A 226,616-nucleotide genomic window follows, 5' to 3' on the forward strand; every position below is an offset into this window, starting at 1 on the left:
ACCCACCGCGCCACCCGTCTCCGGTTTCGTGGAGTCCGCCTTCAATCCGCTCGTGCACCAGGCCGTCGAGCGATGCCTGACCGCCCGCCCCGGCGACGGCTCCCGGACCGCGATGGTCCTGGCCAGCACGATGGGCGACGCCACCACCCTCGACGTCGGCAGCCGTCTGCTCGTGGCCGGGCAGGTGCACAATCCGCTGCTGTTCATGCAGAGCACCGCCAACGCGATCCTCGGACTGCTCAGCCGTGACTTCGCCATCACCGGGCCACTCCTCTGCCTGTCCACCGTGGCAGACCTGGCCGGGGAGCTGCTGGCCACCGCCGAAATCCTGTTGGAGGACGAGGAGTTGGAGCGCGTCGTACTCGTCGGCGTCGAGCTGACCGCCACCGAGCGCACCGCGGCCGCGTACCGCGCGCTGGGCCACGAACCGCCCGGCGAAGACCGCGCCGTGGCGATCGTGCTCGACCGCGGCGACCCGCTCCCCCGTCCCCCGCACGGCAACCTCCGCGGCCTGGTCGAGCTGGCCGCCCGAATCCAAGGAACCGACCGCCCATGATCACCAAGGAAGAACGCGCGCGGATCAGCCAGGACACCGCCCTGGGTGCCGGAAACGTGATCCACCGGCTGAAGGCGTACGGCAGACCGCTCGACGAGCAGGCGCTGTGGACCGACACCACCTGGCAGGCCCCGGACGGCACCCACCCCGAGGTGCTGACCTTCGGCGAGCTGCACGACGTCGTCGCCACGTACGCGAGCTGGTACCACGCGCACGGCGTGCGGCCCCGCGACCCGGTGGCGATCCAGACGTACTCCAGCACCGAGTTCGCCATCAACTTCCTCGCGCTCACCTCCCTCGGCGCGATCCCCTCCTTCGTCAACGGCAACCTCCGCCCCGAGATCGCCCGCGAGTACATACGTCGCCAGGGCGCGGTAGGAGCCCTCACCGACGAGGCCCACCACCCCGTCCTGGCGCCCCACCAGGCCGAACTGGGCCTCACCTTCTGCGCCACCGCGGCCGACATCCACACCTCGACCCATAGGCAAGGGCAACTCCCCGCGACGTACCCGTACGCCCACCACCCCACCGACCCGATCATCATTTCCCACTCCTCCGGCACCACTGGCATGCCCAAGGCCGTCCCGCACACGCACGAGACCCTGCTGTACGCGCAACTGCACCGGCTGAAGCTGTCGGTCGGCTCCGCGATGGGCAGACTGCTGGTCGCGATGCCCGGCTCGCACAACGCCTCCATCTCGGTCATGCTGTTCGGCTTCCTGCTGCGCTCGCCCGTCCTGCTGCTGTCCAGCCAGCGCGGGACCGACGTCCTGGACGCGATGGAATCGTTCCGCCCGACCACCGTGTTCGCTTTCGCCGGAACGTACGGGGAGATGGCGGCCCAGGACCTCGCCGCACGCGATCTGTCCAGCGTCGAAGCCTGGTACAACACCGGCGACGCGGCACACGAGACACACATCAGGGCGCTCATCGCGCAGGGCAGCCACGACACCGTCGGCCAGGACCTCAAGCGCTGCCGCGTCCCCGGCTCCGTCTTCACCGACGGACTCGGCTCCTCCGAGACCGGCTACTCGCTCTTCCACAACGGCCACAAGCCCGGCCGCTCGTCGTTCTCCCGCTGCGTCGGCAAACCGATGAGCTTCGCCGAGGCCGCGGTGCTCTCCGAGGACGGCACACCGCTGCCACCCGGCGCAGTGGGCCGCCTCGGCGTACGCTCCCCCACCCTCACCCCCGGCTACTGGAACGACTCGCTGACCTTCCACCGGCTGCGGCTCGGCGGCTACTGGCTCACCGGCGACCTCTCCTACCGGGACGAGGACGGCAACTTCTACCACCTCGACCGCGCCCCCGACGCCATCCGCACCACCGCGGGCCTCGTGTTCAGCACCCGCACCGAGGAGTTGCTGCTGCGCGAGCTGCCCGAACTCGACGACTGCACGGTGGTGGCCGTCGCCCCCGAGGGCGTACGCGCCGACTGGGACGGCGACGGAACCGCCGACGCGTACGTCCTGCTCCAGGTACGCGCCGACGCACCGGACCGGGACGACTGGACGGCGCGCGTGAACCAGGCCCTCACCGCCGAGGGGTTCCCGCCCCTCACCGGAGCGCTCCGGATGGACGCCAACGACGTGGTGAAGGGCGCCACCGGCAAGGTGCTCAAACGGGAGATGCGCGAACGCTTCCGGGCCCGCCTGGCGGGCGGGCGCGACCTGGACGGGACGGCGCGATGACCACCAGTCCCAGCCCCCGCCCCATGGACGTCTACCGCCAGTGGTGGCTGCACGACGCGCGCTGGTACCAGGGCGTGGCGAAGCGGTTCGGCCACGCGGCGGCCAATGAGATCAACGCCGAGGCGCTGCGCTACGTGGCCGTCCAGGTCGGCAAGCGCATCGCCCGCCGGCACGGCGGGAAACCCGCCGCCGACCTCGAAGAACTCCGCTGCCGGTACGACGCCTGCTCGGAGTGGATGTTCCCGAGCGAACTCCGCGACGGCGGCACGACGGTGCTCCCGGACGGCGAGATCGAGCTGACCATGCGGCAGAACTTCGCCGTGGCGATGGTCCGGATGGCCGGTTCGCTGGACGGCTACGACTGCCCGTGCACGGATATCCACGCGGGCTGGTCGGAGGGGCTCGGCGTCGAACTCACCCGCAACTGCGCCACGGCGTGCCTGCGGAACGGCGACCCCGCGTGCCGGTTGCTGATGCGGCCCGCCTGAACCCGCAAGGACAAGCCACGCGTGGCCCATCCCGGACAGGCGTACGACGCGGACCCCTCGCGCGTCGAGGCGGTGACGGCGCTGATCGGGCAGATCGCCGACGCCCGGACATCACCGATCCGTACGAGAGCACGGTCGCCTCGGCGCGCTGGATGCGCACCGAGTACGCCGCCTGACGCTCAGCCGCCCGAAGCGAACCGCACGAACCGCACCCAAGTGTTGGGCTAAACGGCGAAGTGGGGACGAGCCGTGTACTTGGAGTCCCGCACGTGAACGGCCTCCTCGGCCACGGCCACCTTCACGCAGTCATCACCCCGGGTGCCGCATCGAATCATCTCGATGCGTTGTATTGTCCTCGTCAAGGATGAACACGTGTGTGCAGTAATTGACTTGATTTATCCCAGGGGGCGGTGCGCGATCTCGTTCGAGGAAGAGTGGGCTCAACACAAGTCCGCGGCAGCCGCGCGGACACAGATGCAAGTGAACAGCTTCGACAGCGGAGGCGCCCCCTCGACGGGCGGTGACCATGTGGCCTCCTCCGCCTCCACCAAGAAGAAGGCCGCCACGTACCTGGAGCAGGACTTGCTTCCCGACGCGGTCAAGGCGGGTCAGCACGCGGGTGGCGCCACGCAGTCCGTCACCGGGCTGGCCCCGGCCGGCCGAGTGGACACCGTCGTGTGGGGCGGCCCGGGCGAGCTGGACAAGTGGGAGATCAAGGCCGGCCTCAACGCGGCGATGAGGCACTGGGGCCAGCAGGTGAACAACCTGCTGGCGCGCCTCAACGGGGAGATGGAGTCGCTGCGTGCCGCGAAGAATTTGTACATCGACAACGATCAGCTCCAAGGCTCGCAGTTCAACGACCTCATTCGGCGAGGGGAACCGGGCAGCGGTGTCACCAGGGACACACCGTCCGTGATCGCGGCTCCCAAGCCGTCGCCCGATCCCTCCACCGACCCCAACGGCCCGCTGCTGCCCAACCCCTCGCCCACCTCGGAGTGATCCATGGCCCTGACCTATCAGGACGTGATGAACACGGACTTGTCCACACTCCAGAGCGCCTCCGAGGAGTGGCGGGCGATGGGGGACAAGTTCAAGACGCTCAAGACGAACTACGACACTCACGTGCGCGGCGCCCTCGGGAACGGGCGCTGGGTCGGCCTGGGCTACAACGCCGCAGCCAAGAGTGGCGGTATCACGGCGCACGAGCTGTGGGGTGCCATGAAGGAGGCACACGCCGTCGCCGAGCAGCTCTCCGAGGCCCACACCGTGCTGACCCGCCTCAAGTCCGCGCTGAAGGACCTGGTCAAGCAGGCGCGTGAAGACGGCTACAAGGTCAACCCCGTGACAGGCCAGGTCACCACCGACTACGACTCCAAGCGTTTCCAGGACATGACGCCGGAGGAACTGCGCGGGTACAAGAACGACCCAGCGGGCATCGCCGCGCGCGAGCAGCAGCGTACCGACCTCCTCATGGACCAGATCAAGGAGATCGACGAGGCCGACTTCGGCTACCGCACCGCCCTGGAGCGCGTCACCAAGGACGTCGATGGCAAGGGCGTCAACGGAGGCTTCAACTCCAACGCCTCGGGCGACCCGGAGAGGTACGAGGGCCAGCGCGCCGAGGAACTGGCGAAGAAGGTCGCCGACGGCGACGACCTCGGCGACAAGGAGAAGAGGGAGCTGCGTACGCTCCTCGACGGCAACGAGGGCGACAAGGCCTTCAGCCAGACGTTCGTCCAGGGTCTGGGCCCCGAGGGCACCGTCAAGCTCGGCCATGAGCTGCGTGGGATGGGCAAGGACGGTGACTGGCTGGAGAAGAGCGTCAGCACGACCATCGCCGCCGCCACCAACGTGCCCAAGGACATCGAGAAGCTCCCGGTGACCTCCAAGCGCTACCAGGACTGGCTCAACAGCGACGACGGCAAATTCAACAAGGAGTTCCTCGCCGGTCTCAAGAAGGTCGGCACGGAGAACTTCGCCAGCAACACCGAGCCCGTCTACGGCTATCAGGAGTTCGTGACCCTGATGAAGAAGGGCGGGACGTACGACGGCTCCTTCTTGCAGACCCTCGGCGACGACATCATGGAGACCGAGAAAGACAACAAGGACCGCGGGCTGTGGGACCAGTGGAACGGCAAGCCCGGGCAGAAGGGCGTCGAGTACGACCCGCTGGACGGCGTGCTGGGCCTGATGAGCAAGGACCCGGACGCCTCCACCACCTACCTCGACCCGAAGGGCAGCGACCGTCTCCAGTACCTGCTCAAGGACCGGGACTGGCCCGGCTACCTCCTCAACGGCGGTGGCGCGGCGCCAATCGACAACAAGGACCTCGCCGACCTGACCAACAAGATCGGTTTCGGCCAGGCGCTGGAGGCGGCGGCCACCGGTGAGGTGCCCGGGACGAAGCATCCGCTGGGGAGCCATTCGGAGGCCGAGGCGCGCGTGATGCAGTACGCCGTCACCCATCTCGGCGAGGAGATGTCCCCGAACCTCAGGCCTTCGATGGGCCACATCCTGACCGACTACACCCCGGACACGCACGAGATCCTCAGCGAGGCGAATCCCGCCTACGAGGACGAGAAGCACATCGCTTCGGGGGTCTTCAAGGATGAGCAGGGGAACGTCCGGGTCGCTCTGGACCCGCAGGCCCTCGACAAGGTGATGCGCGGCGTTGCCGACGATCCGGCGGCGTTCGGGGACATGTTCAACGCGGAGCGGCAGTACTCGGCCGACAAGCTGGTCCAGAACCCCATCAACGGGGATACCAAGGCCATCGACCAGCGGAACAACGCCATCATGGGTGTCGGCAACGTCTGGGGCCACTACGACGGCGTGATGACGGACGTCGCCCTGGACAAGAAGGATGCCGCGATCCAGTGGGCGCGTGACGTCAACCACCACGTCAACGCCGCGAACGCGGTGATCGACTTCGTGCCCCCGAAGGTCGCCACGGTCGGCGTTCCGGCCGTGGACATCGTCGGCCGCGTGGTGGACTTCGGCATGTACGACTGGACCAAGGAGGCCGTCGCGGACGCGACCAAGGTCGGGGGAGAAGAAGCGGCCAAGACGTTCAACACCGGCCACAAACAGATGAACGCCCTCGTCGTGAAGTGGGTCGAGGCCCAAGGCGGCGACCCCGGCATCGAATCCGGCAAACCCTCTCCCGAGATCGGAGTGATCCAGCACGAGGGACAGGGGACGTACAGTGACGGACGGGAGCACGCATTGGTCAACCTTGGGCGCCCCGGCGGGTGACGCACCACTCGGTGGTGGTGCGGGCCCGTCCCCTCTTGCTGGAGAAACGATCGAAAATGCGTGAGAAGAGCAGGAGCCGTACCGGCAAGAAGGTCGGTATTGCTCTGGGCGGGATCCTGGTTTGCCTCCTGCTGGTCGGCGGTGTTCTGTACGCGACCGGGACACTCCAGAGCTGGCGGGACGACCGGGAATTGACCCGTGCCTGCGAGGGGAGCCTCGCCGCCCAGCAGGTCCGCGATGCCTTGGGCAGCGACGACGTGGGGGCCCGGGACACCCCGGGGGACGGGCCGGGGGTGCTGGCCTCCTGCAGGGCGGAAGTCACCGGCAGCCGCAGCGGCCTGAGTATCCAGGTATACCGAGGCTCGCGGAGCGAGGACGCCATGGCTTTCCTCGACCGCCGCGGGCTGGCGTCGTACAGCTCGCCGGTCTCCCCGCTCGGCACCTGGCCAGGGGTGCTGCTGAACGACCCTGAGATGCCCCGTGCCTCGCTCTGGCTACGGTGCCGCGGCGGCAAGGACAAGAGTCTGCTGGTCACCGCCCGCCTGAACCGCGATTCGGACGGACCGACGCTGCCCGACGACAAGCGCCGGGACTTCGCCGCTGCCGTGACGGCGACCTCCAAAAAGGCCGCCGGCGCCTTCGGCTGCGCGGATCCGGAGGGAGGTTCCCTCACGGGCCTGGCCGACAACCCTCGCGACCGCCCGGTCCCCATCTCCAAGGCCACGGGTACCTGCGCCGCGCTGCGCCCGCACTCCCGCGCCGCCGCCCGAGCGGGCCTGGACCACGTCTGGACCACGCGGTCCGGCGGATCGGCACCGGTGGAGGACTGCGTGCTCACCACGTCGGACGATCCGCAGGTGCCCGGGTACTGGATCTCGGCCTACTACGGCCCGTACGCCGAGAGTTTCGCGACCGAGGTCGCCGCCTCGCGCGTGCAGGGGGAGCGGGGGCAGGAGAAGGACGGTTACCTCACGTGGGCGACCGCCGAGTGTCCCGGCACCGACCAGCGGGCGCTGTACGTCCTGCACGGCATCACTTCTGACAGCGGCACGACACGTCCGGGAGAGGTGCCCGTGCGGAATGACTCGGCCACCCTCCGGGCCGACCTGCTCAAGGCGTTCGCGCGGCAATCCGCCGAGCAGCACCACTGCGGCGATCTGAAGGCGCCCTGATGCCCTTCTCGTGCGGGAGCAGGACCGGGCGCGCCTGGTGGATCTTGTGATCCCAGATCCGGACCTCCTCCCGCACCTCCTTCAGGGCTTCCGCACGGAACACCAGCTTCAACACCGGCGCCAGCAGAGGCAGCCGCGCCGGTTTGCGGACGTAGTACAGCATCCGCATCTCGCTCGTGCGGTCGTCCACGGGGGTGGTGAGGGCGACGGCGGCGACCTGGAGGGGACGGCACAATGACCAACCCCCGGCCCATGGACGTGTACCGCCAGTGGTGGCTGCACGACGCGCGCTGGTACCAGGGCGTGGCGAAGCGGTTCGGCCACGCGGCGGCCAATGAGATCAACGCCGAGGCGCTGCGCTACGTGGCCGTGCAGGCGGGCAAGCGCATCGCCCGCCTGCACGGCGGAAAGCCCGCCGCCGACCTCGAAGAACTCCGCTGCCGGTACGACGCGTACTCCGAGTGGATGTTCCCGAGCGAACTCCGCGACGGCGCCACGACGGTGCTCCCGGACGGCGAGATCGAGCTGACCATGCGGCAGAACTTCGCCGTGGCCATGGTCCGGATGGCCGGTTCGCTGGACGGCTACCACTGCCCGTGCACGGACACCCACGCGGGCTGGTCGGAGAGGCTCGGCGTCGAACTCACCCGCAACCGCGCCACGGCGTGCCTGCGGAACGGCGACCCCGCGTGCCGGTTGCTGATGCGGCCCGGCTGAGCCCCTCCTTCGGGCTCAGCCGCGCGCGGCGAACCGCACGAATTGCGTCCAGCCGTCGCGGGTGACGGCCAAGTGGGGGCGGGCCGTGTCCTTGGAGTCCCGTACGTGAACGGCCTCCTCGGACACGGCCACCTCCACGCAGTCGTCGCCCTGACTGCCGCTGTAACTGGACTTGAACCAGCCGCGATCAGATGCGCTCATACGAACCGCACGAACCGCGCCCAGCTGTCGGGCGTGACGGCGAAGTGCGGGCGGCTCACGTCCTTGGAGTCACGGACATGGACGGCCACTTCGGTGACGGCCACCTCTACGCAGTCGTCATTCTGGGCGCTGCTGTAGCTGGACTTGAACCAGTCGAGTTCAGGCGTACTCATAAGGCTCCTCGCATCCGCTCCAACAGGCCCATGGAGTCCTTCGGGGAGAGGGCCTGCGAGCGCAGTCTCGCATAGCGCATCTGAATCTGGCACACCTCTTTCGGGTCCGTAATCAGGCGGCCGTTCTGCTGACCTTCGGAGTACGCAAAGCGCCGTCCCTCCCGGGTTTCCAGCACTCGCACGGGCCCGGCGAGACAAGCGTGCTGTTCGGTGTTCGCAGGCATGAGCTGAAGCGTCACGTTGCGCAGAGAGATCAGCTCAAGGATGTGGTCAAGCATTTCGCGGGTCACCTCGATTCCGCCCAAGCGGCGCATGAAGACGGCTTCCTCAACGATGAAGTCGAACGTGACGTTGGGCCTTTCGTGCAGCAATCGCTGCCGCTCGTCGCGTGCGGTGACCAGCTCATCCAGCTCACGATCCGTCAGCGGCGGGATGTCGTTCTCGTAGAGGGCCCGAACGTACCCACCCGACTGCAACAACCCCGGCACCAACCGGCACTCGTACGTGCACAGGCTCACCGCCTTACGCTCAAGCCACGCCCACCGGCGGAACCACGCCGCGAACCCGGGCTCGCCCCGCGACAGGAACCGGGCCGCCCTCCGCAACGCGCCCGTGTTCCCCAACACCTCCTCCGCGCGCTCCACGAACGCCTCCTCCGGCATCCGCCGTCCCAGCTCCACCGACGTCACGGTGTGCTTCGAAAAGCCGACCAGCTCCCCGAACTGGGCCCTGCTCAGACCCGCGTGTTCCCGCAGGGCCTGGACGACGGCCCCGAACGTTCGCAGACTGTCCGAAGGGTCGGGCTCCCGTCCCCAGTCGCCGCCTTCCGCCATACAGGCGTTGTCAATCGTCATACGCGGACACCTCCAGGTGCGTACGTGCGAGGGCCCCCGCGCTCGACTCACCCAGGGTGACGGATCGACCGATGTACCGTCCACCGGACGCGCATGTACGCTGACACAGCGTACACAGCGCGCCGCTAGCGAAGGCCCCTGACGGCCCGCCACGGTTACCCCATGAACGCAAGTACACCCCAACTCCCCACCATGACCCGCACCTTTGCCCAACGCTTGTCCTCCACGCGGCGCGGGGCCCGCCTCGCCCGGCTGCTCGCCGTGGGACAGCTCCGCGCCTGGCCGGTGTCACCCGCCGTCACCGAACGCGCCGAGCGCATCGTCGCCGAGCTGGCCGCCAACGCGGCGATCCACGGGCGCGTCCAGGGCCGGGACTTCCGGCTCGCACTAACCCTGGACGAAGCCCACGGCACACTCCGCATCGAGGTGGCCGACACCCGTGGCGAGAAACTGCCGGTGCTCGGCCCCACCCCGGACCCGGACAGCGAATCGGGACGCGGCCTGCTCCTCGTCGCCGCGCTCGCCGACCGCTGGGGCACAGCTCCGCGCCACCCCGTGGGCAAAACGGTGTGGGCCGAGCTGGACTCCCGTCAGGCGTCAGCCGGATAGAACTGCGCGTACCAGCGGCGCAGCGCCCTGATGCCCTTCTCGTGCGGGAGCAGGACCGGGCGCGCCTGGTGGATCTTGTGATCCCAGATCCGGACCTCCTCCCGCACCTCCTTCAGGGCTTCCGCACGGAACACCAGCTTCAACACCGGCGCCAGCAGAGGCAGCCGCGCCGGTTTGCGGACGTAGTACAGCATCCGCATCTCGCTCGTGCGGTCGTCCACGGGGGTGGTGAGGGCGACGGCGGTGACCGACAGAACAGGGCCGAGGACGCGCACCACCATCACGCCCGGCCCGTACATGAACACATCGAAGGTGTTGTTGATATCCCGGCCGAGAACACGCCGGTGGATCCGGCCACGGACCTCGGCGAACGGACCGTCCGGCCGCAGCTCCTGGACCGGGGGTTCGCTCTGGCCGTGAATGAAGTGGAAGTGGGACTCGTCCACGATGTTCTCGCGCATCTCCTGGATGTGGATGCGTGCGCGGCACACGTCGTCGATCGGTGCCGCGAAGCCCCCGGAGGCCGTCTCCGGGATCTCCGGCACTTCCCATGAGGGCGCGGTGGGGCCGTGGTACACGAAGACGAGCCCGCTGTGCTCGCGCACCGGGAAGCCCCCGAGGGACACCTTGGGGGTGCGGACGGCGAATGGGGCATGCGTACACGCCCCGTCCACCCCGAACCGCCACCCGTGGAACGGGCACTCCACGGTGCCCTCGACGACCTTCCCTCCGGCGCCCAGATGCGCCCCGTAGTGCGGGCAGTGCGCGTCCCGCACCGCGGCCTGCCCGTCCGCTCCGCGGAAGGCTATGAGGGCACGGCCGAAATAGTGCAGGCTGACCACCTTCCCCGGCCGCAGCTCGCCGCTGCGGAGCACGGCGTACCAGCCGTAAGGAACGGGCGGCATCGGGTACGCGTCGGCTCGCGGGTCGCGCGGTAGGTCGGCGAGCTTGTCATGGCTACGGCGTAAGAGCATGCGTCGATGCTACGAGCCGCACTTCGGGTCACTGCGCAGGATCAGCTCTCCGCCGGCTCCTGCAACAGCCAGACCTCGACCACGCCGTGTGCAACTGCGCAGGGCGTCTTCGACACGAGTTGGATGGCCTCCTCAACGGTTGCGGCTTCGATGATCTCGAACCCGGCCACCGGGAGGGCCGAAGACATGAAGGAACCGCTCTCCACGGTCACGCCGACGCCGTCGTGGTTGCGCACCTGTACCGGCGAGCCGGCGATACCCGCGACGGCCCCGGCCGCAAGCAGGCGAGCGTCATGCGCATGCGCCTCGTCCCGAATCGCCGCGTCGGTGCGGTCGTAGCCGTCTTGATCCCCGTATCCGATGGTCACGAATTTCGCCACAACAGGACCTTCCTCTGGTTCGTACGGAACGCTCACCCGTACTGACCCTCGACCGTGCCCAAACTCATCGCTGCACCGGAAGCTGGACGTCAGTCGGCGCGGGTCCCTTCGACCAGAACGCGGATGGTGTGCAGGGCGGGGTCGGCCGCGTCGGGGAGGTTCATCCCGGCCGCCACGCCCGTCCGCAGGTAGTCCAGGACCGGACGCTTCAGCACCTCGCCGGGCAGGACGGCAGGGATGCCCGGCGGATAGGGGGTGACCATCTCGGCCGCCACCCGGCCCGCCGCGCTGTCCAGGGGGGTGTCCTCGCTGGAGCCGAAGAAGGCGTCGCGCGGCAGATCGGCCTGTTCCATCCGCAGCTCGCCGGGCGCCGGCACGGCCACTTCGGGAGCGGGCCGCAGCTCTTCCGCGTGGTCGGCGAGGTCGCGGAGCGCCGCCAGCAGCGAGCCGGTCGTCGCGGCGTCGTCCGCGTGGGTCAGCTGGGTGCTGATCCGCCGGTGGTCGGCCAAGTGGACGTTGACGTCGCGGTGTTCCCGGAGCCAGTCGGCGGCCCGGTAGCCGCTCACGGCGAGTCCGGTCAGGTCGATGACGACCGGGAGCGGATCGAAGTCGGCGGCGAGGCCGAGGCCCACGTAATCGTCGCGGCCGTCCACGTGCAGCCCGTCGATGGCCTCGATCTCCGTACGGACCGTACGCGCACGCCGCAGCGCCCCGCCCATCAACTCCTCGCCGTGCAGCACCATTTGCCGTCGCCACGCGTCCATGCCCGCGTGGAGGAGGACGTTCGGGCTGGTGGTGCCGAGCAGATCGGCGCGGGAGGACAGGACGGCGGGGTCGATGAGATCGCCCTGAAGGTGGAACACCGAACCCTGCTCCAGGCCGCTGCCCATCTTGTGGATGCTGGTCACGCACACGTCGGCGCCCGCGTCCATGGCCCAGCTCGGCAGTTCGGCGCAGAACGGCAGGTATGCCTCGTCATCAGCGGGCGCCCGATCCGGTGGCACACCCCGGCGATTCCGCTCAGGTCCGCGCAGGCGCCGTACGGAGTCGGGCTGGTCACCAGAGCGCCCCTGGCCTCCGGATGGTCCGCGAAGGCCCGCTCGTAGTCTTCGGCCGACGGCGGATGGGCGATGTGGCGGGCCGCGTCCCACTGGGGCTCCACCCAGGCCGGGCGAACCCCGGAGATGATCAAGCCGGAGATCACGGACTTGTGCGCGTCGCGGCCCACCAGCAGCGTCTCGTGCGGACCGGCGACCGCGAGCATCGCGGCCTTGACCGAGAGCGAGCTGCCGCAGGTGGAGAAGAACGTGTGCTCGGCGTGCACCGCGTCCGCCATCAGTTCCTCGGCGCGCTCCAGCACCTTGCCCGACTGGAGCCGGTCGTCAAGCCCGCCGAAGGCGAGGACGTCGGCGCGGAACACCTCGTCGCCCAGGACCTTGCGGGCCTCCGGGTCGGCGCCCCGGCCCTGTTTGTGGCCGGGCGGCGTAAACGGGAGGAACCCCCGCTCGTGATACCGGGCCAGGGCCTCCAGGACGGGAGCCTCCGTGTGATCCATGCGCGACGAGTGCCCCCGCCGCCCGGCAGGAAAACGGCCACCTCGGGCGAGCGGCACCAATTCCGGGATCAGTTCCGGGATCAGTTCCGGGCCAGCGCCCGGCGCCAGTACTCGGTGACCGAATGCCGCAGCCGTTCCGTATTGACGGCCTCGTGATCGAGAAGCCGTTGCAGCCCGATGCCGCGGAGCTGCCCGACGATGGCGATCGCGGCCTCGCCGGGTACGACGTCGGGGCGGATGGTGCCGTCGGCGAGACCGGCGGCCACGTCCTCGCGCAGGTCGGCGCGGAACGCCTCGTCCCGCTCGCGGAAGATCGGGGCCAGTTCCGGCGCCGTGGCGGCCTCGGCCCAGAGCAGCAGAAACGCGCGGTTCCACACGCCCACGCGGCCGAGCGCGCCGAGGTATCCGTCGATCAGCCGCAGGAGACGGTCCAGGCCGGGCGGCAGGCCGTCGAGCCCGGGGACGAATCCGGCCTGGGTCGCGCGGGCCAGGCGTTCGAGGAGCGACTGCTTGGACCCGAAGTGGTGGGTGACGAGCCCGCGGCTGTACCCGGCTCGCTCGCTGACGCGCACCAGCGTCAGCGAGCGCACGCCCTGTTCCACGACCAGTTCGGCGGCGGCGTTGAGCAACGCGGATTCGGCCTGGTCACGGCGCTGCTGCTGGGTGCGGCGGGGAGTCGTCATGGAAAGGAATCTATCAACAAACTTGTCAGCCGACCAACAAGTACGCAAGGATCACGGCGTCGACCGACCGTCGGACCGACTGGAGGTTTCCTGATGATCGAGATTGACGAACGTGCCCTGGACACCCTGCTGACCGAGGATCCAGGCGGCGCCGTGGTGATGCTGAACCTGCTGCGGTTCCGTCCGGACGGCGGACGCGAGAGCTACCGGCGCTACGCCGAGGCCCTCGGCCCGGCGATCAACGCGCGGTACGGGGTGCGGGTGGAGTACATGGGAGACGGCGGGCGCGCGCTGGTCGCCGAGGACGGGCAGGACTGGGACATGGTGTTGTTGGTCCGCTACCCGAGCCGACAGGCGTTCGCCGACATGATCCGTGACCCCGAATACCAGGCGGCGTCCCATTTCCGCAGCGAAGCGCTGGTGGAATCGGTCCTGCAGCCGACCGTACCGCTGACCGGAGTGGCCTGATGACCATCGTTTTCGTCCACGGCAACCCCGAGACGGCGGCGGTCTGGGACCGGCTGCTCCCCGAACTGGAGCGCGCGGGTACCGCACGCGCCGATCTGGTGTGTCTGTCCCCGCCCGGGTTCGGCGCACCGCTACCGGCCGGGTTCGGCGCGACCGTCGCCGACTACCGCGACTGGCTGATCGGCGAGCTGACCCGCTTCGCCGAGCCCGTGGACCTGGTGGGACACGACTGGGGCGGCGGGCACGTCATGAACGCAGTGATGAGCCGCCCCGACCTCGTACGCAGCTGGGTCAGCGACACCGTCGGGGTCTTCGAACCCGACTACGTCTGGCACGAGCTGGCCCAGCGGTGGCAGACGCCGGGAGCCGGAGAAGCCGATGTGACCGCACGGTTCGGCGCGCCCCTCGGCGAACGGGTGGCGACGCTCGTCGAGCGGGGGATGCACGAGGCGGTGGCCGAGCAGGTTGCCGAGGGCCAGAACGAGGCGATGGGCCGGGCCGTGCTCGCGCTCTACGCCTCCGCCGCGCAACCGGTGATGGCCGAGCTGGGCCGGAACCTGGAACGCGCGTCGCAACGGCCGGGACTCGCGCTGCTCGCCACCGAGGACCACGCGGTCGGCACCGTCGAGCAGCGCCGCCGCGCCGCTCGCCGGGCCGGCGCCGGGGTCGAGGTCCTCGACGGGCTCGGCCACTGGTGGATGACACACGACCCCGCCCGTGGCGCCCGCGCCCTCACCCGCTTCTGGGACTCGCTGGACGACGAGCGGATTCTTTGACGAATCACCACGGCATTCATGGGCACCCGGCCGCGGGAACGGAAACGCGCGGATAAGGAGGCACCACCATGGCCCACGCCACCGAGACCGGCGAGACCACCGGTACCAAGGACAAGGACTACAACCTGGTCTGGTACGTCGAGGCATGCCTGAGCAACGCGCTGAAGATGGAGACGTACATCCAGGACGCGGAGCGCGAGAAGGACACCGAGGTCGCGGAGCTGTTCCGCAAGGCCCAGGCCGACAGCCGCAAGGGCGCTGAGCTGGGCAAACAGCTGCTGAAGAAGCGCATCGGCAGCTGAGCCGCCGACCGCCCCGGCCCCGCGCGGCCCGAGCCCCCGCCGGCTCGGGCCGCGCTGCGTCCGTCGTCGCTCGTCCTCACCGTCTGTCGTCGCTCGTCCTCACCGATCCTCAGCGAGGCGGCGACCCTTCATCGCCCTCTCGGACGACCGCCAGGTTTATCCACCCCACCCGTGGGCTACCCCTGTGCGAGTGCTGAGTGCAGCGCTACCGCTACCGCTACCGCTACCGCTACCGAGGAGGGCGCCGTGGCTCAGGTATCGGTGGACGTCGGCGGGCTGGCGCAGGCACTGCGCGACGAGGTGGACGGCGAGGTCCGGTTCGACGCGGGCAGCCGGGGCGCGTACGCCACCGACGGCTCCAACTACCGTCAGGTGCCCCTCGGTGTCGTCGTCCCCCGCAGCGTGGAGGACGGCGCGCGGGCGGTGGGCGTGTGCGCCCGCTTCGGCGCGCCCGTCCTGTCGCGGGGCGGGGGCACGAGCCTCGCCGGGCAGACCACGAACACCGCCGTGGTCATCGACTGGAGCAAGTACTGCCACGTCCTGGTCTCGGTCGACCCCGACGCGCGCACCTGTGTCGTGGAGCCCGGGATCGTCCTGGACGAGCTGAACCGCCAACTGGCCGACCATTCCTTGCAGTTCGGTCCCAAGCCGTCCACGCACAGCCACTGCGCACTGGGCGGCATGATCGGCAACAACTCGTGCGGCTCCTCCGCCCAGGCGTACGGCAAGACCGTGGACAACGTAGCCCGCCTGGAGATCCTGACGTACGACGGCGTCCGCATGTGGGTCGGGCCCACGACCAAGGCCGAGCGCGAGCGCATCGCGGCGGAGGGCGGCCGCCGGGCCGAGATCTACGACGGGCTGGACCGCATCGTGGGCGAATACCTCGCGGACATCCGGCACGGCTACCCGAAGATCCCGCGCCGTGTCTCCGGCTACAACCTGGACTCACTCCTGCCGGAGAACGGGTTCGACGTGGCCCGCGCCCTGGTCGGCAGCGAGGGCACCCTGGTCACGGTGCTGCGCGCCGAGATCGACCTGGTGCCCGTACCGCCGTACCAGTCGCTGCTGGTGCTCGGCTACGACGACATCTGCACCGCAGCCGACGATGTGCCCCGGCTCCTCGAACACTGCGCACCCACCGCGCTGGAGGCCCTGGACGGGCGGATGGCCCAGCTGATGCGCGAGGAACACGCGTACCTCGAATCGCTCAACTCCCTCCCCAGCGGGGCCAGTTGGCTGCTGGTGCAGTTCAGCGGGGACACCGAGAAGGACGTCGACGACCAGGCGTACGCGCTGCTGCACGCGGTGGGCCGGGACGAGAAGGACACCACCGTGGCCTTCTCCGACAACCCCCGGCGCGAGGAACGCATGCTCAGGGCCCGGGAGGCGGGCCTCGGCGTGACCGCGCGCCCGCCGGACGACCGGGAGACGTGGGAGGGCTGGGAGGACTCCGCCGTACCGCCCGAGCGCCTGGGCGACTACCTCCGCGATCTGAAGGCCCTGTTCGGGGAGTTCGGCTACGACCACCCCTCGGTGTACGGGCACTTCGGGCACGGCTGTGTGCACACCCGTATCCCGTTCGGGCTGAAGACCGCCGACGGCGTGGCCGACTTCCGCCGCTTCCTGGAACGCGCCGCCGACCTGGTGTCCTCGTACGGCGGCTCCCTCTCCGGCGAACACGGGGACGGCCAGGCCCGGGGCGAACTGCTCACCCGCATGTTCGGCGAGCGCCTGGTGACCGCGTTCGGCGAGGTCAAGGCCCTGTTCGACCCGGACAACCGGATGAACCCCGGTAAGGTCGCCGATCCGAACCCGGTCGACGGCCAGCTGCGGCTGGGGTCGGGGTGGCGGCCGTCCACCCCCGCCACCGAGTTCGGCTACCCCGACGACGAAAACTCCTTCACCCGGGCCGTCATGCGCTGCGTCGGCATCGGCAACTGCCGCGGCCACCACGGCGACGTGATGTGCCCGTCGTACCGGGTCACCCAGGAGGAGGAACACTCCACGCGCGGCCGGGCGCGGCTGCTGTTCGAAATGCTCGACGGCCACCCGGACTCCCCCATCACCGACGGCTGGCGCTCCACCGAGGTCCGTGACGCCCTCGACCTGTGCCTCGCGTGCAAGGGCTGCAAGTCGGACTGCCCGACCGGGGTCGACATGGCCACGTACAAGGCCGAATTCCTCGCCCACCACTACGCGGGCCGCCCGCGCCCCGCCGCGCACTACTCCATGGGCTGGCTCCCGCTGTGGGCCCGGCTGTCCCGTATCGCGCCACCGCTGGTCGACGCGGCGACCCAGGCGCCGGGCCTGGCCCGCCTCGGCAAGCGGCTCGCGGGCGTGGACGGCGCACGCCCGGCGCCCCTGTTCGCCCGGCAGTCCTTCCTCCAGTGGTGGCGCGCCCGCCCCGCCGGGAATCCGGACCCGGCCGACCCACACACCGTGGTGCTCTGGCCGGACACCTTCAGCACCTACTTCCACCCCTCGGTCGCCATCTCGGCCGTGCGCGTGCTGGAGGACGCCGGTTTCCGGGTCGCCGTACCGACCACACCGGTGTGCTGCGGCCTGACCTGGATCTCCACCGGTCAGCTGAAGATGGCGAAGAAGGTCCTGCGCCGTACGCTCCGGACCTTGCGCCCCTACCTGGAAGCGGGCACACCCGTCATCGGCCTCGAACCCTCCTGCACCGCCGTGTTCCGCGCCGATGCCCGCGAACTGATGCCCGCCGACCATGACATGCAACGGCTGACCGCCCAGTTCCGCACCTTCGCCGAACACCTCGTCCACCACGCCCCGGACGATTGGCAACCCCCCACCCTCACCCGGCAGGCCGTCGTCCAGACCCACTGCCACCAGCACGCCGTCATGAAGGACGACCCGGACCGCGAGCTCATGCGCCGCGCCCATCTCGTCGCCGACGTCCTCGACGAGGGCTGCTGCGGCCTCGCCGGAAACTTCGGCTTCGAACGCGGCCACCACGAGATCTCCATCGCCATCGCCGAACAAGGCGTCCTGCCCGCCGTCCGCGCGGCCGCCCCCGGCAGCCTCCTCCTCGCGGACGGCTTCAGCTGCCGCACCCAGATCGAGCAGGGGGACACCGGCCGCCGAGCCCTCCACCTGGCCGAAGCCCTCGCCCTGGCCCTGGACGGCCCCCTCCCCACCGACCACCCGGAACGCCTGGCGTCACGCCCCTCCCCGCCCTCCCCCACGGCCCGCTGGACCACCACGGCCGCCGCAACCGCTGCCACGGCCGCCCTCACCGCAACCGCCGTACGACGCCTCACCCAAGGGCGTCGCTGACGGCGACCCGCGCCTCCTCCCCCACTCCGGTGCCCCTGTTCACTACCGGAACGGATGTCTAACGTGGCCTCCCAGGCAGGACGCCGCCCGCGTCCTGCACGGACGACGAGGAGGACACGCTGATGACCAACTCCGAGAACGCATTACCCCTCGACCGGCGATTCTTCCTGGCCGGTGCCGCTTCCCAAAGCGTGGCGGCCACCCTGCCCGGGACAAGGCGTTGGGCCGCGTCTGGATGCGGGACACTTACGTCAACTGCTTCGTCGTCGACGGCCGTCCGCTGTACGTCGCCACCGGCACCACCCGAGCACCTGGGCTCGAAGGGGCAGCACCGTGGAACGACGGCATCTTCGTGTGGGTGTCCCGGTCGCTGCGGGGGCCGTGGAAGCTGGCCGACACCACCGGCGTCCGGCCCGGGGCCGAGCGGGGGAAGGTGTGGTCACCGGAGTTCGTCGGCGAGAACCGGCCCGGCCGCACGGTCGTCGCTCCGTGGCAGGAGTACTGGCACGACGACCGGTTCGGCAAGCGCGGTGATGTCTGGGCGCCGGAGGTGCACTACTTCCGCGGCAGGTGGTACATCGTCGCGTGCATGGGCGACCACTCCCGGAAGGTCGGCTCGTTCCTGCTGGTGAGCGAGGGCGGCGTCGAGGGCCCGTACCGGCTCGTCGACGGCAACCGCGACAAGCCCTTCGGCGACCTGGCCCCCGTCGGGCCGGACTTCATCGAGCCCGGTGCCTACCACCACATCGACGGCAGCCTCTACACCGAGGGCGACGACGCCTGGCTGGTGCTGCACAACAAACGAGCGCGAGTGGCGCCCCCAGGGCCGACGTGCCGACGAGGCGCATCTGCCCCGGGGGCGGACGCCTGCCCGCTACGGTTGCCGCAGCGGGCAGGGCGAGTCGTCGTTCGTCGCTGTCACAGGGCCGTGACCCAGGACGTTCCGTTGCTGGTGGCGTCGCCCCGGAGGCGGTCGCGGGCGGCGTTGTCGCCGTACAGGCCCCAGCGGAACCAGTCCAGGAAGGTGTTCTCCGTCTGGGCGTAGTACGGGTACTGCGGTGTCAGGAACGAGCCGTGGTCGGCACCGTTCTGGGTGAGGAACGCCTTCGGCGCGGGGAGTTCGCTGTACGCCTGCCGCGCCGAGTTGATGTTGCAGGTCCCGTCGTTGCTGCCGTGGATGAACAGCACCTTGGCGTGGAGGCCGGCGGGGTTGCCCATGTCCACGCAGGCGACCGGGACGGCGGCGACGATGCGGTTGTCGGGCCAGGCGGTGAGCAGGCCGTGGGTGGTCATCCCGCCCATCGAGTGGCCGGAGACGCCGACACCGGTCCTGGTGTCGATGTGTCCGGCGAACGGGCTGCCCGACGCGGTGTTCAGGGCCAGGGTCCGGGTGAGGACCTCGGAGACGTCCTTCGACCAGTTGCCGTTGTAGACGCTGCCGATGTTGGTGTTGTCGGAGAACGAGGGAGCGGGACAGATGAAGCCGGCGGCGGCCAGGTCGTGGGTCTGCGAGGAGTAGCAGTCGGAGTTGCACCCCATGCCGTGGCTCCACTCGGCGATGGGGAAGACACCGCTTGCGATGGGCGCGTCCGGGACGGGGTTGCCGCCCGGGTTGCCGGTGGCGGCCGGGTAGAAGATCTTGGTGAGGAGCCGGCGGCCGCCGCGGGACCAGTCGTACTGCCGTACCCCGATGGGGAACTTCTGGGTGGGCGCCTGTCGCGGGGAAGCCGTCCGGGGCGCCGGGGTGCCGGCGACCGCTGTGCCGCCGAGCGCGGATAAGCCCACGCCGGCCGCTGCGGCCGTGCCGAGGAAGGTGCGCCGTCGCATCGACATCGATGACTCCTGGTGGTGGATGAGGGGAGGGGATGTGGTGGCCGGGGTTCCGTCGCCCGAGCACCTTGGCGCGGCGCTACTGCGACGCCGTCGCCGCGGAGGCGGCGGTGAACCGCCACCAGTTCATGTTGAGCAGATAGCCACTGCCGCCGGTGAACCTCAGATACAGGTCCTGGGTGCCCGTCGCGCCGCTGACCGGGCAGGACACCGTCGTCCAGGTCTGCCACCCACCGGTGTTCGGCACACCGCACCGGCCCGCCAGGGTCCCGCTGGGGCCGCCCAGGCGCAGTTCGACGGCGCTGCCGCCGACCGCCGAGGCCACACGTGCCGTGAAGGACGACGCACCCGCACCGAAACCGACGCCCTTGATCTTGATGTAGTCGCCGTTGTCGATGTATCCGACGTTCAGCCCTCCGTCACCGGACGGCTCGGTCTCGACCCCGGACTCCCAGGCGATCGTTTCGGCTTCCTGACGTGTGTACGGGTTGAGCGTGCCGGCCTGAGGCGCCCCGGCGCTGGTCATGTTGATCGTGGGGATCGTGCCGTCGGACGTGTAGGAGAACCTCTCCACGGCGACCGAGCGCGTGTAGCCGCCCCCGCCCGGGAGGGCGCCGTTGTGGTAGAAGAAGTAGGAACTCCCCTTGAAGTCGATGATCCCCGGGTGGTTGGTGAAGCTGCCGCCCTGGGTGGGCATGACCGTGCCTCGGTAGGTCCACGGCCCGGTAGGGCCGGGGGCGGTCGAATAGGCGATGAACTCCGGGCAGCACTTGGCCGCGAAGACGTTGTAGTACAGGCCGCCCCGCTTGTAGACCCAGGGCCCTTCTTCGAACAGGGTGGGCCGATTGGCGTCTCCCGTGCGGGTGCCGAAGCCCGCGGTGGTGAGCGGGATCTTGGTGGGGCTGCCCGAGTAGGAGGTCATGTCCGTGTTCAGCTTGACGTACCACAGGTCCGGGTTACCCCAGTACAGGTATGCCTGGCCGTCGTCGTCGATGAAGACCGTCGGGTCGAACTGGCCGTTCTCCACCAGGGGATGGCCGAGGGCGTCACGGAACGGCCCGGTGGGGCTGTCGGCCACCGCCACGCCGATGGCCATCCGGCCGGTCGCCCGGTCCGTCATGGGCACGTACCAGTAGAACTTGCCGTTGCGGTAGACGGCCTGTCCCGCCCAGGCGTTGGAGGATGCCCAGCTGAAGGAGGACAGGTGGAGCGGGGAGCCGTGATCGGTCCAGTTGACCATGTCGTCGGAGGACCACACCCGCCATTCCTTCATGGTGTAGTTGGTGGAGTTGTCCTCGTCGTGCCCGGTGTAGAGGTACACCCGGCCATTGTGGACCAGCGGCGCGGGGTCCGCGGTGTAGATGGTCTGCACGATCGGGTTGTCCGCCCTTGCCGCGGTGGGCTGGACGACGGCGGGGACGGCGAGGGCGAGCATGAGGCCCACCACCCAGGCGAGCGCTCGCCTGAGTCTCCTGCCGGCCGAAAACGGCAACGCTGGCGAAAGCGGTCGGGCGTAGGTCATCGTCGGCTCCAAAGCACTGACGGACGCGGAGGTGACGGCCGAGAGGGTCCCCGCCGCGATCAGAACGCGGGCGACGGCCGGCCGCGAGTCGGAATGAGCTGGTCAGCGGTAGCCGGCGGCGACCACGTTGGCCTGGACGGCGCTCTCCGCCTGGTCGGACGGATAGCCCGCGACCATGGCGCCCTCGTAGAAGGTGCCGGCACTGAGGTTGGCGCCGCCGCCGGGCTTGCAGCAGTCGCCGCCGCTGCCCAGGACGATGGCGCCCTGCTTCTTCATGGGGCTGTAGCCGCCCGGCAGGGCGCCGTCCCACAGGGTGGTCAGGTTGCCGGCCTGGGCATCGCTGCCCTTGATGGCGAAGCGGGAGGTGCCGTTGTTCTTCAGGGTGGCGGTGACGAACTTGCTGGTGAAGGCCCGCTGCTTGGGGTTCCAGGACTGGCTTCCCCCCGGGTAGAGGCCCCATTCGAGGTCCGCCTGGACCCACGGGCCGCGGCCGGAGCATCCGCCGAACCAGCACGAGGTGCTGAAGTTGATGGCGTCCATGGCGCCGGCGGCATCCGCCTTCCGCGTGGTCTCGCTGTTGCCGTAGTCGAAGCAGCAGCCGCCGTTGACGTGCGTGCCGCTCGCCACCATGTACATGCCCTCGGGGGCGCTGCCGGTGGGGATACCGGTGGCGTGGCCGTCACGCCAGTAGCTGTTGCCGGGGTTGATGTACAGGGAATACGCCTTGCTGCCACCGGCCGTCAGGGGCTCGGAAGTCGCCTTCGCGGGGCTGCTCTGACTTGAGCCGGGGACCTGAGCGGACCCCTGATACCACAGGTCGTTTCCGCGTCCGGACTGGTCGTAGACGACGGTGACCACGCAGGTGGCGCCGGAACAGAACGAGTCCTGGGCGGCGGCGTTGGCGACACCGCCCGCGCCGAGGGCGCCGATGTCCCGGGTGGCGTTGTCCGACGAACGCCTGACCTGGTACAGCTTGCCGCCGTAGGCCCCGTAGAGCGCGCGAACCGTGCTGTGTGCGGCCACACAGGGGGTGCCGCCCGAGGCGTAGATGTCGCACGGCCCGGTGGCGGCCGCCGACGCCGGTACCGGCCAGGTGAACGCGGTCGCCAGTGCCGCGATCGACATCAGCGCCGAGCGTGCGGCGACACCTGCGGACGAACGCCGGCTGCGGGGCTGTGGCGCCGGCGGGGATGCTGACGAAGGCTGCATGGTTCTCCTCCTGGAGGGACGCGGCGACGATGGGCCGTTGAGCGGCCACATCGCGGGCGCTTTCAGATCATGCGCATGACAAATCACTGAACCCTGTGCACGGCTGCGGAGCCCACGAACGAGCAACACGAAATTCGATATTTCGAACATGTGTCGTACTCTCGGATAGCCAGGATCGTAGAGCGGCCCCGAGGTTTGTCAACCCTCTCGGTGACGAGAGGGATGCCGACGCCGTCGGCTGCGGTCGGCGGGCAGGTGGGCTCAGCCGAAGACCCGGCGCTGGATCTCGCGCCGGTAGTCCTCGAGCGTGTTGTCGAGATGGGTCATTGCGGCCCGAGCCGCCGCCTCCGGATCGCCGTCCCTGATGGCCCGGCAGATCGAGGCGTGCTCCTCCACGGCTTCCGCGGCATGGCCGCCGACCGTGCCGTGCAGCCCGATCGTGCTGGACTGGCGCTGCAACCGGCGCGCCTCGCGCACCGCCGCGACGAGGAACGGGTTGTGCGAGGCGGTGGCGATGCCGATGTGGAAGTCGTCGTCACCGCGGTCGAACAACGCCCGCTGCCCCGTCACGTGCCCCTCCCGGCACATCTCTGCCGCGGTCTCGATGGCACGCAACTCGACGGGGGTCGCCCGGGCGGCGGCCAACCGGCTCGCCGCGCCTTCCTGTACTCGCCGGAATTCGAAGAGCTGGTAGACGTGTTCCAGGTCGGTCGGCAGGAAGAAGCTTCCCCAGCGCGTGGAGCCCAGCAGACCCTCGTCGTCCGTCACGTAGAGGCCACGCCCCTTCTGGGCGCGCACCCGCCCGATCGCGGAGAGGATCTTCACCGCCTCCCGCACCACCGTGCGACTCGTGCCCAGACGGGAGGCCAGGTCGTTCTCCGTCGGCATCCGGTCACCCGGCTGCAACTGCAACTCGGCGATGAGCTGGAGGATCTGCTCGGCCACGAGCTCGTACCCGGGGCGGTAGGCGCCCGTCGACTCGGCATGGCGCCGCTGCGAGGGCGTCGTACGGCCGGTCGCCGGCACAGGCTGTCCGTCCAACCGCTTACCTCCTTCAACGGAAGAGGCCACACGCCCGGTGCCCGGCTGCGCCCCGTGCGGGAAGAGAATATACCTGCGCCATATGTGAAAAATGTGTCCGACTTATTCTCGGAGAGGTGCAGAGCAACTTATCCATACATAGGGCACTAAAACTCCATCACGAAGGCGTCAGCGCCGAAAAATTTGGAAAATAGGCTCACTCATTCCGTTGACTGCGCTCATACGGGCGGCTCTTATGTGTGACGTTCGCCTGACAGGCCAGGTTCTTCCGCCAGCTGACACGAACACTGAGTGGAGTCGCTCATGACAGCGAAGGTCCGCGCGGTCGGTGCCAGGAGATCGGGAAAAGGCCGCGCACCCACCGGACTTCCGGCCGCGGTGCGGGCGGTCGGCGCGCTCGTCCTGATGGCCGTGGCCGGCTGTGGCGGTGGCCCGACCGGCGCCCACGACGGCTTCCGGCCGGTGAGACAGACCGACGGCGCGTTGACGGTGTGGGTCGATTCCTCGCGCCTGGCCGCCGCCAAGCTGTACCAGAAGAAGCATCCCTCGGTGAAGATGGACATCGTCACCTACGACGGGGACGCCAACGGCTCCAACTACCTGCGCACCAAGGTGAGCCTGTTCAACCGCACCGGGCACGGCTGGCCGGACGTGGTCTTCAGCTCGCAGAACAACGAGACGTCCTGGGCCGTGCAGGCGGGCTTCACCGCGCCGCTGGACAAGGGACTCATCCCCCGCTCCTCCCTCGCGAACTGGGCGAAGGGGGCGAACGATCCGTGCACCGTCGACGACACGCTCTACTGCCTGCGCAACGACCTGGCGCAGACCGTGCTCTGGTACAACGCGGTCCTGATGAAGAAGTGGGGCTATCAGGTCCCCACGACATGGGAGCAGTACGAGGCGCTGGGCCGGAAGGTCGCCACCGAGCACCCCGGCTACCTGGTCGGCTCCGCGGGTGACGCCTTCACCCCGGAGATCTACCTGTGGGCGGGCAAGTGCGGAGCCAACCGCATCACCGGTCGACGAGCGGTCACGGTCGACGCCACCGGCCCGCGCTGCGAGCGGATGGCCTCGCTGCTGGACAGGCTGGTCAAGAACAAGACCATCTCCCTGAGCAGCGTGTTCAGCTCGGACTTCGACAAGAACGCCGCCGATAAGATCCTCATGATGCCCGGCCCGTCGTGGTACGGCGGGTCGCTGTTCCAGGGAACGTTCAAGACCCCCGCTCGTCAGATCGCCGTCGCGCCGATGCCCCAGTGGTCCGGCGATTCCCCGCCGACGGTCGGCAACGTCGGGGGAGGCACCTGGCTGCTCTCCGCACACAGCGCACACCTCAAGTCCGCTGCTGCCTTCCTCCTCTGGGCGACCACCTCGGACGACTACCAGGGCACGACCGCCCCCGGGTATCCCGCGTACGCACCCGCGGCCCGTACCTGGCTGGCCCACCAGGCGACTTCCGGCTACTACGCGGGCGACATCACACGGCCCCTCCGGACCGCGGCGAACCAGGTGTGGCCCGGCTGGGGCTACGGGCAGTTCAGCCAGGAGGCCATCTGGGCGGCCACGGTCACTCCGGGGCTGACCGCGGGCAAGAGCATCGTCTCGATGCTGCCGGCCTGGGAGAACGCGATCGTGAACTACGCACGCGCCGATGGGTACAAGGTGACCCGGTGAGCGGGCCGGCCACGGGAGCCGACCGGTCCGGCGCACCGCCGGCACGCCGAGCCCCGCGGTCCGCCCGGGCGGGCCACGGCTTCGTCGCCGCCTACCTGGTGCTGCTGGTCGCGTTCGGCGTGGTGCCGACCGGCTACGCGGTCTACTTCGCCTTCACCGATGCCGGCGGCGCTTTCGTCGGCCTGTCGAACGTCGCGACGGCCGCGCGGGACTTCCGCTTCTTCCCCGCCGTCGAGCATGTGGCACTGTATCTGGTCCTCTGGGTGGCGGCACTGGTCCTGTTCGTCGTGGGACTGGCGCTGTTGCTGCACCGGCTGGCGGCCCAGGGGGTGAGCAGGGCCCTGCGCTTCCTCTACTACGTCCCCGGCGCCCTCGCGGGCGCGGCGGGCGTCATGGTCTGGCTGTTCCTGCTCGACCCGGTGGTCAGCCCGGTCGGATTCCTGCTGCGCGCCTCCGGTTTCCAGACCTTCAGCCAGGTCATCGCGCCCTCCCACCTGCCCGTCCTGTTCACTCTCATCGCCTTCTGGACGGGCGCTGGTGGATGGATCGTCGTCATGTACGGGGCGCTCGACAACATCTCGTCGGACATCCTGGAAGCGGCGAGGATCGACGGCGCGGGCCCCTGGCAGACGGCATGGCGGATCCAGATCCCCCTGCTGCGCAAGTGGATCGTCTACATGGTGATCCTCGCCTTCGCCGGGGGCACCCAGCTGTTCGTCGAGCCCCAACTGCTCTCCCAGGCCAGCGTCGGGGTCGCCGGCCGTGACTACTCGCTCAATCAGTTGTCGTACGACTTCGCCTTCCAGAACAACAACATCAACATCGCGGCGGCCATCTCCGTGGAGCTGCTGGTGGCCGCACTGACCGTCGCGGGAGTCTTCGTCGCCCGATCGGGGTTCTTCGATGCGGACTGACACGAGGCCCGCCACTTCCCGCTCGGCCGGCGCCGTGATGACATACGTCGTACTCGCCCTGTTCCTGGTCTTCTTCGGGCTTCCCGCGCTCTGGCTTCTGCTGGCGGCAACGAAGACCGACAGCCAGCTGGTGCACGACAACCCCTTGTCCTTCGGCTCCTGGCACGCGTTGCGGGCGAACTGGAACGCGCTGACGGCGCACCAGGACGCGGCCGTTTTCGGGTGGCTGCGCAACTCGGCGCTGTACTCGTTCCTCGCCCTGCTGATCACCCTGTGCGTCGCGGTCCCCGCCGGGTACGGGCTCGCCATGACCGAGTTCCGCGGTCGTCACACGCTGCTGATCGCCACCCTCATCGTGATGCTCATGCCGAACGCCACGCTGGTGGTGCCGCTGTTCCTGGAGATCAACGCGTTTCACCTGATCGGCTCGATGTGGTCGATCGTCCTGCCGTACGCGTTCTACCCGTTCGGCGTCTATCTGACCTACATCTACTTCAGCACGGCGCTGCCCCGGGAGCTGCTGGACGCCGCGCGGCTCGACGGCTGCTCGGAGTTCGCCGTGTTCCGCCGGATCGCCCTTCCGCTGGCCGCCCCGGTGGTCGCCCTGGTCGGTTTCTTCAGCTTCGTCGCCAACTGGACGAACTACTACCTCCCGTACGTCATGCTGCCCGAGAGCCACCAGTTCCCGGTACAGGTGGGCCTGGGGACGCTGCTGAACGAGGTCCCCCAGTTCAACCCGACCGTCGGCTCGCTCGCCGTCCAGCGGCCCGAACTGGCGCTGGCCACCCTGCTGGCGATCACTCCCGTGCTGGTCGTCTTCCTCTTCTCGCAACGTTTTCTGGTGGCCGGCATGCTCGCCGGCGCCACCAAGAGCTGAACCACCGCGCCCCGCACGACGGCGCACCCCGCGCCCCGCCCCACCCCGGCCACGTTCCCGTACCGCCCCGCTCGGAATGGAGATCTGATGGGATCCGTCATCACGGCCTCGGTACCGCTGCTGGAGCCGCCGGGCTGGGCGACGGCGCAGCGCGCTCTGTTCGACCTGCTCGACCGCGCCTGGCGCCGGTTCGCCGATGATTTCACCGACTCCGACGGGCGACTGCGGTACGCCGGCGGACTCGGTTCGCGCGACGGCGCGGACGACTTCTACGAGACCTTCTTCAACTGGCCACAGCTCTATCTCCTCGGCGGGCACGAGGACCTGCTGGCCCAGTCCGAGCGGCACTGGGAGGGAGTCACCCGGCAGCTGACCGAACTGGGCATGCTCAAAGACGAGTACGAGCGAGGCTACGACTGGTTCCATCAGGGTGAGAGCCTGCTGCTGTTCTACTTCCTGTGCATGGCCGCCCCCGACCGCTGGAAACATCGGGCACGGCGCTTCGCGGACCTCTACGTCGATCCGCGGCACGGCAACTACGACCCGGAACACCGCATCATCCGCCGGCCGCACAACGGCAGCGACCCCGACCGCCGGGGGCTCTTCGACGGCGACGCCTACCCCTGGCTTCCCCAGGAGGCCCGAACGTACGGCTTCCCTCTGGAGTGGACGGTGCCGGACGGCGCCGATGCCCCGCCGCTCGACCGCGACCCGCGGCTGGGCGAGGAGATGCGGCGGCGGATCGGCTCGGGAGACACCGCGGTCAACCTTGCCGCCTCGGGACTCGTCCTCAACGCCCTGATGCTGACCGGTGATCCGCGCTATCGCGACTGGATCGCCGAGTACGTGGGCGCCTGGCGCGACCGCGCGACCGCTCACGGGGGGATCCTCCCCGACAACGTCGCCCCGGACGGCACCGTGGGCGGGCTGCTGGACGGCCGCTGGTACGGCGGGCACTACGGCTGGTCCTGGCCGCACGGGTGGTACAGCGTCGGGCACGCCGCGATGGTCGCGGCCTTGGCGGGAGCGGCCGCCACGGGCGACGACTCCTGCCTGGACCTGGTCCGCCCGACGCTCGACGAGATCATCTCCCACGGCAAGATCATGACCTTCATGGATGCGGACTCCAGCCTCCGGTCGAAGTGGACCGTTCAACTCTGCGAGGACGTGACCACGCCCACGCTCCATGTGCCGTTCCGGTACGCCGACCGAGGCTGGTTCGACTACAACCCGATGCTGATGGCGGTCCCGATCGCCCTGTGGCACCACTCCGCGTCGGCCGCGGACCGGGAACGCCTCGAACGCCTCCGGTCGGCCGGCGGATACGACTGGCGTACCGTGCGCCCCTTCCGGAACAAGGAGGAGGCCGGGCACGAGGAGCCGTGGTTCGCCTTCCTCACCGGGGACGCCCCTGACTACCCGGAGCGGATCCTGGCCGCCGCGCAGGCCCAGGTACGCCACCGGCTGGCCCGGATGGAGCGCTACCGCGGCACGGATGTGCCCGAGGCGGACATCCACCTGTGGCAGCAGTCGAACCCGGTGGTCACCGAGGCCCTGGTCCAACTGACCTGGGGCGGACCGCAGGTCATCTACAACGGCGGACTGCAACAGGCACGCGTGCGGTACTACGACGCCGTTGCCCGGCGCCCCGGTCTGCCCTCCTCGGTGGCGGCCCTGGTCTCCTGTGTCGACCCGGAGGCCACCGTGGTCGACCTGGTCAATCTCGACCCCGAGGGCGCGCGATCGGTGATCGTGCAGGCGGGGGCGTTCGCCGAACACAGCATCCACACCGTGCACCACACCAGGTGCGAGAACCCCACCTGGATCGGCGGTCTCTACGACTACGGCCACGGTCAGCCGGTCGTCACATCCGCCACGGTCCCTGTCGGCGGGCCATGGCTGGGGGTGGAGCTGCCGCGTTCCACCCGGATCCGTCTGACGCTCCGGCTCGACCTGCACAGCCGGCCGCCGTCCTATCGCACACCATTCGACGACCCGGGCACCGAGGAGACGTCATGACGGGAGGCCCACGTGGTGGGGCACCCGCAGGCGTTCCCCGGCCCGCTCACTGTCACCCCACCCTCTCACCCCCGAGGATTTCCATGTACCGCCAACCAGGAAGGGCACTGGCCGCGCTCACCGCGGCCCTCACCGCCTTCACGGCCTTCACCGGGGCCATGCCGTCCGCGGCCCACGCGGACGCCGGAGCCGCAGGTGCCGCCAAGATCGTCGTATCCCCCGGCGGCAGTGATCGCAACGCCGGCACGGCCGACCACCCCGTTGCCACCCTCGCCAAGGCGCGGCAACTCGCCCGGTCCCTGTCCGGCACGTCCGACGTGGTCGTGGAGCTGACGGGCGGCACCTACCGCCTGACGGAACCGTTACGACTCACCGCCGCCGACTCAGGGCAGGGCGGTCACACCGTGACCTGGCGGGCGCGCACCGGGCAGACGCCCGTTCTCTCCGGCGCGCTGCGGGTGACCGGCTGGCAAGTCCACGACGCGGCGGCGAACATCTACGCCGCACCGGTGCCGAAGGGAACGGATTCGCGCCAGCTCTACGTCGACGGCGCCGGCGCACCCCGCGCCTCGATCACGATCTCGCGCAACGACGTCCAGGTCACCAGGACCGGGATGACCATCGTCAACCCGAACCTGAGGTACCTCGCCTCACTGCCCCGGCAGAACCGGATCGAGGTGGAGAGCCAGAACTCCTTCACCGACCGCTACGCACCCGTCCAGAGCATCAACGGCACCACCATCACGATGCAGCAGCCGGCGTGGAACAACAACAACTGGGGTTACGACACCCTCGCCAAGCCCTTCGCCGGCGGCACCCTCATGCTCCAGAACTCCTACTCCTTCCTCAAAACGGCCGGGCAGTGGTACCTCGACCAGGACGCCGGCCGGCTCTACTACAAGGCACCGGCCGGTAAGAACCCCGCCGACAGCGACGTCGAGCTGCCGCAGCTCACCTCGCTGATGCAGATCGGCGGCACCTACGACAATCCGGCCCACGACATCACCGTCCAGAACATCCGCTTCGAGTACTCCACCTGGCTCCAGCCGGGCACCTCGATCGGCTACGCCGACCAGCAGAACGGAGCCTTCCTCGCGGCCACCCACCAGCAGCCGAACGACTTCCTCACGTCCTGCCAGTCCGGCTGCCCGCTGTTCGAGGCGGCGCGCAACAGCTGGCACCAGATCCCCGCGGCCGTACAGGTGTCGGCCGCGCGCGGCATCACCTTCACCGGCAACACCTTCACCCATCTCGGCCAGGTAGCTCTCGGCATAGGCAACGACGCCAACGCCCACGCCTCCGGTGTCGGTCTGGGCGCGTCGAACATCACCGTCCAGCGCAACACCTTCACCGACGACGCCGGCGCCGGCATCGTGGCCGGCGGTGTGCAACCCGACGCCCACCACCCGTCCAACCCCGCGATGGTCGACAAGGACATCACGATCAAGAACAATCTGGTGACCAGGGTCGCCCAGGACTACAAGGACATGTCCGGCATCCTGTCCACCTACGTCACCCGCGCGGTCATCGAGCACAACGAGGTGTCCGACCTCGCCTACGACGGCATCGACGTCGGCTGGGGCTGGGGAGCCAACGACCCCGGTGGCAGCACGGACTACAGGAACCGGGGCCTGTACAACTACCAGCCGGTCTACAGCACACCGACCACGTTGTCGGACAATTCCGTGCGCTACAACCTCATCCACGGCACCAAGAAGGTCTTCCACGACGGTGGCAGCCTGTACAACCTGTCGGCGAGTCCCCGCACCGTCATCGAGGGCAACTACATCTACGACAACCGCAACACCGTCGGCCTCTATCTGGACGAGGGCTCCCGCTACGTGACGCTGTCGCACAACGTGATCCAGGACTCCGGGGTGTGGGCCTTCACCAACGCCAGTGCCACCAACAACACCAACGACAGCACCTTCTCGGAGAACTGGTACAACAGCGGCGCGACCCAGGTGGCCACCGGCTCCCCCCACAACAACGTCCTGAGAGGAAACGTCCAGGTGAGCGGCGGGAACTGGCCGACGGCCGCACGACAGGTCATGGACCGGGCCGGCATCGAGCCCGGCCGGCGGCCCCCCGCTGACCGCTAGGCCGAGCCCGAGGACACGGCATCAGTAGCCGTAGATCATCTTGTAGGCGGCCTCGGGGAGGAACTGGCCGGCCGAGGAGCCGGATCCGACGCCGCAGTTGCCGTCGGACTCACCCGGGGTCTTGATCCACAAGAGCATCTCGGCGCCTCCGCCCAGCTGGGTGGGGGTGCCGATGCGGCGGCCCGACGGGTTGCACCACTGGCCGTTGGAGCCGTTGCCGTTGCGGCTGGTGTCCACGACGAACGGCTTGGTGTAGCCGTAGCGGGCGTTGAGTTCTCTGTTGACGGCGTTGCCGTAGGCGGTGTTCTCGGCCGTGGTGAAGTAGTTGGAGACGTTGAGGGAGAAGCCGTGGGCCTGTCGGAGGCCGGCTTCGTGGAGGCGCCGGGCCATGGTCGCCGCGTCCGCCCAGCCCGGGTTGCCGGCGTCGAGGTAGACCCAGGTGTTGGGGGCCTGACGGCTGAACTGGGCGAGGGCGCCGGTGAGCATGCCCTCGCGTTCGTCGATCTGGGCCTGGGTCATGCAACCGTAGTCCCCGAGGGAGTCCGGTTCGAGGATCACGACGGCCGGGCGGTTGGCGATCCCGCCGGCGAACTGGGCGATCCAGGTCGCGTAGGCGGACGGCGAAGCGGCCCCGCCCGCGGAGTGCCCGCCGCAGTAGTCGCGGTTGTATATGTTGTAGGCGACGAGGATGGGTAGTTTATCCCTATTATCCGCGGCGCCCACGTACGCGCCGGTGGCGGTGCCGATGGTGCCGCTCCAGGAGCCGAACCAGCGGGCCATCGGGGTATTGGCGAGGGAGACGTTGATCGCGGACGCCCGGCCGTCGCCGGGGTTGGCGGCGACCCACCTCTTCGCGCTGGAGTCGGGGTCCACGTAGAACCCGCTGGTCATGGTGGTCGGGTCGGCCGCGTGGGCGGACGGTGCGATGGCGAGCGCCAGCGGCAGAGCGAAGAACGCTGCCACCAGGGCGCGGAGTCTGTGGCGCATGACCGTACCTCGGTTTCCTGACAGGGATGCGTCGCACGCTCTCGGTCACGGGCGAGCGACGCGCTGAGGAAGTGCGGTGATACGAGGCCCCCTTGCGCCGGCGACTCCCCGGCGGGGGCGACAGGACCGGGGTGGCGGCGCAGATTGGGAGCGCTCCCATTGGGAGCGCTCCCAAGCGCTGAAAGTACTTGGGGTGTGGGAGGTATCGTGTTGCGGGCAGGTGAAACTGTCAAGGGTCGACGTACGACTCGCGGGCCGGGACATGGGAGGTCCTGTGAGCGTGGTATGCGCGAGCAGGCAGTGTGGAGCCCGCCTATGTCATTGACAGACAAGGCAATCGCATGCATCGGGGAGATGATCCAGTCCGGCGAACTGCCGCCGGGCGCCAAGCTGCCACCCGAGCAGCAACTGGCCACAGAACTCGGTCTGTCCAGGAACCTGATGCGTGAGGCGGTCAGAGCGCTTGTTGTCGCGCGGGTCCTGGATGTCAGGCGGGGAGACGGGACCTATGTGACGAGTCTGGAGCCCGCACTGCTGCTCGAGGGGCTGGGCTCGGCGGTGGCATTGCTCCACGGCGACACCCTGCTGGAACTGACCGAAGTGCGCAGGCTCTTCGAGCCGATCGCCACGAGGCTCGCCGCCACCCGGATCTCCGACGACGACCTCGTCGAGGTCAGGCACCACCTTGACGCGATGAGGGCCGTCCGCGACGATGTCGAGCTGCTCAACGAGCACGACGCCGCCTTCCACAGCGCGGTGATCGCAGCCGCCGGGAACAGGACCCTGGCTACGCTGCTGGAGGGCATCTCCAGCAGCACCGTGCGCGCCCGGGTCTGGCGGGGCATGGTCGACGACCATGCCGGTGACCGGACCATCGCCGAGCACGAGGCAATCTACGCCGCCCTGCTGCGCAGGGACTCCGCACTGGCCGAGGCCGCGGCGCTGATGCATGTGAGCACGACGGAGCAGTGGCTGCGTCAGCACCTCGACCACGACGAGACACGGAGTGGCGCCGTACGAGAATGACCGGCAGTTCGCCTGGGTGACGGTTCAGACGCCGGTGATGGTCCATTCGTTGTTGGTGCTGGAGTTCGGAGTCCACATCACCGTGGTCGAGCCGGCCGTGGTGCTGCCACTGCCGTCAAGGGCGGTACCGGTGCCCCGATTGATGATCTGGTAGCGGTTGCCGCCGAGGCTGTTGAGTGACCACTGCTGGTTGTTGCCACCGTTCCATGCCTCCTGCCGGGCAGGAGCGCCGTTGGCGGAGTCGCCCCAACTGTCGGCGGCCATGCCGTTGGTGCGGTTCATGATGCGGTAGTAGCCGTTGCCGAGGTCGATCAGCTGCCACTGCAGATTGGTACTTCCGTCGTAGTTCCACTGCTTGAGGTTGGAGCCGGATGCGACGTTGCCTCCGCTGTCGAGTACCAGTCCGCTGGTCACGTTGGCGATCTTCACCCAGGTGGTGGAGCCGCCCGGCGCGCCCAGGGCGGGGATCTCACCGGAGAAGGTGAGCTTGACCGTGTACGCGAGGGCACTGAACGGCGGGTTGGACGAGGGCATGGTGAGGTGCAGGCCCGAAGCGTCCTGGGTCGGCGCGGGCAGGTCGATGTAGGTGCCGGCCGTGTTGTTCAGCAGCTTTGCGCCCGTCAGGCTGCTGAGGTTGATCTGGTTCGAGTTCAGCGTCGTGATGGTCATGGTGCCGCCCTGCCAGCCCAGCGCGGTGGCGTAGAGGACCTTGTTGTCCCGGCTGCGGGTGAAACGGACGTCCTGCGGTTTGCCGGCCACCGGTCCGCTGAATGAGCCGCCGCCCATCTTGGTGGGGCCCTCGCCGTAACTGGCCCAGGAGCGGGTGGCATAGACCGCCTCTCCGAAGCGGCCGAGCCAGTCGCCCATGGCGAGCAGGATGGACTGCTGCCCGGAGGGAATGGTGCCGTCGGCCATCGGAGCGATGTTCAGCAGCATGCTGCCGCCCTTGCTGACCCGGTCGATCAGCGAGTGGAGCAGTGCCTGCGTCGAGTAGTAGCCGATGCCCACCGTGTAGCACCAGCTGGAGGAGGAGATGCTGTCGTCGGTCAGCCAGTAGGGGGTGAGCAGCCCTGCCGGGCCGCCGCGCTCGAAGTCGAAGACCTCACCCTTGTTGTTGAAGCCGTCCTTGTAGGTCGCGACCACGTCCTTGTCCCATGAGACCGCCTGGTTGTAGTAGTGCGCGAGGAACTGGAGCCGGTAGGACTCCTGCACCAGGTTCAGGTCGAAGTCCTGATAGACCAGGTCCGGCTGGTAGCCGTCGACGATCTCGATCAGCTTGTCGTACCAGAGCTTGTTCTCCGCGGCCGAGCCCTGCTGGCCGTAGAGGGTGCGCAGCGTCGGGTCCGACTGGTTCGGCACGTGGTCGTAGTAGCCGTTGAAGTGGTAGGCGTGGTGCAGCGCGGCCATGAACTTCAGCCCCTGCCCGCGGATGGCCTGCGCGTGCAGCCCCACGAGATCGAGCTTGGGGCCGCGCTGGACCGAGTTCCACGGGTTGGAGCGGCTGTTCCACATGGAGAAGCCGTCGTGGTGTTCGGCGACCGGGCCGGCGAACCTCGCCCCCGCCGACTTGAACAGCCGCGCCCAGGCGTCCGGGTCGAAGTTGCCGCCCTGGGAGGCGAGTTTGGGGGCGAACTGCACGCGGTTGCCGGCCTTGTCACGGGCACCGTCGATGAAGTTGTGGTACGGCCAGGCCGAGGGGTCGCCGTAGGTGTCGATGTGGTGGCGGTTCTCGGCCGAGCCGCCGATGTACATGTTGCGCGGATACCACTCGTTCCCGAACGCGGGGACGCTGAAGACGCCCCAGTGGTAGTAGATGCCGAACTTGCCGTCCTGGAACCAGGCCGGGGCCGGAGGGTGCTGGTCCACGGAGGACCAGCTCGGGGTGTAGCTTGCGGGGCCGTCGGTCGCGGCGGCCTCGGGGGCGAACCGCAGCAGGCCGAAGGCCGTGGCCGCGCCGGCCGCCGCCAGCAGCCGGCGCCGGCTGAGCGGCAGGGAAGAGGAAGACATGTGGGGGCCTCTCGGGGGAATTGACGGAGGTGACGCGGGAGTGGTTGATCGTCAGCCGGTCACCGGATCAGTCGCGCGTCCACTTCTGGTTGCTGCTGCCGTTGCAGGTCCACAGCTGCAGCAAGGTGCCGTTGGCCGTTCCCGCGCCGGTGGCGTCCAGGCACAGGCCGGACTGGACACCGGTGATCGTGCCGTCGGCATGGATCGTCCACTTCTGGTTGCTGCCGCCGTCGCAGTCCCAGATGTCCACCTTGGTGCCGGGGGTGGTGCCCTGGCCCGCGGCGTCCAGGCAGTAGCTGCCGTAGACCCGCAGATCACCGGCCGAGGTGTCCGTCCACTGCTGGTTGGCGCCGCCGTTGCAGTCCCACAGCTCCACCTGGGTGCCGGCCGTCTGCGACTGGTTCGGTACGTCCACGCACCGGCCGGAGGCGGCCCCGACGATCGCGCCGGTCGTGCCGCCGTCGTTGCCGCCGCTGCCGGGGGTGATGGACAGGTTGTCGAACTGCGCCGTCTCGCCCTGGCTGGTCCCGTAGCCGATCTGCCCGGCGGCCCAAGTGCGGTCGTTCACGGAACCCACCGTGGCGCCGTCGATGACGGCGGTGATCGCGGTGCCGGAGAAGGTGAGGGCCAGGGTGTGCCACCGGTTGGTGCCCAGCGCTCCGGTCGTGCCGCGGGCCAAGGTGGAGACGCTGCCGTTGGTGTTCGAGTTCAGGATCGACCAGGCCCCGGTGTCGCTCACCCGCAGGCGGTAGGCGTTCTGCCCTCCGGTGCGGTCGTAGTCGTGCCCGCCCGCACGGCCGAGCAGCTCGGCGTATCCGGGCTGTTCGAGCAGCACGTCCGACGAGACGGTGTAGTTGCCCCAGCTCACATCACCGAGCAGGGCGTGCGGATCGGTCAGCGCGTCCCAGGTGATCGGCTTCTGCGGGCTCATCTGGCGCACGCACTTGCCGCTGCGGCCGCCGCCGCAGCCCACCGCCTCGAAAGCGCCCTGCCAGTCCATGAGGTACTTCGCCTCGGTGCCGGTGGCATTGCCGTCGAAGGAGTCGCTGTACGGCAGCTTCATCGCGCTCTTGGCAGGACCGGTGGCGGTTCCCTTGCCCTGTCCGGTCGTGGTGGTCAGGGTGTACATGTGGCCGGGCTGTACGGTCAGGCTGAAAGCGCCGCCGGACGGGGTGACGTCCGGGGCGTGCACGAAGTAGTCGGCCGTGTTGCCGGACCTGACGTCGGTGGACCAGACGTGGACGGTTCCGGTGGACAGTCCCCCGGTGACGTTGAAGTTCAGGGTCTGGGCGCTTCCGGCGTCCATCGTCTCGATGACGGTGGAGTAGTCGGAGTTGTTGGTGGACTTGAGTGAGACGTAGCTTCCGTTGTTGCGGTTGCCCCCGATGTAGCCGCTGGACGCGTCGAGGTACCGCCACCCCGGAGCGGTGAACTGGCTGGTGTGCGCCATCACCCAGGCGTTCTTGCCGATCGAGTAGGACCCGGACCACGGCTGCGAGGCCAGGGCGAGGCCCATGGTGGGGTACGGAATGTTGGGTGTGATGGCGGCGACCACCGGCCAGTTGAGGTACGCGGTCATCCGGCCGTCGATGTATCCGCGGTTGATGCCGCGGGCCACGGCCTGCGCTCCCCCGTTGTAGTCGTCCGAGCCGTTCTCGCTCGCCCACAGCGGCTTGCCGGATGATGTGGCGGCCGACGGCACCGAGCAGTTGGACTGGGACGACCGGTAGCCGCAGGGATAGTGCGTGCCGATCGCGCTCACCGCGGAGGCGAACGCCGGGTTGGAGTTGATGTCGTTCGCCACGGCCCAGTCCGAGTCGGCCGCGACAATCTTGACGTTGCCGTAGCCGTTGGTGTTGAGCGCGCCGCGCAGCTGCTGGTACCAGGAGACGTTGTAGCCTCGCTCGTTCCACCCGCCGAGGTAGTCGATGCTCAGCCCGTGCTGCTTGGCGCAGCCCAGCCACGAGAGCACATAGTTGACCATGTCGGTGGACCAGAAGTTCCCGCCGCCGATCCAGCCGGGCGCGCCCCAGGCGAGCCCGTACAGCTTGATGTCCGGGTTACGCGCCTTGGCCTGCTCCATCAGCCACCACTCGTAGCCCCGGTTGCAGTTCACGTCGGACCGGGTGTGCTGGTGACTGGGCTCGGCCCCCGAGGTGGAGTTGGTGTCACCGCCGATCTCCGCCTTGAGGATCTGGAGGGAGGCTCCGTAGCCGGGCCGGAACAGGTAGTCGAGGATCTGGCCGCGCTGGGGCTCGGGATAGTCGATCAGGAGTCTGCTGTTGCCGCCCCCGCCGCTGATCGCGCCGACGCCGTCGAAGGTCCGGCCGCCGGACGCGCCGTTGATCGTGATGGAGGTGGCGGCCTGGGCCGGCGCGGCGGCCGTGCCCACGAGGCCGCCGGCGGCCAGGAGGAGGCCCGCGAGCACGGCCGTCGAGGCGCGCAGGCGCCGTAACAGCCGTCTGAATGCTGACACGGTGGGTTCCTTTCGCAGGTCGGAGGTATCTCGTGGTGCCGCGGTCAGCGGAGGATGAAGTCCTGGTTCGTGCCGGGCGTGTTCTTGCACGGCCACTGGTCCAGTTGCTGCCCCGCGTTGTCTCCGCCGCCGTAGACGTCCAGGCACAGACCGCTGTTCTTGTTCTGGAACGCGTAGGAGCCGTCGGACTGCCGCACCGGCAGCCAGAGGCCGTTGGCCGCGGCGCCGGGGGCCTGCTGGACGATGTCCGGTACGCCCGCCGCCGTGGAACTGTCGGCCACCGCCACGTCCAGGCCGGAGCTCTGGGCCCGCAGTTCGCCGTAGCCGCCCGAGGCGGGTACGAACCGGAACTGCTGGTTGCCCTGCCCGTTGCAGGTCCACTGGTCGATCGCGGCGCCCGCGCTGCCGGAGTTGCCGTACACATCCATGCACAGGTTGTCGCTGGCGACCACGAGTTGGTGGTAGCCGTCAGGGAAGCCGTCGCCGCCCGACGAGGCGGGTGTCAGCTGGACGGTGAACGCGTCGTGCGCGCCCTGGAACGTGAACGGCACGGTGATCGAGCCGCCCGAGGCGCTCACATTCTGGTCGTACACCGTCTGTGGCGCACTGAGCGGCGCCTGGTCCGGGATGCGGTGCACGGTGACGTGCACGCCACCTGCGTTCGTCAGCCAGGGTACGGAGGACAGCCCGTCGAACGTCACGGACGCGGCGCCGGTGTACCCGTTGGAGTCGCCGATGACCGCCACCGCTCGCTGGGCGGAGGAGTCCTGGGAGGCGGAGATCGCCGTCGAGCCGACCTGGCCGGAGGTGTCCACGAGGGTGCCGGTCATATCGGCATAGTCCCGCAGCGCCCACCAGTTGCCGGTCGGCTGCCAGCTGCCTCCGCTCTGGGTCAGGACTCCCGTCAGGTTCGGGGTGACGCAGCACACCCAGTTGCCGCGCATCGCGTTGGTGTACCCGGACTGCGCGAACCGCGCCAGGTACCACGCTGTCACCCCGGCGGTCTGCCGGTCGGCCGGCTGGTATTCGTTCGAGGACAGCGGCAGCGGACGGATGCCCGCCGCGGTCAGGGCGCCGTTCAGGGCCCGCGCGACGGTGACCGGGTCGTCGACATCGCCCTCGTTGTGGTTGGCGATCATGTCCGGCACCGTCCCGGCCGCCTTCACATGCGCGAGCCAGGCCCGCCATTGGCCCGGGTTGCGCTCCGGGGTGAACGCGAATGACGGGCCTACGATCTGCGCCCCGGGGGCGATGCGCCGGATCTCGCGGTAGGCGGTGTCCCACATCTGGAAGTACTGGGCGCTGTTCACCCCCCGGGTCCAGAAGGCGGAGATGTCCGGCTCGTTCCAGATGTCGTAGGAGAACGTGAGCCCCGAAGCCTGCAGCGCTCCCACCGTGGAGTCGATGAAGCTGACCCAGTTGGAGCAGTCGCCGTTGTCGCACGGATACCTCGTGTTCGACGGCTGGCCGCCGTTCGCGCCGTAGATGTCGCTCACCAGCACCTGGTACTGCGCGTGATAAGGCGGCCGGGTGAGGCGTTTCGCCTGCGCGGTGATCGAGTCGATGTCGGCCCGGGTGGCCGAGCCGTACTGGTAGCCGTCCTTGATCCAGCCGCCGGAGAACCAGCCGCCGCCGCGGAAGGCGTTGATCCCTAGCGGCTGGAGGAACTGGTCCGCCGGCTTGCTGCCGTCTTCGCTGATGCCGTAGAGGAACCCCTCCCCCACACCGGTCGACGGTCCCCGCGTCGATGCCAGATGCACGCTCAGCGACTTGTCCGAGGCGGCCCGGCTCGCGGTCGTCGACAGCAATGACAGCACGAACGCCAGGACGATGCCGACCGTCAGTGCCAGACGGCCGGGTCTCGCTCTCGTCCTCATCCGATCCTCCTGCGGTTCGGCGCCGTTGGGCTGCGGCGCGTGTGATGGACGGGGCCGGCTTCCGGGGGCGGCACTGTCAACAGTCGCCTGGCTCGCGCAGTGGTCACGGGCATGGTTCCCATCCACTCCTGGGCCGGGTGACCGCGTACGCCCCTTCGGGTGCGGCCCCGGTCGGCACGCCCGTCAGGTGACCGTCCCGCCAGTAGCTGTTGGGATTGAGGTACAGCGAGTACGCCTTGGCGGCCCCGGCGGTCAGCGGAGCAGCATTCTGTTCCTTGAAGCCAGTGCGGGCGCGATCCGGATGAGGTCATGGGGCGACTCTCCCTTGGGGACAGGCGCCCGAGAGCATCCACAAAGAACTCTCAGACATCCCATGTCACATAGTGATTCCATCGGTCCCTCGCACTGTCAATAGACATGTCTCTCTCAATTGGGACCTGATCCATCCCATGTTTCTTTTGCGCTGGTCAACCCGCCGTGACCTCGGTCGCCAAGCGGAACCCCAGCCGACGCACGGCTGGGGTTCTTCGAGGCGGTGAGTATCGGTCAGCAGGTGGAAGTTGCCCACGCCGTAAACCGCTCGCCTACGCGCCGGCAGACCGCACCAGATCGCGACTCACCGCGGATCAGGCAGGTCAGCGCTGCAGGGTAAGGACGCCCGGCCGCCAGGGCAGTTGATCGTAAGGGCCGTTCGCGGAGGGGGACTTGCCCTGGTAGAGGAACTGCAGGTTGCAGGGGTCGATGGTCATGGTCTGGTCGGGGTTGTTGCGGACCAGGTCACCGTGGCTGATGTCGTTGGTCCACGTGGCACCGCTGTTGGCCTTGCCCGCGAAGGGGTTCCTTTCGCTGCTGGCCTGCGGGGTCCACGAACCGCTCAGGCTGGAGGCCGTGAACGAGCGGAAGTAGCGCCCATTCGCCCCCATCGCCTCCACGATCATGAGGTACTGGTTCTGGCCCTGAACCTTGTAGACCTGCACCCCCTCGAACAAGTTGTTCGTCGAGTCGCTCATGACCGTCGTGTACGACGAGCCGAAGTTGCCCGGGAAGTTCCCGAGCGGCATGCTCGCTCGGTAGATCTTGCCGTTGTCACCGGCGAAGAACAGGTACATGTTCTGGCCGTCACCGATCAGGGTCTGGTCGATCGGGCCGGTGCCGGAGCCGGAGATGCTGCCGGTGAACAGCGGCTTCGGAGAGGACCAGCCGTTGGGGTTGGTGGGGTCGCTCGACGTGCGATAGATGAAGGGCCACGCACCCCACTGGTACGCCAGCACCCAGATGTTCTTGGGTGCGAAGTAGAACAGCGTGGGCGCCACCGTGGCCTGGCCCATCCCGGTCTGGCCGGCCGACGCCATGTCCGACCAGTTCGTGAAGGGACGGAACCCCATCGAGCCGTAAGATGACCCCGACACGTTCGACGCGTAGACCAAGTGCTTGCCGTTGTACACCACGTTGGTGAAGTCCTTCAGCGAGACCCACCCGTTCGCCGGCTGCGCCAACACACCCGTCGACGACCACCGGTACGTCGACGGGAGAGAACACGCGCTGGTGGCCGCCTGAGCCGGGTTGGCGACGGGCGTCGCCGCCAACGAGACCAGGGCCGCAACCGCGGCGGCGAGCATCACGGACAGACGTTTGCGGCTGAAACTTCCTCTACGCATGAGGACCTCCTGTTTCTTGAGCAAGCGGTTCCGGTCGGCCCCGTCAGGGCTGTCCGGACTGTCGATGTGGCGCGATTCGTAGCGGTCCGTGGGCACCCGGCACCTGATCGAGACCGGCCCGCCGGCGGCCACCGGGGCGCGACGACGGCAGGATTGATGAGGCCATGACATATCAGGGGTACTCCTTGCGGCTCGGTCATTTCGGTGGGTGTGACCCGGAGGTGCCCTGCTGTGCGGGTGGAGCAGCTCGGTCGCGTTCGTGATGTCGAACAAAGGCCGAAGTGTCGAGCACCCTGGATAGTAGGGGACCAGTGAGCCGAGTCAATACTTTTCGCAAGGTTCGCGAGCAGCGTCGAAATATCCCGCCAGGCTTGCCCATCGCCGACCGCAAAGCCCCTCTCCGCCAGGCTTTCGGCCTCACGCTCACCTACAACCCGCATCATCCGTGTGCGCAAGAACGTGTCCGAGGAGGTATCTGGACCATTACCCCACGGCTCACACCCCTCGCGACGGTGCTGGCGCTGGCGTAGCCACGGGATTGACACGTGAGGCGGGCTGGTTCTGGGGCGACCGGATCGTCGCCCACAGTGATCGCGACCGGCGCGGTGGCATCGGCGCCCGGAGGCAAGGGCTGCACCTGTCGGCGACGGGTGAATCGTGGTTCTGTCGCAGGTCTTGTGGATGATCACGGACCGTAACCGTCGGCAGACTGGGCGGCCGTGTGGAAGTTGCCCGAAATCAGCTCCGCTTGGTCCTCGGCCGGGTGGTGGTCACCGGCCGTGGGAAAGAGCACGGTTGATCTGAAGGAGCTTCTGTTCCCTGGCGTTGCCGACGTGGTGATCGCGTCGGTGGAGGCAGAGCCGGGGGTCATACGCGTTGCGGCTCGCAGCACTGCGCGTGGTGCGCGGTGTCCGGGATGTCGCGGCTGGTCCGAGCGGGTCCACGGCTCCTACCAGCGCCATCCTGCCCATCTGCCGACCGCGGGGAAGGCGGTGGTGCTGGTGTTGACGGTCCGGCGCTTCCTGTGCGGCGACCGGGAATGCCCCCAGCAGACATTCGCGGAACAAGTATCGGGGCTGACCAGGCCCTACGCCCACCGCACCGAGCGGCAACGCTCCACCTTGGCCGGGATCGCCCCGGCACTGGCCGCCCGGTTCCTCGGCTACGAGATCGTGGCCCTGGACAACGACACCAAGCACGACCAGCGCGGTCACCGCAGTATCACCGCGCGGATCCGCCGCACGTCCGGTGCGGTGGGGGGCCGTTGGAAAAGGGCCTGGTCCCAGGCACCTCGCTGGCCGGATACCCGACCGCACGCCGGGTTCGACGAGCGGTCCGGAGAAGCGGACCGGTGTCACCACCGGCACCGCGCTCCGGGGCCGACTCGACCAGCGCGTCGTCCACCGCTCGCGGCCCTGGCCGAATGGGCGCTTCAAAGTGTCGGCAGGCCGAGCGCGATGATGGTGGACGACAGTCCTTGCCAGGTGCGTACGTCCCAATCGGTGAGTTGCTGCCAGCGCTGGAGGCGGTACTTCACGGTGTTCGGATGCACGTGCAGGACGCGGGCGGTCGCGCTGAGCGAGAAGCCGTTCTCGGCGAGGCTGAGCACTGTCTCTGCCAGGTCAGGGTGTTGTTGCGCGGCCTCTCTGCGCGGCTCGAGCAGCACCGCGAAGCGTTGCGCGGTGGGCGCCAAGGTGGCGAGCAGCCAGTGGTCGGCAAAGGATTTCACCTGTCCTGGACCCGTCAGGGGCAGCGCCGCTCTCGCGTCCGCCATGCTCATCGCGGCACCGGGGAGCCCGGTCCGCGGCAGGCCGACGCCGAAGTTCGGCACGTGTCCGTATCAGTGGCCGGACAGCTGGTCACGGTCTTCGCGCTGGTCTACGCCCTGGGCGGGCCGCCGCTGATCGGCGCGTTCCGGAGGGTGCCGCCGAAGTCGCTGCTGATCGGGGCCATGCTGGTTTTCGCGTTCAGCAACGCCCTCGCGGCGTGCGCGTTCGACTATGCCGTGCTCGCCGCGGCGCGCGTGCTGGCCGCGGTGAGCGCGGCCCTGCTGGCCGGGCCGGCCGCCGCGGCGGCGGCCGCGCTGTGCCGTCCGGAGGACATGCCCAACGCGATCGCGGTCACCGCCAGCGGCAACGCGCTGGCGCTCACCCTGGGCGCGCCGATCGGCACCTTGATCGGCGGACTGCTCGGCCGGCGGGGTACGTTCCTGTTCGTCACGATCCTGGCGCTGACAACCGCGCTGATGCTGGCGGTCCTGCTGCCGACGGTGCCGGCGGCTCTCCCGCCGGCACCGTCCGGGCCGAACTGCTGCGCAGCCCGGCCGTCCGGTGGAGTCTGCTGACCACCTTCGGGGTCTTCCTCGCCGCGTACGGCACCTACACGTATCTCGCGCCCATCGTCGAGCGGGCGACCGGGATGGGAAGCCAGGGGGTCGCGGCGCTGATGATCGTCTTCGGCGCGGGCGCGTTCTCGGCCGGGCGTACGATCGGCAGGATCCTGGTCAAGGTGCCTGTGGCGCGAGTGCTGCGCGTGGCTCTCTCGCTGATGGCGCTGTTCCTCGGAATCATCGCCGTCGGCGCCGCCTGGCATCCCCGTACCGACGCGGGGATCGCCGCGTTCCCGGTGCTGTTCTGTCTGGGTGCCGCCTGGTGCTGCGGCGGGGTCGCCCAGCAGACACGGATCGCCGCCCTGGCGCCCTCGCAGCGGCCCCAGGCGCTGGGGGTGCACTTCTCCGTGCAGTTCCTGGGCGTCGCCGTCGGCGGCGCCGGCGGCGGGCTCGCCCTGTCGGTGGGGGGACCAGTGGCCGTTCCGGTTCTGTCCGCGCTGATCGCGTGCGTGTCGCTGCCGTCCGTGCGGCGGACCGTCCCGGAGACAGCCGACTCGCCGGATCGCGTGACGCCCGCGACGATCCCGCGGTGATCACCGCGCAGCAGTGAGCAGAGGTTCGGCCCGGAGAGTTACTCAGAAGCGCCTCCGCACGTGGAGGCGCTTTTGATGTCTGTATGCCGCGAATTATCAGCGCCCTGCCGACGCGAGCGGACCCGCCGAAGCCGAACTCCGCGCGAGACAAGGCCGAGATCTACCGACGGCTTGGCCTCCGGCTCACCTACGTCCCGGCCCAAGCGACCGTACGCGCCGAGGTCACGCTCGACCGAACAACGACAAATCCCCACGGTCGATGAGCAACCGTGGGGAAATGGTGCGTGTCCGAGGGGGGACTTGAACCCCCACGCCCGATAAAGGGCACTAGCACCTCAAGCTAGCGCGTCTGCCATTCCGCCACCCGGACAGAGTGTGCCCCGCGGATGCCCGCGGCGACATGGACAACGATACCAAGGTTTTGGGGTGCGTTTCACCGGCGTATGCGTGGCGCCCGCCCCGCGCCCATCCCCGCTCCGATCTGCCGTGACGCACCGCTGGGCAGGCCGCGCGCACGGGGTGTTACGGACGGTGACGTACGTCTGCGGCAGCGACTTGATCGAACGATTGACGTACGCCCCCTGGACATCGATCTGCCGATGCGGGATAACGGGTTTCATACAGGATAACGTCGACTGTATGCAATCCACACCCCTACGAAGGGACGCGATTCGCCATGCCCGACGACAGCCAGGACCTCATCTCCGGCGGGCACTTGGTCGCCAAGGCGCTCAAAGCGGAGGGGGTTGACGTCATCTACACCCTCTGCGGCGGCCACATCATCGACATCTACGACGGATGCGTCGACGAGGGCATCGACGTCATCGACGTGCGCCACGAGCAGGTGGCCGCGCATGCCGCCGATGGTCATGCCCGGATCACGGGCAGGCCCGGGTGCGCGGTGGTCACCGCCGGGCCGGGGACCACCGACGCGGTGACCGGGGTGGCCAATGCCTTCCGGGCCGAGTCGCCCATGCTGCTGATCGGCGGGCAGGGGGCACATACGCAGCACAAGATGGGGTCCCTCCAGGACCTTCCGCACGTCGACATGATGGCGCCGATCACGAAGTTCGCGGCGACCGTGCCGGACACCGCGCGGGCCGCGGACATGGTCTCGATGGCGTTCCGTGAGTGCTTCCACGGGGCGCCGGGGCCGTCGTTCCTGGAGATTCCGCGCGATGTGCTGGACGCCAAGGTGCCGGTCGAGAAGGCGCGGGTGCCGAAGGCGGGGGCGTACCGGGCGTCGACGCGGAGCGCGGGCGATCCGGAGGCGGTCGAGAAGCTGGCCGACCTGCTGGTGCACGCGGAGAAGCCGGCAATTCTGCTGGGCAGCCAGGTGTGGACGTGCCGGGCGACCGACGCGGCGACGGAGCTGGTGCGGACGCTCAACGTGCCCGCGTACATGAACGGCGCGGGGCGCGGGACGCTGCCGCCCGGGGACCCGCATCACTTCCAGCTCTCGCGCCGGTACGCGTTCTCGAATGCCGACCTCATCGTGATCGTCGGGACGCCGTTCGACTTCCGGATGGGGTACGGGAAGCGGCTGTCACCCGACGCGACGGTGGTGCAGATCGACCTGGATTACCGCACGGTCGGCAAGAATCGGGATATTGATCTCGGGATAGTGGGTGACAGTCATCAGATTCTGTCAGCCGTCACCCAGGCGGCGTCCGGCCGTATCAACGGCGGGGCGCGCAAGCGCAAGGAGTGGCTGGACGAGCTGCGCGGGGTCGAGCAGACGGCGATCGAGAAGCGGCTGCCGCAGCTGAAGTCCGACGCCTCCCCCATTCACCCGTACCGTCTGGTCAGCGAGATCAACGACTTCCTGACCGAGGACTCGATCTACATCGGCGACGGCGGCGACATCGTCACGTTCTCCGGGCAGGTCGTGCAACCCCGTACGCCCGGCCACTGGATGGACCCGGGGCCGCTGGGGACGCTCGGCGTCGGCGTGCCGTTCGTGATGGCGGCGAAGCAGGCGCGCCCCGACAAGGAGGTGGTGGCGCTCTTCGGCGACGGCGCGTTCTCGCTGACCGGCTGGGACTTCGAGACGCTGGTCCGCTTCAATCTGCCGTTCGTCGGCATCGTCGGCAACAACTCCTCGATGAACCAGATCCGTTACGGCCAGAAGGCCAAGTACGGCGACTCCCGCGAGCGGATCGGCAACACCCTCGGCGACGTTCCGTACGACCAGTTCGCGCGGATGCTGGGCGGCTACGGCGAGGAGGTACGGGACCCGGCCGGCATCGCGCCCGCGCTGCGGCGCGCCCGCGAGTCCGGCAAGCCGTCGCTCATCAACGTCTGGGTCGACCCGGACGCGTACGCCCCCGGAACGATGAACCAGACCATGTACAAGTAGAGGGGCCCGCCACCATGACCAAGGCTCTGGAGGGCGTGCGCGTCCTCGACATGACCCACGTCCAGTCCGGTCCGTCCGCCACCCAGCTGCTGGCCTGGCTCGGCGCGGACGTCATCAAGCTGGAGTCCCCGACCGGTGACATCACGCGCAAGCAGCTGCGCGACCTCCCGGACGTCGACTCGCTCTACTTCACGATGCTCAACTGCAACAAGCGCAGCATCACCCTCAACACCAAGTCCGAGCGCGGCAAGGAGATCCTGACCGAGCTGATCCGCCGCAGCGACGTCATGGTGGAGAACTTCGGTCCGGGCGCGGTGGACCGGATGGGCTTCACCTGGGAGCGCATCCAGGAGATCAACCCGCGGATCGTGTACGCGTCGATCAAGGGGTTCGGCGAGGGCCCGTACACCAAGTTCAAGGCGTACGAGGTGGTCGCGCAGGCCATGGGCGGGTCGATGTCCACGACCGGCTTCGAGGACGGGCCGCCGCTGGCGACCGGCGCCCAGATCGGCGATTCGGGCACCGGGGTGCACTGTGTGGCGGGCATCCTGGCCGCGCTCTACCAGCGCACCCGCACCGGGCGCGGCCAGCGGGTGAACGTGGCGATGCAGCACGCGGTGCTCAATCTGTGCCGGGTCAAGCTGCGCGACCAGCAGCGGCTGACGCATGGGCCGCTCGCCGAGTACCCGAACGAGAGCTTCGGCGACGAGGTGCCGCGCAGCGGCAACGCGAGCGGCGGCGGGCAGCCCGGCTGGGCGGTCAAGTGCGCGCCCGGCGGCCCCAACGACTACGTGTACGTGATCGTGCAGCCGGTGGGCTGGGAGCCGATCACGCAGCTCATCGGGCGGCCGGAGCTGGCCGAGGACCCGGAGTGGGCGACGCCGGAGGCGCGGCTGCCGAAGCTGGGGAAGATGTTCCAGCTGATTGAGGAGTGGTCCAGCACGCTGCCCAAGTGGGAGGTGCTGGAGCAGCTGAACGCCCACAACATCCCGTGCGGGCCGATCCTGTCCACCAAGGAGATCGTCGAGGACGCGTCGCTGGCCGCCAACGAGATGGTCGTCCGCGTCGACCATCCGGAGCGCGGCGAGTTCACCACGGTCGGCTCCCCGCTCAAGCTCTCCGACTCCCCCGTCCAGGTCGATCGCTCGCCGCTGCTGGGTGAGCACAACGCGGAGGTGTACGGGGAGTTGGGGATCGGCGACGAAGACGTGCGGCTGCTCAAGGCGAACGGGGTGATCTGACGGTGAGCACGCATCAAGCGGTTACGTATGACAAGGACGCCGTGCGCGCGGTGCTGGACGCCGTACGGGCCGAGGGGCGCTCCACGCTGACCGCGCCCGAGGGCAAGCGCATCACCGACGCGTACGGCATACCGACCCCGGCCGAGGGGCTGGCCGAGTGCGCCGACGACGCGGTGGCGCTCGCGGACCGGATCGGCTTCCCGGTGGTGCTGAAGATCGTCTCCCCGGACATCTCGCACAAGACGGACGCGGGCGGGGTCCGGGTGGGGCTGGGGTCGGCGGCCGAGGTGCGCGGCGCGTACACGGCGATCGTCGCGAACGCCCGCGCGTACGACCCGAGGGCACGCATCCAGGGCGTGCAGGTGCAGCAGATGGTCCCGGACGGCGGGCAGGAGGTGATCGTCGGCGCGGTCACCGATCCGACGTTCGGGAAGGTGGTCGCCTTCGGGCTCGGCGGGGTGCTGGTGGAGGTGCTGAAGGACATCACCTTCCGGCTGGCCCCGGCGAGCCGGGACGACGCCCTGTCGATGATGGACGGGATCCGGGCCGCCGAGGTGCTGCGCGGGGTGCGCGGCGGGGAGCCGGTGGACCGGGACGCGCTCGCCGATCTGATCGTGCGGGTGTCGGAGCTGGTCACGGACTTTCCCGAACTGACCGAGGTCGATCTCAACCCGGTCTTCGCGACCGGGAGCGGAGTGCTCGCCGCCGATGTACGGCTGCTGATCGGCGACGCCGCGCCACCGGCCCGCCGCCGCTACTCCCGGGAGGAGATCCTTGGCGCGATGGGGCGGCTGATGCGGCCGCGTTCGGTGGCGGTGGTGGGCGCCTCCAACGAGCCTGGCAAGATCGGCAATTCGGTGATGCGCAACCTCATCGACGGCGGCTTCCCGGGCGAGATCCACCCCGTCAATCCGAAGGCCGACGACATCCTGGGCCGCAAGGCGTACGCGTCGGTGACGGACGTGCCGGGCGAGGTGGACGTGGCGGTCTTCGCGATCCCCGCGAAGTTCGTCCCCGCCGCGCTGGAGGAGGTCGGCCGCAAGGGCATCCCGAACGCCGTGCTGATCCCGTCCGGCTTCGCCGAGACCGGCGAGCACGAGCTGCAGGAGCGGATCGTGGCCATCGCCGAGGAGCACGGCGTGCGGCTGCTGGGGCCGAACATCTACGGCTACTACTCCACCTGGCAGGACCTGTGCGCCACGTTCTGCACCCCGTACGACGTCAAGGGCCCGGTGGCGCTCACCTCGCAGTCCGGTGGCATCGGGATGGCGATCCTGGGCTTCGCACGGACGACGAAGACGGGCGTCTCGGCGATCGTCGGGCTCGGCAACAAGTCGGACGTGGACGAGGACGACCTGCTCACCTGGTTCGGCGAGGACCCCAACACCCAGTGCGTCGCGATGCACCTGGAGGACCTCAAGGACGGCCGCGCCTTCGTGGAGGCGGCGCGCGCGACCGTGCCCAGGAAACCGGTGGTGGTGCTGAAGGCGGGCCGTACGGCGGCGGGCGCGCGGGCCGCCGGGTCGCACACCGGCGCGCTGGCCGGGGACGACGCGGTGTACGACGACATCCTGCGGCAGGCCGGGGTGATCAGGGCGCCGGGGCTGAACGAGATGCTGGAGTACGCGCGGGCGCTGCCGGTGCTGCCCACGCCGCAGGGTGACAACGTCGTCGTCATCACCGGCGCCGGGGGCTCGGGGGTGCTGCTGTCGGACGCCATCGTGGACAACGGGCTGTCGCTGATGGAGATCCCGCCGGACCTGGACGCCGCCTTCCGCCGCTTCATCCCGCCGTTCGGCGCGGCGGGGAACCCGGTGGACATCACCGGCGGCGAGCCGCCGGCCACGTACGAGGCGACCATCCGGCTGGGCCTGGAGGATCCGCGCATCCACGCGCTCGTCCTCGGCTACTGGCACACCATCGTCACCCCGCCCATGGTCTTCGCCGAATTGACCGCGCGCGTCGTGGCGGAATTCCGGGAGCGCGGCATCGCGAAACCGGTGGTGGCCTCACTCGCGGGCGACACCGAAGTCGAGGAGGCGAGCCAGTACCTCTTCGAGCGCGGCGTCGTCGCCCATCCGTACACCACGGAAAAGCCGGTGGCCGTGCTGGGCGCGAAATACCGCTGGGCCCGGTCGGCGGGGCTGCTCACGTAAACCGCACCCGATGCCAAGGGGACGCACATGAGCAAGGGAGAACCACCGGAAGGAATGGTCGCCTTCCGGGAAATACAGGACAGCAAGGGGCGCGCGTACCGCGTCGGCGAGACGGACCGCGACATCCTCGGCTTCAACCGGAAGCTGATGGTGTATCTGCCGTGGATCGCCATGATGGCCATCAGCGTGTCCGAGTACGCGTACGGCTCCGCGGAGGACACGCTCTCCGAGGCCCACGGGTGGACCCAGAGCAACACCTTCTGGATCCTCAGCGTCTGGGTCTTCTTCCAGGCCGGGATCGCCTTTCCGGCGGGCTGGCTGCGGGAGAGGGGTATTCTGACCGCCCGCCGGGCGACGCTGACCGGGGCGGGGCTCTGCCTCATCGGCTTCCTCGCCTTATCGCATCTGGACGACGTCTTCGCCGCGATCTGCGGCTTCGGCGTCATCGGCGGGCTCGGCTCCGGGCTCGTCTACGCCACCTGCGTCAACATGGTGGGCAAGTGGTTCCCGGAGCGGCGCGGGGCGAAGACGGGCTTTGTGAACGGCGGCTTCGCCTATGGCTCGCTGCCCTTCATCTTCATCTTCAACTACTGGTTCGACACCGGCAATTACCATGAGGTGCTCGATTTCATCGGCGTCTATGTGCTGGCCGTCGTCGCCGTCTGCGGCTGGTTCTTCAAGGACCCGCCCAAGAACTGGTGGCCCGCGCACATCGATCCGTTCACCTTCGGCGGCAACGCCAAGAGCGCGAAGAGCCTGGCGAAGAATCCGCCCGCGGTGCGTCAGTACACCCCCAAGGAGGCCATCAGGTCGGGCATGCTGCCCCTGATGTGGCTTTCGCTGGTGCTGACCGCCGGGGTGTCCATCTTCGGCATCTCCTTCCAGGTCGACTACGCCAAGGAAGTGGGCTTCGGCCCGCTGGTCGCGGCCTCCTCGATGGGCATCATGTCGGTCATCAACGGCGTGGGCCGCGGGGTCGTGGGCTGGCTCTCGGACTTCTGGGGGCGCAAGACGACCCTGGTGTTCGTCATCGTGGTGCTGGGCCTCGCCCAGTTCGGGGTGATCTGGGCGGGCAACATCCGCAGTGAGTGGCTGTTCCTGTTCTTCGCCTTCCTCTCCGGATTCGGCGGCGGCGCCTTCTACCCGATGTTCGCGACCCTGACCCCGGACTATTTCGGCGAGAACTACAACGCCACCAACTACGGCCTGGTCTACAGCGGAAAGCTCATCAGCGGGCTGTTCGGCGGCGGGCTCGGCTCGATGGTGGTCGACGACTGGGGCTACGACGGGGCGTACGCGCTCGCCGGCGGCATCTCCATGCTGGCGGCCGCGGTCGCCCTGCTGCTGCGGCAGCCGGGCCGGCCACGGGTCCGGGACATCGCCCCGAACCCACAGCCGATCAGCCGCGAGGCGGTCTGACGAGCGCGGGAAGCACGGTCAGTCGCCGCAGCGCCCGGTGCGCAGATAGTGGGCGGAGCGGCGGGCGGTGGTGAGCGAGTTGGCCGGGTTGTCGTGCTCCACCATCCAGTCGTGGTTCCGGCGTCCCCCGGGGGTCTTGCCGACCTTGGAGAGGAACCGTACGTAGTCGATGTCACCGTCCCCGACGTCCACCATCCGGTAGCCGTCGGGGACGGTGTCGTCGCGCTCGCCGTCCTTGACGTGGAACAGCGGATAGCGGTCCGGGTCGCGCAGGACGTAGTCGAGCGGTTCGAACGGTGCCGGGGTGCCGTCGGCCCTCTTGCCGAAGCGGTGCTGGGCGACGTACGCCCAGTAGATGTCCATCTCCAGGTGGACCAGCTCCGGGTCGGTCTCGGCGAGGAGGACGTCGTAGAGGCGGACGTCCGGCCGGTCGGTGGCGAAGGAGAACTCCTCGGCGTGGTTGTGCTGGTAGAACTTCATCCCGCGTGCCTTCGCGGCCGCGCCGTAGGTGTTGAAGTCCTCGGCGCAGCGCTTCCAGCCGTCGACCGTCGTGCCGTAGCGCCAGGGGCCGGACGCGGTGCCGATGTGCGGCAGGCCGAGGGCCTGGGCCTCGTCCAGCACCTTGGTGAGGTTGGTGGCGAAGGTGTAGGCGTTCGGGTCGTCGGAGTAGTAGCCGACGTGGCTGCCGATGCCGCGCAGCCCGTTGTCCCGCAGCAGCCGCTTGAGCTGCTTGAGGGTGAGGGCGCCCGCCGGCCCCTGGGTGTATCCGGCGAACTCCACCTGGTCGTAGCCGTAGGCCGCCAGTTCCTCGAAGACGCGGGCGAAGCCGATGGACTGCACCTGGTCGCGGAGGGTGTAGAGCTGGATGCCGAGGTGGCCGCGCGGGACGATCGGGTCGCGCTTCCCGCTGGTGGTGGCCTGTGTGGTGGCGTGGGCGGTGGTCGTGCTGAGCAGGGTGGCGGCGGTGGCTCCGGCGGCGACGCCGAGGAATCCGCGGCGGCCGAGGGCGGCGGCGAGTTCCGGGTGGTGGGCGCTCTTCACGTGGGTGTCTCCTGTCGGTTGGGGCTCAGGTGTGGTCGAGACCGGCGAGGCGGAGGAGCAGCGATTTGACGTCGGTGGCGGCCACCCGGCCGGGTACGGCGTCCGGGCGGGAGCAGATGAGGACGGGCCCGTCCTCGTCCCGGTCCGGCAGCCGGCCGTGGCTGCCGCGCACCGGGGACGGATCGAGCGGGACGACGGCCATCCGGTAGCGCATCCCGAGCTTCTTGCGGGCCAGGGCGGTGGCCGCCTTGACCCGCACATACGGATCGACCGGGTCGAGGAAGAGTTCGGCCGGGTCGTAGCCGGGCTTGCGGTGGATGTCCACCAGCTGGGCGAAGTCCGGCGCGCGGGCGTCGTCCAGCCAGTAGTAGTACGTGAACCAGGCGTCCGGCTCGGCCACCGCGACCAGTTCCCCGGCACGGGGGTGGTCCAGGCCGTGCGCCTTCTTCCCCTCGTCGTCCAGGAGTTCGGCGAGGCCGGGCAGGCCGTCGAGGGCGGCCCGGGTGGCGGCCAGGTCCTCGGCGCGGCGTACGTAGACGTGCGCGAGCTGGTGGTCGGCGACGGCGAAGGCCCGGGAGGCGCCCGGGTCCAGGTACTCCATGCCGTCCTGGGTGTGCACCTCCAGCAGCCCGGCGCGGCGCAGCGCCCGGTTGATGTCCACGGGGCGGGACACCCGGGTGATGCCGTACTCGGACAGCGCCACGACCGTGCGGCCCCGGGCCCGCGCGTCGTCCAGCAGCGGGCCGAGGGCGGTGTCGAGGGCCGTCGCGGCGGCGTGCGAGCGGGGGTCGTCGGGGCCGTAGCGCTGGAGGTCGTAGTCGAGGTGCGGGAGGTAGGTGAGGGTGAGGTCGGTGGGGTGGTGGCGCAGGATGTGGCGCGTCGCGTCGATGATCCACTGGGAGGAGACCAGATCTGCCCCCGGGCCCCAGAAGTGGAACAGGGGGAAGGTGCCGTGGGCGGCGGTGAGTTCGTCGTGCAGGGCGGGCGGCCGGGTGTAGCAGTCGGGCTCCTTGCGGCCGTCGGCGTAGTAGACGGGGCGCGGGGTGACGGTGATGTCGGTGTCCGCGCCCATCGCGTACCACCAGCAGATGTTGGCGACCGTGTAGCCGGGGTGCGCGCGGCGGGCCGCGTCCCACAGCTTGTCGCCGCCGACCAGGCCGTTGTGCTGCCGCCACAGCAGGACGTCGCCCTGTTCGCGGAAGTACCAGCCGTTGCCGACGATGCCGTGCTCGGCGGGGGTCGCGCCGGTGAGGAACGTCGACTGGGCGGCGCAGGTGACGGCGGGCAGCACGGTGCCGAGCGGGGCGTACGAACCGGAGTCGGCCAGGGCGCGCAGCCGGGGCATGTGGGCGAGGAGGCGCGGGGTCAGGCCGACGACGTCGAGGACGAGGAGGGGGGCCGGTTTCCGTGGAGTGCTCACGGCAGCTCCTTGAGGCCGAGGTCGGTCAGCAGGTCGCGGGCCAGGGCGAGTTCGGCGGCGATGCCGTCGGCCAGCCGGTCGCGGTTGCGGGGCCGCAGCTCGGGCGGCAGCGCCTGCCAGGTGTACGTCTCGACCTCCAGGTGGCGGGTGAGCGGCGCCGGGCCGCCGACCAGGTGGGCGAGGGTGTCGGTGAGGACGGGGAGGGTGGAGGTGAGCGGCGGCTCGGGCGGGGCGTGCAGCGGCACGTGGAAGTGGGAGCGCCAGGGGGCGGTGGTGTCGAGCCCGCCCGGCGCGAGGGCCTGGTCGAGGTCGTCGGTGCCCCGTACGCCGTGATCGGGGGTGCGGGTACGGGTCTGGTGCAGGAAGCGCGGCTCGGCGAACGCCGCCAGGGCGGTGCGTACGGCGGGGCGGTGCGGCTCCTCGGCGTGCAGCGCGGCCGACAGCTGCGCCTTGACGACGGGGACACCGGCCGCGGTGAGGGCGGCGGTGGCGGTCTGCGGGTCCTCGAACTGCGTGGCGAGGTGGCAGGTGTCCAGGCAGAGGCCGATGCGGTGCCGAGGTGGGCCCTCGGGGAGCGCGGTCAGCGCGTCGATGGCCTGGGCGGTGGTCTCGACGGTGCAGCCCGGCTCGGGTTCCAGGCCGATGCGGATCGAGCGGCCGGTGAGGTCCTGGAGCGCGTCGAGCCGTGCGGCGAGCGTGGTGAGGTGGCCGAGCGCGGCCTGCCGCCGGGCGGGGTCGAACGGGGTGCGCCAGGCGAGCGGGAGAGTCGAGACGCTGCCCTCGGTGACGTCGTCCGGGAGCAGGGCGGCCAGCAGCCGGGCCAGGTGGCCGGTGTGCGTCAGCCGCTCGGCCTCCGTCCAGTCCGGCCGGTACACGCGGTACTTGACCTCCTCGGCGCCGAATCCCTCGTAGGGGAAGCCGTTGAGGGTGACGACCTCCAGGCCGCGGCGGTCGAGTTCGGTGCGCAGCCGGCGGAGGGCGGCCGGGTCGGCGGTCAGGGTGCGGGCGGCGTCGCGGGCCAGCCACAGGCCGATGCCGAGCCGGTCGCGGCCCAGGCGGCGGCGTACCGGCTCGCAGTGGTGGCGGAGCTGGTCCACGACGCCGTCGAGGTCTTCGGCGGGATGGACGTTGGTGCAGTAGGCCAGGTGGACGGTGGAGCCGTCGGGGTGGCGGAAGCGCATGGGTCACCGGCCTTCTGTGGTGACAGGAGCGCCGCGGAGGATGGAGTTCCCCTCGTGGGTGGCTTGGGGGCGGGTCTCCTCGACGTCGAGGTCCAGCCGCCCGCTGAGCCCGTAGAACGCCACCGGGTTGCGCCACAGCACCTGGTCGACGTCGTCGTCGGTGAAGCCCGCCGCCAGCATCGCCTCGCCGACGTGGCGCGTCTTCAGCGGATCGCTGCGGCCCCAGTCCGCGGCGGAGTTCACCAGGATGCGGTCCCGTTCGGTGGCGTACTCGCGCAGCACGCGCACCATGCGGTCCGGGTCCATCTTGGTGTCCGGGTAGATCGAGAAGCCGAGCCAGCAGCCGCTGTCGGTGGCCGCCTTTACGGTGGTCTCGTTGAGGTGGTCGAGCAGGACGCGGTCGGTGGGGAGGGCGGATTCGTGGACGACGTCGAGCGTGCGGGCCAGGCCCGCGGCCTTGTCGCGGTGCGGGGTGTGCACGAGGGCGGGCAGCCCGTGGTCGGCGGCGAGCTGGAGCTGCGCGGCGAGCGCGGTGTCCTCGGCGGGGGTCATCGCGTCATAGCCGATCTCGCCGACGGCGACCACACCGTCCTTGACGAGATAGCGCGGGAGCTCCTCCAGGACGGGGAGGCAGCGGGGGTCGTTGGCCTCCTTGGGGTTGAGGGCGAGCGTGCAGTGGTGGGCGATGCCGTGCTGTGCGGCGCGGAAGGGTTCCCAGCCGAGGAGGGCGTCGAAGTAGTCGTAGAAGCTGGCGGGCGAGGTGCGGGGCTGCCCCAGCCAGAAGGACGGCTCGACGAGGGCGCGCACGCCCGCGGCGTACATGGCCTCGTAGTCGTCCGTGGTGCGGGAGGTCATGTGGATGTGCGGGTCGAAGATGCGCATCAGGGCTCCTCGGGGGTCGCCTCGGGGGTGGTGTGGGCCAGGACGCGGGTCAGGTCCGGGGGCACGTCCCGCCCGGCGGCGGTGCGTTCGTGCGCGTAGGCGGTCAGCATGCGGGCCAGCTCGGCGTCGCCCCGGGCACGGGCCGGCCACTCGGCCACGGCGTCCAGGGGCACCCCGGTGAACAGGCACTTCAGTACGGCCTGCCGCCAGCCGTGCGCGTCGAGATGGCGCGCCGCGTACGGGCCGACGGCGGCGGCCACGAGGCGGGTGTCGTTGGTGCGCAGGGCGTCCTCGACCAGGGGGAGGGCGTCCGGGCCGAGGCCGAGGTCGGTGAGGGCGAGGAGGACGGCCCGGCGTTCGGCCGCCGTCCCGTGCGCGTAGAGCCGGGTGAGCGTGGGCGCGTCGGGGCGGGCCGCGTGGAGGAGCAGGACGCGGGTGGCGTCGGCGAGTTCGTGGCCGGAGCGGGTGCGGCGGGCCGCCGCGGCGAAGTCCGCCTCCCAGGTGGGGGTGGGGCCCTCCTTGGCCGCCTCGGCGAGGGCCCGGTCCAGCCAGGCGCGCGCTTCGCCGTCCAGTTGGTCGCGTACGGAGGCGCACAGGCCCGTGCTCAGCACCGGACACCTCCCTGGGTGGCCGTTCGCTCCGCGGCCTTGAGGTACGCCAGGGAGGAGCGGGCCAGTCCGGGCCCGGCGTGCGAGTGGCGGGGCAGCTCGACGCCGACCAGGCCCCGGTAGCCCGTCGCGTGCAGGGCCGCCAGCACCGGCGGGACGTCCACCTCGCCCTCCCCGAACGGCAGATGCTCGTGCACGCCGCGCCGCATGTCCTCGATCTGCACATGCCGTATCCACGGCGCGGCCGCCCGGACGCACTCGGCGGGCGGCTCCGGCTCCAGGCACTGGCAGTGGCCGATGTCGAGCGTCAGCCCGAGCGCGGGCGGATCGCCCAGCGTCTCGCGGAGCCGGTGGAACCCGGCGAGATCGCCCAGCAGATGCCCCGGCTCGGGCTCGACGGCCAGGGGCACGCCCGCGGATGTGGTGGCCTCCAGCACGGGCTGGAGGGCGTCGGCGAGCCGCTGCCACGCGGTGTCCTCGTCGGTGCCCGGCGGTCGCGTACCGCTGAAACAGTGCACCGCGTGCGCCCCCAGCTCCGCGGCCACCCGCACGGCGCGCAGCAGCAGATCCACGCGGGAGCCGCGGGCCTCGGGGTCTGGATCGAGGAGCGTGGGGTGGTGCTTACGGCCCGCGTCGAGCACGTACCGGGCCCCGGTCTCGACGGCGACACCGAGCCCGAGCCGGGCCACCCGCTGCCCGACGCGGCGCGTACGAGCGGCCAGATCCGGGGCGAGAGGGTCGAGGTGCATGTGGTCGAGCGTGAGCGAAACCCCGTTGTAGCCGAGGTCGGCGAGCAGGGCGAGGGCGTCGTCGAGCCGGAGGTCGGTCAGGCCGTTGGTGCCGTAGGCGAAGCGGAGGTTGCTCATGTCGGGCTGACCTTTCTGGACAGTCGCCGCGCGACGGGCGCCAACGCGAGGAGCCCCACCCCGACCCGCCCCGACCCGACCCGCGCGGCGAGCGCGGCCTGAAGCGGGATCATCGCCCGGATGCCGCCCCCGACGGCGCGCTGGAGGAGGTGGGGGGAGGGATTGAGCGCGGCGTGTGCGAGGGGCCGTGCGGCGGTCCCGAGGTAGGTGGCGGCGAGCGCGGCGGGGATGAGGGGGCGGGGGCGGGCGGCCTGCGGGCTGGGTGACGCGGCGCGGTCCGGTCTGCGCGCGGCGGGTCGCCGGGCGAGCGCGCGGGTCAAGCCTGGTCGCAAGTCGGCCGCCGCCCGGAGGCCGGCCGTGGGCCCCGGACGGGGGCCGGTCGCCGCAGCACGCCCTGGCGAGGCGGCACCCATCGCCACCGCGGCCAAGCGCCGCAGGGCCGCACGGCTGGAGGGCGAGCCGCGCCGCGGGGCGGCTGCCGTAGCCATCGCCATGGCTGTCGACCGGGCACCGGCCGTGGGACCTTCCGCTGGGCGGGTTCTTGTGGCCGTCCAGGCGATTGCCGTGGCGGTGGCCAGGGCTGCCAGGGGGGTCTTCGACGAGCCGCCCGTTGCCTCGTGGCGGGAGACCGCCGTCACGGCGAGGGTGTGCGCGCCCAGGAGGGCGGCCGGGGGGAGGGCGTGTCGGACGCGCGTGGGGGTGGTGGCCGTGGCGCCCAGGAGGAGGTCCAGGGAGCGGGCCGTGGCCATCGCGTAAGGGCCCGCCGGGGTGTTCTTCAGCCCCAGGTCGTACGCCCACACCGTGCCCGCCAGCGCCGCGGCCGTGGCGAGGGCCCGGCGGCCCGCCAGTGCCGCGCACACCAGCCCCGCCCCCGTCAGGCCCGTCGCGGCGGTCAGGGCTGCGGCGGGGGTGATGCGGCCCGACGGCAGGGGGCGGCCTGGGCGTTCGACGGCGTCGATGTCGCGGTCCGCCCAGTCGTTGAGCGCCATGCCCGCCTCGTACAGGCACAGCGACGCGCCCACGGCGAGCGCGGTCCCGCGGTTCGGGGCGGTCCGCGTGGCCGCCGCGCCCGCGAAGGCGTCGCCGGGGACGGTGAACAGGGCCGAGATGCGGAGGAGTTCCGCCCAGGCCCGGCCTTGGGGCGGCGTCATGCGCGCCCCCGGCGCAGCCGCTCCGCGAAACCGGTCAGGGCCGCGTACTGGTCGGCGAGGCCGGACGGGCCGCCGTCCGGGTCCTTGAAGTAGAAGCCGAGTTCGGTGAGCGGCCCCGAAAGACCCGCCTCGTGGGCGCGGGCCGTGAGGCGGGCCAGGTCGAGGACGAGCGGCGCGGCGAGGGCCGAGTCGCAGCCCTGCCAGATGGTCTGGAGGACCATACGGGAGCCGAGGAAGCCGTCGAAGGCGACGTGATCCCAGGCGGTCTTCCAGTCGCCGAGCGCCGGCACGTTGTCGATGTGCAGTTCGCCGTCCGGGAGTTCACCGAGGGTGTCGGAGAGGACCCGCGCCTTGCCCGCGTTCTTCACGGCCGCGGCGGCGGGGTCGGCGAGCGCGGCGCCGTCGCCGCCGCCCAGCAAGTTGGTGCCGGACCACGCCCGTACGGGCAGCGCCCGTTGGGCGAACATCGGCGCGAGCACGGACCGCAGCAGCGTCTGCCCCGTCTTGCCGTCGCGCCCGGCGTACGGCAGCCCGGCGCGGGCGGCCTCGGCGCGCAGGCGGGGGTGGTGCAGCCCGGTGGAGGGCGTGAAGTTGACGTACGGGCATCCGGCGCGGAGGGCGGCGGAGGCGTAGAGGGAGCTGGGCGGCAGCCGGTCGCCGCCGGAGGTGGGGGCGGCGGGTTCGGTGGAGGCGACGTTGACGACGACGGCCCGGGCGAGGCGGTGCGTACGGACGAAGTCGGCGAGGTCGTGGGCGAAGGCCGCGATCAGCTCTTCGTCGTCACGGGTGTCGCCGTGCTGCGGTCCCCCGGGGCGGATCGCGTCGTCGGCGGCCGCGAGTTCGGCGCGTGCGGCGTCGGGCAGCCCGTACGGCAGCACCCCGTCGGCCACCAGCGCCTCGGCGCGCTTGGGGAGCGGGGTGGTGGCGGTGTCGTGGCCACCGAAGACCAGATCGCCGAGCGCGGGCAGACCGGTGTCCGCGAACGGCGCGGTCTCGGTCACCATCCCGGTCGCGGGCTGCAGCCCCGCCGCGACGGCCGCGCACCCGGCGACGGCGGTGGTGGCGACCGATCCGCGCGCGCCGATGAGCCATATGCCGGTGCGGTGAGGGTGGAGGTGGGTGGTGTCGGGGCCGGTGGTCACTGGCTGCCTCCCGGGTGGCGGTTACGCGGATTCGCAGGTAGGCGGTGGCGGTAGGGGCCGCGGCGGCGGGGAGGAGGCGGCGTACTCCTCCCCGCCGCCCGATGCCGCCCTACGGCTCCCCTCGGGCCGTTGGGCGGCCGATCAGGGCCGGTCAGGATGGGCGATCAGGACGGGGGGGTCAGGACGGCAGGTTCTTGACGCGGATGTTGCGGAACGCGACCTTGTCGCCGTCCCCGTGGTTCTGGATGCCGACGTAGCCGTCGCGCAGGCTGCGCACCGGGTCCTGGTTGGTGAAGTCGTTGATCCGTACGCCGTTGAGCCAGACCTGGAGCCGTTCGCCCCGCACCCGGATCTCGTACGTGTTCCACTCCCCCGGCGGGTTCAGCGCCGCGTCCCGCTTCGCGAGGTCGGCGGACTGGAAGCCGTACACCGCGCCGGTGGTCTTCTCCGGGGCGTCCGTCGCGTCGATCTGGATCTCGTAGCCGCGGTCGACCGCGGACCAGGGGTCGTCGGAGGCGGGGAAGCCGACGAAGACGCCGGAGTTGTCGTCCCCGGTGTCCCCGGCCATCCGCCAGTCCAGCTTCAGCGAGTACGACCTCAGCTCGCGCGCCTCGTACCAGAGCATGCCCATGCCGCCCGTCGAGGTGAGCGTTCCGGTGGTCCGGTCGAGGGTGAAGCCGCCGGGGCCGGCCTGTTTCCAGCCCGCCACCGACGTGCCGTCGAACAGGGGTTGGTAGCCGCGCTCCGGGCGGCAGTCGGCCTGAAGAGCACCGGTGGCGTAGCGGATGCCGCCGAGCAGGTGCTGCCGGAAGGCGGGGTCGGCGTAGGACTCCTTGGTGTGGCCGAGGCCGGTGTAGAAGGCGCGGCCGCCGCGGTAGTCCTGGCACCAGGAGATGGGGTGGTCCTCCCCCATCGCGCCGCCCTTGTACGACGTTTCGTCGAGGGTGGCGAGGATGTGGGCCCGGTCGCGCGGGTTGCTGCGGTAGTCGTACCACTCGTCGGTGCGCTGCCAGGCCGCGCCCAGGTGCGCGGTGGCCGGGTGGGCGCGGTCCTCGACGGCGACGGTGGCCTGCTGGATGGCGGGGTGGGTGCGGAAGTACGCGCCGACGAGACCGCCGTAGAACGGCCAGTCGTACTCGGTGTCGGCGGCCGCGTGCACCCCGGCGTATCCGCCGCCCGCCCGGATGTAGCGCTCGAAGGCGGATTGTTGCTTGGCATCGAGGATGTCGCCGGTGGTGGAGAGGAAGACGACGGCGTCGTAGCGGGCCAGGTTGGCGCCGGTGAAGGCGGTGGCGTCCTCGGTGGCGTCGACGGCGAAGCCGTGCTGGGCGCCGAGTTCGCGGATGGCGGCGATGCCGTCGGGGATGGCGTCGTGGCGGTAGGCGGCCGTCTTGGAGAAGACAAGGACGCGGTCGCCGGGCGGCGCCGAGGAGGCGGTGGCCGCCGCCGGGGGGAGGACCGTGGCGGCGAGCAGCAGCGCGGCCACGGCGGACGTACGCAGGAGGGGGAAGCGGAACCGGAAGCGGTGCGCGGGTCTGGAGCGACGGGGGTGCGGGGGCATGGCGGGTACTCCTTCCTCCGGGTGCGGCCCGGGTCCCGGGGCGGGCGTGCCGCCCCGGGACCGGGCCGCGGCGGTCAGCCGGTGCCGATGGTGAAGTCGTCCAGGTCGTACAGCGCTCCCGCACCGCCCTTGAAGACGAGGTAGAGCGTGGTGGTATGGGTCGGGGGCTTCCGCAGCGGCGTCCTGACGTCCTGGAACGTCTCCCAGCCGCCGGTCACCGGCACGGTGGCCCGGCCCAGCAGCTGCCCGGTCGGGGAGCCGGCGCGCACCTCGAGGGTGCCGCCCGCGCCCGCGGAGGAGACGCGTGCGGTGAAGTCCTTGGCGTTGCCCAGGAGATACGGGGTGAACGCGATCCAGTCGCCGTTGTCGATGTTGCCGACCGTCTTGCCGCCGTTGGCCGGGGCATGGTTGATGACGTCGACGCCCTGGGACTTGCCGTAGTGCTCGGCCTGGCGGTGGCGGGGCTGGACGACGTTCTGATCGTGGGTGGTCAGCGACGGCTGGCCGCCCCCTCCGTTGTCGGTGTACTCGGCGTCGAAGACCCCGAAGATGTTGGCGTTGGGGTCGTGCTCGCTGTCGGCGCTGGTCTTGAGGGTTCCGGAGCAGCCGGTGGCCGAGGTGATGGGGTGGCCGTGGCTGTCGTGGCCGAGGACATGGGTGACCTTGACCTTGCCGCAGTCGATGGTCCCGTCCTCGGGGTCGGTCACCTTCACCTTGAACGGCACCTCGTCGCCGAAGGTGAACAGTTGGCCGTCGCCGGGCAGTTGCAGCGTCACCTTGGGGGCCGTGTTGCCGACCGTGAGGTGCACGCTCGCGCTGCCGCTGCGGCCGGAGGGGTCCTTGGCGGTGACGGTGGCGGTGTAGGTGCCGTTCCTGGTGTACCGGTGGGTGGGGTTGGGGGCGGTGGAGGTGTGGCCGTCGCCGAAGTCCCAGCGGTACGTGAGCGTGTCGCCGTCGGCGTCGGCGGTGCCCGCCGAGCTGAACGCGACCCTCATGGGCGCCTTGCCGGACGTACGGTCGGCGGCCGCCTCGGCGATCGGTGAGTACCCGTCGGTGGCGTTCTCGATGCGGTAGAGCGCGGAGTGCTCGTCGCCGCCGAACCAGCTGAGCCCGTAGTCCAGGACGTACAGCGCACCGTCCGGGCCGAAGGCGGAATCCATCACCTGGGTGCCGGTCCACGGGAAGTCGTTGATCTTCTCCACGGTGCCGTCGGCGCCCTGCTCGATGCGCTTGATCCACTGGCGGCCGAACTCGGTCGCGAAGAAGTCCCCGTCGTAGCTTCCCGGGAACTTGACCGGCGAGTCGAGCGAGGCGTCGTAACGGTAGACCGGGCCGCCCATCGGCGACTCGGAGCCGGTGCCGAACTCGGGCACGGAGTCGTTGTCGTACGGGATCCAGGCGGGCTGGGCGGGCGGCAGATCGGTCAGCCCGGTGTTGTACCGCGAGGTGTTCTTCGGCGCGGCGCAGTCGAAGGCCGGGCCGGAGGTGCCGGTGGCGAAGTCGTAGTCGCGGTACGGCTCGTTGTCGCCGACGCAGTACGGCCAGCCGAAGTTGCCGGGCTTGGTGACGCGCGCGAACTCCACCATGCCCGCCGGGCCGCGCTCGGGGTCGGCGGCGCCCGCGTCCGGTCCGTAGTCGCCCACGTAGATCGTGCCGGTCGGCTTGTCGATGTTCATCCGGAACGGATTGCGGAAGCCCATCGCGTAGATCTCGGGACGGGTCTTCTCCGTGCCGGGCGCGAAGAGGTTGCCGTCCGGGATGGTGTACGAACCGTCCGCGGCGACCTTGATACGGAGGATCTTGCCGCGCAGGTCGTTGGTGTTGCCCGCGGAGCGCCGGGCGTCGTAGGCGGGGTTGCGGTTCGGGCGCTCGTCGATGGGGGTGAAGCCGTCGGAGGCGAACGGGTTGGAGTCGTCACCGGTGGAGAGGTAGAGGTTGCCGGCGGCGTCGAAGTCGATGTCGCCGCCGACGTGGCAGCAGATGCCGCGGGAGGCGGGGACGTCGAGGACCTTCTTCTCGCTGCCGGTGTTCAGGGTGCCGTCGGTGTTGAGGGTGAAGCGGGAGAGGCGGTTGACGCCGTCGAACTTCGCGAAGTCGGCGGCCGTGCCCTCGTTGGGGGCGTCGCCCGCGGGGGTGTCCAGCGGTGGTGCGTAGTAGAGGTAGATGGCGCGGTTCTCCTGGAACCCGGGGTCGATGCCGACGCCCTGGAGCCCTTCCTCGTCGTGCGAGTAGACCGGGAGCTTGCCGGACACCTTGGTCTCGCCGCCCGCGTCGGTCAGGCGGAGAGTACCGTCGCGGGAGGTGTGCAGCACCGAGCGGTCGGGGAGGACGGCGAGCGACATGGGCTCACCGGTCTCGGCCGCGCCCTTGGCGAGCGTGACCTGCTGAAACCTCTCCGCTGCCTGGTCCGCTCCCGCGGGTGGGGATGCGGTGAACGCGAGCCCCGCGCCCACGAGCAGGGAGCTCGTGAGGAGCGCGAGGGAGCCGCGCAGTCCATGCCGTTTCCTGTGCACGCTGATCCTCCGGGAAAAGAGGGGGTGTACGGACGGGGGGCCGTTGACCGCCCGACCTGGCACAGGCGCGCGCCGTCGCGCCGTTCGGTGAACCGGCTCGGGGTGAGGGGCCCCATGTGACCGGTACATCTCAAGGACGGTAGCGGGGTTTGTCCGGTTCGGAAACCCCTTTGACACATGCTGGGTTGGCTTGGTCCGCGAGCAGGACAAAGCCGCTGGGGTCGGCGCGGGGCTGTTCCCCCACCCCGCGCCTTCCCGCAGCATCCGGTATGCGGCTCCGCCGCGTGGCGGGGCCCTCCCTCAGGCCGGCCGTGGCGGCTCAGTCGCCGCCGAAGGCGGCGTCGAAGGAAGCCGTCGGAGGGTCGAAGTCGTAGGACTTCAGGTGGCGCAGGGCCTCGGGGGCGCCGGTCAGGCGGTCCATGCCGGCGTCTTCCCACTCCACCGAGATCGGGCCGTCGTACGCGATGGAGCGCAGCATGCGGAAGACGTCCTCCCAGGGCACGTCGCCGTGGCCCGCGGAGACGAAGTCCCAGCCGCGGCGGGGGTCGCCCCAGGGGAGGTGGGAGCCCAGGCGGCCGTTGCGGCCGTCGAGGCGGCGGCGGGCCTCCTTGCAGTCGACGTGGTAGATCCGGTCGCGGAAGTCCCACAGGAAGCCGACCGGGTCGAGGTCCTGCCAGACGAAGTGGCTGGGGTCGAAGTTGAGGCCGAAGGCGGGGCGGTGGCCGACGGCTTCCAGGGCGCGGTGGGTCGTCCAGTAGTCGTACGCGATCTCGCTGGGATGGACCTCGTGGGCGAAGCGGACGCCCTCGTCGTCGAAGACGTCCAGGATGGGGTTCCAGCGCGTCGCGAAGTCCTCGTAGCCGCGGTCGATCATGCCGGGCGGCACCGGCGGGAACATGGCGACCAGGTGCCAGATGGACGAGCCGGTGAAGCCGATGACGGTGCGTACCCCGAAGGCGGCCGCGGCGCGGGCCGTGTCCGCCATTTCGGCGGCGGCCCGCTGCCGTACGCCTTCGGCGTCGCCGTCGCCCCAGATGCGGGCGGGGAGGATGGCCTGATGGCGTTCGTCGATGGGGTGGTCGCAGACGGCCTGGCCCATCAAGTGGTTGGAGATGGCCCAGCACTGGAGGCCGTACTTGTCGAGGAGTTCCCGGCGCCCGTCGAGATAGCCGGGCTCGCCGAGCGCGCGGGTGACGTCGAAGTGGTCGCCCCAGCAGGCGAGTTCGAGGCCGTCGTAGCCGAAGTCGCGGGCGTGGCGGCAGACCTCCTCCAGCGGCAGGTCCGCCCACTGGCCGGTGAAGAGGGTGAAGGGTCTGGGCATGCGGGACTCTCCTCAGGCGGGCACGGGTGTGTAGACGCAGTTCTTCTCGGCGCTGTCCTCGACCGCGGCCAGCACCCGCTGCACCTGGAGCCCGTCCTCGAAGGACGGTTCGGGGTCGGTTCCGGTGGCGATGGCGTGCACCATGTCGCGCGCCTGGTGGACGAAGGTGTGGTCGTAGCCGAGGGCGTGGCCCGGGGGCCACCAGGCCTCCAGGTAGGGGTGTTCGGGTTCGGTGACCAGGATGCGGCGGAAGCCGGAGTCGGCGGCGGGTGCGGTGTGGTCGTGGAACGACAGCTCGTTGAGCCGTTCGAGGTCGAAGGCGAGCGAGCCGTGATCGCCGTTCAGCTCGATGCGCAGCGAGTTCTTGCGCCCGGCGGCGAAGCGACTGGCCTCGAAGGACGCCAGGGCGCCGGAGGCGAGGCGGCCGGTGAACAGGGCCGCGTCGTCGACCGTCACCGGGCCGAGGGCGGGCGCCGCGCCCGGCCCCTCGGGGACGAGCGGGCGTTCCCGTACGAAGGTTTCGGTGAGCGCCGAGACGCCGACCAGCCGCTCCCCCGCCAGGTACTGCGCGAGGTCCACGATGTGCGCCCCGAGGTCGCCGAGCGCGCCGGAGCCCGCCAGCTCCCGGCGCAGCCGCCACACCAGGGGGAATTCCGGATCCAGGAGCCAGTCCTGGAGGTAGGTGACCCGTACGTGGCGCAGGACGCCGATCCGGCCCTCGGCCACCATGCGGCGGGCCTGCGCGGTCGCGGGCGTACGGCGGTAGTTGAAGCCCACCATCGTGCGCTGTCCGCGGGCGCGCGCCCGGCGTGCGGCGGCGGCCATGGCCTCCGCCTCGGCGACCGAGTTGGCGAGGGGCTTCTCGCACAGCACGTGCTTACCGGCCTCCAGCGCGGCGATCGCGATCTCGGCGTGGCTGTCGCCGGGGGTGCAGACGTCGACCAGCTGCACATCGTCCCGGGCGATCAGGTCGCGCCAGTCGGTCTCGGCGGCCGCCCAGCCGTGTTTGTCCGCGGCGGCGCGGACGGCGTCCGGGTCGCGGCCGCAGATGGCGGCCATGGCCGGGCGGAGGGGGAGGTCGAAGACGCGGCCCGCGGTGCGCCAGCCCTGGGAGTGGGCGGCGCCCATGAAGGCGTAGCCGACCATGCCGACGCCAACGGTGTGTGCTTCGGGGTGTTCCATGTGGCTCCTCTCAGATCGCGGCGGGAAGGCGATTGGTGGAGACGGGGCCTAGCTGAATCCCGTGGGCAGGTACTGGTCCACGTTGTCCTTGGTCACGACGGCCGAGTAGAGGGTGAGCGAGGCGGGGATCTCCAGCTCGGCAAGGCCCCCGACGCCCTTGCCCTGGCCGAGCGCGCGGGCCAGGTCGATGGCGGAGGCGGCCATCGTCGGCGGGTACAGGACGGTGGCCTTGAGGACGGTGTTGTCGGCCTTGATGGCGTCCATGGCGCGCTTGGCGCCCGCGCCGCCGACCATCAGGAAGTCGTCGCGCCCGGCCTGCTGGATGGCGCGTTCGGCGCCGACGCCCTGGTCGTCGTCGTGGTTCCACAGGGCGTCGAAGCTCGAGTGGGCCTGGAGCAGCTGGGCCATCTTCGACTGGCCGGACTCGACGGTGAATTCGGCGGCCTGGCGGCCGACCTTCTTGATGTTGGGGTAGTTCTTGAGGGCGGCGTCGAAACCGGCCGTGCGCTGGCGGGTCAGCTCCAGGTTGTCCAGCCCGGCCAGCTCCACCACCTTGGCGTTCTTCTTGCCCTTGAGCTGTTCGCCGATGTAGCGGCCGGCGTTGAGCCCCATGCCGTAGTTGTCGCCGCCGATCCAGCAGCGGTACGCCTGCGGGGAGGCGAAGACGCGGTCGAGGTTGACGACGGGGATGCCCTTTTCCATGGCCTTCAGCCCGACCTGGGTGAGCGCCTTGCCGTCGGCGGGCAGGATGACCAGGACGTCGACCTTCTTGTTGATGAGGGTTTCGATCTGCCCGATCTGCTGGGCGGTGTCGTTGGAGCCCTCCGTGCTGACCAGCTTGACGTCCTCGTACTCCTTGGCGCGCCGTTTGGCCTGCTCGTTGATGGCGTTGAGCCAGCCGTGGTCGGCCTGCGGCCCGGCGAAGCCGACGGTGACCTTCTTGCCGGGTTTGGTGTCGGCGGCGCCGGCGGGCTGCTTGCCCTCGTCGCCGCTGTCGTTGTTCTCGTTGCTGGTGCAGCCGGCCGCGAACAGCGCGCCCGCCGCGGCGGTGCCCAGGAGCAGGTGTCTGCGGCTGGTGGGGTTTCCCGGGGTGTGGTTCATGACGGTGTGTTTCATGACGTCGAACGACCCTTCTGTACCAGGACGGCGGCGACGATGATGGCGCCCTTCGCGATCTGCTGGACATCGCTCTGGAGGTTGTTCAGGGCGAAGAGGTTGGTGATGGTGGTGAAGACGAGGACGCCGAGCACGGAGCCGGTGATGGTGCCGCGGCCGCCGCTGAGCAGGGTGCCGCCGATGATGGCGGCGGCTATGGCGTCGAGTTCGTACAGGTTGCCGTTGGTGTTCTGGCCGGAGCCGGTGAGGACGACCAGCATGAACGCGGCGATGCCGCAGCACAGCCCGGACAGCAGGTACAGCAGCAGCCGCTGGCGCCGTACGTCGATGCCCGCGAGCCGGGCCGCCTCCGGGTTGCCGCCGATGGCGACGGTGCGCCGGCCGAAGGTCGTACGGCCCAGCAGCAGCCAGCCGAGGACCGTGGCCGCGGCGAAGATCATCACCAGGGGTGGGATGCCCAGTACGTAGGAGTCGCGGAGCCCGAGGTCCAGGACCGGCTTGACGTTGACGACCTGCGTCTTGCCGTCGCTGATCAGGAGCGCGAGGCCGCGCGCGGAGGCCAGCATGGCGAGGGTGGCGATGAACGGGACCAGGCCGCCGTACGCGATGAGCACACCGTTGACCAGGCCACAGCCGAGCCCCACGAGCACGGCGCACAGCAGGATGCCGCCGAACCCGTAGTCCTGGGTGGCGAGCGTGGTGGCCCAGACCGAGGCGAGCGCGACCATCGCGCCGACGGACAGGTCGATGCCGCCGCTGGTGATCACGAAGGTCACGCCGACCGTGACGACACCGATGACGGACGCCTGGGTGAGGACGAGTTGCAGGTTGCCGGTGCTCAGGAACTCGTCGGGCTTGGTGATGGCGCCCACGACGGCGAGGGCGGCGAGCACGCCGAGGAGGGAGAGGTTGCGGAGGTCGGCGAGGCGTCTGAGGCCGCCGCCTGCTTTGGCCGGTGGGCCGGGGGCGGGCCCGGCCGCCTTCGTCAGTGTGGCCCCGGCGCCGGGCACGGCGTCGGCGCCCGTGTCTGCGCCCGTGTCTGCGCCTCCGGGTGAGTTCAGCACGACGGACTCCCTTCCATCACGAGATCGAGGACGCGGTGCTCATCCAGTTCGCCCGCGGGCGCCGTATGGACGACGCGCCCCTCGCGGAGCACCAGCACCCGGTCGGCGAGGCCGAGGACTTCGGGCAGCTCGCTGGAGACCAGCAGCACCGCCATGCCGTCGTCGGCGAGGCGTCGTATCACCGCGTACAGCTCGGCGCGGGCGCCGACGTCCACCCCGCGGGTGGGCTCGTCCAGCAGCAGCACCCGGCAGCCGCGCAGCAGCCAGCGCGCGAGCACCGCCTTCTGCTGGTTGCCGCCGGACAGCGTGCGCACCGGGCGCTCCGGGTCGTCCGGGTGCAGCGACAGATCGCGCACGCTCCGGCGGGCCGCGTCCCGCTCGGCGCCGCGGTCCAGCCATCCGGCCCGGGAGAAGCGGGCGAGGGAGGAGACGGAGACGTTACGGGTGATGGACTCCAGCATCAGCAGCGCCTGCGCCTTGCGCTCCTCCGGCGCCAGCCCGAGCCCGGCGCGCACGGCGGCGGTCACGCTGCCGGGGCGCAGCGGGCGGCCGTCGACGAGGACGCGTCCCGCGGTGGGGCGGCGGGCGCCGTAGACGGTCTCCAGGATCTCGGATCGGCCGGAGCCGACGAGTCCGGCGAGCCCTACGATCTCGCCGGGCGCCAGGTCGAGGTCGACCGGCTCGAACTCCCCGGCCCTGGCCAGCCCTTCGAGCCGCAGCAGGGGTTCCTGCGCGGTGTTGCTCACCGTACGGCGTGGAAACGCGTACTCGACGTCCCGCCCCGTCATGAGCGCGACGATGTCGCGGGTGGACGTCGTACGGGCGGGCAGCCCACGGGCGGCGGCGCGGCCGTCCTTCAGCACGGTGACGCGGTCGCCGATGCGGCGGATCTCCTCCAGCCGGTGCGAGATGTAGACGACCGCCACGCCGCCGGTGGTGAGGTCGCCGACGATACGGAAGAGGTTGTCGACCTCGTCGGGGTCGAGCGCGGCGGACGGCTCGTCCATGACGATCAGCCGTACGTCGTGCGAGAGGGCGCGGGCCATGGACACGATCTGCTGTGCGGCGGCGGAGAGTTCGCCCACCAGGCGGCGCGGGTCGATCTCGGGGTGGCCGAGGCGGGCCAGCAGCTCGGCGGCGGTGGCCCGGGCGGCCCGGGACCGTACGAAGCCGGCGGTGGCGGGCTCGTGGCCGAGGAAGATGTTCTCCGCCACGGACAGGCCCTCTACGAGGTCGAGTTCCTGGTAGATGGTGGCGATGCCGAGGCGCATGGCGGCGACGGGTGACTTCAGGGCGACCGGTGCGCCCTGCCAGACGATCTCCCCGCCGTCCGGCTGGTGGGCCCCGGCCAGCACCTTGATCAGCGTGGACTTGCCCGCGCCGTTCTGCCCCAGGAGGCAATGGACTTCCCCCGCCTGAACGTCGAGGTCGACGCCGTCGAGGGCCCGTACGCCGGGGAAGGACTTGGTGATGCCGGACATGGTGAGCAGCGGGGGCGGTGGCGGGGCCGACTGTTGCGGATCGGGTGGTGCCATGGCGAGTCTCCTCGGGCGGGTCGCTGTGGCGGGCTGCGGCTGGTGCTGCGTACGGTGCTCTTCCCCACCCCGCCCCTCCCCGGCCCGGGGCCCGGCCCCCGCTCCTCCATCGCCGGAGGGGCTGCCGGTGCCGGAGCCACGGCGCCCACCTGCGGCAGGTGCCCCGGCGGACTCCGGGCGGCCGGCTCACCGAAAGCGCGGGCCCACGCCACCGGATGCCCGGGGCGCCCGGCCCGGGATCGGAATGCGGGGGGCCGGGGGCCGGGGTGGGGTCCCGGTTCGGGGAGGGGCGGGGTCGGGGAGAGACACGTCCGTGGGTTCACACGTGCTGCGCGCTGTGCCTCGGTACGGACCACGCCGACGACGGCGGGCCGTAGGGGTGGGTCAGGCCGGGGAGAAGAGGTGGTCGCTGATCAGTCGGGCCGCGCCGGTGACCCCCGCGGCGGGGCCCAGTTCGCCCAGCACGATGGGGAGGTTGCCGGTGGCGAGCGGAAGGGACTGGCGGTAGACCTGGGTGCGGATGGCGGCCAGGAGCGTGTGGCCGAGGCCGGTGACGCCGCCGCCGATCACCACCAGGCCCGGGTTGAAGAAGCTGACGAGACCGGCGATGACCTGACCGGTGCGCATGCCGCCCTCGCGGATGAGTTCGAGGGCGGCGGCGTCGCCGGCCGAGGCCGCCGCCGCGACGTCCGTGGCGGCGAGGTGCCCCGCCGCCTCCAGCCGCGCGGCGAGTTCGCCGGAGCGGCCGTCGCGGGCGGCGGCCTCGGCGTCGCGGGCGAGGGCCGCGCCGCCGAAGTAGGCCTCCAGGCAGCCGTGGTTGCCGCACGCGCAGGGGCGGCCGTCGGGCTCGGCCTGGATGTGCCCGATGTCGCCCGCGCTGCCGGTCGTACCGCGGTAGACATCACCGGCGACCACGATCCCGCAGCCGATACCGGTGCCGATCTTGACGCAGAGGAAGTCCTTGACGGAGCGGGCGACCCCGGCGTGCTGCTCCCCCATGGCCATGAGGTTCACGTCGTTGTCGACCATGACGGGGCAGCCCAGTTCCTGGCTGAGTGCCTCCCGTACGGGGAAGCCGTCCCAGCCCGGCATGATCGGCGGTGCGACGGGCACGCCCTCGGGGTACCGGACGGGGCCCGGCACTCCGATGCCCGCGCCGTCGAACCCCTCCGCGACGCCGGAGGCGCGGAGCTTGGCGGCCATGGCCAGGACCTGCTCGAACACCGCGACCGGGCCCTCGCGGACATCCATGGGCTGGGTGAGGTGGCCGAGAATCTCCAGTTCCGCGTTGGTCACGGCCACGTCGACGGACGTGGCGCCGATGTCGACGCCGAGCAGCCGGAGGGCTGGCGCGAGCCGTATGTTGTGCGAGCGGCGCCCGCCCCGTGAGGCGGCGAGTCCGTCGGCGACCACCAGGCCGGTCTCCAGCAACCGGTCGATCTCGACGGCGAGCTTGGAACGTGAGAGGTCGATCTGATCGCCCAGCTGAGCCCGGGAGTTGGGACCGCCGTCACGCAACAGGCGGAGCAGCCGGGCCTGATGCGCGTTCGCGGGTCGTGCCGTCATGCGCCTCACGCCGCCCCTCCCGCCGTCATCGGCATGCACATGGTCGGGCTTTCACGGGGAACGTAGCAGCGGTTGTCGGGGGTGGGAAGAACTTGCGCCGCAATCCACGCGGACTTTCTCCTGTGGAAGGACAAACTTACGGGCAGCCAGGGGCGATTTTCCGTCAGCCGCCGTCGGTACCACCCGCTAGCATGCCGATCATGGAAATAGCGAGCTTCGCCACCCTCGTAGCCGTCATCGTGATCTACGGCGGCCTGGAATCCCGCCTCAAGCGCATGGAGCGCCGGGCCGCCCGGCTGGAGCGCAAGGCGGATCTCATCCTCGACCACCTGGGCGTGCGTCAGGAGGAACCGGGCATGGAGCGGGTGACCGCGCTGCTGCGCGAGAACAAGAAGATCCAGGCCATCAAGGAGTACCGCGAGATCACGGACGCCGATCTCAAGGAGGCCAAGGAGGCGGTCGACCGCATGGACGGCACCCGCCGCTGAATACCCAAGCCCTCGAAGGCGCGGTCAGTCGTGGGGGCGCTCGTGGTAGCTGTGGCGCGTGTGCTCCGTGTGCGCGCGCATGATCTCCGTGGCGCGTCGTTCGTCGCGCGCGGCGATGGCGTCGATCAGCTCACGGTGCTCGGTCCAGGACTGCTTGCCGCGCTGCCGGGCCACCGGGGTGTAGTACCAGCGGACCCGGCGGTGCACCTGGGCGGCCAGGTCCGCCAGCACCGCGTTCCCGGCGAGCGCCATCACCGTGGCATGGAATTCGGCGTTCGCGGCCACGGCGCCGTCGACGTCGTCCTCCAGGACCGCCCGTTCACCGGTGGCACACACCTCCTCCAGCGCCGCGACCCCCTCCGGCCCCGCGTCCGCGGCGGCCAGCCGCGCGGCCTCGGCCTCCAGCAGGGTGCGGACGGTGAGGAGCTGATCGGCCTCGTCCTCCGTGGGCTCGTGGACGAACGCGCCCTGCGCCGGGCGCAGATCGACCCATCCCTCGGTGTTGAGCCGCTGCAGCGCCTCGCGCACCGGCTGCCGGGAGACCCCGAGGTGGCCCGCCAGTTCGCTCTCGACGAGGTGCTGGCCGGGGCGGAGGGCACGGGTGGTGATGAGTTCGAGCAGCGCCTCGTAGACGCGCTCGCGCAGCGGCCCGGGCCGCTCCAGCCTTGGCACCGCGCCCTGCGGCAGTCCCTTGGACAGCATCGCGCCCCCTGTGGATCGGTGTCGGCCGGATTCCCGGATTGGTTATTGTCTACAGTTTACGCACACCGGGGCTACGGTCTCAGACCCACGTGCAGCACAATGAGGCCACCACCCAGCACGCACGCAACCACGCACAGAACCGGGACTGATCGACATGGGACGGGTCACTGAGCGACGCCGCGTCACACGCGTCCGGGACGGGGCGGTCAGCACCCGCCCGGACACCCTGGTGGCCGAGGAGCCGCTGGAGATCCGGCTGAACGGCAAGCCGCTGGCGATCACGATGCGCACGCCGGGCGACGACTTCGCGCTGGCCGCCGGATTCCTGGTGAGCGAGGGCGTGCTCGGCAGCGCGGACGAACTGGCGAACATCGTCTACTGCGCGGGCGCGACCGAGGACGGCTCCAACACCTACAACGTGGTGGACGTGAAGCTCGCCCCGGGCGTGCCCGTCCCCGACATCACCCTCGAACGCAACGTCTACACGACCTCGTCGTGCGGTCTGTGCGGCAAGGCCAGCCTGGACGCCGTCCGCACGACGGCGCGCTGGCGGCTGGACGAGCCGGACGACGGCCACGCCCCGGTCCGCATCACCCCGGAGACCCTGACCGCCCTGCCCGACCGGCTGCGCGCCGCCCAGCGCGTCTTCGACCGCACCGGCGGGCTGCACGCGGCGGCGCTGTTCACGCCGGAGGGCGAACTGCTAGACATACGGGAGGACGTGGGCCGCCACAACGCGGTGGACAAGCTGGTCGGGCGGGCCGTCCAGCAGGGGCGGCTGCCGCTGTCCGGGGCCGTGCTGCTGGTCTCCGGCCGGGCGTCCTTCGAACTGGCGCAGAAGGCGGTCATGGCGGGGATCCCGGTGCTGGCCGCGGTCTCGGCGCCCTCCTCGCTGGCCGTGGACCTGGCGGACGAGGCGGGGCTCACGCTGGTCGGCTTCCTGCGCGGCACATCGATGAACGTGTACGCGGGCGAGCACCGGCTCGCGCTGCCGACGGCGGTCGGCGGCGCCTGACGCCGCTGTCACCCGAACGAGTTATTGACCGATCGTTCTGGATAGATGCTACGGCTTTCCCGTGGCCAGAACGAAGGAATTCGACCCGGAGGCCGCGCTGCAGTCGGCTCTCGAGCTGTTCTGGCGGCGCGGCTATGAAGCGACCTCGATGGCGGACCTCGTCGAGCATCTCGGCATCGGCCGCGCCAGCATCTACGCGACCTTCGGCAACAAGCGCGAGCTGTACCTGAAGGCGATGGACCGCTATGCGGAGACCCGCGACCCGAACCTGCTGGTCGAGCTGTCCCAGCCGGGCCCCGCGCTGCCCGCGGTGCGGGCGATGGTGCGGCGCTTCGCCGAGGAGGCGGCCTCTCCCGAGAAGCGGCTGATGGGCTGCCTGGTGACCAACACCGCGGCCGAGCTGGCCCCGCACGACCCGGCGGTGGCCCGCCGGGTGGAGGTGAGCTGGGACCATGTGGAGACCCCGCTGCACTCCGCGCTGATACGGGCCCAGGCCCAGGGAGAGCTTCCCGAGGACCGCGACCCCCGTGCCCTGGCGAGGATGCTGCTCGTCCTGCTGCAGGGGCTGCGCGTGGTCGGCAAGGCGTCGGACGACCCCGCCCGGGTGCGGGACGCGGCGGAGCAGGCGCTGACGCTGCTGGACTGAGTCCCGCCACACCCAGGGGCAAGGAGCACTCTCTTACGCCCCTCTTTCATGCCCGCATATTAAACCGAACGTTCAGTTATTTGTAGGAGTCGTGCAATGAACCGCTTCACCGGAAAGACCGCCCTCGTCACCGGCGCGGGCTCCGGCCTCGGCCGTGCCATCGCGCTCGCCTTCGCCGCCGAAGGCGCGTCCGTCGTGGCCGCGGGGCGCACCGAAGCCACCCTGGCCGAGACGGTCCGCCTCATCGAGGCCGCGGACGGCCGGGCCGCCGCCGTCGTCGCCGATGTCACCGACTCGGGCCGGCTGCGGGATCTGGTGCGCGAGACCGTCGCCCGCTTCGGCGGGCTGGACATCGCCGTCAACAACGCCGGGATACTGCGCGGCCGGGGGCCGGTCGGCGAGGTCAGCGAGGAGGACTGGGACGCGGTGCTGCGCACCAATGTGACGGGCGTCTGGCTGGCGATGAAGCATCAGATCGCGCAGATGAAGGAGAACGGCGGCGGGGCCATCGTCAACGTCTCGTCCAACCTCGGCGCCCACCTCCGGGCCCCGGGCCTCGGCGCGTACAGCGCCTCGAAGGCGGCGGTGGCCGCGCTGACCCGGGCCGCCGCGCTCGACCACATCCACCAGGGCGTCCGGATCAACGCGGTCAGCCCCGGCGCCTCCGACGGTCCCATGTCGCTGCTGCCCGGCGAGACCGATGCCGACCGTGCGGACCGGATGAAGACGGCGACCCCGCTGGGCCGGCTCGCGGAGGCGGAGGAGATAGCGGCGGCGGTGCTCTACCTCGCCTCACCGGCGGCCGGCTCCGTGGTCGGCACCGACCTCGTCGTGGACAGCGGCTCCTCGGCCTGACGATCCGGCCGGAGCCGGACCCTCGCCTGCCAGCCCCCTGCCGGGCGGCCCGCCGCGCCATAGGGCCTGCCCCACCCGGGCCCGGGGGCTGCCTCCACCCGGGCCGGGGTTCCGTCACCGTGTGGCCCGGCCCCCACGTCCCGGCAGGCTGCTGCGACATGAACCGACGCATCAGGACGGCCCGTTCACGCCTCGCCGCTGCCACCGCGGCGGCCGTCGCCCTCCTCCTCGGCGCCGCCGCCGTCCTGGCGGCCCCGGCCGGTCGCGGCAGCCGCTCAGCTGCGGCGGATACCGCTGGGGCCACGGCGGCGACCTCGACGGTGGCACGATCAGGACCGCCGTCGCGCCGGACGGTCAACGCTCGGTCGCGGTCATGACCACGGGGACGACGTCCGACGCCGGACAACTCCTGGCGGGTGTACGGGCCGTGCAGGCGCTGCTGGACGACGCGATGTGCGGGAGCTGAACCCTGACGTCGAGTGGAGCCCCCGCGGCCCCGGTTACTCCTCCCGGCACGGCTCGCCCGGCTCGGCCACCCGCCGCAGCAGCGCGACCAGTTGCTCGCGCTCCGCCGCGCTCAGCCCAGCCGTCAGCTCGTCGTTGGCCTCGTCTCCCAGCCGCCGCGTACGCGCCAAGCGCCGCTCGCCCTCCTCCGAGATGGCGATCGCGTTCTTCCGGCGGTCGCGCGGATCGGGGCTGCGGGTGACGAGCCCTTCGCCCTCCAGGTCGCCGACGATCCCCACCATGTCCTTGGGGTCGATGCCGAGGCTGCGCCCCAACTCAGCCTGCGATACGGGCCCCAGCTCCGCGACGGCGGACAGCACCGCGTGATGCATCATCCGCATCCCCTCCCGGGCCAGCGCCTCCGCCACCAGACGGTGCCCGCGGGCAGCGGCGCGGCCGAGCAGCCAGCTGGGCAGGGAGCGGATGCGGGCGGGGGCGAACGGGGTCTCGGGCATGGCCTCAGCCTACCGGCACACCATTGGGGTTACCAACATTGGCATTCCCAACGATTCCCGCTAACGTTGGGCCGCCCAACGAATCCACCGCACCCCGGGAGGCCCCATGCGCCGCGTCCGTTTCCACACCCACGGCGGGCCGGACGTCCTCCGCCTGGAGGAGGCCGACCCGCCCACGCCCGGCCCCGGCGAACTGCTGATCCGCACCGAGGCGATCGGCGTGACCCTGCCCGGGGTCCGCCGCGTCCGGGACACCGGTACGCCGCTGCCCGGGACGCTCGGCGGCGATGTCGCGGGCCGGGTGGCCGCGCTCGGCGACGGCGTCACCGGCTTCTCCGTCGGCGACCGGGTGGCCGCGATCTCGTTCTCGGGCTCCTACGCCGACCTCGCCACCGCCCCTGTCTTCACCGCCTCTCCCATACCTGACGGCGCGACCGCCGTGGAGGCGGTCTCCCTCGTCCGCGGCGGCCATGTCGCCCTCGCCGCCCTCGCGACCGCCGCCCCCTCCCCCGCCGAATCCCTGCTCATCACGGGCGCCGCGAGCGGCGTCGGCCATGTGGCGGTCCAACTGGCCCGGGTCCAAGGGGTCCGCCGCGTCGTCGCGGCCGCGAGTTCCCCGGCGAAGGCCGCGTTCCTGCGCGGCCTCGGCGCGGACGAGGTGGTGGCGTACGGGGACGAGTCCTGGGGCGAGCCGGTCGACGTAGTGCTCGACGGTGTCGGTGGCGACCTCCTCCCCCGCGCCGTCGCGGCCCTGGCCCCGGAAGGCCGGCTGATCTTCTTCAACTCCGGCGGCGGCACCGTCCCCGCGCACGCCCTGCTCTCGGGCTCGAAGACCATCACCGGCCTGACCATGGCTCATTTCTCGCGGACTCGCCCCGAGTTGTACGCCCGGCATGGCAGCGAGCTGTGGCGGCTCTTCGCCGAGGGCCGCCTGCGCCCCGCCGTACACGCCGAAATCCCGCTCGAGCAGGCCGCGAACGCCCACGCCATCATCGAGTCCCGCACCAGCCAGGGGAAGGTCGTCCTCATCCCCTGACGCACGGTCCTTGTTTCCACCCGGCGCAAAGCGGGACACTTCTGCGACAGTCTCCATGAGACGTGGGATGTCGTGATGTCTTGATGTCCAGATGGCTCTGAAGGGCAGGTCGTGACCATGGCGTCAGATCCCCGCACACGTCCCCGGACCAGACGTTGGCGGCGCCGCGCCTCGGTGCTTCTCGCCGCCGCGGCACTGGCCCTGACTCCGCTTCCGGTACGGGCCGCGGACACGGACGACACCGTGTCCGCGGCCCGTACCGCTTCCGGCTCCGCCTCGGACTTCGACCAGCAGATCCTGTTCAAGTCCGCCCAGGACGAGGGGTACTTCTGCTTCCGGATCCCCGCGATCGTCACGTCGAAGGACGGCACCCTGCTCGCCTTCGCCGAGGGCCGCAAGGACAACTGCGGCGACGCCGGGGACATCGACCTGGTGCTCAAGCGCTCCACCGACGGGGGCCGCACCTGGGGCCCGTTACAAGTGGTCAACGAGGGCGGCGGCGACACCCACGGCAACCCGGCGCCCGTGGTGGACCTGCGCACCGGCCGGATCCTGCTGGCCAGCACGTACAACACCGGCCGGGACGACTCCCAGAGCTGCGACGTGCCGTGTGACCGCACCCCGCACCTCCAGTACAGCGACGACGACGGCGCCACCTGGTCCACCCCGCGCGATCTGGGCCCCGCCCTGCTGCCGCCGCAGTGGAACTCCTGGTACGCCACCGGCCCGGTGCACGGCATCCAGCTGAAGCACGGGCGGCACAAGGGGCGGCTGCTCTTCACCGTCAACACCGAGAGCCACGACGGCACCCGCATCACCTCCAACCACGCGGCGCTCGCCTACAGCGACGACGGCGGCAGGCGCTGGAAGATCGGCGCGGTGGACTCCTACCCGATAGCGCAGGACGGCACGTTCCGTCAGAAGCCGTCGGAGATGACGCTGGTGGAGCGGGCGGACGGCTCGGTCTACGTCAACGGGCGCGAGCAGGACGGCACCGACCTCGGCCACCGCGACTACGCCATCAGCCGCGACGGCGGCGAGAGCTTCGCCGCGCCCTTCCGCACCCTCCCCGACCTGTCCACGCCGATGGTGCAGGGCTCGGTCCTGCGGCTGCGCGACGCAGGGCCCGACGGTCCCGGGCGGCTGCTGTTCTCGGCGCCCGCCGACCCCGACCGGCGCCGCACCATGATGATCCGCTCCTCCTGGGACGAGGCCCGCAGCTGGGAGGGCACCGACCGCGGCAAGGTGGTCACCACCGACTGGTCCGGCTACTCCGACATGGCCCTGATCTCGCCCGGCACGGTCGGGCTGATGTACGAGGGCGGCGCGGTGGACGCCCGCGACGAGATCCGCTTCGCCCGCTTCACCGAGGACTGGCTCGGCCCCCGCGCCGCTCCCTCCCCGGTCACGGACGACCACGCACCCCGGGCCCGCCCCGCGACCGTCCTCGGCGGCGCCACCGGGACCGAGGGCCGCTTCGGCGGGGCGCTCGCCTTCGACGGTACGGATGACGCCGTACGCCTCCCGTACCGCTCGTCGCTGCCGCTCGGCACCCGTGACTTCACCATCAGCCTGTGGTTCCGCTACTCCGCCGCCGCCGGACAGCATCCCTTCCTCTGGATGGGCGGCATCGGCGGCAAGCAGGCCCAGGTCTGGGTGCGCGGCGAACCGTCCTCGAACCGCGTCCGCGCCCTGATGACCACGGTCAACGGCCCGGCCACCTACACCTCGGCCTCGGTCGCCACCACCGCCGCCCACAACGACGGGGCATGGCACCACCTGGCCCTCACCCGCACCGGCGGCCGGCTCACCCTCACGGTCGACGGCACCGCCCCGGTCTCCGCACCCGACGCACCCGGCACCATCAGCCGCTCCTCCCCCTTCGCCCTCCACCTCGGCGAGGCGGTCGACGGCCGCTCCCGGATGACGGGCGCCCTGGACGAGGTCCGCGTCTATGCCCGGGCGCTGACCGACACCGAACTCCGCCGGGTCCGCGAGTTCAACGCCCCCCTCGACGAAAAATCCGCCACCGCCCACCTCCCCCTGGACCGCGTCCGGTCATCCCGCTGAGGTCCCACCCGTGGCGCGGGCGGCGTGCGCCTCACGCCGTCCGCGCCGCCAGGCGAGCGCCAGCCCGGCCGCGGAGATCAGCGCGGGGACGGCCAGCATCACCGTCAGGGTCTCGACCCAGCCCGCGTTCAGCCGCGAGGTCATCCCGCTGCTGAACATGCAGGTCGCCTGCGGCGGGAACAGGGTGTAGTCCAGCGTCTCCGGCGGATGGAACCCCCACCCCCCGCCCGCCGAACACGCCGAGGACGGGCCTGAGAGCAGCGGCCATGCCGCCAGGCCGTACACCAGGGCGAAGAAGGACCCGGTGACGAAGAACGCCGTCCCCGTCCGGCGCAGCCGCTCCTTGCGGGAGATCTGCAGGCCGGTTCCGGCGGGCAGCTCGACGCATTCGGCCAACAGCGCCAGCACCACACAGAGCGCGAGCCCCGCCAGGGCGCACCAGATCACCGCGCCCAGCACCCCGGTGCCGCCCGAGGAGACGTCCCCTCCCTCGAACTCGCAGATGATGGCCGGGGGAAACGCCTGGTGCCGGATGTCGCCCAGCCGCCCGGGGCCCTCCACCATGCCGTGGCTGCACTGTTCGTCGAACTCGGTGGTGTCCACCCAGGCCAGCACGGAGGAGAGGAACAGAAAGAGGGACAGCACACCGGCCGCGGCCCATAAGCGACCCGTACGAAAGGCCCCATGGGTGAGAGTGTTCGACATCTGCGGAGACTAGCGGAAACTACCGGAATAAAGAGGACAGCCCCCGACAGCCCCCGACCGCCCCCGACAGCCCCCGACCGCCTTCGGTCGCTCAGCGGCTCACGGCAGAGGGCTCAGGGGTCTCCGACGGCAGCGACTCGGGGGCGGGCTCGGGGGCCCGGGCCGCGAAGCGGCGCGCCAGGACGGCGCAGACCATCAGCTGCATCTGGTGGAAGAGCATCAGTGGGAGGACGGCCAGGCCGGCCTGGGCACCGAAGAGGACGCTGGCCATGGGCAGGCCCGCGGCCAGGCTCTTCTTGGAGCCCGCGAAGGTGATCGTGATGCGGTCCTCGCGACGGAAGCCCAGCTTCCGGGAGCCGTGCGTGGTCAGCGTGAGCATGAGCGCGAGCAACACCGCCTCCACCCCGAGCAGGACCGCCAGCCGGGCCGGGGTGATCTGGTGCCAGATGCCCCGGGTCATGCCCTCACTGAAGGCCGCGTAGACGACGAGCAGGATCGAGCCGCGGTCGACCAGGCGCAGGACCGCGCGGTGGCGGGCGATGAAGCCGCCGATCCAGCGGCGGAGGAGCTGGCCGGCAAGGAAGGGGGCCAGCAGCTGGAGGGCGATCTCGATCATCGAGTCGGCGGAGAACCCGCCGCCGCTGCCGAGGAGCAGCGCGGCCAGGACCGGGGTGACGACGATGCCGATCAGGCTGGAGAAGGAGCCCGCGCAGATCGCGGCGGCGACGTTGCCCCGGGCGATCGAGGTGAAGGCGATCGAGGACTGGACCGTGGAGGGCACCAGGCACAGAAAGAGGAGGCCGGTGTAGAGGGGCTGGGTGAGGACGTACGGCACCAGCCCGCGGGCGGCCAGGCCCAGGGCGGGGAAGATGACGAAGGTGCAGGCCAGCACGGTCAGGTGGAGGCGCCAGTGGCGCACCCCGTCCAGCGCCTCACGGGTGGAGAGCCGGGCGCCGTAGAGGAAGAAGAGGAAGGCGACCGCGACCTTGGTGGCCCCGTCCGTCACGGTGGCGGCCCCGCCGCTGACCGGGAGCAGCGCGGCGAAGGCGACGGTGCCGACCAGGGCGAGGATGAATCCGTCCAGCGGGAGCCAGGAGGGGAGGCTGAGCTTGCGGAACAGGTGGTGCGGGCGGTGCATGGACTCTCTTTCTCGCTGCCGTACAAAGCTCCCGTACGAAGCTCTGCAAAAGCGTCCGGACGGGGCCCTCTCCAGAGTGCCCGCGATCGGACCCATCGGGAATCCCGCATACCGCGCTGACTGCTATCGCGTTCCGTGATGGGCGCTCCTACAGTGGAAGGCGTGTTCGACCCCGCCCAGCTCCGCACGTTCCTCGCCGTCGCCCAGACCCTGAGCTTCACCCAGGCCGCGCACCGCCTCGGGGTGCGCCAGTCCACCGTGAGCCAGCACGTCCGCAGGCTGGAGGAGGCGGCCGGGCGGCAGCTGTTCAGCCGGGACACCCACGGGGTGGAGCTGACCGAGGACGGCGAGGCGATGCTCGGGTTCGCGCGGTCGATCCTGGAGGCGAACGAGCGGGCGGCAAGCTGGTTCCGGGGCACCCGGCTGCGCGGGCGGCTGCGGTTCGGGGCGTCGGAGGACTTCGTGGTGACCCGGCTGCCGGAGATCCTGAAGGGGTTCCGCCGCGACCACCCCGAGGTGGATCTGGAGCTGACGGTCGAGCTGTCGGGCACCCTGCACCAGCGGCTGGAGGCGGGAAAGCTGGATCTGGTGCTGGCCAAGCGGTCCGAGGAGCGGCCGCAGGGGCAGCTGGTGTGGCGGGACCGGCTGGTGTGGATCGGTTCGGAGGGGCTGCGGCTGGACCCCGGCCGCCCGCTGCCCCTGATCGTCTTCCCGCCGCCCGGGCTGACCCGGGCCCGGGCGCTGGACGTGCTGGAGCGGCACGGCAGACCGTGGCGGATCGTGTGCACGAGCGGCAGCCTCAACGGGCTGGTCGCGGCGGCCCGTGCGGGGCTCGGGGTGATGGCGCACACCGATGGCTTGATTCCGCCCGGTCTGGTGCCGGTTCCGGAGCGGGCGGGGCTGCCGGAGCTGGGGCCGGTGGACTTCGTACTGCTGTACGGGGAGCGGCAGCGGGACACCGCGACTCGCGCCGCGGCGGAGCGCCTCGCGGAAGCGATCATGGCCGGGCCTGTGCCGTGATCGAAGAGATTCCGTGCAGGAAGTCATCACATGTCGGCTACACATGCGGTGCATAGGGGCAGACTGAGTACAAAACGGCCTCCACAGGGACCGTTTGACACTCTTTCACCTCACTGGTCAGCGCACATTCCGCCCATTCCCCGACGAAACACCTCTCCCGCCCGGGGCTCCGGATCGGGTACGGTCGCGGCGCTGTGCGGAGCGGCTTCAAGGAGCAGGTATTGCGCGAGTTCACCGTCCCCCCGTTGGCGTCGGCGCCCCAGGCCGGAGGACTGGCGGACGCTGTCTTCGAGCATGCGGAGTCCGACCCCGATCGGGTGGCGCTGGCGCGCAAGACCCCCGACGGCCACTGGGAGGACGTGACCTCGGCTCAGTTCCGGGACGAGGTGGTGGCGCTCGCCAAGGGGCTGCTGGCCCAGGGGGTGCGGTTCGGCGACCGGGTCGGCATCATGTGCCCCACCCGCTACGAGTGGACGCTGTTCGACTTCGCGCTGTGGACCGTGGGCGCGCAGAGCGTGCCGCTGTACCCGACCTCCTCCGCCGAGCAGGTCTTCTGGATGCTGTACGACGCGTCGGTCTCGGCGTGCGTGGTCGAGCACGAGGACCACGCCATGACGGTCGGCTCGGTGGTCGGCCGGCTGCCGTACCTCAAGCGGCTGTGGCAGCTGGACGCCGGGGCGCTGGAGCAGCTGCTCGCGGACGGCGAGTCCATCGACGACGACCTGGTCGACCGGCACCGGCTGGCGATGACCCCGGGGCAGACCGCGACCATCATCTACACCTCGGGCACCACCGGCCGCCCCAAGGGCTGTGTGATCAGCCATGCCAATCTGATGGCCGAGTGCGACAACATCGTCGAGCGGTACGAGGACGCCTTCCACTCCAAGCGCGGCGACGAGGCCGCCACCCTGCTCTTCCTCCCCCTCGCGCACGTCTTCGGCCGGATGGTGGAGGTGGCCGCGATCCGCGGCCGGGTCAAGCTCGGCCACCAGCCGAAGCTGGCGGCGTCCGCGCTCCTGCCCGACCTCCAGACCTTCAAGCCGACCTTCATCCTCGCCGTGCCGTACATCTTCGAGAAGGTGTTCTCCGCGGCGCGCCGCAAGGCGGAGGCAGACGGCAAGTCGGGGCCGTTCGAGAAGGCGGTCGACATCGCGGTGCGGTACGCCGAGGCGGTGGAGGAGAAGGCGTTCGGGCTCGGACCGGGCCCCAGCGCCTCGCTGCGCATGCAGCACCAGCTCTTCGACAAGCTCGTCTACAGCAAGGTGCGCGGCGCGATGGGCGGCAGGATCCGGCACGCGATGTCGGGCGGCTCGGCCATGGAGCGGCGGCTCGGGCTGTTCTTCCGGGGCGCGGGCGTCACCATCTATGAGGGGTACGGGCTCACCGAGTCGACCGCGGCCGCCGCCGCCAACCCGCCCGAGCGGGCCCGCTACGGCACGGTCGGCCAGCCGATCCCCGGCACCACCGTGTACATCGCCGACGACGGCGAGATCTGGCTGCGCGGCGGCCAGATCTTCAACGGCTACCTCGGCGATCCGAAGGCGACCGACGCGGTGCTGCGCGACGGCTGGCTGGCCACCGGCGACCTCGGCACCCTGGACGACGACGGCTATCTGACGGTCACCGGGCGGAAGAAGGAGATCCTGGTGACCTCCAGCGGCAAGACCGTCTCGCCGGTCGGCCTCGAGGAGCGGGTGCGGGGGCATCCGCTGGTGGCCCAGTGCATCGTGGTCGGCAACGACCGCCCGTACGTCGCGGCGCTGATCACCCTGGATCCGGAGGCCGTCTCGCACTGGCTGACGATGCGCGGCAAACCGGCGATGGCGGCGAACGAGCTGGTCCGGGACCCGGATCTGGAGACCGAGATCCGGCGGGCGGTGGTCGCGGCGAACACCACCGTCTCGCAGGCCGAGTCGATTCGTACGTTCCGGATACTTGCCGCACAGTTCTCGGTGGAGCATGGTCTCCTGACACCGTCCCTGAAGCTGAAGCGCAAGGCGATCGAACAGGCGTACGTCGTAGAGGTCGAGGCCCTCTACAACGCCTAGGCGGCTTACGGGACACGCGCACTCCCTGGGAACCACCAAGCCGCGAAGGGGGCACGAAATGATCGATGTCATTCTCCCCGCACTTCCCGAGCGCGAACTGACCCTGGTCTCCGAGGAGACTCCCCAGTCCCCGGCGCTGACCGCGCACATCACCCTGGGCGGGCCGGTGTCCGTCCCGGTCACGCCCGAGCTGGTCGCCGGGGATCCGGAACTCCGGGCCTTCCTGGAGGCCGAGGCGCACACCGCCGCCTACCACCTGCTGCACTGCGCGGTCAGCTGCGCACAGGACGCGCCGGAACCCGCCCTGCACACGGTCAACCTCGATGTGACCCTGTCGGCCGCCACCGAGGCCGCCGGGCCCGCCGCGTTCGGGCCGATCGCCTGGTCCATGGCCCCGCACCAGCTCACCGGGGCCGCCGGGGTCTCCGCCCCGGTCCGCCTCGGGCCCCGGCTGGCGCTCGGGGACGACCACCACGCGCCACCGGCCGGCGAGCGGGTGTGCCTGGAGGCGCGGCGGGAGCTGCGCTCCGACCCGGGCTGGGAGATCCGCCGCACCGGCACGGTCCCCATCGGCGGTACGTACCGGCTGGCCATGGTGGTGCGGGCGCCGCGCGGTACGGTGAGCCTGGCGACGGTCGCGGTGGGCGCGACGGTGCGCGAGGGGCACACCCCGCACCGTTTCCGCGCCGAGATCGCGCACCCGGTGCGGCTGGCGGACGGGGAAGCGGACCGGGAATGCGTGACGCCCGGTGATCGTTGACCCGCAGAGTACCTATCCGATAGCGACGTAAGGCTGCTCGTGAGCAAGGTCCCCTTCATCACCCTCAACAACGGCGTTCGGATCCCGCAGCTCGGCTTCGGCGTCTGGCAGATCCCGGACGACGAGGCACAGGTCTCGGTGCGCAACGCGCTGGACGCCGGATACCGGCACATCGACACCGCGGCCATATACGGCAACGAGGAGGGCACGGGGAAGGCGATCGCCGCGTCGGGCGTGGCGCGCGACGAGCTGTTCGTCACCACCAAGCTCTGGAACGCCGAGCAGGGCTACGACTCCACGCTCCGCGCCTTCGACACCTCGCTGACCAAGCTCGGCCTGGAGTACGTGGACCTCTACCTGATCCACTGGCCGCTGCCCGAGGTCGACAAGTACGTGGACACCTGGAAGGCGTTCGAGAAGATCTACGCCGACGGCCGCGCCAAGGCGATCGGGCTGTCCAACTTCCACCCCGAGCACACCCAGCGTCTGCTCGCCGAGGGCTCGGTCGCCCCGGTGATCGACCAGGTCGAGCTGCACCCGCAGCTCCAGCAGTCGGAGCTGCGCGCGTTCAACTCCCGCCACGACATAGTCACCGAGGCCTGGTCCCCGCTGGGCCAGGGCAAGGGCCTGCTGGAGGACCCGAAGCTGGGCGAGATCGCCGCGAAGCACGGGAAGAGCCCGGCGCAGGTCGTGCTGCGCTGGCACCTCGACCTGGGGAACGTGGTGATCCCGAAGTCCGTGACGCCGTCCCGGATCAAGGAGAACATCGACGTCTTCGACTTCGAGCTGGACTCCGACGACCTGTCCGCGATCGGCGCCCTGGACTCGGGCAACCGCCTGGGCCCGAACCCGGACACCTTCAACCTGACCCAGGTCTGATGGCCTGACGAAGGTCTCGCACCGCCCCGTCGCGCCGCGCGCGGCGGGGCGGCGTCGCGTCGGCCTCGCGTCCGCGCCCGCGCCCGCCGCGCGGTCCCCTGTCACCGCAATTACGCTTGGCGATCAGTAAGACACGCAGCGTGACACGCGACAGGAGAACGCACTATGCGCCGCAGACGTCGTCATGGTCTTGAGTTCACCACGGGCTGCACCCTCGCCATAGCCGCCCTGTTCCTCGCCGGTGCGGGCGTACCCGCCGCCGCGAGCCCGCCCCAGCCGCCCGGCTCCCACCGGGACGTTCCGCCCGAGGTGCTCGCCGCCATGCAGCGCGACCTCGGCCTGACGGCCGACGAGGCGCGGACCCGGATAGCGAACGAGTACAAGGCGGGACAGGCCGAACCCGGCCTGCGCAAGAACCTCGGCAGCAGCTACGCCGGCACCTGGGTGACCGGGAACACCGCCGAACTCACCGTCGGCACCACCGACCAGGCCCAGAGCGGCGCCATCTCGGCCGCCGGCGCCAAGGCCACCGTCGTCGGCCACAGCCTCGAGCAGCTGAACGCCGCGAAGGACGCCCTGGACCGGGTGGCCGAGGAGCACCCCCCGTCCGCCACCACCGCCTCCCTCTGGTACGTGGACGTGAAGAGCAACAGCGTGGTCGTCCAGTCGGCCCAGCCCGCCGCGGCCCAGCGGTTCATCGACGCCGGCGGCGTCGACCACGGCGTGGCGCGCATCGTGGAGTCGGCCGAGCGGCCGACTCCCCTCTATGACCTGCGGGGCGGCGAGGCGTACTACATCAATGCCACCGCCCGCTGCTCCATCGGCTTCTCCGTCACCAAGGACACCCAGGCCGGTTTCGTCACCGCCGGACACTGCGGCGACCCGGGCGACACCACCGCCGGCTTCAACCGCGTCCCGCAGGGCACCTTCCAGGGCTCGGTCTTCCCCGGCAGCGACTACTCCTGGGTGGCCACCAACGCCGACTGGACGCCCACGCCCCTGGTGATCGGCCCCAACTCCACCACCGTCACGGTCACCGGCTCCCAGGAGGCGCCGGTCGGCTCGTCCGTCTGCCGCTCGGGCTCGACCACCGGCTGGCACTGCGGCACGATCCAGCAGCACAACACCAGCGTGGTCTACCCCGAGGGCACCATCCGCGGCGTGACCCGCACCAATGTGTGCGCCGAGCCCGGCGACTCGGGCGGTTCCTTCGTCTCCGGCACCGAGGCGCAGGGCGTCCTCTCCGGCGGCTCCGGCAACTGCACCGTCGGCGGTACGACGTACTACCAGCCGGTGAACCCGATCCTCAGCGCCTACGGGCTCACCCTCACCACCGGCTGACGCCCGCCGTCACTCCGTCCGGGCCGCCACATGGAGGGTGTGCGCGGCCAGGAGGAAGACATCCGGCCTCCGCATGATCCCGGCCTCGTCCTCCGGGTCGAGCAGCCGGTCCAGGGCCGCGAGGTCGCCGTCGTCCAAACGGTCGGCGACGGCCTCGCGCCGATGGGCCAGCTCGGTCCGCAGCGACTCGCGGGCCGTCGCGTCCAGCGGGGCGGGCAGGTCGAGCAGGAAGCTGCGGCTGGTGGCGCCGGTGAGACCGGCCGCCGTGAGCAGCCCGGGCCAGTCCTCGACGGTCTCCGTCGCGCCCGGCAGCCCGGCCCGCATCTCGGCGAAACCCTCCGCCTGCACGACGTCGAGCCGGGCCGACAGATCGGGGCGGCCGAGCCCCGCGTCCCGAGGCAGGAAACGGGGCGGCAGCCCGCCCTCGCCGACCGCCAGCAGCCCGCCGGGACGCAGGGCGGTGGCGAGCCGGCGCAGCGCGTCGAGCTGATCACCCAGATGGTGCACGGTCCGGCTCGACCAGATCAGATCGGCGGTGCCGATCGTGGCCGGGTCCAGCTCTTCGGGCATCTCGACGGTCAGCGTGGTGACGCGGTCGGCGAGGCCGAGCCGGGCGGCGCGCTCCCGGGCCCGCTCCAGCAGGGCGGGCGTGCCGTCGGCGGCCACGACCTCGGCGTCCGGGAAGGCCCGGGCGAGGAGGCAGGTCACCACGCCGGGGCCGCTGCCCACGTCGAGGATGCGGCGTACGGAGCCGCCGCCCGCCGCGAACCTCTCGCGCAGCCAGGCGGCGGCCTGTTCGTGGACGGGGGCGTACAGCTCGGCGCCGCGTTCGAGGAGCGGGGCGAGGGCGTCCCAGTCGGGCTGCTCGGTGCCGTGGTGGGCGTGGCCGTGTGCGTGGTCGTGTGCGCTCATGACCCTGAGCCTGCTCGCCCCGGGCCCGTTTCGCCAAACACCCTTGCCGGAACGGCAAATTCGCCGGTCCCTACGCTTTGTTGACCAATCCGCACCCGCCCGGGCGACGAATGAGATACGACACCTGCGTGGTGTCGTAATGCTCATCCGGAAGGACGGCTAGTGAGAGAGCCCGTGTTCATCGGTGGACCGGCCCCCAGGGGCCCCAACCTCGAGGAGTTGCTCGGATTGGTGGCTCGGGGGGATCAGAACGCCTTCGCCGCGCTCTACGACGCCGTGAGCGGGTCCGTCCTCGGCCTGACCCGCAGTCTGCTGCGCGACCCCGCCCAGGCGGAGGAGGTCACCCAGGAGGTCCTGGTCGAGGTGTGGCGGACCGCGGCCCGGTTCGAGCCGGCCCGGGGCAGCGCCATGGCGTGGATCATGACGCTGGCGCACCGGCGCGCCGTGGACCGCGTACGGTCCGCGCAGTCCGCGTCGGACCGCGAGGAGCGCGCCGCGCTGCTGAACCGCACCCCGGCGTTCGACGAGGTGACGGAGCAGGTGGAGGCCAGGCTGGAGCGCGAGCAGGTGCGCCGCTGCATGCAGACGCTCACCGAACTCCAGCGTCAGTCCGTGACGCTCGCCTACTACCGTGGCCGTACCTACCGCGAGGTGGCGGAGCTCCTCCAGCTTCCGCTCGGCACGGTGAAGACCAGACTCCGGGACGGACTCATCCGGCTTCGCGACTGCATGGGGGTCGGGGCATGACCAGAGCGGACCGAGCGGATCTGCACACGCTGACCGGCGCCTACGCGGTGTACGCCCTCTCCGGGCGGGAACTGCTGGCCTTCGAACGGCACCTGGGCGACTGCGAGGCATGCGCCCAGGAGGTACGGGAGCTACGGGCCACCGCCGCCAAGCTCGGCATGGCCACCTCGCTGACTCCGTCGCCGGTGCTCAAGGACGATGTGATGCGGCGGATCGCCACCGTCCGTCAGGACCCGCCGCGGGTGGCGAGGAACGAACCGGAGTTCTCCGGCGGCGGCTCACCACCCCGGCGTTCCTCGCGCGGCCGGTGGCAGAACTTCGCGCTGGCGGCCTGTCTCGCCGGGGCGGTGGCGCTCGGCGGCGTCGCCGTATGGCAGAACCAGCAGGCGTCCGACGCGCGCGACACGGCCCGCCGCTCCGAGCAGCAGGTGGCGCGGGTGGAGGCGGTGGCCGAGGTGCTGGCCGCCCCGGACGCCCACAGCCGTAACACCAAGCTGACGAACGGGGCCACGGGCACGGTCGTGGTCTCGCACGCGCTGGACAAGGCCGCGTTCCTCGCCTCCGGCCTGCCGAAGCCGCCCGACGGGCGGGTGTACCAGCTGTGGTTCAGCGACGGCGACACGATGCGGTCGGCCGGGCTCATGGACACCGCGGACACCGGCACCGGCGGCGGCACGGCCGCCCTGCTGAGCGGTGCGGTCGGGAAGGCGTCCGGGGTGGGGGTGACGGTCGAGCCCGCCGGGGGCTCCAAGGCGCCGACCACCGATCCGATCGGGCTGATGTCGCTCCCGGCGGGGTGAGGGCGCGCGGTGTAGGGGTGAGGAGTGACCCCCTCGCATCCCTCCACCTCGATCGCCGTCTTCACCTCCGATCTGCGGCTGCGCGACAACCCCGTGCTCCACGCGGCGCTCCGCTCGGCCGACCAGGTCGTTCCGCTGTTCATCGTGGACCGCCGGGTGGCCGGGGCGGGGTTCGCCGTGCCCAACCGGGTGGCGTTCCTGCGGGACTGTCTGGCCGACCTCGACGCGGGCCTGCGGGAACGCGGGGGCCGGCTGGTCGTCCGTACGGGTGACGCGGTGGAGGAGATCCGCCGGGTGGCCGAGCAGGTCGGCGCCGGGGAGGTGCACATCGCGGGCGGGGTGAGCGCGTTCGCGGGGCGGCGGGAGGCGGGGCTGCGGGCTGCCCTGGGCGCCGCGCTACGGGTGCACGGCACCGTCCTGACCGCGGTCGAGCCGGGTGTCGTGACCCCCTCCGGGGCTTCGGGGAAGGACCACTTCGCGGTCTTCACCCCGTACTTCCGCGCCTGGCAGGGCGTCGAACTGCGCAGACCACTCGCCGCGCCGCGCGGCGTGCGGGTGCCGTCCGGGGTACGGTCCGAGCCCGTCGCCGCCGTGTCCTCGCTCACCTCCGGCGGCCTCTCCCCCGGGCTGCCCGAGGGCGGCGAGCGGGCCGCGCGCCGCCGCCTCGACGCGTGGCTGCGGTCGGGGCTGGCCGCGTACGCCGATCGTCAGGACGACCTGGCGGGCGACGCCACCTCGCGCCTCTCCCCCTACCTCCACTTCGGCTGTCTGTCCCCGGTGGAGCTGGTGCACCGGGCGCGGAAGTCCGGCGGGCCGGGCGCCGACGCCTTCGTACGGCAGCTCGCCTGGCGCGACTTCCACCACCAGGTCCTCGCCGCCCGCCCGGACGCCTCCCGCACCGACTACCGCCCGCGGGGCGACCGCTGGCGGTCGGACGCCGACGCCGTCGCCGCCATCGCCGCCTGGAAGGCGGGCCGCACCGGCTACCCGCTGGTCGACGCGGGCATGCGGCAGCTGGCGGCGGAGGGGTGGATGCACAACCGGGCCCGGCTGCTGGTGGCGAGCTTCCTGACGAAGACGCTGTACGTCGACTGGCGGGTGGGGGCGCGGCACTTCCTCGACCTGCTGGTGGACGGGGACGTGGCGAACAACCAGCTGAACTGGCAGTGGGTGGCCGGGACGGGCACGGACACCCGGCCGAACCGGGTCCTGAACCCCCTGGCCCAAGCCCGTCGTTTCGACCCCGACGGGGCGTATGTCCGCCGCTGGCTGCCCGAACTGGCCGACGTCCCCGGCCGCCGCGTCCACACCCCCTGGGCGCTGCCCGACGTGTCCTACCCACCCCCCATCGTGGACCTGGCGGAGGCCGCCGCCCGCTTCCGCCGAGCCCGCCACCCGGCCTGACCGTGCGTTGCTTCTCCCCACCCCGCCCCTACCCGACCCCGGGGGCTCCGCGCCCGGACCCCCGCTCCTGAATCACCGCCAGCTACCGCTGGGAGGTGCCCCCGGGAGGCTGGATTTGGCTAAGACCGTCGTCACCCCCACGGGGGGCCGGGGCGCGGCCCCCACCGGAGCCCCGAGCACAGCCCCCACGGGGGTCCGGGGCGCAGCCCCCGCGGGGGTCCGGGGCGCAGCCCCCGCGGGGGTCCGGGGCGCAGCCCCCGCGGGGGTCCGGGGGCGGAGCCCCCGGTTTCGGGAAGGGGCGGGACTGGGGACACATCCCCGCCCCCCGGGGGGTCAGTCGGCTGGGCGGCGGGGGAAGAAGCCGCTCGTGCGGGACGCGTAGGCGGCGAAGCCCGGGCGGTCGGCCATGTGGCGTTCCAGGAGGGCCTTGCCGCTGCCCTGGATGAGAACGTACGTCATCGCCAACGGCGAGATCACGGAGACAAGGGCCGACTGCCAGGTCTCGGAGGCGAGCAGGAAGAGGCCCCACCAGACGCAGAAGTCGCCGAAGTAGTTGGGGTGCCGCGTCCACCGCCACAGCCCCTGGTCCATGATCCGCCCCCGGTTCCGCGGGTCGGCGCGGAACCGGGCGAGCTGGGAGTCGCCGACGGCCTCGAAGGTGAGGCCCAGCAGCCAGAGGGCCATGCCCAGGACCGACCATGGGCCCGGCGGGCCCGAGGCGTATTGGGCGGCCTGGATCGGGAGGGAGACGAGCCAGATCAGGCCGGCCTGGAGGAGGTAGACGACGCGCAGGGCGTAGAGGTGGCGGTTGCCGGGGGCGCGGGCGAGGAGGCGTTCGTAGCGGGCGTCCTCGCCGTGCCCGCACCGCCGTACGCCGATGTGGACGGCGAGCCGCAGCCCCCAGACGGCGGTGAGCACGGTGGCCAGCAGCCGCCGGACGCCGTCGCCGTGGCCGTCGGAGGCGGCGAAGGTGACGAGGGCGATGGCGGTGAAGCCGAGCCCCCACGCCACGTCCACGATGCGGTGGACCCCCTTCACTACCGCCACGAGGAAGGTGAGCAGCATGACGGTCAGGGCCGCCACGGCGCTGTACGCCAGACCCTCGGCGAAGGCGGGCCAGGGGTAGGCGGTCATGCGACTTCCAGGGCCGGGGCGGGATACCACGCCGTCGGCGTGTCCGGCATGCCGCTGACACCGCGCGCGGTGGGCCGTACGGCGAGGATCTGGTCGATGCCCATGCGCCGTTCCTCGAAGGCGAGCGCGCCACCGGCGAGGTAGAGCCGCCACATCCGGGCGGTGTCGTCGCCCGCCAGCAGCCGGAAGGCGTCCCACTGGGCCTCCAGCGCCTCGCGCCAGGCGCCGACCGTGCGGACGTAGTGTTCGCGCAGGGACTCGGAGGAGCGCACCTCCAGTCCGGCGGCCTCCAGCAGGCCGATGGTTTCGCCGAGGGGCCGCATGTGGAGGTCGGGGGCGACGTACGTCTCGATGAACGCGCCGCCGCCCGGCGTTCCGGCGGCGCGGGACATCTGCTGGACCAGGGCGCGGCCGCCGGGCCGCAGCATGCCGTGGAGGGTGTCGGCGAGGCGCGGGTACTGGTCGTGGCCGACGTGTTCGCCCATCTCCACGCACGCCACGGCCTCGTACTGGCCGCCCGGCAGATCGCGGTAGTCGCTCAGGACGACCTCGACGAATTGGCCGAGGCCCAGTTCGTCGACCCGCTCGCGCACGAAGTCGCGCTCCTCGGGCACCAGGGTGACGGCGGTGACCTGCGCCTTGTGGCGGTCGGCCGCGTACAGGGCGAGGGCGCCCCAGCCGCAGCCGATGTCCAGCAGCCGGGCGCCGGGCACCAGCGCGAGCTTGCGGCAGATGACCTCCAGCTTGTCGCGCTGGGCGTCGGCGAGGCCGTAGGAGGGGTCGTGGCTGGTCCAGTAGGCGCAGGAGTACGCCATGGAGGGGTCGAGCAGCCGCTCGTAGAACTCGCTGAGGAAGGCGTGGTGGTGGCTGATGGCGGCGCGGGCGCGGGACCGGGAGTGCGGGCTGCCGCCGAGGCGGGCGCGGCCGCCGGGGGCGGCCGGCCGGGGCCCGATGGCGCCGATCCGGGCGACGCGGGCGGCGGCCCGGGCGCGGGCGGCGAGGCCGACCCGGGGCGTCCGGGGTGCCCGGGCGTCACCCGGACGGGGCGGGGTGGCGGAGTGCTCACGGAGGGCGTTCCACACGGCGCGCAGCCCGTCGGTGAGGTCGCCTTCGACGTCGAGGTCGCCGCTGATGTACGCCTCGGCGAGGCCGAGTTCGCCGGGTGCCCACAGCAGTCGCCGCACGGCGCGCGGCGAGGTGAGGAGCACGCGGGGCGCGTCCGGCGGGCCTGCCTCGCTGCCGTCCCAGGCGCACAGCCGCACCGGGAGCGGCCCGCCGAGCAGGCGTTCGGCGATCGGGGCGAGGGTGGGGGCCACATCGCTCATCGGTCTGCCTCCTGGAGCAGGATCTGCTGGACGTCGAGGTAGCGGGCGCGGAAGCCCGCCTCGGAGTAGGCGAGGTAGAAGGTCCACATGCGGCGGAAGGTGGTGTCGAAGCCGAGGTCGGCCACCTGCGCGTCATGGGCGGCGAAGCGTTCCCGCCACAGCCGCAGGGTCTGCGCGTAGTGGTCGCCGAAGGCGTCGCGGCGGGCCAGGTGCAGCCGGGTGTGGCGGGCGGCGCACTGTTCGAGGGCGGTGACGGAGGGCAGGAAGCCGCCGGGGAAGATGTACTTCTGGATCCAGGTGTACGTGTGGCGGGTGGCGAGCATCCGGTCGTGCGGCATGGTGATGGCCTGGAGGGCTATCCGGCCGCCGGGGGCGAGCAGTTCCTCCAGGGCGGCGAAGTAGCGGGGCCAGTACGCCGCCCCGACGGCCTCGATCATCTCGACGCTGATGATGGCGTCGTACTGGCCCTCCAGTTCCCGGTAGTCGCGCAGCTGAAGGGTGATGCGGTCGGTGAGCCCGTCGCGCAGGGCACGCCGCGCCGCGAGCCGGCGCTGTTCCTCGGAGAGGGTGGCGGTGACCACGCGGGCGCCGCGCAGCCCGGCGCGCAGGGCGAGTTCGCCCCAGCCGGTGCCGATTTCCAGCAGCCGGGTGCCGGGGCCGACCTGCGCGAGGTCGAGCAGCCGGTCGATCTTGCGGTGCTGGGCGGTGGCGAGGTCGTCCCACCGGGCGGGGAGGCGGCTGAAGAGGGCGGCCGAGTAGCTGAGGGTGGGGTCGAGGAAGAGCCCGAACAGCTCGTTGGACAGGTCGTAGTGGTGGTGGACGTGTTTGGGGGCCGCCTCCGGCGTGTTGTACTGCCCGGCGGGGTGTGCCGGGGCCCAGGCGCCGCGCAGCCGCTGCGCCCAGCGGGGGACGATGCGGTCGGCGTTCTCGGCGAACACGGTGAGCACGCCCACCAGGTCGTGCGCGTCCCACTCGTGGGCGAGGTACGACTCGCCGAAGCCGATGAGCCCGTCCCGGCCGATGCGCCGGACGAACGCGTCGGGGTCGGCGATCTCCAGCAGCGGCCCGCCCGTGCCGCGGACGGGCCCGGTGCCGTACCGCACCCGCAGCGGCAGCCGGGCCAGGGCCCGGCGGACCAGTGACCGGGCCAGGGCGTCGCGGGGCCGGGAGGGACCGGGCCGGTGGGCCACGGCGGGCCAGCGGGCGGCGTCGACGGCCGGGTGGTGGGCGGCGCCGGTGGCGTGGTGCAGTTCGGTCACTCAAGGCCCTCCTGTACGGGGTGGCGGGGGCGCGGCTGGAGGGGCAGCCCGCGCAGGTACAGCCCGATGCCCCGGAGCCGGATGTGCCAGGTGACGGCGGCGGTGGCCCAGGGGTGGCGGACGGCGGCGCGCAGCAGGGCGCGCGGGGTGGCGGGGCAGGCCCGGCCGGTGACGGTCGCGGTGAAAGGCCGTGTCCCGCCCCGCTCCAGATGAACGGTCAGGGCGAGCCGTTCGGCGGGGCGCGGCAGCCGCATCCGGTAGCCGCCGTCCACGGGGAAGAACGGCGAGACGTAGAAGTCCTTGGCGGTGTCCGCCCTGCCCTCCTCGTCGGGGCGCAGCAGATAGCAGTGGCGTTCGCCATACGTGTTGTGCACCTCGGCGACGACGAGGGCGACGGCCCCGGCGCGGTCGTGGCACCAGTAGAGGGTGAGCGGGTTGAAGACGTGGCCGAGGACGCGGGCGTGGCCGAGCATCAGCACCCGCCCGCCGGGCGAAGTGACGCCCTGGGCGGTGAGCCAGCGGTCGAGGGCGGCGCGGAGGGTGGGGCCGGTGCCCGCGAAGTGGTCGCGCGGGTCGAAGCGGGCGAGCGGGCGCAGCGGCCGGGGCGGGCGCGGCAGGTGGTCGAGGTCGACCAGCCACAGATAGGTGCGGTGGGTGAAGGCGTTGCGCAGCGGGCGGGTGCGGACGTGGGTGATGACGCTTTCGTAGAGGGCGGGGGTGCGGGTGACGGGCGTATCGGGCGTGGCAGGGGCTGCGGGGTCGTTTCGGTCGGCGCGGGCGGCACGGGCTGTGTTGGCTACGCGCGCGGCACGGGCTACGCCGGCGGCACAAGCCTCGCGCACGGCACAGGCGGCGCGAGCCAGGCGGGCAGCCCGGCCGGTGCCGGCCCCGGGGGCGGCACCGGCCTCGCGTGCCGCGGGAGCGGCACGGCCCGCGCGGACGGAACGCGCGGCGGGGGTACGGGCCCGGTCGGCGGGGCCGCGGGGGTGGCTCACCAGCGCACCCCCAGCGCGGCGGCGGCCCGTACGCCGGAGGCGCAGCCGTCCTCGTGGAAGCCCCAGCCGTGGTAGGCCCCGGCGAAGGCGGTGACGCGGTCGTTGAGGGTCAGCAGCCACTGCTGGGCGGCCACCGACTCGGGGGTGTGGACGGGGTGTTCGTACACCATGCGGGCCAGCACCCGGCCCTCGTCGAGACGTGTCCCGCCGTTGAGGGTGACGATGTGGTCGCGGGGGGCGTCGAGCCGCTGGAGGCGGTTCATGTCGTAGCTGATGAGCACCCGGCCGGAGGGGGTGGCGCAGGACGGCATCCGGTAGTTCCAGGCCGCCCGGGCGCGGCGACCCCGCGGCAGCAGGGTGGGGTCGGTGTGCAGCACGGTGTCATTGCGGGAGTAGCGGAAGGCGCCGAGGATGTCGCGTTCCTCGTCGGTGGGGCGCTCCAGCAGCCGCAGCGCCTGGTCGGCGTGGACGGCGATGACGACGGCGTCATACGCGGCGCTCTCACCGTCCTCGGTGATGAGGTCGACGCCGTCGGAGTGGCGGACGACGGTGCGCACGGGGGCCGAGGTGTGGAGGGCGGAGAGCTGTTTGGCGATGGCCTCGACATAGGTGCGCGAGCCGCCGGTGACGGTTCTCCAGAGCGGGGCGCCGGTGACCGACAGCATGCCGTGGTGGTCGAGGAAGCGGAACAGGTAGTGGGCGGGCTGGCGCAGCGCGCTTTCGGCGTCGCAGGACCAGACGGCGGAGACCAGCGGGGTGAGGAAGTGGGAGACGAAGTAGCGCGACCAGCCGCCGATGGTGAGGAACATGCGCAGGGTGACCGTGTCGTCCGGCTCCTGGGCGAGGAAGCGGCGGGCGGCCCGGTGGAAGGCCGGCACCTCGGTGAGCATGCGCAGATAGCGGACCCGGACGGCGTTGGAGGGCCGCGCGAGCAGCCCGGGCAGGCCGCGCGCCCCGGCGTACTCCAGTCCGCAGCCCTCGCACACCACGGACATGCTCATCTCGGACTCCTGGGTGGAGACGCCGAGTTCGCGGAAGAGCTTCAGCAGCAGCGGGTAGGTGCGCTCGTTGTGGACGATGAACCCGCTGTCGACCGCCCACGCCCGGCCTCCGGGGGCCGTCACGTGGTGGGTGTGGGCGTGGCCCCCCAACCGGTCGTCCGCCTCATACAGCGAGACGTCGTGCGTGCGTTGCAGCACGTACGCCGCGGTGAGCCCCGCCACTCCGCTGCCGACGACGGCGATCCGCTGCCGCTGCCCGCCCATGCCCGCTCCTCCGTTCGACACCGCCCTCTCATGGGGGTATTCGGAGCCGGTCGGGGAGCGGTTTGGTCACGATTCCCGCGCGGGGGCCGCGGGTTCAGCCATGCGCGCCGTGACCGGGGGCGGCGGCCTCGACGCGGGCGGCGAGCCCGAAGTCGAGTTCGGTGACCTTGCCGCCGACGCTGTGGGTGTTCACAGTGACGGTGACCTTGTTGTAGCCGAGGGTCAGATCGGAATGGTGGCCCAGCTCGTCCTGGATGCGGGCGATCTCCGCGACCAGGCCGGCGGCCTGGGGATGCCCGTCGAAGACGTACGTACGGGAGAGCTGGTCGTCCGCGAACGACCAGCCGGGCAGCTGCTCCAGGCGCCCGTCGATCTCCTCGCGGGCCAGCGGCTCGACTGCCATGACGGCTCCCTTCCTCGTCTCGTGGTGAAGGTGATGGATCTGCCCTTCCACCCTGCCACGGGCGCCGCCGGGCTTCCGTTACCTTCGGGGCATGACGACTACCGCGCCGCCCGGGGTGGGCGCGCTGCTGCGGGAATGGCGGGACCGGCGGCGGATCAGCCAGCTGGAGCTGGCGCTGCGCGCCGACTCGTCGGCCCGCCACATCAGCTTCATCGAGACCGGCCGGTCCCGGCCGAGCCAGGAGATGGTGCTGCGCCTCGCCGACCACCTCGACGTGCCGGTGCGGGAGCGCAACGCGCTGCTGATCGCCGCCGGGTACGCCCCGCACTATCCGGAGCGGGCGGTGGGCGATCCGTCGATGAGCGCGCTGCGCGAGGGGATGGAGCGGCTGCTGACCGGCTACGAGCCGTATCCGGCGCTGGTGCTGGACGGGACGTACGAGGTGCTGGCGGCCAACCGGGGCATCCAGGCGCTGCTGGAGGGCGTGGCGGACCATCTGCTGACCCCGCCGTTGAACGCGATGCGGATCACCCTCCACCCGGACGGGCTCGCCCCGCGCATCCGCAACTTGCCGGAGTGGCGCGGCCATCTGCTGGACCAGATGGACCGCCAGCTGGCGCTGATGCGGTCCTCGCCGCTGCGCGAGCTGTACGACGAGGTGGCCGGCTATCCGCTGCCCGAGTCGGGCGGCCGGGAGTCGGCGACCGGCGGCGGCCACGCGCCGTTCGCGCTGCCGATGATGATCGAGCACGGCGGGCGGGTGCTGTCGTTCATCTCGACGATCGCGACGTTCAACACCCCCATGGATGTCACGGTCTCCGAGCTGGCCATCGAGACGTTCCTCCCGGCCGACCCGGAGACCGCCGCCGCGCTCAAGGGCATCACGCTGCCATAGGAACCCGGTCCAGGAAGCCGAGGACGGAGCGGATGCGGCCGTCCTCCGCGAGGGTGATCACGTCGAAGCCGGCGACCGGCGCGGACCCGTCGGGCGCCACCAGCTCCCAGCCGAAGCGGGCGATGCCGTGGTGCCCGTCGGCGGTACCCAGCTGACGGAACGTGAAGCCGGGGAACTGCTCGTGCGCCCCGGCGATGACGGCGGCCAGCTGCGCGTGCCCCCGCACATCGGCCAGTGGGTCGGTGTAGCCGCCGTCCTCGGTCCAGGCGGCGGCGACGGCCTTGGCGAGGGCTTCGGGCCCGGTGGCGTTCCACGCCTCGAAGTAGCGGGCCACGGCGGTGTCGTAGTCGGTCATGTCGTCCCCTCCAGGGCGGTCACGATGTCGATGCCCGGATCCCGGACCGGAGTGCGCCGGCCCGGAACCCGATGACGTCACTGTGCCGCCGGGGGTACGAGGTGGTCGATTACCGCCGGGGTAATGAACCCCGGCGGCGAGGGTGCCAGCCCTAGTGGGACTGGTGGAACTGGTAGGGCTGGTGGGCCTGCTGCGACTGCGACTCGACCAGGGCGATGGCTTCCTCCTTGGTCGCGACCGAGGGCGGCGAGCCCTCCAGCGGCTTGCGGGCCGTCTCCTTCATCACGGCCGAGGCGATGATGCCGACGATCGCCGCGAGCATCGTGTAGTACGCGGGCATCAGGTCATCCCCGGTGCTGCTGACCAGCGCCTCGACGACCAGCGGGGTGGTGCCGCCGAAGAGGGAGACGGAGATGTTGAAGGCGATGGACAGCGAGCCGTAGCGCACATCGGTCGGGAAGAGCGCGGGCAGCGAGGCCGACATGACGGCGACGTAGGGCAGCAGACACAGGCCGAGCAGCAGCAGACCGGCGAAGACGGGGACGATCCCGCCCTGCTTGATGAGCAGGAAGGACGGCACCGCGAGGACGAAGAAGCCGATGGACCCCGCCAGCAGCGCGGGCTTGCGGCCGATGCGGTCGGAGAGCCGTCCGACGAAGGTGATGGCCGCCATGAGCACCAGCATCACGATGATGATGGAGACGAGGGCGTTGGTGCTGCTGTAGTGGAGGGTCTCCGAGAGGTACGTCGGCATGTACGACAGCAGCATGTAGTCGGTGATGTTGTACGCGGCGACCAGCGCCATGCACAGCACCATCGCGCGCCACTGCGTCCGGAACACCTGCCAGAACGGCAGCGTGGTGCGCTCCTGCGACGCGGCCGTCTCCTCCTCCAGCTTCTGGAAGGCGGGGGTCTCGTCCAGCTTCAGCCGCAGATACAGGCCGACGAGTCCGATGGGCGCGGCGACCAGGAACGGGATGCGCCAGCCCCAGGAGCCCATCGCGTCGTCGGAGAGCGTCAGGGTCAGGATGGTGACGAGCCCGGCCGCGGCGGTGTACCCGATGAGGGTGCCGAATTCGAGAAAGCTGCCGAAGTAGCCGCGGCGCTTGTCGGGGGCGTATTCGGCGATGAACGTGGACGCGCCGCCGTATTCGCCGCCGGTGGAGAATCCCTGCAACATCCGGAACAGGATGAGGAGCGCGGGTGAGGCATAGCCGATGGCGTGATAGCCGGGGATGAGGCCGATGGCGAGCGTGCTCGTCGCCATCATGATCATGGTGAAGGACAGCACCTTCTTGCGCCCGATGCGGTCACCGAGCGGCCCGAAAAACATGCCTCCCAGCGGCCGTACGAGAAAGGCCACCGCGAACGTCGCGAAGGAGGACAGCACCTGGATCGTGGCGTTCCCGCCGGGGAAGAAGACCTTGCCGATGGTGACCGCGAGATAACTGTAGATCCCGAAGTCGAACCACTCCATGGCGTTCCCCAGGGCCGCGGCTTTGACCGCGCGGTGAACGTCCTTCTCCTCGGTGACCGTGATGTCACTGCGCCGCAGAGGAGGGTTCTTACGCCGCTTGATGGCGCGGTGGAGCAGGTGGTGCCGGGCTGCGGCGGGGGCATCGGAATCGGTCAGGGCAGGCACAACTTTTCTCTCTCTTCGTCAGGCGGATTCGTGCGCCTACCCAGCGGCTCCTGGTTGATGCATATGACCTGCCCGAAAGGGGGTCAGGGGATCAGCACGATGCGGCCCGGGCCGCCGGCACCGCCCTCGCGGCCCTCCAGCAGGCGGTGGGCCCGCGCCGCCTCCGTCAGCGGAAGCTCGGCGCGGACCCTGCCGCGCAGCCGGCCGCTCGCCAGCTCGCGGTTGATGGTCTCGGCCGCGTCCGCGAGGTCGGCCGCCGAGGCGTTGCTGATGGCGAAGCCGTGCAGACTGATGTCGCCGGTGTAGACGGCGCCGACGGGCAGCACGGACCGCGCCCGCAGCCCGGCCATCAGGACGACGCGGCCGCCCCGGGCGAGCAGCGGGATCGTCGTCTCGAAGTCATGGCGCCCGGAGCAGTCCCACAGCACGTCGACCCCGTCCGGGGCGAGGCGGCGGACCGCGGCGGGGATGTCCGGGTCGGCCCGGTCGAGGACATGGCCCGCCCCGCTGCTACGGCACCACTCGGCGTTCTCGGCGCGGTCGACGGCGATGACGCGCGCCCCGGCCGCGGTCGCGAGCTGGACCACGGCGCTGCCCACGCCGCCGCCCGCGCCCTCGACGAGGACCGTCTCCCCCGGCCGGAGGCCGGCCTCCCGGAACAGGCCGAGGTGTGCGGTGCCCGCGGTGTGCAGCACGGTGACCGCCCCTACCTGGTCGACCCCGGCGGGCAGCGGGTACAGCCGGTCCACCGGGACGGCGGCGTACTGGGCGAAGGAGCCTTGCCGGCCGTCGTGGCCCAGGCTGTTGCACCACACCCGGTCACCGGGGGCGAAGGGCCCGGCGGGGGCCTCGACGGTGCCGACCAGGTCGCGTCCGATGACGAACGGGAAGGTCACCTCGGTGGCGTACGCACCGGAGCGGACGAACGTGTCCACATGGTTGGCCGCCACCGCCTCGGTCCGGACGAGCGCCTCGTCCGGGCCGGGTACGGGACGGGGCAGCGGCCCGGTCCGGATGTCGTCGGCACCGCCCAAGCCGTTGATGTAGGCCGCCGTCATATCGCCGTTCACTGCGCTGCCGTAACGTTCGATGTCCATCACGAAGGACCAACGACCGCCTGATTCAAACGAAACTGCCTAGCGGCGCAGCAGCACGGGAAGTTGTTGATGTCCATTGGAGATGAAGGACTCCAGTGGACGAAGATCGGCGGCCGGCACCGCGAGGGTGAGGTCGGGAAAGTGACCGAAGAGGGCGCGCAGCCCGATACGGCCCTCCAGCCGGGCCAGTTCGGCACCCAGGCAGAAGTGCGGGCCGTACCCGAACGCCAGGTGTTCGCGGCGGGTCGCCCGGGTGAGGTCGAAGCGTCCGCCGTCATCGCCGTGGATCGCCGGATCGCGCCCCGTGGCGGCGTAGTTGATGACGATGGGGTCGCCCTGGCGGAACGTCAGCCCGGTCGTGGCGTCGTGCACGTCTTCGATCGGGAACCGCATCATGATGGAGGCGATCGGCGCCTGGTGGCGAAGCGTCTCCTCCACCACGTCCTCCCATGACGCCTGCCCGGAGCGCAGCAGCGCGAGCTGGTCGGGATGGGTGAGGAGATTGACGATGGCCTGGTCGAGCAGATTGACCGTGGTCTCGTGCCCCGCGCCGATCAGCAGCAGCACACTGTCCAGCAACTCCTGCTCGCTGAGCCGGGAATCGGTCTCGTCGTCGTGGGCGTCGATGAGCGCGCTGGTCACGTCGTCGCCGGGTGTCTGCCGCTTGGTGGCCAGCAGGCCGGTCAACAGCCGGTACAGCTCCCGGGTGTTGGCCTCGGCCTCCTCCTCGGACTGGTCGGTCGCGAAGATCCCGGCGACCCCGGCGCGGAAGGCGTTGTGCAGTTCGTCGGGGACACCGAGGAGGGTGTTGACGACCATCAGCGGCAGCATCCAGGCGAACCGCGACCGCAGATCCACCACCTCGCCGGGGGCGGCGTCCTCGGTGGCGTCCAATCCGTCGAGCAGAGACTGGGTGATCGCCTCGATTGTCGGGGCGAGAGACCGGATGCGGCCGGGCGTGAACGCGGCGCCGATCAGCCGGCGGAGCCGGACGTGTTCCGGGCCGTATGCGGTCAGCGCGTTACGGACGTCCACCCACAGCCGGAGCGGCCACTTGGGCGGAATGCGTTCGTCGATGTAGGCGTCGGACCAGTGCCGGTGGGCGTCCTTGGAAATCCGGCTGTCCGTGAGCAGCCGCTTCACCAGAGCCGGGTCGGTCACCACCCAGGCCACCACCCCGCCGGGCAGTTCGGCCGGTGTCGCCGGGCCCAGGTCCCGCAACCGGTCCGCTTCTCCGTGGATGTCGCGCGCGGTGGGGTCGAGGCGGAAGGGGCAACCGGAGGTCAGCTCGGCACTCATGGAGAGAAATCCTCGCTCAATTGCACCGGGCAGGAAAAGAGGGAGCTCACGGAGAAGAGCACAACATTGACCCCCTCATCCCCATCCGTCGTATGGGAGTGACTGCGCCTCAGGACGATTTCCGCCGACCCGTTACGCATATCCCGGCGGAATACCGAAGGGACAATGAAGATTCGGTGAAATACGAAAGGATATTCGACGCGATGTCTCGTTCCGGCGCTACGGAACGCCCGCCTCCGCCGCGGTGCCGTCGTCGGCGGCAGCGCCGTCCGCCCCCTGCCTCCGGCGGCGGGCCGCGATCACCGCGTACACCAGCACCCCGGCGAACAGGAACAGCACGCCCTGGTACACCGCCGCGTACCCGGCCCCCGAGACCAGCCAGAAGGAGAAGCCGAAGCTCGCCAGCGCCAGCGCCAGGTCCCAGACGAAGCGCCCGGTCCGCACCCTCTCACCGCGCCCCGCCAGCAGGAAGTACAGCTGCGCGCCGGCCGCCAGCAGATACGGGACCGTCGCCGAGAAGGTGGTGATCAGGACGAGGGTCGCGAAGACGCCGTTCGACCCCGAGGTGTAGTTGACCACGGTGAGGCCCGACGCCAGGACCACGCCGACGAACACCCCGACCGTCGGCACCCCGCGCCGCTTGGCCATGAACACGGCCGGGAAGAGCCCGTCCCGCGCGGCCGCGTACGGCGCCTGGGCGCTCATCAGGATCCAGCCGTTGAGCGCGCCGACGATGGACACCACGGCGGCCAGCGCGATCAGCGTGCCGCCCCACGTGCCGCCGAACATCGCGTCGACCGCGTCGGAGAAGGGGGCGGTGGAGTTCACCAGGTCCTTGTGGGCGACGGTACCGAACACCGACACCGTGCCGAGCAGGTAGACCACGGCCGCGCCGATCGTGCCGAGCACGCTCGCCCGCCCCACGTTCCGCTCCGGATTCTCCATCTCGCCCGCGCTCATCGACGCCGACTCCACGCCCAGGTAGCTGTAGAGCAGGATCGCGGCCGCCGCCGACATCCCGCCGAGCGCACTGCCGCCGCCCGCGTTGAAGGGACCCATGTTGTCCGGGTCGAAGGAGAAGAGCCCGACGACCGCGACGAAGAGCAGGGGGACGAACTTCAGCACGGTCGAAACGAGTTGTACGGCACCCACCCAGCGCGTCCCCGCGAGGTTCGCCAGCGCCGGCAGCCACAGCGCGAGCAGCGCGATGGCCAGGTCCATGCCCGTGGACTCGTGCCCGGGGGCCAGCACATGGACGTAGCCGACCGCCGCCACCGCGAGCGCCGCGTTGCTGACCCAGGTCATCGTCCAGTACGACCACGCCGACAGGAAGCCCGCGAAGTCGCCGAAGGCGGCGCGGGCGTGGACGTACGGCCCTCCCGTGCTCGGGTCGCGCCGCGCGAGCCGCCCGAAGACGAGCGCGAGCGCGATGGCGCCGACCGTCAGGACGACGAAGGCCAGCAGGCTGAGGGTGCCGTACGGGGCGACCGAGGCGGGGAGCAGGAAGATGCCGCCGCCGATGATGTTGCCCATGACGAGAGCGGTCGCCGTCGGCAGGCCGAAACGGCGCGTGTGGTGCTGGTCGAGCATGTGAACATCGTCATGGACGATGTACGGTGCACCAAATCAACGGCCTTTGTCCGGCAGGACGCGGTCACCGACCGGAAATGGTACGGCGATGGGACCCGAAATCCGGGATTCCTTCGCGATACCCGGCGAACCGTCAGACAAAGCCCGTGCCGCCAAAGCCCGCTGCCCAGCCGGGCCGGGCAGCGTCGGAACCTCCGGCCCGTCCGCCTCCCGCAGCCAGCGCCGCAGCACGGTGTGCACCCGCTCCGCCCCCACCAGCTCCTCCCCCGCCGCGACGGGCGCGGAGAGCTGGACCGGCCACAGGAGAAAGGGATGGCCCTGCTCGCCGCCGAGCCCGCCGTGCGAGCCGATCTGCTCCTCGAACGCGTACACCTCGCCGGTCGCCGCGTCATAGGCCGAGTTGACCATGACGTCCGGGGTGTTCCGGAAGTGCGCGGTCCGCCGTACGGCGTCGGCGGCGCCCGGACCGAAGGCCGTGAGCGGGCTCTCCCCGATCACCCGGCCGGTGTCGAGATGGTGCTCGGCGCCCTTCGCCCCCAGCACCACCGCGCCCTCCGTTTCGGAGCGCACCAGCAGAAAGCCGACCCCTGGATGGTTGGCGAGGGTGTGCAGCAGGGCGGGATACCGCCGGTCGATGGCCTCGCGGCTCATCCGGCCGGGGACGTCGGGGAACGAGATCAGCCCCAGATTCCCGGAGGCGAGCACCACCGGCCGGGCCGCTTCCTCGTCCGTATCGTCCTTCTCGGCATCGTCCTTCTCGGGCCGGTGCAGCGCCGCCCGCCCCGCCTCGCGCGCCTCCGCGCCGCTCGCCGTACGCCCGGCCGCCCTCGGCACCGGCAGCCCGCACCCGGCGCGCACCAGGTCCTCCAGCGTCAGCCCGTACGCCCCCGCGAAGGTGTCCCCCGGGCTCTGGCCGTGGTCGGACAGCAGCACGATGCGGTAGTCGCGCGGCGCCCGCTCCGCGACCTTGGCGATCAGCGCGATCGACCGGTCCAGGCGGGCCAGCACCTGCTGTGCGTCGCGGCTGCGCGGCCCGGAGTGGTGCGCCACCTCGTCGTAGCCGACCAGGTCGGCGTAGATCGCCGTACGGCCCGCCAGGATGTCCCCGCTCACCGCCGCCACCACCACGTCCCGCTCCACGACCGTCGCGAACGCCCGGATGAACGGGTAGAGCCCGCCACGCCCCACCCGCGGCGTCTCACGGCACAGCTTGGCGCGCGTGGACTGGCAGATCTCCCGGCACACCTCGGCCACGAACGAGGCCGCGGTGCGGGTGGCGTTGGCCGGATCGGAGAAGTACGCGAAGTAGCCGCTGCGGGAGCGGTTGCGCTTGCTGCGGCGCGCCGCGACCGACAGCACCAGCGCCAGTTCGTCGGCGCCCCCGGTGAACAGGTTGCCCCGGCTCGCCCCGTCCACCGTCAGCAGCCCGTCGTGCCCGGCGCGGGCGGCGGCCCGGCGCTGCAACACGGCCGCGGTCGTCGGCCGGTTGCTCACCATCACCTTCCCGCTCTTCTTCTCGTACCAGCGGAAGGCGGGCACGTCCTCGTTCGAACCGTGCAGGATGCCGAGCTGGCTGGCGCCGGTCTGGCTGGACCAGTCGGTGCGCCACGGCGTGACGGTGTGGGTGCCGCCCACCCACGTCGACACGGTCTCCATGACGGGCGGCTTGTTGTCCCGTGGCCGCAGCGCGTCCCGCAGCACGGCGTGCCCGACCCCGTCGAGTTGCAGGAACACCGTCCCCGGCGGCCGCTCCCGGCCCCCGTCCTCGCCGCTGATGCGCCGTTCACGGTCCGCGATCCGCGCCAACCGGCGCCGGTACGCCCCGTCGTCCCGCACCGTCAGGAACGTGCTCGTCGCCGAGGACGCGGCCGACATCACCGCCGCCACCACGACCGCCGTCTCCGGCTCCACCGCACCCCGGCCGTCGGGGATCAGGCTGATCGCGATCAGCAGCATCGAGCCGTTCAGCACGAACACCAGCAGCCCCAGCACCAACGCGGGCATCAGCAGCAACGCCCGTACCAGCAGCGGCCATACCAGCGCGCTCAGCACACCGAACGCACCGGCGCCGCTGGCGGCGGTGACCGCGATCCTCGTCGCGCTGTCGCCGTCAGCTGCCTGCAAGCGGAAATCGGGCAGGATGCCCGCGAGTGCCAGCATGGTGAGCGTCGACACCGCCCACACGGCCGCCACCCGGAGCAGTGCTCCCCCCACGCTCTTCCATCGGGGCTTCTGCACTCCGTGGCCTCACTTCGGGTTTCGGTCCGCGCTGGGCGCGCGGACCGAAACCCAGCGTTACACAGCACGGGTGCGTCCCGGCGGGCACGAGGTTACGGGGAGCAGGCCGTTCCGCTTACAGCATGGTCACGGACGGATCGTCCAGCCAGACCCGATGCCCCCTCGGGGGTGATGGTCAGCCCGAACCGGGTGTGGTCCGGCGCGCCCCGCCCCCTCCACCACCGATACGCGCCCTCCACCTCGTCCCACAGCCGGCGCGGCCCCGCCTGCCAGACGCGCGCCTGCTTCTTGTCCTCACGGAACACCACGCACGCCCAGGACCGGTCACCCACCCCGTAGAACCACACCGGCCGCGCCCCGTCGTCCTCCTTCTCCGCCACGACCTGGACGCACCGCGGTACGCGGAGCCCCAGCACGAAGGGGAGGGCGCTGTACTGCCCGGTGACGAACTCCGCCTCGGTTCGATCCACGCCCCGGGAAGCGCCCGGACCCCGACGGTGGCCAGGATCCGGTCGTACGGAGCGCGGGCCGCGCACCCCTCGGCCCCGTCCCCCACGACGACGGCCGGGCGACACCCGGCCGCGCGGAGCCGTTCGCCCGCCTGCCGCGATACGGCGGGGTCCACCTCGACGGTGGTGACCCCGCCGCCACAGCGGTGCTCCAGGGCCGCGGCGGTCTCACCCGTGCCGGTGCCGATGTCCAGCACCGTCATGCCGTCGTCCACGGCGAGGTCCTGGAGCAACGCGTAGACGGCCGACGGCCCCCGGCTCATGGACGCGGTCACCGCCCACGCCCGGGACCTGGGCCTCACCGAGATCCAGTGGAACACCCCCGCCTGGAACGAGGGCGCCGTGCGCTTCTACGAACGCCTGGGCGCCCAGGCCAAGGAGAAGCTGCGCTACACCCTGTCGGTCTCCGGCGATTGACCCATGATTTCGGTGGCGAATTGACCCGGACCATGGGTCAATCCGCGCCGTAGAGTCCAGATCATGACTGAGAGAACTCCAGCGCTGCTGACCCGCGGAGCGGACGCCGAGACCTGCGCCGACCCCAGCAGCGTGATGACCCTGCTGGGCGAATCGGCGGGCCCGGGCGGCGGTTTCACGAGCTACCGGTCCACCTTCGCCAAGGGGGCCGTGGGGGCTCCCGCCCACTTCCACACCAAGGCGACGGAGCTGTTCTTCGTGATCAGCGGCTCGCTACGGGTCCTGGTGGGCGAGGAGATCACCGTCCTGAACGAGGGCGACTTCCTGGCGGTGCCTCCCCACACCCCGCACGCCTTCGCCGCCGCGCCCGACGCCGAGGCGGACGCGCTGTTCGTCTTCACCCCGGGCATGGGCCGGTTCGACTACCTGCGCCTGCTCGGCCGAGTGATGCGCGGGGAGGCGGACCCGAAGGAGATCGCCGAGTCCGCGGAGCGCTTCGACAACCACTACGTCGACAGCCCGGTATGGCGCGCCGCCCTGGAGGGCACGGCGTGATCCACCTGCCCTTGCCCGCCCCTCCCCAGCCGTGGACCATGGTCCGACGATCATGATCGGGCCGCGGTAGCGCGGCACACACAACGGGGATGAACGAATGAAGCGCAGGTGGAGCACCGCCATGGCGGTCATGGTGATGGCCACAGGGGTTGCGGGCTGTTCCGGGGGAGACGGCGAGAAGGACGCCGACCGGGCGTGCGACAAGGGCAGCTACGAATGGTTCAACGTCTCCCAGCAGTCGGTCCTGACCGACGTGGGCCGGACCCGCCACTACGACAAGGGGGAGAAGGCCAGCTCCAGGCGTGTCCGGGAGTCGCCCGCTACACCCGGTCCGTCCGTACGACGGGGGGCAGGCTCCCGCAGCGGCGGGTGATCCACTCCCTCGCCCGGCATCTCAAGCTGCGCGCCGACGAGTTGGCCGGCGACGTCAACGCGGTGCCGGCCAGGACCACCGCCTATGACCGCTCGGGCTACGCCGTGAAGGAGGCCGAGGCGTCGGGCCGCTACGTCCCCGCCCGCGCGGTCACCCTGGTCCAGGCCGATTTCCGGTACCGCTGCGCGGGCCGGGGCAAGGCCGCATCGGGCCACGTGGTGACCTGGCGGATGACCGAGGTGGGCGTCGTCGCCTGCGGGCGCAAGCCGGAGACGAAGCCGAGCGACGGTATGCGCGAGGCCGCGCGGCTGGGATGCCGACCGGGAGATCCCGCCGCGGCCTGAGGCCGCCCAGCGGCGTGCGGGAACGGGGTCGCGGCGCCCGTTCCCGCGGCGTCCCCAGCCAGCGAGCCTAGAGGCGGACGCGGGCCCAAACGGTCTTTCCGACGAGGCGCTCCCGCACCCCCCACGCCTCGGCGAACGCCTCCACGATCGCCAGCCCGCGCCCGCGCTCGGCATCCGGCGCCGCGTCGCCGACCACCGGCAGCCCATCGCCGGGGTCGGACACCTCGATGCCGACCAACTTCTCTGCGTCGTATGCGATACGCACCTCGTAGTACCTCCCGGGTACGCGGCCATGCCGTACCGCGTTCGTCGCCAGCTCCGAGAGCACGAGCAGCGCGACCAGGGCGGAGCCAGGAGCCACGCCCCAGCCGCGCAGCTCGGCCTCGGCCGCGTGCCGCGCGCGGTGGACGGACGGGGGTACAGGCGTAAACCTCTGCTTCCAGCCATGGCGAGGATTTACGTCGTGACTTTGCGCGTTCATGCCCCCACTGTCGGTGCAGGTGGCTAGCGTCACCAGTAACAGAACGTCGACTGCGGCGGCCGACAACTCCGGTCGAACGGACGTTGATTGGCGTTGAGCCGCGTTGAGGAGGTGGCCTGGATGATGCCACAGGCCAAGAAGAAGCCGTCTGCACCGCCGACCGTGCAGTACTTCGCTGCTGTGCTGCGGATTCTGCGCGAGCACGCGGGGCTGACGCAGGAGGAATTGGGCAAGCTGATGAACTACACAGGCTCGGCGGTGAGTGCGGTGGAGACGTGTGCGAAGCCGCCTACGGACGAGTTCATCGATGCGGCCGAGAAGGCACTGGACGCGGGCGGGATACTGAGGGCGGCCATCGGATTCCTGCGCTTGGAGCGGTACCCGGAGTTCTTCCAGGGTTTCGTGCAGCTAGAGCAGGAGGCACTCAGCGTGTCGTCATACTGCACGCAGGTGATCGACGGCCTCTTGCAGACGGAGGAGTACGCCCGCGCCCTGCTCCAGAGCAACTACCCGCCGTTCGAGCAAGATGAGTTGGAGCAGCTTGTCACGGCCCGCATGGACCGCAAGGCACTGTTCGATCGCAAGCCGATGGCCCTGGTCCACGCCGTAATCGAGGAATCGGCACTGCGGCGGCTGATCGGCGGCACAGGTGTCATGCACAACCAGTACGAACACCTCGTCACCTGCGCGACTCGCTCCAACGTGACTCTCCAGGTCATGCCATCGACTCGCGCCACGCACGCGGGACTGCGTGGCCCGATGAAACTGATCGAGACGCCCGACGAGACCTCCGTGGCTTACCTGGAGAACCATGGCGAGAGCATTCTGGTCTCCAAGCCAGACAAGGTGGGCACACTTGTACGGCGCTATGCGATGATCCGCACGCAGGCCCTCGGGCCGGAGGAATCCGTGAACGTCATCGAGCGGTTGATGGGTGAGCTATGAGCAGACTCGTGTGGTTCAAGAGCAGCTACAGCGACTCCGGCGGCGGCGACTGCGTCGAGATCGCCCTCGACTGGCACAAGTCGAGCTACAGCGATTCCAGTGGCGGTCAGTGCGTCGAGGTGGCCCGCACCTCCGCCACCGTCCACGTCCGGGACTCCAAGATCCCGGACGGGCCGAACCTCCAGATACCCGCCGACGCCTGGTCGGCCTTCCTGACCACCCTCACCCCTCCCAGGTAACCGGCAACCTCCGCACACCGCGCGTGGATACGCCCACCTTCCACTCCACGTCCCGCTCGGCGTCGGCGAACCGCAGGCCCGGCAACCGCTCAAGCAACGTCCGCAGGGCGATCTGTAGCTCCATCCGGGCCAGCGGAGCGCCCAGGCAGTGGTGCGGGCCATGGCCGAAGCCGAGGTGGGTGGCCTCGCGGCGGCACAGGTCGAGTTGGCCGGAGTCGGTGTAGACAGACTCGTCACGGTTGGCCGAGTTGATGGCGACGACCACCGGCTCCCCTGCCCGTACGGTCACCCCGCCCATCTCGACGTCTTCGCGCGCGTAGCGCGGTTGCATGCTGCCGGAGCCGAGCGGGGTGAAGCGCAGCAGCTCCTCGACCGCCTGCGGTACGAGGGCAAGGTCCGCGCGCAGGGCGGCGAGGTGGTCGGGCTGGGTGAGCAGGACGTAGAGGAAGTTCGCGAGCTGCGTGGCGGTGGTCTCGTGACCGGCGATGAGGATCGCCTCGGACAGCGAGAGCAGTTCGTCCTCGGACAGCCGGTCGTCGTTCTCGCGCGCGGCGACGAGGGAGCTGAGCAGGTCCTCCTGCGGTGCGGTGCGCCGTTGTTCGGCGAGGTCGGCCATGTAGTCCCGCAGCAGGGTCCGGTAGCCCTTGATCTCCTCCAGCGTGTACTTCGTCGTGGAGAGGAACGCCTCGGACCACAGCCGGAAGTCGGCCCGGTCCTCGAACGGCACGCCCAGCAGCTCGCAGATGACCGTGATCGGCAGGGGCAGGGCGAAGTCCTCGACCAGGTCGGCCGGTGCGCCGTCGGCCCGTATCGCGTCGACCAGTTCGTCGGCTATCCGCTGGACGCGTGGGCGCAACCGGTCGATCTGGCGCACGGTGAACGCCTTCGTCACGAGCCGTCGCAACCGGCTGTGCTCCGGCGGATCGAACGTGCTGATGGTGCCGGGGCCGGGCGCGTAAGGCCGTACGCGCGGCGCATCGCGCCCGACGGCCGCCGCCCGGCTGAACCGGGGATCGCCGAGGACGAGCCGGGCGTCCTCGTAGCGGGTTGCCAGCCACGCCGGTTCGCCGTACGGGAGTTGGACCCGGGTCAACGGCTCCTCGCGGCGCAACTGGGCGTACAGCGGTGCCAGGTTCAGCTTCTCGGCCGCGAAGGGGTAGGTCAGGGGCTCGGCGGGCTGGGCGGACGTCATGCATCCTCCTCGGCGGCAGTGTGGGGGAAGGCCGACCGCCTCGGTTCGCATTGTCCACGCCGAAGATCAGGGAGATTATTAGAGATTCATCGCCTGATGCGGGCGCGGCCGCTCTCCAGCTCGTCCCGGGCCACCTCCATGAACGCCTCGCGACGCTCACGCTTGACCGGCGACCGCCCCCGCTCGCTCTCGTTGCGCATCAACGCGTGCAGCACCACGGTGTAGTCGTGCGCGGCCTGTGCGGCCTGCGCGGAACACACCAGCTCGACCGCCTTCTTCGCCAGCCACAAATCGTGCAGCTTCACGTCCTCCGGGTCGTCGAGCGTCGGCATGTCGAGTTTTCGGCGGTCAAGGATCAGCTCGACCCGCTGGACCGCCTTTAAGTACCCCGATATGGCCTCCTTGCGCTCCGCCCGCGCCACATCCGCGCGGTGTCGATGGTCCCGCTGCACCTCGACGCGGTTCGCCAGGTGCTGCCCGATGAGGGTCCCCGCCGTCCCGAGTAGAACGCCGATCAGGGCGAGGACCGTGCCGTCCGTAACTCCGTCCACGGCACCTAGCTTTGATCATGCACCCGACGATCCGCCAGACCCGCTACTCTGAAACGAAACTAGTCACAGATCGCGAGTAGTCGGCCGGGAGGGCAGATGGCGCGCACGGACTCATCGGATCCATCGGCCCTATGGCTGCGCGGGACCTTGCAGTTGAGCGTGGCCGCCGTCCTGGCCGAGGGCGATCGGCACGGGTACGCACTGGTGCAACGGCTCGCGGAACACGGCCTGGGGACGGTGCGCGGCGGAGCCCTGTACCCCGTACTCGGCCGGATGGAAACCGACGGCCTGGTCGCATCGCGCTGGGAGCCCGGCGAGGGCGGGCCGGGGCGCAAGGTCTACCGGCTCACCGAGGCCGGCCGCGCCGGGCTGCGGGACGAGATCGCGCACTGGCAGGAATTTTCCGCCGCGATGGACCGGCTCATGAGCCACACCCAGCAGGAGTTGCGATGAGCGAAACGGCAGACACGGCAGACACGTGGGAGTTACGGACCCGGATCGCTCTCGCCGAGCGATCCGTAGCAGAGGACGTGTGCGACAGCGTGTTGGCGGAAGTGGCCGCGCACTGCGCGGAGAGCGGAGAACATCCGGAGGACGCCTTCGGCAGTCCGGACGACTTCGCCGAGGTCGTGGCCGGCGAGCGGCTTCCCGCCGGCGTACGGGCACGACGTGACCCCGACGCTCGGACGACCGCCGACTACGCCATCGACGTGACCACGCAGTGGGGCTTGATGACCTTCGCGGTCGGGGCATACGAGCTTGTGGTCAACGGCCTCATGGTCGATCTCACCGCCGCCGCCCTCCTCGGCTGCGCCGCCATCGCCGTCGGCGTAGCGGCCCTGCACGGCGCGAAGCTCGCCCTGCACGCCGGGTCCCGTATCCGCGCGGCCGGTTGCGGGCTGGCGACCGCCGTCGCCATCATCCTCGCCGCTGTCGCGTTGATGGCGGGGCCCGGCACCGTGATCGCACACGTGCCGACCCCCGCCATCTGCGTGCTGGGCGTCCTGCTCCCCGCGTGGGCGCTGTTCTACGACCCGCCACCCGCCCCCGCCCCGGAGCGGCTGCCGTCCGAAGCGTGGCTGCGGAAGCTGCCGCAGCTCCTGGTAGGGCGCCACGCCCTCCCCCGGGCACGCGCGGCCGAACTCACCCGGGAAGCGAGCCGCCACCTCGCGGAAACCGGGTGCGAGCCCGAGGAGGAATTCGGGCCCGTGGCGGCCTACGCGCGTCAGCTCGCCGCGGCGGAGGCACCCCGCCAGCACTGGTGGCGGCGGTACGACGTGCGGTCCGCGGCCGGCACCGTGTTCTTCGGCGCGTACCTCGTGGACAACCTGCACAGCCACGGACCGGTGTGGCTGTCGGTGGTGGCCGCGGCGGGCGCGTGTGTCAGTGCGGCGGAGCTCATCGACCACCTGCGCCGGAACGTCAAGCGCGATCGACGGACCGCAACCTGACGACAACCCGCATGGGTCACACGTAGGGTTCGCAGCACGCCGATCAAGGCACCTGGCTTTGCTCACGCCTGTCAGCAGGAGTCGCCCATGTCCATCCGCCGGGTCATGCCCGACATCCGTTCAGAGACCATGGAGGAGAGCCGGGACTTCTACGGCCTCCTGGGCTTCGAGGAGGTCATGAACCTTGGCTGGGTCATGACGCTCGCCTCCCCCTCCAACCCGACGGCGCAGGTGACCTTCATGAGTCACGACGAGACCGCGCCCGTCGTGCCCGACATGAGCGTCGAGGTGGACGATGTGGATGCGGCATATGCGGCGATGCGAGAGAGCGGCGCCGAGATCGTGCACCCGTTGCAGGACGAGACGTGGGGAGTGCGCCGGTTCTTCGTCCGTGACCCCAACGGCCGGGTGGTCAACGTATTGAGCCACCGCGGCTGACCGGGGCCCGTGCCCCGGCCGTTGAGGTTGCATGGCCGCTCACGCAGCATCGCGGTGACGCTCGGCGTACGCGCCGTGCATCAGTAGACCCAGGCATTCGGTCCGCAGCCTCGCCTTCGGCGGCCGACGCCCGGCGCGGGCCGACAGCAGGCGCTCGGCGATGCGCCGCCTGCGCGGGGGCCCATCCAGTTGCCGACCGTACGCCGTTTGTACCGGCAGGACCGCTCCAGGCCGGGGCGGGGAGGCGACAGCACCCGCAGGCGTTCGACACCATGGTCCGACTCGGCCGCTGGACCGTGTTTCAGGTAGTGGGTGAGTCTTGGGCGGATAGTTCTTCGGCCAGTTCCATACAGCGCAGGCGGGCTGGGGAGAAGTCGTAGGGCATCTTGCCGGTGGCTTCGAACGCGCTCATGGAGTCAGCCTCCCGCCTGCCAGAGCTGAGGCCGGCCTCGTCCTCGCCGTCATCGGCGGTGGCAGGGTGCAGAGTGTCCCAGTCGTCGAAGAGGGCATCGTCGTCCTTATCCAGGCCGGACTCCTCGATGACGGCCTGCAGGGCGCATTCGAAGGCGTGCCGCTGGACGGCCACTTGAGCCACCCGTGGATCATCGACGGCGACGCTGTCATCGAGTGCCTCCTCGGCGTCATCGATGCGGTCGGAATCCTCCCGCAGAGTGGGATGCGTGGCCAGGACGACGAAGCGGGTCGCCTGGACGGCCGCGCCGAGCGGGCCGAAGATCCGCTCAGTGACCAGCAGACTGTCCAGGTCCGCCTGACGCAGGGAGCTCTCGGGCAGGCCCTTGAGGCGTTCGGTGACGACGTCGGAGAGCAGGCCCATCCGGCTGCCTTCGGTGCGCATCCGCTGCACGGCGGTCCGTTGCCGCCGCAATTCCGCCTCCTGCTCGGCGAGGGTTTCCTCCAACCGCTCCAGGATGCCCGCGATACCTTCTCCGCTGTCCGCACCGGCGGAAGCCGTGCCGGTGGTAAAGGCGTCACGGATGTCGTCCAGGGCGATCCCGGCGTCGGCCATCTTGCGAATCCACAGCAAGCGGATCATGTCCTCGTACCCGTAGCGGCGGCGGTCATCGCCGCCCCGCTCAGGCTCGGGGAGCAGGCCGATCTCGTGGTAATGGCGAATCGCCCGTGGCGTGCTGCCGGTGAAGGCCGCCGCGTCACCGATCTTGACCTGGCGGGGTGGCATGAAAGACGAACGCATGAGCGGGGACCTTTCCTCAAGGCATCGGGACGTAAGTCCACCGGACCACATGCCGCTACGGAAGGTGCAATCCCATACACACCGCTGCGCGCCAATCCCAGCCACTGATGAATCGCCGCGACCTGAACCGTCGCCTCGAACTGACTGTGCAGGAGGGGATTGTTGCAGCGTGAGCCGGCGCACCAGGCAAGGGGGGCTCTCGCAGTACCTGTATCACCAGGGTCTCCCAGATGTCCAGGACGCCTGTCAACCTGTTGGAGCCGGCTCCCAGCTGCACGGAGGAGAAGTAATGGATCCGTGTCAGCACAAATTCCACGGCAGAAGGGACGAAGACCAATGGCGGACAACCAGTTCACCACTCACGCAGACCTATTCGATCTGAGTGGAAAGTACGCACTTGTCACTGGCGGCACCAGGGGCATTGGGATGATGATAGCGCGCGGCCTTCTGCAGGCGGGCGCCCGCGTCATCATCAGCTCACGCAAGGCAGACGCGTGCGCGGAGGCACAGCATCTGCTGTCCGAATTCGGCGACGTTCAAGCATTCCCCGCCGACCTGTCCAGCTACGACGAGTGTCAGCGCCTCGCTGATCTTGTCAAGGGCGACTCGGAACGCCTGGACATCCTCGTCAACAACGCGGGAGCGATGTGGCGCGAGCCGCTGGAGACGTTCCCGGACGAGGCCTGGGACGCAGTGCTCGACCTCAACCTCAAGTCGCCGTTCTGGCTGGTGCAGGCGCTGCTCCCCGCACTTCGCAGGGCGGGCACCGCCGATGATCCCGCGCGGATCATCAACATCGGCAGTATCGCCGCCATCCACGTCGCCGAGTCGCCCAACTACTCGTACGCCAGCAGCAAAGCGGCACTCCATCAACTCACCAGAGTGCTTGCCAGGGAACTGGGCCCCCAGCACGTCACGGTGAACGCGGTGGCCCCAGGACCGTTCCCGTCGCAGATGATGGCGTCCACGCTCGATGCCATCGGCGACACGATCGCGGCGAAGGCCCCTCTGCGTCGGCTCGGCCGTGACGACGACATGGCAGGTATCGCCGTGTTCCTCGCCAGCCGGGCCGGAGCTTACGTCACGGGCACCATCATCCCGAGCGACGGCGGCATCGCCACGACCGCATCAGGTACCTAGGCGTCCGCGCAAGGCTTTGCCAGTGGCCGACGAGCCCCCCTGAACACCTCCAAGTCGGGTCTCAACGCGGTCGTCGGGGTACCAGCAGTACCTCCCTTCGCCTGCGGACAGGGCCTAGGGTGAAGGGGTGGCCACGATCGATCTGCGCACTGAGATCAAAGAGTTCCTGAGCTCGCGTCGCGCGCGGATCGCGCCCGAGCGGGCCGGACTGCCCGCCTACGGCGGCAACCGCCGGGTCAAAGGTCTGCGTCGCGAAGAGGTAGCTCTACTGGCAGGGGTATCGGTCGACTACTACGTGCGTATGGAGCGCGGCAGCCTCACCGGCACCTCCGACGGGGTGCTCGACGCGTTGGCCTCTGCCTTGCAACTTGACGAGGCCGAGCGCGATCACCTGTTCCACCTTGCGCGGCAGTCCAGGGCGCCCGGCGGTCCACGCCGCCGGCGACCCGCCGTGACGGTGCGTCCGGCGCTTCAGCAGGTGCTCGACGCCATCACCGATGCGCCGGCTTGGATGTGCAACGGCCGTTATGACGTCCTGGCCATGAATCAACTTGCCCGCGCGCTGTATTCACCGGTGCTGGCCGACACGCGACGGCCGGCGAACACCGCGCGGTTCGTGTATTTGGATCCCGAAGCGGCAAAAACGTTCTTCGTCGACTATGAGCGAATCGCCTGCGATGTGGCCGCGAAGCTACGCATGGAAGTCGGCCGCAATCCGCACGACGAGGAGCTGATCGCCCTAGTCGGTGAATTGTCAACACGCAGTGAACTATTTCGGCAGCGGTGGGCATCTCAGGACGTTCGGCTCCACCGGTCCGGACGCAAGCGTGTGCACCATCCGGTAGTGGGCCAACTCGACCTGGACGTCGAGTCGATGGAGATGCCTGCCGAACCTGGCCTGCTCCTGAACGTCTACACCGCGTCCGCCGGCACGGCGACCGCGGACGGTCTAGCCCTCTTGGCGTCATGGGCGGCCAATACTCCAGTCTGACTTCGCGATCTTGTGGCCGTACCCGGCCGGGAACGGGTACGGCCACCGCGTGATCACGACGAACCACCAGCGAACCCACCGGGTAGATCACGAAACCGCGCTGGAGACCAAGCCGGGCCCCGGCGCTACGGTGCCGCACGAAGCTGTGCGGCCTCGTGACGGAGCGCCGCCATGGTGGCCGTCACCTCCGGAGACCGGTCGCGGGCCGTGACGGCGACAGCGGCTCGGCCAAACCAAGCAGGGTCGTCGACGCGGACCGTACGGACGCCGGTGGGGACCGCGGCGGCGGCCAGTTCGGGGAGTACGGCAATGCCGAGAGCGGTGGCGACCAGGCCGAAGCGAGTGGGCCATTCACGGGCGGCGTAGGCAATCCGCGGGTGGTCGAGGGTGGGCCAGGCGCCGAACTGGGGGTCGCCGCGGAGGCCCTTGCCGACGATCCAGGGCTCGTCCCTCAGCTCGGCCACCGGGATGGTTCCGCGTCCGGCGAACCGGTGGTTCGCGGGGACGGCGAGCAGGAGGCCGCCGTCCAGGAGCAGGTCGTGGCGGAGTCCCTCCAACTGGTAAGCAGGGAGGTCCGGACCCACGCCGATCACTGCGACGTCGATGCGGTGAGCGCGGAGTTGGCGAAGTTGCGTGGGCGAGGAGGCCTCGCCGAACTCCACGATCAGGCCCGGATGGTCGTTCCGGAGACGGGCCAGTGCCCTGGGGACCAGCACGGCGGCGGCCGAGGAGAACGCCGCGATGGCGACTCGTCCCGCGAGATGGTCCTCCAGCCCGGCGAGGTCTGTGCTGACGGCATCGATCTCGCTGAGGACCGTCGCTGCCCGGCGGGCGAGCATCACGCCCGCCGGGGAGGGAGCCACCCCGCGAGCACCCCGGACGAACAGCGGTGCGCCCGCGGCGGCTTCCATCGCCGCCACCTGACGGGACACCGCTGACTGCGTGTATCCGAGGGCGTCGGCCGCGGCGGTGAACGATCCGGTGTCGGCCACGGCCTGAACAACACGCAGGCCGGTGAGGGTGAAGTCGGCCATGCCGCCATCCTGACACATTCTGAAAGCGCATGTCTTTCATGCGAGACCTTCGCTGGTGGAATACCTCGACCAGCAGCACGATGGAAGCGGCAACAGCAAGCACCATCCGTAAGGAGCCAGCAACCATGGCGAAAACCTGGTTCATCACCGGCAGCTCGAGGGGGTTCGGCCGCGAGTGGGCGGAAGCCGCACTGGAACGCGGCGATCACGTCGCGGCGACGGCCCGGGACGTCGGCCGGCTCACCCCTCTGGTCGAGCGGTACGGGGGAGCGGTGCTGCCGATTCAGCTCGACGTCACCGACCGCGGCGCGGTGCATGCGGCGGCGCGGCTCGCCCACTCGCATTTCGGTTCGCTGGACATCGCGGTCAACAATGCCGGGTACGGGCATTTCGGCATGGTCGAGGAGTTGGACGAGGACGAACTCCGGGCTCAGATGGAGACCAATTTCTTCGGCGCGGTGTGGGTCACGCAGGCCGTGCTGCCCCTCATGCGGGCCCAGCGGTCGGGAAGGATCCTTCAGGTGACCAGCGAGGGCGGCGTACGTGCCTTCCCCGGCATCGGCGCGTACCACGCCTCCAAATGGGCCCTCGAAGGATTGTCGGAGTCCTTGGCGCAAGAAGTGGCGGCCTTCGGCATCCACATCACCAACGTCGAGCCCGGCCCCTACGCCACCGACTGGCTGGACCGCGGGTCACGGCACAGTGAGCAGCACCCGGACTACGCCGAAGTGCGCACGGCCACCGCACCGGATTTCGAGGTCGGCGACCCGCGCGCGACCCGCGACGCCATCCTTCGGATCGTCGACGCGGACAAGCCTCCGCTGAGGATCTTCCTCGGCAAGTCCTTCACCGACGTCGCCGCTCTCTACGAGGAGCGTCTGAGCACTTGGCGCCAGTGGCAGCCGGTCGCCCTGGCCGCGTTCGGTTAGGCGCCGGCCCCGCCGGGCCCCTGCGAACAGGGCGTACAGCGTGCGCTCGGCCCAGCCCTGCTCCTCGATCGCTTCCTCCAGGGCGGACCACACCGTCCGGGTGGTCTCCGTCTCTTCGTCCGCTAGGCCGGGCACCCGGTTCCGCGTCCGGGGCCGTGTATGCGGGGGTCGAGCCGCCGAGAGGGTCGCGCTCGTTTGAACGGCCCTGGCCGGGGGTGCATGCTCGGTAACGAGGAGATGGGCGCATGAACGCCGAGGCCCCGCGGACCGCCGTGATCACGGTCGATGAGTTCGGCATCGTCACGGGCTGGAATCGCGGTGCCGAACGGGCGCTGGGGCATGCCGCCGGGGATGCCGTGGGGCGGCGGGTCGGGGAGCTGGTGGTGCTTGAGGGCGGGGCGCCGTTCTGGGATGGGCCGCCGGAGCGGGACGACTGGCTGGGGTGGCTGTCGGTGCGGTGCGCCGATGGGCGGGTGCTGCGGGTGCGGGGCGCCGGGCACCGGCTGATGGACCGGGACACGCGGGGACAGTGGGTGCTGGTGGCGCCGATCGAGGGCGGTATCGAGGGCGGTGGCGCCGCGGGGGCCCGGCCGCTGCCGCGGGAGGTGGACCGGGCGGTCGCGGACTGGCTGTTCTCCCGCTCCCCGGTGGCCGTGACCATGTACGACACGGACCTCAGGTGCATCCGGCAGAACGCCGCCATGACGCGGCTGACCGGGATCACGGAGGCCGAACGCAAGGGGAAGCGGCTACCGGAGGTGCTGTCGGGGCCGGACGCGGAGCCGTGGGAGCGGCGGCTGCGGCAGGTGGTGGAGACGGGCGAGGCCGCGTTCAGCGGGGAGATGCGGGGGCGGCTGCCCTCGAACCCGGACCAGGATCGCGTCCTCCTGGCCACGGCCTCCGCCCTGCGCGGCGCGGACGGGCAGACGCTCGGGCTCTGCACGACGGTCGCCGACGTGACCCAGCAGGTGCGGTCCCGGGAGCGGCTGACGCTGCTGAACGAGGCGAGCACCCGGATCGGCAGCACTCTGGACGTGATGCGCACCGCGCGGGAACTCGCCGACGCGGTGGTGCCGCGGCTCGCCGACTGGGTCACCGTCGATCTGCTGGAGACGCTGCTCGAGGGCGATGAGCCGGGCCCGTTCACCGGGGTGGTGGCGCTGCGCCGGGCGGCGAACCAGTCGATCATCGAGGGTGCGCCCGAGGCGGTGCGGCAGCCGGGCGAGGTGGACTTCTACCCGCCGTACACGCCCGCGGTGCGCTGCATGGCCACGGGCCGGTCGACCCGGCATCGGGTCGCGGACCGGGACATGCGGGACTGGCTGGCCCGCGATCCCGCGCGGGCGGAGAAGTTCCGGGAGTACGGATTCCAGTCGATCATGGGGGTGCCGGTCCGGGCGCGCGGGATGACGCTGGGCATCGCCATGTTCTACCGGCGGACCAAGGACCCGTTCACGGAGGACGATCAGCTGCTGGCCGAGGAGCTGGTGGCGCGGGCCGCCATCTGCCTGGACAACGCGCGCCGCTTCGACCGCGAGCGCACCGCCGCGCTCAGTCTCCAGCAGAGCCTGCTGCCGCAGGGGACTCCCGCGCAGGCGGCGGTCGAGACCGCGTCCCGCTATCTGCCCGCGGGGGGCCGGTCAGGGCTGGCGGGCGACTGGTTCGATGTGATTCCGCTGTCCGGGGCGAGGGTCGCCCTGGTGGTGGGCGATGTCGTCGGCCATGGGATCGGCGCGGCGGCCACCATGGGGCGGCTGCGCACGGCGGTCCGCACCCTGGCGGATGTCGATCTGCCGCCGGACGAGCTGCTGACGCACCTGGACGATGTGGTGATCCGGCTCGCGGCGGAGGCCGAGAGCAGTGACGCCCGCGGTGGCCCCGACGACGCCCCCGGTGATCCCGCGATTCTCGGCGCCACCTGTACGTACGCGGTCTACGACCCGGTCTCCCGGATCTGTTCGCTGGCCCGGGCCGGCCATCCGCCGCCCGCCGTGGTCACCCCGGACGGCGGGGCGCGGCTGCTCGATCTGCCCGCCGGTCCCCCGCTGGGCCTCGGCGATCTGCCGTTCGAGGCGGTGGAGGTGGAGCTTCCGCCGGGCAGTCTGCTCGCGCTCTACACCGACGGGCTGCTGGGCCTGCGCGATCGGGAACGCGAACTGGACGGCGCGCTGGCGGAGTTGTGCCGGACGCTCGCCGACCGCGCGCCCTCCCTCGACGCGCTGTGCGACCACGTGCTCGGCGATCTGCTGCCGGTCCACCCGGCCGACGACGCCGCGCTGCTCATCGCCCGCACCCAGGCCCTGGGCACGGACCGGTACGCCGTACGGGATCTGTCGGCCGACCCGGTCACCGTGGCGACGGCCCGTTCGTGGGCGTGCCGACAGCTCGACGCCTGGGGTCTCGCGGACGCGTCGTACGTCACCGAGCTGGTGGTGAGCGAGCTGGTCACCAACGCCATCCGGCACGCGGAGGGCCCCATTCAGCTGCGGCTGATCCGCGACCGGACACTGATCTGCGAGGTGTCCGACGCCAGCAGCACCGCGCCCCATATGCGCCGGGCGCGCCTCTCCGACGAGGGCGGCCGGGGGCTGCTGCTGGTCGCCCAGCTCACCCAGCGCTGGGGCACCCGGCACACCCACACGGGCAAGACGATCTGGTGTGAGCAACCGGTCGGGTCACCTGCGTGAGGGTCACATGGGTGAACGGAAGCTGGGAAAACGAAGAATCGCGTTCATCGATATGGACACGTCATCACCCTGGCCCTACGTTGCCTTGGTCCGGACCACGACGACTGGAGGTGGGCACATGCCCGCGTTACGCATGCGGGTCAGGGTGGGCGTCGCCGTCGGCGCGCTCATGGCCGCGCTGACGGGAACGGCGACCGCGCACGGAGCGACGGCGACGGCGGCGGCCGACCCGACCGACGGCTGGACGCGGAAGTCGTACACGTACAGCATGCACAAGCCGTACAACCTGGATCTCAGCGAGCGCTACAGCTACAACTCCGGCACCAAGACCCACACCATGTGGGTGAACGCCACCGACAAGCCGTTCGAGGAAGGCAGTTCGACCAATCCACGCACCGAGATGCGCTGGAAGAACGACTACACCTCGGGCAAGCACATGTGGGACGCGGACGTGTACGTCCCGTCCGGCACCAACGGCGCGGACATCATGCAGATCCTGCGCACCCGGCGCCCGTCCGGGACCCCGGCGACCGACATCATGTTCCGGGCGTCCAGCGCGAACGGCGGCACGCTCAAGCGCTACACGAACGAGGTCATCAAGACCGGGATCTACGACACGTGGTGGAACCTGAAGGTCGCCCACGACGCGAGCGCCGGAACGATCAAGGTCTACGCCGACAACAAGCTGGTCCTGACCACCGAGGACCGGGGCGAGGCGACTCGCTACTTCAAGAACGGCGTCTATCACCACGGTTCGGGCAGAGCCGAGGCCCGCTTCCGCAACGTGCGCTACTGGACCCAGTAGAGCCCGTACGTCCCGACGCTCCTACAGCGGCGTCGGGACATCCGGCACGGGAGTGTGCGCCGCGCCGTTGATCAGCACGTGGAAGCCCCAGACCAGCCGCTCCTGGGGAGACCCCGAGAGCAACCGGGCGCCGAGAGCGGCGATGCGCGGATGGGTCCGCTCCGAGGCGCCCATCACCCCGGCGGCCATCGCCTCCCAGTCCTCCTCGTTGTTGCGGTCGTCGTCCGGGCCCCGCCAGGCGTGCTCGGCGGCGGTCGCGGTGCCGAACTGGAGCAGCGCGTCGATCAGCCACGCCGCCCGGTCCGGCGCGACGCCGCCCTCGTGCAGCAGCGCCAGCACCGCCTCCGTGAGGTTCAGGAAATTCTTGCCGAAGGGGCGCGCGGCCACGGCCGAGCGGGCCAGGCCGGGGTGCTCGAACAGCAGCTCCGTGTACGACATGAGGATCCGCACCAGCCGCTCGCGCCAGTCGCCGTCGGCGGCGGCCGGGCCCAGGTCGACCCCGGCGAGCAGTTCGTCGAGGACCGCCGCGTGCAGCTCGGCGGTGTTGCGGACGTACACGTAGAGCGAGGCGGGCCCGGTGTCCAGCTCCCGCGCCAGCCGGCGCATGGTGACGCGCTCCAGCCCCTCGGCCCGCATGAGGTCGACGGCGGTGGCGACGATCCCGTCTCGGGTCAGGGCCGGTTTCGCCGGACGTTCACGGCGGCTCTGGCGCGCGGCGGAGTTCCCTGTCATGGGCTCATGCTATCCGCTCGGGAACGCGTTCGTGACGAACACGTTTGCCACGAACATGTTCGTTCCCTTACTCTCCTCCCATCCGGCATGACAGGGAACCGCTCCACCGGGGAGGCGACGTATGTCCACGGGTACGACCACCGCGCCCACCATCGCGATTGTCGGAGCAGGGCTGGGCGGGCTGACGCTGGCGCGCGTCCTGCACACCCACGGCATCGCCTCGACCGTCTACGAGAGGGACGCGTCGCCGACCACCCGCGACCAGGGCGGCACGCTGGACCTGGACGAGGAGTCCGGACAGCGCGCGCTGGGCGCCGCCGGGCTGCTCGACGAGTTCCGGGCACTCAGCCGCCCCGAGGGCGCCGAGCTGCGGCTGCTCGCCAAGGACGGATCCACCCTGTTCCACGAGCCCGCCCCGGAGGGCGGCGGCGACCGCCCCGAGATCGACCGGTACGCGCTGCGGGGGCTGCTGCTGGATTCGCTGCCGAGGGGGACGGTCCGCTGGGGACGCAAGGTGCGCGCGGTCGCCGTCGCCCCGATGCGACGCCCCACGCTCACCCTGGACGACGGCGGGACCGTGGAGGCGGACCTGCTGGTCGGCGCCGACGGGGCCTGGTCGAGGGTCCGGCCGCTGCTGTCCGGCGCCCGGCCGGTCTACTCCGGGGTGACCCTGATGGACGGACAGCTGGAGGACGTCGACACCCGGCACCGCGCCCTCGCCGCACGCGTCGGCCACGGCACGATGTTCGCCCTCGGGGACGAGAAGGGGGTGATCGCGCAGCGCATCGGCGGGGAGCGCATCCGCGTCTACAGCACCGTCAAGGTGCCCGAGGCGTGGGCCGATGCGGAGGATGACGCCACGAAGGGCGTCCTGGACCTCTTCCCCGACTGGGACGACACGCTGCGCGCACTGATCGCCGACAGCGACGGCCCCCTCGTACCCCGGCCGCTCTACGCCCTGCCCATCGGACACCGCTGGGACCGGGTTCCCGGCGTCACCCTCCTGGGCGACGCCGCCCACCTGATGTCCCCCTTCGCCGGCGCGGGCGCCAACCTCGCCATGCTGGACGGCGCCGAACTCGCCCGGGCCATCGCCGCCCACGACGACCTGGAGACGGCGCTGACCGCCTACGAAACGGCCCTCTTCCCGCGCAGCGAGACCCAGGCCGCCGTCTCGGCCGCCAACCTCGACGACTTCCTCCGACCCGACGGCCTGCGCCGCGCGCGGGACCGCTTCACCTCATACGCAGCATCAGGAGACGACACCCGATGACCACCACCCACCCGCCTGTACCGCTCCAGCCCTATCCCGGCCTTCCGCTGACCCTGACGGACGTGGGCGAGGGACGGCCCGTCCTGCTGCTGCACGGCGGCGCCGGTCCGGCGAGCATGACCGCGATCGCGGACCACTTCGCGGCCGGCCGCCGGGTGCTGACCCCCACCCACCCGGGCTGGGACGACACCGCCCGGCCCGACTGGTTCGCCGGAGTGGACGCCCTCGTGGAGACCTATCTGGACCTGCTGGACGACCTCCAGTTGCACGATGTCCTGGTCCTCGGCAGCTCCTTCGGCGGGTGGCTCGCCGCCGAGATGGCCGTACGCGACCGGGGCCGCCGCCGCATCGGGCGGCTGGTACTGATGGGGGCCATCGGACCGCAGGTCCCGGGGCACGAGGTGCGGATGCCGACCCAGGCGCCCAACACCCCGGGCCCGTCCCCGGAAGCCATCCGCACCATGCTGGCCTACACCGGCCCGGCCATGGCCGACCCGAAGCTGCTGCACCGCCTCGGCCGCGTCGCGGTGCCCACCCTGGCGGTGTGGGGCGAGGACGACGCCGTGGTCACCCCCGACTTCGGCCGCGCGTACGCCGCCGCCATCCCGGACGCCCGCTTCGAGGTGATCCCCGAAGCGGGCCACCTCCCCTGGCGGGAGGCGCCGGACGCCACGTTCGCCGCCATCGACGCGTTCGTGGCCGCCGGAGACGGACCGGCCTGACCAGGTCCGACTAGGTGTCGGTGGCGCGTCGTACGGCCGCGTCCCGCAGGGTGCGCAGCCGTACGAGGCCGGGCCGCCGGTCGCCCGCCACCGCCTTCTCCGCGCGCTTCTGCGCCTCCGTGACCGTCCGCGCGAGACCGGTTTCCCGCTGGCAGTCCGCGTCCTGCCGGGAGAGCCTCAGCTCGTGGCGGGCGACGGTGCGGAGCCCGCCCCGGTCCGCCACGGCTCGACGGAGCCGGTCGCCCACGGAGGTCCGTGGATCGTCGAGCGTGCCGGCCCGGACGCCCGCGTGGCGCATGCAACTGCTCCATCGGTGCTGGGCCTTCAGGTATCGGGAATCCTTGTGTACGGCGGACACGACCTGGTTGGCCATCACCTGGTAGGTGTTGTAGAGGCGCTCGTAGTCGGCTCCGTACAGCTTCTCGCGGGCCTTGGTGAGACACGCGTCGGTGTTGTAGAAGAACTCCTGCTTCCCGGGCAGCCGGACATGGACGCGGTGCGGCGTCGTCCCGAGCAGGGCCTCGCGCCACTCGCGTTCACCGGAGCGGGCTTTGTTGGGGTCACGGGGCATCCGCGTGTTGAGCTGCGCACTGGTGATGCCGTAACCGTCCTGGCGGGCTTGGTCGGTGGTGAGGAGCCCGTACGGATTGCTGTCCTGGGGGTCGGTACGGCCGGTCGCGAGACCCTCCGGTTTGTAGACCTGGCCACGTTGCCGCATGCAGTCGGCGATGAGGCGCTCGTTGGCGGCGTGCAGGGCTTCTCTCGCGTGCGGACCGTAGGAGAGGGCTCCGCCGAAGGGGCGCGGCAGCACGGGGTCGGAGGGGGTGCCGCCGGAGTTGGCGCATCCGGCGACACCCAGGACCCCGAGGAGCAGCGTCGCGCAGGCGGCGTTGATTCGGTTCCTCATGGCGCGGATTCGCCGATCAGCACCAGTAGTTGGACGAGATGTGCGGCAGGTTGGAGCCGATGGTCGCCCATCCCGTGCCACGGTTGAGCCGGTAGCCGACGCCGCCGTGGTACGTGCCGGTGTAGACGGTCACATTGCACTGTGTGCCGTTGTTGTACAGCGAACCGCCCTGAATGTAGTAGAAGTACGCGTATTGAGTGAGGTTGTCGTTGTCCTCCCAGACCCGCTGCGGTGTGCCGCCGGTGTAGTTCGCCCCCGCGTAGGCACACAGCGCACCCGAGCTACAGCCGGACGGCGCGGCCTGCGCGACGGGCGCGGCCACGACCGCCGCGGTGGCGAGCCCCGCCGCGGCGGCGAGCACGGCCATGGATCGACCAAACATGCGATTTCTCCTGTCAGTGATGATCTCGGACCGTTCTTCGCACTTCGAACGGGCACCCCCATAAGGGCCGAAACAAGACTGTCCGAGCGGCCGCGACAGCGGCAACGTCTTCCCACGGACGTGGGAAGAGGGAGGTCAGCGCATAGGGGGAACCGCCCGACCACCCCACGCCGGAAAGGCAGGGGCATGCTCAGGATTCATTTCACCAGCGACGACCTGGCACGGATCACCCTGGCGACGGGAGCTGATCCGCTGTGGGAAGTGCTGCTGAGTTCGTACCGACTGCGACGCAAGGAAGGGGCCGTGACCTTCGGGCCGTGGAAGCGTGACGTCGTCCGGCGTGCGGGTCCGGAGGCCCGGGTGCTCTCCGCGCTGGCGCCGCTGAGAGGTTATGCCGTCGACTTCCTGACCCCCGCGGGCACCGGTTCCTCCTTGTCCGCCGGTGCGGAAGCCCTGCGGCGCACTCCGCGCACGCGATTACGCAACGATCTGGCGGAGCTTGCCCGGCGGCACCCCGGGCGCCCCTTCCCGCGATGGACGCGCGGGCTCGCGGAGGGGGCGCCCGAGGCCGTGGCACTCGTGGCGGACGCGGTCACCGGATACTTCGCCACGATGCTCGACCCCTTCTGGAGCCGCGTCGAGGCACAGGTGGACCACGATCGCTCCCGGCGCGTGCGGGCCCTCACCGAACGCGGCTGGGAAGGCGTGCTCGCCACGCTGCACCCCTCGGCCTCCTGGAGCTACCCGGTACTGGAACTGGCCTTTCCCGCCGATCACGACATCCATCTGGACGGGCGTGGCCTGGTCCTCCAGCCGTCGTTCTTCTGCTGGGGCGCCCCCACCACCCTGCTCGACACGGGGTTGCCTCCGGTGCTGATCTATCCCGTCGAACGTGACCTCAACTGGCTGGCTCCGACCCGTTCGACGTCACAACAGGCCCTCTCCGCCCTGCTGGGCACGACCCGCGCCCGCGTGCTGGAGGCCGTGGCCGTGAGCGCCTGCACGACCACCCAACTCGCCCAGCGCATCCGCACCCCCCTGCAGACGGCCAGCCACCAGGCCGCCGTCCTCCGCGAAGCCGGGCTGATCACCAGCCGACGCCACCGCAACTCCGTGATTCACACGGCCACGTCTCTGGGCCGGTCGCTCCTCAACGGCCGGTGCGGCCTGACCTCCTGACCCGGCTCAGCCAAAGGGATGCGACTTCGTGCTCTTGACGATGGCCACCCGGGGGTTCTCCGGTACGGGGCTCCCGGGATCCCGGGCGGTGAGTTCGGTGGGCCACGAAGTCCCCGGATACAGGCCGACCACTTCGCTCTTCATGCGCACCGTCGCATCGAATCCTTGCGGGCCGGTGACGCGGACGGCGACGTCATAGAACGCGCGTTGGTCGCCATGATTGGTGATCTTCACCGGCACCGTCAGGGCCGATCCGCTGCGAACGGGCTTGAAGACCGTCACGTCTCCCCGGGTCATCAGGGGATGTGAGAAGACCTCGCTCTCCTTGCCCTCCCCCGGCGTGACCGGAACACCGCTGGGAGCCGCCGCGGCCCGTTCTCGGCCTGCCTCCTCCTGCGCCCGCTGCAGGGCCGTCTGGGCGGTGGGAGAGCTTCCTGCCGTCGATGCGGAAGGTTCGGGTGATTCCTCGACCTTCGACGGCGGTTTCGTGGCGGCGCTCGCTCCGCCCCCGTCGGCGCCGCAGGCGGTGGTGAGGATGCCTGCCGACATCATCAGCACGGTCAGGGTGAGTAAGGAACCACATGAAAGCGGCCTGAGCTTACCCACATCTCGGCCGGGGGCGGCGGGGCTTGCCGGTTGCGTGGGAGCCCCGCCGCGCGAGGGGACCGGGTCAGGAGAGCCAGTCGGTGTAGTGGGTGGGGGCGAGGCGGGCGTCGCCCTTGGTGGTGAGGGCGTCGCCGCGGACGGCGGCGAACATCCCCGCGGAGTCGTCCAGGACGACCTCACGGCTGTCGGAACGCGCGCTCAGGGTGACCCGGCCGAGTTCGTCGAGGGTGAAGACGTCGGGGCCGCCGATGTCGCGGGTGCCGTTCAGCGGGGGGCCGGCGGCGACTTCGGCGACGGCGTCGGCGACGTCCTGCGCGGCGATCGGCTGGATGGGGGTGGCGGGCAGGCGGACGGTGTCGCCCTCGGTGGTCCAGGACAGAACCGCGTCCATGAACTCCATGAACTGGGTGGCGCGGACGATCGAATACGGGATCGGCCCGGCCTTGAGGATGTCTTCCTGGAGGACCTTGGCCCGGTAGTAGTCGAGTTCGGGCACCAGCTCCGCGCCGACGATCGACAGAATGACGGCGTGCCGCACACCGGCTTTGTGGGCGGCGGCCAGAAGGTTGTCCATCGAGGTCCGGAAGAACGCCGCGGAGGCGTCGTCGAAGGTCGGGGAATTCGTCAGGTTGACGGCGACTTCGGCACCGGACAGCGCCTTCTCCAAACCCGTTCCGGCGATGATGTCGACGCCGGTGGACTGCGAGCACGGCACGGCCTCATGGCCCGCCGCGTTCAGGTTCTTGACGACCTTCGATCCGATCAGGCCGGTACCGCCGATAACTGCGATCTTCATGGTCACCTTCCTTTTCGAGGAGCGCGCCGGTCCTTGCGCCGGGCCAGTTCCTCGTCGTCCACCAGGGTCAGCATGGGCCGGCCCGGTGCGCACATCATCGTCACGAGGAAACGGCTCCAAGAGTCCGTTCGGTTGTTCCCGTCCTGGTAGTGGATGACGTCGCCGCCCGGCTCCCAGAACGACTCTCCGGCCCTGATCACCCGCTCCGGCTCGCCTTCCAGCTCGAAGAGCATTTCCCCTTCGAGCATGTATCCGAATGCGGGGCCGGAGTGCCGGTGCGGAGGGGTGCCCGGATCTCCCGGCGGGAATTCGACGAGGACGGTCATCACCTCGGCTCCCTCCGGGACGAAGGGCGGCTTTGCCGTCTGCAGCGTGGTCAGTGCCGTCTTCCATGCGTCGGACCGTGGTTTCTTCGACATGATTCCTCAGTAAAGACCGCCAGTGGCCTTCTGGCCGTGACGACCCGCGCGAGCATTTTCTCGGTGGGGATCGGTGCAGCCTTATCGGTGCAGACTTGAGGACATGAGCGGACCCAGGGTGCGACTGCGGGCGGTGAAGCGGGACGATCTCGCGGTCTTCTTCGACTATCACCGGGACGCGGAGGCCAGCCGGATGGCGGCCTTCACCGCCGAGGACCCGGACGACCGGAGGGCCTTCGTGGAGCGGTGGGACCGGATCCTCGGCGATGACACCGTGGTTAAGCGGACGGTGCTGTACGACGAGCGGGTGGCCGGGAACGTGCTCGGGTTCGAGCAGTACGGCGATCCGTCCGTCGGCTACTGGATCGGGCGCGAGCACTGGGGCAAAGGGATCGCCACCCGCGCGCTGGCCGCGTTCCTGGAGGAGGTGTCGCTGCGCCCGCTGTACGCCCGGGTCGCCGCGGACAACGCCGGTTCCCGGCGGGTGCTGGAGAAGTGCGGGTTCCGGGTCGCGCGGGAGGAGCGGGCGTACGCGGCGGCGCGGGGCCGGGAGATCGGCGAGCTGGTGCTGGTCCTGGGGTGAGTGCCCGGCGGCGGGCGGTCAGCCCAGGGCGATGAGCGCCAGGGCCGCCCCCGCGCCGAGCAGCCCGGCCGCCTGGGGCCGGGTGATCCGCTCCCGCAGCACGGTCAGGGCCAGCAGCACCGGCACCGCCGGATAGAGCGCGGAGAGCACGACGGCGACCGACAGCAGCTCCTGCCGCGTGGCCAGCAGATAGAGGACGATGGCGAGCGTGCCGAGCGCGCCCGCGCCGGCCGCGGTGGCGGCGGCCCGCCGCGGCAGCCGTACGGACGCGCCCATCGCGGGGAACAGGGCCAGGATGACGGCCACCGACGCGGCACGGCTGACGGCTATCGGCCACCACGCGGCGCCGGCGGGGATGCGGGCGAGCGCGAAGAACTGCACGGCGAGTCCGAGCCCCGCGACGAGGGCCAGGGCCGAGGGCGCGGCACGCGCCTCGGTGCGCGCATGCGCCCCGGTGCCGCCGCGGGAGATCAGCCAGAGGGCCGGGAGTGCCAGGGCGATGCCGGTCAGGGCCGAGGGCGAGGGGCGGTCACCGAGGAGGGCGATTCCGGCGGCCACCGGCACGCCGACCGCCGTGATGTCGCTGACCGGGACGACCACGCTCATCGGGCCGGTGTTCATCGCCCGGTACAGGCAGGCCACCCCCACACCCGTGCCCACTCCCGACAGCACGCCCCAGGCCAGGGCCGAGGGCGGGGCGGGGGCGGCGTGGGTGAGGAGTACGGGGACCAGGCTCACCGCCGTACCGGACGTCTGGGCGCAGGCGGCGACGGTCACACCGTGGTGGCGGCGGGAGATCAGGCCGCTGACGAAGTGGGTGACGCCGAAGCACAGCGCGGAGGTGAGGGCGAGCAGTTCACCCATGGCGGGCTCACTCCTCGGGTGCCCGGCCCGCGGCCTCGCGTTCGGCGGCCGCCGCCCGGTCCGCAGCGCCGACCGGGCAGGGGGCGCCCTCGTGGGTGCAGGCGTCGCGGTCGCACATGCGGCACATCCGATCGGCCGCGCCGCACCCCTGGTAGAGGCCGTCGAGCAGCTTGGCCAGCAGCCGGCCGAGGTCGCGCACCTCGGTCCGGTCCAGGCCGTTGAGCACCCCGGCGAGATGGGAGGTGCGGGCGGTCAGCAGGTGTTCGGCGGTGCGGCGGCCGTGGGAGGTGGGGTGGACGCCGGTCCAGTTGCCGACCGTACGCCGCCGCTCGACCAGACCGGACCGCTCGAGACCGTCCACCATCCGCACCGCGGCGGACTGGGTCAACCCCACCCGACGGCCCAGTTCGGTCACGCTCACGCCGGGATCGGCATGCAGGACGATCAGGGCGGCGGCCGCGCTCATGCTGAGGCGGGAGGCGGCGGCCGGGGCGGTGAGCAGGTCGTCCGTGACGGCCAGCGCCGCGGCTCCCAGCAGATTCGCCACGCGCTCGATGCCGGGTTCGGTGTCCGTAACGGAAGGAGAGATATGCATGACTCATGCATGCCCTGTTGCGGGTGACCGCAATCAGGAACCGCCGGAGTGAGAGGATCGGACCGGACGGTGTGGTACGTGCGCGACGGGAGGCACCGCGTGTCGTTGGAGATCACCTGGTGGGGGCATGCCACCGCGACCGTGCGGAACTCCGGCGTCACGGTGCTGACCGATCCCCTCTTCGCACGGCGGCTGGCCCATCTGCGCCGCCGCCGCGGACCCGTGCCACCGCCGGAGGCGGCGGTGGCGGACGTCGCGCTCGTCTCCCATCTGCACGCCGACCATCTGCACCTCGGCTCGCTGGCCCGGCTGTGGCCCGGCACCCGGCTGGTCGTCCCGTACGGCGCCGGGCGGGCCGTGCCGGGGCTGCGGCGGGTGGCCGCGGCGGGCGAACTGCGGGTCACCGAGGTGCGGCCGGGCGACGAGGTGTCGGTCGGCGACGTACGGATCCGGGCCGTGCCCGCCGCCCACGACGGCCGGCGCCTGCCGTTCGGCCCGCACCGGGCGCCCGCGCTCGGATACGTGCTGCACGGCGAGTCCACCACGTACTTCGCGGGCGACACCGGGCTGTTCGACGCGATGGCGGACGCGGTCGGCCCGTGCGACGTGGCCCTGCTGCCGGTCGGCGGCTGGGGCCCGTACCTGGGCCACGGCCACCTCGACGCGGGCCGAGCGGCCGAGGCCCTGGCCCGGCTGGGGGCGCGCAGCGCGGTGCCGGTGCACTACGGGACGTACTGGCCGATCGGGCTCGACGCGGTGCGGCCGCATGAATTCCACGCGCCGGGGGACGACTTCGTCCGCCACGCGGGGCGGCTGGCCCCCGACGCCTCGGTGCACCGGCTGCGGCACGGGGAGTGCGTGCGGCTGGAGCCCGCCAGGTGATAGGCGAACTGGCGCGCCTGCCGGCCGAGTCGACCCAGCAGGCGGTGGGCTATCCGTCGCTGTTCCTGTTGGTGGTGCTGGGGTCGCTGGTGCCGGTGGTGCCGACCGGGGCGGTGGTCAGCTCCGCCGCCGTGGTGGCGATCCATCAGTCCTCGCCGCTCTCGCTGCTGTTCGTCTTCGGCGTCGCCGCGCTGGCCGCGTTCCTCGGGGACCTCGCGCTGTACTGGCTGGGGCGGCGCGGGGTGCGGTCCAAGAACGGCTCGCGGTGGCTCACGCGCATCCGCGACCACGCGGCGCCGGATCGGCTCGACCAGGCCACGGCGAGGCTGGGCGAGCACGGGGTGGCGGTGCTGGTGCTGTCCCGGCTGGTCCCGGCGGGCCGGATCCCGATCATGCTGGCCTGCCTGCTGGGCCGCTGGCCGCTGCGGAGGTTCGCCCGCGGGGCGGGGCCGGCGGCGCTGGCGTGGGCCGGGACGTACGAGCTGATCGGGCTGTTCGGCGGGTCGCTGTTCCGCGAGCCGTGGGAGGGGGTGGTGGCGGCCGTGCTGCTGACGGTGGCCGTCAGCGTTGCGCCGGGCGTTTGGCGTCGGGTGCGGCGGTAGTGTGCGGGGGCTCCGCCCCCGCGCCCCCGCCGGGGCTCCGCCCCGGACCCCGGTCCTCAATCGCCGGACGGGCGTGATTCGGTGCAGATCCGCCCTCGGCCGCGGGTCACCTCCCGTTCCGGGGGCTCAGGAGCAAGCCCCCGGAACCGGGCGCCGTCAGGCGCCCAATCGCAATACCTCCCGCAAGACCTCCGTCAGCAGCGCGTACGGGTCCGACGCCGCGCGTTCCGCGCGCCAGGCCACGAAGCCGTCGGGGCGGACCAGGACCGCGCCGTCGGGGGCCGTGCCGTGGAGTTCGGACCAGTCGGTGCCGGGCTCGGGGGCCAGTTCGTGGTCGGGGTCGGTGCCGACGCGGTAGCAGTCGAGGGGGACGCCGAGGGCGTCGGCGGCGCGGCGGCCCGCCTCGTGCCAGGCGGCGCCGCCCGAGCCGGTGAGCAGCACGCAGTGGCGCTCGTACAGGTCGAGGGTGGAGAGCCGGACGCCACAGCGGTGGACCCACATGTGAGGGGCGCGGCTGCCGGGTTCGGCGGAGATCTCGAAGCGGTCGGGGACGGCCGGGGCGGCGGGGTTGGCGCCGAGGACCGCGCCGTTCACGTAGCGGTAGCCCATGGCGACGGCCATGACGTTGCTCTGCGGGCCCGCGGTGGGCGGTGCGGAGTAGCCGGGGTGGCTGTGCTCGGCGGAGCGGGAGGCGGCCCGGGCGCTGGTGGCCCGGGCGACGGGCTGCCGTTCGGCGCCGTACGTCTCCAGCAGGCCGGGCCCGGCCCAGCCGCCGAGGACGGCGGCGAGCTTCCAGGCGAGGTTGTGGGCGTCCTGGATGCCGGTGTTGGAGCCGAAGGCGCCGGTGGGGGACATCTCGTGGGCGGAGTCCCCGGCGAGGAAGACGCGGCCGGAGCCGTAGCTGTCGGCCACCCGCTCGGCCGCGTGCCAGGGCGCCTTGCCGGTGATCTCGACCTCGAGGTCCGGCACGCCGACGGCGGTCCGGATGTGCTGGACGCAGCGTTGGTCGGTGAACTCCTCCAGGGATTCGCCGCGCTCGGGGTGCCAGGGGGCGTGGAAGACCCAGTGCTCCTGGTTGTCGACGGGCAGGAGCGCCCCGTCGGCCTCGGGGTTGGTGAGGTAGCAGGCGATGAAACGGCGGTCGCCGACCACGTCGGCCAGCCGCTTGGCGCGGAAGGTGATGGACACGTTGTGGAACAACTCGCCGCGTCCGCTCTGGCCGATGCCGAGCGCCTCGCGCACCGGGCTGCGGGGGCCGTCGGCGGCGATGAGGTAGTCGGCGCGGACCGTGGAGCGGGTCTCGGTGCGGCGGTCGAGGACGACGGCGGTGACACCGTCGTCGTCCTGCTCGAACGAGAGCAGCTCGGCGCCGAAGCGAAGGTCGCCGCCGAGGTCCTGGGCGGCCCGGAGCAGGACGGGTTCGAGATCGTTCTGGCTGCACAGACACCATGCGGAGGGGCTGATACGGGCGGCCTTGCCGCCCGGGTCGATCTCCCGGAAGAGCCAGTTGTGCTCGGCTCCGGCGAGCGACGGGGTCTGCAGGATCCCGTGGTTGTCGGCCAGGACCGCCGCCGCCTCGCGGATCGCGGACTCCACCCCGGCGGTGCGGTACAGCTCCATGGTGCGGATGTTGTTCCCCCGCCCGCGCGGGTGGTGGGAGGTCGCCGGATGCTTCTCGACGAGCAGGTGGCCGACCCCCAGACGGCCCAGGAACAGTGAGGCGGACAGGCCCACCAGGGAGCCGCCCGCGATGAGGACGGGCACGCGTGTCGCAGTGTCGGCAAGACGGTTCATCTTGCTGCTATGCCCGGTGTTTCCGGGGCCGTTCGGGGCCTTGACTAGGCGTTCCCTCAGATGGCTCACAAATCTCGCGCCATACGTGGGAGCGCCCCACGATCGGTCTGACGGGCGGCGTGTCCCAAGGAAGGACGCCGCCTCATGAGGAGGAGTGGAACATGAGCACCCTGCCCCGGACTCCACAGCCCACCACGACACCACCCATGACCACGCAGTCCTCGCTGACCGACTCGCGGCTGCGTGTGGTGCTGCTGCTGGATGTGCGCAGCGGTGCCGAGGAGCGGTTTCTGCGTGCGTATGACGAGTTGTGCCAGCAAGTGGCCTCGGTTCCGGGGCATATCAGCGACCAGTTGTGCCAGTCGATCGAGGACCCCTCCAAGTGGCTGATCACCAGCGAGTGGGAGAGCGCCCCGCCCTTCCTGGCCTGGGTGGACAGCGAGGCGCACCGGGAGATGGTCAAGCCCATGCACGGCTGTGTGGAGGACACCCGGTCGCTGCGGTTCGGCATCCTGCGGGAGACCGACCATCGGGACCGGGGGACGACGTCCGCACGGGGCCGGCTCCAGACCGCGCCGCGGGTCGGTGACGGGATCGTCCGGCACGCCTTGACGTTCACCGTGAAGCCCGGCGCCGAGAAGGACGTGGCGGCCATCCTGGCCGACTACACCTCCCCCGAGGCGCGGGTGGACGACACCACGCGGCTGTGCCGGACCTCCCTGTTCATGAGCGGTAACCGGGTGGTTCGGGCCGTGGAGGTGAAGGGCGACCTGGTGGCGGCGCTGCGCCATGTGGCACGGCAGCCGGAGGTGCGGGCGGTCGAGGAGGCCATCAACCCGTATCTGGAGGAGGCCCGCGATCTGGACGACCCGGAATCGGCACGGGAGTTCTTCATGCGTGCGGCACTGCACGCGGTTCACCACCAGGCGACGAGGAACGCGGCCGACGCGTCGGAGCCCGCGGGTGCGGTGCGCCGTCACGCACTGCTCTACCCGGTCAAGGAGGGCTGCGGCACGGCCGTCGTACAGTTGCTGGCCCGCCAGGACGAGCTGGCGATGACGGATGGCGCCGGGTGTCCCCTGGTGAGCAGCACGATCTTCCAGCACGAGGACCTCGTCGTCCGGATGGTCGACATGACGGCGCGGCTGGACCGGGACCCGGCCCTCGCGGTCGGTGTCGGCGGCAAGCGTGCCGCGGCCATGATGAGCCGCCTCATCGATCACGGCCCGGACCGGGACCTGTCCCACGAGGACGGACTGCGGCGCTTCCTCGCGGACTGCGACATGGAGCCGGTCACCGACCGCCGGTCGGCGGACTACTGACGTTCCACGCTCCCCTTACCTCCTTCACGTCCCCTGTCACGTTCCCTGTCCGGAGGCACCGATCATGACCACGCAGTCCCCCCACATCGTCGACCTCGCCGACGTCGCTCACAACACGCGGCGCGGCGGCGATCTGCGCGCCATGCTCACCCCGAGCACGGTGGGCGCCACCAGCGGCTTCATGGGTCTGGCCCTCATGCGGCCGGGTGAGCGCATCGGTGAGCACTACCACCCGTACTCCGAGGAGTTCGTGTTCGTCGTCTGCGGTGACCTGGAGGTGGACCTGGACGGGACCGCGCACCCGCTGCGCCCCGACCAGGGCCTGCTGATCCCCCGCGACATGCGGCACCGCTTCCGCAACGTCGGTGACACCGAGGCCCGGATGGTCTTCCATCTGGGCCCGCTGGCTCCCCGTCCCGAGCTGGGGCACGTGGACACGGAGGCCACCGAACCTGCCGAGGCGTCATCGTGACGCGACGGGTGGCGATCACCGGGCTCGGCGTGGTCGCACCGGGGGGCGTGGGTGTTCCGGCCTTCTGGGACATGCTCACCGCCGGGCGTACGGCGACGCGCGGTATCACGCTCTTCGACCCCGCGGGATTCCGTTCGCGGATCGCCGCCGAGTGCGACTTCGATCCGGTGGCCGCCGGGCTGACCACGGAGCAGGTCGAACGCTCCGACCGGTACGTGCAGTTCGCGCTGGCGGCGTCCGGGGAGGCCGTGCGGGACGCGGGTCTCGAGACCGGCGTCGGCGACCAGTGGCGTACGGGGGTGTCGCTGGGCACCGCGGTCGGCGGGACCACCCGGTTGGAACACGACTACGTCGAGGTCAGCAACAAGGGCGAGTCGTGGAACGTGGACCACCGGCGGGCCGGGCCGCATCTGCACCGGGCGTTCTCGCCCAGCGCGCTGGCCTCCGGGGTGGCGGAGCTGATCGGCGCGCAGGGGCCGGTGCAGACCGTCTCGACGGGCTGCACCTCGGGTCTGGACGCGATCGGGTACGGCTTCCAGGCGATCGAGGAGAACCGGGCCGACGTGTGCGTCGCGGGCGCGGCGGACTCGCCCATCTCCCCCATCACGGTGGCCTGTTTCGACGCGATCAAGGCGACCTCGGCCAACAACGACGACCCCGAGCACGCGTCGCGGCCGTTCGACGCGCGCCGCGACGGCTTCGTGCTGGGCGAGGGCTCCGCCGTGCTCATCCTGGAGGAGCTGGAGCACGCCCGCGCCCGCGGCGCCCGGATCTACTGCGAGATCAGGGGGTTCGCCACCTACGGCAACGCGTACCACATGACCGGGCTGACCCGGGAGGGCCTGGAGATGTCCGAGGCCATCGACCACGCGCTCGGCCACGCCCGGGTCAACAGCTCCGACATCGACTACGTCAACGCGCACGGCTCCGGCACCCAGCAGAACGACCGCCACGAGACGGCCGCCGTCAAGCGCTCGCTGGGCGACCACGCGTACCGGACGCCGATGAGTTCGATCAAATCCATGGTGGGGCATTCGCTGGGCGCCATCGGGGCCATCGAGATCGTGGCCTGCACCCTGGCCCTCGCGCACGGCGTGGTACCGCCCACGGCCAACTACGAGAATCCCGACCCCGAGTGCGACCTGGACTACGTACCGCGCACCGCCCGCTCCCTGCCGCTGCGCCATGTGCTCTCGGTGGGCAGCGGGTTCGGCGGCTTCCAGTCCGCGGTGGTGCTCAGTCATGGGGGTGCGTCATGAACGCGACAGTGAAGACGGCGAGGAAGGCCGCGACCGACCGGCACGTCCGGGGCGCGGTGATCACCGGAATGGGGATCGTGGCGCCCAACGGCGTGGGGACGGACGCCTTCTGGAAGGGCGTACGGGAAGGGATCACCTTCCTCGACCGGCTCACCCGCGAGGGCTGTGAGGACTCCCCGCTGCGGGTCGCGGGCCAGGTCCGCGGTTTCGAGCCGGGATCGGTGATCGAGGAGCGGTATCTCGTCCAGACCGACCGCTTCACCCACTTCGCGATGGCCGCGGCCGAGCTGGCGCTGGACGACGCGAGGCTGCCGCGCCGGAGCATGTCGCCGTACGCGGTGGGTGTGGTGACCGCGTCCGGCTCGGGCGGCGGCGAGTTCGGCCAGCGCGAGCTGCAGCAGCTGTGGGGCAAGGGGCCGCGCTATGTGGGCCCGTACCAGTCCATTGCCTGGTTCTACGCGGCCAGCACCGGTCAGATCTCCATCCGCGGCGGGTTCAAGGGCCCGTGCGGGGTGGTGGCCAACGACGAGGCGGGCGGCCTGGACGCCCTCGCGCACGCCTGCCGGTCGATCCGTCACGGGGCGGACGCGATCGTGGTGGGCGCCGCCGAGGCGCCGCTCGCCCCGTACTCGGTGGTCTGCCAGCTGGGGTACGAGGAGATGAGCCTGGCCCGGGAAGCGGGCCGGGCCTATCTGCCGTTCACCGCCGACGCCTGCGGCTTCGCGCCGGGCGAGGGCGGGGCGATGCTCATCGTCGAGGAGGAGGGCGCGGCGCTGCGCCGGGGGGCGCGCGTGCGCGGCCGGATCCTCGGCCACGGCGCGACCTTCACCGGCCCGTCGATGTGGGAGCGGTCCCGGGAGGGCCTGGCGCAGGCCATCCGCGTCGCGCTGGCCGAGGCCGGGTGTGCCCCGGAGGAGATCGACGTGGTGTTCGCGGACGCCATCGGCACCCCGGAGGCGGACCGTGCCGAGGCCCTGGCGATCGCCGACGCGCTCGGCGCCCATGGCGGCCGGGTGCCGGTGACCGCCCCCAAGACCGGCTTCGGCCGGGCGTACTGCGCGGCTCCGGTCCTGGACGTGGCGGCCGCGATGCTCGCCATGGAACACCGTGTCGTGCCGCCCACCCCGTACGTCACCGACGTATGCCACGACCTCGACCTCGTCACCGGCAGCTCCCGCGCCACCCACCCGCGGACCGCGCTGGTGCTGAGCCGAGGGCTCATGGGTTGCAACGCGGCGCTCGTGCTCCGCGGCCCGGAAGGAGATATGTGATGCCCAGTCAACTGTCCTACGGCGACCTGGCCTCGCTCATGAAGCGCTGTGCCGGACTGACCGTCGACCCGGAGCAGATGCGCACCCGGCCGGACTCCACCTTCGAGGAGTACGGGCTGGACTCGCTCGGCCTGCTCGCGATCGTCGGCGAGCTGGAGAACCAGTACGGCACCCCCATCGAGCCCGGCGCCGAGAGCAGCAAGACGCCCGGTGACTTCCTCGACGTCATCAACACCTCACTCACCTCGGGAGCATGAGATGACCGGCCACACCGACAACGAGATCCTGATCAAGGCCCCCATGGACCTCGTCTGGGACATGACGAACGACCTGGAGAACTGGCCTGACCTCTTCAGCGAGTACGCGTCGGTCGAGGTGCTCCAGCGGAACGGGGACACCGTCACCTTCCGGCTGACCATGCACCCCGACGAGAACGGCAAGGTGTGGAGCTGGGTCTCCGAGCGCGAGATGGCCCGCGATGTGCGGACCGTATGGGCGCGCCGGGTGGAGACCGGGCCCTTCGCCTTCATGAACATCCGCTGGGAGTACGAGGAAGAGCCCGAGGGCACCCGGATGCGCTGGACCCAGGACTTCGAGATGAAGCCGGACGCGCCGGTCGACGACGCCGGAATGACCGAGCACATCAACCGAAACTCCAAAATCCAGCTGGAGCTGATCCGGGACAAGATCGAGCAGCGCGCCCGCGCGCGGGTCGGGGCGTGAGGAAATGCACCGTGAACTGATCGTGGCCCGGATGAAGGAGAATGCGGCGGACGACATAGCCGCCGTCTTCGACGAGTCGGACCGCAACGGGGAACTGCCGCATCTGATAGGCGTGCGGGGCCGAAGCCTGTTCCAATTCGGCGATGTCTATCTGCATCTGATCGAGGCCGACAGGCCACCGGGCCCCCAGGTCGCCCAGGTGGCCGCCCATCCGGAGTTCCACGCCATCAGCGAACGGCTCTCGGCGTATGTGCGGGCCTACGACCCGGAGACCTGGCGCGAGCCGAAGGACGCGATGGCCCGGGAGTTCTACCGCTGGGAGGCGTGAGGAACCGGGCCGGGCGAGGGCCCGGCCCGTTTTCGTACGCGCTCCTCGAACGGGCTGTTTTCGAACCGGCTGCCGCACGCACGCGGAAGCCGGTTTCGGCGTTTTTGCGGAGCCGGAAATCCTGTCGTCCAATCAGATGAATGACCATCAGCCCGTTCGCGCGGCGAAAGAGTGATCCACGACCCGAACTCCACTCGGAGGGCTTACATCCGTCAGATTTGCTGGCCGCGTCAGGTGGCAGCAGAGCCCTCCTTCGCTGACGGTGGTTAAGACGCCGACGCGATCCCTTTGTCTGGCAAATGGTCAGTAATCGCGCCGGTGCCGGAAGGAATGACTCATGCGATCTACTCGCGCACTCTTCGCCGGGGCGGCGATTGCCGCCACCCTGACCCTGGGCGCCTCCTCCGCCGCGTTCGCTGCCGACGTCTCGGACCCGGGCGGTCACGGCGGGTACTCGAGCAGCCAGGAGTCCTCCGAGGACGGCTACGGTCAGAGCGGCAGCTCCTGGAAGGACAAGGACAAGGACCAGAAGGAAGAGCAGGGCAAGGAAGAGCACGGCAAGGAAGACCACGGCAAGGAAGAGCCCAAGGGCAAGGACGAGGACCCCAGCGAGCACGACTGGTCCAGCAGCGACCCGTCCAAGGGCAAGGACGAGGACCACGGCGACCACGACTGGTCCAGCGACCCCTCAAAGGGCAAGGACGAGGACCACGGCGACCACGACTGGTCGGGCAAGAAGGGCGACTGGTCCGGCAAGAAGGGCGACTGGGACGGCGGTTCCTGGAAGGGCGGGGAGAAGCCGAAGGGCGGCGTCCACACCGGTGGTGGCGGCCTGGCCGACACCGGCAGCGGCATGGCCGCCGGTTCGGTTCTGCTCCTCGGTGGTCTCGGCGCCGGCGCCTACGCCCTGCGTCGCCGCAAGCCGTCCGGCACCGCCATCTGAGCCTGACGCTTCTGAAAGAACCCGTGCTGCCGTGGCACCACCGCTCGCTTCGGCGGAGGTGCCACGGCAGCGCCACGGACGGGCGCTGTGAGAAAGGCGAACACCCGCATGGGCAACCAGGGCAAGCAGGGCGGTACTGACAGCAACACCCGCACGCTCCGATGGGCCGCGGCATCGGCTCTCATCGGTGTCTTCCTGATCTACAACTCGGTCGACGCGTCCTCCCAGTCCTCCTCCCCGGTGGCACCGGCCACGCCCGCGGTCACCGCCTCCGAGGCGGATTCGCAGCCGGAGACGGCGGAGGTGCCCACGGAGGGGTACGACTCCCAGGCGCCGGCGGCCAAGCCCGCGTCCCGGCAGGGGCCCGCGCTGCCGCCGTCGGTCCCGAGCCGGCTGGACATCCCCTCGATCGGCGTGAGCGCGCCGTTCACGCCGCTGGCGCTCAACTCCCAGGGCACGCTTGTCCCGCCGCCCGACACCGACAACAACCTCGTCGGCTGGTACCAGGCCGGCCCCTCCCCCGGTGAGCGCGGCAACGCCATCGTGGCCGGACACGTGGACACCAAGACCGGCCCCGCGGTGTTCGCCATGCTCAGCTCCCTGAAGGCGGGCGCCAACGTGACCATCACCCGCGACGACGGCATCCTCGCCACGTTCGTCGTCGACAAGGTGCGGACGTACGAGAAGAAGGACTTCCCGGACCGGCAGGTGTACGGGGACACCGACGACGCCCAGCTGCGCGTGATCACCTGTGGCGGTGCGTACGACCACACCGCGAAGGACTACACGGCCAACGTGGTGGCGTTCGCCCACCTCACCTCGTTCCGCTGGGCCTGAGCCCACACCGGAACCACGAAGGTGCCCGCACTTTGCGGGCACCTTCGTTCGTTGTGCGCACCGGCGGCTAGCCGGGCACCGTGCTGTCGATGGCGTGCAGATACGAGTTGACGGGACGGCTCTCGGTGACGTTCAGCCCGGCCTCGGTCATCCGCGTCACCAGGCTGTCCGTGGTGTGCTTGCGACCGCCCACGTTGAGCAGCAGGAACAGGTCCATGGCCGTGGTGAACGAGGAGCGGCTGTTGTCGATGAGGTTCTCGATGACGAGGACCCGGGCACCGGGCCGCGCGGCCGCGACCACGTTGGCGAGCGTGCGGCGGGTGTTCTCGTCGTTCCATTCCAGGATGTTCTTGATGATGTAGAGATCGGCCTGCACCGGGATCTCCCGGCGGCAGTCGCCCGGCACGAGCGCGGCCCGGTCCGCCAGCGCGCCGCCGTCCCGCAGCCGGGCGTCGGCTCCCGCCACCACCTGCGGCAGGTCCAGCAGGGTGCCGCGCAGATCGGGACGCCGCTCCAGGAGGCTGGCCAGCACATGGCCCTGGCCGCCGCCGATGTCGGCGACCTCCTTGATGCCGTCGAGGTCGATGAAGGCCGCGACATCGGCCGCGGACTGCCTGCTGGAGGTCGTCATCGCCCGGTCGAAGACCTCTGCCGACTCGGGCGCGTCCTCGTGCAGATAGGTGAAGAAGTCCTTGCAGTAGAGGTCGTTGAAGACGACGCCGCCCGAGCGCACCGCCCGGTCGAGCCGCGGCCACACCTCCCAGGTCCACGGCTCGGTGCACCACAGGGAGATGTAGCGCAGGCTGCGCGGGGCGTCCTCGCGCAGCAGCCGGGACATGTCGGTGTGGACGAAACGACCGTCGTCGGTCTCGGCGAAGATCCCGCAGCAGGCCAGGGCGCGCAGCAGGCGGCACAGCGGGTCGGGTTCGGCGTCCACCGCGGCGGCGAGTTCGCCGACGGAGGTGGGCTGCTCCCCCAGCGCGTCGGCGACACGCAGCCGGGCGGCGGCGCGTACGGCGGCGGCCCGGGCGGCGCCGAAGGCGATCTCCCGCAGCTGCATGGCCGCCGCCTGGGACGTGGCGGCCGGGGTGCCGGGGCCGGTGCCGTCGGGGGCGGGGGTGGCGGTGGTGGTCATGTCGCCGCCTCTCAGCACCGGCCGGCGGGCACCGACAGCGTGCAGACGTTGCCGGTGAAGGTGTTGCCGGGGCCCTTGTCCAGGTCGGCCACGTCGGCGGGCTTGTTGCCGGTGAGCACGTTGCGGGCGATGGCGTTCTTGCTGTTCGCGATGCCGACGACGCTCTTGAACAGCACGATCCCGCCGGACATGGGCGAGGTGCCGACGTTGTCGTGCACCTCGTTGCCGGTCACCCGGGTGCCCTCGGTGCCGGTGAGCACGATGCCGGCGCCCTGGATGAACGGCAGCCGGGCGTTGGGCGCGCAGTAGGAGTTGTTCCCCTGGACGGCGTTGTGGGTGACCGTCAGGTCCCCGGCGCGCGGCTTCGACTCGTCGCCGACGATGAACACCCCGCCGCAGTTGCCGCCGGCGGTGTTCTGCTCGACGGTCAGGTTCCGCAACCGGCGCACCACGACGCCGATCCGGTTGCCGGTCAGCCGGTTCCCGGCGACCCGGGTGCCCTTGGCGTCGGTGGCGCCGCCCTCGGCGTCGACCGTGTTCGCGAGGAAGATGCCCGATTCCTTGTTGTTGCGGGAGACGTTGCGGAGGAAGCTCCCGCGAGTGGACAGCTGCTGGCCGATGCCCTGCTGCCCGTTCTTCTCGACGAGGGTGTCGCGTACGTCCATCCGGACGGTGTGGGTGCCCCAGATGCCGTTCTTGGGGAAGCCGCTGACGGTCAGCGAGCGGACGTGGACATTCCTGACGGGGCGTTGGGCCGTACCGGTGACGCAGACGCCGTGTCCTGCCGTGCCGCAGGCGTTGGCCGACGCCTTGGCGGGGGCGGTGAGGACGGTCATCCGGCCCACGCCGCGCAGGGTCAGGCTCTTGGTGATCTGCACGTTCTCCCGGTAGACACCGGCCCGCAGCTGGATGGTGTCGCCGGGCCGGGCCGCCTTCACCGCGGCCTGGATCGACTGGCCCGGCTTGACGGTGTGCACGGTGGGTGCCGGGGCGGCGTGGGCGCCCGGCAGCTGGGTGAGTTCGATGGCGAGGGCGGCCGTGAGGCCCGCGAGGTAGCGAAGCTTTCGTGTGCGCATGAACAGGAAGTTAGGGGCGTTATGCACCGCTCGCCACTTATCTCCCCTTTGCCCTGTACGCCCTTTGGGTACCCGTCAGCTCCCCGCCGGCTCCCTGTCAGCCCCTACTCCAGTACCCGGGAGCCGCCGACCGGCAGGTCCCACAGCTCCTCGCGGGGGCGGCCCGTCGCCTCGAAGGCGGCGCGGACCCGGTACAGGGGCTCCAGCGGCGGTTCGGCGGCGAGCAGGAACGTCGACCAGTGCATGGGGACCAGCGTCCGCGCCCCGAGGTCCTGATACGCCCGTACGGCCTCCTCGGGATCGGTGTGCACCGGGTGGAGCATCCAGCGCGGCTCGTACGCGCCGATCGGCAGCAGCGCCAGGTCGATGCCCGGGTAGCGGTGGCCGATCTCCCGGAACCAGTGGCCGTAGCCGGTATCGCCCGCGAAGTACACCCGCTGCCCGTCGGGCGCGGTGACGACCCATCCGCCCCACAGCGAGCGGCAGGTGTCGGTCAGGGTGCGCTTGCTCCAGTGGTGCGCGGGGACGAAGTCGAAGCGGACCGGGCCGCCCTCGCCCGGCAGTTCGGCCGCCTCCCACCAGTCCAGCTCGGTCACCCGGGTGAACCGGCGCACCCGGAACCACCCGGCGAGCCCGGCCGGGACCAACAGCGGCGTGGCCCGGGGCAGCCGCTTGAGGGTGGGCGCGTCGAGGTGGTCGTAGTGGTTGTGGCTGATGACCACCGCGTCGACGGGCGGCAGATCCTCCCAGCGCACCCCGGGCGGGGTGACCCGGGCCGGGGTGCCGAGGATCCGGCGGGCCCAGACCGGGTCGGTGAGCACGGTCAGCCCACCGATCCGCAGCACCCAACTCGCGTGCCCCGCCCAGGTCAGCGCAACCTGCGCGGGGCCGGTGGGCGGCAGCGGACCCGGTGCGAAGGGGAGGTCCGGGATCTGGCGCAGCGTCTCCACCGGCGGCCGCAGCCGCCCCTCGCGGGCCAGCCGGGCGAGGGCGCGCACCCCGGGCAGCGGGGAGGTGAGCCGATGGACGAACGACCGCGGCCAGGTGCGGACCTCGCCGAGCGGGCGCGGGGCGGGCAGCGGCGGGGGCGCGACGGGAGACGGATGCCCCGCGCCGGGCGGCCGGGGCGCGAGGGGCGACCGGGGAGTGCCGCCGCCCTCCCCCGCTTCGGTGGGTTCGGCCTGGTCGGTCATGAGGTGCGCTCCCTTCGCGGTCGGCCGGTCACGGCGCCCCGGCCCGGACGAGGTCACGGAGGACCGTCTCGAAGGCGTCCAACTCCATTGCCACAGAGGGAAGTTCCAGCGGGTCCTGGGCGGCCAGCGCGGCGAGCCGCAGGTCGTCCGACGCCCCGAGCAGCGGCAGCGTCGACAGCCGGACCCGCAGCGTGTGCGGCGGGTCGCCGAACCGGTGGCCGCCGGCCACCGCCGGGCCGAGCCGCGCGGCGAGGTGGCGCTCCAGCTCCACCGAATCGGTGAGGGAGCGGCCGGCGAGCACCCCGCGCAGCTCGTCGAGGTCCGCGTACAGCTGGCGGCCGGCCTGCGGCGGGCGGCACAGCGCGCCGACGGCGGTCAGCGCCCGGTACATCGCGGCCGCCACCGCCCCGTGCACCCGGGCGGCGGCGGCCATCCGGGCGCGCACCGGCTCGGGCTCGGTGAGCGCGTACGCGGCGGCCACCGAGACGGGCGCGGGCAGCCCGGCCCGTACGGCGGTGAGCGTGGACAGCACCCTGGCCCGCAGCTCCGCGCCGTGCTCGGTGGCCGGGAACCGGGCCAGCGCGGCGGGCCAGCCGACCGGGGTGAAGGCGCCCGCGAGGTCGGTGAGCACGACCACGTCCTCAGGGGCCATCTCGGCGGGGCTCAGCAGCACCGTGCCGTGCGGATGGTGCACGGTGTCCCGCCAGGTCTCGTCGCTCACGATCAGCAGCCCCTCGGCCGCCGCCGCCTCGCACACCTCGTGCAGCAGCTCGGGCGGGGCCACGGTGCCGGTCGGGTCGTCGGCGACGGACAGCAGCAGGATACGCGGCACCCCGCCCTCGGCCCGGACCCGGCGGACGGTCTCCAGCAGCGCGAACGGATCGGGCAGCCCGCCGCACTCGGCCGGTACGGGGGCGTGGTGCCCGCGCCGGCCCACCAGCCGCACCAGCGGCTCGTACCAGGCGGCGCAGGGGCGGGGCAGCAGGACGTCGCCCCCGGGGGCCGAGGCGAGCAGCGCGAGCAGCAGCGGCTCGGCGCCGGGGGCGGCCGCGACGTGCGCGGGGTCGGTCCACAGGCCGCGCCGCGACCAGTAGCCGCAGGCGGCCGCGCACAGGTCGGCGGAGCCGCCGACCGGCCCCGGCGCGACCCGGTCCGCGGCCGCCGCGAAGCATGCGGCCAGCTCCGGGAGGACCGGCAGCCCGCCGTCGTCCCGATCGGCCGGGGCCGGTGCGGTCCACTGCCGTCGCATTCGTCCACACCCTTCGTGTGTGTGCCGACGCTGTCCACCTTCGCAGATCCGCGGTGATGGCGACGCGGGGCGACACCCGGGCGGCGGGCAGGGTCAGGAGGAGTCGGTCAGGAGGAGTCGTCCTGGTCCAGGGCGATCAGCCGGCGCTCCAGGCCGCGGCCGCGGGTCCGTACGACCGTCTCGGCCACGTCCACCAGCTTGCGGTTCGTCCGCTGCGAGGTCCGGCGCAGCAGGTCGAAGGCGCGGTCGGCGCCGCACCCCAGCACGTACATCACGATCCCGCACGCCTGGTCCACCACCGGGCGCGACCGCAGCGCCGCGTCCAGCTGGTGCACCTGGGCGAGGGCGGCGCGGTAGAGGCGGTCCCGGGCCAGGGACTCGGTGGTGAGGTCGCCCAGCAGTTCGGTGGCGCCCTGGGCCGCCTTTCCCAGGGGGCCGGGCCGCAGGCCGTAGACGGAGATCGTCACCGTCAGCCCGTCGCATGTGAACGGCAGCGTCGCGCTGGACCGCACCCCCGCGTCCAGCGCCCGGGCCCGGTAGCGCGGCCAGCGCAGATCGTGCAGCAGATCGTCGGCGCCCGTCGGGCGGCCGGTGTCCAGGGCGGACAGGATCGGGCCCTCGCCCGACATCAGCTGGACCGACACCAGCGCCGACAGATCGGGGTGGGTGGCCGCGGTCGTCCGGTCGCTCTCCGTGTCGGTGGGCGCGTTCTGGGGCAGGAGCGCCGTGGCGGTTGCCCCGCAGCTGGCCGGAGTGCACGAGGCGGCCTGTTCCGCCAGCTCCGCGAGACCCCGGCCGAGCGAGGGGGTGTCGGACTGGCGCCGGGGGCGGCCGTACGAGCGTTCGGGCATGGCCGACTTCGGTCCTTTCCGTCCGTAGGAGATCCCATTCGTTCGGTTTCCCGCTGCCTTTCGCGGAAAACAACGCCCGGCCAGCGCTCCTCGACCGGCCGGGCTACGGTATGCGCATGTCCTGGGCGCAAGATTTTGGTGCGGAGCTCACGGATTTCCGCAGACGTGTCGATGAGTTACGAACGGCGAGGGCGCTTCCCTCGCAGGAGCGGCTGTCCGTACTGGACGCCGCTCTTTTCGAGCTTCAGCACGTGGTCGACGTGCTGTGGCCACGGTACGAGGAGCTGGCCGCGGCGAGCCACCTCCCCCCGGGAGGACGGGGGGACCCCCACGAACAGCAGCTCCTGCGCGCCCTGTTTCAGCGACTGCCGATTCCCGTCGTATTGCTGGACCGGGAGTCCGTCGTTCGTCGTATGAATTTTGCGGCGACCCAGCTGTTCAACACCCGCGCCGGATACGCCACCGGCCGCCCGCTGACGTCGTCGCTGCGGCGCGACGGGCAGGCGGCGCTGCGGTCGCAGGTCGCGGCGGTGGCACGCGGGGAGGGCGGGCGCAGTCTGACCGTGCATCTGTCGCAGCCGGGGCCGGACGGCGCCGTGCGGGTGACGCTGGCGGCGCTGCGGCCGCCGGGCGAGCCGCAGCCGACGGTGCTCGCCGCCTTCCAGCCGGACCGCGGCACCCCGCCGGCCATCTCCTCGGTCACTCTCCCGGCACCCAGGACCGCCGGGAAGGACACGGTGGACGGGCCGGCCGCGCAACCGGATCTGGCCGAGGTGACGCGCCACGCCGAGCTGCTGGACCTGGTCGACGACATGGCGACGGCGCTGCTGCGGGTGGCCCTCGCGGGCGGCGGCCCTGAGGAGGTGCTGGAGCGGGCGGCGGAGCTGCTGCGCGGCCGGTTCGCGGACTGGGTGATCGCCGACCTGGCCGAGGACGGCACCGGCGCGCCGCGGCGGATGGTGGCACTCGGCCCGCCGGAGGCGGCCGGTGAGCGGACGGCGTCGCTGGCCGCGCAGGATCCGGCGGGCTGCCCGCTGGTGGCCGACGCGCTGGACGACGGGGTGTCGGCCCTGCGGGTGAGCCCGCCCGACGCGAACGCCTTCGGCCGGGACGCCACGGGCGCGCCCGTCCTCGTCCGGGAGGAGGTCACCTCGCTGCTCTGCATCCCGCTGCGGGTCTCCCCCACCGCCCCGGTCCTCGGCGCGCTCACGCTGTTCCGTACGGGCGGGCGGAGCGCCTTCGAGATGGCCGAGGCGGGGGCGGCGGACCGCGTCTCCCGCCACCTCGCCCTGGCCCTCAGCCGCCCCCGGGTCCGGGAGGGCTGAGCGGCGGGCGGCATGAGGCGATTCCCGCGTTGGCCTCCCGGCTCAGGCGTTCGCAGGTGCGGCTGATCAGCCGGGAGACGTGCATCTGGGAGATGCCCATCCGGTCGGCGATGCGGCCCTGGGTCTCGTCGCAGAAGAAGCGCAGGTACAGGATGCGGCGTTCGCGTTCGGGCAGGGCGGCGAGGCACGGCTTGAGCGCCTCGCGCTGGACGACGCGGTCGTAGGAGGGCTCCGGCGCGCCGAGGGTGTCGACGAGCGCGTATCCGTCGTCGGCGCCGCGCAGTTCGGCGTCCAGGGACAGCGGGCTGAAGCTCTCCAGTGCCTCCATGCCGGACCGGACGTCCTCCTCGCTCATCCCGGTGTGCTCGGCGACGTCGGCGACGCTCGGCGTGCGGGCGTCCGGGGAGCGGGTCAGCTCCTGGACGGCCGTACGGACCCGGTTGCGCAACTCCTGGACGCGGCGCGGGACATGGAGGCCCCACATGTGGTCCCGGAAGTGGCGCTTGACCTCGCCGACCACCGTCGGCACGGCGTAGCTCTCGAAGGCCGTGCCACGGTCCGGGTCGTAGCGCTTGACGGCCTTGACCAGGCCGAGCATGGCGACCTGGCGCAGATCTTCGGCGGACTCGCCGCGGTTGCGGAACTGCCCGGCCAGCCGCTCGGCCATCGGCATCCAGGCGCGGACGACGTCCTGGCGCAGGGCTTCCTTCGACTGTCCCTCCGGCAGGGCTTTGATGCGGCGGAACGTCGCGGCGGTGTCGGGGGCGTCGTGGTGCGAATGCCTGGGCTGCCGGCGATGCGCCGGCCGGGGGTGTGCCTGCTGGGTGTGCGCCTGCCGGGGGTGCGTCTGCCGGGGGTGTGCTCGTACGGCTGTCATGCGGCCGGGCCTCCCTTGGGCTATCGTGTGTCACCGTGGGAGCAAACCGGACGAAAGGGGCGACCACTCGGGACACGCCTGTCGCAGCCGGGCTGCTCCTGTGGCGTGCCTCCGGTCCGAAGCACTAAGAGTCGCGTGCCCGTCCGAGACCGTGCCAAACCCCGTGCCGAGATCCGTTCCGAGGTCCGTTCCGAGATCCGCTCCGCGACCCGCCGGACAAGGTTTCTTCCCGTGTTTTCTTCCCTGCGCGCCGGTTACCCGTGGCACCGCATCCGCGCTCGAGGAGGGTCCGATGACCGAGTACGGCTACTTCCTGGCCGCCGAGGAACACGGCCCCGCCGAGCTGATCGAGCAGGCCCGGATGGCGGAACAGGCCGGGTTCACCTCGCTGTGGATCTCCGACCACTACCACCCCTGGAACGAGGCGCAGGGCCAGTCCTCCTTCGTCTGGTCGGTGATCGGCGCCCTGGCCCAGGCCACCTCGCTGCCCGTCCAGACCGCGGTCACCTGCCCGACGTTCCGCATCCACCCCGCCGTCGTCGCCCAGGCGGCGGCCACCAGCGCGGTGCTGCTGGAGGGCCGGTTCCGGCTGGGCGTGGGCAGCGGTGAGGCCCTCAACGAGCATGTGCTGGGCGGCCGTTGGCCCCCGACCCCGATCCGGCTGGAGATGCTGGAAGAGGCCGTGATGGTGATGCGCCAGCTGTTCGAGGGGCGCCGGGTCAACCACCACGGCAAGCACTACACGGTGGAGAACGCCCGGCTGTACACGGTTCCCGATGAGCCCGTGCCCATCGACATCGCCGCGTTCGGGGAGGCCGCCTGCGCGCTGGCCGGGCGGGTCGGCGACGGCTTCATCACCATGACCCCCGACGCGGAGCTGGTGGAGCGGTTCCGGCGCGGCAGCGGCGCGAGCGGCAACCACAAGCCCGTACGCGGCGGCCTCAAGGTCTGCTGGGGCCCGGACGCCGACGAGGCGCTGCGCACCGCCCACCGGCTGTGGGCGGTCGAGTCGCTGCCCGGCCAGCTGCTGTCGACGCTGCCCACCCCGGCCCACTTCGAGCAGGCCGCCGAACTCGTCACGCCCGAGCGGACGGCGCAGAGGGTGACCTGCGGCGACGACATCGACGCCCACATCAGCGCGCTGTCCGCCTACGCCGAGGCCGGATTCGACACCGTCTACGTCAACCAGATCGGCCCCGACCAGCGCGGCTTCTTCGACTTCTACCGCACCAAGGTGCTGCCGCAGCTGGCCGGTTGAGCCCGCTGAACCCGTCGAGCCCGCTGGGCCCCTTGAGCCCGCCCAGCCCGTTGAACTTCCCGAGGAGTGAGTGACCGACATGACCACCAAAGTCGCCGACTACGTCCTGTCCCGGCTTCGCGAGTGGGGCGTCGAGCACGTCTACGGATACCCGGGCGACGGCATCAACGGACTGCTCGCCGCCTGGGGACGGGCGGAGAACGAGCCCCGGTTCATCCAGGCCCGGCACGAGGAGATGGCCGCTTTCCAGGCCGTCGGCTACGCCAAGTTCAGCGGCCGGCTCGGCGTCTGCACGGCGACCTCGGGACCGGGCGCCATCCACCTGCTGAACGGGCTGTACGACGCCAAGCTGGACCACGTCCCGGTGGTGGCCCTGGTCGGCCAGACCCACCGCAGCGCGATGGGCGGCTCGTACCAGCAGGAAGTCGACCTGCACAGCCTCTACAAGGACGTCGCCTCCGACTTCCTGGAGACCGTGACCGTCCCCGAGCAGCTGCCGAACGTCCTGGACCGGGCCATCCGCACCGCCTACGCCCGGCGCGCCCCCACCGCCGTGATCATCCCGGCGGACGTCCAGGAGCTGGACTACACCCCGCCCACCCACGACTTCAAGATGGTGCCCTCCAGCCTGGACCGCAGCGGCTGGTCCGCGGTGCCCTCCAGCAGCGCGCTGGAACGCGCCGCCGAGGTGCTGAACGCGGGCGACCGGGTCGCCATCCTGGTCGGCCAGGGCGCCGCCGGGGCGCGCGCCGAGGTGCGGCAGGTGGCCGACACGCTCGGCGCCGGCATCGCCAAGGCGCTCCTCGGTCTCGATGTGCTGAGCGACGACCTGCCGAACGTCACAGGGCCCATCGGGCTGCTGGGCACCCGCCCCTCGTACGAGCTGATGCGCGACTGCGACACCCTGCTCACGATCGGCTCCAGCTTCCCGTACACCCAGTTCCTGCCGGAGTTCGGCAAGGTCCGCGGCGTGCAGATCGACCTCGACCCGCACATGATCGGGATGCGCTACCCGTACGAGGTCAACCTGGTCGGGGACGCGCGCGAGACGCTGCTGCGGCTGCTGCCGATGCTGCGCCGCAAGGAGGCCCGCGACTGGCAGGACGAGGTCATCGCGGGGGTGCGGCGCTGGAACGAGGTGATGCAGCAGCGCGCCGAGGTGTCGGCCGACCCCATCAACCCCGAGTATGTGGCGCACTGCCTGAACCCGCTGCTCCCCGACGACGCGATCCTCACCTGCGACTCCGGCTCCGTCGCCAACTGGTACGCGCGCCATGTGCGGATGCGCGGCCGGATGCGCGGCTCCCTGTCCGGCACCCTGGCCACCATGGGCAGCGGCGTGCCGTACGCGATCGGCGCCAAGTTCGCGCATCCGGACCGGCCCGTGGTGGCGCTGGTCGGGGACGGCGCGATGCAGATGAACGGCATGGCGGAGCTGATCACCGCGGCCAAGTACCGCCACGCGTGGGACGATCCGCGGCTGATCATCGCCGTCTGGAACAACCAGGACCTCAACCAGGTGACCTGGGAGATGCGGGCGATGGGCGGCGCGCCCCAGTTCCTGCCCTCGCAGGAGATCCCCGACGTGTCCACCGCGCGGTTCGCCGAATCGCTCGGCCTGAGGGGCATCCGGGTGGAGAAGCCCGAGCAGGTCGAAGCGGCGTGGCGCGAGGCCCTGAGCGCGGACGGCCCGGTGTGCGTCGAGTTCCTGACCGACCCGGCCGTGCCGCCGATTCCGCCGCACGCGACCTGGGAGCAGATGGAGGCCACGGTCGAATCGATTGTCAAGGGCGATTCGGACCGCACCGGCATGGTGCGCCAGGGGCTGAAGTCGAAGGTGCAGGAGTTCCTGCCGCACCGGTCGCACAAGGAGCCGCACAAGGAGTCGCACAAGGGCAAGAAGGCCGGCGGCGACGACGCATGAGCGCAGTCCCGTGAAGATCGACCGGCTGGACGTCACGGCCTATACGGTGCCGACCGACGCCCCCGAGGCGGACGCCACCCTCGCCTGGGACGAGACCACCGTCGTGGTGGTCGAGGCGCGCAGCGGGACGACCACCGGCCTCGGCTGGACCTACGCGCCGGCCGACGCCGGTTCGGTGGTCTGCGGCCTGCTGCGCGCCCATGTCCTGGGCCGCTCCTCCATGGACATCGCGGGGACGAACGAGGCCATGGGCCGCGCCGTGCGCAACGCGGGGCGGCCCGGGCTGGTGTCCTGCGCGATCTCCGCGGTGGACATCGCGCTGTGGGACCTCAAGGCGCGGCTGCTGGAGCTGCCGCTGCCGCAGCTGATCGGCGCGGTGCACGAGAGCGTGCCGGTCTACGGCTCCGGCGGCTTCACCACGTACCACGACACCCATCTGGCCACCCAGCTGACCGGCTGGGTGCATGGCCAGGGCATCGAACGCGTCAAGATCAAGATTGGTGAGTCCTGGGGCCGGACCTTCGAACGCGACCTCGCCCGGGTGCGCCACGCACGCGACGCGATCGGCCCGCACGCCGAGCTGTACGTGGACGCCAACGGCGGCTACAACCGCAAGCAGGCGGTGCGGATGGGCCACGCGCTCGCCGAGCACGGCGTGGGCTGGTTCGAGGAGCCCGTCTCCTCCGACGACCTGGACGGCCTGCGGGTCGTCCGCGACCTGGTGGTCTGCGACGTCGCGGCGGGCGAGTACGGCTACATGCTGCCGTACTTCGCCCGCATGGCGCCGGTCGTGGACTGTCTCCAGGCCGACGCCACCCGCTGCGGCGGGCTCACCGTCTGGCTGCGCGCAGCCGCCCTCGCCGAGGCCATGGGGCTGGAGATCTCCGCGCACTGCGCGCCGCACGCCCACGCGCACGCGGCCGCGTGCGTACCGAACGTGCGCCACCTCGAATGGTTCCACGACCACGCACGCATCGAATCCACCCTCTTCACCGGCGCCCTCGACCCCACCGGTGGCTCGGTGCGGCCCGGGGTGAGCGGCGCGCCGGGACACGGCATGTCCTTCCGCCACGAGACGGCGACGCGGTACCGGGTGCTGTGACGTGCCGCGCGCGGTTTCGGTGCCGCTCTGCTGGCTACCCGCCGGGCGGACGTACGGACGCCCTACGGACAAGCCATGCGTGGCATGACTTATGACTGACACCGGAAAGGACGTGAACGCAATGAAGGTCGCCTTCCTCGTCGCCCCCGAAGGCGTTGAGCAGGTCGAACTCACCGATCCCTGGCAAGCGGTCCGCGACGCCGGCGGCACGCCCCGACTGGTGTCCACCACATCCGGCCGCATCCAGGGGTTCCACCACCTGGACAAGGCGGACACCTTCGAGGTCGACCAGACGGTGAAGGACGCGACGGTCGAGGAGTACGACGGCCTGGTCCTGCCCGGCGGCGTCGCCAACCCCGACTTCCTGCGCCTGGACAAGCGGGCCGTCGCCTTCGTCAAGGGCTTCTTCGACGCGGGCAAGCCGGTCGCCGCCATCTGCCACGCCCCCTGGACGCTGGTCGAGGCCGACGTCGTACGCGGCCGCACCCTCACCTCGTGGCCCAGCCTGCGCACCGACATCACCAACGCGGGCGGTGTCTGGGTGGACGAGCAGGTCAAGATCTGCCAGGGCGGCCCGAACACCCTGATCACCAGCCGCAAGCCGGACGACCTCAAGGCGTTCAACGAGGCCTTTGTGGAGGAGTTCGCGAAGGGAGCGGCGCGATGACCGAGCAGCCGGACCGCAAGGAGCGGCAGCGCGAAGAACACCTGGCCGCCGACCCGGCCGAGGGGCCGCTGACCACCGACCAGGGCGTGGCGGTCGACCACACCGACGACTCGCTCTCGGCGGGCGAGCGCGGCCCCACGCTGGTGGAGGACTTCCACTTCCGCGAGAAGCTCACCCACTTCGACCACGAGCGGATCCCGGAGCGGGTGGTGCACGCGCGCGGCGCGGGGGCTTACGGGTACTTCGAGCCGTACGAGTCCTGCGCGGAGTTCACCAAGGCCGCCTTCCTCCAGGACCCCTCCGTCCGCACCCCCGTCTTCGTACGGTTCTCCACCGTGCAGGGGCCGCGCGGCTCGGCCGACACGGTGCGCGACGTACGCGGCTTCGCCACCAAGTTCTACACCTCGGAGGGGAACTACGACCTGGTCGGCAACAACATGCCGGTCTTCTTCATCCAGGACGGCATCAAGTTCCCCGACTTCGTGCACGCGCTCAAACCCGAACCGCACAACGACATCCCGACCGGTGCCTCCGCGCACGACACCCTGTGGGATTTCGTCTCCCTCCAGCCCGAGACCCTGCACACCATCATGTGGCTGATGTCGGACCGGGCGATCCCGCGCAGCTACCGGATGATGCAGGGCTTCGGCGTGCACACCTTCCGCTTCGTGGACAGCAGCGGCAAGGGCACGTTCGTGAAGTTCCACTGGAAGCCCAAGCTCGGCGTCCACTCCCTGGTGTGGGACGAGGCCCAGGAGTGCCAGGGCCGGGACCCCGACTTCAACCGGCGCGACCTGTGGGACGCCATCGAGGCGGGCGAGTACCCGGAGTGGGAGCTGGGCGTCCAACTGGTGCCGGAGGAGGACGAGTTCAACTTCGACTTCGACCTGCTCGACGCCACCAAGCTCATCCCGGAGGAGCAGGTGCCGGTGCGGCCCATCGGCCGCATGGTCCTGGACCGCAACCCGCACAACTTCTTCGCCGAGACCGAACAGGTCGCGTTCCACACCGCGAACGTCGTCCCCGGCATCGACTTCACCAACGACCCGCTGCTCCAGGCCCGCAACTTCTCCTACCTGGACACCCAGCTGATCCGGCTCGGCGGCCCCAACTTCGCCCACATCCCGGTCAACCAGCCCGTCGCCCCCGTACGCACCAACCACCGCGATGGCTACCACCAGAGCACGATCCACACCGGCACCAACTACTCCCCCAACTCGCTCGGCGGCGGCTGCCCCGCCCTCGCCGGGGCGGACGGCTACGCGTACACCCACTACGCGGAACGCGTCGACGGCGACAAGATCCGCAAGCGCAGCCCCAGCTTCAAGGACTTCTACAGCCAGCCGGCCATGTTCTGGAACAGCATGAGCGACTGGGAGCGCAAGCACATCGTCGACGCCTTCCGTTTCGAGCTGGGCAAGGTCGGCGCGACGCAGGTGCGGGAGCGTACGGTCGGGGAGCTGGCGCACATCGACTACGGCCTGGCGACCGAGGTCGCCGAGGGCATCGGCGTCGCCAATCCCGCCCCGGCCGCCGACAACCACAAACCCGTCGCCTCCCCGGCGCTCAGCCTGGACAACCTGCGCGGCGACCACTCCATCCGCACCCGCACCGTCGCGGTGCTCGTCACGGACGGCGTGGACGCCGAACAGCTCACCCAGGCCCAGGAGGCGCTGACCGCCGAGGGCGCCGTCGTCGAGGCGCTCGCGGCCCACGACGGCAAGGTGCGCGGCAGCGACGGCAACGGATACGCGGTGGACCGCGCCCTGCCGACCGTCGCCTCCGTCCTGTACGACGCCGTCCTGCTGCCCGGCGGTCCCCCCGGCACCCCCGACCTGGCCTCCGACGAGGCCGCCATGCGCTTCGTCCGCGACGCCTACCGGCACGGCAAGCCGATCGGCGCCCTGGGCTCCGGCGTCGGTATCCTCAGCGCCCTGACCCCCGACGGCCTTCACCTGTCCGCCGGGCACGGCCAGGTCTGCGCGGACCACGGCGTGGTCACCGATACGACGACGGGCGCGGCGAGCCAGGAGTTCACCCGGGCCTTCACCGAAGCACTGGCCGCCCACCGCCATCCTTCCCGCCCGCCGATCCGGCCCTGACCCGGCACCGCGTGGCGCCGGGAGGGCGCGGACCCGGTTCGCGGTTCACTCGAGGAAGGCCCGTACGGCGGCGGCTTCCTCCTCGGAGAGGGTGATGCGGAAGCCGTCGCGCAGTTCCTCCACCGCCTGGTCCACGGTGAGTTCGTGTTCGTCGACCAGGCCGTCCGGACGCTGCGTACGCAGCGTCCGGTCACGGAGCGGGCCACGGTTCTCCGGGGCAGTGCGGTCAGACCTCCTGCAGTCGGCCTGCACGCGGGGCAGCGCTGAGGACCGCCTGACGCGGGGTGGGTGCCGGCGAAGCGGGTCTGCGTTCCGCCCACGGCGACTCCCTTTCCGGGGAGCACCCGGGCGCCGGCGACACCGAGCGCTTTGCTGACTTCTTCCTGGGCCCATACGCCGCCGAACCGGCCATACGTCGCGCTCAGCACGACCGTCGGCTTGTCGGACAGGGCGCTCGCCCCGTACGGGCGGGAGAGCCAGTCGAGGGCGTTCTTCAGGACACCCGAGGCCGTGCCGTGGTACTCCGGCGTGAAGACCATGAGGGCGTCCGCCCCGTCGACGGTCCGGCGCACAGCGACGGGTTCGTACCACGTCCGGACAGGTGCCCCCTGGCGTCTGACCAGGCTGTATTCTCGGCGGTTGAACATTTGGTGTCGAATGATTCGACGTCGACGCCGAGGGCCGGTCGATCAAGGAACGGAGGGCAGCCGACGCGTGACGGACGAGCGGCAGACAGCCGACGGCACGTTGGCCACCACGAGCGAGGAGACTTCGGCGGGCGCGCCCTCCGAACCGGCAGGCGTGACCGATGCCGTCGATGTGATCCTTCAGCAGTGGAGGCGCACCCGGCCGGATCTCGACGCCTCCCCGATGGGCGTGATCGGGCGCCTGTCCCGTGCCGCCCGGCTGACCGGTCTGCACGTCGACGCGTACCTGCGCTCCGAAGGGCTGGAGAGCTGGGAGTTCGATGTCCTCGCCACACTGCGACGAGCCGGTGCGCCGTACACCCTCAGCTCCAAGGAACTGGCCTCCGCCAGCATGATCGGAGCCGCGGCGATGACCAACCGCGTCGCCCGGCTCCTGGACCGGGGCCTGCTCACGCGCGAGCCGGATGCCCAGAACCGGCGCAAGGTGAAGATCGCCCTGACGGCCGACGGAAGGGAACTGGTCGACCGGGTCGTCGAAGGACACATCGAAAACGAACGCAAGCTCCTACAGCGCATGGCCCCGGAACACCAGGACCAGCTTGCCCGCCTGCTCCGCCTTCTTCTCGCCTCCCTCGGGGACGGCACGAAGGCCGGCACCGGTGAGCAATGCCCGCCGGAGTGTCCGATGCCGGCGGTCGACCGCTGAGGTCCGCCCGGAGGACGGGCCGGGCGCCCGGTTCCGGCTACGCTTCCCGGCCCAGCAGGGCCAGGAGCTTCGTCTGGGCGTCGGCGGCCGGTGGGGGCTCCACCGGAGCCGCGAAGAGGCCGCTCTTCTCCAGGTCCGCCGCGTACGGCGCCACCTCCCGCACGGAGAAGTCGACCAGCGGCTTCGGGAGCCGTTCGTCGGCGCCGATGGCCCGGGACAGATCCCACGCGTGGACCGTCGCGTCGGCGGTCATCTGCGCGCAGTACTCCGTGGCCGGGCTCGCGCCGTAGGAGAGGGCGACGGTGCGTTCCAGGGCGCCCGGCTCCTGGAAGGCCGTACGGGCGACGGCGGCGGCCGCGTCCCAGGTGGCGATCGGGTCGTCGCCGAGCTGGTCGCCGGACAGGACGTCGCTCTCGCCGCCGGCGCTCGCGCCTTCGCGGAGCAGCGCCGGGACCCACATCTGCTCGACCGCCAGGTGGTTCACCAGGTCCCGCACGGTCCACTCGGTGCAGGGCGTGGGGGCGTCCCACTGGTCGGGCCGTACGGCGTGCACCCGCTCGGTGAACAGGTCCAGCGCCTCACCGTGTCTGGCCAGCAGCGGATTCGCGGAGGTGTCAGTCATGCGCGCCCGAGTACCCGCGCGCGGAGCCGTTAACAAAGCTCGGCCGCTGACAAGGCTCGGCCGTTCACACGGCTCAGCTGTTGACACGGCTCAGCTGTGGACAACGTGGCAGACGTAGAGGCGCCGGGCACGGGCCCCTGATCTCCCGTGCCCGGCGCCACCCCCACTCCCTACGGGCCGCTCGGCCACACGCCGGGTCCCCTGGCCGGAGTGGATCAAACCCTCCGGAGAAATCTTCCTGACCCGTGTCGATGCGGTGCCGACGGGTACGCGAGAGGGACGAAACACCCGGAACGCCGGGAGGGAGTACATGCGACTCGGATTTCTGAATCCGCTGTTCGAACGCCCAGGCCCCTGGGCAACCGTCTACGTCGACACCTCGCACCCCGACCAGGCCGCGGCCGAGGAGCACGAGCGCTCCGCCCGTGAGGCGTGCCGTCGGCTGGAGCAGCAGGGCGCAGACGCCCGCACGTGCCGTGCGGTGTACGACGAGCTGGCCGCGGTGACACCGGCGAGCGAGCCGGTGGGCCGGGCCGTCTTCGCCTCGCGCGGCGAGGTGGTGCTCGACCCGTCGCTGACGGCGCCGCCGCAGGGCGCGCCCCACGCGTGCTGGTCGGCGCTGCCGCACGTGGGGCCGCTGGTGGAGCTGGCGGGGGACGATCCGTCCTGCCTGGTGGCGTACATCGACCGCACGGGCGCGGACTTCGAGCTGCGCGGCGCGCGCGGCGACCGGTCCGTCGGGCAGGTGACCGGGCAGCGGTGGCCGGTGCACCGCACCGCGACGTCCGACTGGTCGGAGCGCCATTTCCAGCTGCGGACGGAGAACACCTGGGAGCACAACGCCGGGCTGATCGCGGACGAGCTGCGAGCCCATCAGGAGGAGACGCAGGCCGAACTGGTGCTGCTGGTGGGGGACGCGCGCGAGCGGCGCGCCGTCCACGACCGGCTGCCGGAGCAGCTGCGCGGCAGGGCCGCGGAGACCGCGCACGGCGGCCGGGCCCCCGGTTCGGCCTCGCCCGGTACGCACGCCGCCCGGCTGCTGGACCGCGATGTGGACGAGGTGCGGGCCCGGCATCTGCACGACCACACCGAGGAGGCGATGGAACGGTTCCGGGCCGGCCGCGTGCCCGCGGACGGCCGCGTGACGGCGGCGGAAGGCGTTCCGGCGCTGGTCGACGCGGCGCGCGAGCACCGCATCGGCACGCTGCTGATCCGGCCGGACGGCACCGACCTGTACCGCGACGTATGGGCGGGGGCCGAGCCCGACCAGGTGGCGATGCGCCGCACCGACCTGCAGTACCTGGGCGACACCCAGCCCGTCGCGGTGCGCGCGGACGACGCGCTGATCCGCTCGGCCGCGGCCACCGGCGCCGAGGTGCTGACGGTGCCGCCCGGCACCGGAACGGAGGACGCGAACGGCGCCCCGGTCGGGGGGCTGGGCGCACTGCTGCGCTGGCCGTACGAGGGCGGCACGACGCAGTGAACTCGGGGACATGACCATCCCACGAGCGAAACGGACCCATGAAGGAAGGGGACCGACATGCAGCGAGGCAGCAACCGGCTGAGCGTTCACCGGGACGAGGAGATGAAGCAGGAGCTTCAGGGACTGATCCGTTCCGGCCACCCGACCCGGGTCGAGGAGTGGCACGACCCGGAGCCCGCCGCCGACGACGACCCGGAGGTGACGACCGGTCCGGTGCCCTCGCCCGGGGCGACCGGCCAGGCGGAGGCGCTCCGCTTCGAGTTCGCCCGCCATCTGGGCCGTACGACATTCCCGGCGGGACGGAGCGCGGTGCTGCGCGTGCTGCACGAGCGGCACGCACCGGACCGGCTGATCGCACTGGCCGAGGAGCTGCCCGCCCAGGAAACGTTCCGTAACGTGCAGGAGGTGGTCTCCGCGCTCGGCCTGCGCCCCGAGGCGTAAGGTCGTGGCCCCGGCACACCGAAGAAGGCGAGCGCCATGCCTCAGTACGTGAGAGACGTCATGACGCCGACGGTCACCTCGGTGCGTCCCGATGCCTCGCTGGTGGAAGCGGCGCAACTGATGCGCGCGAAGGACATCGGCGGCGTGTTCGTGGAGCTCGACGGTGAGTTGCTGGGCGTCCTCACCGACCGCGACGTCACGCTGCGCGCGGTCGCGGACGGCGTCGATCCGCTGACGGTCAGCTGCCATCTGGTGTGCACCCCGAACCCGGTCACCATCGGCCCCGACGAGGAGATCGCCGAGGCGGTCGCGCTGATGCGGCAGCATGAGGTGCGGCGGCTTCCGGTGGTCCGGGCGGGGTGCCCGGTGGGTGTGGTGAGCATGGGGGATCTGGAGCGGGTGCCCGGCTGACGGGTGCCAAGGAGACGGCGGGGAACGGGAGTTGCCGGTCCCCGCCGTCTCTTGTCATGCCATGCCACGCCCATATGATGAGACAACTCTTCTCGCCATACGAGATTCAGGCGTACGGTGGTGATCGTTCCTGATCGCGGTCGACTCGACGAGGAGTACCGTCATGCCGAACGACGCCGTCTACACCCACGGGCACCACGAGTCGGTGCTGCGCTCACACACCTGGCGCACGGCCGCCAACTCCGCGGCCTATCTGACCGGCCATCTCGTGCCCCATATGCGGATCCTGGACATCGGCTGCGGACCCGGCACCATCACCGCCGACCTGGCCGCACTGGTGCCCCGGGGCGAGGTCGTCGGCGTCGACACGGAGCCCGCCATCCTGGAGCGGGCGCGGTCGGCCGCCGAGGAGCGCGGCCTGACCAATACCCGCTTCGCGGTCGCCGATGTCCACGATCTGGACTTCCCCGACGACGCCTTCTGCGTCGTCCACGCCCACCAGGTGCTCCAGCACGTCGGCGACCCGGTGCGGGCGCTGCGCGAGATGCGGCGGGTGTGCAAGCCGGGCGGCATCGTCGCGGCCCGCGACGGCGACTACGCCACCATGACCTGGTATCCGCACGTCCCCGGGCTGGACGCCTGGCTGGACCTCTACCGCCGGGTCGCGCGTGCCAACGGCGGCGAGCCGGACGCGGGACGCCGGCTGCGGTCCTGGGCCCTGGAGGCGGGCTTCGCCGACACCGCCCTCACCTCCACCGCCGACGCCTGGTGCTACGCCACCCCCGACGAGCGGGCGTGGTGGAGCGGCCTGTGGGCGGACCGTACAGTCGCGTCCTCGTACGCCCGGCGCGCCGTGGAGGGCGGCCACGCCACGGAGTCCGAGCTGCGGGACATCGCAGACGCCTGGCGCGAGTGGGGCAACCGGGACGACGGCTGGTTCGCCGTACTCCACGGCGAGGTCCTGTGCCGTGTCTGACGTGCGGTTGCGGTTCAACTAGGCTCGCCGCATGGACATCATGGGGACTTCACTGCGGGTCTGCGTCGACGATCTGGACTCCGCCATCAGCGTCTACGAACGCCTCACCGGCGCCGAGGCATCCCGCTTCCAACGCGGCGGCGTCTCGGTCGCGGCGGTCGGCTGCTTCTTCCTGATGAGCGGCCCGGAGTCGGAGATGGAGATCCTCCGCAAGATCACGGCGACGATCGCGGTGAAGGACGTGGACGAGGCGATCGCCGATCTGACGGCGGTCGGCGCGCAGATCGTCGCGGGCCCGATCCCCGCCCCCACGGGCCGCATGCTGGTGGCCCGCCACCCGGACGGTTCGATCTTCGAGTACGTGGACCGGAACCCCGGCGCCTGACGGCACATCCCCGGCCGGTCGGCGGGGCGCCTCCCCCGGCGCCCCGCCGACCGCTGTTACGCGGGCCCCAGCATGTCGCTGGTGATGGCCCAGCGGTCGTGGTCGCGCCACGCGCCCTCGATGTAGAGGAAGTCGGGCGAAAAGCCCTCCAGCCGGAAGCCGTGCCGCTTGACGAGCGCGGTCGACGCCTCGTTGCCGGGCTGGATGTTGACCTCGATCCGGTGCAGCCCGAGCGGCCCGAAGGCCTGCCGCAGCACGAGGCCGAGCCCCTCGGACATATAGCCGCGCCCGGCGGCGGGCGGGAAGGCACCGTAGCCGATCGCGCCGCACTGGAACGCGCCGCGCACGACGTTGTTGATGTTGATGTACCCGGCGAGCGCACCGGTCTCCCGCACGCAGACCAGGAAGCCGTGCCGGTCCTCCCGCTCCAGCTGGGCGATGAAGCCCTCGTACGCCTCGTCGGTCGTGGGCAGCGTCAGCCAGGGGCGGTGGAAAGAGACGCTCTTCCGCGCGAGCCGGACGAATTCGGCGCCGTCCGCACGCCGATGGGGCCGGATGGCGGTGCGGGTTCCCTCGGCGAGATACGCGTGATCAGGCATGGGGCAATGATCGTACGGAAGCCGGGCCACCGCCATCGCAATGAACGACCACCTACCGGTCCGGTCACATCCATGAACGCCCTGCGCGAGGGGTTCTCTTGACCTTAAGCCCGGCCGGGGTCGCGCAGGGCCATGGCCGCCGCGTAACCGGACTCCACAGGTACGTCGATCAGCGCCCACGGTCCCACCGGCACCGGCTCCCGGCCGGTGCCGACGTAGTCCTGCGCCGGGTCCTGGGACAGCCCGGTGCCGATGCCCTTCAGATACGCCTCCTTGCGCGTCCAGCAGCGCCCGAAGGCGGCGGGCCGGTCGGCCTCCGGCAGCGCGCCCAGCTCGGCGCGCTCCCTGGGGTGCAGGCTCTGGGCCACCTGGTCCACCACGGAAGTCGGCTGGAGCTTCTCCACATCGGCCCCGACCGGAGTCCCCGCGAAGGCGAAGAGCACGAGGTCGCCGGCGTGCGACATATTGAAGTGGAGCGGGGTGCCGACCACCGCCGGGCGGCCGTGCGGGCCGCCGCAGCCGGGGCAGGACTCCCGGGTGAACGGCACACCGGCCGGGTCCACTCCCAGATAGCCGCCGAGCAGCTGCCGCAGCCCGATGTGGGCCGCCGTGTACCGCTCCCGGTCCTCGGCACGCAGGAACCTCCCGGCTCGCTCCAGCTCCTCGGCGTCGAGGATCTTGGCGGGTGCGGCGGCGTCCAGGGCGGCGATGAAGACCGAGACGCTGAGCAGCCAGGTCTCGGGCTCGCCGCCCTGCGGCCACCCACCGGCCAGGGCGGTGGGCAGCGGCTCACGGCCGACGAGGCGCGGGGCCCGTGCGGTGGTCAACTGGCTCCTCCAGAACGAATGATGGCGAGACATCTCGCATATCGGATCTCGGCGCTGCCCCTCACGCTATCGCTGCCGAGGGTGCCCAGGGCACCCAGGGGTCCCGGGGCGCCCGCGGCATGCGGCGCGCTCATGTGCGCAGCTCCAGGTCGGGCACCCCGGGCACGGACAGGCCGAAGGCATGGGCGTACAGGGACAGTTCGGCCTCCAGGGCGCGGACCATGGTGTCGGCGCGGCGGAAGCCGTGCCCCTCGCCCTCGAAGGTGAGATACGCGTGCGGCACCCCGCGCCCCGCCATCGCCGCGACGAACCGCTCACACTGCGCCGGCGGGCAGATCGTGTCGTCCAGCCCCTGGAGCAGCAGGAACGGCGCGGTGATCCGGTCGACCCGGTGCAGCGGCGAACGCTCCCGGTACCGGTCCGGGACCTCGGCGACCGGGCCGATCAGCGACTCGGCGTATCGCGATTCGAAGTCATGGGTCTCGCCGGTGGCCCAGGCGGCGGGGTCGAGGATCGGATAGATGACCGTGCCGCACGCGTACAGCCGGATGGCGGTGAGCGACACGGCCGCCGTCCAGCCGCCCGCGCTGCCCCCGCGGATCGCCAGCCGGGCCCGGTCGGCGACACCCTCGTCGGCGAGCGCCCCGGCGACGGCGGCGCAGTCCTCGACGTCGGCCACGCCCCACCGCTCGCGCAGTCGGTCGCGGTAGGCGCGGCCGTAGCCGGTGGACCCGCCGTAGTTGACCTCGGCGACGCCGATGCCGCGCGAGGTGAAGTACGCGATCTCCAGGTCGAGGACGAGCGGGGCCCGCCCGGTGGGCCCGCCGTGCGCCCATACCACGTAGGGCGGCAGCTCGCCGGGCGGGGCGGTGTGGCCGGGGTTGTGGGGCGGGTAGAGGTGGGCGTGGATCTCGCGGCCGTCCGCCCCGGTGAAGGTGCGGACCTGGGGCTCCGGGTAGTACGCGGGGTCGACGGGGTCGGTGTGGGCACTGCCGATGACGCGGGCGCGGCCGGTGCGGGTGTCCAGCTCCACGACCTCATGCCCGCTGCGCGGGCTCGCGGCCACGCCGACGACCCGGTCGCCGTCCACGGCGAGCGTCGGCTCCCACTCGGTCCACGGCCCGGCCACGTCGGCCAGCTCACCGGTCTCGGGGTCGAGGATCCCGAGCGTCTGGGCGCCCCGCCCGTGCAGCACGGCGATGAGCCCACCGTCCAGCGGCGCGAACCAACGGTGGCCCAGCTTCCACAAGGGCCCCCCGAACTCCTCCTGACGAGGGCACACCCCCCGCGCCCCGGCACCTTGCCCGGCCCCGGCGGCGGCCCCACGCTCGGCAGGCGGTCCGTGTCCGGCGGCGGCCACGCCCCCGGCGGATGGCCCAGACCCGGCGGCCGGCTCGGGCACACCCCCTGCCCCCGGCCCGGCGGCCGGCTCAGACGCGACGTCTGCCCCCGGCCCGGCGGCGGCACGTGCGGCGGATGGGCCGGGCGCGGTCTCTGGCTCAGACCCGACATCTGCCCCGAGCCCAGCCTCGGCCCATGACCCGGCAGCGGCCGTGGACCCGGCAGTTGGCCCCCACCCAGCGGCTCGCCGAGACTCGGCAGCCGACTCGGGCCCGGCACCTACCCCGGGCCCGGCTGCGGCCACACGCGCCTCGCCCCCCTCAGACGCGGCATCTGCCCCAAGCCCGGCTACTGACCCGGCAGTTGGCCCACATCCGGCATCTACTCCGGGCCCGGCGGCGTCCCCCCGTCCGGCATCTGCGCCAGGCCCAGGCACGGCACCCGGCCCGAGCCCGGCTGCGGCCACAGACCCGGCAGTCGGCCCGCGCCCGGCACCCGCCCCGGGGGCAGCGTCTGATCCGGGCCCGGGGGCGGCACCCGCGCCCACGTGGGGCCCTGCCGCCGCGGGGACTCGCGGCGGCAGCCGGTGGAGGTTCCACCAGCCGGTGCGGTCCGTGGTGGCGAGGAGCGCGCCGTCGGGGGCCCAGTCGATCTGGGGGATGGACTCCTCCGGCCCGCCCAGCACCGCACGGGCCTCGCGGAACGGGCCGTCAGCCGGGACGTCCGGGACATCGGCGACCATCACCACCGTGCCGTCCCACGGCATCCGGGGGTGGTCCCAGGCGATCCACGCGACCCGGCGGCCGTCCGGCGAGAGCCGGGGGCCGGTGACGAAGTCGTGGCGGGCGTCGGTCAGTTCGCGGACCCGCGTGCGGTCCTCGGCGGCCGAGCCGTCCAGCGGGACGGCGGCGATCACGCGTCGTACGTCGGTCGGCCGCTCCCCCGTGAACTCCTCCAGCACGCACCACACTTCGCCCCGGTCCGGCGGGAGCCGGAGGTCCGCCCAGCGCAGCCCCTCACCCACCTCCGACACCGGGGTCAGCGGGCGCGGCGGGGTGGCCGCCGGGGCGTCCGGCTCGTACGCGTACAGCCGCTGGTCGGCGAAGTGGACGAACACCACCAGCGGGCCGCCGGACGGGCGCGGCGCCGCGGCCCAGGGGGTGCCGCCGTAGCCCATGACCTGGCTGCGCGCGTTCCACGGCGGGGGCAGCACCGGCTCCTCGGTGCCGTCGGCCCGCCGCCGGATCAGCGCGCGGCGGCCGCCCTCGGTGGGGCGGGGCGCGGTCCACCACACCTCGGGCCCGACCGTGCCCACGTACTCGGGGTGGCCGTCGTGCGAGGCGGCAAGATTGGCGCCGATCGGGGAGGGCCAGGTGCCGTACGGGGCCGTGGCCGTCGTCTGCCGCACCCGCTCACGCCCTCTGGAGGAAGTGGTCGAGCACCCGGACGCCGAAGTGCAGGGCGTCGACCGGCACCCGCTCGTCCACGCCGTGGTAGAGCGCCTGGTAGTCGAAGCCCTCGGGCAGCCGCAGCGGCGAGAAGCCGTAGCCGCGGATGCCGAGGCGGGAGAACTGCTTGGCGTCGGTGCCGCCCGACATGCAGTACGGCACGGCGTGGCCGCCCGGGTCGAAGCGCTGGACGGCGGCGCGCATCGCCTCGTACGTGGGCGCCTCGGGCCCGACCGGGGCCTGGAGCGGGACCTCGCGGTGGTGGAACTCCCAGTCGACGTCCGGGCCGGTGAGCCGGTCGAGGGTGTCCCGGAACTCGTCCTCACCGCCGGGCAGCATCCGCCCGTCGACGTAGGCGGTGGCGCTCCCGGGGATCACGTTGATCTTGTAACCGGCCTCCAGGACCGTCGGGTTGGCGCTGTTGCGCACGGTCGGCTCGATGAGGGCGGCGGCCGGGCCCAGCTTGGCGAGCAGTTCGTCGACGTCGAAGCCGGGCGCCTCCACGTCGGCCGGGATGTCCTGGAGCGCGGCGATCTCGGTGAGCGCCGCCTTGACGGTGGGCGTCAGCCGGACCGGCCAGCGGTGGTCGCCGATGCGAGCGACGGCGGCGGCCAGCCGGCTGACCGCGTTGGACCGGTTGACCTTCGAGCCGTGCCCGGCCCTGCCGTGCGCGGTGAGCTTCAGCCAGGCCGTACCGCGCTCCCCCGCCGCGATGGGGTAGAGCCGCAGCCCGGGCCCGGCGTGGAAGGTGAAGGCGCCGGATTCGCTGATGCCCTCGGTGCAGCCCTCGAACAGCTCCGGGTGCTGGTCGGCGAGATAGCCGGAGCCCCAGGCGGCGCTGTCCTCCTCGTCGGCGGTGAAGGCCAGCACGATGTCCCGGCGGGGCCGCACCCCGGCCCGGGCCCAGGCCCGGACGACGGCGAGGACCATCGCGTCCATGTTCTTCATGTCGATGGCGCCCCGGCCCCACACCACTCCGTCGCGCACCTCCCCGGAGAAGGGGTGCACGGTCCAGTCGGCGGGCTCGGCGGGCACCACGTCCAGATGGCCGTGGACGAGGAGCGCGGGCGCGGCCTGGTCGGTGCCCTCGATCCGGGCGACCACATTGGTGCGCCCCGGCGACCGCTCCAGCAGCGTGGGGTCGATGTCCACGTCGCTGAGCATCTCCGCCACGTACTCGGCGGCCGGGCGCTCCGAGCACTCCCCTCCGCCGCGGTTGGTGGTGTCGATCGCGATCAGCTCGGAGGTGAACCGCACCACCTCCTCCAGCGCCTGCGCGTCGATCGCCTCGGGACGTGACGGACGGACCGTGTCAGCCATATTGCTCCTCCACCGCGGCCGATACGACCGTCGTGACCGCCTTGAAGCAACGGATCCCCTCGTACATGGTCGGTGAGGTGTAGGCGACGCGCCGCTCGCCGCTGCGCTCCACGCCCGGCACGACGCTCGCCGCCCCCACCAGATGCTCGGCGTCGAATTCCAGCTCGATGGTGAACGGCCCGCGGTGCGGGGGTTCATGGCGCACCGCCAGCGCGGCGGCCTCCCGAGCCGCCTCCCGGATGTCCGCGGCGGTACGGGCGGGGGTGCGGCACACCGCCGCGTACCGCGAGACGTAGTCCTTGACGGCGACACACCGGGCGTCCGGCGCATAGCCCTTGGCATCCTCGCAGGTCAGGTCGTCGCCGGTGACCAGCACCACCGGCACGCCGTATTCGGCGACCACGAGCGCGTTGAGCAGCCCCTCGCTCGCCCGGGCGCCGTTCGCCCAGACGCCCGTCACGGTGTTGGGGAGGTAGGTGTGCGCGAGCACGCCCTCGGTGCCCGCGCCGGTGTGGTAGCCGATGAACGCCACCCCGTCCACATCGCCGTGCTGCACCCCCTCGACCATGCTCAGCGTCTTGTGCCGCCCGGTGATCATCTGCGCTCGCGGGTCCAGCTTCTCCAGCAGCAGATTGCGCATGGACCAGTGCGCCTCGTTGATGAGCACCTCGTCCGCGCCGCCGTCGAAGAACCCCAGCACCGCCGCGTTCACATCCGAGGTGAACGGGTGCCGGCAGCGCTCCCACTGCGGGGTGCCGGGCAGGACGTCGCCCGGCCAGGTCACGCCGGTGGCACCCTCCATGTCGGCGCTGATGAGGATCTTCATGGTTCGTTACGTTACGCGGTGCACGGGGGCCGAACCACCCCTGTGGATAACCCCTCTAGCCCCCCGACGCACGGGCCGCCGCAGGAGCCACCACGAACCACCGGGCCGGCAGCTCCACCCGGGAACCGTCGGGCCATTGCTCCGTCTGGGCCAGGGCGGTGGGGCCCTCGGCCAGGATCCGCAGGCCCGCCGCCGCCAGCAGCTCCGGCACCTCGACATCGCCCGCGTCGGCGGGTTTGAGGCCGTGGTCGAAGACGCGGCGGAGCTTGAGGGGTGGGCCGCCGGGGGATTCGGCGAGGCGGGCCAGCGTCGTCTTGGACTCCTCCGTCAGCTCCGTGACGAAGCCCCGGCCGCGCCGGCCCACCAGGGTGGCCACCGCCTCGGCGACCGGGCGGCGATCGGGGGCGTCGCTCTGGTGGATGACGGCGCGCATATAGACGTTGACGTCGCCGAGCCGCTCGTGCAGCTCACCCACGGCCGCCGGGTCCGTGAGGCTCAGCTGCCGGAACTCGACGGTCCCCGCCGTATCGGCGCGCCGCGCGTGCGCGACCGCCGCATGGGACAGGTCGACGCCCAGGGCGCGGCCGAAGCGGGCGGCCAGATAGCGGGTCTGGGTGCCGTTTCCGCAGCCCAGGTCGACGATGGGGAGGGCGGGGTCGGCATGCCGGGCCAAGCGGTCGACGTCCCGGGCGGCGCTCAGCGACGGGTCGGCGTCCCAGATGGCCTCCCCCGGGGCGTCCGAGGTCTCCCGCCAGTAGCTCTCCCACGCTTCCCGGTACCGCTCCGACACATCCATCGCCGCTCCCCACGTCCGTTCGCCCCTCCGTGCGTCAGGGATGGCGCTCAGGGCCCGTCAGCGCCTGCTCGAACCACACGGTCTTGCCCTGCCGCGTCCGGCTCGTCCCCCACTCCCTGGCCAGCTCGCTGATCACGCGCAGCCCGCGACCGTACTCGTCATCCGGGCGGGCGTCCAGCAGCGCGGGCAGTTCGTGGTCGTCGTCCGAGACCTCGCACAGCAGCGCCTCGGCGCGGACCAGGCGCAGCACCACATGGTGGGTGTGGGCATGCCGCACCGCGTTGGTCACGGCCTCGCTGACGAGCAGTTCGGCCGTCTCCACGGCGTGCGGGAGGCCCCAGCGCAGCAGCCGCTCCCGGACCAGCCGACGGGCCCGGCCCACCTCGGCCGGGTCGAGGGCCAGCCGCCACTGGGCGACGTCGTCGGAGGGGATGCCGTTCAGCCGGGCCATCAGCAGCGCCACGTCGTCCTTGCGGCCACCGCGTTGATTGAGGGCGCGGATGACGGTGTCGCACGCCTCGTCCATCGACGCCGCCGGATGGGCGGCGGACTCGCACAGCGCCGCGAGCCCGGCGCCGATGTCCTGGCCGCGCACCTCGACCAGGCCGTCGGTGCACAGGATGAGCCGGTCGCCGGGCGCGACCCGCACCGTGGCCGTCTCGAAGGGGACCCCGCCCACGCCGATCGGCGCGCCGGTCGGCAGGTCCAGCAGCGCGCTGCGCCCGTCCTGGGCGCGGACCAGCACGGGCGGGATGTGGCCCGCGTTGGCCAGGAGCAGCTCGGAGCGGATCGGGTCGTAGACCGCGTACAGACAGGTGGCCAGATAGTGCTCGCCGAGCCGCTGCGCCAGGTCGTCCAGGTGGCGCAGCAGCTGCGCGGGCGGCAGGTCGAGGGCGGCCATGGTCTGGACGGCGGTGCGCAACTGGCCCATCATCGCGGCCGAGTTCAGCCCGTGCCCCATCACATCGCCGACGACGAGCGCGGTGCGCGAGCCGGACAGCTTGATGGCGTCGAACCAGTCGCCGCCGACCCGGCCGAGCCGGGTGCCGGGCAGATAGCGGGTGGCGGTGTCACAGCCCGCCATGCGCGGCGTCACCTGCGGCAGCATGCTGTCCTGCAGGGTCTCGGCCACGTTCTCCTGGTACGTGTACATCCGGGCGTTGTCGAGCACGAGCCCGGCGCGGGCGGCGAGTTCGGCGCCGGTCGTGCGGTCCATGTCGTCGAACGCCTCGCGGCCCGGGCGGCGCAGCAGCACCATGAAGCCGAGGACCACGTCGCGCGCCTTGAGCGGCACGATGAGGATCGACCGGCCGTTGATCAGCGGCCGCAGGTCCCGCTTCTCGAACTGCCCGGCGATCCGGTCGCCCAACTCGTCGCTGAGGTACGGGATGAGGACGGGTTCGCCGGTGACCATGCACTGGAAGAACGGGGTGTGCTCGGGGAACGCGATGCTCTCCCCGACCGGCACCGTGTCGTCCCAGCGCCCCGGTTCATCGTTGTGCTCGACCCAGACGCGGTGCCAGACGGTGGTGACGTCCGGCGGGCCGTCGGGGAAGCCCTCGCCCGCGAGGACCTGGGCGCGCAGATGCGTACCGGCGAAGTCCGCGAAGCGGGGGACGGCGGCGCTGGTCACCTCGCGGATGGTGCGGGCCAGATCGAGGGAGCTGCCGATGCGGCCGCTGACCTCGTTCAGGAACTCCAGGCGCTCGCGGACGGCGGCGTATTCGAGGTCGTCTTCGAGGTCGTCTTGGAAGTCTTCGCGTTCCGCGGGGGCCCGGCGGTCCTCGGGTCCGGATCCGGAAGGCGGCTGCTCGGCCGCGCGGCGCCGGGCCTGGCGCTCGCGGTAGCGGGGCATGCCCCAGTCGGGGGTGACCGGGACCCGCTCATGGTGGCTGATCTCCAGCACCGGGTAGCCGAGTTCGAGGACCTGGGCGACGATCCGGCCGCCGGTGGCCGGGCCCATGTTCGGCAGGATGTCCGGCAGCCGTCCGGCCAGCAACTCGGCGCCGGGGAACTCGGTGTGCAGCGCGAAACCCGGCGCGAACCGCTCGTCCGGGGCGCCCCCGGTGAGGCCCTTGGCGTCCGCCGCCAGCACCAGCAGCCGCTCGGGGCCCGGTCCGGCGAGCGGGTACGCCCACCACAGGACGTCGACCTGGGTGGCGTCGTCGGCCGGGAGCGTCATCCGGGCGCGCCCCGCCGTGGGGTAGGACCGCGCGCCGCCGAAGGCGCCGTCCGGCCCGGGGGCAGGGGCCCGGGTGGGTGTCCAGGCGGCCCCGTCCCGCAGGTCCGGCAGGTCGGGCAGGTCCATCACGTCAGGCAGGTCCGGCAGGTCGGGCAGATCCGCCTCCGCCGGCAGCTCCGCGCCGCGCAATGCGCCGGAGACCGGCATCAGATCGACGGCGGGCACACCGACGGCCTGCTCGCGGGTGCGTCCGAAGAGCTTGCGGGCGCCGGAACTCCAGTGCGTGACCAGCCCGTCGGCGCCGACGACGACCACCGCGAGCGGAATCCGGCCGGACACCTCCGTCCGCTGCGCCGGCACCCTGGGCGCCCCGCCCAGCCCGCCGTCACCGCGCGACGTGCCATGCTCCATAGGTGGAAGACTCCTTCGCACGCAAGATCTGCGACACCGTCTTCAACGGTACGGCGGGGCCGGGCCACGGCGTGGGCCAATACCCGAATAGGTGTCATCTTGCCCGCGGCATTCCGGACATGCCTCCGCCCCGGCCCCCGGCGGAAGGCGGGGGCCGGGGCGGGGCGGCCGGTGATCAGTCCTCGTGGCCCAGGTGCAGATCGCGTTCCGTACGGCCGCCGCCCGCCACCTGGAGCACCGTCGCCACCGGCGGGTAGCCCGCCGCGATCACGGTGTACTCCCCCGCCGACAGGTCGATGAAGCGGAACGCCCCGTCCGCGCCGGTGGTCGCGGTGTCGACCACGTTTCCGGCCGCGTCCAGGAGCGTGACCCTGGCGTCCTCGACGATGCGGCCGCCACCGGCCCGGACGACGCCGCGCAGCACCGCGCCACCGGCCAGTTCGATGTCCTGGCGGGTCTCGCGGGCGGCCTGCACGGTGACCGGCAGGGCGGCGGGGCGGAAGGCGGGGGCGCTGGAGGCCAGGGTGTACTCCCCGGCGACCAACTCGGTCATCACATAGCCCCCTTCGCGTCCGCTGCGCGTGGAGGCGACCACCTCGCCGCGTACGTCGGTGAGGGTGACGGTGGCGTCCCGTACGGGCGTGCCGTCCGCCGTGAGCACGGATCCGGCGAGCCGACCCGCGCCGCCCAGCACGACGTCCAGCTCGACCGGGCGGTCGCCGACCGTGACGCTGACCGCCCGCGGCTGATGACCGCCGGCCGCCGCGATCAGGACGTACGCCCCGGTGCCGGGCGTGCTCAGCGCGTACCGCCCGTCCTCGCCGGTGGCGCCGCGCCCGATCTGCCGGCCGCTGACGTCGATGAGGGTGAGCGCGGCCCGCGGGACCGAGGTGCCGTCATGGTGCTGGACGGTGCCGCAGACGGGGATGCCCGCGACGGGCGGTGGCGGGGGCGGGGCGGTGTGCCGGGGCACCGAGCGCGCCGCCGGTACGACGGGATCCGGCTGGACGCCGGGGCCTGGCTGGACGCCGGGGTCGGGCTGGACGGCGAAGTCGGTGTGGGACACCAGAGGTTTCTCCTTCAGCAGGAAGGCGAGCAGGAAGCCCAGGACGAGCACCGGCACGAGATAGAGGAAAATCCGCGGTATGGCGTCGGCGTACGCCGTGATGTAGCCCTCGCGCAGAGCGCGCGGCATGGCGTGCACGATCTGCGGGGTGACGGAGTCGGGGTCGGGCAGCCCCGGGCCGCCGGCGGCCCGGCGGCCTGTCCCCTTGGGGAACTCCTCCGCGAGGCGGTCGGCGAGCCGATGGGCGAAGAGGGTGCCGAAGATGGCCGCCCCGACGCTGCCGCCGATCTGCCGGAAGTAGTTGTTGGCGCTGGTGGCCGAGCCGAGGTCGGCGGGGGACACCGAGTTCTGCACGGAGAGGATCAGCACCGGCAGCACCAGCCCGATGCCCAACCCGAGGACGCCCATCCAGAGGCTGTAGTCCTGGCGGGAGGTGTCCTCCTCCAGCCGGGACAGCAGCCACATGCCGCCGATCGAGATGAGGCCGCCGAGGATCGGGAAAGCCTTGTAGCGGCCGGTGGCGCTGATGAGCTGGCCGGAGACGATCGAGGCCAGCACCATGCCGCCCATCATGGGCACCATCAGCAGCCCCGACTCGGTGGCGGAGACGCCGTCGACCATCTGCAGGAAGGTCGGCAGATAGCTGGCGGCACCGAACAGCGCGACGCCGATGACCACGCCGATGAGCCCGGAGACGCAGAAGATCGCATCGCGGAACATCCGCATCGGCATGAGCGGTTCGGGGACGACGCACTCCACAACGACGAAGAGGATCGCGGAGCCCGCCGCGCCCAGGGCGAGCCCGAGAATGACGCGCGAGTGCCAGCTGTACTCCGTGCCACCCCAACTCGTCAGCAGGATGGTGCAGGTGGAGAACATGGTGAGGAACAGGGCGCCCAGGAAGTCGAAGCGCGGCCGCCGCAGCGGTTCGGGCACCTTGAGGACGGCCGCCACGACGGCGAGCGTGACCAGGCCGAAGGGGACGTTGGCGTAGAAGCACCAGCGCCATGAGGCACGGTCGGTGAAGAAGCCCCCGATCAGCGGCCCGGCCACGGACGCGAGGCCGAACGCGGCCCCGATGAGCCCCATGTAGCGGCCGCGCTCCCGCGGCGGCACGATGTCGGCGATGATCGCCTGGACGCCGATCATCAGCCCTCCGGCGCCCACGCCCTGCACCGCCCGGAAGACGATCAGCTCGTCCATCGTGCGCGACCACCCGGCGAGCGCGGAGCCCGCGACGAAGATGACGATCGCGAAGATGAAGACGCTCTTGCGGCCGACGAGATCGCCGAGCTTGCCGTAGACCGGCAGCACGATGGTGACGGCGAGGAGGTAGGAGGTGACGGTCCAGGACATCTTGTCCAGGCCGTGCAGTTCGCCGACGACCTCGGGGAGGGCGGTGGCGACGATCGTCTGGTCGAGGGCGGCCAGCAGCAGGGCGAGCATCAGCCCGAGGAAGACCGTCCGCACCCGGGCCGGGCTGAGCGCGGCCCCGGCGGGGCCGCCGTCCGTCCGCGGTCCCGCCGCCCCGGTGCCGGTGCCGTCCCCGTCGCCGGATTCGGGTCGGGGACCGGCCCCGGTTCCGGTGTCATCGGAGACGCGGGCGGGTGCGCCTGCCGGCCGATGGCCCTTCGCGAAGGTGGTCTCGGTGATCCCGCCCACGTCTGTCTCCCCTCGTCACGCCTGCGCCGCCGCCCTGTTCTCGCATTACGAGACAACCAGGGGCAAGCGCGACGAATCGATAAAGAGACGGGTCCGGGCGGCTTTACCGCAAGTGAGAGCATGTGCACCCTATGGAGCGCACCGCGGAGAAAACCACCCGAACCGGTGACGGCGGCTACTGGGCGCTCTGAGCCGGGAGTTCGGCCGCGAGCTTGTCCAGCACGCCGTCGTAGATGCGGGCGAGCCCCTTGGGCGCGAACGTGCGCTCGAAGAAGCCGCCGATGCCGCCCGCGCCGTTCCACACCGAGGTCACGACGACCCGCGCCCTGCCCTCCCCGGCCGGGGTGACGGTCCAGGTGGTGACCATGGAGGAGTTGCGGTCCTTCTCCACCAGCTGACCGTCGCTCGGCTCGGAGACCTCCAGCAGACAGTCGCGCACCCGCTTCTTGGTGGCCTGGAGCCGCCAGTGCACCAGAGTGCCCTCACCGTCGCCGCCCTCACGGACCTCGTACTCGCTGAACTGCTCTGTGAGCAGCCGGGGGCGGACCTCGCGGTAGTCGGCGAGCGCGTCGAACACGTCCTCGGGCTTGCCCGCGACGATGCGCTCCGTGGTGGCCTCGACCTGGCCCATTGCTCTTTCCTCCGATGGTTGCGGTTGCGCTGCCTCACCCGTACGTGCGCGACCTGCCTCGCGTACGTACGTGTCGGCGCCGTTGCCCTGCGCGGGCAAGCCAACCACCTGCGGGTCACCCGCCCAAATTCGGGGTTGACGGAAACGAAGGGAACATGTGTTCTATTAGGCGAGTGAGCGAGACCCCGGAGGTACGTGCCATGCGCTGGGACAACCTGACAGGCGACGGCGAGGCGGCCACCCCGGCCCTCTTCGCCGCCGACGCCGTTACGTCGCGCACGTTCGACACCCCGGAGTTCCGCGGCATCACCTTTCACGAGATCCGCGCCCGTTCGACCGTGAACCGGGTGCCCGGGGCGTCCCGGATGCCGTTCGAATGGACCGTCAACCCGTACCGCGGTTGCACCCACGCCTGCTCGTACTTCACTGCGTGACCCTATTGAGCCCGGGAGGGCCGATGCTCAGCACTCCGAACGCGGACAAGGCCTGGAAGGCATGACGAGATCATTCCCGCCCCCGGAGGCGCCAGGCCAGTATGCCGCCCCGAGCAAGGCGGAGAGGACGGCCTACGCCGTGCTGCTGCACGGACCGGCTGCACGCTCAGGCAGCGCCGACGCGAGTCAGTGGCTGCTGCTGCGCGACCGCACAGCGAAGCGCCTGTAACCGACGCACCTGCAGCAGCAACACTTCCTGGGCATCCTCGGGTCCCGGGGGTGTCGCCGAGGAGACCCTTGCTGCCACTGGCCGGACGCGACAACGACGCTGATCGCCCAAGCCCCCCAGCAGACACCGAAGAGACCCGTCAATGCACCAGCCGGGACACGCATCGGCCTCCGCCAAGACCCTTGACGGCCACACACGAGTACGCCCAGTGCCCGACGCGAAACAGCGGCGCGGGAGCGGGCAGCCGGTTCACCACCACTACCTCGATCACCCGGCGGGTGGGCGGTTCGCACGACAACGGTGCCGATGGTCGCCGTGTCGGCGCCGACCGCCTCCTTGAGGCCTGATCGGCGCCTCCGGCACCACCCGTTGGAACAACTCCCACAGCTCATCCGGCACCAGCCGGCGCCTGCGGTGGCGGCTTCGTCGGGCTGTTCAACCAGCTCGGCCACACCGTCGGCGCCACCGCCATCGGCCCGTCCGGCTGGGCCCTCTTCCCGCTGCTCAGGGGCAGCCACGGCCTGGGCTCGACGGTGGTGGTCTACGGTCTCGGGCTGCTGGTCGGCTACGTCGTCGGGTTCGTGGCGACCTGGGCGTTCGGCTTCAGCCGCCGAATGCTGGACGAGCTGAACGTCCCGACGACCGCCGCTGCGGAGGCAGCGCCGACGGGCACGGGGACGACTGGGGCACCCGTGCCGTCGGTGGCGCCCGCACCACCCCCGATTCCGACGCCGGGCCGGAGGACAGGCGCCCCATCGTCGCCTGACCGCGCCCATACCCAAGATTCACTGCATGTGATGAGTTTAGAACGTTCTGCTCGAACGCTCATGGCGGCCCTGCGCAGGATGGTTCCTGAGTGCAGACAGCGAAGGAGCGAGGCATGGCACGCGGTCAAACACAGGCCCCGTCCGTACAGGTTGTCGTCAGTGACACGCTCAGCCAGGACGTGCTACTGGGTGAGCATCTGAGTGTCAGTCCCGCGGCCGGGAGAAAGCTGATCGCGTTCCACAACCCGCTCCGGCGGGACATACCCGCCCAAGCGCGCCACGAGGCCCTGCTCCTGGAGGGTTCACAGGACAACGCCCGCTTGGTGCACCTGGCCGCCGACCCCGGGCACGAGACGGGCTGGCGGGCGCACGAGCTGTTTCCTGAGCACGCCCCGCGAGAGATCACTGTCGTCGAGGACAAGAGCATCGGAGTCTGGTGCTTCTTCTCCTCGGAAGGGGCGCTGTGGTGCTCCCGACTGAAAGACGGCGGGGTCGGTTGGGAGCCCCCCGAGCAGCTACCGGATCCGCTGGCCGCTGTGGAGGGATGGAAAGTCGCCTACGCGCCGGATCAGGCCCCGCTCCTGTACGGGTCCTGCCCGGACGGCATCGTGCTCTGGCATCTCGACTCTCCTCCCTCGCGTGACTCCGCCACCGGTGTGCTCCCTCACAACATCGGAGTAGGCGCTGATGTGCGGGCCACGGTGACCGGCTTGACGGAAGACGGTGTGAACATGCTGTGCTTCTCGAGAGAGCCGAATACGCAGGGTGTTTCCGCAGGTCCCCAGCTACAGGTCTGCCATGTGACCACGGGCAGGCGCGCGTCGTCGTCCCAGGACGACATCAACCTCGACCCGGGCGTCAAGGAAGTGATCGCGGCCGAGGTGACGGAGCAGGGCGTGTTCGTTCTCGTTCTCACTGAGGACGGCATGCTGCAGAACTGTGTGTTCGCCCTGGACGGGACTCTGCAGCGGACCGTCGAGGTCGGAAAGCTGCCTTTCCGTAGCGACGGCGTGCACGTGACGGGTACCACGCAGACGGACGCGAGCTGGGATCTCTTCGGGATCGACGACGGGGGGATGCTGTGGTCCCTGCGCGAGGACCGCGGCAGGACGCGCGGGACGGTCGGCGAGCCCACGTGGCTTCCCCCGCTGCCGCTCGCACGGGACGTGGTCGACATGGCTGTCAGCCACACCGCCGACGGAGGCACGGCGCTCTTCTCCTGCGGTGAGGGGGGCGGACATCTGCGCCTGGACGAGCAGGACCCCCGCACCGGCACATGGCAGGGGACCGAGGTGCGGGTCCCCGGTGCGCGCGTGGCGGAGGAGGCGACGCTGGTCGGGTCGGCGACCGAGGTGACCCGACACCGCCTTCAGGCACAGCTGACGGACGACCACGGAACCCCGCTGGCGAAGCGTGCGGTCACCTTACGTACCGCCGAGACGTCCGCGGCCTGTCGGGTGACCGTCGGCGGCCGCGCGATGATGCTCAACCCCCAACCCCAGCACCTGGAAACGGACGTGCTCGGCCGCATCACCCTTTCCCTGCCGGCCGACGGCCTGGCCGCGCCGGAGATCCTGCTGGAAACCGAGGGGCTGGCCAAGCCGGTCTCGCTCCAGCCCGGCAAGAGCGTGCACGCCTACCTGGCCGGATCCAGCGAAACGCTGAACCCCACCAACCCCGGGGGCGGGCTCTCCCCGTTCGACGCCGAGGGACGGACGTTGCGCGCCGCCCGGGTGCCCCGCGCAGGGGAGCAGGCTACGCGGCTGGTCCCCGCCGGCGCCTCGGACCAGGACCTCACCTCGGCCGCCAAGGCCGTACGGTGCGCGGCAGCCGTCGGCCTGGGCCGTCCGGTTCCCGAGGGGAACGCTCCGGCAGGCTTCTTCTTCGGCACCTCCGACGGCGACGACACCAGGTCCGGCAAAGGAACCCCGAGCGGGGCGACGTTCGAGGTGCTGTCCGACGCGGAGGCGCTGGCGCGGTGCGCCGAGGGCGCCGAGGGGAGCCCGGGCACGTACTACGGCATTTTCGACGGTGTCGGGGACTGGATCAAGCATCGGGCAGGCGATGCGCTGCACAGCCTGAAGAACGGCTTGAGCACCCTGAAGCACCTGGTGGTCGATGTCGGAAAAAAGGTGGCCAGGTTCGCCATACGCGTAGGGAAGACCATTGTCAGCGGGTTCGAGGCCGCCGTCCACGCGCTGGATCACGCGGCCCATCTCGTCATCGCCGCGTTGCGGGCCGTCGAGGTGGCCGTCGAGGACGCCATCCGGTGGCTGCGCGCCTTCTTCGACTTCAGCGCGATATGGAACACCAAGAAGGCGCTCGAAAGCGCCGCGGACCGCTTCCTGTCCCAGCTGGCCGATAATGCGCGATCAGCCCAACAGGCCGCGGACCACTGGCTCAAGCAGCACCGCGGGCAGATGGACCGTGTCCTGACGCAGGTACGCGAGAAGTGCCAGGGCGCGCCCCTGACCAGGCCCGTCCACGGCGCCGAACTCCACACCGGCGGCGGCGCGGTGGCCTCCGTAGCCGGGGACATCCACCACAACTGGGCGATGGACAAACTCCAGACGTACGCGTCCGGCGTCACCGCCACCTCCGGCAAGGATCACGACGAGTCCGTCGTGGACCACCTGCGCACGCTCACCGCCGACCTGGAACGTGATCTGCGAAGCGGTGTCGCGGAGTTCGCCCGCGGAATGCAGGGACTCCTGAGTGGCCAGGGCGAGGACAAGACCCTCGGTGACCTGGTCGAAGCCTGCCGGCACTTCATGGACGCCGCGTTCGAGGGAGCCCAACGCGCCCTCGACACGGTCGCGGCCCTGGTTGACCACGGCATCGAGGGACTGCGTGCCTTTCTGGCCCAGCACGTGAGCGTGGGCCCGCTCAACGCCCTGTGGTCCTGGCTGGCCAAGGCCGCCGGGCACCCCGACGACAAGCTGACCGTCGGCGGGCTGCTCTCCCTCGTCGCCGCCGTACCGGTGACCCTCGTCTACAAACTCAGCAACGGCGTCCACACCGAGCCGTTCCCCGGCGGGGTCCTCCCCGGGCACGCCGGCCGGACGCTCACGGCCGACGCCGCGTCCGACAGCCCGGACGGCGACAGCTCCGCTCCCTACCCGGCGTTGCTGATGTGCGCAGGCACGCTCCAGGCCTTCTCCCTCCTTCCCGCGGCGGTCGGCGACCTCCTCGGCGAGGACACCCCCGTCGTGGTGACGGGCCTGGGCATCCTGTGCGCCGTGAGTATCGCCGGCCTGTCCCACGCCGAAGGGGAATGGAACGAGATCCAGGCCCTGGGCCCCCGTGGCGTCCTGGAGGTGGTCGCCATCGGTGCGGCCGTGGGCGGTGTGGTGGGCACGGCGTTCGTCCGCAGCTCGAAGCTGAGGAGCCTGGTCGCGGAGGCCGCCCCGTGGTTGCTCACGTTGTGGGGCGCGGGTGTCACCGGTTACACCTGCGTGAAGGCGGTCCAGGGCAGCTTCGACGACGAACCCGTGGTGCTCGCGGCCTCCCTGCTGTGCGCGGTGCCTTCCCTGACCGCTTTCATGAACGCCTCTCTGGTACGGAAAACCGTGCCCGAGGTCTCCATCCCCCTGAAGGTGACCGCCGACCTCCTGGGTAACGTCCTCGGCGGCACCTGCGTGACCCTGTCCGCGAAGGTCTGAGACGCCACGGCGTGAGGAGGAGGCGCGATGACTGAACGCCCACTCGATCCCGACCCTGCAACCGAATCCGTCCCGCCGCCCACCGGGGCCCTGACGGAAACCGCCGCTCTCGTCACCCGCGTCGCCGGCGCCGGCGACGACGTGAACCATCAGGTCTCCGAACTGGAGAGGAAGACAGCGGGCAAACACATCACCGCCATCGCCACAGCCTGGGTGCACAGTCTGGCGCTGACCGCCGAAGGCCGGGTCGTCGCCGCAGGTACGGAAAGGATCGGCCGTAACGATCCCGGAGTGGAGGAGGAGACCTCGGGCAGGCACATCATTGCCTCTCCGCCGGTGAGAGCCACAGTCTGGCGCTGACGGCCGAAGGCGAAGTCATCGGCGTGGGCTATGACGGGAAGAAGAAGGTCTCCGGTCTGCTCGCCCAGACCGCCGGCAAGCGCATCACCACCATTCTGGCCAGCCGGGACAGCAGCTTCGCGCTGACCGACGGGGGCCAGCTCATCGCCGCCGGTGACAGCCCGTACGAGGAGGCCTCCGGCCTGGCCGCCAAGACCGCGGGCAAGCACATCACCGCCGTCGCCGCCACATGGAACCACGGTCTGGCGCTGACCGCCGACGGTGAGGTCATCGGCACCGGTTTCGACAGCCACAAGCCGATCTCCGGACTGATCGCCCAGACGGCGGGCAAGCGCATCACCGCCATCGCCGCCGGCGCGTGCCACAGTCTGGCGCTGACCGCCGACGGTCAGGTCGTCGGCGCCGGCTTGGACGGGGGAAAGCGGGTCTCCGGCCTGATCGCCCAGACGGCGGGCAAGCGCATCACTGCCATCGCCGCGGGCGGGCAGTTCAGCCTGGCGCTGACCGCCGACGGACAGATCATCGCCGCAGGTGAGAACCGCTTCGGGTTGGTCACGGAGCTGCCGGAGAAGACCCGCGGCAAGAAGGTCATCGCCATCGCCGCCGGCGAAGAAACCGCTCTCGCGCTGATCCAGCCCCAGCCCCGGATGATGACCGGTCGGGCGGCGGTGGCCGGCCTGCCACAGGCCTCCGACGTCAACGAGTTGGGCGCTTCCTTCATCCGCCCCTCCTTCTCCCCCGCCTCACAGCACACCACCGTCACCGCGGACAGCCTGCAGAAGGGAGAGAGCCAGTCGGTCCAGGTCTCCACAGGGGACAGCAGCGTCACCACCACCGTGAGCGGAGGCGTCCGCACCGTACGCGGGACCGTCACCGCCGCCAGCGCTCAAGCCGGCGACCACGCACCCCTGGTCGTCGACCTCACCGCCATGAGCCTGGACGTCACGGTCACCTCCACCGACGGCGAGCGGCCTTCCCCCGCAGTGCGTCTGACGTTCAACGAGATCACCGTGGGCGGCCGATCACAGCCCACCTCGCCTGCACCCAACACCACCATCCCCTTCGACGGCGGTGGCAAGGCCGTTCTCAACCGCCAGCAACCCAGCGACACGGGCATCCAGGTCACCGCTGTCACCCTCTTTGACAACAGCGGCCGTGAAGTCGCCCGCCTCGGCCATGTCGACGCGTACCTACCGGCCGACACCCCGGATCACCGGTAAGCCGCACGACGCCTGACGGTCCGCCCTCCGCCTCTCACCTGCCAGGAAGGCACCGGCAGCGACCACCACTCCGCCGTTCCCGTTCCTGCGTGTCGTCGCTCAGGGACGGGAACGGCTCGGTCATGTGAGCCTCGCGCTCACAGCATCCGGCAAGGGCGAGACCTGCGGATGATCATGCACATGAAGACCATCATGCCTGCGCTTGCCGAAAACATCATCCGCCCTGGTGGGAGGTGGTGTACGCGGTGTACGGGAGGTCGACCGGCGGAGTCTGCCCTTGCCGGAAACCTCACCCGTCCTGGTGGGAACGGTTCTTCGGGCCGCATCCTGGTGCTGCGCCTAGCGAAAGAGAACCCGAGCTGGGGGTACAGACGCCTACACGGCGAGCTGCTCGTGCTGGGAGTGAAGGTGGGCGCCTCCACTGTCTGGGAAATCCTGAAGGACGCAGGCATCGACCCGGCGCCCGAGCGGAACGCCAGTACCTGGGCCAACTTCCTTCGCAACCAGGCTGATGCCCTGCTGGCCTGCGACTTCATGGAAACAGTCACCCTGTCGGGGATGCGGATGTACGTGCTCGTGGTGATCGAACACCGCAGCCGCCGGATCCACGTCCTGGGCGCCACCGCGCATCCGGGCGCATCCTGGGTAGCGCAAGCGGCGAAGAACCTGGTCATGGACCTCGAAGACCTCGGCTACCGGGCACGATTCATGATCCGGGACAGGGACGGAAAGTTTTCCGAACTGTTCGATGCCGTCCTCAAGGACGCGGGGATCGACGTCGTGCTCAGCGGCATCCAGATGCCACGAATGAACTCGATCATGGAAAGGTGGATACAGACCTGTCGCCGCGAGCTCCTGGACCGGACGTTGATCTGGAACCAGCGGCACCTCCTCCACACCCTGCGCGAGTTCGAGCAGTTCTACAACGGACACCGACCACACCAGGGCATCGCGAACGCCAGGCCACTGCACCCCTTGCCCCCGCCGATCGGCGATCCCAACACGCTAACCCGCCTCGACATACGCCGACACGATCGCCTCGGCGGCATCCTCCACGAGTACCGACATGCAGCGTGACCTGCACGGATGAAGTTTCCGGCAAGGGCAGTCCCGGCGTTCGTCCTCCACCTGTTGCCATCCACGCAGCACCGAGCGCAACCCGCGCGGAGCAACCTCACCGCTGCTTCATCAATGACGACAAAGGGTGTCGGGTTTACGGCCGACGATGGACGTATGCGCGAAACCCCAGAAGAACTCAACAAGCTCCAGTCCCTCCTCGGCTCCTCCCTCTCCGGCTCGACCGCACACCTCCGCTCGATCGTCGAGGGCCGCACCATCACGGCGGCCCAGCTCACCGGGGTCCTCACCGGCATGTGCACGCTCGCCCTCTCCACGGTGACCGCAAAGGGCGAACCGCGGATCAGCGGCGCCGACGGGCACTTCCTGCACGGCCGGTGGCACTTCGGCACGGCGCGCAACGCCGCCAAGGCCCGTCATCTCGCGGCCCGTCCGGCCGCCAGCGTCGCGCACATGCGCGGCGAGGACCTCGGTGTGTTCACCCACGGCACGGTGGAGGAGCTGAACCCCGAGGACGCCGAAACCACGGCCGACTGGCAGGAACTCCTCGCCTACTTGAAGGACTTCTACGGCGACGACGACGCCTTCGACTGGAACGGCGAGGTCGTCTACTACCGGCTGCACCCGCACTGGATGACCGTCTACGCCCCCGACCTCGACAAGCTCACCGGCACGTGACGCCGGGCCCGTCGACGAGGGCCTGCACCTGCACGTACGTGGGTGCGGGGCCGGTCGACGGCGCGCCGTCGCGTACCGCCAGCGCCGTGGCGACGGCCTCGCCCAGCGCCCGCCGATACAGCAGCGACCCGAGGCTGCCCCGCCCCAAGCTCTCAACTCCTTCCCCAAGCTCTCAACTCCGCTTCGCTGCGTTCGAGCAGGGGGCCGCTCGGCGTCTTGCCGGTCCAGGGGACCAGGAACGGCAAGGTCGCGAGTTGGCCCCGAACCCACGGAAGCAACTCCGCAGAGCACGACGACGGACCCTTGAGTTTCCACCGAGAACCCTTCAGTTTGCGTGAACTTACGGGACGGTCTCCGTCGGCTTCACCGACGACGCGCTGTGGCACACCGTCGAACCGGGCACCCCCTCCCCCGAGCGGCGCCTCGACGCCGTACGGGCCCTGTCCGGGCACGGCGTCCCCTGCGGGGTGCTGATGGCCCCGGTGATCCCCTTCCTCAGCGACTCCCCCGAGCAGCTGCGCGCGACCGTCCGCGCCATCGCCGAGGCCGGGGCGACCTCCGTGACCCCGCTCGTGCTGCATCTGCGCCCCGGCGCCCGCGAATGGTTCACGGCCTGGCTCACCCGGCACCACCCGCGGCTGCTGAAGCGCTACGACGCCCTGTACGAGGGCGGCTCGTACGCGCCGAAGTGGTACCAGCGGCGGATCACCGGGATGGTGCACGACTTCGCCGCCGAGTACGGCATCGGCCCGTACGAGGCCGGGACCCACCGGGCCGTCCCTGCCCCTGCCCCTGCCCCTGCCCCTGACGACCCTGCGGGCCCGGCCCAGCTGTCACTGCTGTGAGCGGCGCGGTCACCGATGCGGGCCGTCGGCCTCCCTGGCCGGGGTGAGCGCCTCGGCCAGGCGGTCGCGGGCCTCGGTCTGGGCGGCGATCCGGGCGTCCAGGACGGCGAGCCGGGCCTCGGCGATCCGCAGCTTTCCCCGGGCCGGGGGCGCCGTCGCCATGTCGCCGTCCAGGCACGGGAGGAAGCAGCGGACGTCGTCCAGGGTGAGGCCCACCGCGAGCAGATGGCGGATGTTACGGACGCGGACGGCGGCCCGCTCGTCGTACTCGCGGTAACCGTTGTGCGCCCGTACGGACGTGATCAGCCCCGCCTGCTCGTAGTGGCGCAGTGCGCGCGGCGTCGTGCCCGTCGCCTTCGCCAGCTCCCCGATCCGCACCGGTCCCCCACCTCCGGTGCCGTTCTATCACCTCAACCGACGACGGCCCCGCCGTCGACGGGCAGGACCGCGCCGGTGATGAACGAGGCGCCGGGCGAGGCGAGTCGGCTGATCGCCCACGCCACCTCCTCAGGTCCTCCGATCCGCCCCAGCGGGGTGTGGGCGAGCTGCCAGGCACGCACCTCGGCCCGCCGCTCGGGCGACAGCCCCGAGTGGTCCGCGATCGGCGTCTCGATCGCCCCGGGCGCCACGGCCACCACCCGCACCCCGCGCGGCGCCAGTTCCACCGCCCAACCGCGGGTCAGCGTCTCCAGCACGGCCTTCGTCGCGGCGTAGACCGAGTTGCCCGGCCAGCCGCGCTGGCCCACCGCGGTGGACACGTTCACGATCACGCCGCCGCTCGCCTCCAGGGCGCCGAGGGCCGCCCTCGCGAGCAGGACGGGCGCGACCAGGTCGGTGTCGAGCTGAGCAGTGATCAGTTCCGGGGCGCTGTCCGCCAGGGATGCGGAGCGGACGATCGCCGCATTGTTCACCAGGACGTCGAGCCGTGCGTACGTCTCGACGACGTGACCGACGATGTCCTCGGCTGCCCCGGGCGCGTACGGGTGGATGCGGTCATGGCCGCGGGCCGTCTCCGCCAGCGGCTCCGGTGACGAGGGCAACGGGGTTCGATCGCGCGGCGTTTCCCATGGCGCAGATCGTGTGACCCTGCCGTCAGTGTCAAGGTCAAGCCACCTACGGTGGACGGCATATGAACGGGGCATGGATACGGGTAAGGGAGATGACCGAGGCCGACATCGACGCCGTGGCGACGGTGCGGGTGCGGGGGTGGCAGAAGGCGTACACGGGGCTGATGCCGCAGACGTATCTGGACGGCCTGAGCGTCGAGGAGGACGCCGAGCGGCGGCGGGAGTTCTTCTCCCGGGGGCTCGGCGACGTGGTCAACCTGGTGGCGGAGGACGCCACCGGCGAGGTGGTCGGCTGGTCGTGCTTCGGCCCGTACCGGGACCGCGATCTGCCGCCAGGGGACGCCGAGTTGTACGCCCTCTACGCGCACCCCTCCCGGCTGGGCACGGGCATCGGGCGCGCCCTCCTCGACGAGACCCGCCGCCGGGTCGCCGAGCGCGGCTTCCCCTATCTGCGGCTGTGGGTGCTGGAGGGGAACCGGCGGGCCCGGCGCTTCTACGAGCGGGCGGGGTTCGCGACGGACGGGGGCGCGGAGACGTACAAGGTGGAGGGGGCGGCCGTGCCGGAGGTCCGCTACGCCCTGCCGCTGCCCGGGCGTTAGCCCCGGCCCTGCTCTCGGGGCCCGGGGTGGCGCGGGGGCTTTCTCCCCCACCCCGCCCCTTCCCGAAACCGGGGCTCCGCCCCGGACCCGATGGGCGCAAGCCTGCGGCCCCAGCGAGGCCGAAGGCCACACCCCCAGCACGGGAGCCGCAGCGGAGCCCCGAGGAGGCGAGTCGGAGCCCCAGCGGCGTCAGCGGCAGACCCCCCCGGGGGGTGTCCCGGGGCAGAGTCCCGCCAGGAGGCCCGAAGGCGCAGCCTCGCCGGGGCCTGGGGCGCAAACCCGCCAAGACCCGGAGCACACCCCCGCCAAGACCGCGGCACAGCCCCGCCAGGAAACCCGTTGTGCAGTCCCGCCGGGGGCGCAGCGCCAGGGTGGGTGGGGCTCGGCCTCGGGATGGGTAAGGCTTAGCGGGCTGGGGCTCGGCCCTTGGTGGGGCGGTGGGGGGCCGGGTCCAGGTCGCCGCCGCCGCTGATGCGGGCCAGGGCGGCGGCGGCCGCGGCGCTGAGCCGTATGTGCTCGCCCGCCGCCTTCAGGGCGGGGATGGCGCGTTCGTCGCCGATCGCCCCCAGCCCCTCGACGCAGGCGCGCGCGATGGCCCAGTGCTTGTCGCGGGCGGCCAACTGGCGTTCCAGGGCGGCGACCAGGGCCGGTACGGATTCGGGGGCGCGGAGTTCGACGAGGAGCCGGATGGGGTGCAGGGAGTACGCGGTGCGCAGCGGGTTGGTGGCCAGGGCGGCGGCGGCACGGGCGGTGCGCGGGTCGCCGAGCCGGGCCAGCACCCGGGCGGCGGTCGCGCAGCGCGCGGGCTCGCGGTAGTTGAGGAGCAGGACGAGCGTTTCGAAGGCGCGACGGTCGCCCGCGCTGCCGAGGACGAAGGCGGCGGTCTCGCGGGCCCACAGCGGCTGCTCCGGCGCGACCAGGATGCGGGCGAGCTGTTCCCGCGCGGCGGGGGTGCCCTGCCGTACGAGCGCGAGCAGCGAGGCGTGTGCCGCCGTCTCCTGCTGCGATGTGAGCGAGGCCCGTACCCGCTCCGTCAGCGTCCGGAATTCGTCGTCCATGTCGAGGTCTCCCCTCCCCGGTGATCCGCGCCATCGCGCAGGACTCACAGTCGGCTCTGGCGTCTTGGTTACCCACGAGTTAATATGGCGACACGAGCAGCACCCCTGCTCGGGCGGCCTGGTGACGCAGCCGCCTTGTGTGACGTCGGTTCGGCAGTTTCAAGCAGCAGTACGGCATGGCCCCGGGACAGGGCCCGCCGTGTGTCTCCCACGGGCAGTTTCCTCCGTGCGGCGCTGTCCGCCAGGGAGCGTGCAAGCCCTTCCGTCGGAGTTTTCGAACGCGTGCCGGAGGAGAACCCGCAAGCGATGCCGGACGCCTGTCCGGAATGCGGTGTCGGTCCTCCGTTTTTCACCGGAAGCTCCCCTCGGTCGTCCCTCAGTCGTCACTTCATCCCCGTTTTCCGGGGAACACCCTCTGGAGTCCGCGATGGACCGTCTCCCACAGACCGGCGTCAGCACCACGTCCTCCTCTGCTCTCTCCCCCTCCAGGGCCCCGCTCACTACTGTTGCGGTCGTCGGGCTCGGCACGATGGGCACCGGCATCGCCGAGATACTGGCTCGTGCGGGGCGTCAGGTGATCGGCATCGACGTCGACGAGAGCGCCTGCCGCCGGGCCGTCACCGCGCTGGAGGTGGCCACCGCCCGGGCCGTGGGCCGCGGGCGGATGACCGAGCGCGAGCGGACGGCCGCGCTCGACCGCTTCCGCACGGCGACCGAGGTGTCCGCCGCGGCGGACGCGGATCTGGTCATCGAGGTGGTGCCCGAGGACCACGGCATCAAGCGCGAGGTGTTCGCCGCGCTGGACGCCGTCGTCCGGCCGGACACCATCCTGGCGACCGGCACCAACGCGCTGTCGGTGACCCGGCTGGCCGCAGAATCCGCCCGCCCCGAACGCGTGCTGGGGCTGCACTTCTTCAATCCGGCGCCCGCCATGAAACTGGTGGAGATCGCCTCCAGCGTGCTGACGGCGCCCACCGCCGTCGAGGCGGTCACGGCGCTCGCGCGCGACCTCGGCAAGGAGCCGGTCGCCCTCGGCGACCGGCCGGGCTTCATCGCCGACGGGCTGCTGTTCGGCTACCTCAACCAGGCCGCCGCGATGTACGAGTCGCGGTACGCGGCGCGCGAGGACATCGACGCCGCGATGCGGCTCGGCTGCGGGCTGCCGATGGGCCCGCTGGCACTGCTGGACCTGATCGGGATCGATACGGCCCGTACCGTCCTGGAAGCGATGTACGCGGCGTCCAACGACCGGCTGCACGCGCCCGCGCCGATCCTCGGCCAGCTGGCCGAGGCCGGGCTCGCCGGCCGTAAGGCGGGCCGCGGCTTCTATACGTACGAGGCGCCCGGCAGCGGCATCGCCGTCCCGGACGGCGCGGCCCCTAAGGCGCCGTCCCCGGACCTGGGCCGTCCGGTGCGCACGGTCGGCGTCGCGGGCTCGGGCACGATGGCGAGCGGCATCGCCGAGGTCTTCGCCAAGGCGGGCCACGAGGTGGTGCTGACCGGCCGTACGCGGGAGAAGGCGGAGGCGGCGAAGGCCCGTATCGCCAAGTCGCTGGCGCGGTCGGTGGCCAAGGGGCGGATGACGGAGAAGGTGCGGGAGCGGGCGCTGGCCCGGATCACCCCGGCCGACTCCCTCGACGCGTTCGCCGACGCGGACCTCGTGGTGGAGGCGGTGGCCGAGGAACTGGCCGTCAAGCAGGAGCTGTTCACCGCGCTCGACAAGGTCTGCAAGCCGGGCGCGGTGCTCGCCACCACCACCTCCTCGCTCCCGGTCATCGCCTGCGCCCGCGCCACGTCGCGCCCGCAGGACGTGATCGGCATGCACTTCTTCAACCCGGCCCCCGCGATGAAGCTGGTCGAGGTGGTGCGCACGGTGCTGACCTCGGACGAGGCTCGGGCCACCGTGCACGCCGTGTGCCAGGAGGTCGGCAAGCACCCGGTGGACTGCGGCGACCGGGCCGGGTTCATCGTCAACGCCCTGCTGTTCCCGTATCTGAACAACGCGGTGAAGATGGTCCAGGAGCACTACGCGTCGCCCGACGACATCGACGCCGCGATGAAGCTCGGCGGCGGCTATCCGATGGGCCCCTTCGAGCTGCTGGACGTGGTGGGTCTTGACGTCTCGCTGGCCATCGAGAAGGTGCTGCACCGCGCGTTCCGCGACCCGGGCCTGGCGCCCGCGCCGCTGCTGGAACACCTCGTCGCGGCCGGTTGCCTGGGCCGCAAGACGGGGCGCGGCTTCCGCGAGTATGCGAAGGCCTGAGCATCCGCTGGGCTGGGGCGGACTGCTGGAACCCCACTTTGGTCCGCCCCCGCACCGGCACTCACAAGCGTGTTACGTTCCCCACATGTCCCAGCCCGTAAAGGCCCCTCGTACGCAGCGTAACCGCTCGAACCCATCCGACGGCGGGGAGACCGCCGGCAGCCGCCGCGCCGCCGCCCAACGCTTGACCATGCGCCGCAAACTCGCGGCGGCCGCGATGGAGTTGTTCGCGACACAGGGGTACGAGGCGACGACGGTCGACGAGATCGCGGCCAGAGCGGGCGTGGCCCGACGCACGTTTTTCCGCCATTTCCGGTCCAAGGAAGAGGCGATCTTCCCGGACCACGACGACACGCTGGTGCGGGCCGCCGCGGTGCTGGATGCGGCACCGGCCCATGAGAACCCGCTGGACACGGTGTGCCGGGGCATCAAGGAGGTCATGCGCATGTACGCGGCCTCCCCGGCGGTCTCCGTAGAGCGCTACCGGCTGACCCGCGAGGTCCCCGCCCTGCGCGAGCGCGAGATCGCCTCGGTGGCCCGCTACGAGCGGCTGTTCACCCGCTACCTCCTGGGCCACTTCGACGAGGGCGCCCACCACGACGGCGACGACGACCCCCTGCTGGCCGAGGTCGCCGCCTCCGCGGTGGTCACGGCCCACAACCACGTGCTGCGCCGCTGGCTGCGGGCGCGGGGCGAGGGCGACGTCGAGGCCCAGCTGGACCACGCCTTCGCCATCGTGCGCGAAACCTTCGGCACCGGCATCGGCGCCGGCCGCCCCGCCCCGGCACGCCCGGCGGCGAGCGTGTCCTCGCCGGGCGAGGAGGAGGACGTGGTGGTGATGGTGGCCCGCACGGACGCCCCGCTGGGCGAGGTCATGCGAACGATCGAACGAGCCCTGAAGCGGTAGCCCCCACCCCGCCCCTTCCCGCAGCACCGGATATGCGGCTCCACCGCGCGGGGCTCTGCCCCGGGCCCCGGTCCTCAAGCTCCCCCAGCGACCGCTGGGAGGTGCCCCCTGGACGGGCGGGAAATCCAGCCCGTCCGGCGCTTGAGGGCAGACGCCCGGAGGGCGTGCGGCACCCCGAGCGCGGGGCCCAAGCGCGCAGCCCCCGCCGAGAGACCAGACGCACCCCCTTGCCGGGGCTCAGGGGCCCAGCCCCGGCAAGGGGGCCGCGCCGAGCCCCGTCCGGAGCCCAGGAGCGCCAACCCCGGGCGGAGCCCAGGAGCGCCAGCCCCGGACGGGGTCCAGGAGCACAGCCCCGGGCGGGGGCCAGGAGCACAGCCCCGGGCGGGGGCCGGGGGCGCAGCCCCAAGCGGGGCCCAGGAGCGCCAACCCCGGACGGAGCCCAAGAGCGCCAACCCCGGACGGAGCCCAGGAGCGCCAACCCCGGACGAGGGCCAGGAGCACAGCCCCGGGCGGGGGCCAGGAGCACAGCCCCGGGCGGAGCCCAAGAGCGCCAACCCCGGACGGAGCCCAAGAGCGCCAACCCCGGACGAGGGCCAGGAGCACAGCCCCAAGCAGGGCCCAGGAGCGCCAACCCCGGACAGAGCCCAAGAGCGCCAACCCCGGACGAGGGCCGGGGCGCAGCCCCCGAGCGGGGGTCCGGGGGCGGAGCCCCCGGTTACGGGAAGGGGCGGGGTGGGGCACAAAGCCCCGCCACCCCGCCCCCCCCTGATGCCAGGGGCGCAACCCGAACGTGGCACCGGGGCCGTCACCCCGGGCGGAGCCCAGGAGCGCAGCCCCGGGGCGGAGGCGCCGCTAGGTCGCCGGGGTGAGGCGGACCGCGTAGCCGCCGTTCTTCGGCACGGTCACCGACAGCCGCGACGACGCCGTGACCTCCTTGGTCTCGGTGACGATCTTGCCGTCCGGGCCGTCCCGGTACAGCTCGGCCCGCCACGTCCCACGGCCCAGGAAGGACAGCGGCTCGTCCAGGGTGCGGGCGGCGCCCGAGGTGATCGCGCCGAGGTACCAGTCGTCGCCGGAGCGGCGGGCGAGGACCGCTCGGTCGCCCGGGTCGCCGTCGACGAGCCGGGTGTCGTCCCACACCGTGGGCAGGTCGTCCAGGAACGTGAGGGCGGCCGGGTGGGCCTCGTACGACTCGACGCTGTCGGCGAAGTGCTGCACCCCGGACTCGTACACCACGGACAGCGCCAGCTCGGCGGCGTCGCTCGTGGGCCGCACGCCGGTGAAGGTCACCGGGGTGAAGTCCATGGGCCCGATGAGGTTCCGGGTGAAGGGCAGCGTCGTGTAGTGGGCCGCCGGGAAGGGCTCGCGGCCCGGCTTGGGGCGGGTGCCCTCGGCGCCCTTGACCGCCTCGACGCTCATCATCTGCGGCCAGGTCCGCTCCTGCCCGCGCGGAATGGTCGCGCCGTGGAAGTTCAGCATGAGCCGGTGCTTCGCGCTGTCCTTGAACACGGCGTCGTACCACCGCATCCGGTCCTGGCCGTCCGACTCCAGGAAGTCGATCTTCAGCCCGACGATCCCCCAGGATTTGTACTGCGCGAACAGCCGGTCCCGCTCGCTCTGCTGGTCGATGGTCTGCCAGCGCACCCAGGCCCAGATGCCGACGCCCTTCTCCTTCGCGTACGCCGTCAGCTCGGGCATCCAGTCGTTGCTCCAGCCGGAGTCGACCAGGACGTACTCCCAGCCCTCCCGGGCGGCGAAGTCGACGAACTTCTTCTGCGCGGCGAGGCTGGACGGGCTGTTGCCGTCCGACCACCACGACCAGGCCGCCTTGCCCGGCTTGATCCATGAGGTGTCGGCGACCTTCGACGGGGCGGCGAGGTCGGTCGGTAGGTCGCTTTCCGTGACGGTGGCGAGGTCGCCGATGACCATGGTGCGCCACGGGGTGGTGAGCCCGGGGCTGCTGACCTCGGCGGGGTCGGGGAGGGTGAGGTGGAAGCGGTCGGTGGCGGCGTCGAGGGTGAGCCGGGAGCCGCCGTACGAGCTGTTCAGGTCGGCTTCCTCGACGAGCATCCAGCTCTTGCCGATGTGGAAGAGCGACGGATAGCCGTAGTCGCCCGCCTCGGCGTCGGCGACGCTCCCGCGGTCATGGGCGGACTCGTAGTCGGAGCGCCCGTTGTCGTACGGCAGCAGATACGAGTCGGCGGTCGGCGGCACGGCGAACTCCGAGCTCTCGCCGAGCACGGTGACCGTGTCCTTGCCCGGCAGGGCGTACCGGTACGCCAGCCCGTCGGCCGAGACGCGGACGATCACCTTCAGCGTCCGGCCGTCCTTGCGGAAGGTGAAGGTCGACTCGGAGGCATCGGAGGTGTGCCGGGTCCGGCGGCCGGTGGTGGTCGTGTAGGTCTCGTGGACGGCCCGGTCGCTGCGCCCGGCGAAGCGCAGTCCCTTGCCGTAGTCGGTGTCGGCGGTGCGGATGCCGAGCGCGGAGGGGCGCAGGACGGTGGTGGAGCCGTGCCGGGCGGTGAGGGTGAGGCCGCCGTCGCGGGTGAGGCTGAGCTGCCCGCTGACCTGTCCCTTCCCGGTCAGTCGCCAACTGCGGGCGTCGGGCGGACCGTTCGACGGGCCCGCGGCTTCGGCTTGGAGCGGTACCAGGACGGCCGCCGCGCAAGCGGCGGCAGCCAAGGCCGTGGTGACTCTGGATCGTGCGACGCGCATCGTTCCCTCCCACGGGAGCTGAGGCGATACATCAGAGACACCAGAGCAATACATCAGATCTATCCGGCGCCTTGACGCATCATTAGCCGCTTCCTACGCTCCCGTCTAGCCAAATCATCGGACCAATCTCCCCCAACCTTCGGACGGAGCTGATCGACGATGGCAGTCAGCAGACGCGGTTTCCTGGGCCGGGTGGCCGCCGGCGCGGCCGCGGGGTCGACGGCGGGGGTCGCCCTCCCCGTACCGGAGGCGGAGGCGGCCGGGCACGAAAGGTCCGTGGTCCTCACCGGCATGCGCACGGACAAGGAGTGGCAGCGCTTCCTGGCCGGGCAGGATCTGATCTGGAAGCGGATGCCGCGCGCCTGGTACGAGGGCCCGTTCCTGGGCAACGGTCTGCTCGGCTCGATGGTCTACCAGGAGCCCGGCGAGAACGCGCTGCGCTTCACCGTCCACCACAGTGAGGTCCAGGACCACCGCCCCGCCCAGGGCGGCAGCGACTGGGGCGTGGCGCGGCTGCCGGTCGGCAATCTGCTGCTGCGCCCGGCCGGGAAGATCACCGGGGTCGATCTGCGGCTGGACCTGTGGGAGGCCGAGTTACGCGGCACGATCACCACCGACAAGGGCCGCCTGACGGTCCGCGCGCTGGTCCAGAACGACCGGACGATGCTGCTGGCCACCGTCGAGGCGAGCGCCGGCGAGGAGGGGTTCCGCTGGGAGTACCGCCCCTCCCCCGCCGTCAGCCCGCGCATCGTCCGCGAGGATCCGCCGAAGGGGTTCGAGCCCAACCCGAAGCCGGTCAGCCGCACCGAGAACGGGCTCGGCATCACCGTCCAGTCCATGGTCGCGGGCGGGCAGACGGTCACCGCGTACAAGGAGCGCGGCACGGGCCGGGAGCGCACGTACTACCTGTGCGTGGCGCATTCGTACCCCGGGACGGACGCGGAGGGCCGGGCCGTCACGACGGTCCGCAAGGCGTCCGCACTGCCCGTCTCCAGCCTGCTGCGGACCCACCGCGACTGGTGGCACCGCTTCTACCGCAAGAGCTTCCTGTCGGTCCCCGACGCGATGCTCCAGAGCTTCTACTGGATCCAGCTCTACAAGCTCGCGTGCGCGGCCCGGGAGCACGCCCCGGTGATGGCCACGACCGGCCCGTGGGTGGAGCCGACCCCCTGGCCGGGGGTGTGGTGGAACCTCAACGTCCAGCTGGAGTACTGGCCGGTGCTGGGCTCCAACCACCTGGAGCTGGACGCGATTCCGCGCACGCTCGCCGAGAACACCGACGTCCTGATCAGTGCCCTCAAACCGGAGTACCAGGCCGACTCGGCCGGAATACGGCGCTCCACCGACGCCCAGTGCGAGGACAACGGCACGGTCCCGGTCCCGGGTGTCGGCGACTCACCGGAGGTCGGCAACCTCCCCTGGGCGCTGCACAACGTCTGGCTGCACTACCGGCACTCGATGGACAAGGGCCTGCTGGAGGACGTGCTCTATCCGCTGCTGCGCCGCTCCACCAACTACTACCTGCACTTCCTGACCGAACAGGCCGACGGCAGGCTCCATCTGCCGAAGACCTTCTCCCCCGAGTACGGCGCGGCCCCGGACTGCAACTACGACCTGGCGCTGCTGCGCTGGTCGTGCCAGACGCTGCTGGAGTCGGCCGAACTCCTCGGCAAGGACGATCCGTTGGCGCCGAAGTGGCGCGAGGTGCTGGACAAGCTCGTCCCGTACCCGGTGGACGAGAACGGCTTCATGGTCGGCACCGGCGTCCCGTTCGCCAAGTCGCACCGCCACTACTCGCACATGCTCTCCGTCTACCCGCTCTACCTGGTCAACTGGGACCAGAAGGACAACCGCGACCTGATCACCCGCTCGCTGGAGCACTGGATCGGCTTCGAGGGCGCGCTGCGCGGCTACAGCTTCTCCGGCGCGGCCTCGATCTCGACCCAGATGGGCCGGGGCGACGACGCGCTGAAGTATCTGCGCGAGCTGGTGGCGCGCTTCATCCAGCCCAACACCCACTACTACGAGGCGGGTCCGGTGATCGAGACCCCGCTGTCGGGCGCGCAGGCCATCCACGACATGCTCTGCCAGAGCTGGGGCGGGATCATCCGCTTCTTCCCCGGGGTGCCGGACGAGTGGCAGGACGTGGCGCTGCACGACTTCCGCACCCAGGGCGCGTTCCTGGTCAGCGGCGCGCGCAAGGGCGGCAGGACGGCTTGGGTGCGGGTGCGGAGCCTGGCCGGGGAGCCGTGCCGGGTGCGGCACTCGCTGACCGGGCGGATCAAGGTCGCGGGCGTGCGCGGACCGGCCCCGAAGTGGCGCGACCTCGGGGACGGCGTGATCGAGCTGGACCTCGACCGGGACGACGAGGCGGTGATCTACCCGGCCGCGGGGCCGCGACCGGACTTCCTGATCGCCCCGGTGAGGGTGGCGGAGCCCGCCGACCGGTGGGGGATGCCGGAGCTGCCGCAGACGGGCCAGGTCACCCAGGTCGATCTGACGGGCGCGTTCGACAACGACGCCATCACCACCGAGATGTACTACGGCGACGGGGACTTCGACGGTACGGGGCGCACGTACCCGATGGTGCAGCTGCCGCAGACCGGGCAGACCGAGGACGACGGGATCACCTTCGCGTTCACCAACGGCAGCGAGGGCTCCCACAACAACGTGATCGCGGCGGGGCAGAAGATCGCGGTCCCGGCGGGGAGCTACGCCCGGCTCCATGTGCTCGGCGCGGGCGACACGGCGAACGTGACGATCCCGGCGGTCGCCTCGTACGCGGACGGCTCGACCGCCAAGGTGAGCATCCAGCTGACGGCGTGGATGTCGGGGCCGGCGTACGGGGAGACCGAGGCGGTGCGGACCAGCCAGATCCACGCCCGGAGCGGCCCGGTGGGCACGAAGGCGGCGATCTTCCACCAGGTGGTGGCCCTGGACCCGGCCAAGGAGCTGTCCTCGATCACCCTGGCCGCCCCGGCATCGGGCACCGCCCGGGCGCACGTCTTCGCGCTCTCCCTGGAAAAGAACGGCTAAATACCGAATCCGACACAACCGAACACCCCCCACAACGGCCGCCCCTCCCGGGGCGGCCGTTTCTTGCTCATGCGTGCAGCCGAGATGACAACTGAGAGAATTTGTTGGCACTCAGTGTCTTGCGAGGTGGCACACCGTGCCATACGGTGAAGGTGTCCGGGCGGTCGGCGCGCTGCACACCTCGCGCGCCGGCTGTCCCCGCAAGGCCGCCTTGCGCGCCCGGACACCGCCTGCGTCACCAGGCGGGCCCACGGCGCTCACCCCGCGCCCCACGGCCGAAGAACCTCCGCCGAACCGACGGCACAGCAGCAAGCCAGCAGCTATCACCCCCGTCACGAGCCCAGCGTTCCCTCAGGCGTCCCTTCACGGACGCTTCGCCGGAGGCACCGATGAACGAGATACTTGACGCGATCCTCGCGTCGGACACCAGCCCCCAGGACTTCGCGGCCCTGCGCGTCCCCGAGTCGTACCGCGCGGTGACCGTGCGCAAGGACGAGGCGGAGATGTTCGCCGGCCTCACCACCAAGGAGAAGGACCCCCGCAAGTCGCTGCACGTGGACGAGGTTCCGGTGCCCGAACTCGGCCCCGGCGAGGCCCTGGTCGCCGTGATGGCCAGCTCGGTCAACTACAACTCCGTGTGGACCTCGATCTTCGAGCCGCTGCCCACCTTCGGCTTCCTGGAGCGGTACGGCAAGCTCTCGCCGCTCACCAAGCGGCACGACCTGCCGTACCACATCATCGGCTCCGACCTCGCGGGCGTCGTGCTGCGCACCGGCCCCGGCGTGAACGCCTGGCAGCCGGGCGCCGAGGTCGTCGCGCACTGCCTGTCGGTCGAGCTGGAGAGCGCCGACGGCCACAACGACACCATGCTCGACCCCGAACAGCGCATCTGGGGCTTCGAGACCAACTTCGGCGGGCTCGCCGAGATCGCCCTCGTCAAGTCCAACCAGCTCATGCCCAAGCCGCGGCACCTGAGCTGGGAGGAGGCGGCCGCCCCGGGCCTGGTCAACTCGACCGCGTACCGGCAGCTCGTCTCCCGCAACGGCGCCGGGATGAAGCAGGGCGACAACGTCCTGATCTGGGGCGCGAGCGGCGGACTCGGCTCCTACGCCACCCAGTTCGCGCTGGCCGGCGGGGCGAACCCCATCTGCGTCGTCTCCTCACCCCAGAAGGCCGAGATCTGCCGGAAGATGGGCGCCCAGGCGATCATCGACCGCACCGCCGAGGACTACCGCTTCTGGAAGGACGAGCGCACCCAGGACCAGCGCGAGTGGAAGCGGTTCGGCAAGAAGATCCGCGAACTGACCGGCGGCGAGGACGTGGACATCGTCTTCGAGCACCCGGGCCGGGAGACCTTCGGCGCGAGCGTGTACGTCACCCGCAAGGGCGGCACGATCGTCACCTGCGCGTCGACATCCGGCTACACCCACGAGTACGACAACCGCTATCTGTGGATGTCGCTGAAGCGGATCGTCGGCTCGCACTTCGCCAACTACCGCGAGGCGTGGGAGGCCAACCGCCTCATCGCCAAGGGCAAGATCCACCCGACGCTGTCCAAGACGTACCGCATGGACGAGACCGGCCAGGCCGCGTACGACGTGCACCGCAACCTCCACCAGGGCAAGGTCGGCGTCCTGTGCCTGGCGCCGGAAGAGGGCATGGGCGTGCGCGACCAGGCGATGCGCGACCAGCACATCGACGCCATCAACCTGTTCCGTGACGACGTGTCGGAGCGGACCGTCGAGCACAGCCGGGACGTCTGATGAGTGGCGAACCCCGCCCCAAGGACCGCCCGTGGCTCATGCGGACGTACGCCGGGCACTCCACCGCCGAGGCGTCCAACGAGCTGTACCGGCGCAACCTGGCCAAGGGCCAGACCGGTCTTTCGGTCGCCTTCGACCTGCCCACCCAGACCGGCTACGACCCCGACCACATCCTCGCCCGCGGCGAGGTGGGCCGGGTCGGGGTCCCGGTCTCCCACCTGGGTGACATGCGGCGGCTGTTCCAGGAGATCCCGCTGGAGCAGATGAACACCTCCATGACCATCAACGCCACCGCCATGTGGCTGCTGGCGCTGTACCAGGTGGTCGCGGAGGAGCACGGCGCCGATCCGGAGAAGCTCCAGGGGACGACGCAGAACGACATCGTCAAGGAGTACCTGTCGCGCGGGACGCACGTCTTCCCGCCGGGGCCGAGCCTGCGGCTGACCACCGACATGATCGCGTACACGGTCCACCACATCCCCAAGTGGAACCCGATCAACATCTGCAGCTACCACCTCCAGGAGGCCGGGGCCACCCCGGTGCAGGAGATCGCGTACGCCATGTCGACGGCGATCGCCGTCCTGGACGCGGTGTTCGACTCCGGGCAGGTGCCCGAGGAGCGCAAGGGCGATGTGGTGGCCCGGATCTCCTTCTTCGTGAACGCGGGCGTCCGGTTCATCGAGGAGATGTGCAAGATGCGCGCCTTCGGCCGCATCTGGGACCGGATCACCCGGGAGCGGTACGGCATCGAGAACCCCAAGCACCGCCGCTTCCGCTACGGCGTCCAGGTCAACTCGCTCGGGCTGACCGAGGCCCAGCCGGAGAACAACGTCCAGCGCATCGTGCTGGAGATGCTCGCCGTCACCCTGTCCAAGGACGCCCGCGCCCGCGCCGTCCAGCTCCCGGCCTGGAACGAGGCGCTGGGGCTCCCCCGGCCCTGGGACCAGCAGTGGTCGCTGCGCATCCAGCAGGTGCTGGCGCAGGAGAGCGACCTGCTGGAGTACGACGACATCTTCGCGGGCAGCCGCGTCATCGAGGCCAAGGTCACCGAGCTGACCGGGGAGGCCGAGGCCGAGATCGAGCGCATCCAGGAGATGGGCGGGGCGATGGCCGCCGTCGAGTCCGGGTACCTCAAGGCGCAGCTGGTCGCCTCGCACGCCGCGCGGCGGGCCCGGATCGAGGCGGGCGAGGAGAAGATCGTCGGCGTCAACTGCTACGAGTCCACCGAGCCCAATCCGCTCACCGCCGACCTGGACACCGCGATCATGACGGTGGACCCGGCGAACGAGGCCCGGGTGGTCTCCGCCCTGCACACCTGGCGTGAGCGGCGCGACGCGCACCGCGCCGACAGCGCGCTCTCGGCGCTCCGCAAGGCCGCCGCGGGCACCGACAACCTGATGGCCGCGACCGTGGAGTGCGCCCGCGCCGGAGTCACGACCGGCGAGTGGGCCTGGGCGCTCCGCGATGTCTTCGGCGAGTTCCGGGCCCCCACCGGGGTCGGCGGGGCGCCGCTCGCCGTCACCGCGGAGGCGGGCAGCGCGCTCGCCGCCGTACGCGAGAAGATCGAGAAGACCGCGGCCGAGCTGGGCGGCGGGCGGCTGCGGCTGCTGGTCGGCAAGCCCGGCCTGGACGGGCACAGCAACGGCGCCGAGCAGATCGCCGTACGGGCCAGGGACGCCGGGTTCGAGGTGATCTACCAGGGGATCCGGCTCACCCCGGAGCAGATCGTCACGGCGGCCGTCGCCGAGGACGTCCACTGCGTCGGCCTGTCGATCCTCTCCGGCTCGCACGCCGAGCTGGTGCCCGACGTCCTGGAGCGGCTGCGGCAGGCCGGCGCGCAGGACATGCCCGTCATCGTCGGCGGCATCATCCCGGCCGCGGACGCCGCCGCACTGCGCGCGTCGGGTGTCGCCGCCGTCTTCACCCCCAAGGACTTCGGTATCACGGAGATCATCGGCCGTATCGTCGACGAGATCCGTTCCGCGAACACGCTTCCCGCACTGGAGGTTCCCGCATGACCGCCCCCGACGGCTCCGCGCCCAACCGGCTGCGCCCGCGCCGCTCCTGTCTGGCCGTACCGGGCAGTAACCCGCGCTTCCTGGAGAAGGCGCAGGGGCTCCCGGCCGACCAGGTCTTCCTCGACCTGGAGGACGCCTGCGCCCCGCTGGCCAAGCCCGAGGCGCGGCACACGATCGTGAAGTTCCTCAACGAGGGCGACTGGACCGGCAAGACGCGGGTCGTGCGCGTCAACGACTGGACGACCGAGTGGACGTACCGGGACGTCGTCACCGTCGTCGAGGGCGCGGGACCGAACCTCGACTGCATCATGCTGCCGAAGGTGCAGGACGCCCAGCAGGTGGTGGCGCTGGACCTGCTGCTGACCCAGATCGAGAAGACGATGGGCTTCGAGGTCGGGCGGATCGGCATCGAGGCGCAGATCGAGAACGCGCAGGGCCTGAACAACGTCAACGACATCGCGCAGGCCTCCCCGCGGGTGGAGACGATCATCTTCGGCCCGGCCGACTTCATGGCGTCCATCAATATGAAGTCGCTGGTCGTGGGCGAGCAGCCGCCCGGCTACCCGGCGGACGCGTACCACTTCATCCTGATGAAGATCCTGATGGCCGCGCGCGCCAACGACCTCCAGGCCATCGACGGCCCGTACCTCCAGATCAAGAACGTGGACGGCTACCGCGAGGTGGCCGGGCGCGCGGCGGCGCTCGGCTTCGACGGCAAGTGGGTGCTGCACCCGGGCCAGGTGGAGGCGGCGAACGAGGTCTTCTCGCCGTCGCAGGAGGACTACGACCACGCCGAGCTGATCCTGGACGCGTACGAGTACTGCACGTCCGAGGCGGGCGGCATGAAGGGCTCGGCGATGCTGGGCGACGAGATGATCGACGAGGCCAGCCGCAAGATGGCGCTGGTCATCGCGGGCAAGGGCCGTGCGGCCGGGATGGCCCGTACGTCCACCTTCGAGCCCCCGGAGGCGTGAGCACGATGCAGTTCGGCCGCACGTACGAAGAGTTCTCGGTGGGCGACGTCTACCGGCACTGGCCGGGGAAGACGGTCACCGAGTACGACGACCATCTCTTCTGTCTGCTCACCATGAATCATCACCCGCTGCACATGGACAGCAACTACGCCGAGAAGACGACCGATTTCGGCAAGAACGTGGTGGTCGGGAACTACATCTACTCCCTGCTGCTCGGCATGTCCGTACCGGACGTCTCCGGAAAGGCCATCGCCAACCTGGAGGTCGAGTCGCTGAAGCATGTCGCGCCGACGTTCCATGGCGACACCATCTACGGCGAGACCGAGGTGCTGGACAAGACGCCGTCGAAGTCCAAATCCGACCGGGGAATCGTGCATGTGGAGACGAAGGGCTACAAGCAGGACGGCACTCTCGTCTGTGTCTTCCGGCGCAAGGTGATGGTGCCGACCGCCACGTACATCAAGGAGCGGGGCGGCGAGCAGCCGGGCCGCCCGGAGCTGGGAGGGCAGTGATATGGGCCGTCTGGCGCAGACCGAGGGGCTGACGGACATCCAGCGGGAGATCCTCGCCACGGTCCGTGAGTTTGTCGACAAGGAGATCCTGCCGGTCGCCACGGAACTGGAGCACCGCGACGAATATCCGACCCGCATCGTCGAGGGGCTCAAGGAGCTGGGCCTCTTCGGGCTGATGATCCCGGAGGAATACGGCGGCCTGGGCGAGTCACTGCTCACTTACGCACTGTGCGTGGAGGAGATCGCCCGCGGCTGGATGAGCGTGTCCGGCATCATCAACACGCACTTCATCGTGGCGTACATGCTGAAGCAGCACGGCACCCAGGAGCAGAAGGACTATTTCCTGCCGAAGATGGCGCTCGGGGAGATCCGCGGCGCCTTCTCGATGTCGGAGCCGGGGCTGGGCTCGGATGTGTCGGCGATCACCAGCAAGGCGGTGCCGGACGGCGACGAGTACGTGCTGACCGGCCAGAAGATGTGGCTGACCAACGGCGGCACGTCCACGCTGGTGGCGGTCCTGTGCCGGACCGGTGAACAGCAGGAGGGGGTCACTCCGTACAAGTCCATGACGACGTTCCTGGTCGAGAAGGAGCCCGGCTTCGGCGAGGTCCGGCCCGGGCTGACCATTCCGGGCAAGATCGAGAAGATGGGCTACAAGGGGGTCGACACCACCGAGCTCATCATGGACGGACTGCGCATTCCGGCCGATCGGGTGCTCGGCGGAACGACCAACCGCGGTTTTTACCAAATGATGGACGGAGTGGAGGTCGGCCGGGTCAATGTGGCCGCACGCGGCTGTGGCGTGGCACAGCGCGCATTCGAGCTGGGCGTCGCGTACGCACAGCAGCGGCATACCTTCGGTAAGCCGATCGCCCAGCATCAGGCCATCCAGTTCAAACTGGCCGAAATGGGAACAAAGGTCGAGGCGGCTCATGCGATGATGGTCAATGCGGCCCGCAAGAAGGACGCGGGTGCGCGCAACGACCTCGAAGCGGGAATGGCGAAGTACCTGGCGTCCGAGTACTGCAAAGAGGTCGTGGAGGACGCCTTCCGCATCCACGGCGGGTACGGCTTCTCCAAGGAATACGAGATCGAGCGCCTCTACCGTGAGGCACCGATGCTCCTCATCGGCGAAGGTACCGCTGAGATTCAGAAAATGATTATTGGACGACGACTGCTGGAGGATTACCGAAGCCACGGCTGATGTACCTTTTGGGGTGGTATCCGAGAGAAGAAGCTCACACCGCGCCATGGGTCTTCGGCCACTGACAAGCCACCGACAGGCCCTGGCGCTTGCCCAGTTACCGCTCGCAACCGATACCATCCCGGGAAAGCCGCCGTCCCCAAACTTGCGTCGCGGCATCCTCCGCTACGAAGGTCATCCATGCCCCACAGCCCATCCTCTGCACAACGCGGCCGCGTCCGCCTCGCGCGCGGAGCGTCGCCGTGGCTCCTCCCGACCGTCGCCACGGCGGCGGTCAGCCTCACCCGCGCCCGTCGCTCCGGACGCTGGGCGGCAGTCGCCGTGCCCGCCACCGCGCTCGCGGCGGGCATGCTGTGGTTCTTCCGCGACCCCGAGAGAGAGATCACTCAGGGCCGCGTCATCTCCCCGGCCGACGGTGTGGTGCAGAGCATCATGCCGTGGAAGGACGGGCGCACCCGCGTCGCGATCTTCATGAGCCCGCTCAACGTCCACGTGAACCGGGCTCCGCTGGCCGGCACGGTGACCTCCGTCGAGCACATCCCGGGCGGCTTCGTTCCCGCGTTCAACAAGGAAAGCGAGAACAACGAGCGGGTCGTCTGGCACTTCGACACCGAGCTGGGCGACATCGAGATGGTCCAGATCGCCGGTGCGGTCGCCCGGCGTATCGTTCCGTACGTGCCGCAGGGCACCAAGGTCGAACAGGGTGAGCGGATCGGTCTCATCCGCTTCGGCTCGCGCGTGGACGTGTACCTCCCCGAGGGCGTCGACGTCGCGGTCGAGGTCGGCCAGGCCACCACCGCGGGGGTGACTCGCCTTGACCGTGATTGATCCCGACACCCCCTGGGTGCCCGAGGCCGACATGGACGCCGCCGACGAGGCGGACGACATGCCCCTGTCGACGCGGCTGTCGATAGCGGACACCCTGACCCTCGGCAACGCCACCTGCGGCTTCCTGGCGGTCTACTTCACCACCACCGGCGTCCTCATCCCGCACCTCACGGGCAGCGAGGACGGCGGCATGACCCGCCACAGCGCCGCATCGGCGGTCATGCTGATGCTGCTGGCGTCCGTCTTCGACCTCTTCGACGGGCTCGTCGCGCGGAAGCTGCGCAGCTCGGCCATGGGCGCGGAGCTGGACAACCTCTCCGACCTGGTCAGCTTCGGGCTCGCCCCGGCGTACTTCGTCCTGGTGTGGGGCATGGTCGCCGACAGTCCCTATGAGCGGGTCTCGGTGGTGGGCGCCATCGTGGTGCTCCTCGCGGTCGTGCTACGGCTGGCCAGATTCTCCTGCGTCACGTTGCGCGACGGCGTCTTCCAGGGCATGCCGAGCCCCTTCGGCGCGCTCACCGTCGTCTCGGTCGTCCTGCTGGGCCTGCCCTTCGTGCCGACCCTGCTGGCGATCATCGGCGTGGCGTGGCTGATGGTGAGCCGCGTCGAATACCCCAAGCCGCGCGGCCGCCTCGCCGTGGCCATGCTCGCCTGGATCGTGACCAGCATGGGCCTGCTGTCCGCCTGGGCCTTCCAGGCCCCCGGCGGCGAGCTGCTCCTGCAGTCGGCGTGCGCCCTCCAGGTCGTCATGGGCGCGGTGATCCCCCTCTTCGCCACCGCCCGCCGCGTCAACGCCTTCCGCGACAACCGCCGCGAGGCGAGGGCGGCGCAGATCCCTTAGCCCGGCCCTCCGGACACCGTCCGATACGCCGTGGGGCCCGAGCTTCTCGCTCGGGCCCCACGGTCTGGTCCCAGGGGCGGAGCCCCTGTGGGGCCGAGGGTGACCTCCGGTTTCGGGGTGGGGCGGGGTAGGGAGGAGCCGTCAGGCCAGGAAGTCCGCCGCCAGGCGCTCTGCGGCCCGCTCCAAGAGGGGGCCCGCCTCGGCGATGCAGCGGGCCGGGTCCGGTTCCAGGTCGGTCAGGGGGTACGCGCGGCGGATCCCGGCGCCGCCGAGGGCGGCCGGGGTCAGGGCGAGGCGGCCGCAGACCGCCACCACGTCGATGCCCCGCGCCCGCGCCGCCGCCGCGACGCCCGCCGGGGCCTTGCCGTGCAGGGTCTGCTCGTCCAGCGACCCCTCCCCCGTGATCACCAGGTCCGCCCCCTCCAGTGCGGCCGCGAAGCCCAGCACGTCCAGCATCACGTCGATCCCCGGGCGGAACGCCGCGCCGAGACCCAGCAGGGCGCCGAAGCCGATGCCGCCCGCCGCGCCCGCGCCCGGCGCGGCCGCGTACTCGGCGGCGCGGGACCCCACGGCCCGCTCCAGGACGCGTACGTAGTGCGCGAGGGCGCCGTCCAGGGCCGTCACATCGGCCTCGGACGCGCCCTTCTGCGGCCCGTACACCGCCGCCGCGCCCTTCGGGCCGGTCAGCGGATTGTCGACATCGCTCGCCAGCACGACCTCCGTCGACGCGAGCCGCGGGTCGAGGCCGGTCAGATCCGCCGTGGCCAGCTCGCCCAGCGGGCCGCCGCCCGGCGCGACGGGCGTGCCGTCGCCGCGCAGGAAGCGCGCGCCGAGCGCGCTCAGCATCCCGGAGCCGCCATCGGTCGTGGCGCTGCCGCCGACGCCGAAGACGATCGTGCGGGCGCCCGCGTCCAGCGCGGCCCGTAGCAGCTCACCGCTACCGTACGTGGTGGCGGTGAGCGGCGCGAAGACCCTGGCCGGGAGGTGCCGCAGCCCGGACGCCTCGGCCATCTCCACCACGGCCGTCCCGTCGCGCAGCGCGTACGCCGCCGTGACGGGGGTGCCCAGCGGCCCGGTCACGGCCACCTCGCGGCGTTCGAACCCGGCCGCGACCGCCGCGTCCACCGTGCCGTCCCCGCCGTCGGCGACCGGCAGCGCGTCGATACGGAGCAGATCGTCCCCGCCGGACCAGCCGCGCCGCAGCCCGGCCGTCACCCGTTCGGCGACCTCGACGGCCGTGAGCGAGCCCTTGAACTTGTCGGCGGCGATCAGCACCCGCGTCGGGGGCGTCGCCTGCCCCTGCGCCCACGTCTTCACTTCTGCCGTCACTTCTGCCTTCGCCTCTGCCTTCGCAGCGTCCGTCACCCTGGTACCCCTTGCTGTCGCACAGGCAGTCGAAGCCGCCCCGACCCTATCCACTGGAACGGCCACCCGGTACACCCACATCATCCGGGTACACCTGACACATGGGCCACAGCGGGAACGCACTCGCAGACCGGATCCACGGCGGCTGGCTCGGCCGCATCGCCGGGAACATGCTGGGCAAGCCCATCGAACGCGGCGACGTCTGGACGCGCGACCGCATCGACCGCTATCTGCGCCGCGCCGACGCCCTCCCGCTCACCGACTACCTGCCCGCCCTGGAACCGCCACCCGACCCGGTGGAATTCGAGCTGCGCCCCGAATGGCAGGAGTGCGTCCGCGGCCGGATCCACGGCAGCTGCCGCGACGACGACATCGACTACACCGTCCTCGGCCTGCACCTGCTGGAGACCCACGGCTTCGGCTTCACCACCGAGCAGGTGGGCGAGATGTGGTTGCTGCGGCTGCCGTACCTGCAGACCTTCACCGCCGAGCGGGTCGCGTACCGCAATCTCGCGGCCGGGGTGCGGCCCCCGCTCACCGCCACCGCCGACAACCCCTACCAGGAGTGGATCGGCGCCCTGATCCGCGCCGACATCCACGGCTGGGTCAACCCTGGCGATCCGCCCCGTGCCGCCGCCATGGCACGCCGCGACGCCGTGCTGTCCCACACCGGCAACGGGGTGTACGGCGCGATGTGGGCGGCCGCGCTGATCGCCGCCGCGTTCACGGCCGACGGCCCGCGTACGGCGGTCGAGGCCGCCCTCGACCGCATCCCGCCGCGCTGCCGCCTGGCCCGTACCGTCCGCCGCGCCGCGTCCCTGTACGACGCGGGCGTGACCTGGCCGGACGCGCTGGACCAGTTGGAACGCGAGACCAGCGGCCTGCCGTGGATCCACACCGTCCCGAACGCCGCCGTCCTCACCGCCGGGCTCCTCTACGGCGCGGGCGACTTCACCGCCACGATCACCCTCACCGTGCGCGGCGGCCTGGACACCGACTCCAACGGCGCCACCGCCGGTTCCGTCGCGGGCGTCCTGTGCGGCGCGGCCGCCATCCCGCCGCAGTGGACCGAGCCGCTTCAGGACCGGATCCGCAGCGCCGTCTACGGCTTCGACGCCGCCCGCATCAGCGACCTCGCGGCCCGCACCCACCGCCTGGCGGCGGCTCCGCGCTCTCAACCAGCCACACCCTGACGCGTTGACACAGTAAACACGATTAGCGTGTAGTGCTATTGGTACATAGCGTGTACGCTGCCCCGACGCGAACCGTCAACTGTCCCTGGCGGCACAGACGGTGTCGGTCACCACTATGGGGGATTCGTGGCTCAGCACCAGGCCACGGTGGGAGCAGAGGAGCGTTCGTGATCCGGGAGTGCATCGGGGGACGGTTCCGTCTTGAGGAGCTGGTCGGCAGGGGCAACATGGGGGAAGTCCACCGAGCCGAGGACTTGCAGGCCCCCGAAGGCACAGACAGGCGCCGGGTTGCCGTCAAGATGATCCTGCGCCGCCGTTCCGGCTCACAGATCGACTCCCTCGGGGACACGAAGGCCGTTGAACGCTTCGCCCGTGAAGTGCGCATCATGCGCAAGCTCACCCACCCGAACATCCCTGTCACCATCGATGGTGGGACGGACGAGGCCAACGGCGCTTTGCCCTACCTCGTCATGGAATTCCTGGACGGGCACCCCCTCTCCGACCTCATCGCGGAGGAGCCCCAGCTCCCGGTCGATTGGACGGCCGCCATCGGCAGCCAGATCGCCGCAGGTCTCGCCGCCGCGCACTCAGAGGGCGTAATCCACCGTGACCTCAAGCCCGGCAATGTGATGCTCACGCGCGGTGGCGCGGTGAAGGTCCTCGACTTCGGCATGGGCAGGTTAGCTGACGATCCCGACGGCACGCGGCTCACGAGCACCGACGCCACTGTCGGGACGGCCCGCTACATGGCTCCCGAACAGTTCGAAGCCAGCCAGGTCATGCCCTCGGCCGACCTGTACGCGCTGGGGTGCGTGCTGTACGAGATGCTGACCGGGGTTCCGCCTTTTGTCGGCCAGAGCGCCTACGAACTCGCAAGGAAGCACGTCAACGACGCTCCGGCCCCCGTCCAGTTGATTCGGCGGGACATCCCCAGCGAACTCGCCCGGTTGGTCGAGCGGCTGCTCGCCAAGGACCCGGCGGACCGTCCGGCCGACGCCTACGCGGTCCGTGAGGCCCTGCTGCCGTTCGCCGTCCAGGACGCCAGAGAGACACGCCTCCCCGGTTGGGACGCCTTCGATCCTGTGCGTCACCTCGCGGCCGCGCGGGCCGAACGGCAGCGCGCGTCCACCGCCGACTCCACTCGGGCGCAAGCGACCCGGGAGCCGCATGTCTCCGCCTCCGGCATGGATGTCTTCGGTGTGCACCGGCAGCTGATCGAGGACTATCGCGCCTTCACCGAGGGCGGCACGGTTATCCGCGACGAACGCATCTCGTCGTACGTCCAAGACGATCTGAAGGCCAAGTCTCAGTGGCCCGACCCCTGGGTTTCCTTGAATCCGTTCTTCGCCTCCGCCGGCACCGTCGCGGAGCTGGCCGAGAAGAAGGTCCTCCACAACACCTGCGCCAAGATCTTCCAGTCCGGCAAGACTCCGGGCGGCACCGTCTGCGACGGCCGCCCCCTCACTCTCCACCAGCACCAGCGCGAGGCGATCAAGGCAGCCGAGGACAGGGTGTCGTACGTACTGACCACCGGCACCGGTTCTGGTAAGTCCCTCTCGTACATCGTCCCGATCGTCGACCGGGTGCTGCGGGAACGCGAAACCGAGGGACCGGTCGCACGCAAGAGGGTGCGGGCAATCATCGTCTACCCGATGAACGCCCTCGCCAACAGCCAGCTCAAGGAGTTGGAGAAATACCTCCGCGACGGTTTCGGCGAAGGCCGCGAACCAGTCACCTTCGCGCGCTACACCGGCCAGGAGGACGACGCGCGGCGCAAGGAGATCCGCGACGACCCGCCGGACATCCTCCTCACCAACTACGTGATGCTGGAGCTGATGCTCACTCGGCCCGACGACCGCCGTTCCCTCATCACGATGGCCGAGGGTCTGGAATTCCTCGTCTTCGACGAGCTCCACACCTATCGCGGCCGGCAAGGCGCCGATGTCGCCCTGCTCATCCGCCGGGTTCGCGAGGCGTGCCGGGCGGTTGACCTCCAGTGCGTGGGCACCTCCGCCACCATGTCCACGGAGGGCACCGCCGAGGACCAGAAGAAGGTTGTCGCCGGTGTCGCCACCAAACTCTTCGGCACCAGGGTGCGCCCGGAGCACGTCATCGGGGAGACTCTCGTCCGGGCCACCAAAGAGGCTCCGGAGACGGTACCCGCCGAACGGCTGATGGCTCCCTCCGCGCCACTCGCCTACGCCGAGCTCGTACGCGATCCCCTCGCCCGCTGGATCGAGACCTCTTTCGGTCTCGCCACCGACGGCGCGGGGCAGCTCGTCCGCCAGAAGCCCACCAAGATCGAAGCGGCGGCAACCAAACTTGCCGGATCCAGCGGTGTGCCGGAGGAACAGTGCGCCAAGGCGATCCGCCTCACGCTGGAGGCCGGGGCCCAAGCCCCCCATCCGGTCACCGGACGTCCGCTGTTCGCCTTCCGGCTCCACCAGTTCCTGTCCAAGGGCGACACCGTCTACGTCACGTTGGAGGACAAGGATTACCGTCACATCACCCGCGACTACCAGCGCGAGCAGCCAGGTTCGGGGGGCAAGGTCCTCATGCCGCTGGCCTTCTGCCGTGAGTGCGGCCAGGAGTACCTGACGGTATGGCGGACGGAGACGAACGGCGACATCGTCTACGAGCCGCGCCGCGACACCGCGGCCACCGGGGGCCGCGCGGGCGACGGCTACCTGTACATCGACCGTCCCTGGCCGACGACTCCGGAAGAGGCCATCGCCGAGGGCCGCCTGCCCGAGTCCTGGCTCGAAGCCGACGACAGGGGCCAGGAGGTCGTCAAGCGGTCCTACCGCGACCGGCTTCCCCGATCGGTCACCGTGGACCCGTACGGCGTGGAGGGCCGGGGCGACCTGAAGGCCGCGTTCATTCCGTCGCCCTTCCTGTTCTGCCCGCACTGCGGGGTGAGTTACGAGCAGACGCGTGGCAGGGACTTCGCGAAGCTCGCCACTCTCGACCAGGAGGGCCGCTCCTCCGCCACCTCTTTGATCTCGTCCTCCATCGTGCGGTCCCTCAAGGCCGTGCCCGAGGACGCCCTCGACAAGGAGGCCCGCAAGCTCCTCACCTTCGTCGACAACCGTCAGGACGCCTCCCTCCAGGCCGGTCACTTCAACGACTTCGCGCAGATCACCCAGCTGCGCGGCGCCCTGTACCAAGCTGCCGCGGAGGCCGGGGAGGACGGCATTACCCATGAAGAGCTCGCCTCTCGTGTCGCGGGCGCCCTGGGTCTGGAACCTGTGGACTACACAGGTCAGGACGACCTGCCGCCCAACATGCTGCGTAACGCCGCCAAGACACTGCGCGACGTCATCGCCTTCCGGCTCTACCTGGACTTGGAACGCGGCTGGCGCATCACCATGCCCAACCTTGAGCAGACAGGGCTGCTGGAGATCCGGTACGCCGATCTCGACTGGCTCGCGCAGCAGGACAAGCGCTGGGAGGGCACCCACGCGGCGCTCAACACTGCCGATGCCGGCCTGCGCGCCGAGATCATGAAGGCGCTGCTGGACGAGATGCGCCGGGCTCTGGCCATCGACGTCCAGTACTTCCGCGATGACTTCGACACGCTCCAGCGCGCCAGTGAGGAGCGGCTCTCCGGACCCTGGGTACTCACCAAGAGCGACAGCCCGAAGGTCGGTACTGCCTATCCCCAGCCGTCCAGGCCCGGCATGGACCGCTCCGGACTGTTCCTCTCCGCACGCGGCAAATTCGGCAAGTACCTGCGCCGTGCGGACCGCTCACGCTTCGGCGTCCTCGACACCGACGACATCCAGCTGATCATCGAGCAGTTGCTGAAGGTCCTCGCCAAGGCCGGTCTCGTCACCGAGGTCGCCAAGGCCCCTCAGCACGCCAACCGCTACCGCCGCCCCACCGGTCCCGCCATCACCGGCTATCAGGTATCCGCCGCCTCCCTGGTCTGGTGCGCGGGTACGGGAGAGACCGGCGCCCACGACCCACTGACCCGCACCTACGCCAGCGGTGACGGCCCTCGCGTCAACGCCTTCTTCCGCGCCTTGTACAAGGACACCGCCTCCGCCCTGGCCGGGCTCTACGCCCGCGAACACACCGCCCAGGTCGACCCGACCGAACGGGAGAGGCGCGAGGAAGACTTCCGCAAGGCGGAACTGAAGCTGCTGTACTGCTCGCCCACGATGGAGCTGGGCGTGGACATCTCCGCGCTGAACGCCGTCATGATGCGCAACGTGCCACCCACACCGGCCAACTACGCCCAGCGCAGCGGCCGCGCGGGCCGCTCGGGTCAGCCCGCACTGGTCACCACGTACTGTGCGACCGGCAACAGCCACGACCAGTACTATTTCCGCCGCTCCGAGCGCATGGTCGCGGGTGCGGTGGCCCCGCCGCGCCTGGATCTGGCCAATGAGGATCTGGTCCTCTCCCATCTCCAGGGCATCTGGCTCGCCGAGGCCGGGTTGAAGCTGGGCCGCTCCGTACCCGAGGTCATCGACATCGGGGACGCGGAGGATTCAGGCCGTCCGAATCCCACCCTCGACCTGCACGACCACATAGCCGCGGCCCTGCACGACACCCGAGCACAGACGCGCACCGTGACCGCCGCCCATCAGGTCCTCGGGGCGCTGCTGCCCGAGTTCGCCAAAACCTCTTGGTGGGACGAATCCTGGATCGAGGCGAAGGTGCGCTCGGTGGGCGAGCGGTTCAATGAATCGTTCGACCGTTGGCGCGACCTGTACAGGGCCGCCTTGGTCGACCAGTACGAGCAGAACAAGCGCGTACTCGACCACTCGCTCTCCGAGCGCGATCGGAGGATCGCGAGCAGCCGCCGTAAAGAAGCGGAGACGCAACTCGACCTGCTCAAGAATGAGACCCCGGACAGCAAATCGGTGCTGTCCGACTTCAACCCGTACCGCTATCTCGCCTCCGAAGGCTTCCTGCCCGGCTATTCCTTCCCCCGGCTGCCGCTGGCCGCGTACATTCCCAACGCCAGTCGGCGCTTCAGCGAGGGCGACTATCTCCAGCGGCCTCGCTTCCTGGCCATCCGCGAGTTCGGCCCCGGGGCACTGATCTACCACGAGGGCGCCCGCTATCAGGTGACCCGCATCCAGCTACCTCCGGACGCCTCCGGTGACGTCACCACCAGCGAAGCCCGCCGCTGCGAGATGTGCGGCTACCACCATGACCCGCAGCAGCGCGCCGATCGCTGCCAGATGTGCGACCAGCCACTGATCGGTACTACCTACGGTCTCCTCCATCTGCACACGGTCTACACCCAGCGTCGCGAGCGGATCTCCTCCGACGAGGAGGAGCGGCGCAGGGCCGGGTTCCGGCTGGTCACCTCCTACCGCTTCCAGGACCATGGCCCCCGCTCCGGTCGTCAGGACGCGCTTCTCGCCGATGCGCACGGTCAGCTCGCCAGGCTCTCGTACGGCGACTCGGCCACCGTCCGCATCACCAACCTGGGCCGTCTGCGCGCCCGGCCCGATGAGCCGGACGGCTTCTGGCTCGACCCGGGCGACGGCCGCTGGATGAACGAGCGCGACGCCGCCGAGGCCTCCGGCGACTCCAGTGAGATGCCGGTCGTCGACGCCGACGGCAACGAGAAGCGTCGCAAGAAGCGCGTCATCCCCTACGTCGAGGACCGCCGCAACATCCTCGTCGTCACACTTGACCACCCAGTGGACGAACCGGTCGCGCTCTCCCTCATGTACGCACTGGAGCGCGGCATCGAGGCCGCCTACGAGCTGGAGGACTCCGAGCTCACCAGCGAGCTCCTGCCCCCGGACGACGGGCCGCGCGACCGCATCCTCTTCACCGAGGCCGCCGAGGGCGGTGCAGGTGTGCTCCGCCGCCTCCAGTCCGAGTCCGGCGCGCTCGCCAAGGCCGCGCGCTACGCACTGGCCATTTGCCACTTCGACGAGCGCGGCAAGGACGAGGCGACCCCCGGCACGGAGCGCCCTTGTGCCCGCGGCTGCTACGACTGCCTGCTCACCTACGGCAACCAGCTGAACCACGGTGCCATCAACCGTCACTCGGTACGCGACCTGCTGCTGCGCCTCGCCGCCTGCGAGGCGCAGACGACCGGCAGCGGTGAGACCCGCACCGAGCAGATGCGGCGCCTGGCCGAGCAGTCCGACAGCAGCCTCGAGCGCGATTTCGTCACCTGGCTCAAGGAGCGCGGTCTGCGGCTGCCCGACGAGGCCCAGACCCTGGTGGCCGACGCGCAGGCCCGCCCCGACTACGTCTACCGGCTGCCCGGCGTGAAGGTCGCCGTCTTCGTCGATGGCCCCGCCCATGACCACCCGGCGGTCGCCGAGCGAGACGAAGACGCCGAGGAGCGGCTGTACGACAAGAACTGGGACGTGGTCCGTTTCCGGTACGACGACGACTGGGACGCGATCGTGGCGGAGCACGCCCGCTACTTCGGGTCCCGCACCAACTCCTGACCCCGTGGAACCGAACGACACCCTCCGAGGAAAAATCTGATGAGCCCCGTCTACTCGCCCGGTTCCCTGGTCACCGCGCGCGGCCGCGAATGGGTCGTCCTGCCGGACAGCGCCGACGACATGCTGGTGCTGCGGCCGCTGGGCGGCGCGGACGACGACATCGCCGCCGTCTTCCCCTCATTCGAGACGGTCCGCAGCGCCGAATTCGCCGCCCCCTCTCCCGCCGACCTGGGCGACGCGAAAGCCGCCGGCCTGCTGCGCTCTGCCTTACGCATTGGCTTCCGCTCCGGCGCGGGGCCGTTCCGCTCGCTGGCGGGCATCGCCGTGGAGCCGCGCGCTTACCAGCTCGTACCGCTGCTCATGGCGCTGCGTCAGCGAACGGTACGCATGCTTCTCTCGGACGATGTCGGCATCGGCAAGACCGTCGAGGCGGGCCTGATCGCGAAAGAGCTGCTTGCCCAGGGCGAGGCCAAACGCCTGGCCGTGCTGTGCTCGCCAGCCCTCGCCGAACAGTGGCAGGAGGAACTGCGCACCAAGTTCGGCATCGACGCCGAGCTGGTGCTCTCCTCCACGGTCTCCCGCCTGGAACGTGGGCTCGATCTCGGACAGTCGCTCTTCGACAAGTACCCGAACGTCATCGTCTCCACGGACTTCATCAAGTCCACCCGCCACCGCGATGACTTCGTGCGCCACTGCCCCGACCTGGTGATCGTCGACGAGGCTCACACCTGCGTGGCCGCCGATGACGGCACCTCCACGCAGAACCAGCTCCGCTATGAGCTGCTGCGGCGGGTCGCGGACGACACGGAACGGCACCTGCTGCTGGTCACGGCCACCCCGCACAGCGGCAAGGAGTCCGCGTTCCGGAACCTGCTGGGCCTGGTGAAACCTGAGCTGTCCACGGCGAACCTGGACACCGACCGGGGCCGTAAGCTACTCGCCCAGCACTTCGTCCAGCGCAAGCGCGCCGATGTGCGCGAATACCTCACCAGGGAAGACGGTCTCACCGACGACCGTCTCGCCGAGAAGACCGCGTTCCCCTCCGACCGCTTCTTCAAGGACGAGACATACAAGCTGTCCAAGGAGTACCGCGTCCTCTTGGAGGACGCCATCGCGTACGCGAGCGAGCGCGTCACGGCCGCCGACAGCCAGGGCCGACGCGAGGCCCGTATCGCCTGGTGGTCCGCGATCGCCTTGCTGCGCTCCTTAGTCTCCTCCCCTCGCGCCGCCGCCCAGACCTTGCGCACGCGCTCCGCCGCGGTGGCCGCCGCCACCGCCGAGGAGGCCGACAAGCTCGGCGCACCCCTCACCCAGGACTCCAGCGAGAGCGACGCGCTAGAAGGGCTCGACGTCGCCCCCGGAGCCGAAACGGAAGCCGAGTCCGCCACGGAGACAGGGAGCGGCGCGGGAGCCCGTCTCGCAGAACTCGCCGAGCGTGCGGCGGCGTTGGAGGGGCCCGCCACGGACCTGAAGCTCAAGGCCTTGGTGACACACCTCAAGGCGCTTCTCGCGGACGGCTACAGCCCCATCGTCTTCTGCCGCTACATCCCGACGGCCGAGTACGTCGCCGAGCATCTGGAGGGGAAGCTCGGCAAGAAGACCGTGGTCAAGTCCGTGACCGGCACACTCTCCCCGCAGCAGCGCCTCGGTCGCATCGAGGAGCTGGCGAGCGAGGCGGGTGACGACCCGGCCGCCCGTCGCGTGCTGATCGCCACCGACTGCCTGTCCGAAGGCGTCAACCTCCAGCACCACTTCGATGCAGTCCTCCACTACGACCTCGCCTGGAACCCGACCCGGCACGACCAGCGCGAGGGCCGTGTCGACCGCTACGGCCAGAAACGCGACCAGGTCCGCGTCATCACCCTCTACGGCAGCGACAACGGCATCGACGGCAAGGTCCTCGACGTCCTGATCAAGAAGCACCGCCAGATCCGCAAGGACCTCGGCATCTCCGTGTCCGTTCCCGACGAGATGTCCTCCGGCGTCACCGACGCCATCGTGGAGTGGCTGCTGCTGCGCGGCCAGCAGCCCGAGCAGGAGGGCCTGTTCGAACTCGACGCGCTGGAGACGATCGATACCAAGGCGTCCCAGCTCGAGAAGGACTGGAACTCCGCCGCCGAGCGCGAGACCACATCCCGTTCCCGGTTCGCCCAGCGCTCCATCCATCCCGAGGAAGTCGCGCGCGAGGTCGCTGCCATCCGCGACACTCTCGGCGACGCGAACGAGGTCGAGGGCTTCGTGCGGCACGCGCTGGAGGCGCTGGGAGGGCTGCTGCGCCCCATGAGCGGCTCCCCCGGTGATTTCACGGCCGATGTGAGCGGCACTCCGTCCGGTCTGCGCGACGCGCTCGCCCCGGTCATCGGCGGCGAGATCGTGGAGCTCGGCAAGCCGGTCCCGTTCCGCAGGACCTCGGCGGTCGCGCGGGGCGAGGCCGCCCTCGTCCGCACGGACCCCATCGTCAGCGCGCTCGCCGGCCACGTCCTGAACGCGGCTCTGGACACCAAGGCCCTCGGCCCCCGCCCCGCCCGCCGTTGCGGCGTCATCACCACCGAGGCCGTTGAGGACCGCACCACGCTTCTGCTGGTCCGCTACCGCTTTCACCTCACCCTGCCCTCCCGCACCGGAGATCAGGAGCTCGTCGCCGAGGACGCCCGGCTGCTCGCCTTCCAGGGCTCGCCGAAGAACGCGGTGTGGCTCCCGCAGGAATCGGCTCTCGCTCTAGTGGGCGCCGAAGCAGCCGGCAACACCGACCCGCATCACGGCGAACGCACCATGGGTCGCATACTCCGGCAGCTCCCGGATACCAAAGCCCACCTGGAACGTTACGGCGAGGAGCTCGCCGCCGAACTCCTCGAATCCCATCGGCGCGTCCGCACCGCTTCCAACGAGATCATCCGCGGCCTGCGGGTGACCGTGCAGAAGCCCGCCGACATCCTCGGCGCCTACGTCTACCTCCCGGTGTCCGCTGAAGGAGCCGTCTGATGTCCGCCACCGCTCGTAACCAGGTGTTCTCCGCGGTCCACACCGTCGGCGCCCTGCTCCCCGCCGACATGCTGATACGCATCTCGGAAGGCAAGGACGTCAAGGGGTCGAGCCCCGCCGATTACCGCGTCATCGGCTCCCGTTCGGTGCGGGACGAGGCCGAACGGCACTGGGACTACCTGAAGTCCGTCTGGGTGGAGCTGAGGAAGAAGCTGCCCGCCGCTCCGGAGGCGGAGGCCCCGGCCGACCCCACGGGTCTGGCCATCACCCAGTGGCTCGAACCGCTTTTCGGCGAGCTCGGCTTCGGCCGTCTCACAGCCGTCGGTGCCGATGGCATCCCCGCCGACGACGGTACGAAGTTCTTCCCGATCAGCCACCGCTGGCACCACATACCCGTGCACATGGCCGCCTGGAACGCCGGTCTCGACAAGCGGCCCGGTGGAGCGGGCATGGTGCCGCCCCAGTCGCTCGTCCAGGAATGCCTGAACCGGCGGGAGACGCAGCTCTGGGGCATCCTCACCAACGGCCGTCAGATGCGCCTGTTGCGTGACTCCAGTGCGCTGGCCACCGCCTCGTACGTCGAATTCGACCTCGAAGCGATCTTCGATGGCGAGCTGTTCAGCGAATTCGTGCTGATGTACCGGCTGCTGCATGTCTCGCGCTTCGAGGTGGGCGAAGGCGCGGCGGCCTCGGCGTGCTGGCTCGAGAAGTGGCGTACGGACGCCATCGAGTCCGGCACACGGGCACTGGACCACCACCGTGACGGCGTGCAGCAGGCCATCACCACGCTCGGCACCGGCTTCCTCAAGCACCCGGCCAATGCGGGTCTCCGAGAGAACCTCGATGTCGAGGCCTTCCACGGCGCGCTCCTGCGTCTGGCCTACCGGCTGATCTTCCTCTTTGTCGCCGAGGACCGGAACGCCCTCCACCCGCCGAAGACACCCGAGGAAACGCGCCGGCGTTACGCGAAGTACTTCTCCTCGGCGCGATTGCGCCACCAGGCCACCCGGCGCCAAGGCACCGCGCACACTGATCTGTACCAGGCGCTGGAGATCGTGCTCCGCGCGCTGGGCGACGTGGACGGCCGTCCGGAGCTGGGCCTTCCGGGTCTCGGCGGCCTTTTCGACGACACGGACGCGGACGCACCACTGCGGGGCTTGTCCCTCTCCAACAGGTACCTGCTGGACGCCGTACGTTGTCTGGCTCGAGTACGCGACACGAACTCGGGCCGCTGGCGTCAGGTCAATTACCGCAACATAGGTTCCGAAGAGCTTGGTTCCATCTACGAGTCGCTGCTGGAGCTGGTGCCCAAGCACAGTGCGACGGACCGCACGTTCGAGCTGGTCAACCGGCTCGGCAACGACCGCAAGAAGACCGGTTCGTACTACACCCCCACCTCGCTCATCGAGACGCTTCTCGACTCCACCCTCGACCCGGTCATCGACGACGCCCAGAAGCGCGGCGAGGAGGCGGCTTCGGCGGCCGGTGCCCCGGACCCGTCGGAGGCGATCGTCTCGGAGCTGCTGTCCCTGACGGTCTGCGACCCCGCCTGCGGCTCCGGCCACTTCCTCGTCGCGGCGGCCCGCCGGATCGCGAAGCGGGTCGCAGCCGTACGGGAGGGCAACCCCGAGCCGACGCCGGTGGGGGTGGGGCACGCGCTGCACGAGGTCATCCTGCGGTGTGTGTACGGGGTGGACCTCAACCCCATGGCAGTTGAGCTGGCCAAGGTCTCGCTGTGGCTGGAGGCCCTGGAGCCGGGCCAGCCGCTCGGCTTCCTCGACGCACACATCAAGGTCGGCAACGGTCTCATCGGGGCCACGCCGAAGCTGCTGCGCGACGGCATACCGAACGAGGCGTTCAAGGCCGTCGAGGGCGACGATCCCACGTTCGCCCGCAAGCTGGCCAAGCTGAACGACAAGCAGCGCGGTGACCAGCTCAGCATGTTCGACCCCGAGGCCGGTGCGAGGATCGCCAATACGGCCTTCGCGGACCGCCTGCGTCAGATCACGACAGCGCCTTCGGGCAAGCTCCGGCAGGTTCGCGATCAGGAGGCGGCGTACGAGGAGTGGCGCGAGTCCGAAGGGTACGTTCACGCATTACATGTGGCTGACGCGTGGTGCGCGGCGTTCGTGTGGCACAAGGACAAGGGGGCGCCGCCTGCGATCACGCAGGATGTGTTCCGCGGGCTCCAGGACCCTGCGGGTGCGGCGGCGTCGGAGGCGACGCATGAGGAGATCCGGCGGTTAAGTCGGGAGTACCGGTTCTTCCACTGGCACCTGGAGTTTCCGGAGGTCGTACGGGTCCCGGAGGGCGCCGGGGCCGTAGATGTGGACCCGGCCACGGGGTGGTCGGGGGGCTTTGACTGCGTGGTGGGTAACCCGCCGTGGGACAAGGTCGACTTCGAGGACAAGAAGTACTTCAGCGTGGTGGAGCCGTCCATCGCGGAAATCTCCGGTACGGCGCGGCGGGCGCGGATCGCGGAGTGGGCGAAGGATAACCCTGACGCGGGCAAGCGTTATCGGGCCGAACGCCGCAAGGTGAAGTCAACGTTCCTCTTCGCGGGCAGCTCGGGTGCGTATCCGCTGTGCGGTAAGGGCCTCACGGTCAAGGGAGTCAACTCGCTTCAGACCGACCAACTCTTCGCCGAGCGGTTCGCGTCCATCGTGGCACCCAAGGGGCGCTGCGGGTGCATCATCCCGACGGCTATTGCGACGGGGGCGGGAGCGCAGCACCTCTTCAGCGGTTTTACGCAGCGGGGGGCGGTTTCCTGTCTTTACGATTTCGAAAACCGCAAGCCGCTCTTTGTCGGCGTGGACTCCCGCTACAAATTCTGCCTGCTCTCCCTAACAGGTCGGGGACTTCGCGAACCCTCCGCAAAATTGGCCTTCTTCCTTTTGGACCCCAGCGACCTCGACGACGGTGATCGGGCCTTCGCGCTCGCTCCTGAGGAAATCGCACTTATTAACCCGAACACCGGAACACTGCCCGTCTTCCGCGCCCGACGCGATGCCGACCTTACCGCCGCGATCTACGAACGCATCCCGGTCCTGCAGGACGAAAGCAGCCGGAATGGAAATCCCTGGGGCATCACTTTCAGGAACCTGTTTAACATGACCGACGACTCCGACCTCTTTCGCAAGCGGGAGGATCTGGACGCCAATGGATGGGAATTAAGCGGAAACGTCTTCACGCGCGGCGAGAAGCGAATGCTTCCCCTGTACGAGGGGAAGATGGCGCACCACTTCGACCACCGTTGGAATTATTACTACGGAACCGGAAACGACGACCGGAGCCGCCTCGGTATCACCGAAAAGCAGAGGCCCTCAGCGGCAGCCAGCCCGCGCTATTGGGTTGCAGAAGACGACTACATCTCGACTGTTCGCAACCGTAGGGAAGTCAAGGCGCCAGGCGTAACATTACGCTTGGAGAACATGGCTTGGGATCGGGAATGGCTCTGCGGCTGGCGAGACGTATGTCGTACGACAGATGAAAGAACCGCCATCCCGGCGTTTCTCCCGCGCGCGGCGGTTGGACACAAATTCCCCCTTATGATGCCGCGGGTCTCGGCAGTCCTCACCGCTGCCCTGATCGCAGCCCAAAGCTCATTGGTTTTCGACTACGTCAGTCGCCAGAAGATTGGCAGCACCAGCATGGGGCTCTTCATTTGGAAGCAGCTTCCCGTACCCGCCCCAAAGACAATGGAGCGCCACACTCCCTTCCTAACGCGCCGCGTCCTGGAACTCGTCTACACCGCCTATGACATGACACCACTCGCTCGCGACCTGGGTGACGAGGGTGCCCCGTTCCGGTGGGATGAGGAGCGTCGGGCGTTGATCCGCGCCGAACTCGACGCGTACTTCTTTCACCTCTACGGGATCAACCGCGAGGACACGGACTACATCCTGGAAACCTTCCAGTCCGATTCTGGTGGCGGTCTCAAAAACAACGAGATCGCCAAGTACGGCACGTTCCGCACCAAGGACCTGGTTCTCGCCGCCTACGATCGAATGTCCCCGACCGGCGTGTCACTCGACACCCCGCTCGTAGACGGCGAGAACTACACGTCGCCCCTCACTCCGCTCCCCGGCCACGGGCCCCGACACCCGGAACAGCCCGAGGCCGCCTGAGCGCGCGCAGCGCGGCTGGACCACCGCGAGGTGGCTCAGCCGCGCGAGGCGTACCGAACGAAGCGCGCCCAGTCGGCCAGCCCTACGGTGAGGCCAGGTCGCGTCACGTCCTTGGAGTCCCGCACCCGGACTATCTGCCCCGTGAGGGCGACCTCGATGCAAGCCCCGCCCTCGTTGGTGCTGTAGCTGCTCTTGAACCACATGGGCTCAGCAGCGGCTTCCGAGTTCATAGCTCTCCCCGCATCTTCTCGACAAAGGCCAGCGACTCAGTTGGCGTGAGCGCCTGAGCACGGATACTGCCGTACCGAGCCGCCAGCATACGGACCTCCTCGGCATCCGTGATCAGCTTGCTGAAGTTCTGCACCTCCACGTAGCCCACCTGCGAACGGCCCTTCGGTGTCAGCAAGATGAAGGGGCCGCCGATGCCCGCATGCTCGACCCGGTCTGTCGGCATGACCTGGAGCTGGAGACTTCGCAACTGACCCACTTCAAGCAGGTGGTCCAGCTGACCCATCTGCACGTCACGCCCACCGATGGGACGACGTAGTACGGCCTCCTCGATGATGCACGTCACGATGGGCGCTGGCCAGCGCGTCAACAGCTCGTGCCTTGCCAGCCGGGCGGCCACGCGCTCTTCAATCGTGTCCTCGTCGAAGAGCGGCATTCTCATGCGGTACAACGCCCACGCATGCGCTTCTGTCTGGAGCATGCCCGGGATCGCGTGGGCACCGTACTCGTTGACTTCGACTGCCTCGGCCTCCAGCCGGGCGTAGTCCTTGAACCACGACGGATGGCGAACCCGGGCCTTCGCCTTGGCCCGCTCGACGTCCTCCTTGGCCGCCTTCAACACCCCGCCCGCACCCAGCAGGTCATCCACGGCATCCAGCAGCTCCGGCTGCGGAATCCGCAGCCCTCGCTCAACCGCCGAGATCGTCGCCTCCGCGTATCCCAGCCGGTCCCCCAGCTCCTTCTGCGTCAGCCCCGCCCTTTCCCGCAATACCTTGATCTGTCGGCCCAGGGCGCGAAACAGATCCACCGCACCGTCGCCCGCGTCCTCATCCCTAGGATCGGCCATCACTCAACACTCCATCCACCCTCCGCACCAGGCCCATTACCCACTGTGCGAACGATTTTCGGTCAGGCTAGGACGATCCGGTCACGCCGAGTGACACAAACCGAGAAAACCCCACCGAGAGGGTGAAAGGACAGACACCGCACCCCCCGAGGCAGTGGCCCTACCCCAGGTCCCGCTTCCGTTCGGCCAGGCAGCGTCCCCACAGTCCGTACGCCCGTCCCGCCTCGCGCAGCGACTCCCGCGCGAACTCCTCATGGGCAAAACCGGACTTGGCGGCCTGCCGAACGACCGCAACCAGGTGGGTGGCCACGCGTCCGATCCGCTCATCGTGCACGGCTCGCAACCGCGGCTTGAGTTCTTCCTCCCGGCCCGCCATGGCCATCAGATCCACGTAGTCCGTGTCGTCGTCGTACGAGGACGGAACCGCGGGCAGCTCGCCCAGCGTAAGGCGGGCCACGCCCTCCCCCGCCCACTCAGCCGCTTCGTCCCGTCCGAGGACGCGGTTCATCAGACGACGTGTCTTCGCACATCTCCGCACTTCCCCGGCGACGGCCTCCAGCCCCGCCAGCTCACCAGGGATGCCCTCCTGGTCTTCCTCCTCAAGCAGCCGCTGCAACCGATCAGCGGCCGCGGCCCCCTTCTCCGCGGCCCGGTCGATCACGGCGTCGCAGCGGTCCAGCTCAGCGAAAGCCCGCTCCGCGGTCCGTATCGACGCCAGAACCATGTCCGCGGTACCGCCCTCGAACCCGCCCACCGCCTGCCTCACCTCGGATACGGAGATCGGCACCGCACTCAGCAGGTCCTCGATCCGAGGTCTACCGGCCACCGACGCGTCCCTCACAACTGCCCCCTCGCCAACATCGGCACAACTCGTCGCCCAGATCATCAGGTTCGCCACCACAGAAGGCAAAACGGGCCCTACCGGCACCCCAGCCGGGGGTACCCGCGTAGCGTGATCCAGAGCACCCTTTCCCTAGGTGAGGAGAGCCATGGCCGACGACCACCCCGCGTTCCAGTTACGGCTGCCGAACGGCGGGCCACAGGCCACCGGACGGCTGCTGACGGAGAAGGGGACGAACGGAAGCCAGAAGTTCGTCGTCTCAGCCGGGTCGCCGGTCCGTCCCGAAGTCGTGGCCTCGTTCCCGGTGCGTGTACCGTCCTCGAACCGGTATCGCGAGCGGCTGATCGCCGAGGGCGCGATCAAGGAATCCACCACCTGGACAGGGTGGCTGGAGACCGTGCGGGACATCGAATGCAACTCGCCCTCGGCCGCCGCCGAAATTCTTGTCGGACGCAGCGCCAACGGATGGTTCGAGTGGAAGAGCGCCGAGGGCCATCCACTCGGCGATTACGTGGAAGGGGCAGGGTGGGGCCCCACCCGCGCCTGGCTCGTCCGAGGCTCCAACGTCTCCGGCCTCGACCTGGTCCAGCGACTCTGGCTCCCCCAGGGGCTGGTGACGCTCTCGGCCAGGCATCTACGCCAAGGCACTCCGCAAGGCATCAGTAAAGACCGCCTGCGCACCGCCGTCCAGGAGGACTACGAGTCGTCCGCGACGTACCACCAGAAGCTGGAGCTGGTCGAGGAGCTGTATACCTTCCTCTGCCGGATGAAGCCGGGTGACACCGTCTGCACGATCTCCGAAGGCCGACTGCACATCGGCACCGTCAACGGTGCCGTCGAGCAAATCCCCTCCGAAGACGGACGGTCGAACCTGCGCCGACCGGTGGAGTGGCAGGACACGAGCTACGCCTACGACGGGCTGCCCACGGAGATCCAGCAGAAGTTGTCCGTGCAGCACGAGGTCGTCGATCTCAGCGTGCTCAAGGACCTGATCGATGGACTCGGGCGCAGCGACCAAGAACTGGAGGAAGAGGCCGAGGCGACCGACCGGGACCCGAGCGTCGAGATTCCGGCGATCACCGCCCGGCGCAAGCTGGAGCTGCCTGAGCCCGATGAGGAGCTGGCGCGGAAGCTCCTCGTGCACAAGGTGGACTGGCTGCGGGAGATCCGCGATCTGCTCTGGGACGAGAAGCAGCTTGTCCTCTACGGGCCTCCGGGGACGGGCAAGACGTATCTCGCCTTGCATCTGGCGGAGTTCCTGGGCGGCGGCCCCGAGCAGGTGAAGCTAGTGCAGTTCCACCCCTCCTACGCGTACGAGGACTTCTTCGAGGGGTTCCGGCCGCAAGAGGACCCGAAGACTCGTGAAGTGGCCTTCAGGCTGACCGCCGGGCCGCTGCGGGAACTCGCCGACCTCGCCTCCCGCGAGGGCAACCGCCATATCCCCCACTTCCTGATCATCGACGAAATCAATCGGGCCAATCTGGCGAAGGTGTTCGGCGAGCTGTACTTCCTGCTGGAGTACCGGAAGAAGTCGGTACGGCTGCCGTACTCCGGCGAGGACTTCGGGCTCCCGCGCAACCTCTTTGTCATCGGCACCATGAACACCGCCGACCGGTCGATCGCCCTCGTGGACGCGGCCATGCGCCGCCGGTTCGCGTTCGTGGAACTGTCGCCGCGCACGGAGCCGACGAGCGGCCTGCTGAGACGGTGGCTCGAAGAGGAAGGCAAGGACAGCGAGCCGGCCGATCTGTTGGACGAACTGAATACCCGTATCGATGACCCCGACTTCCGGATCGGCCCGTCCTACCTGATGAAAGAAGGGGTGTACCGGGCCGGCGGGCTGGAGCGCACCTGGCGGACCAAGATCCTGCCGCTGCTTGAGGAGCAGCATTACGGGGAGGGCGTGGACATCGAGAAGCGGTATGGGCTGGAAGCGCTACGAGCCGCGCTCGCCGTGAAGGTCCACGTGGACGAGCCCTCCTCGTGAGCGATCCCATTGAGCTCATCGAGCATGCCGGCCCGGTCCCGCACCGGCTCCCCGACGCGGTCGGGCAGGCACTCGCCGCATCGCGCATCATCGATGCCGCTCCGGACCCGTACACGGCCGGGATGTGGACGCTCCGGGCGAACAGCAAGGTCGGGGCGGTGCGGGTGGAGGTGCCGGGCGGGGAGCCGGTGACGGTGCGGATCATGCCGAAGGTACCCATCACCCGGCTGTTCTTCCTGTTCGGCTACAGCCTGGACCCGCGCGGCTGGCGGGACGGGGAGGTGGACGTCGCCGAACACCGTGAAGTACTGCCCGCCCTGGCCCACGCCTATGAGCGCCAGGTCGACCGGGCCATCTGCCGCGGACTGCTCCAGGGGTACCGGGTCACGGAGGAAACGGCGCTCGTCGTACGCGGTCGCATCCGGGAGGCCGAGCAGATCCGGCGGCGATTCGGAGCCGCACTGCCCGTGGAGATCGCGTACGACGAGTTCACCACCGACATCGCGGAGAACCAGCTGCTGCGCGCGGGGGTAGACCGGCTACTGCGCCTGCCGGGCGTACCGCGTGATGTCCGGCGAAGGCTGCTGCACCAGCGGACACGGCTCGCGGATATCACGCCGCTCGTCCGCGGGCAGGCGCTGCCGAAGTGGCATCCCAGCCGCCTCAACGCCCGCTACCACCCCGCGCTCCACCTGGCCCGCGCCATTGTGGACGGGGCCTCAGCGGAGCACAGATCAGGAGCGCTGCGGATCGCCGGGTTCCTGTTCGACATGAACAAACTCTTCGAGGACTTCGTGTGCATCGCCCTGCGCGAGGCTCTGATCCCCCACGGGGGCCGGAGCAGGCTCCAGGCTCCGGGCGTGCACTTGGACGAGGACGACAGCGTCCGAATGCGTCCGGACCTCGTGTGGTACGGAGACCGGAGTCGTCCCATCGCGGTCGCCGACGCGAAGTACAAAGCGGAGAAGGTGTCCGGCTATCCCGACGCCGATCTGTACCAGATGCTCGCGTACTGCACCGCGCTCGGGCTTCCCGAAGGACATCTGATCTATGCCAAGGGCAACGCCGCTCTGAACAGTCACCAAGTGCGCCGGGCCGGGACCGTGCTGCACCAACACGCCCTTGACCTGAATCAGGAGCCGGGCGCGCTGCTGGCCGATGTGGGAGAGCTGGCCGAGCGCATGGCTCAGGGTGCCGCGGCGCAGGTGAGCGGTCACTCCTGAGAGACGGGCCGGATCTGCTCCGGACGTAGCGGGAGAAGAGCGAGCGTGCGCCCCTCATCATCGCTGAACTCGACCTCATAGGCCGGAGGGTTGTCGTACAGGTCGACCACGGTGCCGGTCATACCTGAGCGCAAGCCCTCCTCGGGGATGTCGACCACCAGTTGAACGACGTCGAACAGTTGCGTCATCTGCTGCCTCTGATCACGGGAAACTCAGTGTGACAAACCGGGTCGCGCCGGTCTCGGCATCGACGATCCAGGCGGTCCGGACCGTCATGCTCCCATTGGACCCGGACAGCTCGACGTCCCGGATCCACCGCTGGCCGTATTGGTCGCCCTTCCCAGGCTGGGCTCCACCACGCTGCACTTGG

The 226,616-nt window shown here is 70.8% G+C and carries 194 protein-coding genes, 1 tRNA gene and 13 pseudogenes (2 of these 208 running past the window's edge); 107 read left to right on the plus strand and 101 right to left on the minus strand.

All coding sequences use genetic code 11. The features are described 5' to 3' along the window. The 3 genes in view from ACH4SI_RS07015 to ACH4SI_RS07025 are tightly spaced (each overlapping or abutting the next) and all read left to right on the plus strand, a layout consistent with a single transcriptional unit that may run on beyond the window. On the plus strand, window positions 1-556 hold the 3' portion of the coding sequence (locus ACH4SI_RS07015) for a hypothetical protein (protein WP_398293448.1). 8 nt of this gene lie to the left of the window's left edge; 556 of the gene's 564 nt are visible here — the last part of the coding sequence; its start codon lies beyond the left edge, outside the window; the stop codon is at window positions 554-556. Further along, window positions 553-2,247, plus strand: coding sequence for an AMP-binding protein (locus tag ACH4SI_RS07020; protein ID WP_398293450.1), 1,695 nt, complete (start codon window positions 553-555; stop codon window positions 2,245-2,247). Before ACH4SI_RS07015 ends, ACH4SI_RS07020 begins: the two co-directional genes overlap by 4 nt. After that, on the plus strand, window positions 2,244-2,735 hold the full coding sequence (locus ACH4SI_RS07025) for a hypothetical protein (RefSeq protein ID WP_398293452.1): 492 nt from the start codon (window positions 2,244-2,246) through the stop codon (window positions 2,733-2,735). Before ACH4SI_RS07020 ends, ACH4SI_RS07025 begins: the two co-directional genes overlap by 4 nt. A 224-nt stretch (window positions 2,736-2,959) precedes the next feature. Here the strand turns inward: ACH4SI_RS07025 and ACH4SI_RS07030 are convergent, their stop codons facing one another. Next, entirely contained in the window at window positions 2,960-3,070 is a 111-nt protein-coding gene (locus ACH4SI_RS07030) for a DUF397 domain-containing protein (protein WP_398293454.1), read from the minus strand. 145 nt (window positions 3,071-3,215) lie between these two features. Between ACH4SI_RS07030 and ACH4SI_RS07035 the strand changes: the two genes are divergently transcribed. From ACH4SI_RS07035 to ACH4SI_RS07045, 3 genes are read left to right on the plus strand one after another with little or no spacing between them, the layout of a single operon-like run. Beyond that, window positions 3,216-3,734 (plus strand): hypothetical protein, encoded by a 519-nt coding sequence (locus tag ACH4SI_RS07035; RefSeq protein WP_398293456.1) that lies wholly within the window; start codon window positions 3,216-3,218, stop codon window positions 3,732-3,734. A 3-nt stretch (window positions 3,735-3,737) separates the two neighbouring features. Next, on the plus strand, window positions 3,738-5,990 hold the full coding sequence (locus ACH4SI_RS07040) for a DUF6571 family protein (RefSeq protein ID WP_398293458.1): 2,253 nt from the start codon (window positions 3,738-3,740) through the stop codon (window positions 5,988-5,990). Between the two features lie 56 nt (window positions 5,991-6,046). Further along, window positions 6,047-7,162, plus strand: a complete 1,116-nt coding sequence (locus ACH4SI_RS07045) for a hypothetical protein (RefSeq protein ID WP_398293461.1) — start codon at window positions 6,047-6,049, stop codon at window positions 7,160-7,162. Here the strand turns inward: ACH4SI_RS07045 and ACH4SI_RS07050 are convergent. Beyond that, window positions 7,101-7,385: pseudogene (locus ACH4SI_RS07050) on the minus strand (hypothetical protein); the annotation flags it as partial. The gene ACH4SI_RS07045 and the pseudogene ACH4SI_RS07050 overlap by 62 nt on opposite strands. 11 nt (window positions 7,386-7,396) lie before the next feature. Here ACH4SI_RS07050 and ACH4SI_RS07055 point away from each other — a divergent pair. After that, window positions 7,397-7,879, plus strand: coding sequence for a hypothetical protein (locus ACH4SI_RS07055; RefSeq protein ID WP_398293463.1), 483 nt, complete (start codon window positions 7,397-7,399; stop codon window positions 7,877-7,879). Window positions 7,880-7,894: 15 nt separating this feature from the next. Here the strand turns inward: ACH4SI_RS07055 and ACH4SI_RS07060 are convergent, their stop codons facing one another. Genes ACH4SI_RS07060 through ACH4SI_RS07070 form a run of 3 tightly spaced genes read right to left on the minus strand, consistent with a single transcriptional unit; the run spans window position 7,895 to window position 9,107 of the window. Continuing rightward, window positions 7,895-8,080, minus strand: a complete 186-nt coding sequence (locus tag ACH4SI_RS07060) for a DUF397 domain-containing protein (RefSeq protein WP_398293465.1) — start codon at window positions 8,078-8,080, stop codon at window positions 7,895-7,897. Continuing rightward, complete coding sequence (locus tag ACH4SI_RS07065; protein ID WP_398293467.1) at window positions 8,077-8,253, minus strand: DUF397 domain-containing protein; 177 nt, start codon at window positions 8,251-8,253, stop codon at window positions 8,077-8,079. Before ACH4SI_RS07065 ends, ACH4SI_RS07060 begins: the two co-directional genes overlap by 4 nt. After that, a complete protein-coding gene (locus ACH4SI_RS07070; protein ID WP_398293469.1) occupies window positions 8,250-9,107 on the minus strand; it encodes a helix-turn-helix domain-containing protein in 858 nt (285 codons plus the stop codon). Before ACH4SI_RS07070 ends, ACH4SI_RS07065 begins: the two co-directional genes overlap by 4 nt. A 162-nt stretch (window positions 9,108-9,269) precedes the next feature. On the opposite strand from ACH4SI_RS07070, the gene ACH4SI_RS07075 reads away from it, so the two are divergent. Next, complete coding sequence (locus ACH4SI_RS07075; protein WP_398293471.1) at window positions 9,270-9,716, plus strand: ATP-binding protein; 447 nt, start codon at window positions 9,270-9,272, stop codon at window positions 9,714-9,716. Here the strand turns inward: ACH4SI_RS07075 and ACH4SI_RS07080 are convergent. The 4 genes and pseudogenes from ACH4SI_RS07080 to ACH4SI_RS07095 form a co-directional block, all read right to left on the minus strand. Then, on the minus strand, window positions 9,698-10,690 hold the full coding sequence (locus ACH4SI_RS07080; RefSeq protein WP_398293473.1) for a Rieske 2Fe-2S domain-containing protein: 993 nt from the start codon (window positions 10,688-10,690) through the stop codon (window positions 9,698-9,700). The two genes, ACH4SI_RS07075 and ACH4SI_RS07080, sit on opposite strands and share 19 nt — an antisense overlap. A 41-nt stretch (window positions 10,691-10,731) precedes the next feature. Next, the gene (locus ACH4SI_RS07085; protein ID WP_398293475.1) at window positions 10,732-11,070 is read right to left on the minus strand and encodes a hypothetical protein; all 339 of its coding nucleotides are present in this window, start codon (window positions 11,068-11,070) and stop codon (window positions 10,732-10,734) included. A gap of 89 nt (window positions 11,071-11,159) precedes the next feature. Further along, a pseudogene (locus ACH4SI_RS07090) lies at window positions 11,160-12,625 on the minus strand (aminotransferase class I/II-fold pyridoxal phosphate-dependent enzyme). Window positions 12,626-12,705: 80 nt separating this feature from the next. Continuing rightward, window positions 12,706-13,308 (minus strand): TetR/AcrR family transcriptional regulator, encoded by a 603-nt coding sequence (locus ACH4SI_RS07095; RefSeq protein ID WP_398293477.1) that lies wholly within the window; start codon window positions 13,306-13,308, stop codon window positions 12,706-12,708. Window positions 13,309-13,401: 93 nt separating this feature from the next. On the opposite strand from ACH4SI_RS07095, the gene ACH4SI_RS07100 reads away from it, so the two are divergent. The 5 genes and pseudogenes from ACH4SI_RS07100 to ACH4SI_RS07120 all read left to right on the plus strand — a co-directional run. Next, window positions 13,402-13,776, plus strand: coding sequence for a DUF1330 domain-containing protein (locus ACH4SI_RS07100; RefSeq protein WP_398293479.1), 375 nt, complete (start codon window positions 13,402-13,404; stop codon window positions 13,774-13,776). Continuing rightward, window positions 13,776-14,552, plus strand: coding sequence for an alpha/beta fold hydrolase (locus tag ACH4SI_RS07105; RefSeq protein WP_398293481.1), 777 nt, complete (start codon window positions 13,776-13,778; stop codon window positions 14,550-14,552). The genes ACH4SI_RS07100 and ACH4SI_RS07105 overlap by 1 nt, the downstream gene beginning before the upstream one ends. Before the next feature lie 68 nt (window positions 14,553-14,620). Further along, on the plus strand, window positions 14,621-14,854 hold the full coding sequence (locus ACH4SI_RS07110; RefSeq protein WP_398293485.1) for a hypothetical protein: 234 nt from the start codon (window positions 14,621-14,623) through the stop codon (window positions 14,852-14,854). Window positions 14,855-15,100: 246 nt separating this feature from the next. Next, window positions 15,101-18,154, plus strand: coding sequence for an FAD-binding and (Fe-S)-binding domain-containing protein (locus ACH4SI_RS07115; protein ID WP_398293487.1), 3,054 nt, complete (start codon window positions 15,101-15,103; stop codon window positions 18,152-18,154). After that, window positions 18,096-18,953 (plus strand): annotated as a pseudogene (locus ACH4SI_RS07120) (hypothetical protein); the annotation flags it as partial. The gene ACH4SI_RS07115 and the pseudogene ACH4SI_RS07120, both read left to right, overlap by 59 nt. A gap of 119 nt (window positions 18,954-19,072) precedes the next feature. Here ACH4SI_RS07120 and ACH4SI_RS07125 read toward each other — a convergent pair. The 4 genes and pseudogenes from ACH4SI_RS07125 to ACH4SI_RS07140 all read right to left on the minus strand — a co-directional run bounded on the left by ACH4SI_RS07125 (window position 19,073) and on the right by ACH4SI_RS07140 (window position 23,741). After that, window positions 19,073-19,987 (minus strand): alpha/beta hydrolase family protein, encoded by a 915-nt coding sequence (locus tag ACH4SI_RS07125; RefSeq protein WP_398293489.1) that lies wholly within the window; start codon window positions 19,985-19,987, stop codon window positions 19,073-19,075. Between the two features lie 76 nt (window positions 19,988-20,063). Next, window positions 20,064-21,428, minus strand: a complete 1,365-nt coding sequence (locus ACH4SI_RS07130) for a glycoside hydrolase family 43 protein (RefSeq protein ID WP_398293943.1) — start codon at window positions 21,426-21,428, stop codon at window positions 20,064-20,066. Window positions 21,429-21,608: 180 nt separating this feature from the next. Next, window positions 21,609-22,568, minus strand: a pseudogene (locus ACH4SI_RS07135) (arabinofuranosidase catalytic domain-containing protein); the annotation flags it as partial. A 408-nt stretch (window positions 22,569-22,976) separates the two neighbouring features. Continuing rightward, window positions 22,977-23,741 (minus strand): FadR/GntR family transcriptional regulator, encoded by a 765-nt coding sequence (locus ACH4SI_RS07140; RefSeq protein ID WP_398293945.1) that lies wholly within the window; start codon window positions 23,739-23,741, stop codon window positions 22,977-22,979. Window positions 23,742-24,161: 420 nt separating this feature from the next. On the opposite strand from ACH4SI_RS07140, the gene ACH4SI_RS07145 reads away from it, so the two are divergent. The 5 genes from ACH4SI_RS07145 to ACH4SI_RS07165 all read left to right on the plus strand — a co-directional run bounded on the left by ACH4SI_RS07145 (window position 24,162) and on the right by ACH4SI_RS07165 (window position 31,342). Continuing rightward, window positions 24,162-25,430: an ABC transporter substrate-binding protein gene (locus ACH4SI_RS07145; RefSeq protein ID WP_398293947.1), complete on the plus strand. Its 1,269-nt coding sequence runs from the start codon at window positions 24,162-24,164 to the stop codon at window positions 25,428-25,430. Then, the gene (locus tag ACH4SI_RS07150) at window positions 25,427-26,344 is read left to right on the plus strand and encodes a carbohydrate ABC transporter permease (protein ID WP_398293491.1); all 918 of its coding nucleotides are present in this window, start codon (window positions 25,427-25,429) and stop codon (window positions 26,342-26,344) included. The genes ACH4SI_RS07145 and ACH4SI_RS07150 overlap by 4 nt, the downstream gene beginning before the upstream one ends. 37 nt (window positions 26,345-26,381) lie before the next feature. Further along, window positions 26,382-27,221 (plus strand): carbohydrate ABC transporter permease, encoded by an 840-nt coding sequence (locus ACH4SI_RS07155; protein WP_398293493.1) that lies wholly within the window; start codon window positions 26,382-26,384, stop codon window positions 27,219-27,221. 87 nt (window positions 27,222-27,308) lie between these two features. Next, complete coding sequence (locus tag ACH4SI_RS07160) at window positions 27,309-29,240, plus strand: hypothetical protein (RefSeq protein WP_398293495.1); 1,932 nt, start codon at window positions 27,309-27,311, stop codon at window positions 29,238-29,240. Window positions 29,241-29,323: 83 nt separating this feature from the next. Beyond that, window positions 29,324-31,342: a right-handed parallel beta-helix repeat-containing protein gene (locus tag ACH4SI_RS07165; RefSeq protein ID WP_398293497.1), complete on the plus strand. Its 2,019-nt coding sequence runs from the start codon at window positions 29,324-29,326 to the stop codon at window positions 31,340-31,342. A 21-nt stretch (window positions 31,343-31,363) separates the two neighbouring features. Here ACH4SI_RS07165 and ACH4SI_RS07170 read toward each other — a convergent pair whose 3' ends face one another. Beyond that, window positions 31,364-32,329 carry a glycoside hydrolase family 6 protein gene (locus ACH4SI_RS07170; protein ID WP_398293499.1) on the minus strand — a complete coding sequence of 322 codons (966 nt, stop codon included), beginning with the start codon at window positions 32,327-32,329 and terminating at the stop codon, window positions 31,364-31,366. Window positions 32,330-32,644: 315 nt separating this feature from the next. Between ACH4SI_RS07170 and ACH4SI_RS07175 the strand changes: the two genes are divergently transcribed. Then, the gene (locus ACH4SI_RS07175) at window positions 32,645-33,355 is read left to right on the plus strand and encodes a FadR/GntR family transcriptional regulator (protein ID WP_398293501.1); all 711 of its coding nucleotides are present in this window, start codon (window positions 32,645-32,647) and stop codon (window positions 33,353-33,355) included. Window positions 33,356-33,379: 24 nt separating this feature from the next. Here ACH4SI_RS07175 and ACH4SI_RS07180 read toward each other — a convergent pair whose 3' ends face one another. The 5 genes and pseudogenes from ACH4SI_RS07180 to ACH4SI_RS07200 all read right to left on the minus strand — a co-directional run bounded on the left by ACH4SI_RS07180 (window position 33,380) and on the right by ACH4SI_RS07200 (window position 41,544). After that, window positions 33,380-35,362 carry an alpha-L-fucosidase gene (locus ACH4SI_RS07180; RefSeq protein ID WP_398293503.1) on the minus strand — a complete coding sequence of 661 codons (1,983 nt, stop codon included), beginning with the start codon at window positions 35,360-35,362 and terminating at the stop codon, window positions 33,380-33,382. Between the two features lie 67 nt (window positions 35,363-35,429). Further along, the gene (locus ACH4SI_RS07185; RefSeq protein ID WP_398293506.1) at window positions 35,430-37,838 is read right to left on the minus strand and encodes a ricin-type beta-trefoil lectin domain protein; all 2,409 of its coding nucleotides are present in this window, start codon (window positions 37,836-37,838) and stop codon (window positions 35,430-35,432) included. 44 nt (window positions 37,839-37,882) lie between these two features. Then, window positions 37,883-39,715, minus strand: a complete 1,833-nt coding sequence (locus ACH4SI_RS07190; protein ID WP_398293508.1) for an RICIN domain-containing protein — start codon at window positions 39,713-39,715, stop codon at window positions 37,883-37,885. A gap of 136 nt (window positions 39,716-39,851) precedes the next feature. After that, a pseudogene (locus ACH4SI_RS07195) lies at window positions 39,852-39,974 on the minus strand (hypothetical protein); the annotation flags it as partial. A gap of 376 nt (window positions 39,975-40,350) precedes the next feature. Further along, window positions 40,351-41,544 carry a non-reducing end alpha-L-arabinofuranosidase family hydrolase gene (locus tag ACH4SI_RS07200; RefSeq protein WP_398293949.1) on the minus strand — a complete coding sequence of 398 codons (1,194 nt, stop codon included), beginning with the start codon at window positions 41,542-41,544 and terminating at the stop codon, window positions 40,351-40,353. A 677-nt stretch (window positions 41,545-42,221) separates the two neighbouring features. Between ACH4SI_RS07200 and ACH4SI_RS07205 the strand changes: the two are divergent. Further along, a pseudogene (locus tag ACH4SI_RS07205) lies at window positions 42,222-42,392 on the plus strand (transposase family protein); the annotation flags it as partial. A gap of 413 nt (window positions 42,393-42,805) precedes the next feature. Here the strand turns inward: ACH4SI_RS07205 and ACH4SI_RS07210 are convergent. Then, window positions 42,806-43,204, minus strand: a complete 399-nt coding sequence (locus tag ACH4SI_RS07210) for a PucR family transcriptional regulator (protein WP_398293510.1) — start codon at window positions 43,202-43,204, stop codon at window positions 42,806-42,808. Here ACH4SI_RS07210 and ACH4SI_RS07215 point away from each other — a divergent pair, their 5' ends adjacent. Beyond that, window positions 43,205-43,717 carry an MFS transporter gene (locus tag ACH4SI_RS07215; RefSeq protein WP_398293512.1) on the plus strand — a complete coding sequence of 171 codons (513 nt, stop codon included), beginning with the start codon at window positions 43,205-43,207 and terminating at the stop codon, window positions 43,715-43,717. Further along, the gene (locus ACH4SI_RS07220; RefSeq protein ID WP_398293951.1) at window positions 43,684-44,295 is read left to right on the plus strand and encodes an MFS transporter; all 612 of its coding nucleotides are present in this window, start codon (window positions 43,684-43,686) and stop codon (window positions 44,293-44,295) included. The genes ACH4SI_RS07215 and ACH4SI_RS07220 overlap by 34 nt, the downstream gene beginning before the upstream one ends. A 285-nt stretch (window positions 44,296-44,580) precedes the next feature. On the opposite strand, the gene ACH4SI_RS07225 is transcribed toward ACH4SI_RS07220, so the two are convergent. Continuing rightward, a tRNA-Leu gene (locus tag ACH4SI_RS07225) sits at window positions 44,581-44,665 on the minus strand. A gap of 306 nt (window positions 44,666-44,971) precedes the next feature. Between ACH4SI_RS07225 and ACH4SI_RS07230 the strand changes: the two genes are divergently transcribed. The 4 genes from ACH4SI_RS07230 to ACH4SI_RS07245 are packed head-to-tail and all read left to right on the plus strand — an operon-like array spanning window position 44,972 to window position 51,470. Then, a complete protein-coding gene (locus ACH4SI_RS07230; protein ID WP_398293514.1) occupies window positions 44,972-46,654 on the plus strand; it encodes a thiamine pyrophosphate-binding protein in 1,683 nt (560 codons plus the stop codon). Between the two features lie 14 nt (window positions 46,655-46,668). Then, window positions 46,669-47,895: a formyl-CoA transferase gene (gene frc, locus ACH4SI_RS07235; RefSeq protein WP_398293516.1), complete on the plus strand. Its 1,227-nt coding sequence runs from the start codon at window positions 46,669-46,671 to the stop codon at window positions 47,893-47,895. A 2-nt stretch (window positions 47,896-47,897) separates the two neighbouring features. Further along, complete coding sequence (locus ACH4SI_RS07240; RefSeq protein WP_398293518.1) at window positions 47,898-50,051, plus strand: acetate--CoA ligase family protein; 2,154 nt, start codon at window positions 47,898-47,900, stop codon at window positions 50,049-50,051. Window positions 50,052-50,078: 27 nt separating this feature from the next. Beyond that, window positions 50,079-51,470: an OFA family MFS transporter gene (locus ACH4SI_RS07245; RefSeq protein ID WP_398293520.1), complete on the plus strand. Its 1,392-nt coding sequence runs from the start codon at window positions 50,079-50,081 to the stop codon at window positions 51,468-51,470. An 18-nt stretch (window positions 51,471-51,488) separates the two neighbouring features. Here the strand turns inward: ACH4SI_RS07245 and ACH4SI_RS07250 are convergent, their stop codons facing one another. The 16 genes from ACH4SI_RS07250 to ACH4SI_RS07325 all read right to left on the minus strand — a co-directional run bounded on the left by ACH4SI_RS07250 (window position 51,489) and on the right by ACH4SI_RS07325 (window position 71,619). Next, the gene (locus ACH4SI_RS07250; protein WP_398293522.1) at window positions 51,489-52,511 is read right to left on the minus strand and encodes a sugar phosphate isomerase/epimerase family protein; all 1,023 of its coding nucleotides are present in this window, start codon (window positions 52,509-52,511) and stop codon (window positions 51,489-51,491) included. Window positions 52,512-52,536: 25 nt separating this feature from the next. Next, the gene (locus ACH4SI_RS07255; RefSeq protein WP_398293524.1) at window positions 52,537-53,931 is read right to left on the minus strand and encodes a nucleotide pyrophosphatase/phosphodiesterase family protein; all 1,395 of its coding nucleotides are present in this window, start codon (window positions 53,929-53,931) and stop codon (window positions 52,537-52,539) included. Continuing rightward, the gene (gene eboE / locus ACH4SI_RS07260; protein ID WP_398293526.1) at window positions 53,928-55,112 is read right to left on the minus strand and encodes a metabolite traffic protein EboE; all 1,185 of its coding nucleotides are present in this window, start codon (window positions 55,110-55,112) and stop codon (window positions 53,928-53,930) included. The genes ACH4SI_RS07255 and eboE overlap by 4 nt, the downstream gene beginning before the upstream one ends. A 3-nt stretch (window positions 55,113-55,115) precedes the next feature. Then, on the minus strand, window positions 55,116-55,994 hold the full coding sequence (locus ACH4SI_RS07265) for a TatD family hydrolase (RefSeq protein ID WP_398293528.1): 879 nt from the start codon (window positions 55,992-55,994) through the stop codon (window positions 55,116-55,118). Further along, on the minus strand, window positions 55,994-56,605 hold the full coding sequence (locus tag ACH4SI_RS07270) for an EboA domain-containing protein (RefSeq protein ID WP_398293530.1): 612 nt from the start codon (window positions 56,603-56,605) through the stop codon (window positions 55,994-55,996). The genes ACH4SI_RS07265 and ACH4SI_RS07270 overlap by 1 nt, the downstream gene beginning before the upstream one ends. Then, window positions 56,599-57,468 carry a sugar phosphate isomerase/epimerase family protein gene (locus ACH4SI_RS07275; RefSeq protein WP_398293532.1) on the minus strand — a complete coding sequence of 290 codons (870 nt, stop codon included), beginning with the start codon at window positions 57,466-57,468 and terminating at the stop codon, window positions 56,599-56,601. The genes ACH4SI_RS07270 and ACH4SI_RS07275 overlap by 7 nt, the downstream gene beginning before the upstream one ends. Next, complete coding sequence (locus ACH4SI_RS07280) at window positions 57,465-58,619, minus strand: SCO3242 family prenyltransferase (RefSeq protein WP_398293534.1); 1,155 nt, start codon at window positions 58,617-58,619, stop codon at window positions 57,465-57,467. Before ACH4SI_RS07280 ends, ACH4SI_RS07275 begins: the two co-directional genes overlap by 4 nt. Beyond that, window positions 58,616-59,761, minus strand: coding sequence for an inositol-3-phosphate synthase (locus ACH4SI_RS07285; RefSeq protein WP_398293536.1), 1,146 nt, complete (start codon window positions 59,759-59,761; stop codon window positions 58,616-58,618). The genes ACH4SI_RS07280 and ACH4SI_RS07285 overlap by 4 nt, the downstream gene beginning before the upstream one ends. Window positions 59,762-59,939: 178 nt before the next feature. After that, window positions 59,940-61,322, minus strand: coding sequence for a ThuA domain-containing protein (locus ACH4SI_RS07290; protein WP_398293539.1), 1,383 nt, complete (start codon window positions 61,320-61,322; stop codon window positions 59,940-59,942). 74 nt (window positions 61,323-61,396) lie between these two features. Continuing rightward, complete coding sequence (locus ACH4SI_RS07295; protein WP_398293541.1) at window positions 61,397-63,835, minus strand: PQQ-dependent sugar dehydrogenase; 2,439 nt, start codon at window positions 63,833-63,835, stop codon at window positions 61,397-61,399. Window positions 63,836-64,154: 319 nt separating this feature from the next. Next, the gene (locus tag ACH4SI_RS07300) at window positions 64,155-65,156 is read right to left on the minus strand and encodes a sugar phosphate isomerase/epimerase family protein (protein ID WP_398293543.1); all 1,002 of its coding nucleotides are present in this window, start codon (window positions 65,154-65,156) and stop codon (window positions 64,155-64,157) included. A 12-nt stretch (window positions 65,157-65,168) separates the two neighbouring features. Then, window positions 65,169-66,338: a Gfo/Idh/MocA family protein gene (locus ACH4SI_RS07305; protein ID WP_398293545.1), complete on the minus strand. Its 1,170-nt coding sequence runs from the start codon at window positions 66,336-66,338 to the stop codon at window positions 65,169-65,171. Between the two features lie 48 nt (window positions 66,339-66,386). Further along, window positions 66,387-67,454, minus strand: coding sequence for a substrate-binding domain-containing protein (locus ACH4SI_RS07310; RefSeq protein ID WP_398293548.1), 1,068 nt, complete (start codon window positions 67,452-67,454; stop codon window positions 66,387-66,389). Next, a complete protein-coding gene (locus ACH4SI_RS07315) occupies window positions 67,451-68,443 on the minus strand; it encodes an ABC transporter permease (RefSeq protein WP_398293953.1) in 993 nt (330 codons plus the stop codon). Before ACH4SI_RS07315 ends, ACH4SI_RS07310 begins: the two co-directional genes overlap by 4 nt. 68 nt (window positions 68,444-68,511) lie before the next feature. Beyond that, window positions 68,512-70,053 (minus strand): sugar ABC transporter ATP-binding protein, encoded by a 1,542-nt coding sequence (locus ACH4SI_RS07320; RefSeq protein ID WP_398293550.1) that lies wholly within the window; start codon window positions 70,051-70,053, stop codon window positions 68,512-68,514. A gap of 384 nt (window positions 70,054-70,437) precedes the next feature. Further along, window positions 70,438-71,619: an ROK family protein gene (locus ACH4SI_RS07325; RefSeq protein ID WP_398293552.1), complete on the minus strand. Its 1,182-nt coding sequence runs from the start codon at window positions 71,617-71,619 to the stop codon at window positions 70,438-70,440. Window positions 71,620-71,819: 200 nt separating this feature from the next. On the opposite strand from ACH4SI_RS07325, the gene ACH4SI_RS07330 reads away from it, so the two are divergent. Next, window positions 71,820-72,107: a ribosomal protein L7/L12 gene (locus ACH4SI_RS07330; RefSeq protein WP_398293554.1), complete on the plus strand. Its 288-nt coding sequence runs from the start codon at window positions 71,820-71,822 to the stop codon at window positions 72,105-72,107. Window positions 72,108-72,131: 24 nt separating this feature from the next. On the opposite strand, the gene ACH4SI_RS07335 is transcribed toward ACH4SI_RS07330, so the two are convergent. Beyond that, window positions 72,132-72,809 (minus strand): GntR family transcriptional regulator, encoded by a 678-nt coding sequence (locus tag ACH4SI_RS07335; protein ID WP_398293556.1) that lies wholly within the window; start codon window positions 72,807-72,809, stop codon window positions 72,132-72,134. A gap of 154 nt (window positions 72,810-72,963) precedes the next feature. On the opposite strand from ACH4SI_RS07335, the gene fdhD reads away from it, so the two are divergent. The 3 genes from fdhD (at window position 72,964) to ACH4SI_RS07350 (ending at window position 75,325) form a co-directional block, all read left to right on the plus strand. Beyond that, window positions 72,964-73,824: a formate dehydrogenase accessory sulfurtransferase FdhD gene (gene fdhD, locus ACH4SI_RS07340; RefSeq protein ID WP_398293558.1), complete on the plus strand. Its 861-nt coding sequence runs from the start codon at window positions 72,964-72,966 to the stop codon at window positions 73,822-73,824. 61 nt (window positions 73,825-73,885) lie between these two features. Continuing rightward, complete coding sequence (locus tag ACH4SI_RS07345) at window positions 73,886-74,470, plus strand: TetR/AcrR family transcriptional regulator (RefSeq protein WP_398293560.1); 585 nt, start codon at window positions 73,886-73,888, stop codon at window positions 74,468-74,470. A 96-nt stretch (window positions 74,471-74,566) separates the two neighbouring features. Continuing rightward, window positions 74,567-75,325 carry an SDR family NAD(P)-dependent oxidoreductase gene (locus tag ACH4SI_RS07350; RefSeq protein ID WP_398293563.1) on the plus strand — a complete coding sequence of 253 codons (759 nt, stop codon included), beginning with the start codon at window positions 74,567-74,569 and terminating at the stop codon, window positions 75,323-75,325. Between the two features lie 500 nt (window positions 75,326-75,825). Here ACH4SI_RS07350 and ACH4SI_RS07355 read toward each other — a convergent pair whose 3' ends face one another. Then, complete coding sequence (locus ACH4SI_RS07355) at window positions 75,826-76,284, minus strand: MarR family winged helix-turn-helix transcriptional regulator (RefSeq protein ID WP_398293566.1); 459 nt, start codon at window positions 76,282-76,284, stop codon at window positions 75,826-75,828. Window positions 76,285-76,390: 106 nt separating this feature from the next. Between ACH4SI_RS07355 and ACH4SI_RS07360 the strand changes: the two genes are divergently transcribed. Together ACH4SI_RS07360 and ACH4SI_RS07365 are read left to right on the plus strand one after the other, a co-directional pair. Next, window positions 76,391-77,320: a zinc-binding alcohol dehydrogenase family protein gene (locus ACH4SI_RS07360; RefSeq protein ID WP_398293569.1), complete on the plus strand. Its 930-nt coding sequence runs from the start codon at window positions 76,391-76,393 to the stop codon at window positions 77,318-77,320. A 117-nt stretch (window positions 77,321-77,437) separates the two neighbouring features. After that, window positions 77,438-79,390, plus strand: a complete 1,953-nt coding sequence (locus ACH4SI_RS07365) for an exo-alpha-sialidase (RefSeq protein ID WP_398293571.1) — start codon at window positions 77,438-77,440, stop codon at window positions 79,388-79,390. Here the strand turns inward: ACH4SI_RS07365 and ACH4SI_RS07370 are convergent. Then, window positions 79,379-80,095, minus strand: a complete 717-nt coding sequence (locus ACH4SI_RS07370; protein ID WP_398293573.1) for a hypothetical protein — start codon at window positions 80,093-80,095, stop codon at window positions 79,379-79,381. The two genes, ACH4SI_RS07365 and ACH4SI_RS07370, sit on opposite strands and share 12 nt — an antisense overlap. A gap of 91 nt (window positions 80,096-80,186) precedes the next feature. Beyond that, a complete protein-coding gene (locus ACH4SI_RS07375; RefSeq protein ID WP_398293575.1) occupies window positions 80,187-81,233 on the minus strand; it encodes a bile acid:sodium symporter family protein in 1,047 nt (348 codons plus the stop codon). Between the two features lie 162 nt (window positions 81,234-81,395). On the opposite strand from ACH4SI_RS07375, the gene ACH4SI_RS07380 reads away from it, so the two are divergent. From ACH4SI_RS07380 to ACH4SI_RS07400, 5 genes are all read left to right on the plus strand, one after another. Continuing rightward, window positions 81,396-82,253 (plus strand): LysR substrate-binding domain-containing protein, encoded by an 858-nt coding sequence (locus tag ACH4SI_RS07380; protein ID WP_398293577.1) that lies wholly within the window; start codon window positions 81,396-81,398, stop codon window positions 82,251-82,253. A 221-nt stretch (window positions 82,254-82,474) separates the two neighbouring features. Then, window positions 82,475-84,301 (plus strand): AMP-dependent synthetase/ligase, encoded by a 1,827-nt coding sequence (locus tag ACH4SI_RS07385; RefSeq protein ID WP_398293579.1) that lies wholly within the window; start codon window positions 82,475-82,477, stop codon window positions 84,299-84,301. 58 nt (window positions 84,302-84,359) lie between these two features. Beyond that, window positions 84,360-85,061: a hypothetical protein gene (locus ACH4SI_RS07390; RefSeq protein ID WP_398293581.1), complete on the plus strand. Its 702-nt coding sequence runs from the start codon at window positions 84,360-84,362 to the stop codon at window positions 85,059-85,061. Between the two features lie 39 nt (window positions 85,062-85,100). Continuing rightward, window positions 85,101-85,940 carry an aldo/keto reductase gene (locus ACH4SI_RS07395; RefSeq protein ID WP_398293583.1) on the plus strand — a complete coding sequence of 280 codons (840 nt, stop codon included), beginning with the start codon at window positions 85,101-85,103 and terminating at the stop codon, window positions 85,938-85,940. Window positions 85,941-86,105: 165 nt separating this feature from the next. Further along, window positions 86,106-87,281, plus strand: a complete 1,176-nt coding sequence (locus tag ACH4SI_RS07400; RefSeq protein WP_398293586.1) for a S1 family peptidase — start codon at window positions 86,106-86,108, stop codon at window positions 87,279-87,281. Window positions 87,282-87,290: 9 nt separating this feature from the next. Here the strand turns inward: ACH4SI_RS07400 and ACH4SI_RS07405 are convergent, their stop codons facing one another. After that, complete coding sequence (locus ACH4SI_RS07405; RefSeq protein ID WP_398293588.1) at window positions 87,291-88,193, minus strand: class I SAM-dependent methyltransferase; 903 nt, start codon at window positions 88,191-88,193, stop codon at window positions 87,291-87,293. A gap of 162 nt (window positions 88,194-88,355) precedes the next feature. Here ACH4SI_RS07405 and ACH4SI_RS07410 point away from each other — a divergent pair, with 162 nt between their 5' ends. The 3 genes from ACH4SI_RS07410 to ACH4SI_RS07420 are packed head-to-tail and all read left to right on the plus strand — an operon-like array spanning window position 88,356 to window position 91,144. Continuing rightward, window positions 88,356-88,940 carry a sigma-70 family RNA polymerase sigma factor gene (locus ACH4SI_RS07410; RefSeq protein ID WP_398293590.1) on the plus strand — a complete coding sequence of 195 codons (585 nt, stop codon included), beginning with the start codon at window positions 88,356-88,358 and terminating at the stop codon, window positions 88,938-88,940. Next, entirely contained in the window at window positions 88,937-89,740 is an 804-nt protein-coding gene (locus tag ACH4SI_RS07415) for an anti-sigma factor domain-containing protein (RefSeq protein WP_398293592.1), read from the plus strand. The genes ACH4SI_RS07410 and ACH4SI_RS07415 overlap by 4 nt, the downstream gene beginning before the upstream one ends. Before the next feature lie 24 nt (window positions 89,741-89,764). Further along, window positions 89,765-91,144: a cryptochrome/photolyase family protein gene (locus ACH4SI_RS07420; RefSeq protein ID WP_398293594.1), complete on the plus strand. Its 1,380-nt coding sequence runs from the start codon at window positions 89,765-89,767 to the stop codon at window positions 91,142-91,144. Window positions 91,145-91,477: 333 nt separating this feature from the next. Here ACH4SI_RS07420 and ACH4SI_RS07425 read toward each other — a convergent pair whose 3' ends face one another. The 6 genes from ACH4SI_RS07425 to ACH4SI_RS07450 all read right to left on the minus strand — a co-directional run bounded on the left by ACH4SI_RS07425 (window position 91,478) and on the right by ACH4SI_RS07450 (window position 97,525). Further along, window positions 91,478-92,278, minus strand: coding sequence for a DUF1295 domain-containing protein (locus ACH4SI_RS07425; RefSeq protein WP_398293596.1), 801 nt, complete (start codon window positions 92,276-92,278; stop codon window positions 91,478-91,480). Next, window positions 92,275-93,603 carry a class I SAM-dependent methyltransferase gene (locus tag ACH4SI_RS07430; protein ID WP_398293599.1) on the minus strand — a complete coding sequence of 443 codons (1,329 nt, stop codon included), beginning with the start codon at window positions 93,601-93,603 and terminating at the stop codon, window positions 92,275-92,277. The genes ACH4SI_RS07425 and ACH4SI_RS07430 overlap by 4 nt, the downstream gene beginning before the upstream one ends. Next, window positions 93,600-94,862: a class I SAM-dependent methyltransferase gene (locus tag ACH4SI_RS07435; RefSeq protein WP_398293601.1), complete on the minus strand. Its 1,263-nt coding sequence runs from the start codon at window positions 94,860-94,862 to the stop codon at window positions 93,600-93,602. The genes ACH4SI_RS07430 and ACH4SI_RS07435 overlap by 4 nt, the downstream gene beginning before the upstream one ends. Next, window positions 94,859-95,557, minus strand: coding sequence for a DUF1365 domain-containing protein (locus ACH4SI_RS07440; RefSeq protein ID WP_398293955.1), 699 nt, complete (start codon window positions 95,555-95,557; stop codon window positions 94,859-94,861). The genes ACH4SI_RS07435 and ACH4SI_RS07440 overlap by 4 nt, the downstream gene beginning before the upstream one ends. A 296-nt stretch (window positions 95,558-95,853) precedes the next feature. Continuing rightward, the gene (locus ACH4SI_RS07445) at window positions 95,854-97,122 is read right to left on the minus strand and encodes an NAD(P)/FAD-dependent oxidoreductase (RefSeq protein WP_398293957.1); all 1,269 of its coding nucleotides are present in this window, start codon (window positions 97,120-97,122) and stop codon (window positions 95,854-95,856) included. Between the two features lie 94 nt (window positions 97,123-97,216). Then, window positions 97,217-97,525 (minus strand): 4a-hydroxytetrahydrobiopterin dehydratase, encoded by a 309-nt coding sequence (locus ACH4SI_RS07450; RefSeq protein ID WP_398293603.1) that lies wholly within the window; start codon window positions 97,523-97,525, stop codon window positions 97,217-97,219. 91 nt (window positions 97,526-97,616) lie between these two features. Here ACH4SI_RS07450 and ACH4SI_RS07455 point away from each other — a divergent pair, with 91 nt between their 5' ends. Continuing rightward, window positions 97,617-98,420 (plus strand): helix-turn-helix domain-containing protein, encoded by an 804-nt coding sequence (locus ACH4SI_RS07455; RefSeq protein WP_398293605.1) that lies wholly within the window; start codon window positions 97,617-97,619, stop codon window positions 98,418-98,420. Here the strand turns inward: ACH4SI_RS07455 and ACH4SI_RS07460 are convergent. The 8 genes and pseudogenes from ACH4SI_RS07460 to ACH4SI_RS07495 all read right to left on the minus strand — a co-directional run. Beyond that, window positions 98,407-98,775 carry a nuclear transport factor 2 family protein gene (locus ACH4SI_RS07460; RefSeq protein WP_398293607.1) on the minus strand — a complete coding sequence of 123 codons (369 nt, stop codon included), beginning with the start codon at window positions 98,773-98,775 and terminating at the stop codon, window positions 98,407-98,409. The two genes, ACH4SI_RS07455 and ACH4SI_RS07460, sit on opposite strands and share 14 nt — an antisense overlap. Before the next feature lie 151 nt (window positions 98,776-98,926). Then, window positions 98,927-100,417, minus strand: a complete 1,491-nt coding sequence (gene proP, locus ACH4SI_RS07465; RefSeq protein ID WP_398293609.1) for a glycine betaine/L-proline transporter ProP — start codon at window positions 100,415-100,417, stop codon at window positions 98,927-98,929. Window positions 100,418-100,500: 83 nt separating this feature from the next. After that, a complete protein-coding gene (locus ACH4SI_RS07470) occupies window positions 100,501-101,514 on the minus strand; it encodes an NADPH:quinone reductase (RefSeq protein ID WP_398293612.1) in 1,014 nt (337 codons plus the stop codon). A gap of 39 nt (window positions 101,515-101,553) precedes the next feature. Continuing rightward, complete coding sequence (locus tag ACH4SI_RS07475) at window positions 101,554-102,813, minus strand: cytochrome P450 (protein ID WP_398293614.1); 1,260 nt, start codon at window positions 102,811-102,813, stop codon at window positions 101,554-101,556. Between the two features lie 219 nt (window positions 102,814-103,032). After that, entirely contained in the window at window positions 103,033-104,403 is a 1,371-nt protein-coding gene (locus ACH4SI_RS07480) for an amino acid permease (protein ID WP_398293616.1), read from the minus strand. A gap of 36 nt (window positions 104,404-104,439) precedes the next feature. Continuing rightward, window positions 104,440-106,641 (minus strand): phage holin family protein, encoded by a 2,202-nt coding sequence (locus ACH4SI_RS07485; protein WP_398293618.1) that lies wholly within the window; start codon window positions 106,639-106,641, stop codon window positions 104,440-104,442. 92 nt (window positions 106,642-106,733) lie between these two features. Next, window positions 106,734-107,111: a hypothetical protein gene (locus ACH4SI_RS07490; protein ID WP_398293973.1), complete on the minus strand. Its 378-nt coding sequence runs from the start codon at window positions 107,109-107,111 to the stop codon at window positions 106,734-106,736. A gap of 50 nt (window positions 107,112-107,161) precedes the next feature. Continuing rightward, window positions 107,162-107,413: pseudogene (locus ACH4SI_RS07495) on the minus strand (methyltransferase domain-containing protein); the annotation flags it as partial. Between ACH4SI_RS07495 and ACH4SI_RS07500 the strand changes: the two are divergent. From ACH4SI_RS07500 to ACH4SI_RS07515, 4 genes are all read left to right on the plus strand, one after another. Further along, complete coding sequence (locus ACH4SI_RS07500) at window positions 107,412-107,567, plus strand: GNAT family N-acetyltransferase (RefSeq protein WP_398293620.1); 156 nt, start codon at window positions 107,412-107,414, stop codon at window positions 107,565-107,567. The pseudogene ACH4SI_RS07495 and the gene ACH4SI_RS07500 overlap by 2 nt on opposite strands. A 63-nt stretch (window positions 107,568-107,630) precedes the next feature. Then, window positions 107,631-108,122, plus strand: coding sequence for a cupin domain-containing protein (locus tag ACH4SI_RS07505; RefSeq protein ID WP_398293623.1), 492 nt, complete (start codon window positions 107,631-107,633; stop codon window positions 108,120-108,122). Window positions 108,123-108,219: 97 nt separating this feature from the next. Beyond that, window positions 108,220-108,495 (plus strand): hypothetical protein, encoded by a 276-nt coding sequence (locus tag ACH4SI_RS07510; RefSeq protein WP_398293625.1) that lies wholly within the window; start codon window positions 108,220-108,222, stop codon window positions 108,493-108,495. Further along, the gene (locus tag ACH4SI_RS07515) at window positions 108,492-108,839 is read left to right on the plus strand and encodes a hypothetical protein (RefSeq protein ID WP_398293627.1); all 348 of its coding nucleotides are present in this window, start codon (window positions 108,492-108,494) and stop codon (window positions 108,837-108,839) included. The genes ACH4SI_RS07510 and ACH4SI_RS07515 overlap by 4 nt, the downstream gene beginning before the upstream one ends. Window positions 108,840-108,906: 67 nt before the next feature. Here ACH4SI_RS07515 and ACH4SI_RS07520 read toward each other — a convergent pair whose 3' ends face one another. After that, window positions 108,907-109,320, minus strand: coding sequence for an ATP-binding protein (locus ACH4SI_RS07520; RefSeq protein ID WP_398293629.1), 414 nt, complete (start codon window positions 109,318-109,320; stop codon window positions 108,907-108,909). A gap of 120 nt (window positions 109,321-109,440) precedes the next feature. On the opposite strand from ACH4SI_RS07520, the gene ACH4SI_RS07525 reads away from it, so the two are divergent. Both ACH4SI_RS07525 and ACH4SI_RS07530 read left to right on the plus strand, forming a co-directional pair. Beyond that, a complete protein-coding gene (locus ACH4SI_RS07525) occupies window positions 109,441-110,265 on the plus strand; it encodes a helix-turn-helix domain-containing protein (RefSeq protein WP_398293631.1) in 825 nt (274 codons plus the stop codon). Beyond that, window positions 110,262-110,504: a DUF397 domain-containing protein gene (locus ACH4SI_RS07530; RefSeq protein WP_398293633.1), complete on the plus strand. Its 243-nt coding sequence runs from the start codon at window positions 110,262-110,264 to the stop codon at window positions 110,502-110,504. Before ACH4SI_RS07525 ends, ACH4SI_RS07530 begins: the two co-directional genes overlap by 4 nt. Here the strand turns inward: ACH4SI_RS07530 and ACH4SI_RS07535 are convergent. Then, complete coding sequence (locus tag ACH4SI_RS07535) at window positions 110,488-111,696, minus strand: cytochrome P450 (RefSeq protein ID WP_398293635.1); 1,209 nt, start codon at window positions 111,694-111,696, stop codon at window positions 110,488-110,490. The two genes, ACH4SI_RS07530 and ACH4SI_RS07535, sit on opposite strands and share 17 nt — an antisense overlap. A gap of 86 nt (window positions 111,697-111,782) precedes the next feature. Next, window positions 111,783-112,247 carry a hypothetical protein gene (locus ACH4SI_RS07540; protein ID WP_398293637.1) on the minus strand — a complete coding sequence of 155 codons (465 nt, stop codon included), beginning with the start codon at window positions 112,245-112,247 and terminating at the stop codon, window positions 111,783-111,785. Between the two features lie 96 nt (window positions 112,248-112,343). On the opposite strand from ACH4SI_RS07540, the gene ACH4SI_RS07545 reads away from it, so the two are divergent. From ACH4SI_RS07545 to ACH4SI_RS07555, 3 genes are all read left to right on the plus strand, one after another. Further along, the gene (locus tag ACH4SI_RS07545; RefSeq protein ID WP_398293639.1) at window positions 112,344-112,700 is read left to right on the plus strand and encodes a PadR family transcriptional regulator; all 357 of its coding nucleotides are present in this window, start codon (window positions 112,344-112,346) and stop codon (window positions 112,698-112,700) included. Beyond that, window positions 112,697-113,698, plus strand: a complete 1,002-nt coding sequence (locus tag ACH4SI_RS07550; protein WP_398293641.1) for a hypothetical protein — start codon at window positions 112,697-112,699, stop codon at window positions 113,696-113,698. Before ACH4SI_RS07545 ends, ACH4SI_RS07550 begins: the two co-directional genes overlap by 4 nt. A gap of 87 nt (window positions 113,699-113,785) precedes the next feature. After that, window positions 113,786-114,136 (plus strand): VOC family protein, encoded by a 351-nt coding sequence (locus ACH4SI_RS07555; RefSeq protein ID WP_398293643.1) that lies wholly within the window; start codon window positions 113,786-113,788, stop codon window positions 114,134-114,136. A 301-nt stretch (window positions 114,137-114,437) separates the two neighbouring features. Here the strand turns inward: ACH4SI_RS07555 and ACH4SI_RS07560 are convergent, their stop codons facing one another. Beyond that, window positions 114,438-115,349: a MerR family transcriptional regulator gene (locus ACH4SI_RS07560; protein ID WP_398293645.1), complete on the minus strand. Its 912-nt coding sequence runs from the start codon at window positions 115,347-115,349 to the stop codon at window positions 114,438-114,440. Between the two features lie 336 nt (window positions 115,350-115,685). Between ACH4SI_RS07560 and ACH4SI_RS07565 the strand changes: the two genes are divergently transcribed. Together ACH4SI_RS07565 and ACH4SI_RS07570 are read left to right on the plus strand one after the other, a co-directional pair. Continuing rightward, the gene (locus ACH4SI_RS07565) at window positions 115,686-116,489 is read left to right on the plus strand and encodes an SDR family oxidoreductase (RefSeq protein ID WP_398293647.1); all 804 of its coding nucleotides are present in this window, start codon (window positions 115,686-115,688) and stop codon (window positions 116,487-116,489) included. A gap of 127 nt (window positions 116,490-116,616) precedes the next feature. After that, the gene (locus ACH4SI_RS07570) at window positions 116,617-117,480 is read left to right on the plus strand and encodes a helix-turn-helix transcriptional regulator (protein ID WP_398293649.1); all 864 of its coding nucleotides are present in this window, start codon (window positions 116,617-116,619) and stop codon (window positions 117,478-117,480) included. A gap of 125 nt (window positions 117,481-117,605) precedes the next feature. Here ACH4SI_RS07570 and ACH4SI_RS07575 read toward each other — a convergent pair whose 3' ends face one another. Then, window positions 117,606-118,514 carry a LysR family transcriptional regulator gene (locus ACH4SI_RS07575; protein ID WP_398293651.1) on the minus strand — a complete coding sequence of 303 codons (909 nt, stop codon included), beginning with the start codon at window positions 118,512-118,514 and terminating at the stop codon, window positions 117,606-117,608. Window positions 118,515-118,639: 125 nt separating this feature from the next. On the opposite strand from ACH4SI_RS07575, the gene ACH4SI_RS07580 reads away from it, so the two are divergent. From ACH4SI_RS07580 to ACH4SI_RS07590, 3 genes are all read left to right on the plus strand, one after another. Further along, window positions 118,640-119,443, plus strand: coding sequence for an SDR family NAD(P)-dependent oxidoreductase (locus ACH4SI_RS07580; protein ID WP_398293654.1), 804 nt, complete (start codon window positions 118,640-118,642; stop codon window positions 119,441-119,443). Between the two features lie 245 nt (window positions 119,444-119,688). After that, window positions 119,689-122,130 carry a SpoIIE family protein phosphatase gene (locus ACH4SI_RS07585; protein WP_398293656.1) on the plus strand — a complete coding sequence of 814 codons (2,442 nt, stop codon included), beginning with the start codon at window positions 119,689-119,691 and terminating at the stop codon, window positions 122,128-122,130. Window positions 122,131-122,248: 118 nt separating this feature from the next. Next, on the plus strand, window positions 122,249-122,935 hold the full coding sequence (locus ACH4SI_RS07590) for a polysaccharide lyase family 7 protein (RefSeq protein ID WP_398293658.1): 687 nt from the start codon (window positions 122,249-122,251) through the stop codon (window positions 122,933-122,935). A 21-nt stretch (window positions 122,936-122,956) separates the two neighbouring features. On the opposite strand, the gene ACH4SI_RS07595 is transcribed toward ACH4SI_RS07590, so the two are convergent. Further along, window positions 122,957-123,667: a TetR/AcrR family transcriptional regulator gene (locus ACH4SI_RS07595; RefSeq protein ID WP_398293660.1), complete on the minus strand. Its 711-nt coding sequence runs from the start codon at window positions 123,665-123,667 to the stop codon at window positions 122,957-122,959. A 121-nt stretch (window positions 123,668-123,788) separates the two neighbouring features. Here ACH4SI_RS07595 and ACH4SI_RS07600 point away from each other — a divergent pair, with 121 nt between their 5' ends. Together ACH4SI_RS07600 and ACH4SI_RS07605 are read left to right on the plus strand one after the other, a co-directional pair. Continuing rightward, on the plus strand, window positions 123,789-124,940 hold the full coding sequence (locus ACH4SI_RS07600; protein ID WP_398293663.1) for an FAD-dependent oxidoreductase: 1,152 nt from the start codon (window positions 123,789-123,791) through the stop codon (window positions 124,938-124,940). Then, on the plus strand, window positions 124,937-125,662 hold the full coding sequence (locus ACH4SI_RS07605) for an alpha/beta fold hydrolase (protein ID WP_398293665.1): 726 nt from the start codon (window positions 124,937-124,939) through the stop codon (window positions 125,660-125,662). The genes ACH4SI_RS07600 and ACH4SI_RS07605 overlap by 4 nt, the downstream gene beginning before the upstream one ends. Before the next feature lie 10 nt (window positions 125,663-125,672). Here ACH4SI_RS07605 and ACH4SI_RS07610 read toward each other — a convergent pair whose 3' ends face one another. Further along, window positions 125,673-126,569, minus strand: a complete 897-nt coding sequence (locus ACH4SI_RS07610) for a hypothetical protein (RefSeq protein WP_398293667.1) — start codon at window positions 126,567-126,569, stop codon at window positions 125,673-125,675. A 16-nt stretch (window positions 126,570-126,585) separates the two neighbouring features. Beyond that, complete coding sequence (locus ACH4SI_RS07615; protein WP_398293669.1) at window positions 126,586-126,951, minus strand: peptidase inhibitor family I36 protein; 366 nt, start codon at window positions 126,949-126,951, stop codon at window positions 126,586-126,588. Between the two features lie 186 nt (window positions 126,952-127,137). Between ACH4SI_RS07615 and ACH4SI_RS07620 the strand changes: the two genes are divergently transcribed. Next, entirely contained in the window at window positions 127,138-128,130 is a 993-nt protein-coding gene (locus ACH4SI_RS07620) for an ArsR/SmtB family transcription factor (protein ID WP_398293671.1), read from the plus strand. Window positions 128,131-128,136: 6 nt separating this feature from the next. Here ACH4SI_RS07620 and ACH4SI_RS07625 read toward each other — a convergent pair whose 3' ends face one another. From ACH4SI_RS07625 to ACH4SI_RS07635, 3 genes are all read right to left on the minus strand, one after another. Further along, window positions 128,137-128,688 carry a hypothetical protein gene (locus ACH4SI_RS07625; protein WP_398293673.1) on the minus strand — a complete coding sequence of 184 codons (552 nt, stop codon included), beginning with the start codon at window positions 128,686-128,688 and terminating at the stop codon, window positions 128,137-128,139. Window positions 128,689-128,800: 112 nt separating this feature from the next. Beyond that, a complete protein-coding gene (locus ACH4SI_RS07630) occupies window positions 128,801-129,532 on the minus strand; it encodes an SDR family oxidoreductase (protein WP_398293675.1) in 732 nt (243 codons plus the stop codon). Window positions 129,533-129,534: 2 nt separating this feature from the next. Continuing rightward, window positions 129,535-129,951, minus strand: coding sequence for a cupin domain-containing protein (locus tag ACH4SI_RS07635; RefSeq protein ID WP_398293677.1), 417 nt, complete (start codon window positions 129,949-129,951; stop codon window positions 129,535-129,537). Window positions 129,952-130,054: 103 nt separating this feature from the next. Here ACH4SI_RS07635 and ACH4SI_RS07640 point away from each other — a divergent pair, with 103 nt between their 5' ends. Further along, window positions 130,055-130,534, plus strand: a complete 480-nt coding sequence (locus tag ACH4SI_RS07640) for a GNAT family N-acetyltransferase (protein ID WP_398293679.1) — start codon at window positions 130,055-130,057, stop codon at window positions 130,532-130,534. An 18-nt stretch (window positions 130,535-130,552) separates the two neighbouring features. Here the strand turns inward: ACH4SI_RS07640 and ACH4SI_RS07645 are convergent, their stop codons facing one another. Then, window positions 130,553-131,398, minus strand: coding sequence for an EamA family transporter (locus tag ACH4SI_RS07645; protein WP_398293681.1), 846 nt, complete (start codon window positions 131,396-131,398; stop codon window positions 130,553-130,555). A 7-nt stretch (window positions 131,399-131,405) separates the two neighbouring features. Continuing rightward, complete coding sequence (locus tag ACH4SI_RS07650) at window positions 131,406-131,993, minus strand: MarR family winged helix-turn-helix transcriptional regulator (protein ID WP_398293683.1); 588 nt, start codon at window positions 131,991-131,993, stop codon at window positions 131,406-131,408. Window positions 131,994-132,092: 99 nt separating this feature from the next. Here ACH4SI_RS07650 and ACH4SI_RS07655 point away from each other — a divergent pair, with 99 nt between their 5' ends. Both ACH4SI_RS07655 and ACH4SI_RS07660 read left to right on the plus strand, forming a co-directional pair. Continuing rightward, complete coding sequence (locus tag ACH4SI_RS07655; RefSeq protein ID WP_398293685.1) at window positions 132,093-132,875, plus strand: MBL fold metallo-hydrolase; 783 nt, start codon at window positions 132,093-132,095, stop codon at window positions 132,873-132,875. Continuing rightward, entirely contained in the window at window positions 132,872-133,477 is a 606-nt protein-coding gene (locus tag ACH4SI_RS07660; protein WP_398293687.1) for a DedA family protein, read from the plus strand. Before ACH4SI_RS07655 ends, ACH4SI_RS07660 begins: the two co-directional genes overlap by 4 nt. A gap of 156 nt (window positions 133,478-133,633) precedes the next feature. On the opposite strand, the gene ACH4SI_RS07665 is transcribed toward ACH4SI_RS07660, so the two are convergent. Beyond that, the gene (locus tag ACH4SI_RS07665) at window positions 133,634-135,271 is read right to left on the minus strand and encodes an FAD-dependent oxidoreductase (RefSeq protein WP_398293689.1); all 1,638 of its coding nucleotides are present in this window, start codon (window positions 135,269-135,271) and stop codon (window positions 133,634-133,636) included. A 161-nt stretch (window positions 135,272-135,432) separates the two neighbouring features. Here ACH4SI_RS07665 and ACH4SI_RS07670 point away from each other — a divergent pair, with 161 nt between their 5' ends. The 9 genes from ACH4SI_RS07670 (at window position 135,433) to ACH4SI_RS07710 (ending at window position 142,426) form a co-directional block, all read left to right on the plus strand. Continuing rightward, complete coding sequence (locus ACH4SI_RS07670; protein WP_398293691.1) at window positions 135,433-136,593, plus strand: SchA/CurD-like domain-containing protein; 1,161 nt, start codon at window positions 135,433-135,435, stop codon at window positions 136,591-136,593. A gap of 64 nt (window positions 136,594-136,657) precedes the next feature. Next, entirely contained in the window at window positions 136,658-137,065 is a 408-nt protein-coding gene (locus ACH4SI_RS07675; RefSeq protein WP_398293693.1) for a cupin domain-containing protein, read from the plus strand. Beyond that, on the plus strand, window positions 137,062-138,324 hold the full coding sequence (locus ACH4SI_RS07680; protein WP_398293695.1) for a beta-ketoacyl-[acyl-carrier-protein] synthase family protein: 1,263 nt from the start codon (window positions 137,062-137,064) through the stop codon (window positions 138,322-138,324). The genes ACH4SI_RS07675 and ACH4SI_RS07680 overlap by 4 nt, the downstream gene beginning before the upstream one ends. Beyond that, window positions 138,321-139,595 (plus strand): ketosynthase chain-length factor, encoded by a 1,275-nt coding sequence (locus tag ACH4SI_RS07685; RefSeq protein ID WP_398293697.1) that lies wholly within the window; start codon window positions 138,321-138,323, stop codon window positions 139,593-139,595. Before ACH4SI_RS07680 ends, ACH4SI_RS07685 begins: the two co-directional genes overlap by 4 nt. After that, window positions 139,595-139,852, plus strand: a complete 258-nt coding sequence (locus ACH4SI_RS07690; RefSeq protein WP_398293699.1) for an acyl carrier protein — start codon at window positions 139,595-139,597, stop codon at window positions 139,850-139,852. The genes ACH4SI_RS07685 and ACH4SI_RS07690 overlap by 1 nt, the downstream gene beginning before the upstream one ends. A 1-nt stretch (window position 139,853) precedes the next feature. After that, on the plus strand, window positions 139,854-140,318 hold the full coding sequence (locus ACH4SI_RS07695) for an SRPBCC family protein (RefSeq protein WP_398293701.1): 465 nt from the start codon (window positions 139,854-139,856) through the stop codon (window positions 140,316-140,318). Between the two features lie 4 nt (window positions 140,319-140,322). Next, entirely contained in the window at window positions 140,323-140,646 is a 324-nt protein-coding gene (locus ACH4SI_RS07700; RefSeq protein WP_398293703.1) for a TcmI family type II polyketide cyclase, read from the plus strand. A 337-nt stretch (window positions 140,647-140,983) separates the two neighbouring features. Then, window positions 140,984-141,589: a hypothetical protein gene (locus ACH4SI_RS07705; protein ID WP_398293705.1), complete on the plus strand. Its 606-nt coding sequence runs from the start codon at window positions 140,984-140,986 to the stop codon at window positions 141,587-141,589. A 108-nt stretch (window positions 141,590-141,697) separates the two neighbouring features. Beyond that, complete coding sequence (locus tag ACH4SI_RS07710; protein ID WP_398293959.1) at window positions 141,698-142,426, plus strand: class F sortase; 729 nt, start codon at window positions 141,698-141,700, stop codon at window positions 142,424-142,426. A gap of 67 nt (window positions 142,427-142,493) precedes the next feature. Here the strand turns inward: ACH4SI_RS07710 and ACH4SI_RS07715 are convergent, their stop codons facing one another. The 5 genes from ACH4SI_RS07715 to ACH4SI_RS07735 form a co-directional block, all read right to left on the minus strand. Continuing rightward, window positions 142,494-143,561: a methyltransferase gene (locus ACH4SI_RS07715; protein WP_398293707.1), complete on the minus strand. Its 1,068-nt coding sequence runs from the start codon at window positions 143,559-143,561 to the stop codon at window positions 142,494-142,496. Between the two features lie 11 nt (window positions 143,562-143,572). After that, the gene (locus ACH4SI_RS07720; protein ID WP_398293709.1) at window positions 143,573-144,637 is read right to left on the minus strand and encodes a nitrous oxide reductase family maturation protein NosD; all 1,065 of its coding nucleotides are present in this window, start codon (window positions 144,635-144,637) and stop codon (window positions 143,573-143,575) included. Window positions 144,638-144,741: 104 nt separating this feature from the next. Continuing rightward, window positions 144,742-145,830 carry an MBL fold metallo-hydrolase gene (locus ACH4SI_RS07725; RefSeq protein ID WP_398293711.1) on the minus strand — a complete coding sequence of 363 codons (1,089 nt, stop codon included), beginning with the start codon at window positions 145,828-145,830 and terminating at the stop codon, window positions 144,742-144,744. Window positions 145,831-145,858: 28 nt separating this feature from the next. Then, complete coding sequence (locus ACH4SI_RS07730; protein WP_398293713.1) at window positions 145,859-147,079, minus strand: aminotransferase class I/II-fold pyridoxal phosphate-dependent enzyme; 1,221 nt, start codon at window positions 147,077-147,079, stop codon at window positions 145,859-145,861. Window positions 147,080-147,186: 107 nt separating this feature from the next. Continuing rightward, complete coding sequence (locus ACH4SI_RS07735; RefSeq protein WP_398293715.1) at window positions 147,187-147,930, minus strand: ANTAR domain-containing response regulator; 744 nt, start codon at window positions 147,928-147,930, stop codon at window positions 147,187-147,189. Between the two features lie 116 nt (window positions 147,931-148,046). Here ACH4SI_RS07735 and ACH4SI_RS07740 point away from each other — a divergent pair, with 116 nt between their 5' ends. After that, window positions 148,047-149,255 carry a PAS domain-containing protein gene (locus ACH4SI_RS07740; RefSeq protein WP_398293717.1) on the plus strand — a complete coding sequence of 403 codons (1,209 nt, stop codon included), beginning with the start codon at window positions 148,047-148,049 and terminating at the stop codon, window positions 149,253-149,255. On the opposite strand, the gene ACH4SI_RS07745 is transcribed toward ACH4SI_RS07740, so the two are convergent. Next, window positions 149,227-150,132, minus strand: coding sequence for a SigB/SigF/SigG family RNA polymerase sigma factor (locus ACH4SI_RS07745; RefSeq protein WP_398293719.1), 906 nt, complete (start codon window positions 150,130-150,132; stop codon window positions 149,227-149,229). The genes ACH4SI_RS07740 and ACH4SI_RS07745 overlap by 29 nt on opposite strands. A 292-nt stretch (window positions 150,133-150,424) precedes the next feature. Here ACH4SI_RS07745 and ACH4SI_RS07750 point away from each other — a divergent pair, with 292 nt between their 5' ends. The 5 genes from ACH4SI_RS07750 (at window position 150,425) to ACH4SI_RS07770 (ending at window position 157,185) form a co-directional block, all read left to right on the plus strand. After that, the gene (locus ACH4SI_RS07750; protein WP_398293721.1) at window positions 150,425-151,390 is read left to right on the plus strand and encodes an LLM class F420-dependent oxidoreductase; all 966 of its coding nucleotides are present in this window, start codon (window positions 150,425-150,427) and stop codon (window positions 151,388-151,390) included. Window positions 151,391-151,469: 79 nt separating this feature from the next. Then, window positions 151,470-153,314 (plus strand): thiamine pyrophosphate-requiring protein, encoded by a 1,845-nt coding sequence (locus ACH4SI_RS07755; protein WP_398293723.1) that lies wholly within the window; start codon window positions 151,470-151,472, stop codon window positions 153,312-153,314. 10 nt (window positions 153,315-153,324) lie between these two features. Next, a complete protein-coding gene (locus tag ACH4SI_RS07760) occupies window positions 153,325-154,416 on the plus strand; it encodes an enolase C-terminal domain-like protein (RefSeq protein ID WP_398293725.1) in 1,092 nt (363 codons plus the stop codon). A gap of 121 nt (window positions 154,417-154,537) precedes the next feature. After that, complete coding sequence (locus tag ACH4SI_RS07765) at window positions 154,538-155,083, plus strand: type 1 glutamine amidotransferase domain-containing protein (RefSeq protein WP_398293961.1); 546 nt, start codon at window positions 154,538-154,540, stop codon at window positions 155,081-155,083. Continuing rightward, entirely contained in the window at window positions 155,080-157,185 is a 2,106-nt protein-coding gene (locus tag ACH4SI_RS07770) for a catalase (RefSeq protein WP_398293727.1), read from the plus strand. The genes ACH4SI_RS07765 and ACH4SI_RS07770 overlap by 4 nt, the downstream gene beginning before the upstream one ends. 45 nt (window positions 157,186-157,230) lie before the next feature. Here ACH4SI_RS07770 and ACH4SI_RS07775 read toward each other — a convergent pair whose 3' ends face one another. Together ACH4SI_RS07775 and ACH4SI_RS07780 are read right to left on the minus strand one after the other, a co-directional pair. Further along, window positions 157,231-157,437: a hypothetical protein gene (locus tag ACH4SI_RS07775; protein ID WP_398293975.1), complete on the minus strand. Its 207-nt coding sequence runs from the start codon at window positions 157,435-157,437 to the stop codon at window positions 157,231-157,233. 71 nt (window positions 157,438-157,508) lie between these two features. Beyond that, window positions 157,509-157,832: pseudogene (locus ACH4SI_RS07780) on the minus strand (NAD(P)H-dependent oxidoreductase); the annotation flags it as partial. 67 nt (window positions 157,833-157,899) lie between these two features. Here ACH4SI_RS07780 and ACH4SI_RS07785 point away from each other — a divergent pair. Beyond that, window positions 157,900-158,538 carry a MarR family winged helix-turn-helix transcriptional regulator gene (locus ACH4SI_RS07785; RefSeq protein WP_398293729.1) on the plus strand — a complete coding sequence of 213 codons (639 nt, stop codon included), beginning with the start codon at window positions 157,900-157,902 and terminating at the stop codon, window positions 158,536-158,538. Between the two features lie 37 nt (window positions 158,539-158,575). Here ACH4SI_RS07785 and ACH4SI_RS07790 read toward each other — a convergent pair whose 3' ends face one another. After that, complete coding sequence (locus ACH4SI_RS07790; protein ID WP_398293731.1) at window positions 158,576-159,160, minus strand: TIGR03086 family metal-binding protein; 585 nt, start codon at window positions 159,158-159,160, stop codon at window positions 158,576-158,578. Window positions 159,161-159,470: 310 nt separating this feature from the next. On the opposite strand from ACH4SI_RS07790, the gene ACH4SI_RS07795 reads away from it, so the two are divergent. The 5 genes from ACH4SI_RS07795 (at window position 159,471) to ACH4SI_RS07815 (ending at window position 162,856) form a co-directional block, all read left to right on the plus strand. Next, complete coding sequence (locus ACH4SI_RS07795; protein WP_398293733.1) at window positions 159,471-160,643, plus strand: Vms1/Ankzf1 family peptidyl-tRNA hydrolase; 1,173 nt, start codon at window positions 159,471-159,473, stop codon at window positions 160,641-160,643. Between the two features lie 57 nt (window positions 160,644-160,700). Then, window positions 160,701-161,084 carry a DUF2795 domain-containing protein gene (locus tag ACH4SI_RS07800; RefSeq protein ID WP_398293735.1) on the plus strand — a complete coding sequence of 128 codons (384 nt, stop codon included), beginning with the start codon at window positions 160,701-160,703 and terminating at the stop codon, window positions 161,082-161,084. A gap of 36 nt (window positions 161,085-161,120) precedes the next feature. Further along, window positions 161,121-161,495, plus strand: coding sequence for a CBS domain-containing protein (locus tag ACH4SI_RS07805; protein ID WP_398293737.1), 375 nt, complete (start codon window positions 161,121-161,123; stop codon window positions 161,493-161,495). Between the two features lie 163 nt (window positions 161,496-161,658). Continuing rightward, window positions 161,659-162,471: a methyltransferase domain-containing protein gene (locus ACH4SI_RS07810; RefSeq protein WP_398293739.1), complete on the plus strand. Its 813-nt coding sequence runs from the start codon at window positions 161,659-161,661 to the stop codon at window positions 162,469-162,471. A 31-nt stretch (window positions 162,472-162,502) separates the two neighbouring features. Beyond that, the gene (locus tag ACH4SI_RS07815; protein WP_123099071.1) at window positions 162,503-162,856 is read left to right on the plus strand and encodes a VOC family protein; all 354 of its coding nucleotides are present in this window, start codon (window positions 162,503-162,505) and stop codon (window positions 162,854-162,856) included. A 56-nt stretch (window positions 162,857-162,912) separates the two neighbouring features. On the opposite strand, the gene ACH4SI_RS07820 is transcribed toward ACH4SI_RS07815, so the two are convergent. From ACH4SI_RS07820 to ACH4SI_RS07860, 9 genes are all read right to left on the minus strand, one after another. Continuing rightward, window positions 162,913-163,455, minus strand: a complete 543-nt coding sequence (locus ACH4SI_RS07820; RefSeq protein WP_398293742.1) for a GNAT family N-acetyltransferase — start codon at window positions 163,453-163,455, stop codon at window positions 162,913-162,915. A gap of 104 nt (window positions 163,456-163,559) precedes the next feature. After that, window positions 163,560-164,282, minus strand: a complete 723-nt coding sequence (locus ACH4SI_RS07825; RefSeq protein ID WP_398293744.1) for a 4'-phosphopantetheinyl transferase family protein — start codon at window positions 164,280-164,282, stop codon at window positions 163,560-163,562. Between the two features lie 130 nt (window positions 164,283-164,412). Continuing rightward, window positions 164,413-167,031 (minus strand): prolyl oligopeptidase family serine peptidase, encoded by a 2,619-nt coding sequence (locus ACH4SI_RS07830; RefSeq protein WP_398293746.1) that lies wholly within the window; start codon window positions 167,029-167,031, stop codon window positions 164,413-164,415. A gap of 4 nt (window positions 167,032-167,035) precedes the next feature. Then, window positions 167,036-168,391, minus strand: a complete 1,356-nt coding sequence (locus ACH4SI_RS07835) for a M20/M25/M40 family metallo-hydrolase (RefSeq protein WP_398293748.1) — start codon at window positions 168,389-168,391, stop codon at window positions 167,036-167,038. Then, on the minus strand, window positions 168,384-169,217 hold the full coding sequence (locus ACH4SI_RS07840) for a M55 family metallopeptidase (protein WP_398293750.1): 834 nt from the start codon (window positions 169,215-169,217) through the stop codon (window positions 168,384-168,386). The genes ACH4SI_RS07835 and ACH4SI_RS07840 overlap by 8 nt, the downstream gene beginning before the upstream one ends. 55 nt (window positions 169,218-169,272) lie before the next feature. Then, window positions 169,273-170,013 carry a methyltransferase domain-containing protein gene (locus ACH4SI_RS07845; RefSeq protein ID WP_398293752.1) on the minus strand — a complete coding sequence of 247 codons (741 nt, stop codon included), beginning with the start codon at window positions 170,011-170,013 and terminating at the stop codon, window positions 169,273-169,275. Between the two features lie 34 nt (window positions 170,014-170,047). Then, window positions 170,048-172,606: a SpoIIE family protein phosphatase gene (locus tag ACH4SI_RS07850; protein WP_398293754.1), complete on the minus strand. Its 2,559-nt coding sequence runs from the start codon at window positions 172,604-172,606 to the stop codon at window positions 170,048-170,050. A 175-nt stretch (window positions 172,607-172,781) separates the two neighbouring features. Beyond that, entirely contained in the window at window positions 172,782-175,334 is a 2,553-nt protein-coding gene (locus tag ACH4SI_RS07855) for an MFS transporter (RefSeq protein ID WP_398293756.1), read from the minus strand. A 175-nt stretch (window positions 175,335-175,509) separates the two neighbouring features. Continuing rightward, window positions 175,510-175,965, minus strand: coding sequence for an SRPBCC family protein (locus ACH4SI_RS07860; protein ID WP_398293758.1), 456 nt, complete (start codon window positions 175,963-175,965; stop codon window positions 175,510-175,512). A gap of 200 nt (window positions 175,966-176,165) precedes the next feature. Here ACH4SI_RS07860 and ACH4SI_RS07865 point away from each other — a divergent pair. Beyond that, window positions 176,166-176,387, plus strand: a pseudogene (locus ACH4SI_RS07865) (radical SAM protein); the annotation flags it as partial. Window positions 176,388-176,937: 550 nt separating this feature from the next. Here ACH4SI_RS07865 and ACH4SI_RS07870 read toward each other — a convergent pair. Continuing rightward, a pseudogene (locus ACH4SI_RS07870) lies at window positions 176,938-177,030 on the minus strand (IS5/IS1182 family transposase); the annotation flags it as partial. A gap of 2 nt (window positions 177,031-177,032) precedes the next feature. On the opposite strand from ACH4SI_RS07870, the pseudogene ACH4SI_RS07875 reads away from it, so the two are divergent. The 6 genes and pseudogenes from ACH4SI_RS07875 to ACH4SI_RS07900 all read left to right on the plus strand — a co-directional run. Continuing rightward, window positions 177,033-177,362 (plus strand): annotated as a pseudogene (locus ACH4SI_RS07875) (PTS alpha-glucoside transporter subunit IIA); the annotation flags it as partial. A gap of 146 nt (window positions 177,363-177,508) precedes the next feature. Further along, window positions 177,509-181,057 (plus strand): hypothetical protein, encoded by a 3,549-nt coding sequence (locus ACH4SI_RS07880; RefSeq protein ID WP_398293760.1) that lies wholly within the window; start codon window positions 177,509-177,511, stop codon window positions 181,055-181,057. A 27-nt stretch (window positions 181,058-181,084) separates the two neighbouring features. Further along, complete coding sequence (locus tag ACH4SI_RS07885; protein WP_398293762.1) at window positions 181,085-181,417, plus strand: hypothetical protein; 333 nt, start codon at window positions 181,085-181,087, stop codon at window positions 181,415-181,417. A gap of 23 nt (window positions 181,418-181,440) precedes the next feature. After that, a complete protein-coding gene (locus ACH4SI_RS07890; RefSeq protein WP_398293764.1) occupies window positions 181,441-182,637 on the plus strand; it encodes a choice-of-anchor P family protein in 1,197 nt (398 codons plus the stop codon). A 180-nt stretch (window positions 182,638-182,817) separates the two neighbouring features. Next, window positions 182,818-183,714, plus strand: coding sequence for an integrase core domain-containing protein (locus tag ACH4SI_RS07895; protein ID WP_398293766.1), 897 nt, complete (start codon window positions 182,818-182,820; stop codon window positions 183,712-183,714). Between the two features lie 156 nt (window positions 183,715-183,870). Continuing rightward, window positions 183,871-184,392 (plus strand): pyridoxamine 5'-phosphate oxidase family protein, encoded by a 522-nt coding sequence (locus tag ACH4SI_RS07900; protein WP_398293768.1) that lies wholly within the window; start codon window positions 183,871-183,873, stop codon window positions 184,390-184,392. Here ACH4SI_RS07900 and ACH4SI_RS07905 read toward each other — a convergent pair. Next, window positions 184,379-184,540: a hypothetical protein gene (locus ACH4SI_RS07905; protein ID WP_398293770.1), complete on the minus strand. Its 162-nt coding sequence runs from the start codon at window positions 184,538-184,540 to the stop codon at window positions 184,379-184,381. The genes ACH4SI_RS07900 and ACH4SI_RS07905 overlap by 14 nt on opposite strands. A 199-nt stretch (window positions 184,541-184,739) precedes the next feature. Here ACH4SI_RS07905 and ACH4SI_RS07910 point away from each other — a divergent pair. Then, window positions 184,740-185,237, plus strand: a pseudogene (locus tag ACH4SI_RS07910) (radical SAM protein); the annotation flags it as partial. A 9-nt stretch (window positions 185,238-185,246) separates the two neighbouring features. On the opposite strand, the gene ACH4SI_RS07915 reads toward ACH4SI_RS07910, so the two are convergent. Further along, window positions 185,247-185,615 carry a MerR family transcriptional regulator gene (locus ACH4SI_RS07915; protein WP_398293772.1) on the minus strand — a complete coding sequence of 123 codons (369 nt, stop codon included), beginning with the start codon at window positions 185,613-185,615 and terminating at the stop codon, window positions 185,247-185,249. Between the two features lie 32 nt (window positions 185,616-185,647). Continuing rightward, window positions 185,648-186,277 (minus strand): SDR family NAD(P)-dependent oxidoreductase, encoded by a 630-nt coding sequence (locus tag ACH4SI_RS07920; RefSeq protein WP_398293774.1) that lies wholly within the window; start codon window positions 186,275-186,277, stop codon window positions 185,648-185,650. Window positions 186,278-186,396: 119 nt separating this feature from the next. On the opposite strand from ACH4SI_RS07920, the gene ACH4SI_RS07925 reads away from it, so the two are divergent. Then, entirely contained in the window at window positions 186,397-186,903 is a 507-nt protein-coding gene (locus tag ACH4SI_RS07925) for a GNAT family N-acetyltransferase (RefSeq protein ID WP_398293777.1), read from the plus strand. Window positions 186,904-187,307: 404 nt separating this feature from the next. Here the strand turns inward: ACH4SI_RS07925 and ACH4SI_RS07930 are convergent, their stop codons facing one another. After that, window positions 187,308-187,961 (minus strand): HEAT repeat domain-containing protein, encoded by a 654-nt coding sequence (locus tag ACH4SI_RS07930; RefSeq protein ID WP_398293780.1) that lies wholly within the window; start codon window positions 187,959-187,961, stop codon window positions 187,308-187,310. Window positions 187,962-188,388: 427 nt separating this feature from the next. Here ACH4SI_RS07930 and ACH4SI_RS07935 point away from each other — a divergent pair, with 427 nt between their 5' ends. Beyond that, window positions 188,389-190,224: a 3-hydroxyacyl-CoA dehydrogenase family protein gene (locus ACH4SI_RS07935; RefSeq protein ID WP_398293782.1), complete on the plus strand. Its 1,836-nt coding sequence runs from the start codon at window positions 188,389-188,391 to the stop codon at window positions 190,222-190,224. Window positions 190,225-190,309: 85 nt separating this feature from the next. Next, window positions 190,310-191,131, plus strand: coding sequence for a TetR family transcriptional regulator (locus ACH4SI_RS07940; protein ID WP_398293785.1), 822 nt, complete (start codon window positions 190,310-190,312; stop codon window positions 191,129-191,131). An 852-nt stretch (window positions 191,132-191,983) separates the two neighbouring features. Here the strand turns inward: ACH4SI_RS07940 and ACH4SI_RS07945 are convergent. After that, window positions 191,984-193,846, minus strand: coding sequence for a glycoside hydrolase family 97 catalytic domain-containing protein (locus ACH4SI_RS07945; RefSeq protein ID WP_398293788.1), 1,863 nt, complete (start codon window positions 193,844-193,846; stop codon window positions 191,984-191,986). A gap of 159 nt (window positions 193,847-194,005) precedes the next feature. Here ACH4SI_RS07945 and ACH4SI_RS07950 point away from each other — a divergent pair. Next, window positions 194,006-195,853: pseudogene (locus ACH4SI_RS07950) on the plus strand (glycosyl hydrolase family 95 catalytic domain-containing protein); the annotation flags it as partial. A 14-nt stretch (window positions 195,854-195,867) separates the two neighbouring features. Here the strand turns inward: ACH4SI_RS07950 and ACH4SI_RS07955 are convergent. Beyond that, window positions 195,868-196,014 (minus strand): CxxxxCH/CxxCH domain-containing protein, encoded by a 147-nt coding sequence (locus tag ACH4SI_RS07955; RefSeq protein ID WP_398293963.1) that lies wholly within the window; start codon window positions 196,012-196,014, stop codon window positions 195,868-195,870. A 1,257-nt stretch (window positions 196,015-197,271) separates the two neighbouring features. Between ACH4SI_RS07955 and ccrA the strand changes: the two genes are divergently transcribed. The 7 genes from ccrA (at window position 197,272) to pssA (ending at window position 205,022) form a co-directional block, all read left to right on the plus strand. After that, window positions 197,272-198,645, plus strand: coding sequence for a crotonyl-CoA carboxylase/reductase (gene ccrA, locus ACH4SI_RS07960; RefSeq protein WP_398293790.1), 1,374 nt, complete (start codon window positions 197,272-197,274; stop codon window positions 198,643-198,645). Beyond that, window positions 198,645-200,663, plus strand: coding sequence for a protein meaA (locus tag ACH4SI_RS07965; protein WP_398293792.1), 2,019 nt, complete (start codon window positions 198,645-198,647; stop codon window positions 200,661-200,663). The genes ccrA and ACH4SI_RS07965 overlap by 1 nt, the downstream gene beginning before the upstream one ends. Further along, window positions 200,660-201,637, plus strand: a complete 978-nt coding sequence (locus tag ACH4SI_RS07970) for an HpcH/HpaI aldolase/citrate lyase family protein (protein WP_398293794.1) — start codon at window positions 200,660-200,662, stop codon at window positions 201,635-201,637. The genes ACH4SI_RS07965 and ACH4SI_RS07970 overlap by 4 nt, the downstream gene beginning before the upstream one ends. A gap of 5 nt (window positions 201,638-201,642) precedes the next feature. Beyond that, on the plus strand, window positions 201,643-202,149 hold the full coding sequence (locus ACH4SI_RS07975) for a MaoC family dehydratase (protein ID WP_398293965.1): 507 nt from the start codon (window positions 201,643-201,645) through the stop codon (window positions 202,147-202,149). A 1-nt stretch (window position 202,150) separates the two neighbouring features. Next, on the plus strand, window positions 202,151-203,353 hold the full coding sequence (locus tag ACH4SI_RS07980) for an acyl-CoA dehydrogenase family protein (protein WP_398293796.1): 1,203 nt from the start codon (window positions 202,151-202,153) through the stop codon (window positions 203,351-203,353). 180 nt (window positions 203,354-203,533) lie between these two features. Further along, window positions 203,534-204,181, plus strand: coding sequence for a phosphatidylserine decarboxylase (locus ACH4SI_RS07985; protein ID WP_398293798.1), 648 nt, complete (start codon window positions 203,534-203,536; stop codon window positions 204,179-204,181). Beyond that, window positions 204,168-205,022 (plus strand): CDP-diacylglycerol--serine O-phosphatidyltransferase, encoded by an 855-nt coding sequence (gene pssA, locus ACH4SI_RS07990; protein ID WP_398293800.1) that lies wholly within the window; start codon window positions 204,168-204,170, stop codon window positions 205,020-205,022. Before ACH4SI_RS07985 ends, pssA begins: the two co-directional genes overlap by 14 nt. A 141-nt stretch (window positions 205,023-205,163) precedes the next feature. On the opposite strand, the gene ACH4SI_RS07995 is transcribed toward pssA, so the two are convergent. After that, window positions 205,164-206,297, minus strand: a complete 1,134-nt coding sequence (locus ACH4SI_RS07995) for a glycerate kinase (RefSeq protein WP_398293967.1) — start codon at window positions 206,295-206,297, stop codon at window positions 205,164-205,166. Window positions 206,298-206,488: 191 nt separating this feature from the next. On the opposite strand from ACH4SI_RS07995, the gene ACH4SI_RS08000 reads away from it, so the two are divergent. From ACH4SI_RS08000 to ACH4SI_RS08015, 4 genes are all read left to right on the plus strand, one after another. Next, window positions 206,489-207,580 (plus strand): ADP-ribosylglycohydrolase family protein, encoded by a 1,092-nt coding sequence (locus ACH4SI_RS08000; protein ID WP_398293802.1) that lies wholly within the window; start codon window positions 206,489-206,491, stop codon window positions 207,578-207,580. 227 nt (window positions 207,581-207,807) lie between these two features. After that, window positions 207,808-214,011: a protein kinase gene (locus ACH4SI_RS08005; RefSeq protein WP_398293969.1), complete on the plus strand. Its 6,204-nt coding sequence runs from the start codon at window positions 207,808-207,810 to the stop codon at window positions 214,009-214,011. Window positions 214,012-214,050: 39 nt separating this feature from the next. Further along, window positions 214,051-216,993 (plus strand): helicase-related protein, encoded by a 2,943-nt coding sequence (locus ACH4SI_RS08010; protein WP_398293804.1) that lies wholly within the window; start codon window positions 214,051-214,053, stop codon window positions 216,991-216,993. Beyond that, window positions 216,993-221,120, plus strand: coding sequence for an Eco57I restriction-modification methylase domain-containing protein (locus tag ACH4SI_RS08015; protein WP_398293806.1), 4,128 nt, complete (start codon window positions 216,993-216,995; stop codon window positions 221,118-221,120). The genes ACH4SI_RS08010 and ACH4SI_RS08015 overlap by 1 nt, the downstream gene beginning before the upstream one ends. A gap of 35 nt (window positions 221,121-221,155) precedes the next feature. Here the strand turns inward: ACH4SI_RS08015 and ACH4SI_RS08020 are convergent, their stop codons facing one another. The 3 genes from ACH4SI_RS08020 to ACH4SI_RS08030 form a co-directional block, all read right to left on the minus strand. Further along, a complete protein-coding gene (locus tag ACH4SI_RS08020) occupies window positions 221,156-221,350 on the minus strand; it encodes a DUF397 domain-containing protein (RefSeq protein ID WP_398293808.1) in 195 nt (64 codons plus the stop codon). After that, window positions 221,347-222,195, minus strand: a complete 849-nt coding sequence (locus ACH4SI_RS08025) for a Scr1 family TA system antitoxin-like transcriptional regulator (RefSeq protein WP_398293810.1) — start codon at window positions 222,193-222,195, stop codon at window positions 221,347-221,349. Before ACH4SI_RS08025 ends, ACH4SI_RS08020 begins: the two co-directional genes overlap by 4 nt. A gap of 160 nt (window positions 222,196-222,355) precedes the next feature. Continuing rightward, the gene (locus ACH4SI_RS08030) at window positions 222,356-223,021 is read right to left on the minus strand and encodes a hypothetical protein (RefSeq protein ID WP_398293812.1); all 666 of its coding nucleotides are present in this window, start codon (window positions 223,019-223,021) and stop codon (window positions 222,356-222,358) included. Window positions 223,022-223,184: 163 nt separating this feature from the next. On the opposite strand from ACH4SI_RS08030, the gene ACH4SI_RS08035 reads away from it, so the two are divergent. Together ACH4SI_RS08035 and ACH4SI_RS08040 are read left to right on the plus strand one after the other, a co-directional pair. Beyond that, window positions 223,185-225,023, plus strand: coding sequence for a DUF4357 domain-containing protein (locus tag ACH4SI_RS08035; protein WP_398293814.1), 1,839 nt, complete (start codon window positions 223,185-223,187; stop codon window positions 225,021-225,023). Next, a complete protein-coding gene (locus ACH4SI_RS08040) occupies window positions 225,020-226,246 on the plus strand; it encodes an McrC family protein (protein ID WP_398293816.1) in 1,227 nt (408 codons plus the stop codon). The genes ACH4SI_RS08035 and ACH4SI_RS08040 overlap by 4 nt, the downstream gene beginning before the upstream one ends. On the opposite strand, the gene ACH4SI_RS08045 is transcribed toward ACH4SI_RS08040, so the two are convergent. Then, window positions 226,237-226,434: a DUF4926 domain-containing protein gene (locus tag ACH4SI_RS08045; protein WP_398293818.1), complete on the minus strand. Its 198-nt coding sequence runs from the start codon at window positions 226,432-226,434 to the stop codon at window positions 226,237-226,239. The two genes, ACH4SI_RS08040 and ACH4SI_RS08045, sit on opposite strands and share 10 nt — an antisense overlap. 13 nt (window positions 226,435-226,447) lie before the next feature. Next, on the minus strand, window positions 226,448-226,616 hold the final stretch of the coding sequence (locus ACH4SI_RS08050; RefSeq protein ID WP_398293820.1) for a DUF6883 domain-containing protein. 1,856 nt of this gene lie beyond the right edge of the window; only the last 169 of its 2,025 coding nucleotides appear in the window; its start codon lies off the right edge, out of view; the stop codon is at window positions 226,448-226,450.

The organism is Streptomyces sp. NPDC021212 (assembly GCF_044332925.1).
Taxonomy (GTDB): domain Bacteria; phylum Actinomycetota; class Actinomycetes; order Streptomycetales; family Streptomycetaceae; genus Streptomyces.

Bases quoted from the DNA above. Each gene is read 5' to 3' on its own strand.
- ACH4SI_RS07020 (WP_398293450.1), top strand. From the start codon at position 553: ATGATCACCAAGGAAGAACGCGCGCGGATCAGCCAGGACACCGCCCTG.
- ACH4SI_RS07025 (WP_398293452.1), top strand. From the start codon at position 2,244: ATGACCACCAGTCCCAGCCCCCGCCCCATGGACGTCTACCGCCAGTGG.
- ACH4SI_RS07030 (WP_398293454.1), bottom strand. From the start codon at position 3,070: ATGATTCGATGCGGCACCCGGGGTGATGACTGCGTGAAGGTGGCCGTG.
- ACH4SI_RS07040 (WP_398293458.1), top strand. From the start codon at position 3,738: ATGGCCCTGACCTATCAGGACGTGATGAACACGGACTTGTCCACACTC.
- ACH4SI_RS07045 (WP_398293461.1), top strand. From the start codon at position 6,047: ATGCGTGAGAAGAGCAGGAGCCGTACCGGCAAGAAGGTCGGTATTGCT.
- ACH4SI_RS07055 (WP_398293463.1), top strand. From the start codon at position 7,397: ATGACCAACCCCCGGCCCATGGACGTGTACCGCCAGTGGTGGCTGCAC.
- ACH4SI_RS07060 (WP_398293465.1), bottom strand. From the start codon at position 8,080: ATGAGCGCATCTGATCGCGGCTGGTTCAAGTCCAGTTACAGCGGCAGT.
- ACH4SI_RS07065 (WP_398293467.1), bottom strand. From the start codon at position 8,253: ATGAGTACGCCTGAACTCGACTGGTTCAAGTCCAGCTACAGCAGCGCC.
- ACH4SI_RS07070 (WP_398293469.1), bottom strand. From the start codon at position 9,107: ATGACGATTGACAACGCCTGTATGGCGGAAGGCGGCGACTGGGGACGG.
- ACH4SI_RS07075 (WP_398293471.1), top strand. From the start codon at position 9,270: ATGAACGCAAGTACACCCCAACTCCCCACCATGACCCGCACCTTTGCC.
- ACH4SI_RS07080 (WP_398293473.1), bottom strand. From the start codon at position 10,690: ATGCTCTTACGCCGTAGCCATGACAAGCTCGCCGACCTACCGCGCGAC.
- ACH4SI_RS07095 (WP_398293477.1), bottom strand. From the start codon at position 13,308: ATGACGACTCCCCGCCGCACCCAGCAGCAGCGCCGTGACCAGGCCGAA.
- ACH4SI_RS07100 (WP_398293479.1), top strand. From the start codon at position 13,402: ATGATCGAGATTGACGAACGTGCCCTGGACACCCTGCTGACCGAGGAT.
- ACH4SI_RS07105 (WP_398293481.1), top strand. From the start codon at position 13,776: ATGACCATCGTTTTCGTCCACGGCAACCCCGAGACGGCGGCGGTCTGG.
- ACH4SI_RS07110 (WP_398293485.1), top strand. From the start codon at position 14,621: ATGGCCCACGCCACCGAGACCGGCGAGACCACCGGTACCAAGGACAAG.
- ACH4SI_RS07125 (WP_398293489.1), bottom strand. From the start codon at position 19,987: ATGTCGATGCGACGGCGCACCTTCCTCGGCACGGCCGCAGCGGCCGGC.
- ACH4SI_RS07145 (WP_398293947.1), top strand. From the start codon at position 24,162: ATGGCCGTGGCCGGCTGTGGCGGTGGCCCGACCGGCGCCCACGACGGC.
- ACH4SI_RS07155 (WP_398293493.1), top strand. From the start codon at position 26,382: ATGACATACGTCGTACTCGCCCTGTTCCTGGTCTTCTTCGGGCTTCCC.
- ACH4SI_RS07160 (WP_398293495.1), top strand. From the start codon at position 27,309: ATGGGATCCGTCATCACGGCCTCGGTACCGCTGCTGGAGCCGCCGGGC.
- ACH4SI_RS07165 (WP_398293497.1), top strand. From the start codon at position 29,324: ATGTACCGCCAACCAGGAAGGGCACTGGCCGCGCTCACCGCGGCCCTC.
- ACH4SI_RS07170 (WP_398293499.1), bottom strand. From the start codon at position 32,329: ATGCGCCACAGACTCCGCGCCCTGGTGGCAGCGTTCTTCGCTCTGCCG.
- ACH4SI_RS07175 (WP_398293501.1), top strand. From the start codon at position 32,645: ATGTCATTGACAGACAAGGCAATCGCATGCATCGGGGAGATGATCCAG.
- ACH4SI_RS07180 (WP_398293503.1), bottom strand. From the start codon at position 35,362: ATGTCTTCCTCTTCCCTGCCGCTCAGCCGGCGCCGGCTGCTGGCGGCG.
- ACH4SI_RS07190 (WP_398293508.1), bottom strand. From the start codon at position 39,715: ATGAGGACGAGAGCGAGACCCGGCCGTCTGGCACTGACGGTCGGCATC.
- ACH4SI_RS07200 (WP_398293949.1), bottom strand. From the start codon at position 41,544: ATGTCATGGCCTCATCAATCCTGCCGTCGTCGCGCCCCGGTGGCCGCC.
- ACH4SI_RS07230 (WP_398293514.1), top strand. From the start codon at position 44,972: ATGCCCGACGACAGCCAGGACCTCATCTCCGGCGGGCACTTGGTCGCC.
- frc (WP_398293516.1), top strand. From the start codon at position 46,669: ATGACCAAGGCTCTGGAGGGCGTGCGCGTCCTCGACATGACCCACGTC.
- ACH4SI_RS07245 (WP_398293520.1), top strand. From the start codon at position 50,079: ATGAGCAAGGGAGAACCACCGGAAGGAATGGTCGCCTTCCGGGAAATA.
- eboE (WP_398293526.1), bottom strand. From the start codon at position 55,112: ATGCGCTTCCGCCACCCCGACGGCTCCACCGTCCACCTGGCCTACTGC.
- ACH4SI_RS07265 (WP_398293528.1), bottom strand. From the start codon at position 55,994: ATGCGCATCTTCGACCCGCACATCCACATGACCTCCCGCACCACGGAC.
- ACH4SI_RS07275 (WP_398293532.1), bottom strand. From the start codon at position 57,468: ATGAGCAACCTCCGCTTCGCCTACGGCACCAACGGCCTGACCGACCTC.
- ACH4SI_RS07280 (WP_398293534.1), bottom strand. From the start codon at position 58,619: ATGACGCCGCCCCAAGGCCGGGCCTGGGCGGAACTCCTCCGCATCTCG.
- ACH4SI_RS07290 (WP_398293539.1), bottom strand. From the start codon at position 61,322: ATGCCCCCGCACCCCCGTCGCTCCAGACCCGCGCACCGCTTCCGGTTC.
- ACH4SI_RS07300 (WP_398293543.1), bottom strand. From the start codon at position 65,156: ATGCCCAGACCCTTCACCCTCTTCACCGGCCAGTGGGCGGACCTGCCG.
- ACH4SI_RS07305 (WP_398293545.1), bottom strand. From the start codon at position 66,338: ATGGAACACCCCGAAGCACACACCGTTGGCGTCGGCATGGTCGGCTAC.
- ACH4SI_RS07310 (WP_398293548.1), bottom strand. From the start codon at position 67,454: ATGAAACACACCGTCATGAACCACACCCCGGGAAACCCCACCAGCCGC.
- ACH4SI_RS07320 (WP_398293550.1), bottom strand. From the start codon at position 70,053: ATGGCACCACCCGATCCGCAACAGTCGGCCCCGCCACCGCCCCCGCTG.
- ACH4SI_RS07325 (WP_398293552.1), bottom strand. From the start codon at position 71,619: ATGACGGCACGACCCGCGAACGCGCATCAGGCCCGGCTGCTCCGCCTG.
- ACH4SI_RS07330 (WP_398293554.1), top strand. From the start codon at position 71,820: ATGGAAATAGCGAGCTTCGCCACCCTCGTAGCCGTCATCGTGATCTAC.
- ACH4SI_RS07335 (WP_398293556.1), bottom strand. From the start codon at position 72,809: ATGCTGTCCAAGGGACTGCCGCAGGGCGCGGTGCCAAGGCTGGAGCGG.
- fdhD (WP_398293558.1), top strand. From the start codon at position 72,964: ATGGGACGGGTCACTGAGCGACGCCGCGTCACACGCGTCCGGGACGGG.
- ACH4SI_RS07350 (WP_398293563.1), top strand. From the start codon at position 74,567: ATGAACCGCTTCACCGGAAAGACCGCCCTCGTCACCGGCGCGGGCTCC.
- ACH4SI_RS07355 (WP_398293566.1), bottom strand. From the start codon at position 76,284: ATGCCCGAGACCCCGTTCGCCCCCGCCCGCATCCGCTCCCTGCCCAGC.
- ACH4SI_RS07360 (WP_398293569.1), top strand. From the start codon at position 76,391: ATGCGCCGCGTCCGTTTCCACACCCACGGCGGGCCGGACGTCCTCCGC.
- ACH4SI_RS07365 (WP_398293571.1), top strand. From the start codon at position 77,438: ATGGCGTCAGATCCCCGCACACGTCCCCGGACCAGACGTTGGCGGCGC.
- ACH4SI_RS07370 (WP_398293573.1), bottom strand. From the start codon at position 80,095: ATGTCGAACACTCTCACCCATGGGGCCTTTCGTACGGGTCGCTTATGG.
- ACH4SI_RS07375 (WP_398293575.1), bottom strand. From the start codon at position 81,233: ATGCACCGCCCGCACCACCTGTTCCGCAAGCTCAGCCTCCCCTCCTGG.
- ACH4SI_RS07390 (WP_398293581.1), top strand. From the start codon at position 84,360: ATGATCGATGTCATTCTCCCCGCACTTCCCGAGCGCGAACTGACCCTG.
- ACH4SI_RS07400 (WP_398293586.1), top strand. From the start codon at position 86,106: ATGCGCCGCAGACGTCGTCATGGTCTTGAGTTCACCACGGGCTGCACC.
- ACH4SI_RS07405 (WP_398293588.1), bottom strand. From the start codon at position 88,193: ATGAGCGCACACGACCACGCACACGGCCACGCCCACCACGGCACCGAG.
- ACH4SI_RS07415 (WP_398293592.1), top strand. From the start codon at position 88,937: ATGACCAGAGCGGACCGAGCGGATCTGCACACGCTGACCGGCGCCTAC.
- ACH4SI_RS07425 (WP_398293596.1), bottom strand. From the start codon at position 92,278: ATGACCGCCTACCCCTGGCCCGCCTTCGCCGAGGGTCTGGCGTACAGC.
- ACH4SI_RS07430 (WP_398293599.1), bottom strand. From the start codon at position 93,603: ATGAGCGATGTGGCCCCCACCCTCGCCCCGATCGCCGAACGCCTGCTC.
- ACH4SI_RS07445 (WP_398293957.1), bottom strand. From the start codon at position 97,122: ATGGGCGGGCAGCGGCAGCGGATCGCCGTCGTCGGCAGCGGAGTGGCG.
- ACH4SI_RS07450 (WP_398293603.1), bottom strand. From the start codon at position 97,525: ATGGCAGTCGAGCCGCTGGCCCGCGAGGAGATCGACGGGCGCCTGGAG.
- ACH4SI_RS07455 (WP_398293605.1), top strand. From the start codon at position 97,617: ATGACGACTACCGCGCCGCCCGGGGTGGGCGCGCTGCTGCGGGAATGG.
- ACH4SI_RS07460 (WP_398293607.1), bottom strand. From the start codon at position 98,775: ATGACCGACTACGACACCGCCGTGGCCCGCTACTTCGAGGCGTGGAAC.
- ACH4SI_RS07470 (WP_398293612.1), bottom strand. From the start codon at position 101,514: ATGGACATCGAACGTTACGGCAGCGCAGTGAACGGCGATATGACGGCG.
- ACH4SI_RS07475 (WP_398293614.1), bottom strand. From the start codon at position 102,813: ATGAGTGCCGAGCTGACCTCCGGTTGCCCCTTCCGCCTCGACCCCACC.
- ACH4SI_RS07480 (WP_398293616.1), bottom strand. From the start codon at position 104,403: ATGCTCGACCAGCACCACACGCGCCGTTTCGGCCTGCCGACGGCGACC.
- ACH4SI_RS07500 (WP_398293620.1), top strand. From the start codon at position 107,412: ATGGACGCGGTCACCGCCCACGCCCGGGACCTGGGCCTCACCGAGATC.
- ACH4SI_RS07505 (WP_398293623.1), top strand. From the start codon at position 107,631: ATGACTGAGAGAACTCCAGCGCTGCTGACCCGCGGAGCGGACGCCGAG.
- ACH4SI_RS07510 (WP_398293625.1), top strand. From the start codon at position 108,220: ATGAAGCGCAGGTGGAGCACCGCCATGGCGGTCATGGTGATGGCCACA.
- ACH4SI_RS07520 (WP_398293629.1), bottom strand. From the start codon at position 109,320: ATGAACGCGCAAAGTCACGACGTAAATCCTCGCCATGGCTGGAAGCAG.
- ACH4SI_RS07525 (WP_398293631.1), top strand. From the start codon at position 109,441: ATGATGCCACAGGCCAAGAAGAAGCCGTCTGCACCGCCGACCGTGCAG.
- ACH4SI_RS07530 (WP_398293633.1), top strand. From the start codon at position 110,262: ATGAGCAGACTCGTGTGGTTCAAGAGCAGCTACAGCGACTCCGGCGGC.
- ACH4SI_RS07535 (WP_398293635.1), bottom strand. From the start codon at position 111,696: ATGACGTCCGCCCAGCCCGCCGAGCCCCTGACCTACCCCTTCGCGGCC.
- ACH4SI_RS07545 (WP_398293639.1), top strand. From the start codon at position 112,344: ATGGCGCGCACGGACTCATCGGATCCATCGGCCCTATGGCTGCGCGGG.
- ACH4SI_RS07550 (WP_398293641.1), top strand. From the start codon at position 112,697: ATGAGCGAAACGGCAGACACGGCAGACACGTGGGAGTTACGGACCCGG.
- ACH4SI_RS07555 (WP_398293643.1), top strand. From the start codon at position 113,786: ATGTCCATCCGCCGGGTCATGCCCGACATCCGTTCAGAGACCATGGAG.
- ACH4SI_RS07560 (WP_398293645.1), bottom strand. From the start codon at position 115,349: ATGCGTTCGTCTTTCATGCCACCCCGCCAGGTCAAGATCGGTGACGCG.
- ACH4SI_RS07565 (WP_398293647.1), top strand. From the start codon at position 115,686: ATGGCGGACAACCAGTTCACCACTCACGCAGACCTATTCGATCTGAGT.
- ACH4SI_RS07575 (WP_398293651.1), bottom strand. From the start codon at position 118,514: ATGGCCGACTTCACCCTCACCGGCCTGCGTGTTGTTCAGGCCGTGGCC.
- ACH4SI_RS07580 (WP_398293654.1), top strand. From the start codon at position 118,640: ATGGCGAAAACCTGGTTCATCACCGGCAGCTCGAGGGGGTTCGGCCGC.
- ACH4SI_RS07585 (WP_398293656.1), top strand. From the start codon at position 119,689: ATGAACGCCGAGGCCCCGCGGACCGCCGTGATCACGGTCGATGAGTTC.
- ACH4SI_RS07590 (WP_398293658.1), top strand. From the start codon at position 122,249: ATGCCCGCGTTACGCATGCGGGTCAGGGTGGGCGTCGCCGTCGGCGCG.
- ACH4SI_RS07595 (WP_398293660.1), bottom strand. From the start codon at position 123,667: ATGACAGGGAACTCCGCCGCGCGCCAGAGCCGCCGTGAACGTCCGGCG.
- ACH4SI_RS07600 (WP_398293663.1), top strand. From the start codon at position 123,789: ATGTCCACGGGTACGACCACCGCGCCCACCATCGCGATTGTCGGAGCA.
- ACH4SI_RS07605 (WP_398293665.1), top strand. From the start codon at position 124,937: ATGACCACCACCCACCCGCCTGTACCGCTCCAGCCCTATCCCGGCCTT.
- ACH4SI_RS07610 (WP_398293667.1), bottom strand. From the start codon at position 126,569: ATGAGGAACCGAATCAACGCCGCCTGCGCGACGCTGCTCCTCGGGGTC.
- ACH4SI_RS07615 (WP_398293669.1), bottom strand. From the start codon at position 126,951: ATGTTTGGTCGATCCATGGCCGTGCTCGCCGCCGCGGCGGGGCTCGCC.
- ACH4SI_RS07620 (WP_398293671.1), top strand. From the start codon at position 127,138: ATGCTCAGGATTCATTTCACCAGCGACGACCTGGCACGGATCACCCTG.
- ACH4SI_RS07630 (WP_398293675.1), bottom strand. From the start codon at position 129,532: ATGAAGATCGCAGTTATCGGCGGTACCGGCCTGATCGGATCGAAGGTC.
- ACH4SI_RS07635 (WP_398293677.1), bottom strand. From the start codon at position 129,951: ATGTCGAAGAAACCACGGTCCGACGCATGGAAGACGGCACTGACCACG.
- ACH4SI_RS07640 (WP_398293679.1), top strand. From the start codon at position 130,055: ATGAGCGGACCCAGGGTGCGACTGCGGGCGGTGAAGCGGGACGATCTC.
- ACH4SI_RS07645 (WP_398293681.1), bottom strand. From the start codon at position 131,398: ATGGGTGAACTGCTCGCCCTCACCTCCGCGCTGTGCTTCGGCGTCACC.
- ACH4SI_RS07650 (WP_398293683.1), bottom strand. From the start codon at position 131,993: ATGCATATCTCTCCTTCCGTTACGGACACCGAACCCGGCATCGAGCGC.
- ACH4SI_RS07665 (WP_398293689.1), bottom strand. From the start codon at position 135,271: ATGAACCGTCTTGCCGACACTGCGACACGCGTGCCCGTCCTCATCGCG.
- ACH4SI_RS07670 (WP_398293691.1), top strand. From the start codon at position 135,433: ATGAGCACCCTGCCCCGGACTCCACAGCCCACCACGACACCACCCATG.
- ACH4SI_RS07675 (WP_398293693.1), top strand. From the start codon at position 136,658: ATGACCACGCAGTCCCCCCACATCGTCGACCTCGCCGACGTCGCTCAC.
- ACH4SI_RS07685 (WP_398293697.1), top strand. From the start codon at position 138,321: ATGAACGCGACAGTGAAGACGGCGAGGAAGGCCGCGACCGACCGGCAC.
- ACH4SI_RS07690 (WP_398293699.1), top strand. From the start codon at position 139,595: ATGCCCAGTCAACTGTCCTACGGCGACCTGGCCTCGCTCATGAAGCGC.
- ACH4SI_RS07695 (WP_398293701.1), top strand. From the start codon at position 139,854: ATGACCGGCCACACCGACAACGAGATCCTGATCAAGGCCCCCATGGAC.
- ACH4SI_RS07700 (WP_398293703.1), top strand. From the start codon at position 140,323: ATGCACCGTGAACTGATCGTGGCCCGGATGAAGGAGAATGCGGCGGAC.
- ACH4SI_RS07705 (WP_398293705.1), top strand. From the start codon at position 140,984: ATGCGATCTACTCGCGCACTCTTCGCCGGGGCGGCGATTGCCGCCACC.
- ACH4SI_RS07710 (WP_398293959.1), top strand. From the start codon at position 141,698: ATGGGCAACCAGGGCAAGCAGGGCGGTACTGACAGCAACACCCGCACG.
- ACH4SI_RS07715 (WP_398293707.1), bottom strand. From the start codon at position 143,561: ATGACCACCACCGCCACCCCCGCCCCCGACGGCACCGGCCCCGGCACC.
- ACH4SI_RS07720 (WP_398293709.1), bottom strand. From the start codon at position 144,637: ATGCGCACACGAAAGCTTCGCTACCTCGCGGGCCTCACGGCCGCCCTC.
- ACH4SI_RS07725 (WP_398293711.1), bottom strand. From the start codon at position 145,830: ATGACCGACCAGGCCGAACCCACCGAAGCGGGGGAGGGCGGCGGCACT.
- ACH4SI_RS07730 (WP_398293713.1), bottom strand. From the start codon at position 147,079: ATGCGACGGCAGTGGACCGCACCGGCCCCGGCCGATCGGGACGACGGC.
- ACH4SI_RS07735 (WP_398293715.1), bottom strand. From the start codon at position 147,930: ATGCCCGAACGCTCGTACGGCCGCCCCCGGCGCCAGTCCGACACCCCC.
- ACH4SI_RS07740 (WP_398293717.1), top strand. From the start codon at position 148,047: ATGTCCTGGGCGCAAGATTTTGGTGCGGAGCTCACGGATTTCCGCAGA.
- ACH4SI_RS07745 (WP_398293719.1), bottom strand. From the start codon at position 150,132: ATGACAGCCGTACGAGCACACCCCCGGCAGACGCACCCCCGGCAGGCG.
- ACH4SI_RS07750 (WP_398293721.1), top strand. From the start codon at position 150,425: ATGACCGAGTACGGCTACTTCCTGGCCGCCGAGGAACACGGCCCCGCC.
- ACH4SI_RS07755 (WP_398293723.1), top strand. From the start codon at position 151,470: ATGACCACCAAAGTCGCCGACTACGTCCTGTCCCGGCTTCGCGAGTGG.
- ACH4SI_RS07765 (WP_398293961.1), top strand. From the start codon at position 154,538: ATGAAGGTCGCCTTCCTCGTCGCCCCCGAAGGCGTTGAGCAGGTCGAA.
- ACH4SI_RS07770 (WP_398293727.1), top strand. From the start codon at position 155,080: ATGACCGAGCAGCCGGACCGCAAGGAGCGGCAGCGCGAAGAACACCTG.
- ACH4SI_RS07790 (WP_398293731.1), bottom strand. From the start codon at position 159,160: ATGACTGACACCTCCGCGAATCCGCTGCTGGCCAGACACGGTGAGGCG.
- ACH4SI_RS07795 (WP_398293733.1), top strand. From the start codon at position 159,471: ATGCGACTCGGATTTCTGAATCCGCTGTTCGAACGCCCAGGCCCCTGG.
- ACH4SI_RS07800 (WP_398293735.1), top strand. From the start codon at position 160,701: ATGCAGCGAGGCAGCAACCGGCTGAGCGTTCACCGGGACGAGGAGATG.
- ACH4SI_RS07805 (WP_398293737.1), top strand. From the start codon at position 161,121: ATGCCTCAGTACGTGAGAGACGTCATGACGCCGACGGTCACCTCGGTG.
- ACH4SI_RS07810 (WP_398293739.1), top strand. From the start codon at position 161,659: ATGCCGAACGACGCCGTCTACACCCACGGGCACCACGAGTCGGTGCTG.
- ACH4SI_RS07815 (WP_123099071.1), top strand. From the start codon at position 162,503: ATGGACATCATGGGGACTTCACTGCGGGTCTGCGTCGACGATCTGGAC.
- ACH4SI_RS07820 (WP_398293742.1), bottom strand. From the start codon at position 163,455: ATGCCTGATCACGCGTATCTCGCCGAGGGAACCCGCACCGCCATCCGG.
- ACH4SI_RS07835 (WP_398293748.1), bottom strand. From the start codon at position 168,391: ATGGCTGACACGGTCCGTCCGTCACGTCCCGAGGCGATCGACGCGCAG.
- ACH4SI_RS07840 (WP_398293750.1), bottom strand. From the start codon at position 169,217: ATGAAGATCCTCATCAGCGCCGACATGGAGGGTGCCACCGGCGTGACC.
- ACH4SI_RS07845 (WP_398293752.1), bottom strand. From the start codon at position 170,013: ATGGATGTGTCGGAGCGGTACCGGGAAGCGTGGGAGAGCTACTGGCGG.
- ACH4SI_RS07850 (WP_398293754.1), bottom strand. From the start codon at position 172,606: ATGGAGCATGGCACGTCGCGCGGTGACGGCGGGCTGGGCGGGGCGCCC.
- ACH4SI_RS07860 (WP_398293758.1), bottom strand. From the start codon at position 175,965: ATGGGCCAGGTCGAGGCCACCACGGAGCGCATCGTCGCGGGCAAGCCC.
- ACH4SI_RS07880 (WP_398293760.1), top strand. From the start codon at position 177,509: ATGGCACGCGGTCAAACACAGGCCCCGTCCGTACAGGTTGTCGTCAGT.
- ACH4SI_RS07885 (WP_398293762.1), top strand. From the start codon at position 181,085: ATGACTGAACGCCCACTCGATCCCGACCCTGCAACCGAATCCGTCCCG.
- ACH4SI_RS07895 (WP_398293766.1), top strand. From the start codon at position 182,818: ATGAAGACCATCATGCCTGCGCTTGCCGAAAACATCATCCGCCCTGGT.
- ACH4SI_RS07900 (WP_398293768.1), top strand. From the start codon at position 183,871: ATGCGCGAAACCCCAGAAGAACTCAACAAGCTCCAGTCCCTCCTCGGC.
- ACH4SI_RS07925 (WP_398293777.1), top strand. From the start codon at position 186,397: ATGACCGAGGCCGACATCGACGCCGTGGCGACGGTGCGGGTGCGGGGG.
- ACH4SI_RS07930 (WP_398293780.1), bottom strand. From the start codon at position 187,961: ATGGACGACGAATTCCGGACGCTGACGGAGCGGGTACGGGCCTCGCTC.
- ACH4SI_RS07935 (WP_398293782.1), top strand. From the start codon at position 188,389: ATGGACCGTCTCCCACAGACCGGCGTCAGCACCACGTCCTCCTCTGCT.
- ACH4SI_RS07940 (WP_398293785.1), top strand. From the start codon at position 190,310: ATGTCCCAGCCCGTAAAGGCCCCTCGTACGCAGCGTAACCGCTCGAAC.
- ACH4SI_RS07945 (WP_398293788.1), bottom strand. From the start codon at position 193,846: ATGCGCGTCGCACGATCCAGAGTCACCACGGCCTTGGCTGCCGCCGCT.
- ccrA (WP_398293790.1), top strand. From the start codon at position 197,272: ATGAACGAGATACTTGACGCGATCCTCGCGTCGGACACCAGCCCCCAG.
- ACH4SI_RS07965 (WP_398293792.1), top strand. From the start codon at position 198,645: ATGAGTGGCGAACCCCGCCCCAAGGACCGCCCGTGGCTCATGCGGACG.
- ACH4SI_RS07970 (WP_398293794.1), top strand. From the start codon at position 200,660: ATGACCGCCCCCGACGGCTCCGCGCCCAACCGGCTGCGCCCGCGCCGC.
- ACH4SI_RS07975 (WP_398293965.1), top strand. From the start codon at position 201,643: ATGCAGTTCGGCCGCACGTACGAAGAGTTCTCGGTGGGCGACGTCTAC.
- ACH4SI_RS07980 (WP_398293796.1), top strand. From the start codon at position 202,151: ATGGGCCGTCTGGCGCAGACCGAGGGGCTGACGGACATCCAGCGGGAG.
- ACH4SI_RS07985 (WP_398293798.1), top strand. From the start codon at position 203,534: ATGCCCCACAGCCCATCCTCTGCACAACGCGGCCGCGTCCGCCTCGCG.
- ACH4SI_RS08000 (WP_398293802.1), top strand. From the start codon at position 206,489: ATGGGCCACAGCGGGAACGCACTCGCAGACCGGATCCACGGCGGCTGG.
- ACH4SI_RS08005 (WP_398293969.1), top strand. From the start codon at position 207,808: ATGGGGGAAGTCCACCGAGCCGAGGACTTGCAGGCCCCCGAAGGCACA.
- ACH4SI_RS08010 (WP_398293804.1), top strand. From the start codon at position 214,051: ATGAGCCCCGTCTACTCGCCCGGTTCCCTGGTCACCGCGCGCGGCCGC.
- ACH4SI_RS08015 (WP_398293806.1), top strand. From the start codon at position 216,993: ATGTCCGCCACCGCTCGTAACCAGGTGTTCTCCGCGGTCCACACCGTC.
- ACH4SI_RS08020 (WP_398293808.1), bottom strand. From the start codon at position 221,350: ATGAACTCGGAAGCCGCTGCTGAGCCCATGTGGTTCAAGAGCAGCTAC.
- ACH4SI_RS08025 (WP_398293810.1), bottom strand. From the start codon at position 222,195: ATGGCCGATCCTAGGGATGAGGACGCGGGCGACGGTGCGGTGGATCTG.
- ACH4SI_RS08035 (WP_398293814.1), top strand. From the start codon at position 223,185: ATGGCCGACGACCACCCCGCGTTCCAGTTACGGCTGCCGAACGGCGGG.
- ACH4SI_RS08045 (WP_398293818.1), bottom strand. From the start codon at position 226,434: ATGACGCAACTGTTCGACGTCGTTCAACTGGTGGTCGACATCCCCGAG.